The 221,389-nt window shown below is 63.8% G+C and carries 232 protein-coding genes, 3 tRNA genes, 1 other RNA gene, 3 pseudogenes and 1 riboswitch (2 of these 240 cut by a window edge); of the genes and pseudogenes, 130 read left to right on the top strand and 109 right to left on the bottom strand.

What is annotated here, in order from left to right; translation table 11 throughout:
* The 3 genes from KF719_RS06890 to KF719_RS06880 form a co-directional block, all read left to right on the top strand.
* Positions 1-130, top strand: partial view of an ABC transporter ATP-binding protein gene (locus KF719_RS06890; protein WP_293507979.1) — the end only. Its footprint begins 614 nt before the window's first position; only the last 130 of its 744 coding nucleotides appear in the window; the start codon falls outside the window, past its left edge; it ends in the stop codon at positions 128-130.
* On the top strand, positions 130-990 hold the full coding sequence (locus KF719_RS06885; RefSeq protein WP_293507978.1) for an ABC transporter ATP-binding protein: 861 nt from the start codon (positions 130-132) through the stop codon (positions 988-990). The genes KF719_RS06890 and KF719_RS06885 overlap by 1 nt, the downstream gene beginning before the upstream one ends.
* Before the next feature lie 124 nt (positions 991-1,114).
* A complete protein-coding gene (locus tag KF719_RS06880; protein ID WP_293507977.1) occupies positions 1,115-1,540 on the top strand; it encodes a hypothetical protein in 426 nt (141 codons plus the stop codon).
* A 52-nt stretch (positions 1,541-1,592) separates the two neighbouring features.
* Here KF719_RS06880 and KF719_RS06875 read toward each other — a convergent pair whose 3' ends face one another.
* Positions 1,593-3,149, bottom strand: coding sequence for a carboxyl transferase domain-containing protein (locus KF719_RS06875; RefSeq protein ID WP_293507976.1), 1,557 nt, complete (start codon positions 3,147-3,149; stop codon positions 1,593-1,595).
* 132 nt (positions 3,150-3,281) lie between these two features.
* On the opposite strand from KF719_RS06875, the gene KF719_RS06870 reads away from it, so the two are divergent.
* Positions 3,282-3,656: a hypothetical protein gene (locus tag KF719_RS06870; RefSeq protein WP_293507975.1), complete on the top strand. Its 375-nt coding sequence runs from the start codon at positions 3,282-3,284 to the stop codon at positions 3,654-3,656.
* A complete protein-coding gene (locus tag KF719_RS06865) occupies positions 3,653-4,600 on the top strand; it encodes an alpha/beta hydrolase (protein ID WP_293507974.1) in 948 nt (315 codons plus the stop codon). The genes KF719_RS06870 and KF719_RS06865 overlap by 4 nt, the downstream gene beginning before the upstream one ends.
* Here the strand turns inward: KF719_RS06865 and hisN are convergent.
* The 3 genes from hisN to typA form a co-directional block, all read right to left on the bottom strand.
* Complete coding sequence (gene hisN, locus KF719_RS06860; protein ID WP_293507973.1) at positions 4,597-5,406, bottom strand: histidinol-phosphatase; 810 nt, start codon at positions 5,404-5,406, stop codon at positions 4,597-4,599. The genes KF719_RS06865 and hisN overlap by 4 nt on opposite strands.
* 49 nt (positions 5,407-5,455) lie before the next feature.
* Positions 5,456-6,460, bottom strand: coding sequence for an amidohydrolase family protein (locus KF719_RS06855; RefSeq protein ID WP_293507972.1), 1,005 nt, complete (start codon positions 6,458-6,460; stop codon positions 5,456-5,458).
* 68 nt (positions 6,461-6,528) lie between these two features.
* Complete coding sequence (gene typA, locus KF719_RS06850) at positions 6,529-8,385, bottom strand: translational GTPase TypA (RefSeq protein ID WP_293507971.1); 1,857 nt, start codon at positions 8,383-8,385, stop codon at positions 6,529-6,531.
* 333 nt (positions 8,386-8,718) lie between these two features.
* Between typA and KF719_RS06845 the strand changes: the two genes are divergently transcribed.
* Positions 8,719-9,975: an MFS transporter gene (locus KF719_RS06845; RefSeq protein ID WP_293507970.1), complete on the top strand. Its 1,257-nt coding sequence runs from the start codon at positions 8,719-8,721 to the stop codon at positions 9,973-9,975.
* 13 nt (positions 9,976-9,988) lie between these two features.
* Positions 9,989-10,537 (top strand): pyridoxamine 5'-phosphate oxidase family protein, encoded by a 549-nt coding sequence (locus tag KF719_RS06840; RefSeq protein WP_293507969.1) that lies wholly within the window; start codon positions 9,989-9,991, stop codon positions 10,535-10,537.
* Between the two features lie 263 nt (positions 10,538-10,800).
* Here the strand turns inward: KF719_RS06840 and KF719_RS06835 are convergent, their stop codons facing one another.
* The gene (locus KF719_RS06835) at positions 10,801-12,006 is read right to left on the bottom strand and encodes a glycosyltransferase family 1 protein (protein WP_293507968.1); all 1,206 of its coding nucleotides are present in this window, start codon (positions 12,004-12,006) and stop codon (positions 10,801-10,803) included.
* Positions 12,006-12,971, bottom strand: coding sequence for a UDP-2,3-diacylglucosamine diphosphatase (locus KF719_RS06830; RefSeq protein WP_293507967.1), 966 nt, complete (start codon positions 12,969-12,971; stop codon positions 12,006-12,008). The genes KF719_RS06835 and KF719_RS06830 overlap by 1 nt, the downstream gene beginning before the upstream one ends.
* 199 nt (positions 12,972-13,170) lie before the next feature.
* Between KF719_RS06830 and KF719_RS06825 the strand changes: the two genes are divergently transcribed.
* A complete protein-coding gene (locus KF719_RS06825) occupies positions 13,171-14,052 on the top strand; it encodes a diacylglycerol kinase family protein (protein WP_293507966.1) in 882 nt (293 codons plus the stop codon).
* Here the strand turns inward: KF719_RS06825 and KF719_RS06820 are convergent.
* From KF719_RS06820 to KF719_RS06810, 3 genes are all read right to left on the bottom strand, one after another.
* Positions 14,049-15,638: an FMN-binding glutamate synthase family protein gene (locus KF719_RS06820; RefSeq protein ID WP_293507965.1), complete on the bottom strand. Its 1,590-nt coding sequence runs from the start codon at positions 15,636-15,638 to the stop codon at positions 14,049-14,051. The two genes, KF719_RS06825 and KF719_RS06820, sit on opposite strands and share 4 nt — an antisense overlap.
* Positions 15,639-15,678: 40 nt before the next feature.
* Positions 15,679-16,605, bottom strand: coding sequence for a transglycosylase SLT domain-containing protein (locus KF719_RS06815; RefSeq protein ID WP_293507964.1), 927 nt, complete (start codon positions 16,603-16,605; stop codon positions 15,679-15,681).
* A 416-nt stretch (positions 16,606-17,021) separates the two neighbouring features.
* Positions 17,022-17,972 (bottom strand): N-formylglutamate amidohydrolase, encoded by a 951-nt coding sequence (locus KF719_RS06810; RefSeq protein WP_293507963.1) that lies wholly within the window; start codon positions 17,970-17,972, stop codon positions 17,022-17,024.
* Between the two features lie 269 nt (positions 17,973-18,241).
* On the opposite strand from KF719_RS06810, the gene cpdR reads away from it, so the two are divergent.
* The 4 genes from cpdR (at position 18,242) to KF719_RS06790 (ending at position 23,204) form a co-directional block, all read left to right on the top strand.
* Positions 18,242-18,604, top strand: a complete 363-nt coding sequence (gene cpdR, locus KF719_RS06805; RefSeq protein WP_293507962.1) for a cell cycle two-component system response regulator CpdR — start codon at positions 18,242-18,244, stop codon at positions 18,602-18,604.
* A 132-nt stretch (positions 18,605-18,736) separates the two neighbouring features.
* Positions 18,737-18,811, top strand: a tRNA-Val gene (locus KF719_RS06800).
* Positions 18,812-18,996: 185 nt separating this feature from the next.
* Positions 18,997-20,118, top strand: coding sequence for an efflux RND transporter periplasmic adaptor subunit (locus KF719_RS06795; protein ID WP_293507961.1), 1,122 nt, complete (start codon positions 18,997-18,999; stop codon positions 20,116-20,118).
* An 11-nt stretch (positions 20,119-20,129) separates the two neighbouring features.
* Entirely contained in the window at positions 20,130-23,204 is a 3,075-nt protein-coding gene (locus KF719_RS06790; protein ID WP_293507960.1) for an efflux RND transporter permease subunit, read from the top strand.
* Positions 23,205-23,451: 247 nt separating this feature from the next.
* On the opposite strand, the gene KF719_RS06785 is transcribed toward KF719_RS06790, so the two are convergent.
* From KF719_RS06785 to KF719_RS06770, 4 genes are all read right to left on the bottom strand, one after another.
* Positions 23,452-24,531, bottom strand: a complete 1,080-nt coding sequence (locus KF719_RS06785) for a radical SAM/SPASM domain-containing protein (protein ID WP_293507959.1) — start codon at positions 24,529-24,531, stop codon at positions 23,452-23,454.
* 91 nt (positions 24,532-24,622) lie between these two features.
* Complete coding sequence (locus KF719_RS06780; protein WP_293507958.1) at positions 24,623-25,468, bottom strand: TauD/TfdA family dioxygenase; 846 nt, start codon at positions 25,466-25,468, stop codon at positions 24,623-24,625.
* Positions 25,469-25,490: 22 nt separating this feature from the next.
* Entirely contained in the window at positions 25,491-26,099 is a 609-nt protein-coding gene (locus tag KF719_RS06775; RefSeq protein ID WP_293507957.1) for a glutathione S-transferase family protein, read from the bottom strand.
* 99 nt (positions 26,100-26,198) lie between these two features.
* Positions 26,199-28,538 (bottom strand): MMPL family transporter, encoded by a 2,340-nt coding sequence (locus KF719_RS06770; RefSeq protein WP_293507956.1) that lies wholly within the window; start codon positions 28,536-28,538, stop codon positions 26,199-26,201.
* Positions 28,539-28,696: 158 nt separating this feature from the next.
* On the opposite strand from KF719_RS06770, the gene KF719_RS06765 reads away from it, so the two are divergent.
* A complete protein-coding gene (locus tag KF719_RS06765) occupies positions 28,697-30,079 on the top strand; it encodes a DUF1329 domain-containing protein (RefSeq protein ID WP_293507955.1) in 1,383 nt (460 codons plus the stop codon).
* Between the two features lie 47 nt (positions 30,080-30,126).
* Here KF719_RS06765 and KF719_RS06760 read toward each other — a convergent pair whose 3' ends face one another.
* From KF719_RS06760 to KF719_RS06750, 3 genes are read right to left on the bottom strand one after another with little or no spacing between them, the layout of a single operon-like run.
* Positions 30,127-30,813, bottom strand: coding sequence for a VOC family protein (locus KF719_RS06760; protein ID WP_293507954.1), 687 nt, complete (start codon positions 30,811-30,813; stop codon positions 30,127-30,129).
* A gap of 16 nt (positions 30,814-30,829) precedes the next feature.
* Positions 30,830-31,972, bottom strand: coding sequence for a thiolase (locus tag KF719_RS06755; RefSeq protein WP_293507953.1), 1,143 nt, complete (start codon positions 31,970-31,972; stop codon positions 30,830-30,832).
* Positions 31,973-31,976: 4 nt separating this feature from the next.
* Positions 31,977-32,390 carry an OB-fold domain-containing protein gene (locus KF719_RS06750; RefSeq protein ID WP_293507952.1) on the bottom strand — a complete coding sequence of 138 codons (414 nt, stop codon included), beginning with the start codon at positions 32,388-32,390 and terminating at the stop codon, positions 31,977-31,979.
* A gap of 134 nt (positions 32,391-32,524) precedes the next feature.
* Between KF719_RS06750 and KF719_RS06745 the strand changes: the two genes are divergently transcribed.
* Entirely contained in the window at positions 32,525-32,833 is a 309-nt protein-coding gene (locus KF719_RS06745; RefSeq protein ID WP_293507951.1) for a hypothetical protein, read from the top strand.
* Positions 32,834-32,835: 2 nt separating this feature from the next.
* Here KF719_RS06745 and KF719_RS06740 read toward each other — a convergent pair whose 3' ends face one another.
* On the bottom strand, positions 32,836-33,507 hold the full coding sequence (locus KF719_RS06740; RefSeq protein ID WP_293507950.1) for a nitroreductase: 672 nt from the start codon (positions 33,505-33,507) through the stop codon (positions 32,836-32,838).
* 121 nt (positions 33,508-33,628) lie between these two features.
* Between KF719_RS06740 and KF719_RS06735 the strand changes: the two genes are divergently transcribed.
* Positions 33,629-35,413: an arylsulfatase gene (locus KF719_RS06735; RefSeq protein ID WP_293507949.1), complete on the top strand. Its 1,785-nt coding sequence runs from the start codon at positions 33,629-33,631 to the stop codon at positions 35,411-35,413.
* A 3-nt stretch (positions 35,414-35,416) separates the two neighbouring features.
* Here KF719_RS06735 and KF719_RS06730 read toward each other — a convergent pair whose 3' ends face one another.
* Together KF719_RS06730 and KF719_RS06725 are read right to left on the bottom strand one after the other, a co-directional pair.
* Positions 35,417-35,812 carry a LuxR C-terminal-related transcriptional regulator gene (locus tag KF719_RS06730; RefSeq protein ID WP_293507948.1) on the bottom strand — a complete coding sequence of 132 codons (396 nt, stop codon included), beginning with the start codon at positions 35,810-35,812 and terminating at the stop codon, positions 35,417-35,419.
* A complete protein-coding gene (locus tag KF719_RS06725) occupies positions 35,805-36,833 on the bottom strand; it encodes an alpha/beta hydrolase (RefSeq protein ID WP_293507947.1) in 1,029 nt (342 codons plus the stop codon). The genes KF719_RS06730 and KF719_RS06725 overlap by 8 nt, the downstream gene beginning before the upstream one ends.
* 175 nt (positions 36,834-37,008) lie before the next feature.
* On the opposite strand from KF719_RS06725, the gene KF719_RS06720 reads away from it, so the two are divergent.
* Positions 37,009-38,355: a hypothetical protein gene (locus tag KF719_RS06720; RefSeq protein ID WP_293507946.1), complete on the top strand. Its 1,347-nt coding sequence runs from the start codon at positions 37,009-37,011 to the stop codon at positions 38,353-38,355.
* Positions 38,356-38,359: 4 nt separating this feature from the next.
* On the opposite strand, the gene KF719_RS06715 is transcribed toward KF719_RS06720, so the two are convergent.
* Entirely contained in the window at positions 38,360-39,595 is a 1,236-nt protein-coding gene (locus KF719_RS06715) for an acyl-CoA dehydrogenase family protein (protein WP_293507945.1), read from the bottom strand.
* 177 nt (positions 39,596-39,772) lie between these two features.
* Here KF719_RS06715 and KF719_RS06710 point away from each other — a divergent pair, with 177 nt between their 5' ends.
* Positions 39,773-41,071, top strand: a complete 1,299-nt coding sequence (locus KF719_RS06710) for an MFS transporter (protein WP_293507944.1) — start codon at positions 39,773-39,775, stop codon at positions 41,069-41,071.
* Here KF719_RS06710 and KF719_RS06705 read toward each other — a convergent pair.
* From KF719_RS06705 to KF719_RS06695, 3 genes are read right to left on the bottom strand one after another with little or no spacing between them, the layout of a single operon-like run.
* The gene (locus KF719_RS06705; RefSeq protein WP_293507943.1) at positions 41,068-41,835 is read right to left on the bottom strand and encodes a CPBP family glutamic-type intramembrane protease; all 768 of its coding nucleotides are present in this window, start codon (positions 41,833-41,835) and stop codon (positions 41,068-41,070) included. The two genes, KF719_RS06710 and KF719_RS06705, sit on opposite strands and share 4 nt — an antisense overlap.
* 34 nt (positions 41,836-41,869) lie before the next feature.
* Positions 41,870-42,097: a hypothetical protein gene (locus KF719_RS06700; protein ID WP_293507942.1), complete on the bottom strand. Its 228-nt coding sequence runs from the start codon at positions 42,095-42,097 to the stop codon at positions 41,870-41,872.
* Between the two features lie 44 nt (positions 42,098-42,141).
* Positions 42,142-43,155: an alpha/beta hydrolase gene (locus tag KF719_RS06695; RefSeq protein ID WP_293507941.1), complete on the bottom strand. Its 1,014-nt coding sequence runs from the start codon at positions 43,153-43,155 to the stop codon at positions 42,142-42,144.
* A 263-nt stretch (positions 43,156-43,418) separates the two neighbouring features.
* Here KF719_RS06695 and ykgO point away from each other — a divergent pair, with 263 nt between their 5' ends.
* The 5 genes from ykgO to KF719_RS06670 all read left to right on the top strand — a co-directional run bounded on the left by ykgO (position 43,419) and on the right by KF719_RS06670 (position 47,023).
* Positions 43,419-43,544 (top strand): type B 50S ribosomal protein L36, encoded by a 126-nt coding sequence (gene ykgO, locus KF719_RS06690; RefSeq protein WP_293507940.1) that lies wholly within the window; start codon positions 43,419-43,421, stop codon positions 43,542-43,544.
* Between the two features lie 77 nt (positions 43,545-43,621).
* Positions 43,622-44,239, top strand: a complete 618-nt coding sequence (locus KF719_RS06685) for an HAD family phosphatase (RefSeq protein WP_293507939.1) — start codon at positions 43,622-43,624, stop codon at positions 44,237-44,239.
* 77 nt (positions 44,240-44,316) lie between these two features.
* A complete protein-coding gene (locus tag KF719_RS06680; RefSeq protein WP_293507938.1) occupies positions 44,317-45,372 on the top strand; it encodes a saccharopine dehydrogenase NADP-binding domain-containing protein in 1,056 nt (351 codons plus the stop codon).
* Between the two features lie 23 nt (positions 45,373-45,395).
* The gene (locus tag KF719_RS06675) at positions 45,396-45,998 is read left to right on the top strand and encodes a tetratricopeptide repeat protein (RefSeq protein ID WP_293507937.1); all 603 of its coding nucleotides are present in this window, start codon (positions 45,396-45,398) and stop codon (positions 45,996-45,998) included.
* 2 nt (positions 45,999-46,000) lie between these two features.
* Positions 46,001-47,023: an alpha/beta hydrolase gene (locus tag KF719_RS06670; protein ID WP_293507936.1), complete on the top strand. Its 1,023-nt coding sequence runs from the start codon at positions 46,001-46,003 to the stop codon at positions 47,021-47,023.
* Here KF719_RS06670 and pyk read toward each other — a convergent pair.
* The gene (pyk, locus tag KF719_RS06665) at positions 47,020-48,450 is read right to left on the bottom strand and encodes a pyruvate kinase (protein WP_293507935.1); all 1,431 of its coding nucleotides are present in this window, start codon (positions 48,448-48,450) and stop codon (positions 47,020-47,022) included. The genes KF719_RS06670 and pyk overlap by 4 nt on opposite strands.
* Positions 48,447-49,787: a glycerate kinase gene (locus KF719_RS06660; RefSeq protein ID WP_293507934.1), complete on the bottom strand. Its 1,341-nt coding sequence runs from the start codon at positions 49,785-49,787 to the stop codon at positions 48,447-48,449. The genes pyk and KF719_RS06660 overlap by 4 nt, the downstream gene beginning before the upstream one ends.
* Positions 49,788-49,831: 44 nt before the next feature.
* Here KF719_RS06660 and KF719_RS06655 point away from each other — a divergent pair, with 44 nt between their 5' ends.
* The 9 genes from KF719_RS06655 (at position 49,832) to KF719_RS06615 (ending at position 58,178) form a co-directional block, all read left to right on the top strand.
* Positions 49,832-50,689, top strand: a complete 858-nt coding sequence (locus KF719_RS06655; protein ID WP_293507933.1) for an N-formylglutamate amidohydrolase — start codon at positions 49,832-49,834, stop codon at positions 50,687-50,689.
* Between the two features lie 35 nt (positions 50,690-50,724).
* Positions 50,725-51,027 (top strand): DUF1244 domain-containing protein, encoded by a 303-nt coding sequence (locus KF719_RS06650; RefSeq protein WP_293507932.1) that lies wholly within the window; start codon positions 50,725-50,727, stop codon positions 51,025-51,027.
* A gap of 114 nt (positions 51,028-51,141) precedes the next feature.
* A complete protein-coding gene (locus KF719_RS06645) occupies positions 51,142-51,405 on the top strand; it encodes a DUF2312 domain-containing protein (protein WP_293507931.1) in 264 nt (87 codons plus the stop codon).
* Between the two features lie 129 nt (positions 51,406-51,534).
* On the top strand, positions 51,535-53,367 hold the full coding sequence (locus tag KF719_RS06640) for an alpha/beta fold hydrolase (protein WP_293507930.1): 1,833 nt from the start codon (positions 51,535-51,537) through the stop codon (positions 53,365-53,367).
* A 121-nt stretch (positions 53,368-53,488) separates the two neighbouring features.
* Complete coding sequence (locus tag KF719_RS06635) at positions 53,489-53,929, top strand: hypothetical protein (RefSeq protein WP_293507929.1); 441 nt, start codon at positions 53,489-53,491, stop codon at positions 53,927-53,929.
* 134 nt (positions 53,930-54,063) lie between these two features.
* Complete coding sequence (locus KF719_RS06630) at positions 54,064-54,699, top strand: GNAT family N-acetyltransferase (RefSeq protein ID WP_293507928.1); 636 nt, start codon at positions 54,064-54,066, stop codon at positions 54,697-54,699.
* 5 nt (positions 54,700-54,704) lie between these two features.
* Positions 54,705-55,586 carry an ion transporter gene (locus KF719_RS06625; protein WP_293507927.1) on the top strand — a complete coding sequence of 294 codons (882 nt, stop codon included), beginning with the start codon at positions 54,705-54,707 and terminating at the stop codon, positions 55,584-55,586.
* Between the two features lie 103 nt (positions 55,587-55,689).
* Entirely contained in the window at positions 55,690-57,357 is a 1,668-nt protein-coding gene (locus tag KF719_RS06620; RefSeq protein ID WP_293507926.1) for a hypothetical protein, read from the top strand.
* 8 nt (positions 57,358-57,365) lie between these two features.
* Positions 57,366-58,178: a hypothetical protein gene (locus KF719_RS06615; protein WP_293507925.1), complete on the top strand. Its 813-nt coding sequence runs from the start codon at positions 57,366-57,368 to the stop codon at positions 58,176-58,178.
* Here the strand turns inward: KF719_RS06615 and KF719_RS06610 are convergent.
* Positions 58,167-58,418: a magnesium transporter gene (locus KF719_RS06610; protein ID WP_293507924.1), complete on the bottom strand. Its 252-nt coding sequence runs from the start codon at positions 58,416-58,418 to the stop codon at positions 58,167-58,169. The genes KF719_RS06615 and KF719_RS06610 overlap by 12 nt on opposite strands.
* A 303-nt stretch (positions 58,419-58,721) precedes the next feature.
* Between KF719_RS06610 and KF719_RS06605 the strand changes: the two genes are divergently transcribed.
* The 3 genes from KF719_RS06605 (at position 58,722) to KF719_RS06595 (ending at position 61,820) form a co-directional block, all read left to right on the top strand.
* Positions 58,722-59,081 carry a transcriptional regulator gene (locus tag KF719_RS06605; protein WP_293507923.1) on the top strand — a complete coding sequence of 120 codons (360 nt, stop codon included), beginning with the start codon at positions 58,722-58,724 and terminating at the stop codon, positions 59,079-59,081.
* Between the two features lie 258 nt (positions 59,082-59,339).
* On the top strand, positions 59,340-60,908 hold the full coding sequence (locus KF719_RS06600) for an LA2681 family HEPN domain-containing protein (RefSeq protein WP_293507922.1): 1,569 nt from the start codon (positions 59,340-59,342) through the stop codon (positions 60,906-60,908).
* Positions 60,909-60,980: 72 nt separating this feature from the next.
* Positions 60,981-61,820 carry a hypothetical protein gene (locus KF719_RS06595; protein WP_293507921.1) on the top strand — a complete coding sequence of 280 codons (840 nt, stop codon included), beginning with the start codon at positions 60,981-60,983 and terminating at the stop codon, positions 61,818-61,820.
* A 435-nt stretch (positions 61,821-62,255) separates the two neighbouring features.
* On the opposite strand, the gene KF719_RS06590 is transcribed toward KF719_RS06595, so the two are convergent.
* A complete protein-coding gene (locus KF719_RS06590; protein ID WP_293507920.1) occupies positions 62,256-63,788 on the bottom strand; it encodes a sigma-54 dependent transcriptional regulator in 1,533 nt (510 codons plus the stop codon).
* A gap of 343 nt (positions 63,789-64,131) precedes the next feature.
* On the opposite strand from KF719_RS06590, the gene KF719_RS06585 reads away from it, so the two are divergent.
* The 13 genes from KF719_RS06585 (at position 64,132) to KF719_RS06525 (ending at position 75,373) form a co-directional block, all read left to right on the top strand.
* Positions 64,132-64,968: an OmpA family protein gene (locus KF719_RS06585; RefSeq protein ID WP_293507919.1), complete on the top strand. Its 837-nt coding sequence runs from the start codon at positions 64,132-64,134 to the stop codon at positions 64,966-64,968.
* Positions 64,969-65,123: 155 nt separating this feature from the next.
* The gene (locus tag KF719_RS06580) at positions 65,124-66,902 is read left to right on the top strand and encodes a M3 family oligoendopeptidase (protein ID WP_293507918.1); all 1,779 of its coding nucleotides are present in this window, start codon (positions 65,124-65,126) and stop codon (positions 66,900-66,902) included.
* The gene (locus tag KF719_RS06575; protein WP_293507917.1) at positions 66,899-68,278 is read left to right on the top strand and encodes an AarF/ABC1/UbiB kinase family protein; all 1,380 of its coding nucleotides are present in this window, start codon (positions 66,899-66,901) and stop codon (positions 68,276-68,278) included. Before KF719_RS06580 ends, KF719_RS06575 begins: the two co-directional genes overlap by 4 nt.
* 45 nt (positions 68,279-68,323) lie before the next feature.
* The gene (locus KF719_RS06570; RefSeq protein ID WP_293507916.1) at positions 68,324-68,767 is read left to right on the top strand and encodes a PaaI family thioesterase; all 444 of its coding nucleotides are present in this window, start codon (positions 68,324-68,326) and stop codon (positions 68,765-68,767) included.
* Positions 68,764-69,747 (top strand): alpha/beta hydrolase, encoded by a 984-nt coding sequence (locus KF719_RS06565; RefSeq protein ID WP_293507915.1) that lies wholly within the window; start codon positions 68,764-68,766, stop codon positions 69,745-69,747. The genes KF719_RS06570 and KF719_RS06565 overlap by 4 nt, the downstream gene beginning before the upstream one ends.
* Before the next feature lie 76 nt (positions 69,748-69,823).
* The gene (locus KF719_RS06560) at positions 69,824-70,711 is read left to right on the top strand and encodes a hypothetical protein (RefSeq protein ID WP_293507914.1); all 888 of its coding nucleotides are present in this window, start codon (positions 69,824-69,826) and stop codon (positions 70,709-70,711) included.
* Between the two features lie 133 nt (positions 70,712-70,844).
* A complete protein-coding gene (locus KF719_RS06555) occupies positions 70,845-70,994 on the top strand; it encodes an aa3-type cytochrome c oxidase subunit IV (protein WP_293507913.1) in 150 nt (49 codons plus the stop codon).
* Positions 70,995-71,137: 143 nt separating this feature from the next.
* Positions 71,138-72,271, top strand: coding sequence for a Re/Si-specific NAD(P)(+) transhydrogenase subunit alpha (locus KF719_RS06550; RefSeq protein WP_293507912.1), 1,134 nt, complete (start codon positions 71,138-71,140; stop codon positions 72,269-72,271).
* The gene (locus KF719_RS06545) at positions 72,271-72,588 is read left to right on the top strand and encodes a proton-translocating transhydrogenase family protein (RefSeq protein WP_293507911.1); all 318 of its coding nucleotides are present in this window, start codon (positions 72,271-72,273) and stop codon (positions 72,586-72,588) included. Before KF719_RS06550 ends, KF719_RS06545 begins: the two co-directional genes overlap by 1 nt.
* 13 nt (positions 72,589-72,601) lie before the next feature.
* Positions 72,602-74,005 (top strand): NAD(P)(+) transhydrogenase (Re/Si-specific) subunit beta, encoded by a 1,404-nt coding sequence (locus tag KF719_RS06540; protein WP_293507910.1) that lies wholly within the window; start codon positions 72,602-72,604, stop codon positions 74,003-74,005.
* An 88-nt stretch (positions 74,006-74,093) separates the two neighbouring features.
* On the top strand, positions 74,094-74,471 hold the full coding sequence (locus KF719_RS06535) for a DUF4345 family protein (protein WP_293507909.1): 378 nt from the start codon (positions 74,094-74,096) through the stop codon (positions 74,469-74,471).
* Between the two features lie 73 nt (positions 74,472-74,544).
* Positions 74,545-74,895 (top strand): DUF6614 family protein, encoded by a 351-nt coding sequence (locus KF719_RS06530; protein WP_293507908.1) that lies wholly within the window; start codon positions 74,545-74,547, stop codon positions 74,893-74,895.
* A 1-nt stretch (position 74,896) separates the two neighbouring features.
* Complete coding sequence (locus KF719_RS06525) at positions 74,897-75,373, top strand: GNAT family N-acetyltransferase (protein ID WP_293507907.1); 477 nt, start codon at positions 74,897-74,899, stop codon at positions 75,371-75,373.
* A gap of 3 nt (positions 75,374-75,376) precedes the next feature.
* On the opposite strand, the gene KF719_RS06520 is transcribed toward KF719_RS06525, so the two are convergent.
* On the bottom strand, positions 75,377-76,114 hold the full coding sequence (locus tag KF719_RS06520; protein ID WP_293507906.1) for a helix-turn-helix domain-containing protein: 738 nt from the start codon (positions 76,112-76,114) through the stop codon (positions 75,377-75,379).
* 155 nt (positions 76,115-76,269) lie between these two features.
* Between KF719_RS06520 and KF719_RS06515 the strand changes: the two genes are divergently transcribed.
* Both KF719_RS06515 and KF719_RS06510 read left to right on the top strand, forming a co-directional pair.
* Positions 76,270-76,650 (top strand): hypothetical protein, encoded by a 381-nt coding sequence (locus KF719_RS06515; protein WP_293507905.1) that lies wholly within the window; start codon positions 76,270-76,272, stop codon positions 76,648-76,650.
* 12 nt (positions 76,651-76,662) lie between these two features.
* Positions 76,663-77,667 (top strand): carbon-nitrogen hydrolase family protein, encoded by a 1,005-nt coding sequence (locus KF719_RS06510; protein ID WP_293507904.1) that lies wholly within the window; start codon positions 76,663-76,665, stop codon positions 77,665-77,667.
* Positions 77,668-77,737: 70 nt separating this feature from the next.
* Here KF719_RS06510 and rpsU read toward each other — a convergent pair whose 3' ends face one another.
* The gene (rpsU, locus tag KF719_RS06505; RefSeq protein ID WP_293507903.1) at positions 77,738-77,965 is read right to left on the bottom strand and encodes a 30S ribosomal protein S21; all 228 of its coding nucleotides are present in this window, start codon (positions 77,963-77,965) and stop codon (positions 77,738-77,740) included.
* Positions 77,966-78,132: 167 nt separating this feature from the next.
* Between rpsU and def the strand changes: the two genes are divergently transcribed.
* Together def and KF719_RS06495 are read left to right on the top strand one after the other, a co-directional pair.
* A complete protein-coding gene (def, locus tag KF719_RS06500; RefSeq protein ID WP_293507902.1) occupies positions 78,133-78,723 on the top strand; it encodes a peptide deformylase in 591 nt (196 codons plus the stop codon).
* A complete protein-coding gene (locus tag KF719_RS06495; RefSeq protein WP_293507901.1) occupies positions 78,713-79,396 on the top strand; it encodes a COQ9 family protein in 684 nt (227 codons plus the stop codon). Before def ends, KF719_RS06495 begins: the two co-directional genes overlap by 11 nt.
* Position 79,397: 1 nt before the next feature.
* On the opposite strand, the gene KF719_RS06490 is transcribed toward KF719_RS06495, so the two are convergent.
* From KF719_RS06490 to KF719_RS06440, 11 genes are all read right to left on the bottom strand, one after another.
* A complete protein-coding gene (locus KF719_RS06490) occupies positions 79,398-80,021 on the bottom strand; it encodes a PAS domain-containing protein (protein WP_293507900.1) in 624 nt (207 codons plus the stop codon).
* Between the two features lie 109 nt (positions 80,022-80,130).
* Entirely contained in the window at positions 80,131-80,751 is a 621-nt protein-coding gene (locus KF719_RS06485; RefSeq protein WP_293507899.1) for a PAS domain-containing protein, read from the bottom strand.
* 79 nt (positions 80,752-80,830) lie between these two features.
* Complete coding sequence (locus KF719_RS06480; protein ID WP_293507898.1) at positions 80,831-81,928, bottom strand: 5-(carboxyamino)imidazole ribonucleotide synthase; 1,098 nt, start codon at positions 81,926-81,928, stop codon at positions 80,831-80,833.
* Positions 81,928-82,434, bottom strand: a complete 507-nt coding sequence (gene purE / locus KF719_RS06475) for a 5-(carboxyamino)imidazole ribonucleotide mutase (RefSeq protein WP_293507897.1) — start codon at positions 82,432-82,434, stop codon at positions 81,928-81,930. Before purE ends, KF719_RS06480 begins: the two co-directional genes overlap by 1 nt.
* Positions 82,435-82,536: 102 nt before the next feature.
* A complete protein-coding gene (locus tag KF719_RS06470) occupies positions 82,537-83,622 on the bottom strand; it encodes a sulfate/molybdate ABC transporter ATP-binding protein (protein ID WP_293510600.1) in 1,086 nt (361 codons plus the stop codon).
* Positions 83,623-83,626: 4 nt separating this feature from the next.
* A complete protein-coding gene (gene cysW, locus KF719_RS06465) occupies positions 83,627-84,436 on the bottom strand; it encodes a sulfate ABC transporter permease subunit CysW (protein ID WP_293510598.1) in 810 nt (269 codons plus the stop codon).
* A 111-nt stretch (positions 84,437-84,547) separates the two neighbouring features.
* Entirely contained in the window at positions 84,548-85,408 is an 861-nt protein-coding gene (cysT, locus tag KF719_RS06460) for a sulfate ABC transporter permease subunit CysT (protein WP_293507896.1), read from the bottom strand.
* 25 nt (positions 85,409-85,433) lie between these two features.
* Entirely contained in the window at positions 85,434-86,840 is a 1,407-nt protein-coding gene (locus tag KF719_RS06455; protein WP_293507895.1) for a porin, read from the bottom strand.
* A gap of 44 nt (positions 86,841-86,884) precedes the next feature.
* Entirely contained in the window at positions 86,885-87,910 is a 1,026-nt protein-coding gene (locus KF719_RS06450) for a sulfate ABC transporter substrate-binding protein (RefSeq protein ID WP_293507894.1), read from the bottom strand.
* 58 nt (positions 87,911-87,968) lie between these two features.
* On the bottom strand, positions 87,969-88,415 hold the full coding sequence (locus KF719_RS06445) for an Rrf2 family transcriptional regulator (RefSeq protein WP_293507893.1): 447 nt from the start codon (positions 88,413-88,415) through the stop codon (positions 87,969-87,971).
* A gap of 199 nt (positions 88,416-88,614) precedes the next feature.
* Positions 88,615-89,733: a pectin acetylesterase-family hydrolase gene (locus KF719_RS06440; protein ID WP_293507892.1), complete on the bottom strand. Its 1,119-nt coding sequence runs from the start codon at positions 89,731-89,733 to the stop codon at positions 88,615-88,617.
* A 173-nt stretch (positions 89,734-89,906) separates the two neighbouring features.
* Here KF719_RS06440 and KF719_RS06435 point away from each other — a divergent pair, with 173 nt between their 5' ends.
* Positions 89,907-90,626, top strand: a complete 720-nt coding sequence (locus tag KF719_RS06435; RefSeq protein ID WP_293507891.1) for a GGDEF domain-containing protein — start codon at positions 89,907-89,909, stop codon at positions 90,624-90,626.
* Between the two features lie 9 nt (positions 90,627-90,635).
* Here the strand turns inward: KF719_RS06435 and KF719_RS06430 are convergent, their stop codons facing one another.
* The gene (locus KF719_RS06430) at positions 90,636-90,842 is read right to left on the bottom strand and encodes a DUF465 domain-containing protein (protein WP_293507890.1); all 207 of its coding nucleotides are present in this window, start codon (positions 90,840-90,842) and stop codon (positions 90,636-90,638) included.
* The gene (locus KF719_RS06425) at positions 90,839-91,486 is read right to left on the bottom strand and encodes a UbiX family flavin prenyltransferase (protein WP_293507889.1); all 648 of its coding nucleotides are present in this window, start codon (positions 91,484-91,486) and stop codon (positions 90,839-90,841) included. The genes KF719_RS06430 and KF719_RS06425 overlap by 4 nt, the downstream gene beginning before the upstream one ends.
* A gap of 108 nt (positions 91,487-91,594) precedes the next feature.
* Here KF719_RS06425 and KF719_RS06420 point away from each other — a divergent pair, with 108 nt between their 5' ends.
* Positions 91,595-91,777: a DUF465 domain-containing protein gene (locus KF719_RS06420; protein WP_293507888.1), complete on the top strand. Its 183-nt coding sequence runs from the start codon at positions 91,595-91,597 to the stop codon at positions 91,775-91,777.
* Positions 91,778-91,854: 77 nt separating this feature from the next.
* On the opposite strand, the gene KF719_RS06415 is transcribed toward KF719_RS06420, so the two are convergent.
* Positions 91,855-93,480, bottom strand: coding sequence for an acyl-CoA synthetase (locus KF719_RS06415; protein WP_293507887.1), 1,626 nt, complete (start codon positions 93,478-93,480; stop codon positions 91,855-91,857).
* Positions 93,481-93,865: 385 nt separating this feature from the next.
* On the opposite strand from KF719_RS06415, the gene KF719_RS06410 reads away from it, so the two are divergent.
* Positions 93,866-95,767: a propionyl-CoA synthetase gene (locus tag KF719_RS06410; protein WP_293507886.1), complete on the top strand. Its 1,902-nt coding sequence runs from the start codon at positions 93,866-93,868 to the stop codon at positions 95,765-95,767.
* Between the two features lie 275 nt (positions 95,768-96,042).
* The gene (locus KF719_RS06405) at positions 96,043-96,873 is read left to right on the top strand and encodes an SDR family NAD(P)-dependent oxidoreductase (RefSeq protein WP_293507885.1); all 831 of its coding nucleotides are present in this window, start codon (positions 96,043-96,045) and stop codon (positions 96,871-96,873) included.
* 314 nt (positions 96,874-97,187) lie between these two features.
* Here the strand turns inward: KF719_RS06405 and KF719_RS06400 are convergent, their stop codons facing one another.
* The 3 genes from KF719_RS06400 to KF719_RS06390 all read right to left on the bottom strand — a co-directional run bounded on the left by KF719_RS06400 (position 97,188) and on the right by KF719_RS06390 (position 99,846).
* A complete protein-coding gene (locus KF719_RS06400; protein ID WP_293507884.1) occupies positions 97,188-97,925 on the bottom strand; it encodes a cell cycle transcriptional regulator TrcR in 738 nt (245 codons plus the stop codon).
* A 201-nt stretch (positions 97,926-98,126) separates the two neighbouring features.
* Positions 98,127-98,687, bottom strand: coding sequence for a lipid-binding SYLF domain-containing protein (locus KF719_RS06395; RefSeq protein WP_293507883.1), 561 nt, complete (start codon positions 98,685-98,687; stop codon positions 98,127-98,129).
* A gap of 160 nt (positions 98,688-98,847) precedes the next feature.
* Positions 98,848-99,846: an NAD(P)H-quinone oxidoreductase gene (locus tag KF719_RS06390; protein ID WP_293507882.1), complete on the bottom strand. Its 999-nt coding sequence runs from the start codon at positions 99,844-99,846 to the stop codon at positions 98,848-98,850.
* Between the two features lie 90 nt (positions 99,847-99,936).
* Here KF719_RS06390 and KF719_RS06385 point away from each other — a divergent pair, with 90 nt between their 5' ends.
* Positions 99,937-100,137 (top strand): DUF1192 domain-containing protein, encoded by a 201-nt coding sequence (locus tag KF719_RS06385; protein WP_293507881.1) that lies wholly within the window; start codon positions 99,937-99,939, stop codon positions 100,135-100,137.
* Positions 100,138-100,471: 334 nt separating this feature from the next.
* On the top strand, positions 100,472-101,062 hold the full coding sequence (locus KF719_RS06380; RefSeq protein ID WP_293507880.1) for a DUF1465 family protein: 591 nt from the start codon (positions 100,472-100,474) through the stop codon (positions 101,060-101,062).
* A gap of 71 nt (positions 101,063-101,133) precedes the next feature.
* Here KF719_RS06380 and rpmE read toward each other — a convergent pair whose 3' ends face one another.
* Entirely contained in the window at positions 101,134-101,361 is a 228-nt protein-coding gene (rpmE, locus tag KF719_RS06375) for a 50S ribosomal protein L31 (protein WP_293507879.1), read from the bottom strand.
* Positions 101,362-101,660: 299 nt separating this feature from the next.
* Between rpmE and KF719_RS06370 the strand changes: the two genes are divergently transcribed.
* Together KF719_RS06370 and KF719_RS06365 are read left to right on the top strand one after the other, a co-directional pair.
* A complete protein-coding gene (locus KF719_RS06370; RefSeq protein ID WP_293507878.1) occupies positions 101,661-103,538 on the top strand; it encodes an ABC transporter transmembrane domain-containing protein in 1,878 nt (625 codons plus the stop codon).
* A gap of 14 nt (positions 103,539-103,552) precedes the next feature.
* Positions 103,553-104,656: an SMP-30/gluconolactonase/LRE family protein gene (locus KF719_RS06365; RefSeq protein ID WP_293507877.1), complete on the top strand. Its 1,104-nt coding sequence runs from the start codon at positions 103,553-103,555 to the stop codon at positions 104,654-104,656.
* Here KF719_RS06365 and KF719_RS06360 read toward each other — a convergent pair whose 3' ends face one another.
* The 11 genes from KF719_RS06360 to tkt all read right to left on the bottom strand — a co-directional run bounded on the left by KF719_RS06360 (position 104,657) and on the right by tkt (position 115,938).
* Complete coding sequence (locus KF719_RS06360) at positions 104,657-105,679, bottom strand: peptidoglycan -binding protein (protein WP_293507876.1); 1,023 nt, start codon at positions 105,677-105,679, stop codon at positions 104,657-104,659.
* 6 nt (positions 105,680-105,685) lie between these two features.
* Entirely contained in the window at positions 105,686-106,654 is a 969-nt protein-coding gene (locus tag KF719_RS06355; RefSeq protein ID WP_293507875.1) for a flagellar motor protein MotA, read from the bottom strand.
* Positions 106,655-106,686: 32 nt separating this feature from the next.
* Positions 106,687-107,094: an OmpA family protein gene (locus KF719_RS06350; protein ID WP_293507874.1), complete on the bottom strand. Its 408-nt coding sequence runs from the start codon at positions 107,092-107,094 to the stop codon at positions 106,687-106,689.
* Between the two features lie 137 nt (positions 107,095-107,231).
* Complete coding sequence (locus KF719_RS06345) at positions 107,232-108,035, bottom strand: inositol monophosphatase family protein (RefSeq protein WP_293507873.1); 804 nt, start codon at positions 108,033-108,035, stop codon at positions 107,232-107,234.
* A 20-nt stretch (positions 108,036-108,055) separates the two neighbouring features.
* The gene (gene efp, locus KF719_RS06340; RefSeq protein WP_293507872.1) at positions 108,056-108,619 is read right to left on the bottom strand and encodes an elongation factor P; all 564 of its coding nucleotides are present in this window, start codon (positions 108,617-108,619) and stop codon (positions 108,056-108,058) included.
* Between the two features lie 147 nt (positions 108,620-108,766).
* Positions 108,767-109,795, bottom strand: a complete 1,029-nt coding sequence (locus KF719_RS06335; protein WP_293507871.1) for a tetratricopeptide repeat protein — start codon at positions 109,793-109,795, stop codon at positions 108,767-108,769.
* Positions 109,796-109,845: 50 nt separating this feature from the next.
* Positions 109,846-110,517, bottom strand: coding sequence for a thiamine phosphate synthase (thiE, locus tag KF719_RS06330; RefSeq protein WP_293507870.1), 672 nt, complete (start codon positions 110,515-110,517; stop codon positions 109,846-109,848).
* A gap of 61 nt (positions 110,518-110,578) precedes the next feature.
* A complete protein-coding gene (locus KF719_RS06325) occupies positions 110,579-111,598 on the bottom strand; it encodes a class I fructose-bisphosphate aldolase (RefSeq protein ID WP_293507869.1) in 1,020 nt (339 codons plus the stop codon).
* Positions 111,599-111,628: 30 nt separating this feature from the next.
* Positions 111,629-112,837, bottom strand: coding sequence for a phosphoglycerate kinase (locus KF719_RS06320; protein ID WP_293507868.1), 1,209 nt, complete (start codon positions 112,835-112,837; stop codon positions 111,629-111,631).
* Between the two features lie 18 nt (positions 112,838-112,855).
* A complete protein-coding gene (gene gap / locus KF719_RS06315) occupies positions 112,856-113,863 on the bottom strand; it encodes a type I glyceraldehyde-3-phosphate dehydrogenase (RefSeq protein ID WP_293507867.1) in 1,008 nt (335 codons plus the stop codon).
* A gap of 26 nt (positions 113,864-113,889) precedes the next feature.
* Positions 113,890-115,938: a transketolase gene (gene tkt / locus KF719_RS06310; RefSeq protein WP_293507866.1), complete on the bottom strand. Its 2,049-nt coding sequence runs from the start codon at positions 115,936-115,938 to the stop codon at positions 113,890-113,892.
* Between the two features lie 289 nt (positions 115,939-116,227).
* Here tkt and KF719_RS06305 point away from each other — a divergent pair, with 289 nt between their 5' ends.
* The 20 genes from KF719_RS06305 to aqpZ all read left to right on the top strand — a co-directional run bounded on the left by KF719_RS06305 (position 116,228) and on the right by aqpZ (position 133,356).
* The gene (locus KF719_RS06305) at positions 116,228-116,494 is read left to right on the top strand and encodes a DUF4164 family protein (protein WP_293507865.1); all 267 of its coding nucleotides are present in this window, start codon (positions 116,228-116,230) and stop codon (positions 116,492-116,494) included.
* 26 nt (positions 116,495-116,520) lie between these two features.
* A complete protein-coding gene (gene zapA / locus KF719_RS06300) occupies positions 116,521-116,880 on the top strand; it encodes a cell division protein ZapA (RefSeq protein ID WP_293507864.1) in 360 nt (119 codons plus the stop codon).
* 69 nt (positions 116,881-116,949) lie between these two features.
* Positions 116,950-117,106, top strand: a non-coding RNA gene (ssrS, locus tag KF719_RS06295) — 6S RNA.
* A 27-nt stretch (positions 117,107-117,133) separates the two neighbouring features.
* Positions 117,134-117,724, top strand: a complete 591-nt coding sequence (locus KF719_RS06290) for a 5-formyltetrahydrofolate cyclo-ligase (protein WP_293507863.1) — start codon at positions 117,134-117,136, stop codon at positions 117,722-117,724.
* Positions 117,725-117,726: 2 nt separating this feature from the next.
* Complete coding sequence (locus tag KF719_RS06285; protein ID WP_293507862.1) at positions 117,727-118,542, top strand: TIGR00282 family metallophosphoesterase; 816 nt, start codon at positions 117,727-117,729, stop codon at positions 118,540-118,542.
* 5 nt (positions 118,543-118,547) lie between these two features.
* On the top strand, positions 118,548-119,576 hold the full coding sequence (locus KF719_RS06280; RefSeq protein WP_293507861.1) for a glycosyltransferase: 1,029 nt from the start codon (positions 118,548-118,550) through the stop codon (positions 119,574-119,576).
* Positions 119,577-119,932: 356 nt separating this feature from the next.
* Positions 119,933-120,679: a YebC/PmpR family DNA-binding transcriptional regulator gene (locus KF719_RS06275; RefSeq protein WP_293507860.1), complete on the top strand. Its 747-nt coding sequence runs from the start codon at positions 119,933-119,935 to the stop codon at positions 120,677-120,679.
* A gap of 102 nt (positions 120,680-120,781) precedes the next feature.
* The gene (ruvC, locus tag KF719_RS06270; protein WP_293507859.1) at positions 120,782-121,309 is read left to right on the top strand and encodes a crossover junction endodeoxyribonuclease RuvC; all 528 of its coding nucleotides are present in this window, start codon (positions 120,782-120,784) and stop codon (positions 121,307-121,309) included.
* Complete coding sequence (gene ruvA / locus KF719_RS06265; RefSeq protein ID WP_293507858.1) at positions 121,306-121,920, top strand: Holliday junction branch migration protein RuvA; 615 nt, start codon at positions 121,306-121,308, stop codon at positions 121,918-121,920. Before ruvC ends, ruvA begins: the two co-directional genes overlap by 4 nt.
* A complete protein-coding gene (gene ruvB, locus KF719_RS06260) occupies positions 121,917-122,969 on the top strand; it encodes a Holliday junction branch migration DNA helicase RuvB (protein WP_293507857.1) in 1,053 nt (350 codons plus the stop codon). Before ruvA ends, ruvB begins: the two co-directional genes overlap by 4 nt.
* A complete protein-coding gene (gene ybgC / locus KF719_RS06255; protein WP_293507856.1) occupies positions 122,966-123,436 on the top strand; it encodes a tol-pal system-associated acyl-CoA thioesterase in 471 nt (156 codons plus the stop codon). Before ruvB ends, ybgC begins: the two co-directional genes overlap by 4 nt.
* Positions 123,437-123,685: 249 nt before the next feature.
* The gene (gene tolQ / locus KF719_RS06250; protein ID WP_293507855.1) at positions 123,686-124,411 is read left to right on the top strand and encodes a protein TolQ; all 726 of its coding nucleotides are present in this window, start codon (positions 123,686-123,688) and stop codon (positions 124,409-124,411) included.
* 3 nt (positions 124,412-124,414) lie between these two features.
* Positions 124,415-124,873, top strand: coding sequence for an ExbD/TolR family protein (locus KF719_RS06245; RefSeq protein WP_293507854.1), 459 nt, complete (start codon positions 124,415-124,417; stop codon positions 124,871-124,873).
* A 9-nt stretch (positions 124,874-124,882) separates the two neighbouring features.
* On the top strand, positions 124,883-125,701 hold the full coding sequence (locus KF719_RS06240) for a hypothetical protein (RefSeq protein WP_293507853.1): 819 nt from the start codon (positions 124,883-124,885) through the stop codon (positions 125,699-125,701).
* 93 nt (positions 125,702-125,794) lie between these two features.
* Positions 125,795-127,072, top strand: coding sequence for a Tol-Pal system beta propeller repeat protein TolB (tolB, locus tag KF719_RS06235; RefSeq protein ID WP_293510596.1), 1,278 nt, complete (start codon positions 125,795-125,797; stop codon positions 127,070-127,072).
* Between the two features lie 405 nt (positions 127,073-127,477).
* On the top strand, positions 127,478-127,918 hold the full coding sequence (pal, locus tag KF719_RS06230; RefSeq protein WP_293510594.1) for a peptidoglycan-associated lipoprotein Pal: 441 nt from the start codon (positions 127,478-127,480) through the stop codon (positions 127,916-127,918).
* Positions 127,919-128,053: 135 nt separating this feature from the next.
* A complete protein-coding gene (gene ybgF / locus KF719_RS06225) occupies positions 128,054-129,001 on the top strand; it encodes a tol-pal system protein YbgF (protein ID WP_293507852.1) in 948 nt (315 codons plus the stop codon).
* Between the two features lie 40 nt (positions 129,002-129,041).
* Positions 129,042-130,379: a tRNA lysidine(34) synthetase TilS gene (tilS, locus tag KF719_RS06220; RefSeq protein ID WP_293507851.1), complete on the top strand. Its 1,338-nt coding sequence runs from the start codon at positions 129,042-129,044 to the stop codon at positions 130,377-130,379.
* Between the two features lie 171 nt (positions 130,380-130,550).
* Positions 130,551-132,458, top strand: a complete 1,908-nt coding sequence (gene ftsH, locus KF719_RS06215) for an ATP-dependent zinc metalloprotease FtsH (protein ID WP_293507850.1) — start codon at positions 130,551-130,553, stop codon at positions 132,456-132,458.
* Positions 132,459-132,663: 205 nt separating this feature from the next.
* Positions 132,664-133,356, top strand: coding sequence for an aquaporin Z (gene aqpZ / locus KF719_RS06210; protein WP_293510593.1), 693 nt, complete (start codon positions 132,664-132,666; stop codon positions 133,354-133,356).
* Between the two features lie 68 nt (positions 133,357-133,424).
* Here the strand turns inward: aqpZ and KF719_RS06205 are convergent, their stop codons facing one another.
* On the bottom strand, positions 133,425-133,748 hold the full coding sequence (locus tag KF719_RS06205) for a 2Fe-2S iron-sulfur cluster-binding protein (RefSeq protein WP_293507849.1): 324 nt from the start codon (positions 133,746-133,748) through the stop codon (positions 133,425-133,427).
* Positions 133,749-133,763: 15 nt separating this feature from the next.
* The gene (locus KF719_RS06200; protein WP_293507848.1) at positions 133,764-135,032 is read right to left on the bottom strand and encodes a cytochrome P450; all 1,269 of its coding nucleotides are present in this window, start codon (positions 135,030-135,032) and stop codon (positions 133,764-133,766) included.
* Between the two features lie 170 nt (positions 135,033-135,202).
* On the opposite strand from KF719_RS06200, the gene KF719_RS06195 reads away from it, so the two are divergent.
* From KF719_RS06195 to thiD, 4 genes are all read left to right on the top strand, one after another.
* Complete coding sequence (locus KF719_RS06195) at positions 135,203-135,832, top strand: TetR/AcrR family transcriptional regulator (RefSeq protein ID WP_293507847.1); 630 nt, start codon at positions 135,203-135,205, stop codon at positions 135,830-135,832.
* Positions 135,833-135,872: 40 nt separating this feature from the next.
* Positions 135,873-136,682 (top strand): dihydropteroate synthase, encoded by an 810-nt coding sequence (gene folP, locus KF719_RS06190; RefSeq protein WP_293507846.1) that lies wholly within the window; start codon positions 135,873-135,875, stop codon positions 136,680-136,682.
* A 161-nt stretch (positions 136,683-136,843) separates the two neighbouring features.
* On the top strand, positions 136,844-138,190 hold the full coding sequence (gene glmM, locus KF719_RS06185; protein WP_293507845.1) for a phosphoglucosamine mutase: 1,347 nt from the start codon (positions 136,844-136,846) through the stop codon (positions 138,188-138,190).
* Between the two features lie 30 nt (positions 138,191-138,220).
* Complete coding sequence (thiD, locus tag KF719_RS06180) at positions 138,221-139,051, top strand: bifunctional hydroxymethylpyrimidine kinase/phosphomethylpyrimidine kinase (RefSeq protein ID WP_293507844.1); 831 nt, start codon at positions 138,221-138,223, stop codon at positions 139,049-139,051.
* On the opposite strand, the gene KF719_RS06175 is transcribed toward thiD, so the two are convergent.
* Positions 139,037-140,461, bottom strand: a complete 1,425-nt coding sequence (locus tag KF719_RS06175) for a PLP-dependent aminotransferase family protein (RefSeq protein ID WP_293507843.1) — start codon at positions 140,459-140,461, stop codon at positions 139,037-139,039. The genes thiD and KF719_RS06175 overlap by 15 nt on opposite strands.
* A 141-nt stretch (positions 140,462-140,602) precedes the next feature.
* Here KF719_RS06175 and KF719_RS06170 point away from each other — a divergent pair, with 141 nt between their 5' ends.
* Complete coding sequence (locus KF719_RS06170) at positions 140,603-141,400, top strand: PhzF family phenazine biosynthesis protein (protein ID WP_293507842.1); 798 nt, start codon at positions 140,603-140,605, stop codon at positions 141,398-141,400.
* Here KF719_RS06170 and KF719_RS06165 read toward each other — a convergent pair.
* On the bottom strand, positions 141,390-142,289 hold the full coding sequence (locus KF719_RS06165; RefSeq protein ID WP_293507841.1) for a DMT family transporter: 900 nt from the start codon (positions 142,287-142,289) through the stop codon (positions 141,390-141,392). The two genes, KF719_RS06170 and KF719_RS06165, sit on opposite strands and share 11 nt — an antisense overlap.
* 207 nt (positions 142,290-142,496) lie before the next feature.
* Between KF719_RS06165 and KF719_RS06160 the strand changes: the two genes are divergently transcribed.
* The 4 genes from KF719_RS06160 (at position 142,497) to KF719_RS06145 (ending at position 146,474) form a co-directional block, all read left to right on the top strand.
* Positions 142,497-143,672, top strand: coding sequence for a phosphoserine transaminase (locus KF719_RS06160; protein WP_293507840.1), 1,176 nt, complete (start codon positions 142,497-142,499; stop codon positions 143,670-143,672).
* Between the two features lie 76 nt (positions 143,673-143,748).
* Entirely contained in the window at positions 143,749-145,326 is a 1,578-nt protein-coding gene (gene serA / locus KF719_RS06155; RefSeq protein ID WP_293507839.1) for a phosphoglycerate dehydrogenase, read from the top strand.
* Between the two features lie 141 nt (positions 145,327-145,467).
* A complete protein-coding gene (locus KF719_RS06150; protein WP_293507838.1) occupies positions 145,468-145,959 on the top strand; it encodes a PAS domain-containing protein in 492 nt (163 codons plus the stop codon).
* A 29-nt stretch (positions 145,960-145,988) separates the two neighbouring features.
* Entirely contained in the window at positions 145,989-146,474 is a 486-nt protein-coding gene (locus tag KF719_RS06145; protein WP_293507837.1) for a PAS domain-containing protein, read from the top strand.
* 3 nt (positions 146,475-146,477) lie between these two features.
* Here the strand turns inward: KF719_RS06145 and KF719_RS06140 are convergent, their stop codons facing one another.
* Positions 146,478-147,143: a pentapeptide repeat-containing protein gene (locus tag KF719_RS06140; protein WP_293507836.1), complete on the bottom strand. Its 666-nt coding sequence runs from the start codon at positions 147,141-147,143 to the stop codon at positions 146,478-146,480.
* 237 nt (positions 147,144-147,380) lie between these two features.
* Here KF719_RS06140 and KF719_RS06135 point away from each other — a divergent pair, with 237 nt between their 5' ends.
* Positions 147,381-148,673 carry an adenylosuccinate synthase gene (locus tag KF719_RS06135; RefSeq protein ID WP_293507835.1) on the top strand — a complete coding sequence of 431 codons (1,293 nt, stop codon included), beginning with the start codon at positions 147,381-147,383 and terminating at the stop codon, positions 148,671-148,673.
* A 69-nt stretch (positions 148,674-148,742) separates the two neighbouring features.
* Here the strand turns inward: KF719_RS06135 and KF719_RS06130 are convergent, their stop codons facing one another.
* The 3 genes from KF719_RS06130 to KF719_RS06120 all read right to left on the bottom strand — a co-directional run bounded on the left by KF719_RS06130 (position 148,743) and on the right by KF719_RS06120 (position 150,779).
* A complete protein-coding gene (locus tag KF719_RS06130) occupies positions 148,743-149,144 on the bottom strand; it encodes an MAPEG family protein (protein ID WP_293507834.1) in 402 nt (133 codons plus the stop codon).
* Between the two features lie 86 nt (positions 149,145-149,230).
* Positions 149,231-149,647 (bottom strand): MAPEG family protein, encoded by a 417-nt coding sequence (locus KF719_RS06125; RefSeq protein WP_293507833.1) that lies wholly within the window; start codon positions 149,645-149,647, stop codon positions 149,231-149,233.
* A gap of 67 nt (positions 149,648-149,714) precedes the next feature.
* Positions 149,715-150,779, bottom strand: a complete 1,065-nt coding sequence (locus KF719_RS06120) for a nitronate monooxygenase family protein (protein WP_293507832.1) — start codon at positions 150,777-150,779, stop codon at positions 149,715-149,717.
* A gap of 63 nt (positions 150,780-150,842) precedes the next feature.
* A riboswitch (TPP riboswitch) is annotated at positions 150,843-150,969 on the top strand.
* 54 nt (positions 150,970-151,023) lie between these two features.
* Between KF719_RS06120 and KF719_RS06115 the strand changes: the two genes are divergently transcribed.
* The 4 genes from KF719_RS06115 (at position 151,024) to KF719_RS06100 (ending at position 155,492) form a co-directional block, all read left to right on the top strand.
* Positions 151,024-151,401, top strand: coding sequence for a hypothetical protein (locus KF719_RS06115; protein WP_293507831.1), 378 nt, complete (start codon positions 151,024-151,026; stop codon positions 151,399-151,401).
* Positions 151,402-151,405: 4 nt separating this feature from the next.
* Positions 151,406-153,274, top strand: a complete 1,869-nt coding sequence (gene thiC / locus KF719_RS06110) for a phosphomethylpyrimidine synthase ThiC (protein WP_293507830.1) — start codon at positions 151,406-151,408, stop codon at positions 153,272-153,274.
* 83 nt (positions 153,275-153,357) lie between these two features.
* Positions 153,358-154,908 (top strand): phospholipase D family protein, encoded by a 1,551-nt coding sequence (locus tag KF719_RS06105; RefSeq protein ID WP_293507829.1) that lies wholly within the window; start codon positions 153,358-153,360, stop codon positions 154,906-154,908.
* A 47-nt stretch (positions 154,909-154,955) separates the two neighbouring features.
* Positions 154,956-155,492, top strand: a complete 537-nt coding sequence (locus KF719_RS06100) for a mismatch-specific DNA-glycosylase (protein WP_293507828.1) — start codon at positions 154,956-154,958, stop codon at positions 155,490-155,492.
* Here the strand turns inward: KF719_RS06100 and KF719_RS06095 are convergent.
* Complete coding sequence (locus KF719_RS06095; protein WP_293507827.1) at positions 155,489-157,234, bottom strand: amidohydrolase family protein; 1,746 nt, start codon at positions 157,232-157,234, stop codon at positions 155,489-155,491. The two genes, KF719_RS06100 and KF719_RS06095, sit on opposite strands and share 4 nt — an antisense overlap.
* Positions 157,235-157,413: 179 nt before the next feature.
* On the opposite strand from KF719_RS06095, the gene msrA reads away from it, so the two are divergent.
* Entirely contained in the window at positions 157,414-158,061 is a 648-nt protein-coding gene (gene msrA, locus KF719_RS06090; protein WP_293507826.1) for a peptide-methionine (S)-S-oxide reductase MsrA, read from the top strand.
* A gap of 7 nt (positions 158,062-158,068) precedes the next feature.
* On the opposite strand, the gene KF719_RS06085 is transcribed toward msrA, so the two are convergent.
* The 5 genes from KF719_RS06085 to KF719_RS06065 all read right to left on the bottom strand — a co-directional run bounded on the left by KF719_RS06085 (position 158,069) and on the right by KF719_RS06065 (position 163,421).
* Positions 158,069-159,235, bottom strand: a complete 1,167-nt coding sequence (locus KF719_RS06085) for an amidohydrolase family protein (RefSeq protein ID WP_293507825.1) — start codon at positions 159,233-159,235, stop codon at positions 158,069-158,071.
* An 83-nt stretch (positions 159,236-159,318) separates the two neighbouring features.
* Positions 159,319-161,547 carry a fused MFS/spermidine synthase gene (locus KF719_RS06080; RefSeq protein ID WP_293507824.1) on the bottom strand — a complete coding sequence of 743 codons (2,229 nt, stop codon included), beginning with the start codon at positions 161,545-161,547 and terminating at the stop codon, positions 159,319-159,321.
* A gap of 66 nt (positions 161,548-161,613) precedes the next feature.
* A complete protein-coding gene (gene rpoH / locus KF719_RS06075; RefSeq protein ID WP_293507823.1) occupies positions 161,614-162,594 on the bottom strand; it encodes an RNA polymerase sigma factor RpoH in 981 nt (326 codons plus the stop codon).
* A gap of 162 nt (positions 162,595-162,756) precedes the next feature.
* The gene (locus tag KF719_RS06070; RefSeq protein WP_293507822.1) at positions 162,757-163,083 is read right to left on the bottom strand and encodes a transcriptional regulator; all 327 of its coding nucleotides are present in this window, start codon (positions 163,081-163,083) and stop codon (positions 162,757-162,759) included.
* A complete protein-coding gene (locus tag KF719_RS06065) occupies positions 163,080-163,421 on the bottom strand; it encodes a type II toxin-antitoxin system RelE/ParE family toxin (protein ID WP_293507821.1) in 342 nt (113 codons plus the stop codon). The genes KF719_RS06070 and KF719_RS06065 overlap by 4 nt, the downstream gene beginning before the upstream one ends.
* Before the next feature lie 227 nt (positions 163,422-163,648).
* On the opposite strand from KF719_RS06065, the gene KF719_RS06060 reads away from it, so the two are divergent.
* Positions 163,649-165,139: a hypothetical protein gene (locus KF719_RS06060; RefSeq protein ID WP_293507820.1), complete on the top strand. Its 1,491-nt coding sequence runs from the start codon at positions 163,649-163,651 to the stop codon at positions 165,137-165,139.
* Positions 165,140-165,260: 121 nt separating this feature from the next.
* On the opposite strand, the gene KF719_RS06055 is transcribed toward KF719_RS06060, so the two are convergent.
* Both KF719_RS06055 and KF719_RS06050 read right to left on the bottom strand, forming a co-directional pair.
* The gene (locus KF719_RS06055) at positions 165,261-166,004 is read right to left on the bottom strand and encodes a hypothetical protein (protein WP_293507819.1); all 744 of its coding nucleotides are present in this window, start codon (positions 166,002-166,004) and stop codon (positions 165,261-165,263) included.
* A gap of 54 nt (positions 166,005-166,058) precedes the next feature.
* Positions 166,059-167,132: an RluA family pseudouridine synthase gene (locus tag KF719_RS06050; protein ID WP_293510592.1), complete on the bottom strand. Its 1,074-nt coding sequence runs from the start codon at positions 167,130-167,132 to the stop codon at positions 166,059-166,061.
* Between the two features lies 1 nt (position 167,133).
* On the opposite strand from KF719_RS06050, the gene KF719_RS06045 reads away from it, so the two are divergent.
* The 3 genes from KF719_RS06045 to KF719_RS06035 all read left to right on the top strand — a co-directional run bounded on the left by KF719_RS06045 (position 167,134) and on the right by KF719_RS06035 (position 169,584).
* Positions 167,134-167,523 (top strand): hypothetical protein, encoded by a 390-nt coding sequence (locus tag KF719_RS06045; RefSeq protein WP_293507818.1) that lies wholly within the window; start codon positions 167,134-167,136, stop codon positions 167,521-167,523.
* An 828-nt stretch (positions 167,524-168,351) separates the two neighbouring features.
* Positions 168,352-168,427, top strand: a tRNA-Glu gene (locus KF719_RS06040).
* Positions 168,428-168,945: 518 nt separating this feature from the next.
* A complete protein-coding gene (locus tag KF719_RS06035) occupies positions 168,946-169,584 on the top strand; it encodes a hypothetical protein (protein WP_293507817.1) in 639 nt (212 codons plus the stop codon).
* On the opposite strand, the gene KF719_RS06030 is transcribed toward KF719_RS06035, so the two are convergent.
* Positions 169,562-171,427: a hypothetical protein gene (locus KF719_RS06030; protein ID WP_293507816.1), complete on the bottom strand. Its 1,866-nt coding sequence runs from the start codon at positions 171,425-171,427 to the stop codon at positions 169,562-169,564. The genes KF719_RS06035 and KF719_RS06030 overlap by 23 nt on opposite strands.
* Before the next feature lie 730 nt (positions 171,428-172,157).
* Positions 172,158-172,385 (bottom strand): helix-turn-helix transcriptional regulator, encoded by a 228-nt coding sequence (locus KF719_RS06025; protein WP_293507815.1) that lies wholly within the window; start codon positions 172,383-172,385, stop codon positions 172,158-172,160.
* 102 nt (positions 172,386-172,487) lie between these two features.
* On the opposite strand from KF719_RS06025, the gene KF719_RS06020 reads away from it, so the two are divergent.
* Together KF719_RS06020 and KF719_RS06015 are read left to right on the top strand one after the other, a co-directional pair.
* Complete coding sequence (locus KF719_RS06020; RefSeq protein WP_293507814.1) at positions 172,488-172,727, top strand: hypothetical protein; 240 nt, start codon at positions 172,488-172,490, stop codon at positions 172,725-172,727.
* A 35-nt stretch (positions 172,728-172,762) separates the two neighbouring features.
* Positions 172,763-173,107 (top strand): hypothetical protein, encoded by a 345-nt coding sequence (locus KF719_RS06015; RefSeq protein ID WP_293507813.1) that lies wholly within the window; start codon positions 172,763-172,765, stop codon positions 173,105-173,107.
* Positions 173,108-173,822: 715 nt separating this feature from the next.
* On the opposite strand, the gene KF719_RS06010 is transcribed toward KF719_RS06015, so the two are convergent.
* Together KF719_RS06010 and KF719_RS06005 are read right to left on the bottom strand one after the other, a co-directional pair.
* The gene (locus KF719_RS06010) at positions 173,823-174,098 is read right to left on the bottom strand and encodes a hypothetical protein (protein WP_293507812.1); all 276 of its coding nucleotides are present in this window, start codon (positions 174,096-174,098) and stop codon (positions 173,823-173,825) included.
* 14 nt (positions 174,099-174,112) lie between these two features.
* Complete coding sequence (locus tag KF719_RS06005; RefSeq protein WP_293507811.1) at positions 174,113-174,376, bottom strand: hypothetical protein; 264 nt, start codon at positions 174,374-174,376, stop codon at positions 174,113-174,115.
* A gap of 158 nt (positions 174,377-174,534) precedes the next feature.
* Here KF719_RS06005 and KF719_RS06000 point away from each other — a divergent pair, with 158 nt between their 5' ends.
* Positions 174,535-175,203 carry a recombinase family protein gene (locus tag KF719_RS06000; RefSeq protein ID WP_293507810.1) on the top strand — a complete coding sequence of 223 codons (669 nt, stop codon included), beginning with the start codon at positions 174,535-174,537 and terminating at the stop codon, positions 175,201-175,203.
* Positions 175,204-175,252: 49 nt separating this feature from the next.
* Here KF719_RS06000 and KF719_RS05995 read toward each other — a convergent pair whose 3' ends face one another.
* On the bottom strand, positions 175,253-176,317 hold the full coding sequence (locus KF719_RS05995; RefSeq protein WP_293507809.1) for a hypothetical protein: 1,065 nt from the start codon (positions 176,315-176,317) through the stop codon (positions 175,253-175,255).
* A gap of 133 nt (positions 176,318-176,450) precedes the next feature.
* On the opposite strand from KF719_RS05995, the gene KF719_RS05990 reads away from it, so the two are divergent.
* The 5 genes and pseudogenes from KF719_RS05990 (at position 176,451) to KF719_RS05970 (ending at position 181,421) form a co-directional block, all read left to right on the top strand.
* A complete protein-coding gene (locus KF719_RS05990; protein WP_293507808.1) occupies positions 176,451-176,840 on the top strand; it encodes a hypothetical protein in 390 nt (129 codons plus the stop codon).
* A gap of 2 nt (positions 176,841-176,842) precedes the next feature.
* Positions 176,843-177,874, top strand: coding sequence for a hypothetical protein (locus KF719_RS05985; RefSeq protein WP_293507807.1), 1,032 nt, complete (start codon positions 176,843-176,845; stop codon positions 177,872-177,874).
* A gap of 79 nt (positions 177,875-177,953) precedes the next feature.
* A pseudogene (locus KF719_RS05980) lies at positions 177,954-178,727 on the top strand (tape measure protein); the annotation flags it as partial.
* A gap of 1,776 nt (positions 178,728-180,503) precedes the next feature.
* Positions 180,504-180,647, top strand: a pseudogene (locus KF719_RS05975) (phage tail tape measure protein); the annotation flags it as partial.
* 273 nt (positions 180,648-180,920) lie between these two features.
* Positions 180,921-181,421 (top strand): hypothetical protein, encoded by a 501-nt coding sequence (locus KF719_RS05970; protein WP_293507806.1) that lies wholly within the window; start codon positions 180,921-180,923, stop codon positions 181,419-181,421.
* A 4-nt stretch (positions 181,422-181,425) separates the two neighbouring features.
* On the opposite strand, the gene KF719_RS05965 is transcribed toward KF719_RS05970, so the two are convergent.
* The 6 genes and pseudogenes from KF719_RS05965 to KF719_RS05945 form a co-directional block, all read right to left on the bottom strand.
* Positions 181,426-182,247: a site-specific integrase gene (locus KF719_RS05965; RefSeq protein ID WP_293507805.1), complete on the bottom strand. Its 822-nt coding sequence runs from the start codon at positions 182,245-182,247 to the stop codon at positions 181,426-181,428.
* 513 nt (positions 182,248-182,760) lie between these two features.
* Positions 182,761-182,928 (bottom strand): annotated as a pseudogene (locus tag KF719_RS18130) (DUF6538 domain-containing protein); the annotation flags it as partial.
* A gap of 136 nt (positions 182,929-183,064) precedes the next feature.
* Positions 183,065-183,793 (bottom strand): FkbM family methyltransferase, encoded by a 729-nt coding sequence (locus KF719_RS05960; RefSeq protein ID WP_293507804.1) that lies wholly within the window; start codon positions 183,791-183,793, stop codon positions 183,065-183,067.
* A 30-nt stretch (positions 183,794-183,823) separates the two neighbouring features.
* Positions 183,824-184,231, bottom strand: coding sequence for an MAPEG family protein (locus KF719_RS05955; RefSeq protein ID WP_293507803.1), 408 nt, complete (start codon positions 184,229-184,231; stop codon positions 183,824-183,826).
* A 94-nt stretch (positions 184,232-184,325) separates the two neighbouring features.
* Positions 184,326-185,018 carry a hypothetical protein gene (locus KF719_RS05950; RefSeq protein WP_293507802.1) on the bottom strand — a complete coding sequence of 231 codons (693 nt, stop codon included), beginning with the start codon at positions 185,016-185,018 and terminating at the stop codon, positions 184,326-184,328.
* Positions 185,019-185,103: 85 nt separating this feature from the next.
* On the bottom strand, positions 185,104-185,751 hold the full coding sequence (locus KF719_RS05945) for a DUF1134 domain-containing protein (protein ID WP_293507801.1): 648 nt from the start codon (positions 185,749-185,751) through the stop codon (positions 185,104-185,106).
* 169 nt (positions 185,752-185,920) lie between these two features.
* Here KF719_RS05945 and KF719_RS05940 point away from each other — a divergent pair, with 169 nt between their 5' ends.
* Genes KF719_RS05940 through KF719_RS05930 form a run of 3 tightly spaced genes read left to right on the top strand, consistent with a single transcriptional unit; the run spans position 185,921 to position 188,560 of the window.
* Entirely contained in the window at positions 185,921-187,990 is a 2,070-nt protein-coding gene (locus KF719_RS05940) for a YdbH domain-containing protein (protein ID WP_293507800.1), read from the top strand.
* Positions 187,987-188,196 carry a YnbE family lipoprotein gene (locus tag KF719_RS05935; protein ID WP_293507799.1) on the top strand — a complete coding sequence of 70 codons (210 nt, stop codon included), beginning with the start codon at positions 187,987-187,989 and terminating at the stop codon, positions 188,194-188,196. Before KF719_RS05940 ends, KF719_RS05935 begins: the two co-directional genes overlap by 4 nt.
* 13 nt (positions 188,197-188,209) lie before the next feature.
* Entirely contained in the window at positions 188,210-188,560 is a 351-nt protein-coding gene (locus KF719_RS05930) for a YdbL family protein (protein WP_293507798.1), read from the top strand.
* Positions 188,561-188,842: 282 nt separating this feature from the next.
* On the opposite strand, the gene cysQ is transcribed toward KF719_RS05930, so the two are convergent.
* Positions 188,843-189,655 (bottom strand): 3'(2'),5'-bisphosphate nucleotidase CysQ, encoded by an 813-nt coding sequence (cysQ, locus tag KF719_RS05925; RefSeq protein WP_293507797.1) that lies wholly within the window; start codon positions 189,653-189,655, stop codon positions 188,843-188,845.
* A gap of 173 nt (positions 189,656-189,828) precedes the next feature.
* On the opposite strand from cysQ, the gene chpT reads away from it, so the two are divergent.
* A complete protein-coding gene (gene chpT, locus KF719_RS05920; RefSeq protein ID WP_293507796.1) occupies positions 189,829-190,491 on the top strand; it encodes a histidine phosphotransferase ChpT in 663 nt (220 codons plus the stop codon).
* Between the two features lie 81 nt (positions 190,492-190,572).
* On the opposite strand, the gene ctrA is transcribed toward chpT, so the two are convergent.
* Positions 190,573-191,280 carry a response regulator transcription factor CtrA gene (gene ctrA / locus KF719_RS05915; protein ID WP_293507795.1) on the bottom strand — a complete coding sequence of 236 codons (708 nt, stop codon included), beginning with the start codon at positions 191,278-191,280 and terminating at the stop codon, positions 190,573-190,575.
* Positions 191,281-191,636: 356 nt separating this feature from the next.
* Here ctrA and fliI point away from each other — a divergent pair, with 356 nt between their 5' ends.
* The 3 genes from fliI (at position 191,637) to KF719_RS05900 (ending at position 193,943) form a co-directional block, all read left to right on the top strand.
* Positions 191,637-192,971, top strand: a complete 1,335-nt coding sequence (gene fliI, locus KF719_RS05910; protein WP_293507794.1) for a flagellar protein export ATPase FliI — start codon at positions 191,637-191,639, stop codon at positions 192,969-192,971.
* Entirely contained in the window at positions 192,971-193,381 is a 411-nt protein-coding gene (gene fliJ, locus KF719_RS05905; protein ID WP_293507793.1) for a flagellar export protein FliJ, read from the top strand. The genes fliI and fliJ overlap by 1 nt, the downstream gene beginning before the upstream one ends.
* Positions 193,382-193,457: 76 nt before the next feature.
* The gene (locus KF719_RS05900) at positions 193,458-193,943 is read left to right on the top strand and encodes a YajQ family cyclic di-GMP-binding protein (RefSeq protein WP_293507792.1); all 486 of its coding nucleotides are present in this window, start codon (positions 193,458-193,460) and stop codon (positions 193,941-193,943) included.
* On the opposite strand, the gene KF719_RS05895 is transcribed toward KF719_RS05900, so the two are convergent.
* From KF719_RS05895 to KF719_RS05840, 12 genes are all read right to left on the bottom strand, one after another.
* Positions 193,940-194,263, bottom strand: a complete 324-nt coding sequence (locus tag KF719_RS05895) for a hypothetical protein (protein WP_293507791.1) — start codon at positions 194,261-194,263, stop codon at positions 193,940-193,942. The genes KF719_RS05900 and KF719_RS05895 overlap by 4 nt on opposite strands.
* A gap of 171 nt (positions 194,264-194,434) precedes the next feature.
* The gene (locus KF719_RS05890; protein WP_293507790.1) at positions 194,435-195,253 is read right to left on the bottom strand and encodes a P-loop NTPase; all 819 of its coding nucleotides are present in this window, start codon (positions 195,251-195,253) and stop codon (positions 194,435-194,437) included.
* A complete protein-coding gene (locus KF719_RS05885; RefSeq protein ID WP_293507789.1) occupies positions 195,250-196,347 on the bottom strand; it encodes a hypothetical protein in 1,098 nt (365 codons plus the stop codon). Before KF719_RS05885 ends, KF719_RS05890 begins: the two co-directional genes overlap by 4 nt.
* Before the next feature lie 50 nt (positions 196,348-196,397).
* The gene (gene flhA / locus KF719_RS05880; RefSeq protein ID WP_293510591.1) at positions 196,398-198,485 is read right to left on the bottom strand and encodes a flagellar biosynthesis protein FlhA; all 2,088 of its coding nucleotides are present in this window, start codon (positions 198,483-198,485) and stop codon (positions 196,398-196,400) included.
* Positions 198,486-198,571: 86 nt separating this feature from the next.
* Positions 198,572-199,939, bottom strand: a complete 1,368-nt coding sequence (locus KF719_RS05875; protein ID WP_293507788.1) for a sigma-54 dependent transcriptional regulator — start codon at positions 199,937-199,939, stop codon at positions 198,572-198,574.
* A 58-nt stretch (positions 199,940-199,997) separates the two neighbouring features.
* Entirely contained in the window at positions 199,998-200,354 is a 357-nt protein-coding gene (gene fliN / locus KF719_RS05870) for a flagellar motor switch protein FliN (RefSeq protein ID WP_293507787.1), read from the bottom strand.
* 31 nt (positions 200,355-200,385) lie between these two features.
* Positions 200,386-201,075: a FliH/SctL family protein gene (locus KF719_RS05865; RefSeq protein ID WP_293507786.1), complete on the bottom strand. Its 690-nt coding sequence runs from the start codon at positions 201,073-201,075 to the stop codon at positions 200,386-200,388.
* Between the two features lie 29 nt (positions 201,076-201,104).
* A complete protein-coding gene (gene fliG / locus KF719_RS05860; RefSeq protein WP_293507785.1) occupies positions 201,105-202,130 on the bottom strand; it encodes a flagellar motor switch protein FliG in 1,026 nt (341 codons plus the stop codon).
* A 10-nt stretch (positions 202,131-202,140) separates the two neighbouring features.
* Positions 202,141-203,802, bottom strand: coding sequence for a flagellar basal-body MS-ring/collar protein FliF (gene fliF / locus KF719_RS05855; protein ID WP_363318010.1), 1,662 nt, complete (start codon positions 203,800-203,802; stop codon positions 202,141-202,143).
* Between the two features lie 298 nt (positions 203,803-204,100).
* Positions 204,101-204,376, bottom strand: coding sequence for a DUF1153 domain-containing protein (locus KF719_RS05850; RefSeq protein WP_293507784.1), 276 nt, complete (start codon positions 204,374-204,376; stop codon positions 204,101-204,103).
* Positions 204,377-204,505: 129 nt separating this feature from the next.
* Positions 204,506-205,186 (bottom strand): flagellar hook assembly protein FlgD, encoded by a 681-nt coding sequence (locus KF719_RS05845; protein ID WP_293507783.1) that lies wholly within the window; start codon positions 205,184-205,186, stop codon positions 204,506-204,508.
* A gap of 18 nt (positions 205,187-205,204) precedes the next feature.
* Positions 205,205-206,704 (bottom strand): flagellar hook-length control protein FliK, encoded by a 1,500-nt coding sequence (locus KF719_RS05840; RefSeq protein ID WP_293507782.1) that lies wholly within the window; start codon positions 206,702-206,704, stop codon positions 205,205-205,207.
* Between the two features lie 293 nt (positions 206,705-206,997).
* On the opposite strand from KF719_RS05840, the gene mnmA reads away from it, so the two are divergent.
* From mnmA to KF719_RS05825, 3 genes are all read left to right on the top strand, one after another.
* Complete coding sequence (mnmA, locus tag KF719_RS05835; protein ID WP_293507781.1) at positions 206,998-208,224, top strand: tRNA 2-thiouridine(34) synthase MnmA; 1,227 nt, start codon at positions 206,998-207,000, stop codon at positions 208,222-208,224.
* 82 nt (positions 208,225-208,306) lie between these two features.
* A complete protein-coding gene (locus KF719_RS05830) occupies positions 208,307-208,972 on the top strand; it encodes a methyltransferase domain-containing protein (RefSeq protein WP_293507780.1) in 666 nt (221 codons plus the stop codon).
* A 98-nt stretch (positions 208,973-209,070) separates the two neighbouring features.
* A tRNA-Met gene (locus KF719_RS05825) sits at positions 209,071-209,147 on the top strand.
* Here the strand turns inward: KF719_RS05825 and KF719_RS05820 are convergent.
* The 9 genes from KF719_RS05820 to KF719_RS05780 form a co-directional block, all read right to left on the bottom strand.
* Positions 209,104-210,723 carry a recombinase family protein gene (locus KF719_RS05820; protein ID WP_293510587.1) on the bottom strand — a complete coding sequence of 540 codons (1,620 nt, stop codon included), beginning with the start codon at positions 210,721-210,723 and terminating at the stop codon, positions 209,104-209,106. The two genes, KF719_RS05825 and KF719_RS05820, sit on opposite strands and share 44 nt — an antisense overlap.
* Positions 210,723-211,037, bottom strand: coding sequence for a hypothetical protein (locus KF719_RS05815; protein WP_293507779.1), 315 nt, complete (start codon positions 211,035-211,037; stop codon positions 210,723-210,725). Before KF719_RS05815 ends, KF719_RS05820 begins: the two co-directional genes overlap by 1 nt.
* 122 nt (positions 211,038-211,159) lie before the next feature.
* Positions 211,160-211,327: a hypothetical protein gene (locus KF719_RS05810; RefSeq protein WP_293507778.1), complete on the bottom strand. Its 168-nt coding sequence runs from the start codon at positions 211,325-211,327 to the stop codon at positions 211,160-211,162.
* On the bottom strand, positions 211,324-211,464 hold the full coding sequence (locus KF719_RS05805) for a hypothetical protein (protein WP_293507777.1): 141 nt from the start codon (positions 211,462-211,464) through the stop codon (positions 211,324-211,326). Before KF719_RS05805 ends, KF719_RS05810 begins: the two co-directional genes overlap by 4 nt.
* Positions 211,461-211,730, bottom strand: coding sequence for a hypothetical protein (locus tag KF719_RS05800; RefSeq protein ID WP_293507776.1), 270 nt, complete (start codon positions 211,728-211,730; stop codon positions 211,461-211,463). Before KF719_RS05800 ends, KF719_RS05805 begins: the two co-directional genes overlap by 4 nt.
* The gene (locus KF719_RS05795; protein ID WP_293507775.1) at positions 211,712-211,906 is read right to left on the bottom strand and encodes a hypothetical protein; all 195 of its coding nucleotides are present in this window, start codon (positions 211,904-211,906) and stop codon (positions 211,712-211,714) included. Before KF719_RS05795 ends, KF719_RS05800 begins: the two co-directional genes overlap by 19 nt.
* A complete protein-coding gene (locus tag KF719_RS05790; RefSeq protein ID WP_293507774.1) occupies positions 211,903-213,936 on the bottom strand; it encodes a ParB/RepB/Spo0J family partition protein in 2,034 nt (677 codons plus the stop codon). The genes KF719_RS05795 and KF719_RS05790 overlap by 4 nt, the downstream gene beginning before the upstream one ends.
* Positions 213,936-214,196, bottom strand: coding sequence for a hypothetical protein (locus tag KF719_RS05785; protein ID WP_293507773.1), 261 nt, complete (start codon positions 214,194-214,196; stop codon positions 213,936-213,938). The genes KF719_RS05790 and KF719_RS05785 overlap by 1 nt, the downstream gene beginning before the upstream one ends.
* 234 nt (positions 214,197-214,430) lie before the next feature.
* The gene (locus tag KF719_RS05780) at positions 214,431-214,649 is read right to left on the bottom strand and encodes a hypothetical protein (protein ID WP_293507772.1); all 219 of its coding nucleotides are present in this window, start codon (positions 214,647-214,649) and stop codon (positions 214,431-214,433) included.
* 275 nt (positions 214,650-214,924) lie between these two features.
* Between KF719_RS05780 and KF719_RS05775 the strand changes: the two genes are divergently transcribed.
* Positions 214,925-215,302, top strand: coding sequence for a hypothetical protein (locus KF719_RS05775; protein ID WP_293507771.1), 378 nt, complete (start codon positions 214,925-214,927; stop codon positions 215,300-215,302).
* On the opposite strand, the gene KF719_RS05770 is transcribed toward KF719_RS05775, so the two are convergent.
* The gene (locus KF719_RS05770; protein WP_293507770.1) at positions 215,303-215,902 is read right to left on the bottom strand and encodes a S24 family peptidase; all 600 of its coding nucleotides are present in this window, start codon (positions 215,900-215,902) and stop codon (positions 215,303-215,305) included.
* Between the two features lie 73 nt (positions 215,903-215,975).
* On the opposite strand from KF719_RS05770, the gene KF719_RS05765 reads away from it, so the two are divergent.
* The 13 genes from KF719_RS05765 to KF719_RS05705 form a co-directional block, all read left to right on the top strand.
* A complete protein-coding gene (locus KF719_RS05765; protein ID WP_293507769.1) occupies positions 215,976-216,182 on the top strand; it encodes a helix-turn-helix transcriptional regulator in 207 nt (68 codons plus the stop codon).
* Positions 216,182-216,841, top strand: coding sequence for a hypothetical protein (locus KF719_RS05760; protein ID WP_293507768.1), 660 nt, complete (start codon positions 216,182-216,184; stop codon positions 216,839-216,841). Before KF719_RS05765 ends, KF719_RS05760 begins: the two co-directional genes overlap by 1 nt.
* Before the next feature lie 217 nt (positions 216,842-217,058).
* On the top strand, positions 217,059-217,301 hold the full coding sequence (locus KF719_RS05755; protein WP_293507767.1) for a hypothetical protein: 243 nt from the start codon (positions 217,059-217,061) through the stop codon (positions 217,299-217,301).
* On the top strand, positions 217,301-217,633 hold the full coding sequence (locus KF719_RS05750; protein ID WP_293507766.1) for a hypothetical protein: 333 nt from the start codon (positions 217,301-217,303) through the stop codon (positions 217,631-217,633). The genes KF719_RS05755 and KF719_RS05750 overlap by 1 nt, the downstream gene beginning before the upstream one ends.
* A 102-nt stretch (positions 217,634-217,735) precedes the next feature.
* A complete protein-coding gene (locus tag KF719_RS05745; RefSeq protein ID WP_293507765.1) occupies positions 217,736-218,218 on the top strand; it encodes a hypothetical protein in 483 nt (160 codons plus the stop codon).
* The gene (locus KF719_RS05740) at positions 218,215-218,913 is read left to right on the top strand and encodes a hypothetical protein (RefSeq protein WP_293507764.1); all 699 of its coding nucleotides are present in this window, start codon (positions 218,215-218,217) and stop codon (positions 218,911-218,913) included. Before KF719_RS05745 ends, KF719_RS05740 begins: the two co-directional genes overlap by 4 nt.
* Positions 218,910-219,251 carry a hypothetical protein gene (locus KF719_RS05735; protein ID WP_293507763.1) on the top strand — a complete coding sequence of 114 codons (342 nt, stop codon included), beginning with the start codon at positions 218,910-218,912 and terminating at the stop codon, positions 219,249-219,251. The genes KF719_RS05740 and KF719_RS05735 overlap by 4 nt, the downstream gene beginning before the upstream one ends.
* Positions 219,248-219,502 (top strand): hypothetical protein, encoded by a 255-nt coding sequence (locus tag KF719_RS05730; protein ID WP_293507762.1) that lies wholly within the window; start codon positions 219,248-219,250, stop codon positions 219,500-219,502. The genes KF719_RS05735 and KF719_RS05730 overlap by 4 nt, the downstream gene beginning before the upstream one ends.
* On the top strand, positions 219,499-219,792 hold the full coding sequence (locus KF719_RS05725) for a hypothetical protein (protein ID WP_293507761.1): 294 nt from the start codon (positions 219,499-219,501) through the stop codon (positions 219,790-219,792). Before KF719_RS05730 ends, KF719_RS05725 begins: the two co-directional genes overlap by 4 nt.
* Positions 219,776-220,114: a hypothetical protein gene (locus KF719_RS05720; protein WP_293507760.1), complete on the top strand. Its 339-nt coding sequence runs from the start codon at positions 219,776-219,778 to the stop codon at positions 220,112-220,114. The genes KF719_RS05725 and KF719_RS05720 overlap by 17 nt, the downstream gene beginning before the upstream one ends.
* Positions 220,115-220,129: 15 nt before the next feature.
* Complete coding sequence (locus KF719_RS05715; RefSeq protein ID WP_293507759.1) at positions 220,130-220,252, top strand: hypothetical protein; 123 nt, start codon at positions 220,130-220,132, stop codon at positions 220,250-220,252.
* Entirely contained in the window at positions 220,249-220,812 is a 564-nt protein-coding gene (locus KF719_RS05710; RefSeq protein ID WP_293507758.1) for a GNAT family N-acetyltransferase, read from the top strand. Before KF719_RS05715 ends, KF719_RS05710 begins: the two co-directional genes overlap by 4 nt.
* On the top strand, positions 220,809-221,389 hold the 5' portion of the coding sequence (locus KF719_RS05705) for a hypothetical protein (protein WP_293507757.1). 250 nt of this gene lie beyond the right edge of the window; the window shows 581 of its 831 coding nt (coding positions 1-581); its start codon is at positions 220,809-220,811; the stop codon falls past the right edge of the window. The genes KF719_RS05710 and KF719_RS05705 overlap by 4 nt, the downstream gene beginning before the upstream one ends.

Genomic DNA, 221,389 nt, shown 5'->3' with positions numbered 1-221,389 from the left:
TATGCGCGTCATCATGAACCTCGCGCACCGCATCACCTGTCTGGCGCATGGGGAAGTGCTGGCCGAAGGCACGCCGGACGAAATCCGCGACGATGCCCGTGTGCTCGACGCTTATCTCGGGGTGGCGTGATGGCTGAGAACGGCGACAACCTCGCGGGCGGCTACGGGCAGGGCGGCGTCGACACGGTGCTTTCGGTCGGCGATGTCGCGCGCGAGGCCGAAGCGATGGCGCGCGCCGTGCCGCGCGAGGAAATTCTGTCGCTGGTCGCGGGCGAACCGCTGCTGACGCTGGACGGGCTTCACGCGGGCTACGGCGCCATGGAAATCCTGCATGGCATCGACCTTGCGGTCGGCAAGGGCCAGAGCCTTTGTCTCGTCGGCCCCAACGGCGCCGGCAAATCCACCGTGCTGCATTCGATTTTCGGCTTCACCAAAATCACCGCCGGCCGCGTCAATGCCGGTGCGCGCGACATCACGCGCCTCACGCCGAGTGAAAAGCTGAAAGACGCCGGCATCGCCTATATCCTGCAGGACAATTCGGTCTTTCCCGACATGACGGTCGAGGAAAACCTGCTGATGGGCGGCTATCTGCTGGCCGACCGCGCGAAGGCGCAAGCGGCGGCGGAGCGTGTGTTTTCGCATTACGACCGTCTCGCCAAACGCCGCAACGAGCGGGCGGGCGTGTTGTCGGGCGGCGAGCGGCGGCTGCTTGAAATCAGCCGCGCCCTCATCATGGATCCGCAGGTGCTGCTGGTCGATGAACCTTCCATCGGTCTCGAACCGCGCATGATCGACATGGTGTTCGAGATTCTCGGCGAGCTGCAACGCACACAGGGCAAGACCATCATCATGGTCGAGCAGAACGCCCGGCGCGGGCTCGACTTTTCCGACATCGGCTATGTGCTGGTCGCCGGCCGCGTTGCGCTGGCGGGCGAGGGCGCGCAGCTTCTGGAAAATCCGGATGTCGGCCGTCTCTTCCTCGGCGGTTAGGGTCTCTCACACTGCGGAATTTTCTGCGGAACGCCTCAGGCGCGTCCGTTCATCTGCCGTTCAGGAAAGCGCGTTCATCCTTGTGCGCATACGGGGTACGAGCGGATTATGGAAGGAGAGGGAGATGAGAAAAATTCTCGCCCTTGCCGGTCTTGCCGTCGCACTCGGTCTTGGCGCACCGGCCGTGGCGCAAGCGGCGATCACATTGCCGGCCTCCGTCGCCGTTCAGGGCGACGCGACATTGCAGCTTGTCGGCCACAAGAAGCATCACCACAATTATCACGGGCGCAGTCATCATCGCGGTCACGCGCACTATCATCACCGCAATCCGCCGAAGGTCGTCTATCACCGCAACTACCGGCCGTGGTCGCATTGGCAACCGCGCGTGGTCAAGCACCATCGCTACCGCTCGTTCGGAACGCCGGTCTACTATCATGCGCATCCGCATTACGGCGACTACTACTATGTCAGCGCGCGCGACCGGCAGAACATGATGTTGTGGATCGGCGTCAGCGCCATCACCGGCGCGATCCTCTTCTCGCACTACTGACAGGAAAACGAGGCGGAAAAGGCCCTGCACTGCAGGGCCTTTTTCATGCCCGTCAGGGTCGCATCGTCGTCAGGTAGGGTCCGAGCGCGATGCCGCGGCGCGGTTCCACCCAGTCGAGCCAGTCGCAAAGCCTGACCCTCGTTTCGCGCGGGTCGATTAGTTCATGCACCGAAAATCCCTCGGCGCGCGGGAAGGGCGATTGTCCGGCGGCGAGTTTTTCTTCGAGTTCGGCACGCAAGGCTTCGGGGTCCGCGGCCTCGGCGATCTGGCGGGCAAAGGCAACCGCCACACCGCCTTCCACCGGCAGCGCGCCTGTCGCCGCGCTCGGCCATGAAAGCACGAAACCGTCGGGGCCGAAATGCGCCGCGCCCGCGACGCCGAAAACCTTGTGCACGATGATGCTCGCCCAGGGCACGCGACTTTGCATCACGGCGGCAATCGCCGCCGTGCCGTGGCGGATGGTCGCCGCCTTTTCCGACGCAGACCCGATCATGAAGCCCGGCTCGTCGACGAAGGAGACGATCGGCAGGTGAAACGTGTTGCACATATCGGCGAAGCGGCGGAGCTTCTGTGCCGCCGCCGCCGTCATGGCGCCGGCGTAAAAACTGCAATCATTGGCGATGACGCCGACGCTCACGCCGTTGAGCCGCGCGAGCCCCGTGATCAGCGAGGGGCCGTAGCGTTTCGTCATCTCGAAAAAGCTGCCTTCGTCCATCACCACCTTGACGATCTTGCGCATGTTGAAGGGCTTGCGGCGGTCCTTCGGCACGATGGAGAGAAGGCTTTCGTCGGCCCGGTCGCGCGGATCGGCGCATTCGGCTCGCGGCGGTAACTGCCACACATTGTCCGGCAGGTAGGAAAGGAAGCGCGCAATGTCGGCAAGCGCCGCCTCTTCCGTTTTCGCCACATTGTCGATCACGCCCGAACGCGCATGCACGTCCGGACCGCCGAGTTCCTCCTTGGTCAGATTCTCGTTGAGGGCGCGGGCGACCACTTTCGGTCCGGCGATCAGCACCTGCGCGTTTTCGACCATCACCGAAAAATGCGAGGCGACGAGGCGCGCCGCCGGCATGCCGGCCACGGGACCGAGCGCCGCGCTTGCCACCGGCACTTCGCCCAGCACCTGCGCGATCGAGCGGAAGCGCGGATTGGCAAAAACAGGCTCGCCGAGCGGCCGTGCATTGCCCTTGCCGGCCGAACCGGCCACGCTGCCGCCGCCGCCTTCATGCAGGCGGATCAGCGGCACTTTGTAGGTGAGCGCCAGTTCCTCGGCATAGACGCTCTTGCGCAGGCCCGCCGGATTGGGCGAGCCGCCCTTCAGCGTGAAATCCTCGCCGCCGATGACGACGCGCCGGCCGCCCATCGTCGCAAAGCCGAGCACATAATTCGCCGGCTCGAAATCGACGAGGTTCCCGTCGGCATCGAAATGCGGCACGCCTGCGCCCTCGCCGAGTTCGCGAAAGCTTTCCTTGTCGGCAAGGCCCGCAATGCGCTCGCGCAGCGTCAGCCGCCCCTTCTCGTGCTGGCGCGCCACGGCTTCCTCGCCGCCTTGGCGCTTGGCCAGCGTCCGGCGGCGCCTGATCTCGTCCGTTTCCTTTTCCCAGCTCATCGGCGCGGCGGCCCTCCCGTTTCGCGAAGCCCGCAAACCCTAAAGGAAATCGGCGGAGCCGCCAAAGCACCGTTGGGCAGAGGCCCTGAGACGATGATAGGATGCATGGAAAGAATGCGGGACGGGATTGCGATGGCCCAGACGGAAAAAGCCCCCGCCGGTCGGATGGCGCAAGCCGCCGCCCAGGCGGTCGACGAAATCGAGGCGCTGCTCAAGGCGGCGCTGACAGGAGATGTGTCGCTTGGCGCGACGCTCAAATTCGTGCATCCCGGCGCCGACATGCTGGTGATCGACGGCACGAAAACCCCCAATGAAGTGCATCGCCGCGACGTGCCGACCGATTGCACGATCCATATCGACCCGGTGCTCAATCTCAACATCTTCCAACGCCATATCGACCAGAATGTCGCGTTCCGGCAGGGTCATATCCGGATTGTCGGCGATCCCACCATCGTGGCGCGCCTGCGGCCGATCATGGCGCGGCATGCGGGCACGGTGTCCGATTGAACGCGCCCGTCGTCCTCATTCCTGAAAATCCGATGCCCGAAGGCGGCGATGCGCGCTGGCTCGACATGGCCGACGGCGCGCGGCTGCGCGTTTTCACATGGGGCGGCGGCACGCGCGGCACGGTCTTCCTGTTCAACGGACGCACCGAGTTCGTCGAAAAATATTTCGAGATCGTCGGCGAGCTGCGGGCGCGCGGCTTCGCCGTCGTTTCGCTCGACTGGCGCGGGCAGGGCTTGTCGACGCGCATGCTGCCCGACCGCCGCAAGGGACATATCGACGATTTCTCGACCTTCGACCGCGATCTCGCGCATGTGATGGCGGAAGCGTCGTCCGGCCTGCCGAAACCCTGGTATGCGCTCGCGCATTCGATGGGCGGCAACATCCTGCTGCGCGGCCTGCATGACCACCCCGAATGGTTTTCGGGCGTCGTTCTGTCGGCGCCGATGCTGGGTCTGCGCTTTCCAAATCGCGGTGCGGCGCTTGCGGCGCGGGCGACCGTTTCGGGGCTCTCCCGGCTCGGTCAGGCCGGGCGGTATGCGCCGGGCGGCAATGCGAAAGCCGCCGACGAGACCGACTTCGCTGACAACATCCTGACGCATGACGAAAAGCGCTATGCGCTGCTGCAGGCGTTGCTGCGCGCCGAGCCGGAGCTCGGTCTCGGTTCGGCGACGGTCGGCTGGCTCGACGCCGCCATGCGCTCGATCGACCTCGTTTCCGACAGGTGCTGGCTCGCCGAGGTTCAACCGCCGGTGCTGATCTGCGAGGCGACGCAGGACGTGTTGATCGACGGTGCGGCGCTGCATCGCGCCGCCATCGGCATGCCGGCTGGCGAACTTGCGATCATGCGCGGCGCGCGCCACGAAATCCTGATCGAGACCGACGACATCCGGGCGCGATTCTGGTCGGCCTTCGACCGCTTTATCGGCGATCTTGAAAAGCGCTAGCCGTTGGCGGCCGGCGACAGGATTTTCAGCGCCGCCGCATGCAGTTCGGTATTTGCCGCCGCCACCACCTGTCCGCCCCGCTGCGCGTCGCCGCCCGACCAGCTTGTGACGACGCCGCCGGCGTTTTCGATAATCGGGATCAGCGCCTGGATGTCGTAGGGCTCGAGCGAACTCTCGACCACGAGGTCGAGCGTGCCCGCCGCCAGCAGGCAATAGAAATAGCAGTCGCCGCCGAAGCGCCGCAGCTTCACCTTCGATGTCAGTTCACGGAAGGCGGCTTTTTCGGCGTCGACCCGGAACATGCCGGGATCGGTGTTGCCGAGCAGCGCGTCTTCAAGCTTCGTGCAGGCGCTTGTCTTCAGCGGCGTCGTGCCCTTCGGCCCGATCAACTCGCTGCCGCCCGGACGGCCGAGAAACTTCTCGCCGATATAGGGCTGTTCCATCAGCCCGATCACCGGCCGCGCACCGTCATTGAGCGCGATCAGCGTTCCCCACAAAGGCACGCCGGAAATGAAGGAGCGCGTCCCGTCGATCGGGTCGATCACCCATGTCAGGCCGCTCGTGCCGTCGTGGTTTCCATGTTCCTCGCCGAGGACGCCGTGGTCGGGATAGCGTTCGCCGATCAGCTTGCGGATCGCCGCTTCGGCGTCGCGGTCGGCCGCCGTCACCGGATCGAAGGCGAAACGCCCGCGCTTGTTGTCGACGCTGAGGCCGGAGCGGAAATGCGGCAGCGTCACGGCCGCCGCCGCCTCGCCGAGTTCGAGTGCGAAATGCGCGAGTTCGTCGATATCCTGTGGAGAAAGCATCGGAAGTCCCGGTCTTGAGGCCGCGCGCATCATGGGGCGGGGCGGGCGGCTAGTCCAGCCTGTAAACCCGTTGGGCTGTGTCGTGGAAGAGCCATGCTTTCTCGGCGGCGCTCATGCCCTGCGCAATCTTCTTGAAGGCGTTCCACAAGACGCCGTAGGAGCAGGAGAGCTTGTCGACCGGGAAGTTGCTTTCGAACATGCAACGCTCGGGGCCGAAGACATCGATCGAATGCAGATACCAGTCGCGTGTCGCGGCCACCAGTTCGTCCGAGGTCGGCGGTTTGGCGCGCTTGTGCCAGCCGAAGCCGTTGACCGCCATGTTGATGCCGCCGATCTTGGCGACGACATTCGGGCAGCTCGCGAGTTCCGCCACATCCTTTTTCCACTGCGCGAAAATCTCGGCGCGCTTGCCCTCGTAAGGCCCGATGCCGATGGGTCCGCCGAAATGATCGAATACAAGCGTCGTCCCGGGGTTCGCGCGGGCCAGCGACGTCAATTCCGGGATCTGGTGGTGATAGAGCCAGGCGTCGAAGCTGAGCCCGAATTTCGCCAGCCGCGCGAAGCCCTCGCGGAATGTATCGAGGCCGAGCAGCCCCTTGGGCGGTAGCGTGTGCGAGGCGCGCACATCCGGGCTCGGATCGAAGGCGGAGGCGTGGCGGATGCCGCGAAAGCGCTCCGGCGCGCGGGCCAGATGCGCTTCCAGCACCGCGTCCACCTTGTGCCCCAGCCGCAGATCGGCAAAGCCGACAATGCCGGCGCAGGCGCGCATCTCGCCAAATTGCCCGCTCGCCGATTTCGCGGCGATGCCGTTCACATATTCGGTCTCGCCGACGGGCTTCAGGTTTTCCGGTCCGCCGGCGCGGTACATCGCCTTGCATTCGACGAAGACGGTGGCGCGGATGTTGTGGCCCTGGCCGGTGTCGGCCAGCAGCTCGTCAAGCTCGTAGCGTGAGCCCGGATGGTCCCAGAGGTGATGATGCGGGTCGATGATCGGAAGCGCGGGCTCGAGCGCCGCTTCCTTCACTTGCGCCAGCCATTCCGCATTGCCCGCCATCCGCGCCTCCCGTCATTTCTTTCGGGGAAGAGTGGCACCGGCGGGCGGATGAGGCAAATCGGACGGCGTCAGCCCGCCCGGGCGAACTTCTTGCGCTCGTTGGGATCGAGATAGCGCTTGCGCAAGCGGATCGATTTCGGCGTCACTTCCACCAGTTCGTCCTGCTCGATATAGGCAATCGCCTGTTCGAGCGTCAGCGGGCGCGGCGGCGTCAGGCGCACGGCTTCGTCCTTCGAGGTGGTGCGGATGTTGGTCAGCTGCTTTGCTTTCAGCGGATTGACGATCAGGTCGTCGGGGCGCGCATTCTCGCCGATGATCATGCCCTCATAGACCTTCACGCCCGGCTGGATGAAGAGCACGCCGCGCTCCTCGATATACCAGAGCGCGTAAGGCACCGCGTCGCCGGCGCCGTTCGAGATCAGCACGCCGTTGCGCCGGCCCTCGATTTCGCCGCGATGTGGCTCATAGGCGTGGAAGATGCGGTTCATCACGCCCGTACCGCGCGTATCGGTCAGGAATTCGCCGTGATAGCCGATCAGCCCGCGCGAGGGGCAATGGAAGACGATGCGCGTCTTGCCGGCACCCGTCGGCCGCATGTCGATCATTTCGCCGCGGCGGTTCGAAATCTTCTCGATGACGACGCCCGTATATTCGTCGTCGACATCCACGGTCGCTTCCTCGATCGGCTCCAGGCGGTTGCCCTTGTCGTCCTCGCGGTAGAGCACGCGCGGCCGCGAGATCGAAACCTCGAAGCCCTCGCGGCGCATGTTCTCGATCAGTACGCCGAGCTGCAATTCGCCGCGGCCCGCCACTTCGAAGGCGTCGCGGCTTTCGCTGTCCGACACCTTGATGGCGACGTTCGATTCCGCTTCCTTCATCAGCCTTTCGCGGATGACGCGCGACTGCACCTTGGTGCCTTCGCGCCCCGCCAGCGGGCTGTCGTTGATCGACACCGTGATCGACAGCGTCGGCGGGTCGATCGGCAACGCGTCGATGGCGTCGGTCACGACCGGATCGCAGATCGTGTCGGCGACGGTGCCTTCCTCAAGGCCGGCAATCGCCACGATGTCGCCGGCTTTCGCCTCGTCGACCGGAATGCGCTGGATGCCGCGAAAGGCCATCACGCGGGTGATGCGGCCCTTTTCGACCGTCGTCGCCTCGCCGCCCTTGGGCTTGCGCAACACCTGCACCGGCAGGTTCGGCTTCACGACGCCCTTCTCGATGCGGCCCGTCAGGATGCGGCCGAGATAAGGGTCGCTCTCGATGGTCGTCACCAGCATCGCAAAAGGTTCCTGCTGCGAACCGTCGGTCAGCGCGGCCGGCGCATGGAAATGCGTCAGGATTTTTGCGAAGAGCGGCGTCATGCCGTGTTCCTTCGCGTCGGGGGCGTTCAGGTCTTCGGTCGCCCAGCCTTCCTTGGCGGAGGCGAAGATGGTCGGGAAGTCGAGCTGCTCGTCGGTCGCGCCGAGCGCGGCGAAGAGATCGAAAGCCTCGATATGCACTTCGTCGGCGCGCGCGTCGGGGCGGTCGACCTTGTTGATCAGCACGATGGGGCGCAGGCCCAGCGCCAGCGCCTTGGAGGTCACGAACTTGGTCTGCGGCAGCGGGCCCTCGGCCGCGTCCACCAGCAGCACCACGCCGTCCACCATCGACAGGATGCGCTCCACCTCGCCGCCGAAATCGGCATGGCCCGGCGTGTCGATGATGTTGATGCGCGTGTGGGTGCCGTCCTGCTCCCAGTCGACGCTGGTGCATTTCGCCAGAATGGTGATGCCGCGCTCGCGCTCGAGGTCGTTCGAATCCATCACCCGCTCGGCAACCTGCTGGTTGTCGCGGAAGGTGCCGGACTGGCGAAGCAACTGATCGACCAGCGTCGTCTTCCCATGGTCGACATGGGCGATGATCGCGATATTCCGAATAGACATATGACCGCCGGGGCAAGAGCGTTTTCAGGAAAGGTGTCGCCCCATGTGAAAAGGGGGGGCTTTCCGTCCGAAAACGCGATCCATAAAAACTGGCCGCCCAGCCGCGCGGAACGAGCCAGGCGCGGGGCGGCCGGAAATTTGGCCGGGTTATAGCCGCTTGGGCGGGGGCCCACAAGGATTGCTTCGCAGGTGCGGCAAAGGGGCGGAAACGGCGTTAACGGCCTCAGGCGCGCCCGGCAAATCCGCGACGGCCCTTGCGCGAATTGGCTCTGGCCTTGGGGCCTGCTTTCTGTGCATATCCCCGGCAAAAGCCTGCCCGGAGGAGCCCTCCCGATGTCCGCCCCGCGCGCCTCCCGCCTCTATGTCGTGGCGCTCGTCACCATCCTTTGTCTCGTCTACACGGTCAGCCAGTTCCTGCGCTCGTCCACCGGCGTCATCGCGCCCAACCTGACCGCCGATCTCGGCCTGCACCCCGAAGAACTTGGCATCCTTTCCGGCGCCTTCTTCCTTTCCTTCGCGCTGATGCAAATTCCGGTCGGCATCCTGCTCGACCGCTATGGCGCGCGCCTCACCATGATCGGCTCGGTCGGCATCGCCGTGCTCGGCTGCCTCGTCTTCGCCATGGCCGAGGGCCGCACCGGGCTCACCGTCGCCCGCATCCTCATGGGCATCGGCTGCTCGGTGATGCTGATGGGACCGTTGATGATCTATCGCCGCTGGTTCCCGGCCGACCGTTTCGCGGCGCTGACGGGGATGCAGATTTCGATCGGCACGCTCGGCGCGCTGATGGCGACCGCGCCGCTCGCTTTCGCCGCTGAGGCGATCGGCTGGCGGGCCAGCTTCGTTCTCGCCGCCATCGTCACCGGTGTTCTCGCAGTCGCCATGGGCTTCATCGTGCGCGATGCGCCGGCGGGGCATCCGGCGTCCGCCGCGCCGCGCGAAACGCTCGGCCAGAGCCTTCGCGGGCTTGGCGAGGTCGTGCGCCATCCGGCCGTGCCGCCGCTTTTCGTGATGATCTCGACCGGCTATGCGGTTTTCGCCGCCGTGCAGACGCTCTGGGCCTCGCCTTATCTCGCCGATGTCCATGGCCTCGACCTCACCGCGCGCGGCAATGTGCTGCTGCTGCTGACGGCCGGCCAGGTCGTCGGCCTCCTCGTCTGGGGCTATGCCGAGCGCGTCTTCGGCAGCATCAAGAAGCCGATCATGGCGGGCGCCGCCTTGTCGGCGGCGATCCTCGCCCTTCTCGCCGCGCTCGACACGCCGCCGCTCTGGCTGGTCACGGCGCTCTTCGTGATTTTCGGCCTCAATGCCGGCTACACGCCGCTTCTGCTGGCGCATGGGCGGCTGATCTTCCCCGACCGTCTCGCCGGGCGCGGCATTACCATCCTCAATTTCGGCAACATGGCCGGTGTCTTCGTGCTCAGCGCGTTGTCGGGCGTGCTGATCGGCCAGTTGCTGCGCATGGATTTCGGCTTCGACATCACCTACCGCGCCGCCTTCGGCTTTCTCGCCTTCGTGCTGGTTGCGGCGGCGGCCTACTATTCGACGATCCCCGACACGAATTCACGCGCGCTGATCGACGGCGATTGAAAAGGAAAGAGACATGGCCAAACAGTTCCCGAGCATCTCGCCCGAGCATCGCGGCTTCATCGAGCGCCAGCATGTTTTCTTCACCGCCTCGGCTACGGGGGACAGCCGCATCAATCTCTCGCCCAAGGGGCTCGACGGTTTTCGCGTCACCGGCGACAACGAGGTCTGCTATCTCGATCACACCGGCAGTGGCAACGAGGCGGCGGCGCATCTGAAGGCCGATGGCCGCCTCACCATCATGTTCTGCGCCTTCGACGGTCCGCCGATGATCTTGCGGCTTTACGGGCGCGGCCGCGTCGCGCGTAAGGGCACGGGCGACTATGCGCGCTATCTCGAAAGCTTCTTCGAAAACCGCGAGCCCGCCGGCGCGCGGCAGATCGTCGTCATGGATGTCGAACTGGTGCAGACAAGCTGCGGTTTCGGCGTGCCGCTCTACGGTTACAAGGAAGAGCGCCCCTCGCTCATCCGCTGGGCCGAAGCGAAGGGCGCGGAGGGCATCGCCGATTACTGGCAGGAAAAGAACCGCGTCAGCATCGACGGGTTGCCGACGGGGGTGGAGTAGGGCGCATCTCTGGAGATGGTCCCTATATGGGGATCGAGCGTTGCGCTGACAATTGGGGATATCTTTTCGGGTGCGGCGGGCGTCGCTGGGTGGCTGACATAAACAAAAAAATGTCACCCCGGCGAAAGCCGGGGTCCATGTGCCTCACGTTCGGGCGCAACCGCCCATGGTTCCCGGCTTTCGCCGGGATGACACTTGTGGGCGTGGAAAATCTGAGGATTCCGGAATCGTCGCCTTGCTCGCCGCAATGGCCGAACAGGCGTTCAGCCCACCACTTCCATCGCGGCGCGCATCTCGACCGTTTCTTCCGCGCCCGGCATCTCCTCCAGCGCGAGGTTCGAGATGAACTGCTTGGCGCAGGCGTCCCAGGAGAAGTTCATCGCATAGGCGCGCGCGTCGTCGCGGTTGAGGCGCAGCGCCTTCATGCAGGCGGTTTTCAGGTCCGCGTCGACAATGCCGGCCTTGGCGCCGTCGGGTGTGAAGGCCAGCACATCGGCCGGGCCCTGCACCGGGTAGCCGGCAACAGGCGTTCCGGCCGCCATCGCCTCGATCAGCACCAGGCCGAACGTGTCGGTCCTGCTCGGGAAGACGAACACATCGGCTGCTGCATAGGCGTCGGCCAGTTCCTCGCCGAAAAGCGGGCCGGTGAAATGCGCATCCGGATAGCGCTTCTTCAAATGTTCGAGGCGCGGGCCTTCGCCGACCACCATCTTGGTGCCCGGCAGGTCGAGATCGAGAAAGGCCTCGAGGTTCTTTTCGACCGCGATGCGGCCGACATTCAGCCAGACCGGCCGCGCAAGGCCCATCGGGTGTGCGTCCTGCATGTCGGGCTTGGGCCGGTAGCGTTCGACATCGACCCCGCGCGACCAGATCGACGGCGTGCCGAAGCCGCGTTCCTTCAGTTCCGCCTGCAGCGACGGCGTCGCCACCATCAGGCTCGCCGATTTCGCATGGAAGCGGCGGAGGAACGCGTAACCCCATGAAAGCGGAATGCCGGTGCGCGCGTTCAGATATTCGGCGAAGCGCGTGTGGAACGAGGTCGAGAAGGGGATCCCCTTGCGCAAGCAGAAGCGCCGCGCCGCAAGGCCGAGCGGGCCTTCGGTCGCGATATGGATGGCGTTCGGGTTCGCCTGACGGATGATCCGCGCGATCTTGCGCATCGGAAAGAGCGCGAGGCGGATCTCCTTGTAGGTCGGCAGCGGCACGGTGGCGAACATGTCGGGCGTGACGAAAGTCACCTCATGGCCCATGCCTTCGAGATGCTGCGTCAGTTGCTGCAGCGTGCGCACGACGCCGTTCACCTGCGGCGGCGCGGCATCCGAAACGATGACGATGCGCAGGGGTTCCGAAAAGCGGCCGACATCCTTCGGCAGCGGGCCGCCGCGAAAGCGGCTCAGAAGCCTCGCGATGCGATGCTTCCTTCGCGGCGCGAGCGGGGCGAGGGATGCGAGCGTTGTGCTGTGGGGCATCAGGCGGCGCTCAACACGGGTTCGGCGTCTTCGTCATGGGGTTCCGTCTCGCCGTTGGCGAGCTCGGTTTCCCAGGAGAATTTCTGCCAGACAATCAACGACATCGCGCCGTGCTCGTCTTCCGACAGCGCCGTGCAGCTTTCGACCCAGTCGCCGTCGTTGCAGTAGAGCACGCCGTCCATGTCGCGCATTTCGGCATGGTGAATGTGACCGCAGATCACGCCGTCGACGCCGCGTTCGCGCGCTTCGCGGGCGACCGCCTGTTCGTAGCTCGAAATATATTCGACCGCGTTCTTGACCCGGTTCTTCAGGTAGGACGAGAGCGACCAGTAGGAGAAGCCGAAGAAGCGCCGCACCTCGTGCAGCCAGTTGTTCAGCGTCAGCGCCAGCCCATAGGCGCGGTCGCCGAGATGGGCCAGCCATTTCGCATATTTGACCACGCTGTCGAACTGGTCGCCATGGATTACCAAGAAGCGGCGTCCGTCGGCCGTTTCGTGGATCGCTTCGCCGATCACGTCGATGCCGCCGAAATTGAGGCCGGTATAGTCGCGCAGCGCCTCGTCGTGATTGCCGGGCACATAGATGATCGTCGCGCCCTTGCGCGCCTTGCGCAGGAATTCCTGCACCACCGCATTGTGTGCGGCGTTCCAGTACCAGGAGCGTTTGATGCGCCAGCCATCGACGATGTCGCCGACCAGATAGAAAGTCTCGGCGTCGTTGTGGCGCAGGAAGTCGAGCAGCAGCTCGGCCTTGCAACCCGGCGTACCCAGATGAATGTCGGAAAGGAAAAGCGTGCGGTGCTGTTTGCGGTGTTTGGGGCGCGGCCCCAGCAATCTTTCGTCGAGCCCGTTTCGCCTTGCTTTCGCGCGGGCCGCTTCCTTGCGGGATTTTTTTGACGAGACCGGGGGCGGCGCGGTCGCCGCTTCGTCCATCCGTCTCGGCAAGCCCGTTTCGATCACTGTCATATTCGCGTCGATCGCCTTGTTGTACTCATCTCGCGTCGGTCGTTTTACTTATCCCCGGCTGGCCGTCTCGCTTGAGCCGATCAATCTGGCTATAAGCGAATCGTCCGGTTCCGTTCGCCGCGAATATGGGTGCGCCGCAACAAGGATTTGTGACAGTTTTTTGACAGTTTTGTGACAGTGACCCCCCGGGAACCGCGATTTGGCCCTCCGCCGCAACTTCCACATTATCGTCAATCCGGCCGCCGGACGTCGCAATCGCACCTTGCTCGATCGCGTTGTTGAGCGGCTTCGCGCCAGCGGTTCGGACGTCACGGTGGAGCTGACGCAAGCGGCCGGGCATGCGACGGCGCTTGCGCGCGCGGCGGCGCGGCGCGGCGAAGCGGATGTGATCGTCGCGGCCGGCGGCGACGGCACCATCAACGAGGTGGCGCGCGGTCTTCTGGGGCAGGGCGTGCCGCTCGGCATTCTGCCGCTCGGCACGGCGAATGTGCTGGCCGTCGAGATCGGCCTTCGTCCGCGCGCGGAGGAGATTTCATCGATGCTGCTTGGCGGTCCGGCGGAGCTCATCGGCACGGGGCTGGTCGATGGCGAGATTTTCCTGCTGATGGCGGGTATCGGTTTCGATGGCGTCGTGGTTCACGGCATCGACCCGCGCCTGAAACGCCTGTGGGGCAAGGGCGCCTTCGTCTGGTCCGGCCTCAAGGCATGGGCGGCGGGCCCCGGCCGCGACATCCGGCTCGTCGCCGACGGGCGCGAGAAACGCGCCGCCTGGGCGATCGTCACCAATGCGCGCAACTATGCGGGTCCGTTCATTCTCGCACCCGACCAGAACATCACGCAGCCGGGCCTGACGCTTTTTCTGCTGCATGACGCAAGCCGCTTCGGCTTTGTCCGCTTTCTCGTCGCGCTGGCGCTTGGCCGTGTCGGGAAGCTGCGCAGCGTCGAAGTGTTGCCGGTTCGGCGTGTCGATGTGACGAACCCGGCGGGCCTTGAGGTTGAAGTCGACGGCGACGCGCGCGGCCACCTGCCGCAATCGATCGAGCAGGGCACGCAGTTTTTGCGGCTGGTGGTTCCGGCCTAGGCGGCGTCGGCGCCGAAGCGCGGGCGGCCGATGCCGTTGCGCGAGGGGAGGGCGGCCGTGTCGGCCCAGCGGCCATAATAGTCCTTGAGCGATACCGACACGCCGTCCGGTCCCATGATGCGTGCATGTTCGCGGTTGAGGCGGCGCGGTTCGGTGACGCCGCAGGAATGCGCAATCACGCAGACTTCCTGCGTCACGCGCTCCGCATAGCGGCGCACGCGTTCGCCCTTGTCGGTGACGTCGAGACCGCGCTGCAGGCGTTTGTTGTGCGTCGTGATGCCGGTCGGGCAGGTGTTCTTGTTGCACTGGAGCGCCTGGATACAACCGAGCGAGAACATGAAGCCGCGCGCCGAGCAGACGAAATCGGCGCCGACGCAGAGCGCCCATGCGACTTCGGCCGGTGTGATCAGCTTGCCGCTCGCCGTCACGCGGATGCGCGATTTCAGCTTGTGGCGCTCCAGCGTGTCGCAAAGTACCGGCAGGCTTTCCCAGATCGGCAGGCCGACATAATCGATCAGCGGCATCGGCGCCGCGCCCGTGCCGCCGTCGGCGCTGTCGAGCGAAATGAAGTCGGGTGCGTTCTCGATGCCGCGGCGGTTGATCTCGGCGCAGAGGTCGTCGAGCCAGTCATAGGCGCCGAGCACCAGCTTGAATCCGGTCGGCTTGCCCGTCACCTCACGCACGTGAGAAACGAAGTCGAGCAGCTCGCCGATGCTGTCGATTTCGGGGTGGCGATTGGGGCTGATCGAATCGTGACCGGCGGGAATGCCGCGAATGGCGGCGATTTCCGGCGTCACCTTCGAGCCGGGCAGGATGCCGCCCTTGCCGGGCTTGGCGCCCTGGCTCAGCTTGATTTCGAACATGCGGATCTGTTCGTGTGCGGCGAGCGCCGCAAGTTTCTCGTCCGACAAGCCACCATCGTCGTCGCGACAACCGTATTTCGCGGTGCCGATCTGGAAGACGATGTCGGCGCCGCCTTCGAGATGGAAGGGCGATAGGCCGCCTTCGCCGGTGTTGAGCCAGATGCCGGCCATGCGCGCGCCTTTCGACAGCGCCAGCACGGCGGGTTTTGAAATCGCGCCGTAGCTCATGCCGGAAATGTTGTAGATCGAAGAGGTACGGAAGGGCTTGCGCGCATAGGGCCCGACTTCGATCAACGCGGTGTCGGCGGCATTGCGGTCGAGCGTCGGGAAAGGGCAGTTGGCGAAAGTGACGGTGCCGGCGGGGCGGAGGTCGCGCGTCGAGCCGAAGGCGACCGTCGTGTCGACGCCCTTTGCCGCGCGATAGACCCAGGCACGCTGGGCGCGGTTGAAGGGCAGCTCTTCGCGATCCATCGCAAAGAAATACTGCCGGAAATATTCGCCGAGCGTTTCGAAGAGATAGCGGAAGCGGCCGATCACCGGATAGTTGCGGCGCACCGCGTGCTTTGTCTGGGTGCTGTCGATGATGAAGAGGACGGCGATGGCAATGACGCCGCAGCCGATGCCGACGATGAAAAGCGCCGACATGATGTCGACGATCTGCCAGATGACGGAATCGTTCAGAAGGTCCGCCAGACTCTTCATCGCATCGCCGAACGCGCCCATCGCCCCTTGCCCCCGAATGTCCGATTGCCCCCGCCCGATATCAGGCGCCGGGTATGTCCGCCTCTGCGACGCGTGTCGGTATGTCGGCCATCACGGGATCGAGCACGCGCGGCAGTTCGCGCTGCGTCGTGTCGCTCGCGACTTCGAAATCTCCGTCGGCAATCGAAAGACGCAGTCCGACGGCGGCGACCGCCGCTTCGCGCACGTTCCGGCCCGTGCCCGCGTCGAGCACTTTCGGCGCCGGGCGCACAATGCTTGCCGTGGCGATTGGCTCGGCCATGCGGGCTTCGATTTCGCGTGAGGGACCGATCGCCGGTTTCAGTTCGCCCGATATGTCGATCCGCGGTTCGGGCCGAAGGGGTGTGACGTAGGCTGCATTGGCGATGCGGTTGCGTTCGTTCTCCCAGATGCGGATCACGCGGGCGAAGTAGCGGCCGCCATGCGCTCTGGTTTGCGAGTGGTAGAACGCGACGGCCTTGGGCCAATTTCCGGTTTGCGCGTGAAGACGCTTCAGGAAGTCGGCGCCATAGGCGACGTTGGTCATCGGATCGAAGCCGTCTTCGAGGCTTGCGAAGGCATCGGGGTGATAGCGCAGGTTGACCTGCATGCAGCCGATGTCGATGGAGCGCATGCCGCCGTCGAGAAGACGCTGCGTCGTACGCACGGCTTCTTCCTTGGTCTTGAAATAATAGCCGCGGCCTTCGGCATTGATGGTCCACGGCCAGGGACGCGACTGCCGCGTCGCCGGATCGGCACGGCCCGATTCGGCAAGCGAGACCGCGGCCAGCAGCGCGCGCGGCATTCCGCTCTCGATTTCGTGGTAACGCGTTGCCTGCTCGCAGAGCGCGGCCGGATCGGACGCGGCATAGTCGCCGTTCGCCTTTGCGGCGCTCGCCGGCTGAAACGAAATCGAAAGCGCCACCGCGCCAGCGATGCCGAAGAGCCCGAAATTGAAAAGGCGCGCCATAGCGGCCATCCGTCCCACCCCTTGCCATAGGGCCGCAAGACCGGCAGGTCCGGCGGCGTTTCACCGGTCATCATGGGACAAGGGGCGTTAAGGAACGTTTGCGATGCCGCGCGGCGCATGTGAGCGCCAGGTTCGGGCCAATCTCGCTGCGCTGCACCCATTCCGGCCGACGGCTAGAAAAGACGCGAAGTGCCATTATTTTTGGCAGATTTCGGCGCATTTTTGGGCGAAGATTTTTTGCTTTGGCCCTTGATTTGTGTGCGCTGCAATGTCATCTTGTGCATTGCGGCATCGGTTGAGGTTTCTCCCGCTGTCGCAGCCCTTCCTGGGCGTTTCCTCCCTAAACTTGGGCCCTGGTTCGCCAGGGCCCCTTTTTTTGTCCGGGAGGCTGCGGGCGGCGGTCGTCGCGAACCGTCTCAGAAGGCGGCGCCGCGCGCGCCGGGCGTCAGGGCCGACCAGTCCCAGGCCGCCAGTTCGTCGATGAAGGCGGTCATGTCGGCCTGCATTTTTTCCAGGCCCGGCGTCGGCTCCAGGCGCGCCTCGTCCATGTAGAGGGCGCGGTTGACCTCGATCTGCAAGGCATGAAGACCCCGTCGCGGGCGCCCGTAATGCTCGGTGTTGAAGCCGCCGGCATAGGGGTTGTTGCGCACGACGCTGTAGCCGAGTTGCCGCAATATCCGCTCCGCCTCGGCCGTGATGGCGCCGGCGCAGGAGGTGCCGTAGCGGTCGCCCAGCACGATGTCGGGGCGGTCGGCGCCGTTGTCGTCGTCGGTCGGGCCGCCGACGGACGGCATCGAATGGCAATCGATCAGGATCGCGCAGCCGAAGCTTTTCAACGTGTCTTCGAGCAATCCCTTCAGCGCATCGTGGAAGGGCATGTAGAGGCGGCGAATGCGTTCTTCCGCTTCCGCATAGGAGAGCGGCTCCCGGTAAATCTCGGTCGCATCCGAGACCACGCGGGCAATGGTGCCGAGGCCGCCGGCGACACGCAGCGAGCGCGTGTTCACATGCGGCGGCAGGGGCTCAGCGAACATCGAGGGGTCGAGTTCGTAGGGTTCGCGATTCGCATCGAGATAGGCCCGCGGGAACAAGGCATGCAGCAACGGTGCGCCGAGGCCGACGGCGCCGGCAAAGAGCGCCTCGACAAAACTGTCTTCGCTGCGGCGGAGCGTCAGCGCATCGAGATTGGAGGCGGCGACAAAGGACGCCGGATAGTGCCGCCCGCTATGGGGGGAACTGAACACAAAGGGGATCCGCTGACGTGACGGGCTTTCGACGATGACCGGCTGCGCAAACAGTCCAGCCTCCGTCGTGTCCGGCCCTTGTGCGGCCGGCGTGGCGATCGTGTTTGCGGGGGCCAGGTCCATTTGCAGAAAAGCCGAAATGCCTGTTTTACCGTTGCGGATGGCGGGTGCCGGAGGCGCCGCCGGGCAAGCATAGCATGACCCTCCCGCCGAGAGCGACCCGCGGGGCCGGGCGGGCAAATTGTGCCAGGCGGCGAATATGAGGGGCTGGAGTTCACATCCTGTTTACTATTGGAATCCTAAAGTGGCACCCGTGGGGTGAGGGGCTGGCCGCAGGCTGTGCGTCCGCTTTCGCCATGAAGGGTATCAAGGGACGGATCGGGCACGGGGCCATGGCACGCATTCTCCTCGCTGAAGACGACGAATCCATGCGCCGGTTTCTGGCCAAGGCGCTGGAAAATGCCGGCCATGAAGTCGTGTCCTATGGACAGGGCGACGAGGCCCATCGGCGCCTCAAGAACGATGTTTTCGACATTCTGCTGACCGACATCGTGATGCCCGAAATGGACGGCATCGAGCTTGCCCGGCTGGCCGCGGAACTCGACCCGACACTCAAGATCATGTTCATCACCGGCTTTGCAGCCGTCGCGCTCAATCCCGAAGTGGCGGCACCCAAAGACGCCAAGGTGCTTTCCAAGCCCTTCCACCTGCGCGACCTCGTGGCCGAAGTCGAACGGCTGATGGTCGCCGCCTGAGCGGTCCGGCGCTGGCTGCCGCGCCCGCGTTTCCGGCTTGTCTTTAAAGGGTATCCTCGTTATAGGAACGGCCTTCGGCGCCGTTCGGCGCCGGCCCGCCGGCACCCGCTGCCGGCGACTGGAAATGGCAATGGGCGTGTAGCTCAGCGGGAGAGCACTTCGTTGACATCGAAGGGGTCACAGGTTCAATCCCTGTCACGCCCACCATTGCCGCTACCGCCCGCCGACCGCGCCTATATTGTGGGCGATGCTGGCAAATTGCCATTTTCCTGCCCGTCCAAATGACCTATTCCAGAATGCCCCGAGCGGGCGTGTCGACAGGCGCGGCCGGCGTCTTCCGCGCCTGCCGACACGGTCGCGGTCTGCGGTACGATTTCAACAAGCGATAGTTCATGCAGTTACCGAAACAGCTTTCCCTGAAACAGCATTCGCCCCGCACCATCGTCATCGGCGTTCTGGCCGTGCTGGGCGTTTTGCTGGCGCTGCTGTTCCTCTACCGTCTCTATGACCGTTTTGCGGGGCAGCAGCAGGGCGGGTTTCCGCCGGCGGTCGTCGAGGTCGTCGAGGCGCGCCACGCGCCTGTCGAGATTCGCGTGTCTGCGCTCGGAACGTTGCAGGCCGACCAGTCGATCGTGGTGACGCCCGAGATCGCCGGCATCGTCACCAGCATCGACTTCACCGACGGGCAGCGGATCGAGGAAGGCGAGGTTGTGCTCCGGCTCAACGACGACGATCTGAAGGCGCGGCTGGCGCAGGCCGAGGCGCGGCTGACGCTGACCCGCGCCAATTATCAGCGTGCGGAACAACTTGTCCGCCAGGGTTCGGGAACGGCGCGGGCGCGCGACGAAGCGCTCAACGACTTCAAGTCGGCGGAAGCCGAACTCGCGGCCGCGCAGACGGCGCTCGACAAGGCGACGATCAAGGCGCCGTTTGCAGGCATCGTCGGTTTGCGCCAGGTCAGCCTCGGGCAATATCTCACGGCCGGAGAGCCGATTGCGACGCTTGCCGATGTCGACAATCTGCGGATCGACTTCCGCGTTTCCGAAGTTTTCCTGACGCGCATTCGAAAGGGGCAGAAGGTCGACATCGCCTTCGATGCGCTGCCCGGCCAGACATTTGAAGGCGTCATCAGCGCCGTCGATCCGGTGGTCAGCATCGAGGGCCGCGCGCTCAGCGTTCGCGCATTGCTGGCGAACGAGGGCGGCGAATTGCGGCCCGGACTTTTCGGACGCGTCAACATCGTGACCGAAACACGGGATTCCATTCTCGTGCCTGAGTCCGCCATCGTCACCGACCAGACCGGAAACAAGGCCGTCTTCGTCGTCGTCGACGGACACGCCGCCATCCGCCGCGTGGAAACGGGCGACCGGCAACCGGGACAGGTCGAGCTTGTGTCGGGCATCGAACCGGGCGAGGCGGTGATCATTGCGGGCCAGCTAAAAATCCAGGACGGCGCACCTGTCGAACCGTTGTTGACGCACGAAGACCGGCCTGTTGCCGATCCGGCCGGTTAGCGGGGCCGTCGATGCATATTTCCGAACTGTTCATTCGCCGCCCGGTTTTCGCAACCGTCGTCAGTCTGATCCTGATGCTGCTCGGCATCGTTTCCTACGACCGGTTGTCGGTGCGCGAATATCCGGAAATCGACGAACCGGTCGTCACCGTGACCACGGTTTATCGCGGCGCCAGCGCGGCGGTTGTCGAGCGCGAAGTTACGCAGGCGCTCGAGGATTCGATGGCCGGCATCGAAGGCATCGAGGTGCTGTCGTCGGCGAGCCGTCCGGAAGAGAGCCAGGTGACGGCGCGCTTCACGCTGACGACCGACCCGGATGTCGCGGCGAGCGATGTGCGCGACCGTGTCGGCCGCGCGCGCGGGTTGCTGCCGGACGATGTGAATGAACCGATCATCGCCAAGGTCGAGGCCGACGCACAGCCGATCATGTATATCGCCTTCAAGAGCGATCGCATGGACTCGCTCGAGATCACCGATTATCTGGATCGGATCGTCAGCGACAGATTGCAGAACCAGCCCGGCGTCGCGCAGGTCAGTATTTTCGGTGGCCGCGAATATTCGATGCGAATCTGGGTCGACCGGGCGCGGCTCGCCGCCTACAACCTCACGGTGCAGGACGTCGAGAATGCCGTCCGTGCACAGAACGCCGAAATTCCGTCCGGCCGCATCGAGAGTTTCGACCGCGAATTCACGGTGCTGGCCAAGACGGCGCTGCAAACGCCGGAAGAGTTTGAAAACATCGTCGTCAAGGAGACGGACGGTTTTCAGGTCCGGCTCGCGCAGGTGGCGCGGGTGGAAGTTGCCGCCGCCGACGTCCGGCGGTCGGCGACCTATAACGGCGAGACGTCGATCTCGCTCGGCGTCGTCAAGCAGGCGACGGCCAATCCGCTGGAGGTTGCCGCGGCGGTGCGCCAGACGCTCGACGATCTGGCGCCGACGCTGCCGGAAGGCATGGGTTCGTTTGTCGGCTACGACACCTCGGTGTTCATCGCCGAATCCATTCGTTCGGTCTATGAGACAATTCTCGAAGCCATCGTGCTTGTCGTACTGGTGATCTTCGTCTTTTTGCGAACGGTGCGTGCGTCCTTCATTCCCGTCGTCACCATTCCGATCGCGCTGATCACCAGTTTTGCGATCATGCTGCTGTTCGGTTTCAGCATCAACACGCTGACGCTGCTGGCGATGGTGCTGGCGATCGGCCTCGTCGTCGACGACGCCATCGTGATGCTCGAAAACATCTATCGTCATATCGAGATGGGAAAGACGCCCTTCCAGGCGGCCATCGACGGGTCGCGCGAGATCACCTTCGCCGTCATCGCCATGACGCTGACGCTTGTTGCCGTCTATGCGCCTGTCAGTTTCGCGGAAGGGCGCACGGGCAAACTCTTTCTGGAGTTCGCGCTGACGCTGGCAGGCGCCGTTTTCGTGTCCGGGTTCGTGGCGCTGACGCTGACGCCGATGCTCTGTTCGAAGCTCTTGCGGCATGAGACGAACCAGGGCCGAATACAGCGCTGGCTCGGCGACAAGCTCGACGAACTCGATGCCGGCTACAAGAAAGTGCTGCGGCGGGCGCTCGCGCGGCAACGCGCCGTGGTGGCGGTTGCCGCGATCGTCGCGGTGTCGTGCGCCGGTTTCATGCTGCTGCTGCAGCGTGAGCTGGCGCCGCTTGAAGATCGCGGCACGTTGCTGGTCGTCGGGCAGGCGCCGCAAGGCGCGACGCTTGAGTTTTCGGCGCGCTATGCAAAGCAGATTCAGCAGGTCTATATCGATATTCCCGAAGTCGCCGGCTATCTCGTCGTTTCGGGTTTTCCGCAGATCACCGATCTCGTGTCGTTCTCGCGCCTTATTCACTGGAGCGAACGCAGCCGCTCGCAGCGGGAGATCGTCAACGAAATGCAGCCGAAGCTCAGCCGCATTCCCGGCATCCTCGCTTTCGCAATCAATCCGCCGTCGCTCGGACAGAGCGGGCGTTCGCTGCCGGTTGAGTATGTGGTGCAGGCATCGGGCACGTATGAAGACCTGGACCGGTATGTGAACCTGATGATGAACGAGATCCGCCGGAACCCCGGCTTCGTCAATCCGGACACCAACCTCAAGCTGCAGAAGCCGCAACTCGACATCGCGGTCAATCGCGACAAGGTTGTCGATGCGGGCATCGACGTGTCGACGGTCGGGCGGACGCTCGAAACGCTGCTCGGCGGACGAAAGGTCACGCGCTACGAACAAGGCGGCAAGCAATACGATGTGATCGTGCAGGTTGCCGACGACGAGCGGCGGACGCCGAACGATATCAGCAATATCTATGTGCGCGGCGGGCAGGGCGAAATGGTCCAGCTCTCCAATCTGATATCGGTGACCGAAACGGTTGCGCCCAACGCGCTCAATCGTTTCAACCAGCTTCGCGCCGCGACGATCTCGGCAAACCTCGCGCCCGGATATTCGATGGGCGAGGCGTTGGATTTTCTCGACGAGCTGGCGCTCCGGGTGTTGCCCGCGACGGCGCAGACCGATGTCGACGGGCAGCTTCGCGAATTCGTCAAGTCGTCGAACACCATTCTCATCACTTTCTTCCTGGCGCTGATCTTCATCTATCTCGTGCTTGCGGCGCAGTTTGAAAGTTTTCTCGATCCGCTGGTCATTCTGATCAGCGTGCCGCTGTCGATTGCCGGTGCGTTGCTGCTGTTGTTCCTGACGGGCACGACGCTCAACATCTACAGTCAGGTCGGATTGATTACGCTTGTCGGCCTGATCAGCAAGCACGGGATTCTGATCGTCGAATTCTCCAACCAGCTTCGCGAACGCGGCAGTTCCGTATACGAAGCGGTGGTGGAAGCGTCGGGCCTGCGGCTGCGTCCGATCCTGATGACGACGGGGGCGATGGTGCTGGGTGCGATGCCGCTGGCGCTGGCGAGCGGCGCGGGCGCGGAGAGCCGGCGGTCGATCGGTCTGGTGATTGTGGGCGGCATCAGTTTCGGCACGGTTCTGACGCTGTTCGTCGTGCCGACGGTCTATTTGATCCTCGCCGGCTGGCAGGAGCGGAGGGTCGCGGCGAAGGCCGGACGGGACATCCACGCACCGGCGGAATAAGGCCCCGGAATTTTTATCCGTGTACAGATCGGATGGACAAAAAGGAGGCTGAAAACGCCCCTTCTGTCATCGATCTGTCAAAAAACTGTCACGAACAGCTTTCGGGGCGACTTCTCCCGCAACTTATCCCGCAATCGGCGCCGAATTTCGTGCTCTCCAGCGTGCTTTCAAAAGTGCTCAAAAAACATTCTGCTTTTTGTTCGCAAGTACATGAGGGGACTGTTGCGGCGCGACGAAGCAAAAAAACTTATCCCCGCATGTTTGCGGTTGCCGGTGAATTTTTCAGGGCCCTCAACCGCCGCTCGCGCAGGTCGCGAATGACCGGTCCGAGTTTCTCCTCATGGAAGCGGTCGCAGCCGATGCAGAGATTTGCGTAAGGCGCACCTTGCGGCGTCGTCGTGTGCGAGGCGGTGAAAAAATCGTCGGCGCTCCATCCGAGGCTCTCGCCCATGTGAAGCGGGTCGCCGGCATTCAGTGCTTCGAAGACCGGATGACCTTTCAGGCTGTCGAGAATGTCGACGAGGCGTTCCTCGGTCAGATTGCCGATCGGCAGTTTTGTCTTGAGACAGCAGGGAAAGACGTCGCCGTTCGGCTCGATGGCGACTTCGGCACCGGCGTACCCATGATTCAGAAAGTTTTTCGCACCCGACCAGCGCGAACAGAAATTGGTTTCCATCGTCGCCTTCGACAAACCGTTTTCCCAGGCGCGGCCGCGCGGCCACAGTTCGGCGATCCATTGCCCCGGCTGGGCGCCGAAGAAGAGGTAGAAGGGACCATCTTCCAGCAGATGGTCGCGGCCGGTCGCGGGATCGGGCACCGGGCCGAAGCCCGCCGCCTCGAACATCGTTTTCAGATTTTCCATGAAGGGCAGGCGCTTCTCGCCTTCCATGCCGACGTGATAATCGTCCATGCTGGCGACGGCGATCATCCAGACGCCGCGCTCGCGCAACTCATCGAGCATGCGCGGGGTGACGATGTCGCCGGTCGTCTGCATGCTGATGCGGACGCCGCGCGGCCCGTATTTTTCGCGGATGGCGTCGAGCGCCGGATAGAGCAGCGTTTCGCGCACGGGGTCGATCAGCAGTTCGCCGCCGGCCAGGATGAGGCGGCCGATGCGTTCGGACGGCGAACCGTCGGCGCCGGGCTTTGCGGGATCGCGATAGATCATGCTGTCGGGCAGGTTGGCAACGATGCGGCGGTAATTGTCGACACCTTCGCCGACGACCGCTTTCAACCCGTCGCGCACATAGGGGCGGAAGCGGGTGTCGTAGCAATGCCGGCATTTGCGGTGGCAGGCATAGGTGAGGACGTAATAGACGGATTCCATGACAGCTCGCGCGGCTCCTGTTCGACGCGGGCGAGCATAGCCCGGGCTGCCGATGACGGCGCATCACAAGCGCGCGAGGGATCGAACCGCTCTAGAACGGGCGGTCGCCGTCGACCGTCACGCGCTCCATGTGGCGGCGGTGGCCGTGATAGTCGTTGAGCGCGAAATGCTGGGCGGCGCGGTTGTCCCAGAAGGCGATGGCGTCTTTCGTCCAGCGGAAGCGGCAGGTGAAGGGTTCCTGCGTGCAGTGTTCGAAAAGGAAGTTCAGCAGCGGGCGGCTTTCGCGGCGGGTCATGCCGACGAATTTCTCGGTGAAGGCCGGATTGACATAGAGCGCCTTGCGGCCGGTTTCGGGATGGGTGCGGACGACGGGATGTTCGTAGGACGGCGTGTCGTCGCCGGCGGTCGATACTTCCATGCCCTTGCGCTTCTGCGCCGAGTGGCCCCGTTCGCTGTATTCGCCTTTCGCCGTGTTGACGGCTTTCAGGCCGTCCAGCATTTTCTTCATGCCGTCCGACAGGGTTTCATAGGCGAGATACTGGTTCGCCCAGAGCGTGTCGCCGCCATAAGGCGGGACTTCGCGCGCATAAAGGATCGAGCCGAGGGCCGGTTCTTCCAGAAACGACATGTCGGAATGCCAGCCGCCGCCGAAATTGATGCGGTCCTCCGGCTCCTTGACGATCTGCATGATTTCCGGATGACCGTCCATGCCTTTCACGTAGGGATGGATGTTCAGCGTGCCGAAGCGGCGGCCGAAGGCCTTGTGCTGTTCATGCGTGATGTGCTGGTCGCGGAAGAAGATCACCACATGATCGAGAAAGGCCTGATGGATGTCGTCGAAGGTCTCGTTGGAGAGGTCCTTCGAGAGATCGACACCCTCGATCTCGGCGCCCAGCGCGCCGGAGATCGGTTTCACGCCGATTGTCTTGTAGGCCATGCGATGATCCTCCCGTTCGCGATCAGGCGGTTGCCTTCTGGAAACCGGGCCGTGCGGAAAGCCGCGCGAAATAGGCGTTTACGTTCTTCAAGTCGTCGCTCAGCAGCCCGAAGAGCTTGCAGAGCAGCAGGTCGTAGCCGAGCATGATGTCGGCGGCGGTGAATTCCGATCCGCAGATGTAATCCTTGCCGGCCAGTTCCTTTTCGAGAATCCCAAGCATCCTTTGCGCGCTCTCGACGGCCTCGGCCGCGACCTGCGGGATGCGCTTGTCTTCGGGGCGGATGAAGGAATGCTGCGCGATGTTGCCGATCGGCCCCATCATGGTCGCCTCGGCGAAATGGAACCAGTGGAGATAGCGGCCGCGGCCGGCGCTGCCGGGCTTCGGTTCGAGGCCGCCCGCGCCGTGCTTTTCCATGAGGTACTGAAGAATGGCGCCGGACTCGTTCAGCACCAGGCCGTCATCGTCGATGGCCGGCACCTTGCCGAGCGGATGCACGGCCAGGTATTCCTGCGATTGCAGCACATCCGGTGCGAATTTCAGCACCTTGGTTTCGTAGGGAATGCCGAGCTCCTCGCAGAGCCAGACGACGCGCACCGAGCGCGTATTTTTCGCGTGATAGATTTTCAGCATGACGTCTCCCGATGGCGCTTCTGGTGGCGCCGTTTGAATTGCCTTGGCGGCAGTCTAGCGAAAGGGGCGGCGGGCGCAAAATCCCTTGCGGGCGCGGCCTCAGCGCGGGCCGCGGAGGCGGGGGAAGAGGCGTTCCAGCGTTGTGGCGAAGGCGGGGAGGAAGACGATGGCGGCGATCATGTTGGCGAGGAACATGAAGGACAGGAGGATGCCCATGTCGGCCTGAAGCTTGAGGCCCGAAAAGGCCCAGGTCGAGACGCCGACCGACAGCGTGAGGCCGGTGAAGATGACGGCGACGCCGATCTGCTTCATGGCCAGCGGATAGGCCTCGCCGATGGGCATGCCTTCGTCGAGAAAGAGTTGCAGCCGGCTGTAGATGTAGAAGGCGTAGTCGACGCCGATGCCGGTGGCGAGCACCAGTACGGGAAGCGTCGAGACCTTGAGGCCGATGCCGAGCGCGGTCATCAGCCAGTAGCCGAGGAAGGTCGCCATCAGGAGCGGCATGCAGCAGCAGATGATGGCGCGCCAGTCGCGATAGGCGAAATAAACCAGCGCCACAATGACCGCATAGACCCAGGCCAGCATCGGCATTTCGTTGGCTTCGATCACGTCGTTGGTCGCGGCCATGACGCCGATGCCGCCCATGCCGAGGCGGAAATTGATATCCGTGCGCGCCAGCGCGTCCGGGTCGGTCGAGCGGAATTCGACGACGGCGCCGATCACGCGCTCGATGGTGTCGGCCTTGTGGTCGTCGAGATAGACGATGACCGGCAGGATTGTGCAGGCTTCGTTCAGGAGGCCGCTTGAGGGCTCGTAGAGCGAGGTCGTCTGGATCAGGTCGCGTTCGGCGCGGGGAAGCGCGATCCATTTGAGGTTGCCCTCGCGCCAGATTGCCGCTGTTTCGCGCGCCGAGCCCGCCAGCGACTGCACCGAATTGACGCCCTCGACATTGCGCATCACCCAGGCGAAGCGGTCGAGAAGGCGCATGGTCGGATAATGGATGCAGGCATCCGCCGGCGTTTCGACGACGACGATCAGCGCGTCGGCCGAAATCGAGAAGCGCTCGACGATGTCGGCGATGTCGCGGTTGTAGCGCGAGGAGGGCCAGAGTTCGGAGAAGCCTTCCGTCAGGTCGCCGATATGGCGGTTGCGCGTTTCCGAGACGGCGGCGGTGAGAAGCACCGCAAAGACCAGCAGCGCAAGGGTGGCGGGCACGGGCCGGGCGATGGCGCCGACCATGCCCATGACGCGTTCGCGCGAGGCGCGCAGGCGCGTGTAGGTTTCGGCGAAGCCGGGGCGGACCGGCATGTAGGTGGCCAGCAGCGGCAGCATGATGAGGTTGGTGACAATTTTCAGCGCGACGCCGAGCGCCGCCATGACCGCGAGGTCCTGGATCACTTCAATGGGGATCAGGTAGAGCGTGCCGAAGCCGACGAGATCGGTGACGAGCGCCAGCGAACCCGGCACCAGCAGGCGGCGGAAGGTGGTGCGTGCCGCCTCGTCGGCGGATTTGCCGTCGCTGAGCTCGGAGGCGATCAGGTTGATCTGCTGGACGCCATGGCTGACGCCGATTGCATAGACCAGGAACGGCACCAGCACCGCCAGCGGATCGAGGCCGCGGTCCATCATGTGCAGCAACCCGAACTGCCAGACCACCGAAACCAGCGAGCAGAAGACCGCGAGGAAGGTCAGTTGCGCCGAGCGCGAATAGACGAAGACGGCGAGCGTGGTAAGCACGAAGGCGAGGATGAAGAAGACGATGACGTCGCTGGCGCCGTCGGCGATGTCGCCGACGAATTTGGCGAAGCCGACGATCTGTATTTCGACATCGGCGTCTTCGTAGCGGTCGCGGACCTGGGTTTCGAGACGTTCGGCGAGATCGAGATAGTCGAGCTTCTCGCGCGTCAGTGGATCGACTTCCTGTAGTTCTGCGATGACCAGCGCGGCGCGGTGGTCGTTGGAAATCAGGAAGCCCTTGTGCTTGCCGTTGAGTGCGCGGTCGCGGATCGTCTCGATGTCGGCGTCGGCGATGTTGCCGGCGGTGACGCCGCCGGGGATCACCGGATAGGCGTTGATGCCATCCTCGGTGTTTTCGGTCACGCGGGTCGTCGTCGACCAGAGCGAGCGGACGGTGGAGCGGCGGACGCCGGGCAGGAAGGTGACTTCCTCGGCGACCTCATGCAGCCGCCTCAGGAAGGCGGCATTCCAGATCGTGCCGTCGCGCGACTTGACGGCGACCAGCACCAGATTGGCGCCGGGCACTTCGTTTTCATATTCGAGGAAGGTCTGGACGTATTCGTGCTCGGTCGGCACCTGCTTCAGGAATCCGGCCTCCATGCGGAGCTGGAACGCATAATAGCCGGTAAGTACGGTAAAGGCGGCCAGTAGAAGCAGGATCGGCGCCCTTGCCGCGAACACAATGTACTCAACGAATTTCACGCCGAACTCCCCCCGCGCTGCGCTTTATCGCGCAGCGTCATTCTCCTCCAGCCGTCCTGCCCCATCACCTTACGTTGCCTGTCGCCAAAAAAGGTGGCCTCTGCCCGCCTTTTGGGTCAGGATTAGTAAAACGATATTACCATTGGGGGGGAATTTCGATGCGTTTGTCAAAGTCAATCTGGGCTGCCGCCGCCATTTGTACCGTGCTGGCGGGCCCGGCCTTGGCCGGTGTGCCGGAGGCGCAGGCCGAACGCCTGGGGCGCGACCTGACGCCGCTTGGCGGCGAAAGGGCCGGCAATGCCGACGGATCGATCCCGGCATGGGATGGCGGGATCGCCAAGGTTCCGGCCGGCATCGGCTATACGGGCGGCCATTATCCCGACCCCTTTGCGGGCGACGCCGCGCTGCTCACCATCGACAAATCGAACATGGGCGCGCATGAGGCGGCGCTGACGGCCGGCCAGCGGGCGATGCTCGAAACCTATCCGGGCTACAAGCTCAACATCTATCCGTCGCGGCGGAGCTGCGCGCAGCCTGAAGACATCTATGCGGCGACGCGGGCAAACGCCGTGTCGGGCCGGCTGGCCGGCGAGGGCGACAGCCTTTCGGGCGTGTTGAAAGGCATTCCGTTCGCCGTGCCGTCGAATGCCTATGAGATCGTCTGGAACCACAATCTGCGCTATCGCGGCTACAAGGTGCGCCGGACCTTCGTGTCGGCGGCGCCGACGCGCGAGGGCAATTTCACGCCGGTCAAGGTGCGCGACGAACTGGTGTTCGACTATTCCTCGCCGCAGGTTTCTTCCTTCGATCAGCTCAACAACACCTCGTTCCGCTATCTGCAGGAAACGATCGCGCCGGCGCGCCGCGCAGGCCAGCTTCTGCTGGTGCATGAAGTCGTCGATCCGTCCAAGGGCGGCCGGCGCTCCTGGCAATACACGGTCGGTCTCAGCAATTCGACGCCGCGCGTGCAGCGCACCAGCGCGATTGCCTATGACACGCCGCAGATATATTCCGACGCGATGTCGACGGCCGACAGTTTCGATGTGTTCAGCGGGCCGCTCGACCGCTTCGACTGGACCGTGCGCGGCCGCGAGGAGCGCTACATCGCCTATAATTCCTACAAGCTGAGCTCGCCGTCGCTCACCTATGGCGAGATCATCAAGCCCGGCCATCTCGACCAGGAGCTGGTGCGCTACGAGAAGCATCGCGTATGGGCCGTGGAAGCGAAGCTGAAAGCCAACCAGCGGCATATCTATCAGCGCCGCGTCGCCTATTTCGACGAGGACGGCTACAACATGGCGGCCGGCGAACTCTACGACGCGCGCGGCGGCTTGTGGCGCGTGCAGGAGGCGCATCTGATCCAGTATTACGACGTCCCGACCTGCTTCAATGCGTCGGATGTCGTCTACGATCTGGCCGAAGGGCGCTATGTGGTCCAGAACCTCAAGAACGAGGAAGACGGGATCGACTTCAACGCTTCCGACATCAGCGAAAACACTTTCCTGCCGGAAGAAATGCGCCGCCGTATCGTCAGGCGGTAAGCGGGCTCAGTCCAGCGCGCCTGTCAGGGAGGCGCGCACCTTTGAAATTATTCCAGCGCGCCGACAAGTGAGGCGCGCTGGGACATCTCGATCCAGTTGCCGTCGGGATCGCGCAGGAAGGAAATGCGCGCCACCTTGCCGAGCGTTTGCGGGGCACGGCCTTCCGTGCCGCCGCGGGCGAGGATGGCGGCGTGTTCCGCGTCGACATTGCGGATCTGGATGGTGATGTAGCGGAAGCCCTTGCCTTCGAGCGAAGCGCCGTCATGTGCGTCCGGCGCTTCGTCGAACAGGATGACGCTGTCGCCGCAGAAAAAACTGTCGCCGCCGCGTTCGGGAACGTCGGGCAGGCCGAGCGCGCCCGCGAAGAAGCGCCGGTGCGCGGCCGCGTTGCGCACGGCGAGGCGGATGCCGATGCGCTCGATGCCGTGGGCGCCTGGCGGCACCAGCGTCACGCGGTTTCCGTCGGGATCGGTCAGGCGCTTCGGCCCGAGCAGGCCGTCGCGCGCGATCAGCAATTCGCGATAGCCCGAGGGTGCCACGGCCGGCAGCGCATTTCGCGCGTGATTGATCTTCAGGACCGAGCCCAGAAGTTCGTGGCGGTGCTGCTGCATGCCGCCGCCGAGCGGCAGAAGATGGTCGAAGGGAAGACCTACCTCGTTCTGCCAGAAATCCAGCATCGGCTCGAGATTTGTCGTGAAGAGGCCGATGTCGATGCGTGGTTTCGCGAGGTCCATCGGCCTCTCCTTTTCGTCAGGGCGCTTCGTTGGAGAAGACGATGGTGCCCGACGCCGCGAACATGCCGCCGACGCCGTGGGCGATCGAGATTTTCGCGTTCGGCACCTGGGCCGGCGCGATGCCCCGCATCTGGCGCACGCTTTCCTGCAGCGCATACATGCCATACATGCCCGAATGCATGTAGGAAAGGCCGCCGCCATTGGTGTTCAAGGGCAGCCGGCCGCCGGGCCGCGTGTGGCCGTCGCGGATGAAGGCGGCGCCTTCGCCTTTTTCGCAGAAGCCGAGATCCTCGAGGCCGTAGACGGGGAGATGCGCGAAGGCATCGTAGATCATCAGGTGGTCGACATCGGCGTGCTTGATGCCGGCTTCGTCGAAGGCCTTCTTGCCGGAGACGCGGAAGGCCTTTGAACTCGTGAAGTCTTCCATCTGGCTGATCATCGGCGTTTCGCAGCTTTCGCCGGTGCCGAGGATGTAGACCGGCTTTTGCGGGAAGTCCTTCGCGCGTTCGGCGCTGGTGAGAATGAGCGCGCCGCCGCCATCGGTGACAAGGCAGCACATCAGCATGCGGAAGGGCCAGGCGATCATCTTCGAGTTCAGCACGTCGTCGACGGTGATCGGGTCGCGGAAGGAGGCGCGCGGGTTCATCGCGGCCCATTCGCGCTGGACGACCGCGACATGGGCGAGGTCTTCCTCGGTCACGCCGTATTGCTTCATATAGCGCAGCGCCGGGATCGTGAACATGGTCGGCGGGCTGGTGATGCCGAAGGGCACTTCGAACTGGCCGGACTGGCTTGCCGGGTCGCGGGAGAAGCGCCGCGCGCCGACGCGGGAGCGGCCGGACTCGGCATGCGTGATCAACACCGTGTTGCAGAGGCCTTCGTTGATCGCGGCCGCCGCGTGGCGGACATGCAGCATGAAGGAACAGCCGCCGACGCTGGTGCCGTCCACCCATGTCGGCGTGATGCCGAGGTAATGCGCGACCTCGACCGGGCTGTCGCCGGCGGTGGCGATGCCGTCGATGTCCTTTGCGGTAAGGCCCGCATCCTTCATCGCGTTCAGCGCCGCGTCGGCATGCAGCATCAGTTGCGAGGTGTCGGGGATTTTTCCCATTTCGGTCGTTTCGGCGGCGCCGACGACGGCGATTGTTTTCTGTTTCATCGTCTTAGCCTTTCGCAGGACGGAATTTCGGCAGGCTGATTTCGTCGCTCGCCTTTTCGAAGGTCACTTCGAGGGGCATGTCGAGGGCGAGCGCTTCCGGCGTCTGCGGACAATCGACGATGTTGGTCATCATGCGCGGGCCCTCGGCCAGCGTGACGACGGCGATCGAATGCGGCTCGGTGCCGAAGTCGGGGCGCGGACGATGATTGATGATGTAGGAGTAGAGCGTCGCCTTGCCGCTGGCCTTGTAGACTTCCACGGCGCGCGAACCGCAGGCGGGGCAGAAGGGGCGGGGCGGGAAGTAGCTTTCCTTGCAGGCCGTGCAGCGCTGCAGCCGCAGTTCGCCGTTTTGTGTGCCCTCCCAGAAATGCCGCGTTTCGGGCGTCGGCAGGGGCAGCGGGCGATTGTAGTCCGCCATGAAACTCTCCCTCTTGTGCGTGGATTCGATTTCGGTGGCGGCGAGGATAGCGGCGCGCCGGGTTTTGGCAAAGCGGCGGAATTCCTTGGCTTTTCCTTGTTGATTCCGCGACGTCAGGGCCTATATGTTTCATTATGAAACAGATTTTGGGGATGTTGTTCGCGGCGCTGATCGCGGGTCTTGCCGGCCCGGCGATGGCGGGCGAACGCATCCAGTGGATCGATCCCTGGGCCGGCGATGAACTGGCCGGCGGCGAAGCGGCGGACGGGCGGATCGACATTACCGGTCAGGTGCAGACCTTCGGTTTTTCGGGCGGCGTCGAGCGGCGCTTCATCTTCATTCCGGCATCGGCGGGCTTTGCGCCCGGACATGCGATGCCGGCCGGTCAGCGCGCCGTCACCGGCGAGAGTGTGCGCCCGTTCCGCCCGCAGCCGCGTTTCTGATTTCACTCGAAGCCGTGAAAGGTCGCGAAGCTTGTCAGCGGTTCGCGCTCGGAGACCAGCGTGTTGACGGGCTGCGTTTGGTCGGCATAGCCGAGCGACATGCCGCAGACGATGTATTCGTCGTCGGGGACGTTCAGCACGCGGCGCGTGACGCTCCAGAAATTGTTCCAGGCGCCTTGCGAGCAGGTGTCGAGGCCGCGGGCTTTCGCGGCCAGCATGATCGACTGCATGAAGATGCCGATGTCGAGGAAGCTCATCGCATCGAGATCCTTGTCGATGGTGAAGATCAGCCCCACCGGCGCATCGAAGAAGCGGTAGTTGCGGCCCCATTGGGCCCAGTTGGCCGCCTGGTCGCCTTTCGGAATGCCGATCAGGCCGTACATTTCCTTGCCGAGCGTGCGCATGCGCGTCGTGTAGGGCTCCTTGCGCTTCGAGGTGCGGGGGAATTCGGCGCCCTTGTCGGCGGGGTCCGTGTCGCGGTGGGCCAGCACTTCGGCTTCGAGGCGGCGGCGCGTTTCGCCCGCCACCACATGAACTTTCCAGGGCTGGATATTGGTGCCGGACGGCGAAAACCGCGCCAGTTCGAGGATTTCGGTCACCAGCGAGAGCGGCACGGGATCGGCTTTGAAGGCGCGCACGGATTTGCGCGCCTTGATCGCTTCGTCGACTTGCATGAAGGTCGCTCCGGGAAGGGTGATTTCGATGGGCGGAGTGGTAGCACAAGGGGTTGCCGGGCGCGACGGGGCCGGTATATTGGCATATATAATGTCATAATAAGGCGGCGGGGCTGTTCGAATGAGCGCGTTTCGGATCATCAAGACGGCGCTGGTGCTGTGGCTCGCCGCGCTGCTGCCCGTGCAGGCGCAGGAGGCGCGGCCGAATATCGTCGTCATCCTCGCCGACGATGCCGGCTTCAGCGATTTCGGCGCCTATGGCAGCGAGATTGCGACGCCCCATATCGACGCGCTGGCGGCGAAGGGCACGCTCTTTTCCAATTTCCACGCCTCGCCGATCTGCGCGCCGTCGCGCGCCATGCTGATGACCGGCGTCGACAGCCATCTGGCGGGGATCGGCAATCTGCCGGAATCGGCGCCGCTCGAACATCGCGGACAGCCCGGCTATATCGGACAACTCGCCGACGATGTCGTCACCGTCGCGAGCCGCCTCGGCGCCGCCGGCTACCGGACGACGATGGCCGGCAAATGGCATCTCGGGCATGGCGAGGGGGCGCATCCGGGCGCGCGCGGCTTCGACCGTTCCTTTGCGCTTGAAGCCTCGGGCGCCGACAACTGGGAAAAGAAATCCTATCTGCCGATTTACGACGATGCGCCGTGGTATGAGGACGGCAAGCCGGCCGACCTGCCGGAAGATTTCTATTCTTCGGAATTCATCGTCGACAAGACGATCGAATATCTGGAAGAGAGCCGGGACGAAGGACGTCCGTTCTTTTCCTATGTGGCCTTCATGGCCGTTCACATTCCGGTGCAGGCGCCGCGCGAATTCATCGAGAAATATGAAGGCGTCTACGACGAAGGCTGGGATGCGCTGCGTGAGGCGCGCTTTCGCGCCGTCATCGAGCGCGGGCTGCTGCCGGCCGATATGGAACTTGGGCCGATGCCGGCGGGCCTGCGCGACTGGGCGGCGCGCAGCGACGACGAGAAGCGGATGCTCGCGAAAAGCATGGCCGTCAACGCGGCGATGCTCGAAGCGATGGATTTTCATGTCGGCCGGTTGATCGATTATCTGAAAGAGACCGGGCAATACGACAACACCGTCTTCATCGTGCTGTCGGATAACGGGCCCGAGGCCGGCGATCCGCTGGCGACGCCGGGTTTCCGGCAATGGCTGTGGTGGAACAATTATCGCCGCGACCTGGAGACGCTGGGCGAAAAGGGTTCCTATGCGTTTATCGGACCGGAATTCGCGAGTGCGGCGGCGTCGCCCGGCGCTTTCTTCAAGATGCAGGCGGGCGAGGGCGGCTTGCGCGTGCCGCTGATTTTCGCCGGGCGCGGCGTCGCGCGCGCGCGGACGACGGACGCTTTCAGCTACATCACCGACATCGTACCGACCATTCTCGACATGGCGGGCGTCGCGGCGACGGACGAGTTCGCGGGCGTGGCCGTGCAGCCGATGACCGGACGTTCGCTGATGCCGTTGCTCGGCGGCGGCGCAACGCGGGTGCGCGACGAAACGGATGCGGTCGGCATCGAGGCGGCGGGCAATGCGGCGCTTTTCCGCGGCGACTACAAACTTACGCGCAACGCGCCGCCCTATGGCGACATGCAGTGGTATCTCTACAACCTCGCGCGCGATCCCGGCGAGACGCGGGATCTCGCCGCCGCCGAGCCCGAACGCTTCGCCGAGATGATGGCGGAATACGACGCCTATGCGGCGCGTGTCGGCGTGCTGGAAGTGCCGGAGGGCTACGACCAGACGGCGCAGCTCACGATCAACCGCGTGCACGACCAGGTGCGGGCAAACTGGCCCGGATTGACGATCCTCGCGTTGTTGGTGCTCGGGGGCGCCTATTGGGCGTGTGTCCGTCTCAGTCCGCGCGCGTGGCGGGCCTTGCACGGATAGGCGTCAGACGATCTTCATCAACTCGCGCAGCACATCGGTCTGCTTGGTCTTGCCGAGTTTGTCCTTGATGTGGGTGAAATGCGTGCGCACCGTGTTGATGCTGCAACCGCGCGCCGCCGCAATTGCCGTCAGCTTGTGGCCGGAGGCGAAGGCGGCGGCGATCTCGGCCTCGACGCGCGTCAGGCCGAATGCGAGCTCGAAATCTTCCGGTATCGGGTCGCGGCCGACTTCGGGGATCGCCCATTCGAGGCGCGGATTGGCGTTCAGCAGGTCCTCGACGAAAGGCCGGTCGTTGCGCGCGCCCCATTTCCTGATCTCGGCGATGCGCCGCCGCACGGCGGCGCTGTCATGGCCGAGCGTGCCCGCATAGAGGTTGCGGCGTTCTTCCCGGTCAGACATGGAGGGCTTCCGCGCGCCGCGCGCCGGGCCTGGCATCGTCGCCGAAGCGGCGGGCGATGAAGTCGCCGACCTCTTCGATGGCGCGGCGCGATTCCGGCAACAGCGTGCCGAGGCGCTGCCAGCCATGCGGCATCGGCGGATAGAGGCTCAACTCGCTGTCGACGCCCGCGCGGCGCAGCGCCTCGTCGATGCGCGTGGCGTCGTCGAGCAGGATGTCGACGGTGCTGGCCTGGATCAGCGCCGGCGGCAGACCTTCGAGGTCGGCGAAAACGGGCGAGGCCAGCGGAACGCCCGGCGCGTGGCCCTGCAAATAGAGTTCGCGGCAGACCATCATGATCTCGATGTTGTTGGCGAGCGTCGCCTTGCGCGCATTGGTGAGCACCGAGCGGCCGGACAGCGTCATGTCGGCCCAGGGCGCCAGCAGCACCAGGCCCGCCGGCATGGGAACGCCGCGCTCGCGCAGCAGCAGAAGCGCGCCCAGCGCGATGCCGCCGCCGGCGCTATCGCCGACGAACTGGATCTGCGCGGGATCGGCGCCTTCGGCCAGCAGCCATTCATAAGCGGCGGCAACATCGGATATCGCGGCCGGAAAGGGATTTTCCGGCGCCAGACGGTAGTCGACCGACAGCGCCTTTGCATGCGCCTGCTTGCAGATGCGCGCGGCCAGCGACTGAAAGAGACGCGACTGGCCGAAGATGAAGGAGCCGCTGTGAACGAAGACGAGGATCCTGTCGGCCTGCGATTCCGGCATGACGACCCAGTCGGCGGCGACAGGCGCGCCCGATACAGGCTCCACCTGCATGCCGGCCGGAGCCGAGGTCATCAGGTTTTCGGTGCGGTGCAGGCGCTGCCGCGCCGTTTCAAAATCGAAATCGGCAACGGTTCGCGGTTGCGACGGCGCGAAGATGCGCCCGGCCAGACCGAAAAGAAGATTGAATATCCGCCCGCGCCAGCTCAGGCCGGGCACGATGCGCCGCGGTGCGGCCAATGAAGCATCGGAATCGAGAACCCGTGTCGTCATTTGCGCGAACCCCCAGCCAGTGGATCGTCAAACGCCTGTTCGGCGGCCTCGTCCTCAGTATGCCGGGAAAACGGCCCCGGCATCACCAGTTTTGATGATTTTTGGAATCCGGCATTCGCCAAACCTTGGCTGAACGATGCCCGGCGGGCCGGGCGCGCGACGATGGAGGGGTGAAATGAACGGGACCGAATTGCCGCGTAACAGCCTGTTGCGGCTGTCTTTTCTGCCGATTCTCGCGGTCGTGCTGCTGGCCCTGCCGGGTTGTTCGATCTTCGACGATAATTACAAGAAGACGGTCATAACGGGTGGTTCGGGCAACTGGACCGGGACGTCGATCTCGGACAACAACCAGGCCGTACAAGAGGGTGGCGGCATGGCTTCGGTCAATGCGCCCACTTTCGATGAAGAGGGAAATGTGATCGAGGATGCGCTGGGCGACCTGCCGGCCACGCCGCCCAGCGAAGTTGCTCCGCGTACGGACTATCCGGACAAGGCGACGGGTCAAGAAACTCCGGCAAGCGCCTATGAGAGAAGGCTCGCGCAACGCTGGGCGCAGCGCGGCGCATATGAACCCCCCAACGACGCCAGCGCCCATGCTTATCTCGCCGCGGCGCGGATCGGCCTGCCAAAATACAAATATCTCGGCACCGAGTTTGGCGGCACCATCAATCTCGACAATGGCTACCGTCTGCAGGACGACGAGAGCAGCATCGGCGGCGGCGTCGGCGGCAGCTTCGGCATCGGCACATTCGGCGGCCAGCGGCTGCGCTTCAACCTCAATATCGCGCGCAACGAGGTCGATGTCTCGGGACCGCGCGGCGGTTTCGATCCGGGGCCGGGCACGTTCCTGCTCATTCCCGGCACCGGCGACGGACCGTTCGGCGCGGGCTTTGCGCTGGCGCCCGGTGCGCCCGGCGTCAATGCCGTGACGACGTCCGACTACAGGCTCGACTACTCGCAGACATCGTTCACCGGCAAATTCTCGACCGACTTCTGGTGCGACGACGACGATGATGACGGTCCGGGCGTATTCAGCGGTCTCGGTTTTACGCCCCATTTCGGGCTCACCTATAACCGCATCCGGTTCGAGCAGAATTTCGGCGGCGCCGTCCCCGGCTTCGGTGTCAATTTTCAGTACGACACAAGTCTGCGCAATAATTCGTATGGCGTGATCCTGGGCGGGCAGGTGATGAAACCGATTACGGGTTCGCCGGTCATGCTGCGTGCCGGCCTGACGGGACAAGCCGATTTCAACCGCGCAAAAGGCAGCGACAGTCTCGACTTCACCGGCTTCGGCAGTCAGACGATGCGGGTCAAGAACAACGACACGACGTTCAGCTATACGGCCAATGCCGGCGTGACGGTCGGTGCGCAGGCGCCGGTCCGCTTCGATCTCGATCTCTTCGGCGGCGGGATCGGCAATACACCGTCGATCGTGCGCGACGGCGTGGGCCCGTCGCGGATCGAGTTCGAGAATTCGAGTTTCTACGGGACGGCGCTGAGAACGACGCTCAGGTTCTAGGCGCTCACAGCCCCAGCACCGCCTTGGCCATGATGTTGCGCTGGATTTCGTTGGTGCCGGCATAGATCGAACCGGCGCGGTCGTTGAGATATTTCGGCGTTACCGGCCATGAATGTTCGGGACCGACGGGCTTTTCGTTGCCCGTCGGCTTCGGCACACCGGGCACGGGCCCGCCCGGCCGCGTCGCATGCGGCTGGAAGGGGAGCGCGTAATGCGCGACCGCTTCGAGCGCCAGTTCCGTCAGGCGCTGGCTCACTTCGGTGCCGCGCGTTTTCAGCAGCGACGATTCGGCGCCCGGCGCCTGGCCGTGGCTCAAGGCCGACATAATGCGGTGTTCGGTATATTCGAGCGCCGTGATCTCGACGGAAGCGGCGGCGAGCTTTGCCGCGAAGCCCGTATCGTCGATCAGCCGCGTGCCGTCGCCGCCGCGTTCGTTCTCGGCCATGCGGCGGATGCGGGCGAGGCGGTTGTGCAGGCCGGGCGCATAGGCGTGGCCGCCGCGCTCGAACTGCATCAGATATTTCGCCACCGTCCAGCCGTCGCCGACCTTGCCGACGACATTCTTTTTCGGCACGCGGACATCGGTGAAGAAGATCTGGTTCTGGATGTGCTCGCCCGACAGCATGATCAGCGGCTCGACCTTGACGCCGGGCGTGTCCATGTCGATCAGGATGAAGGTGATGCCGCGCTGGGGAATGTCTTCCTTCGAGGTGCGCACCAGATTGAAAATCCGGTTGGCGTAATTCGCATGTGTCGTCCAGATTTTCTGGCCGTTGCAGATGAAATCGTCGCCGTCCTCGACCGCGCTCATCTGAAGGCTCGCAAGATCGGAGCCCGAGCCCGGTTCCGAATAGCCCTGGCACCAGAAATCTTCGCCGTTGAGGATGCGCGGCAGGTAATGCGCTTTTTGTTCGGGCGTGCCGTAGCCGATCAGCACCGGGCCGCACATGCCGAGCCCCATCGGCGACAGCGACGGCGCGCCGGCGGCGGCGAGTTCGCTTGAAAAGATGTAGTGCTGCACCACCGACCAGTCGCAGCCGCCATGTTCGACCGGCCAGGCGGGGGCGACCCAGCCTTTTTCGTAGAGCGCCTTGTGCCAGGTCATGGTGGTTTCGTAGTCGGCATAGACGCTGGTCATCAGCTTGCCGGTTTCGCGCAGTTCCGGCGTCAGCTTCTCGTCCAGAAAGCGCCTGACTTCGTCCCTGAAGGCCGCGTCCTTTGCGCCGAGCCCGAGTTCCATTCCGTTTCTCCCCGTATTCCAATGGCTGTTGGGGCGAAGTAGGCGCCGGGGGGCGCGGACCTGTCAAATTTTCAAGGCCGATTTCCGGGGCGGGCATTGGCGGCGGCGCGGGATTGACGTAAAGGAAGGGCCGCGCCCGCGATCCGCGCATGATCCACCCCGGAAGGCTTCCCCCCGATGTCCGACGACGGCAAGCCGACGCCCGACAACCGCAAGACGACGCCGCAAGAGCGCCAGCGCGCCTTTGCGATCCTGTTTGTCTGCCTGCTTTCGGTCGGCATGGGACAGACGCTGGTGTTCGCGGTGCTGCCGCCGATTGCCGCCGATCTCGGCATGAGCGAGTTCGAGACGACGATGATCTTCTCGCTCTCGGCTTTCTTGTGGATCCTCACCAGCACCTTCTGGGGCAAGCGCAGCGACTTCATGGGCCGCAAACCGGTCATCCTGATCGGCGTGTTCGGTTTTGCGATTTCGACGTCGCTTGTCGGCGTCGTGCTGCTGGCCGGTTACTGGGCGTGGATTTCGATGGCGCTGATGTTTCCGCTGGTCATGGGCGCCAGGGCGATATTCGGCATTTTCGGCTCGGGCGCGATGCCGGCCTCGCAGGCCTATGTCGCCGACCGCACGACGCGGGCCGAGCGCGCAGGGAGCATTGCGCAGATCGGCGCCGCTTTCGGCCTCGGCACGGTGGTGGGGCCGGGCGTCGCGGCGGCCTTTGCCGAAATCCACATCCTCGCGCCCTTCTTCGCCGTCGGAGCGCTCGCCTTCATCAGCGGCGTTGCGATCTGGATTTTGCTGCCCGAGCGCACGGCGCCGAAAAAGATGCTGGGCGAGAAGCAGGAAAAGCGCGCCGAACTCAAATGGTCGGCGCCCAATGTCCGGCCCTGGCTCGTCGCCGGCGTCGTGCTCAGCCTCATGCAGTCGATCATGATGCAGCTTTTCGCCTTCTACCTGATGGCCGAGCTCGACATGGGCGGCTCGGCGGCGACGCAGCTCGTCTCGGTCGGCATGATGGCGATGGCGATGGCGACGCTGGTGGCGCAGCTCGGGCTTATTCAGCGCTTCAACCTGCCGGTGCCGTTCCTGCTGCGCTGGGGCGCGGTCACGATGGTCGTCTCGTTCGGCATGCTGGTGTTCGGCGGTTCCTACGGCGTGCTGGTGTCGGCGCTGGCGCTGGCCGGCCTCGGCTTCGGTTTCCTGCGCGCCGGGCTTTCGGCGGGGGCGTCGCTATCCGTGTCGCTGAAGGATCAGGGTGCGATGGCGGGACTGATCGGCTCGACGGCGGCGACCGGCCATATTCTCAATCCGGCGATCGGCATTCCGCTTTTCTACCTGCTGCATTCGGCGCCGTTCATGCTGGGCATGGCGCTGTCGGTGCTGGTGCTGCTGTTCGCGATCTTCCACCCGATTCTGAAGAGTCTGCGCGAAACCGATGGCGGGATCGACGAGGAAGACGAAGAGATCGGGCTGCATTAATCCCTTGCGAAGCGGAAGCGGGCCAGCGTTTGCGGGCCCCAGAGCCAGAGGATGGCGGCGACGGCAATGCCGAGAACGGCGAAGGTCGAGACCGGATCGTAATGCGATCCATAGACCGGGTAGAGGAAGAAGGCGACGTTGCACATTGCGTGGAAAAGCGCGGCGATGAAGACGCTGCGTCCGCCATTGACATAGAGCCAGACCGTCACGATGCGCAGCAGGATCGTGACGCCGCAATGCCAGACGACCCATTCGGTGCTTCGCCCGGTCTGGAAAAACGGAACGATGTGCCAGACCATCCAGACCGTGCCGATAATGAGCGCGGCCTGTAACGCGCTTCCCTTCATGCGGTCATAGGCATAGCCCTGCCAGCCGATTTCCTCGCCGAGACCGGCGGCGAAGAACATTGCGAAGAAGACCGGGATGACCAGAAGCTCGATGCGGGGCTCGGGAAGTTCGACGCCCATCGATTTCTGGACCGCATAGCCGATAACGAGCGCTGCCGGCATGAAGAGGATCGCGGGTAGATACCAGAGCTTGTTGAGGGTCCGGTGCCAGTCGAAGGAGCGGGCGAGGAGGCGCTTTGCCGCGCCGGCGCCGTCCTCGCGCCAGACGAAGACCAGCGCCACCGCCGCCGGGAGGAAGGCCATCAGCGCGCTCACAGGCAAGGCGATCGGCAGATGCGGAGCGGTGTCGATGAAATAGCCGGCGATCCAGAGCGGCACCGTCAGCAGGATCACAAGCGCGAAATAGCGGTAAACCAATTGAGCCTCCTCGCGCATGTTGCGCGGCTTGCGGTCAGAACGGCCGCCGTCCGCCCCCTGTGTCGGCGCCCATCAGCGTCAGCAGATGCACGATCATCACGACGGCGACGATCAGTGCAAGGAAGATCAGGGGTGTCGTGGGCAGGAAGCGAATGCGGCCGGGCGTCACCGGCCGTTTTTCCATCCAGACGAGCACAGCCGCGCCGGCAAGGCTCGATGCCAGCACGATCAGCGTCACGGTGAGCGACAATCCCTGTCCCATCGGACGAGCCTAGCCCAACGCGCCCTCGGCGTTCCTCATTTTATTTATTCCAGCGCGCCTTCGGCGCGCCATTGGGCCATCAGCGCACCGACAGCGGCGGCGAAGGCGTGCGGCTGGTCGAGCATGATGTGGTGCTGGGCGCCGGGGATGGTGAAGACCGGCTTTTCGGGCGCAAGTTTGCGCAGGAAGTCGAGGCTCGAAGGTTCGTAGTCCTTGCTTTCGATGCCGAACATCGTGGCGCCGCGGCAGGCGAGGTTGGCATAGAAGTCCGCGTGGTCGCTGCCCATGCGCAAGCCGTCGAAAATCGAATGATCGAATTTCCAGGTCCAGCCCGTTTCCTCGAAGGTGCGCTTGCCGCGCGTCTCGCCCTTCGTCACTTCGCGCAGGCTCAGAGCGCCGATGTAATCGAGGATGAAGCCGTTGGCGCAAGGCTGCAGCGGCGCGAGGCGGAAGCGCGCCTTTGCCGTTTCGAAATCGGGATAGATGCGGGTCGGCTTGCGTTCCGGGCCGTCGAGGAACCATTCGCGGACTTCCTCGGGCGGACGCACCGTGAAATCGCAAAGGATCAACCCGCCGAGCCTGTCGCCGTAATGTTTCGCGGCAATCAGCGAGACGAAGCCGCCGAAGGAATGGCCGACGATGACGGGTTTCGGCCCGAGGCCGGCATCGAGCGCCACCTCGCCGATCTCGCGGGCGAATGTGTCGCGCGAATAGGCGAGGCGCCAGTCGCTGTCGCCCATGCCACCGAGGTCGATCGAGGCGACGTTGTAGTGCTGGCTGAGCAGCGGTGCGATGAAGGCGAACCACCAGGCATGGGCGCCGTTGCCATGCACGAAGAGGATGCCCGGCCGCTTCGGGTCGTCATCCCGGTTCTTTGGCCCCCAACGCAGATAGTGAATGCCGGCGCCGTCAACCGTCAGGCGGCGGCTCTCCGGCGCATGGGCCAGCGCCTCGCGGAACCATTGCGGCCGGTGGCGGATCACGTCCTCATCCGGGATCGTCCGCGCGGCCGGCTCCTTCAGGTAGTCGGGTTTCTCTTCCGGTCTGTCATACGCCATCGAACTGTCCGTCAAACGGGGGAATCCGGCCAAAAATGACGCCTGCGCCATGTTTGGGCCGGGGCAAGGTCTAGCCCGATTTGGACGCCTCGGAAAGGGGGTGGAAAATCGGGCCGGAAGGGGCGGTCTGGCGGGGTCTCGCCGGTTGACAGGCGGGGTTCGGCCCCTTAGGTTCCGCGCCAACTTAAGGGCATTTTCCGGCATCGGGCCGGAGGCGGGGCGGCGATTGTCGCCCGCCGGAGAGCCCGGTCCGAGGTAGAACCATGAAAGTCCGCAATTCCCTGAGGTCGCTCCGTGGCCGGCACCGCGACAATCGTCTGGTGCGCCGCAAGGGCCGCGTCTACATCATCAACAAGACCAACCGCCGCTTCAAGGCGCGTCAGGGCTGACACCGGCTCATGCGCTTCGGCGATGAAATTCGAAGGCCGCGCCCCGTTTGCGCGGCCTTTTCCTTTGGTGGCCGCCCGTGAGCCGGATCGACACCGTCGTATTCGACATCGGCAATGTGCTGGTCCGGTGGGATCCGCGGCATCTCTATCGATCGGTCTTTGCCGACGAGGCCGAGATGGAACATTTCCTCGCCCATGTCTGCACGATGGACTGGCATCTCGAGCACGACCGGGGCCTTTCCTTTGCCGAGAATGCGGCGCGGCTGAAGGCGGTTCACCCGGATCGCGCCGACCTGATCGACATGTGGGGCGCGCGCTATGTCGAGATGGCGCCCGCGCGCGTGCCGGGCACGGCGGCGCTGCTGCAGGGGCTGAAAGCGGCGGGCCATGCCGTTCACGGCCTCACCAACATGCCGACGGACTTCTTCCCGGTGCTGGCGGGGCTTTACCCGGAGCTTGAATTGCTGGAGGAAACGGTTGTGTCCGGCGATGAGGGGATCCTCAAACCCGACCCGAAAATCTACGAAATCCTGATCGCGCGCACCGGCCTCGCGCCGGCGCGGACGCTCTTCATCGACGACTCGGCGGCCAATGTGGCCGCCGCCGCCGGCCTCGGCTTTGCCGTGCATCGCTTTGCGGATGCAGACGGGCTTCAGGGCGAATTGCGGCGGCTTGGCCTGCTTTCGGCCGAATGAAGGCGGCTTGCCGGGTTTCGGCGCCGGGCCCCGCGCTATAGTGTGAGCGGGACAGAAGCCAAGCGGAGGCAGGCGGCATGAGCGACCGGTTTATGATCTACGGCGCCACGGGCTATACGGGCAAGCTCGTCGCGCGGACGGCAAAGACTTTGGGCATGAAGCCGCTGCTGGCGGGGCGCAACGAGGCGCGGCTGAAGTCGATCGCCGCGCAGCACGGTTTCGAATACCAGGCCATATCGCTCGACGATCCCGAAGCGCTCGATGCCGGGCTTTCGCAGGTTGACGCCGTTCTGCACATCGCCGGGCCCTTTTCGCAAACCTCGCGGCCGATGGTCGATGCCTGTATCCGCACCGGCACGCATTATCTCGACATCACCGGCGAGATCGACGTCTTCGAAGCCTGTGCGGCGCGCGACGCCGAGGCGAAGGATGCGAAGGTCATGCTGATGCCCGGCGTCGGCTTCGACGTGGTGCCGAGCGATTGCCTTGCCGCGCATATGAAACGGCGGCTGCCCGACGCCACCGAACTGACGCTCGGCATTTCGGGCCTCGGGCAGATGTCGCATGGCACGGCGAAAACCGGCGTCGAGAGCATCGGCACCGGTACGCGGGTCCGGCGCGAGGGACACATTCTGGCGTTGCGCAAACCGCCGCAGCGCGAAATCGATTTCGGCAGCGGCGCGAAATCGGCCATCGCCATCGGCTGGGGCGATGTCGCCACCGCCTGGCATTCGACGCATATTCCCGACATCACGGTTTATTTCGAAGCGAGCCCGCAGCTCGAACAGATGGCGAAGATGGGCAGTCTGATGCGCTGGTTGCTGAGCCTCGGCCCGGCGCAGCGGGCGCTGAAAAAGCGCATCGAGAAAATGCCCGAAGGGCCGACCGACGCGCAGCGCGCGGAAGGCTATTCGGTGCTTTACGGCGAGGCGATCAACGCCGCCGGCGAAAGGGCGGTGTCGCGGCTCCGGACGCCGGAAGGCTACACACTGACCGCGATGACCGGCCTCGAAATCGTGCGCCGTGTGCTGGCGGGCGATGCGACGCCCGGCTACCAGACGCCGTCATCGGTTTTCGGCGCCGATTTCATCACCGAATTCGACGGCTGCGTCCGGACCGACATCAACAGTTGAGACAACAATTGGCACAGGGCCCCATGAGGTTCCGCATTCTTGCCGCGTTGCTGGCCGCCATGCTTCTCACGGCGAATGCCGCATGGGCCGAAACGCAGATGCGCGAATACGATCTGCGCGAGGGCGACGTCGTGCCGCCCGGACGCGAGGAAGTGCTCGATGTGCTGTTCGAGCGTCTGGCGGCGGCCGAGAACGAAGCCGAGAGCCGTTCCTTCGAAAGCGCGATCCGCGAGATCTGGCTCGATTCCGGCAGTCCCAGCATCGATCTGCTGATGGAGCGCGGCTTCGACGCGCTGCGCGAGAAAAACTACGACCGCGCCTATTTCTATTTCGACGAGGTGGTGACGCTGGCGCCCGATTTCGCCGAAGGCTGGGACAAGCGCGCCGCCGTCCATTACGTGCGGGAGGATTACGCCGAGGCGCTGCGCGACATCGAGCAGGTGTTGCGGCTCGAACCGCGCCATTATCAGGCGATGGCCGGGCTCGGCATCATTCTGGAGGAACTCGGCGACAAGAAGGGCGCGCTGGAGGCGTTTCGCCGCGCGCTGGCGCTCAACCCCTGGCTCGAAGACCTCAAGGACCGCATCGCGCCTCTCGAACTCGAAGTCGAGGGGCGTGGCATCTGACGATGGTCGCGCTCGCCCTTTTCGTACTCCTTATTGCCGGTCTTGCCGTCTGGTCGGCCATTGCCGCGGCGCGCGCGGCGCGCGCCTTTCCGCCGGAAGGTGAATTCGTCGAGACCGGCACCGAATTCGCGCCGGTGCGGATTCACTATGTCGATCGCGGAACGGCGCGGCCGGGCGTCGCACCGGTCATTCTCATCCATGGCGCCAGCGGCAATCTGCGCGACATGACGGCGAGCCTTGTGCCGGCGCTTGAGGGCCATACGCGCGTCATCGCCATCGACCGGCCGGGGCATGGCTGGAGCACGCGGGGGCCGCATCCCGAAATTTCAGATCCGATTGCGCAGGCGCGCGTCATTCGCGACGCGATGCGGCAACGCGGCGTCGAGCGGCCCGTCGTGCTCGGCCATAGCTGGGGCGCGGCGGTGGCGGCGAGCTGGGCGCGTCATTACCCCGACGAGATTTCGGGCGTGTTGCTGCTTTCCGGCGCGCTTTATCCCTGGCCCGGCGACATCGCCTGGTATCACCGGGTCGTCGGCACACCGTTTTTCGGCGGCGCCTTCCTCCGTATCCTGACGGTGCCGGGCGGGTCGCTGCTGGCGGCGGCTGGCGTCAAGGGCAATTTCCACCCCGATCCCGCGCCCGAGGGCTATGCGGAACGCATCGGCCTGCCGCTCTTGTTTCGCCCGTCGCATTTCCGCGCCAACAGCGCCGACACGGCGGGCCTCAAGGCGCGGCTCGCGGTGCAGAGCCTGCGCTACGGCGAAATCGCTGTGCCGGCGATCGTCGTCACCGGCAATGCCGACTACACGGTGTCGCCGAAAATCCATTCCTATGCGTTTCACAACGCGGTCGCGGGTTCCGAACTCGTCAAGCTCAAGGGCGCGGGTCACATGCCGCATCACTCGCGGCGCGCGGTCGTCGCCGATGCGGTGCTGCGGCTGGCGCGCGGCGAGACGCCCTTCGACGGCATGGTGACGATTTACGCGGATGGGCGCGTGGAGCGGGAAGCGCGGGCGTCGCGCTAGTCGCCGCGCTGGCGGCCGACAAAGGCGACGCGCAGCATGTTGGTGGCGCCGGGCGTGCCGAGCGGCACGCCGGCCGTCACGACGATGCGCTGGCCGGGTTGGGCGAAACCTTCCTGGAAGGCGATGCGGCCGGCGCGGTCCGACAAATCGTCGAGGTCGCGCGCATCTTCCGTCACGACGCAGTGCAGGCCCCAGACCAGCGCGAGGCGCCGCGCCGTCGCCGGCACCGGCGTCAGCACGACGATCGGCAGCAGCGGCCGTTCGCGCGCCGCGCGCAGGCCCGTCGAACCCGAATTGGTCCAGCAGACGATGGCCGCGGCCTTCAGCGTGTCGGCGACCGAATGCGCGGCGGCGCTGATGGCGTCGGCGCCGGTCGCTTCGGGCTCGGCGCGCTGGGCGTAGATGATGCCGGGATAGGTCGGGTCGGCCTCCACCGATTGCGCGACGCGGTTCATCATGCGCACCGCCTCGACCGGATATTCGCCGGCCGCCGATTCCGCCGACAGCATGATGGCGTCGGCGCCTTCGAAAACGGCGGTCGCGACGTCGGACACTTCGGCGCGGGTCGGCGTTGGCGACGTAATCATCGATTCCAGCATCTGCGTCGCGACAACGACGGGCTTGCCGGCGCGCCGCGCCGCGCGGACCAGCCGCTTCTGCCAGCCCGGCACCTGCTCCAGCGGCAGTTCGACGCCGAGATCGCCGCGCGCCACCATGATCGCGTCGGCGATGTCGATGATGTCGGACAGATGTTCGAGCGCCTTCGGCTTTTCGATCTTGGCCAGCACGGCGGCGCGTCCGCGCGCGATCTTGCGCACCTCGGCGACGTCGTCGGCGCGCTGAACGAAGGAAAGCGCCACCCAGTCGACGCCGAGATCGAGCGCGGCGTCGAAGTCGCGCCGGTCCTTGTCGGTCATCGCCTTCACCGGCAGCAGCGTGTCGGGCAGGCTGATGCCCTTGCGGCTGGTGAGCGTGCCGCCGACCAGCACTTCGGCGTCGGCGAAATCGGGCCCGCATTTCGTCACGCGCAGGCGGATGCGGCCGTCGTCGAGCAGCAGCATCTGTCCTTCGGAGAGCGCCTCGAAAATTTCGGGATGCGGCAGCGGCGCGCGTTCGGCGGTGCCGGGCGTCTTTTGCATGTCGAAGCGGAAACGGTCGCCCGGTTTCAGCGTCGCGCCGCCGGCCGCCATCTCGCCAACCCTGAGCTTCGGCCCCTGCAGGTCGACAAGAATGCCGATCGGCCGGCCGACATCGGCCTCAACCGCGCGCACGGCGGCGTGGACGCGGCGCAGATTCTCGTGGTCGAGATGGCTCATGTTGAGCCGGAAGACATCGGCACCGGCGTCGAACAGCGCACGGATCGTTTCCGGCGTGTCGGAGGCGGGGCCGAGCGTGGCGATGATTTTGACGTTGCGGCGGCGAATCAAGACGGGTTTTCCTCTGCGGATATTTCATTGTCGACCAGTATGACCCGGAAGTCGTTGACATTCGTGTAACTCGGGCCTGTGACAAACAGGTCGTCGAGGGCGGCGAAAAAGCCGCCGCTGTCGTGGCGGTCGAGCGCGCCCGGTGCATCGAGACCCAGGGCGTCGGCGCGCGATGCCGTGTCGGGCAGCACGAAGGCGCCTGCCGGGTCGGTGGCCGCGCCCGCGCCGCCGTCGATGCCGTCGGTGTCGCCCGCCAGCGCCGCGACGCCCGGCGCGCCTTTCAGCGCCACGGCCAGCGCCAGCGCGTATTCCTGGCTCGGGCCGCCTTTGCCGCCCACGTCGCCTGGGGGGGCAGCATCGCCGAAGGTGACGCCGGCCTCGCCGCCCGAAATGATGGCGAGCTTGCGGCCTTCGCCCTGCGCCATGCGGACAAGGCCCGCATGTTCGCGCGCCAGCACGCGGGCCTCGCCCTCGATATTGTCGCCCAGCACCAGCGTTTCGTAACCGTCGGCGCGCGCCAGCGTTGCCGCCGCGATCAACGACTGCGAACCACTGGCGACGAGTTTGTATGTCGCGTGGGCGAAGAATTCGGCATCCGGCTTCGGCGTTTCCGGCGCGGCTTCGAGCGCGTCGCGGATATGCGGCGGCAGGCCGGCAAGCTCGTCGAGGATCGTCAGCGCGCGCGCCTTCGCGGTCGTGTCGGGCACGGTCGGTCCCGAGGCGATGGTGCTCGGATCGTCGCCGGCCACATCCGAAATCGCCAGCGTCACCGAACGCGCCGGATGCATCGCCTCGGCAAGTCGGCCGCCCTTGATGCGGCTGATATGCTTGCGCACGCAGTTGATGTCGGCGATCGGCAGCCCCGATGCGACAAGCGCGCGCGTCAGCACCTGTTCGTCGGCCAGCGTGATACCGGCCACCGGCAGCGCCGTCAGCGCCGAGCCGCCGCCCGACAGCAGCACCAGCGCAAGGTCGTGCGGCCCGAGCCATTCGGCCATGCGCATCAGCCGCTTGCTGGCGGCCGCGCCCGCCTCGTCGGGCACGGGATGGGCGGCCTCCACCACCGCGACATGGCGTGTCGGCACCCCGTGTCCATAACGCGTCAGCGCCAAGCCCTCGATATGGGTGCCCGGAAATTTGCGGTCGTAATAATCCTCGGCCGCCGCGGTCATCGAGGCGGCGGCCTTGCCGATGGCGAAAATGACGAGGCGGCCGGCATCGGGCTGGGGCGGGTCGGGCAGGTGCGGCGGCAGGCAATGCACCGGCAACGCCGCCTCCACCGCCGCATCGTAGAGGCGGCGCAGCCGGGCTCGCGTTTGTTGATAGGCGCGCGTCATGGTCGGCCGTTCTCCCGCATCCCTGCCTCCGGTATAATGCGCCGATGGACGATTTGCCACTCGCCGCGCCCGACGCCGATGCTTCCGCCGGGGCGCTTTGCCCCTATGAACTCCTCGACCGCGACGCCGATCCCGGTTTTCTGGTGATCTGCGACCATGCGTCGAACGCGCTGCCGCCGGGTTACGGAACGCTCGGCCTCGCGCCGTCGGAATTTTCGCGTCACATCGCCTGGGACATCGGCGCGGCCGGCGTTGCGCGCGAACTGGCGCGGGCGCTCGGGGCGCCGGCGGTGCTGGCGCGCTTCTCGCGGCTGCTGGTCGATCTCAACCGCGGCGAGGACGATCCGACCATCGTGATGAAGCTGTCGGACGGCGCCGTCATCCCGGCCAACCGCGATGTCGATGCGAGCCGCGATGCGGATGAATTCGCGCGCCGCATTGCAATGTTCCACGCGCCCTATCATGCGGCGATCGCCGCCGCGCTGACGCGGGCGGAAGAAGCGGGCGTCGTGCCGGTCATCCTGTCGGTGCACAGTTTCACGCCTTCATGGCGTGGTCGCGCGCGGGCCTGGCAAACCGGCATCCTCTGGGACCGCGACGACCGGCTCGCGGCGCCGCTCATCGCGGGCCTGCGCGCCGAGCCCGGCCTCGTCGTCGGCGACAACGCGCCTTATACGGGCCGTCTGAAGAACGACTGCCTCTACCGGCACGGCACGGCGCGCGGGCTGCCGCATGCGCTGATCGAAATTCGTCAGGACCTGATCGAAGACGCGGCGGGGCAGGCGGCATGGGCGGCACGTTATGCGGCGCTTCTGCGCGAGATCGCCGGCCGGCCGGGCCTGCGCGCCATCCGTCATTTCGGCTCGCATACGGACGCTGCGTCACCTATATCCGGCGTATAGACACCGGAGTTGTAGACGGGCGAGGGAGAGCGATCATGGATCAGACGACACGCACCGAACTTGAGGCGGCGGCCTTTCGCCGGCTTGTCGAACATCTCGGCGCACGCACCGACGTGCAGAATATCGACCTGATGATCCTTGCCGGTTTCTGCCGCAACTGTCTGGCCGACTGGTATCGCGAGGCGGCCGAGGCGAAAGGCCTCAAGCTCACAAAGGACGAAGCGCGCGAGATCGTTTATGGCGAGCCTTTCGCGCAGTGGAAGGCGAAGCACCAGGCCGACGCGACGCCCGAACAGCTTGCCGCCTTCGAAGCGGCGCAGAAAAAATCGCACGGGTAGCGCCGGTCCACGCCGACTATCCACAGCTTTCTCGCGCGGCGATATTGCCCGCCGCACGGCTTGCGGCTACGGTCGCGGCCTTCAATTTATCGTAAGTAAACGGAGCGGCGCAGCATGGCGGACGGCAATACACCCGTGAACAATGGCGGCGTCGCAAGGGACCAGCTCCGGTCCATCGTCGAGCGCATCGAGCGTCTCGAAGAAGAAAAAGCGGCGCTCGCCAACGACATCAAGGAAGTCTATGCCGAAGCCAAGGGCAACGGTTTCGACACCAAGACGCTCCGTCAGGTCGTGCGCATCCGCAAGCAGGACAAGGCCGAACGGCAGGAGCAGGAAGCGATCCTCGAGCTTTATCTCAGCGCGCTGGGGATGGCCTGACCGCTTAACCACCTTGCCTGTAAGGGCTTCAATTAATTGCCGATACCGGTTCCCCCCGGCGCTTGAACCGGCCTAAACTGCCGTTTGCCGGAACGATGGTGCGTTCGGGCAATCCGTCAGGGGTGACGTGTGGCAGTAACCGGGTCGGGGATCGACGATCTTTCGCGTGAGAACGACGCAGCGCCGGAGCGGGCGGGCGGCGCGGCGGCGCGTCCCGATCTCGCCCGGCCCGATCTCGCCCGGCCCGATCTCGCCATGGCGCTCGACGCCATCTACGCCTATGCGACCGATCCCGAAAACTGGGAAGAGATGAGCTCCCTGCTCGCCCATCTCGATTCGAATGGCGACGACGAGGAGATGCGCACCGTCATCGAAGGCGTGCGCCAGCACCTTGCCCGCGCCGAGATGCTGGCGGAGCGCCTGCACGACACGCCGGATGCGGAGGCGCCCGCGCCGAGCTATTGCCATCTCGTCATCGGCCGCGACATGCGTGTGCTCGATGTTTCCGATGCGGCGGCGGCGATGCTCCGGCCCTATTGCGGCACGCTCGAAACCGGCGCGCGTCTTTCGTTCGCCGACCCTGAAAACGCGGCGCGCTTCCGGGCGCTTGCCGCTTCGATCGGGAAAGAAGGCGCCAGCGAAGGTCCGGCGCTGCTGCGGCTCGTCGCGGAGAGCGGCGAGGAAGCGGTTTTCGGCTATGTCGTCGCCGAAACGCAGGTGCCCGATGCGCTGCGCCGCCGGCTCGGGCTCGTCCAGCCGGCGCGCAAGGGGGCGCTCGTTTTCGTTGCGCCCGACCGCGGGGCGGCGGCGGACGAGGCGCAGATCTATCGCGAGACTTTCGGGCTGACGCCGGCCGAGGCGCGTCTTGCGGCGCGGCTGAAGGACGGGCTGTCGCTGAAGGAAGCGGCCGCCGAACTCAACATCGCGGTCAACACCGCGCGCAACCAGATCAAGAGCGTATTCGAGAAACTCGGCGTCAACCGGCAGAGCGATTTGATCCGCCATCTGACGGAATTGTCGCAGCTCGCGGCCTTCATCCAGCTCGACCAGCCGGTGGCCGATCTCGATGCAGGCGCGCCTGTGTCCAACCCTGCGGCGGTGCCGCGCCGCTTCGTCGCGCTGCCGGACGGGCGGCGTCTCTGTTATCGCGAATATGGCGATCCGGCGGGGCCTGCGGTTCTGATGCTTCGGAGCCCGCTTGGAAGTTCGCTGGTCGCGTCGGAAGACGTCGAGGCGGCCGAAACGCGCGGCTTGCGCCTCGTCGTTCTCGAGCGGCCGGGCAGCGGCCTCTCGACGCCCCATCCCGATCTCACCCATGCGAGTTTTGCACGCGACGTCGAGCTGTTTGTCGATGCGATCGGCGTCGGCACCTTCACGCTTGCCGCCAATTCCTCCAGCGTGCCGCTGGGACTCTTCGCCGCCGCGCATCTCGGGACGCGGGTTCGCCGCATCGTGCTGATGACGTCGCGTTTCGAGGCGCCGATGCCGCGCAAAGGCCGGCCCGGCATGGTCAATTACTTCTTCAGCAATCTGCGCCGCCATCCCTGGCTGCTCGACTCGACGCTCTTTATCCTGCGCGCCAAGATGTCGCGGCCCTTCATGCGCTCGCTGGTGTTCCACTTCTTCGAGAAGTCGCCCGCCGATTTCGCATTGATCGAGCGCGATCCGGCGCTGGTCGAGTCGCTGATCGACCAGACGATGGAGTCGATCGGCGAAACGGTGCAGGGGCTTGTGCAGGAGTCGCATCTGTTGCTGCGCATGGCGCAGCCGGATTTTTCGGGCGTGACGGCGCCGGTCCATTTGCTGCATGGCGAGGAGGACGGTGTCATCCCGCTCGACGAAATGAAGGCGCAGCTCGCGCGGACCAACCTCAAGGTCGAGGAACTCCGGACCTTTCCGGGCATGGGGCACCTCCTTCTCGAACAGATACGCGAGCTCTATTACGACCTCCTGGCCCGTTAACGCTCAGGCCTTGGTCCATTTGCACTATTCAGGCGGCGCCTGCCCGCCGCTAGGACTCTCTCCAGACGATCTCGACCGGACATGGGGTGCCGGTTCGGCGTCTTTCCCGGAGGGAATTCCGATGCACGTCAAATCCGTATGCGCGCTCCTTGCCGCCGCCGCGATGCTGGCCGGCTGCCAGACCACAGGCGCCGGCACGCAGGCCGCGATGATGGGGGCAAACGCCGCCACCGCGCCGGCCTACGCGCCGATCTCCGCCTCGCAGGCCAATGACGGCAACAAGAGCTGCGAGCAACTGCTCGCCGAAATCGGCGAAATGGACGGGATCGTCGCCGAAGCCAATCAGAGCCAGTCCAATGCGCAGCTGACCAATGCCGGCATCGGCATTGCCCAGTCGCTCGGCCTGCATATGGGCGGCGGCGGGGCGCTGTCGATGATCCAGGCGGGCGGCGCGGCCGGCCAGTTGACCGAACAACAGCGCCAGCAGGCGCAGGCCCGCGCGCAGCAGGCCGATGTGCGCCGTCAGGTGCTGACAGGCATCTACCAGGGCAAAGGCTGCTGAGTTTCATGGCAGCCTTAGGCGTCAACCCGGACGCACACCCCTAGGTGGCCATGAAGGACGGGGGAGCCCTCCACGGGTTCCCCCGCGCCATGGCTTTGGGCTAATGTCGCCCCCGAATTTAACGGGAGTGCGGCATGACAATCATTAATGCGGAGACGGTGACGCTGGCGGAGGCGGAACCCGCCGAGGAAGAAACAGCCGCAAGGCTGATCTACGACACCGGCTCTTACGTCTTCGATTGTCTCTACAACCGCGACTTCGACACCTTCCTGAAAATCACCTCGGCGCTGTGGCTCCGCGAAGGCGGGGCTTTCTCGCATGTCCACGCCAGGGCGGCGCTCCATGACGGCCGCCTCGCCGGCATCGCGCTCGGCTTCCCGCAGGCGCTCTACGCGCAGGAATTCGGCACCGGCATGATGGCGATGGCCGAGATGGGAACGCCGGAGCTGCTGGCGCATCTCCCCACCGTCGCCGGACACATCCCCTGGCTCTTTCCCGAAGTGCCGGACGATGCGTGGTACCTGCTTTTCCTCTCCGCGCACCCTGAAGCGCGCGGCCGCGGCATCGGCGAAAAGCTGCTTCTCGATTGTTTCGCGCGCGCCAGGGCCGCCGGCTGCGCGTCGCTCCATCTCGATGTCGCGAGCGTCAACCCGGCGGTGCGCTTCTACGAGCGCATGGGGCTCGAGCGGCTTGCCGAAACCACGGTGCCCAAGATCGCCGCCTCCCACGCCGTGCCCCCGCATATCCGCATGGTCAAGCATCTGGTGTGAACCCCATGACGACGACCGAACCCCAACCGGCGTCCTTGCGCGCCCGCGTCGCGGCGCTTGTCGAGCGGCCGCTGTTCCAGCATTTCGCCACCGCGGTCATTCTGGTCAATGCGGTGACGCTCGGCCTTGAAACCTCCGCCTCGGCGATGCAGGCGGCCGGGCCTTTGCTGATCGCGCTCGACCGCATCGCGCTTTCGATTTTCGTCGTCGAACTCGCGCTGAAGCTCTATGCCCGGCGCTGGCGCTTCTTCACCGACGGATGGAACGTCTTCGACTTCATCATCGTCGCCATCGCGCTGGTGCCGGCGGCGGGGCCGTTCTCGGTGTTGCGCGCGCTGCGCATCCTGCGCGTGCTGCGGCTCCTCTCCGTCGTGCCGTCGCTGCGCAAGGTTATCGCCTCGCTGATCGGCGCATTGCCCGGCATGGGCTCGATCATCGCGGTGCTGTTCCTCGTTTTCTATGTCGGTGCGGTGCTCGCGACCAAGCTCTTCGGCGCCAGCTTCCCCGACTGGTTCGGCACCATCGGCGGATCGATGTATTCGCTCTTCCAGATCATGACGCTCGAAAGCTGGTCGATGGGCATCGTCCGCCCGGTGATGGAGGTCTACCCCTACGCCTGGATTTTCTTCGTCCCCTTCATCGTGATGACGAGCTTCATGGTGCTCAACCTCTTCATCGCCATCATCGTCAATTCGATGCAGGCGCTGCACGAGGAGGAACACACCCGCGCCCAGGACGAACGCGAGGCGCGCGCCCGCGCCGAACGCGCGGAAATCGAACGCCGCGCGCATGCCGAACGCGAGGCGACGCTTGAGGGCGTCCACGCGCTGCGCAAGGAACTCGCGGAACTGCGGGCGCTGGTGGAGACGCGGCTCGGCGGCGGATAGCGGGCCGAAAAGATTTGCCTCATGCCGCGGAATTGCGGACGATGTTCCCTCATTAAAAACGGGGACATGCGGTGCGCCCGAAGGCGGCGCGGGAGGGGTTTTCATGTGCATTGCGCTTTCGTCCATCTTGCGTGCCCGTGCCGGCCTGCTCTCCTGTCTTCTCGCCCTGGGACTTCCCCTCATTGCCGCAATGCCGGCGCTCGCCGCTTCGGACTACACGGAAGCCTCGTTCCTCAAGCACCCGCGTATCGGCGATGCCCAGCTCGACGCATGGCAGGAGGAGATCATCGGCCGTCACGCGCAGATGTCGAACAATCCCGATCGCTGGTTCACCGCGGCGACGAGCATCGCCTGCGACATGAGCGAAGAGACGAAGTGGAAGATTGCAGTCGGCAGGAACAAGGAGGCGGCTGATCGGGACCCAGGTTTGTCCGATGGCGCGGCATCGGGCTTCGACACTGTCCGCGTGACACTCATTGAGGGCACATGCAGACAGGGCCGGCCGGAAGGCCCGTTCGTCGCCGTCGCCGAAATGGAGTCCTCCTCAGCGGACGGAGATCGTCGTGAGACGGCAAGACACCGGGTGCGTATCGAGGGCACGATGCGCGGCGGCGAACTTGAGGGGGAATTGCGCAGTTTCGGATTCTGGAAAGTCGAAGCCGCCGAGGTCAAGGGGTGGCAGCATGTCATTGAAATCCGGGAGAAGGGCCTGAGGCAGGCGAAATGGATAGAGATCGACTTTTCGGCGCCAGGCGATGATGGACCGCCGCTCATTACCACCATATCGAGGCCGCCCTCGGGGGCGGCGCAGCAAGCCACATCGGAACTCGTCGTCTGGATCGGCGAGATGCTCTATATGGAAAGTACCATGTTTATCAGATGGCTGAATGGATGGGTCGTGATACATCCCGTTCTCACGCCGTCGGGAGAGTTTGATCCGCCCATGCGGCAGCGGATTTGCTTTCAGCGCGGCAAGGAAACGGAAGAAGAATGGCTTTGCGACCCGGCCTACGGTTTCGCGTTGAAGGCAGACGGCTCGAACGAAGCCTCCCTGCGGGAGCGATTCAGCAAGAAAATAGCCGAGCTAAGGCAAGCCGATCTGCATGAGGCGATAGAGCGTGCGGCGGCGAGGCCGTCTTCCGCCGCGCCGCAGTCAACGGCCGAAGCGGAAGCCGAGGCAGAGCGATTGGCAGCGGAGCGCCGCCGGAGTTTAGCCGAAGCAGCGCGTGAGGTGGTGCGAACTCAGCAGAATGAGCGCCATAAGGAGCGCGATGAATTGCAGGCAAGGATACGCGATTTTCGTTTTCCGGATACGAATTGCGGGTCGCCGCCGTTGCTGCGCGTCGATGCGCCGGAATACGAGGTCGATGAGGCCCAGCGGCGCGTCCGTGAATGGAACAGCTGTCTTGAGCGGGCCAGCGAGCGGGACTGGTCGGCGCTGGAGAATCTGGTCGTCGGTCTCGGCGGCCAATGGTCGAAAGGCGCCGACCGAAGGATCAGCCGCGTCATGCCGACCGTCTGTGAATGTGACGGCATGATCGGTGATCTGATCAGGCTCGCCAACGAGCGCGTCGGAATGCGGAGCGACGACGTCGAACGTTTGAACGAGGAGATCAGGCGGTTCAACCGGGGGCGCGAGGAGTATTTCAGGCGTCTCGATGCCTCGCGGCAATGGGACGATGGCGGCGGCTATTACTACGAAGCGCCGCCGGCCTTTACGCCGCAAACCCTGCCGCAGCCGCAGCCCTATGTCATTCCGGGCTATCGATGAGCGGCGTAATGAGCCGGGCCTTCTTCTGCTTTCTGTGGTTGGCATGTGCGGCGCTGCCGGCGCTTGCCGATGATCCTTTTCCCGCCGCCGCAGAGCCGCGCGAGACATTCCGGCAGGATGTGTTCTACCGCTTTCTCTGGCGCGGTCCCTTCGAGCGCGATCTCGTCTTCTTCAAGGCCGCGGATGGCGGCGAGGAAACCATCGCGCATTATCCGCTCGATGGCTGCGGACTTGCGGGCCCCGGCACGGGTCACTTTCCCTTTCTCGACGGGATCGGCGAGGCGCCCGTGGTGGCGCTTGTCTGCGAGCGAGCGGACAACAGCCAGACGCTCCTGATCTTCGCACCGGAAGACGATCCGCTGCGCCCCGTATTCAGTGCCGAAAGCGTGGGGCCGCTCTTCGTCTCGGTCGCTTCGGGCGGTATCGCCGTGACGTTCCGGAATCCGGACGAGCCTGAAAATTTCACGACCCGGTTCTGGGAACCCTATCCGTCTTCCTTCGGCAGCAATGCCTTCCGCGATGCGCGCGACGCGGCGCTCGGCAAGCATTTCACCGCCGAAGGGACGCTGCCTGCGGGGCTCGATCCCGCGCATTACCGCATCGCGCACGACCCGGATATGCCGCTGCGCCTCGGCCCCGCGGAAGACGCGCCCTGGTTCGAGCGGGCCGGCGCCTCGATCCTCGTCCATGTCCCCGGGGACGAGCGGGCGGAGGCGCCGCACTGGGAAGTCGACGGCTGGCTCCGCGTCTGCCTTGTGGAAGGCGGTTGCGGCTATGTGCCCGTCGATGCGGTGACGCGGCCGGCCGCCTCAGCCCGGTAGCGGCAGGAAGGCCGTCGCGATCGCGAAATAGACGATGACGCCCGCCGAATCCGCAATCGAGGTGACGAGCGGCGCGCTGGCGGTTGCCGGGTCGAGGTTGAAGCGCGTCAGGACGAAAGGCAGCGTCATGCCGATCAGGCTGCCGATGACGACGATCAGCACCATCGAGGCCGCGCCGAACGCGCGGCAATCGAACGCCGCGCGCACGCCGAACGCGAGGCGACGCTTGAGGGTGTGCACGCGCTGCGCAAGGAACTCGCGGAACTGCGGGCGCTGATGGAGACGCGGTCGCGCTGACGCCCACCCGGACGCTCCCCTCACCCTTCCGACGCCTGCGGCGTCTCCCTCCCTCTCCCCGGCGGGGAGAGGGAAATATGAGTGCGTTTCTTCGCTCCCTCTCCCCAGCGGGGAGAGGGAAGGGGCCCAACACAGCGAAGCTGTGTTGGGAAGGGTGAGGGGGCCGTCCGGGTGCAGTGTTGTCTCTATCGACAACACTTCTTGATGTTGTCATCATCGACAACATCAAAATCGAAGGATGCTCGAATGACCACGTTGCGCGTCAGGATCGGCGAATTCGCCGACATGAAATCCGGTTTCCTGAAAGCCTGGAAGGATGCGGGGGCGGGCAAGCGCGTCAAGCCGCGCCACGAGCTGATTTTCCATTCTTACGAAGACATGCACCGTGTGCTCTCGCCCGCGCGCCTCGAAGTCGTCAAGGCGCTGGCGGGGCAGGGGCCGCTCAGCATGCGCGAGGTCGCGCGCCGCATCGGCCGCGACGTGAAGGCCGTCCACAGCGACATCACCGCGCTGATCAACGCCGGCATGATCGACCGCACGGAAGAAGGCGTCAGCTTCCCTTACGACCGCATCCGGCTCGATGTGGAAATTGGGGTGGCAGGTTGAGCATCGATTTTGTCCCGTGTCGCGATATCACCGAGACGATCAGGTTCATCCCCGAAGCGCAGAACCCGAGCGACGCGGAGCTAGCCAGCTTCCGTGCGTCCATAAGCCCGCCAGATGTCGAGCCGCCAGCGCGTTGAAGACGAACAGACGATTATTGTCATGTTGTTCTTTGCTTAGGAGATGCCACAGGAATAGGCCGATCCACCACGCGCGTTCGAATTCAAGTGTCGCTTGCAGCATTCCTGAATAAGATACGGAATGTCCCGATATTCCCATGACACTGACATTGGCGAACTGATCAGGGCGCCCACACACACTTTATCAGACGGTGACGCCATCAATTGCGTTGCACGGCTGATCGATCTGTCCACCGAAGTGCGCTCGGAGGCTGGAATTAAACGCGCCTTCGGGATGCTGAAGGAGATCAACCGGCGTAGTCTGACACCGGCACAGCAAGCGACGCTCCACTATTTCAGGGCGAACGCTTGGGGCGCAAAGCGCGTCATCGAAGCAAAGGTTGAGCCTAGGCAGTGGGAGCAACCCGATCGCCAGCAACAGATTCTTGCGCTCTTCATGGCCAAGAATCATGACGGGTTCGCGAGCCTCAATGAGATTCGCCGCTGTCAGATTCTTACGAACCTGGGAATCCAGTTCAACGAGGTCGGCAGGTTCATCGAGGCTATAGAGCTCTGGGATCGTGCACTCGATATCTTGCCTAATTTTGCCATGGCCCATGGTAGCCGCGGCGACGGCCTGAAATATTACGGGCTAGCATCGGAAGATGGCTATGACCGCGAAGTGCTGCTGCTTGCGGCGCACCGCGCTTTTGTTTCGGCCACAGCGAAAGGAGCGCTTTGGGACTCGGACTATCCCCCTGCATTCAGGGAGCATTTCCGAACCGGAGCCCGCGAGATCGATGAACGGCTCGACCTTGCAGCAATCGCCAGCGATCTGGATCTAGACAGTCCCAGGTTGGGGCGCAGCAAGGCGGAGGAGGCCTACCGCCGCTGGTGTCTCGGGCATCGGCTCTTCCTTAACCCTCTGAACGATCTGGGGCCACATCCGATCGCGGCGAGCGACTATCTGATGCTGCCATCGCTCCGCGTTGGCTTGGAAGAAGCAGGCATGCCGTCGATCATCGGCTTTTACAGCCAGATGAAGCAAGAATACGCCTTTGCACGATTACTTCTCTACGAGGGACAGCCGCGCGACTACGTACACTTCGCTGATCGCCGAGTGCGTCTCACCAACACTCTCAATTATCCCAGCTTCTCCATGGCAACTGAAAAGATGCGCGCTGCCTTCCGGCTCGCCTATTCCATCCTCGACAAGGTCGGCTATTTCATCAACAGCTACTGGCGGCTCGGGACGGAGCCGCATCGGGTTGGGTTCCGATCAGTCTGGTACGACCATACGGTTGAGAAACCCAAACTTCATAACCGCTTCAAGGACTACGAGAATTGGCCTCTTCATGGGCTGTTTTGGCTTTCAAAAGATTTGTTTGACGACAGGTTTCAGCGCGCCACTAACCCAGACGCTCAGCAAATCTTTAATATCCGCAACCATCTTGAGCATAAGTATCTGCAGGTTCACGAGAGCTGGGCATCAGCCGCTATCCGTGACCCAAGTACAGATTCGATCGGGTACTCCATATCCAGTGACGATTTTGCTTCCAAAGCGGTACGACTGCTGAAGATCACGCGCGCAGCAATGATATACCTGCCATTGGCGGTGCATATGGAAGAGCGCGCACGCCGCCTGGGGTCGAAATCGGATCTGGTTGTCGATATGCCGCTGATGTCTTGGGAAGATGATTGGAAGCGATAGCCTCTTCAGCGTCCGAGTGTGCCGCCATTCGCGTCTGTTCCGATACAGTAGGCAAGATCGAGGGAGGAAATAATGTTCAATCTCATTATGCGTTCAGTTGACTGGACTAGCGGTCAAGAGGCCATGCCCGTCGGCAGGTTCTTCGAGTACACCGAAGATCACATTGCAAATCAGTTTCGGCAGAACGGGAGCTTGCTTTTGGATCGTTTGAGGGCGCTGCCTTGCTTATTCATGCCGGAGGGCATCCGAGACGAGATGTCTTATGTTGGCCAGATCAACAGGGCGCGCGTGGTGGGCAATGAGGTGTCATTCGAATACACGCTTGATACTGAGGTTCCACCTCTCCAAAACAACATGATCTACGCGAATCGTATGGCACTCGACATGCCCCGTGATTTTGAGTTTTCGCGCAATCATTGGGCTGTGAAAGACGTGGACCTTTACCGATTTCTGCTCCGCAATATTCGACCGCGTCGGCAGCGCCCAACGGTCTTTCAAATCCCTGAACATGAAAACATCGAGCCTGCTCTTGCATCGGCGATGATGCCCTTCGATGCGGGGTTCAACTCGGTTTACGACAGCATACGGCAAGCTGCAGACGCCGCAGGGCTTCGGTGCAGGCGCGCCGATGACATCTGGGAGAACGCCGCGATTATTCAGGACGTGGTTGCCTTAATTGATCGTTCCCGAGTCGTCGTATGCGACTGCTCGGGTCGAAACCCGAACGTGTTCTATGAAGCGGGCATCGCCCATACACTTGGGCGGGAAGTGATCCTTATAACGCAGAGCGAACAGGACATACCGTTCGACCTTCGGTATCTGCGCCATGTTCGCTATCTCAACAACGACCAAGGGCGCGCTGCGCTGACCGAAGCCTTGCAAGCCAGAATGCAGACTATTCTGGGTCACTAGCGGCGGAAGCTAGATTTGCCCGAAGCGCGACCATCTCCTCGTCAACGGCGTCGATTTTGTGTCCGAACTTCTCAATGAAATCAGGAATTGCCACTTATCCCCGCTGATGCACACAAGCCACATGTGTTCCTGCCACATGTCTTTCCGGCCACACGGGGATAAGTTGGACTTATCCCGCAAGGGGGCGGGTGGTTTTCGGGTGCGCGGGGCGTGCGTAAAGGCCGCCGAAACCATTTGTGACAGATTTTTGACAGTTCGGTGACAGTGGCGTCGAAACAGGCTGAAAACGCTGTCATCGAACTGTCAAAAACGCCTTCTCATCCGTAGACGGATGGTATTCCGGGCGGGCGCGCGGGCCCCGAAACTTCCCCCCAAAAGCAAAACGGCGCCGGATTGCGCCGGCGCCGTTCGCTGTCTCACGGAAGGATAAGTTTTTCAGTTCTCGCGCACTTCGAGGCCCATGTCGCGCACCTTGCGATAGAGCGTCGAGCGGCCGATGCCGAGCCGGCGGGCGACTTCGGTCATGTGGCCCTTGTACTTCTCGATGGCGAGGCGGATCATTTCCGCCTCGATTTCCTCCAGCGTCCGCACATTGCCGGCCTCGTCCGTCACGGCGATGCCGTCGGAGAAGTTCGAGCGGGCGAAGTCGGCCAGCGTGTTGGTCTGCGCGGCGTGGCCTGCGTGGGCGCGGGAGACGAATTCGATCGGCCGGTCGTCCGTGTGCGCAATGGATTCGGCGGCCGGTTCGGCCGCAGGGCGCGGCATCGCCGCTTCCTCGAAGCCTTTCACCATGCTGGCGATCTGCGGGAAGTCCGAGACCTGCAGCGTTTCGCCGTCGCACAGCACGATGGCGCGGAAGACCGTGTTTTCGATCTGGCGCACATTGCCCGGCCAGTCATAGGCACACAGCATGTCGAGCGCCGTCTGCGATATGCCGACCACGTCCTTTCCCTCTTCCGCCGCGAGGCGGCGCACGAAATGCGCGACGAGGTCGGGCACGTCTTCCTTGCGCGCGCGCAGCGGCGGCACATGGATCGGGAAAACATTGAGGCGGTAATAGAGGTCTTCGCGGAAGCCGCCGTCCTTGACCATCTGCAGCAGGTCGCGGTTCGTCGCCGAAATCAATCGGATATCGACTTTCACGGGCTTTTTCGAGCCGACGGGATCGACCTCGCCTTGCTGGAGGGCGCGCAGCAGTTTCACCTGGATGTCGAGCGGCAGTTCGCCGATCTCGTCGAGGAAGAGCGTGCCGCCGGAGGCTTCCTGGAATTTGCCGGCGTGTTTGTCCGAGGCGCCGGTGAAGGCGCCCTTTTCGTGGCCGAACAGGATGCTCTCGACCAGGTTTTCGGGGATGGCGCCGCAATTGACCGTGATGAAGGGTTTGCCGGCGCGGTCGCCTTCGCCCTGGATGGCGGCGGCGATCAGTTCCTTGCCGACGCCCGACTCGCCTTCGATCAGGATCGGGATGTTGGATTGCGCGGCGCGTTTGCCGAGGCGGATCACCTGGTCCATCGCGCCGCTGCGGGCGATCAGGTCGTCGAAGGTCAGGCGGCCGGTCTGGCGCTTTTGCAGGCGGCCGATTTCGCTGGTCAGCGCGTTGACCTTCAGCGCGTTGCGCATCGACACATGCAGGCGCTCCGGGCTCACCGGCTTCACCACGAAGTCGGCGGCGCCTTCGCGCATCACGTTGACGACCGTCTCGATGCCGCCATGGGCGGTGAGCACGATTACGGGAAGATTGGGCTTTGCCGGGTGGGTGCGTTTCAGCACCTCCATGCCGTCGATGCCGGGCATCACCAGGTCGAGAATCACCAGCGAGATGTCCGCGCCGGCCGGCCCGTCCAGATATTCCAGCGCCGCCGCCCCGCCATCGACCGGAATTGCGCGGTAACCGTCACGGTTAACCACCTCCTCCAGAATGCGGCGCTGCGCGGGGTCGTCGTCGACGATCAGGATCGCCTGGGTCATGTCGGCCTCAATTGTGTGCGGTCGCAAGGCGTCAATAAAAACGCCCATTTGCCTCATATTGGGGCGGATTGGTAAAGGGGCTCTTAATCCTTTGGCTGATAATCGCCAGACCATGATCTTTCGGGGCAGATGGAAGGCGGTTGGACGATTCCGGCCGATTCCCCGGGGCAACAGTGTTGCTCTCATGTGACGCATCCGCCAGAAGTTTCCGGATTCCGCCAATTCGGGTTGATGGTTCAAGGCCTTCCATGCGATGAAATTAAACTTATGAGGGCTTACCGGTGGGGTCCGGGCCACCCGTCGTATTGTCGGGGGGCAGAGCGAAATAACGACGGAGATTGGGATGAAAATGATATCCCGGCTGATAGCGTTGGGTTCCTTCCTGGTGCTGGCTGGTTGCGGCACGTGGACGGCTGAATCGTACCTGCATCAAGACATTCAGGGCGATTCCTTCAACGCGTGCCTGGCTCGCGAATATCAGGACAGAGCGACTTCGGAAGCTTATGTCGACTGCAACTGGGTCGATACGGCTGTGATCGTCGCCAAGGGCCGCGCTGCGGCTGCTGGCGAAACCGTTCTTCCTTTCGATCCCTCGACGATGGGGGTTCTTCCGAGCGATCTGCCTGAGCTGCAGGACGCCCGGGCAAAGCTGATGGCGGCCCTCGACAATGGCGGCCGGACCGAGCGCGGTTGCGCCTGCGCCAAGGCCCAGCGTTACTACGATGGCTGGGTTGAACAGGCGAGCGACAACAAGCTCGGCGTCGGCGGTTCTTATTTCGGTGGCCCCGGCGGCCCTGTGCAGCCGGATCGCGTGGAAGCCGAAAAGGCCGCGTTCTACGAAGCCCTGACCGCTTGCGCCCTGCAGGCCGCGGGTCCGTGGACCATCTATTTCGGTTTCGACAAGTACAACCTGACGCCGGAAGCGCAGTCGGTGATCGATCAGATCGTCGCCGAGACGTCCGGTTCGCTCTCGGTTGTCGGTCACACCGATACGTCGGGCAGCAATGCCTACAACCAGGCCCTCGGCCAGCGCCGTGCCAACACGGTGTCCAATGCGCTGACGGCGCAGGGCAAGTCGCTCTGCAGCGCCACCTCGGCTGGTGAAACCCAGCTTGCGGTGCAGACGGGCGACGGCGTGCGTGAGCCGCTCAACCGCCGCGCGGTTGTTGCGGGCTGCTAAAGCCTGACGATCGACAAGATCAGGGCCCCGGTCGCAAGACCGGGGCCCTTTTCTTTTGTGGGCCGGGCAAATCGGCGCCCCGCGCGTTGAACACCGGGCCTTCCCGCGCAATATAGATGGCAACGCCCCTCATTCCCCCGAAGGAACGCCGCCCGATGTCCGTTGCCTTGCCGACCTGGAATCTCGCCGATCTCTATGCGGGCCCCGATGCGCCGGAGGTGAAAGCCGATCTGGCGGCGGCGGCGCGCGAGGCCGAGGCGTTCAATGCGCGCTATCGGGGCCGGATCGCGGCAATTGTCGCGGCGCAGGATGGCGGCCCGCAACTTGCCGAGGCCGTCCGCGCCTATGAAGCGATCGAGGACCGCCTTGGCCGCCTTATGTCCTTTGCCGGGCTTCTCTACGCGCAGGACAACATCAATCCGGTTCATGCAAAGTTTTACGGCGACATGCAGGAGCGCGTGACGACGATCTCGACCGGATTGCTCTTCTTCGCGCTTGAACTCAACAGGCTGGAAGATGCGGCACTGGAGCAGGCGCTCGCGACGCCCGCGCTTGCGCATTACGGGCCGTGGCTGCGCGACCTCAGGGCGATGCGCCCGTTTCAGCTTTCCGATGAGCTTGAAACGCTGCTTCACGAGAAGAGCGTGACCGGCCATGCGGCGTGGAACAGGCTGTTCGACGAAACGATGGCGCGGCTTTCATTCGATGTCGACGGCGAAGCGCTGACGCTCGAAGGCGCGCTGCATCTCCTTTCCGACAGGGACCGGACGAAGCGCGCGGCGGCGGCGCAGGCGCTTGCCAGGACCTTCAAGGCGAATATCCCGCTCTTTGCGCTCGTCACCAACACGCTTGCCAAGGACAAGGAGATCGAGGACCGGCTGCGCGGCTTCACCGACATCGCGCAGTCGCGACACATCGCCAATCGCGTCGAGCCCGAAGTCGTTGCGGCGCTGGCCGGCGCCGTGCAGCGTTCCTATCCGGCGCTTTCGCATCGCTACTATGCGATGAAGGCAAAGTGGCTCGGTCTCGAAAAACTCGAATACTGGGACCGCAACGCGCCGCTGCCGCAGGCCGACGACGCGACAATTCCGTGGACGCAAGCCCGCGCCACGGTGCTTGAGGCCTATCGCGGCTTCACGCCGCAAATGGCGTCGATTGCCGAACGGTTTTTCGAGCAGGGCTGGATCGACGCGCCGATGCGCCCCGGCAAGGCCAGCGGCGCCTTCTCGCATCCGACGGTGCCGAGCGCGCATCCCTATGTGCTGCTTAACTATCAAGGCAAGACGCGCGATGTGATGACGCTGGCGCATGAGCTCGGTCACGGTGTCCATCAGGTGCTGGCGGCAAAGCAGGGCGCACTGATGGCCGACACGCCGCTGACGCTTGCCGAGACCGCGAGCGTCTTCGGCGAGATGCTGACTTTCCGCAAGCTTCTGGCGTCGGCGCCCGACGCGGCGCGGCGCAAGGTGATGCTCGCCTCCAAGGTCGAGGACATGCTCAACACCGTTGTGCGACAGACGGCGTTTTACACATTCGAGCGGCGGGTCCACACGGCGCGGCGCGAAGGCGAGTTGACGGCGGATGATATCGGCCGCATCTGGCTCGACGTGCAGGGCGAGAGCCTCGGGCCGGCGATCCGGCTCGGCGAGGGCTACGAGACCTATTGGTGCTATATCTCGCATTTCATCCACGCGCCCTTCTATGTCTACGCCTATGCCTTTGGCGACTGCCTGGTGAATTCGCTCTATGCGGTTTACGAGGAGGCGCAGGAAGGCTTTGCCGAGCGCTATCTCCGGATGCTGGAGGCGGGCGGGACGCTGCGCCACAAGGAATTGCTGGCGCCGTTCGGGCTCGACGCGTCGGATCCTGCGTTCTGGGACAAGGGGCTTTCGGTGATCCGCGGCTTCATCGACGAGCTTGAGGCGATGGAATGAGCGACAAACCGCCACGCGGCGGACCGCCGAAAGACGACGAGGCCAATCGCCTCGGGCGCCGCGTCCGCCGCTATGCGCAGGTCGGTGCCGGTGTCGGCGGCATTGCGGCGCGGGCCGCGGGGGGCCGGCTCTTCGGCGTCAACACATTCAACGACCGCACCGCGCGCGAGCTCAAATCGGCCTTGGGCGGTCTCAAGGGCCCGATCATGAAGGTCGCGCAGATGATCGCGACCATTCCCGATGCGGTGCCGGCCGAGTTTGCCGCCGAGCTTGCGGAGTTGCAGTCGGCGGCGCCGCCGATGGGCTGGCCGTTCGTCAAGCGGCGGATGCGCGCCGAGCTGGGTCCCGGCTGGGAGGCGCGGTTCAGGCGTTTCGAGCGCGAAGCGGCCGCCGCCGCATCGCTCGGCCAGGTACACCGCGCGACAGCGCTCGATGGCACGTTGCTGGCCGTGAAGCTCCAATATCCCGACATGCAATCGGCGGTCGATGCCGACCTCCGGCAGCTTGGGCTCATTTTTTCGATCCATCGCCGCATGGACAGCGCGATCGACACGCGCGAAATGTATGCCGAAATCGGCGAGCGATTGCGCGAGGAGCTCGACTACGAACGCGAGGCCGCGCATATGCGCCTCTATGCGCATATCTTTGCCGGCGACGCGCGTGTCGCCGTGCCGGATGTTCATGCGGATCTCTCCACCAAACGTCTCCTCACCATGAGCTGGCTCGACGGCCGGCCGCTGCTCGACTTTCGCGACCACGAGATGGAGGTGCGCAACGCCATTGCCGAAACGATGTTCGCGGCCTGGTGGACGCCGTTCTCGCGCTTCGGCGTCATTCACGGCGATCCGCATCTCGGCAACTACACGGTGCGGCCGGATTTCGGGATCAACCTGCTCGACTATGGCTGCATCCGCGTCTTTCCGCCGGGTTTCGTCGCCGGCGTTGTCGAGCTTTACCGGGCGCTCGAAACGAACGACCGCGACCGCGCGGCGGCGGCCTATGAAAACTGGGGCTTTCGCAATCTCTCCACCGAGCTGATCGACACGCTGAATGTCTGGGCGCGGTTCATCTATGCGCCGATGCTGGACGACCGGGTGCGTTCGGTCGCCGACGGCATCCGGCCCGGCGAATATGGCCGCAAGGAAGCCTTCGCGGTTCACAAGCGGTTGCGCGAGCTTGGGCCGGTGACGCCGCCGCGCGAATTCGTGTTCATGGATCGTGCCGCCATCGGTCTCGGTTCGGTCTTCCTGCATCTCGGCGCCGAGCTCAATTTCCATCGGCTGTTCAATGCGGCTATCGAGGCGTTCGATACCGCGGCGCTCGACAAGCGCCAGAGCGCCGCGTTAAAGAAGGCGGGCGTGCCGCTCGCCGCCTGAGCACCCCGCGCATTTCCGCAATCTGTTTGCATAGAGTTCCCGGCCATGACAGACGACCTGCTGGAAGAAAATTCCATCGCACTGCCCGAGGGCTACCAGAACCTCAACTGGTTCCACGGTTTCGGACGGCAGATCGGTCCGCTCTACGAGAAGATCGAGGCGGACGGACGCTACACGCGCGCCTTTCTGGTGCAGGAGCACCACACCAACGGCATGGGAAATTGTCATGGCGGCATGTTGATGGCGTTCGCCGACATGGCGTTCGGCCATGCGATCACGATGGAGGTGCATCGCTACTGGGTGACGGTCCGATTGCTGACCGATTTTCTGTCGGGCGCGAAGATCGGCGAATGGGTCGAGGGAACGGCGGAAGTGGTCGGCCGCGAGGACGATTTCTTCACCGTGCAGGGCCGCATCTGGAGCGGCGACCGCACGATCATGACCGGCACCGCCGTCTTCAAGGCGCTCAGCGAAAGGCCGCCCAAGTGAGCGATTTTCCGCTGGCGCCCGGCGACGAGGAAGGCCCGGCCGTTACGGTTGCGCCGGGCTGGTTCGCGCGCGCCGTCGATATGCAGCCCGAGAGCCGCTTTGTCGACGTCGCCGGCACGCCGATCCACTATCTGCGCTGGGGCGATCCGGCCAATCCCGGCCTGCTGCTGGTCCACGGCAATGGCGCGCATGCGCGCTGGTGGTCGTTCGTTGCGCCGTTTCTCGCGCGGGAATATTCCGTCGCCGCCATCGATGTCAGCGGCATGGGCGATAGCGGCTGGCGCGAGCGCTACACGATCGAGACTTTCGCCGAGGAACAGATCGCGGTCTGCGAGGATGCGGGTTTTTTCGCCTGCGAGGAGCCGCCCATCATCGTCGGTCACTCCTTCGGCGGCTTCATCACCATTCTCACCGGCGCGCTTTATGGCGACAGGCTGGCCGGCACGGTCATCGTCGACAGCCCGGTCAATCCGCCGGACAGGCCGGGCGGCCCGCCCGACCGCGCCTTCCGGCCGCATCGCATCTACCCGACGCTCGATGCAGCAATGGGGCGCTTCCGCCTTGCGCCGCCGCAGCCTTGCGAGAACCGCTATATCGTCGACTACATCGCGCGCCATTCGCTGAAGCCGGTTGCAAACCCGGAGGGCGACGACGGCTGGACCTGGAAGTTCGATCCGGCGATCTGGCAGCGTTTCAACATCGGCGACATGGGTGCCCGGCTTGCCGCCACGCGTTGCCGCATCGCGATCATGCGCGGCGAGTTCTCGGTGCTGCTGCCGGCCGAGATCGGCGAATACATGTTCAACCTGCTCGGGCGGGCCGCGCCCGTCATCGAGATTCCGCAGGCGCGGCACCATGTGATGCTCGACCAGCCGCTGGCCTTCGTTGCCGCGCTGCGCGCGCTTCTGGCCGACTGGGACCATTCGGCGCCCTCGCGCAAGGTTGCAAGCGGCCCGATCCCGTCTCCCTTCGAAAGCTAGGCGCCATACAGCCTTTACTTCTCGTTAGACTTGTCATGCTCTGGTGAAATTTGCTGAATGGTTCGGGAAAGAATGGATGCCGATTTCCGTCCCCGATCGATTGTGTGCTTTCAGTCGCTGGCTAAAAAAGCGCTGGGCGCGCTTGCTCCTTTCGGCGGTGGCCTTAGTTGTTCTTGGGCCGTTCGTCGCTCTTTTCGTCCTTCACGCTTGGTTTCAAATCGAACGCCGTCCTCCCTGTAATCCCCCTTTGGGGCCCGTCAGGGTCATCGTGGGCGATGTCGAGTTCCGTTTTCCGCACGGACAAGTTTCTCTTTATGGCGAAGACGCCCCCAGGAAGTACCGCGAAAGCGGTTCCCGCTTTTACTGTCAGACACCAGAGGACTTGCCGTTCAGGTCAGGCTGGCTGTCAGTTTTCGTTGGCGATCACAAGTCCAGAGAAGCGCTTGGTTTGTCCCCTCAACTCCGGGAGCTTTCTTTGGGTGGCAGATCGCGAAATACCGATGTCCTGCTTTCGGAGAAACTGAAGGAAGGAGAACAATCCGAATCGGGTTTTCAAGTGAATCAACAAGTTCCCTCTCTTCTGGTGGCGGAAATTGGGGCTCAAGGCGGTATGCGGACGAGACGGTATGTCAGCGCCGCGCCGGGCATTTTTGGGAGGCCGGCGGTCATCGACTGCTTGGTCGCAGCCCACCAGTCTGAGGCAAGAGCGCGTCTACTTGGTGACCGTTGCCGATTCACGGTTACCGTCGCGGAACATACCGCGCTCAGCGGGCAGTTCTTCACTGCCGAAACACCGCAGAATGAATGGCTTGACCTCATCTCAGGAACCGAGCGCTGGGCGCTCTCTAGCATTCCGGAAGGTGAGGCTAGGGACAGGCTTCTTTCGCGCGATGCGAAGGGTTTATCCGATTTCATCGCTATTTCCAGCCTTCCCCCGGACCCCGGAGTGTCCTCGCCGCGTTGAACGGAATTGCACAACCGCTGTGGGGATTTAGCGCCGCCCCTTTGGGTGAGGGCGCTTGCCGCAGGCGGTTCGTTTGCTATAGTCCGCCTCGCTCAAAACAGGCTTGGGCGAAGCAGAAACCGGGCGAGGTAGCATGGCTGAGAACAAGGCGCAGGACGGCTGGGGCGAAGAGATGGACGTCAAATCCCACCTCACGACCTACGATGCCTTCATTGAGATGAGCAAATGGGGAACCGTCGGCATCGCCGTGCTTCTCATCCTGATGGCGTTCTTCCTTCTCTGACGAAGCGTTCACGCGCGACCCGGGGGTTTGTCGAGCCATTCCAGCTTGAAACAACCCGCTAGCGCGTTGTATTGGAATAATTCTTATTCTCACTTGAGCGGTGACGGCATCGGCCGGGCCGTTCGGGGAACAGGCGACAATCCATGAAACTTGCGATCCCGAAGGAACGGCTCGACGGCGAACCCCGCGTGGCGGCGTCGGTCGAGACGGTGAAGAAGCTGACGGCGCTCGGCCTTCAGGTGACGGTCGAAGCGGGCGCCGGCGCCGGCGCCTCGATTTCGGATGCGCTTTACCGCGAGGCGGGCGCGGAGATTGCTTCAAGCGCCGCCGATGCGCTGAAGGATGCCGACATCGTCTTCAAGGTGCGTGCGCCCACCGACGAGGAACTCGGGATGATGAAGCGCGGGGCGATGCTCGCCGCGATTCTCAACCCTTACGACGACAAGGCGCGTTTCCAGAAATATGCGGCGGCCGGCGTCAATGCTTTCGCGATGGAGCTGATGCCGCGCATCAGCCGCGCGCAGTCGATGGACGTCTTGTCCTCGCAGTCGAACCTTGCCGGCTATAAGGCGGTTCTCAACGCGGCGGCAGCCTTTACCCGCGCCATGCCGATGATGATGACGGCGGCCGGCACCATCGCGCCGGCGCGTGTTTTCGTGATGGGTGTCGGCGTCGCGGGCCTGCAGGCGATCGCGACGGCCAAGCGCCTCGGCGCCATCGTTTCGGCGACCGATGTGCGCTCGGCCACCAAGGAGCAGGTCGAAAGTCTCGGCGGCACCTTCGTGATGGTCGAATCCGAAGAGAGCGGCGACGCCGCCGGCGGCTATGCCAAGGAAATGTCGGATGACTACAAGCGCGCCCAGGCCGCGCTTGTTGCCGAACACATCAAGAAGCAGGACATCGTCATCACCACCGCGCTCATTCCGGGCCGTCCGGCGCCGGAACTCGTAAGCGAAGAGATGGTCAAGACGATGAAGCCGGGTTCGATCCTGGTCGATCTCGCGGTCGAGCGCGGCGGCAACTGTCCGCTGTCGGAGCCCGGCAAGCGCGTCGTCAAGCACGGCGTCACGCTGATCGGCGATCTCAATGTCGCCGCCCAGCTCGCGGTCGACGCCTCGTCGCTCTATGCGAAAAACCTCCTCAACTTCATCACGCCCATGATCGACAAGGAAACCAAGGCCCTGAAGATCGACTGGGACGACGAAACCATTACGGGCACCTGCCTGACCCGCGACGGTCAGGTCGTGCATCCGTCACTTCGCGAGGGAGGCAACTGATGGAAGCGGCCGCTGTCGATCCTTTTGTTTTCAGGCTCGCGATCTTCGTGCTCGCGATTTTCGTCGGCTATTACGTCGTCTGGAGCGTCACGCCGGCGCTGCACACGCCGCTGATGTCGGTCACCAACGCCATTTCGTCGGTCATCATTGTCGGCGCGCTGATCGCCGTCGGCCTCGATGTCGCGCAAGCCGGCGAGGGCGGCTGGCTCTCCAAGAGCTTCGGCTTCGTTGCGGTGGTGCTGGCGTCGGTCAACATCTTCGGCGGCTTCCTGGTGACCCAGCGAATGCTCTCCATGTACAAGAAAAAGCAGCGCTGAGGGGGCCGGGGACATGTCAGTCAACATAGCGGCCATTCTCTACGTCGTTTCGGCGGTGCTGTTCATCCTGGCGCTCAGGGGGCTTTCCTCGCCCGAAACGTCGCGCCAGGGCAATGTCTACGGCATGATCGGCATGGCGATCGCCGTCGCCACCACGCTGACGCTGCTGCAGGCGCAGAACACGCTGACATGGACGCTGATCCTTGTCGGCGTCGCCATTGGCGGTGGCATCGGCGCCTTCATCGCGCGGCGCATCGCCATGACGCAGATGCCGCAGCTCGTCGCGGCCTTCCATTCGCTGGTCGGCCTTGCCGCGGTCTTCGTCGCCTGGTCGGCCTTCCTCGCGCCGGAAGCCTATGGCATCGGCACCTTCCACGCGATCCACGCCGCCAATCTCATTGAAATGGGTATCGGCGCGGCCATCGGCGCGATCACCTTTTCGGGTTCGATCATCGCCTTCGCCAAACTCAACGGCAACATGTCGGGCGCGCCGATCATGCTGCCCGGACGGCACGTCATCAACGCGACCATCGCCATCGTCATCGTCGGCGGCATCGGCTGGCTCGTTTCCGACGTATCGCGGCAGACCACCGAACTCTTCCTGCTGATCACGGTGCTCGCTTTCGTCATCGGCTTCCTGATCATCATCCCGATCGGCGGCGCCGACATGCCCGTCGTCGTGTCGATGCTGAACTCCTATTCGGGCTGGGCGGCGGCCGGCATCGGCTTCACGCTCGGCAACCTCGCGCTGATCATCGTCGGCGCGCTGGTCGGTTCGTCGGGCGCGATCCTCTCCTACATCATGTGCAAGGGGATGAACCGCTCCTTCTTCAGCGTCATTCTCGGCGGCTTCGGCGGCGATGTCGCGGCCGCGAGCGGCGCCGTCGAGACGCGGCCCGTCAAGCAGGGCTCGGCCGACGATGCGGCCTTCATCATGAAGAATGCCGGCTCGGTCATCATCGTGCCGGGCTACGGCATGGCGGTGGCGCAGGCCCAGCACACGCTGCGCGAAATGGCCGACATCCTGAAGAAGGAAGGCGTGAAGGTTTCCTACGCCATTCATCCCGTCGCCGGGCGCATGCCGGGCCACATGAACGTGCTGCTGGCCGAGGCCAATGTGCCTTACGACGAAGTCTTCGAGCTTGAGGACATCAACAACCAGTTCTCACAGGCCGACGTCGCCTTTGTCATCGGCGCCAACGACGTCACCAATCCGTCGGCCAAGACCGACCCGCAAAGCCCGATCTACGGCATGCCGGTGCTCGATGTCGAAAAGGCCAAGACCGTGCTTTTCGTCAAGCGCGGCATGGGCTCGGGCTATGCCGGCGTCGAGAACGAACTCTTCTTCCGCGACAATACGATGATGCTTTTCGGCGACGCCAAGAAAATGGTCGAGGAAATCGTCAAGGGGCTCTGACCCCCGCACTGGACGGATCGGGCGGGCGGTGCTCAAGATGGGCGCCGCCCGTTTTCATTGGAAGCGGGAATAACAGGGGAGGGAATAGATGATCTGGATTGCTCGTATCGCGGCCGCGCTGGTGGGGCTGTTTTCGCTGGGCGCCGGCGCCATGACGATCCTGTCGCCTGCGGAGATGGGCGAAGGGCTCGGCATCGGGGCGTTGTCGCCGCTCGGGCTCAATGCGCTGCGGGCCGACATCGCCGCCTTCTTTCTGGCAAGCGCGGTCGCCGCCGGCGCGGCGCTGTTCGGCGGCCGGCCGCACTGGATTCTCGGCGCGGCGGTGCTGTACGGCCTCGCCCTTCTCGGTCGTATCCTCGGTATCGTCGTCGATGGCGTGCCGGATGGCATCGTGCAGCCGCTTGTCGTCGAATTCACGATGGTGGTGCTTTCGGTCTTTGCCGCAAAGGCGCTGGCGCGCGGCTGAGATCGCGCGCTGGACGAATTCGGCGGGCGGTGCTCACATGGGCGCCGCCCGTTTTCTTTTGGGGGAGAGAGGCATGGATATCTATCACGGCTGGTTCAACCTGAAGCCCGGCATACGCGACATGGATTTCGTCGAGGCCTTCACCGCCTATATGGAGCTTCTCGAACGCGAGGGCGTCATCGAGGGCTGGCGGCTGATGCGCAAGAAGCTCGGCCTTGCGCCTGCGCATCTCGGCGAGTTCCATTTCATGGTCGAGGTTGCGGACCTGACCCAGCTCGATTCGGCCTTCAACTGGGTGGCGACGCGCGCCGACCCGGTCGAGACCGAGCATTTCAACGTCAATTCGCTGGTAACGGGCATCCAGTTCGCGCTCTACCGCGATTTCCCCGATCCGGTGCGCGAGCAGGGCGAGGAGCGGTTCTGACATGAGTGTCGTCGTTCGTGTTGCGCGGGACGCAGACCGCCCGGCGCTTGTTCGTCTGATGGGCGCCCTCAACGAATTCGAGGCCGCGATCGAGGACAATCGCGCCGACGCATCCGCCGCTGAAAGCCATCTCGATTGGGTGAGCGGCGAAATCGCGGCCCAGGGCGGCGTGACGCTGGTTGCCGAGGAAGGCGGATCGGTCGTCGGCTTTCTGAGCTTCGCCTTCGAGGAGGATCCGGGCACCTTTGTGCGGCCGGAGCATCGCCGCCACGCGTTGATCTGGGACATCAGCGTCGATGAGGGCGCGCGCGGCAAGGGCGTCGGCCGGGCGCTGCTCGAAGCGGCGGAGGCGCATACCAGGTCCGCCGGCATCGGCGAGATCAGGCTCTATGTGCTCGAAAGCAACGCGCGCGCGCGACGCATCTACGATGCAGCGGGCTACCGCACTTATGAGCGATTGATGGCCAAACGCATCTAGGCGTCAGGCAGGGGTGCTTGTCTGCCACATCGTTTCGAACAAGGCTTGTTGCAATCGTGCAAATTCCTCGCTGTCGACGATCAGCCCGTAGTTTTCCCGCCGCGACGAGATCAGCGCCACCTTGCCGCCGAAAATGAAAGTGGTGATGCGGAAAGCGTCCGACGACGGCGCATAGCGCACCTCGCGCAGTTCTTCTTCTCCCGCTTTCCAGATGTCGTAGGTTTCCTCGCTTTGCGCGCGGATGACGCGCAGCCGCGTTCCCAAGCGCACGCGTTCGGCGATGAAGTTGCGCAGCGCTTTCGGGCCCGGCACGGCAAGCAGCTCGCGCATCGACAGAATGCCGCAGATTTCCGGCAGCGGCGCCGCCAGCACCGCGTTGAGTACGGTTCGGATGCCGTCGGCCCCGTCGTAAAGGCGGAAGCGCGGCGCGCCATGCGTGCGGGCATGGATCGCGCGCAGGTCGGGCAGGACCTCGTCGAGTGTGCGGCGCTTTTCGTCGAGATTGCGGGCCAGCACGTCGGGGTCCTCGGCCACCACATGGGTGCGGCCGCCGCGCTCGACCTGTGTGACGAGCCCGTCCTCCAGCAGTTTCTCGAACAACGCATAGGCAGTCGTTCGCTCGATGCCGGCGTGTTGCGCCACCGCCGTCACCGTCTCGTCGCCGAGTTCGAGGGCGGAGAGGTAGAAGCGCCCCCGCTTGCCCGCGAGACCCAGCGCCGCCAGTTTCGGTTCGAGCTTCATTGGGTGTCCAAAAATTTCGACAGAATTTCCGACATTCTCCATATTGACCAGGCGCCCGTCAACGGAGATATATAGTGAAAGTTTCTAATCGGGGTCTCTGGCCGCCATGCGTTCGGAGATTTGTTTTTAAGTTTCGACAGTTTTGAGGGCGCTCGATGCAGACGATCCTGATCTCGTCCGGTCTGATCCAGATCACCTTTGCCGTTGCGCTCGGTTGGGTGATGGTCGCGATGTACGGGCCGCGCAAGCGTTTCGGCCCGCTGGTCCACGCAAAGCGCGTTCTCCAGTGCCATATCGACAACATTCTGATGGCGTTGCTGCAATTCGCGATCGCCGCCGTTCATCCGGCTATCCCGGAAGTCGCCGGGTGGCTGCTGGTCGTCGGCTCGTGGACCAACGCACAGCTTTTCATGGTCCATGCCTTCTCGAAGGAGGGCTACATCAAGCACCGCGCCATCGACATCGCGACGATGATTTCCTTCGGGCTTTTGAGCGTCGCCTATCCCTGGCTGCTCTATGCCTGGTTCACAATCTGAGGGGCGCCGCCCATGACACCGCCAAAGACCATCCGTGCCGCCGCCATCCAGGTCGAGGCGCGCGTCGCCGACATTCCGTGGAACATCGAACATGCGAGCCGCCTTGTGGACGAAGCGGTCGATCGGGGCGCGGAGCTTGTCGCGTTGCCGGAGTTCTTCACCACCTGCATCGTCTATGACGAACGTGTCTTCGGCTGTTCGCTGCCGCCCGAAAACCCGGCGCTCGATATGCTGAAGGAAAAGGCGCGCCGCCACCGCATTCATATCGGCGGCTCCTATCTCGAAATGCGCGACGGCGATGTCTACAACACCTATGTCTTTGTCGAGCCCGACGGCAAGGTCCATCGCCACGACAAGGATCTTCCGACAATGGTCGAGAATGCCTTTTACGTCGGCGGGGACGATACCGGCCTCATGGAAACCTCGCTCGGGCCGGTCGGCGCAGCCGTCTGCTGGGAGACGGTCCGGACGCAGACGGTCAAGCGGCTGCGCGGCAAGGTTGGCCTGCTGATGACGGGCAGCCATTGGTGGAGCGAGCCCGGCTGGAACTGGGCGCGCGGCTATTGGCAGCGCTTTCACGCGGGCAATGGCCGGTTGATGGAGCGCACGCCCCGTACCTTCGCCTCATTGATCGGTGCGCCGCTGCTCCATGCGGGGCATGCGAGTGTCATTGAGGGCGGGTTTCTGGTCCTGCCGGGCACGCGTCTCACGGCGCCGATACGCACGCAGTTGATGGGCGAGACGCAGGTGATCGACGGGGAGGGCCGTCTTCTCGCGCGCCGGCGCTACCAGGAAGGTGCGGGCGTCGCGGTCGCCGATCTTCAGCTTGGCGCCGTCCAGCCGCGGGCCGAGTCGCCGCCGCGTTTCTGGATCCCGAAGTTCAGCCCCATGCTCTATTTCCAGTGGTATCACCAGAACGCCGCCGGCAAGTCCGCCTATCGATGGGCCAAGCGCACCGGACGCCTCAGGACATGGGATGACGGGCGCAACGCGCGCGCGGCGGCAGAGCGGCTCTAGGCTTCCCTGAAAACGAAAACGCCCCCGAATTTCGGGGGCGTTGTCGTTCCGGCGGTTGAACGCGCCGGGTTTATTTCTTGGCGGCTGCCGCCGGCACGCCGCTTTCGCGCTGGGCGCGCTTGCGGGCCAGTTTGCGGGCGCGGCGAATGGCTTCGGCCTTTTCGCGGGCGCGCTTCTCGGAGGGCTTCTCGTAGAAGTTGCGCAGCTTCATTTCGCGGAACACGCCTTCGCGCTGAAGCTTCTTCTTCAGGGCCTTCATGGCCTGATCGACATTGTTGTCGCGAACGAGTACCTGCACGAGAAAAACCTGTCTAGTTTCAATGGGTTAAGCGCGGACGGGCCGCGCCCCCCGCAAGAGTGCCGCTTGTCTAGCAAAGGATCGGGGCTTTGTCCACCGGTGCGGGGCCGAAAAGCGGGGCAATCCGCCCCGTTGCCGGGCGGGGGCGGCGGGCTCATATTGCGCCCATGGCCATACGAAAAATCGCCCGCATGGGACATCCGGTGCTCCGGGGCATCGCCCGGCCCGTTCCCGACCCCACCGCGCCCGCGGTGAAGGCGCTGGTCGCCGACATGATCGAGACGATGATCGACGCCAACGGCGCCGGGCTCGCCGCGCCGCAGGTTTACGAGCCGTGGCGGATCGTCATTTTCCAGGCGCCGGCCGAGCGGGCGGGCGAGGCGGTCGACGAGGCCGAGATTTTCGATCACACGGCGCCGCTGACCGTCCTCATCAATCCCGAAATCGAGATCCTGTCGGGGGAAACCGAAAAGGGCTGGGAGGGTTGCCTGTCGGTGCCGGGGCTTCGCGGTCTCGTGCCGCGCAGCCTCGACATCCGCTATCGTGGCGTCACGCCCGACGGCGATACGATCGAGCGCCGCGCGCGCGGCTTTCATGCGCGCGTCGTGCAGCATGAATGCGACCATCTCGACGGCATTCTCTATCCGCAGCGGATGGACGATCTCGGCGAGCTGATATTCGAAAGCGAGGCGCGCGCCATGCTGGCGGCCCAAGTTGAAGCGGAAGAAGCGGAAAGGGACGATGCCGATGGCCGATAGAAAAGCCCGCCCCGGCGCCCATGCGCGCAAGGCCACCCATGTCGCGGCGGCGCAAGCGAAAATTCTCGCCGCCGCACTCCCCCATGTCGCCTTCGATGGCTGGACGCCGCGCCTGATGCGCGAGGCGGCGGAAGCCGCGGGCGTCGATCACAACGAGATGCGTCTTGCCTTTCCGGACGGCGCGCTCGATCTCGTCGATTATTTCCTGGCAGATGGCGACCGGCGCATGGCGGAAGCGCTGGCGGGCGAAGACCTTGCCGCGATGAAAGTGCGCGAACGCATCACGCGCGCCGTGCGCACCCGTATCGAGACCGACGCCCCGCATGTCGAGGCGGTGCGCCGCGCCGTCACGCTGCTGGCGTTGCCGACATCGGGCACACGCGGCCCCCGCGCGCTCTACCGCACGGTCGACGCGATCTGGCGCGCCGCCGGCGACACCGCCACCGATTTCAATTTCTACACCAAGCGCGCGACGCTGGCCGGCGTCTATTCCGCCGTCACGCTTTACTGGCTTGCCGACCGCTCGGAAGATTTCGCCGACACATGGGCCTTTCTCGACGCACGCATCGAGGATGTGATGCGCTTCGAAAAAGCCAAGGCATCCGTTCTGGGCGTTGTCGAAAAGCTGCCGGACCCCTTCGCGCTGCTCGGCCGCCTGCGCTACCGGGAATAGCTCAGGGCGTGCCGAAGCCGATATCGATCCAGATCATACGATCGAATTCGGCGCCAAAGACCGTATCGTCCAACGTAATGTCGTAGTCGGTCGGCTCATGCGCGCTGTGCATGCCGAGAATGCGTGGCGGCTGTGGATGCGGGGCATGCATCGGCAGATAGAGCGTCTCTATTTTCGAAATGCGGCCCGATCTGAAGCGGGTGACGTGACGGGCCTGCCAGCCGCAGGGACGGTAGCCAATTTCGTGCATATCCCGGCTGCATTGAAGCCGTGTCTGCGCCGGAATGAAGTCCAGCAGGTTCGCCCCCGTCAACTCGAAGTCGAGTTGCGTGGTAACTTCCGTTCCGACCAGTCTGTGACTGATCTGTTCCGGGCTGTTCAGCGACAGAACCGTCAGGCTTGGAAGCCACCGCTTCACGGCTGCGGGACTGAATGCCGCCGCATCCGGCATTCCGTTTATGCGCGGCAGACCGTTCCAGTATCGAAACACGGCGCTCTGGGCGGGGTTGTCGAGCAGCGGCGATTCAGACGGCTCGCCCTTGCTTGCGTCGCAGGTGCGAAGCAGACGCCGGACGTCCTCCGGCATCTCGACGGCGCCGACATAGCTGGCCGCACTGGGGGGCATTTCGATCTCTCGCTTCCATTTCCGGCAGGTGTTCGACGCATCGGAGCGGTGCCGCAAGCGCTCGAAAGTCTGGTCCCCGGAACGTTGACGCCCAATTGCCGGACAGGATCTAAGTCGGCACACCCCGGCCCACATCGATCCAGACGATTTCGTCGATCGAGGTGGCGCAGACCGTGCGGTCGGCGGGCTGCTGATACTCCACCGCCTCTTCCGGCGCATGCACCGCAATCATGCGCGGCGGATGGCCGGCCGGCGCGGCCAGCGGCAAATAGAGGCTCTGCACATGCGACACGCGGCCCGAGCCGTAAACATTCACATAGCGCGCGTGATAGCCGCAGGGCCGGTAAGCGATCTCGTGCATGTCGCGGCAGACCTGGACCCGCGTCTCCGGCGCCAGCATGACGAGCATGTTGGTGCCGGTCGGATCGTGCGTCATGCGTTCGGCGACGCGCGTCCCGACGAGCCGGAAACGAATATCGGCGGGCCTGTGAATCTCCATGATGGTCGTGTCGGGCAGCCATAGCGTCAGCGCCAGCGGATCGAAGGCGGCGGCGTCGGGCGCACCGCTGTCATGCGCCAGCGACGACCAGTAGGCAAAGAAGTCGGTGAGCGCGCGCGGACCGAATGCGGGCGTGGCCGTTCCACGGCCGGCGCTCGGCGCATGCGCCTCCATGAGGCGGCGCGCGTCCTCGCCGATCCCGCTGAATGTCTGGCTTTCGGCCAAATCCATAGGCGTTTTTCCCGGTCCGGCGGCGGCCAATTCGGGCGCCCGCCGGGTTTCATCCTGCCTACAGGGTGAGGGCAACCGGTTAACGGGGCGTAACCGGCGGACGCTTTCCGAGCGGATAGAGCCGGTTGACGTGACCCATCTTGCGCCCCGCCCGCGCCTCGGCCTTGCCGTAGAGATGGAGCTTGGCGCCGGGTTCGGCGGCGACGGCGCTCCATTTTCCGGCGTCGGCGCCGATCAGGTTGGTCATCACGGCGTCGGAATGGCGCGCCGGGCTTCCCAGCGGCCAGCCGCAGATCGCACGGATATGCTGTTCGAACTGGCTCACCGCGCAGGCGTCCATCGTCCAGTGGCCGGAATTGTGGACGCGCGGCGCGATCTCGTTGACGAGCAGCCGCCCGTCGCGGCCGACAAACATCTCGACGCCCATCACGCCCGCATAGTCGAGTTCGGAAACGATCTTCGTGGCGATGGCGCGGGCCTCGTCCGCCAGCGCCGGCGTCAGCGCGGCCGGCGCAAAGGTGCGGTCGAGGATGTGGTTGGTATGAATGTTCTCGACCGGATCGTAGGCCGCGACCTCGCCGTCGAGCCCCCGCGCGACGACGACCGAAATCTCGCGCTCGAAATCGACAAAGCCTTCGAGGATTGCCGGCAGCCGGCCGATCGCGTCCCAGGCGGCGGCCGCCGCTTTCGGCGCGAGGATCTTCGCCTGGCCCTTGCCGTCATAGCCCATGCGCCGCGTCTTCAGCACCGCCGGCGCGCCGATCGCGGCCAGCGCGGCCGCGAGATCGTCCGTGTCCGCCACATCGGCGAAGGGCGCGGTCGCGATGCCGTTCCGCTTCAGGAAGTTCTTCTCGGTCAGCCGGTCCTGCGCGGTCGCCAGCGCGGCGGCGCCGGGGCGCACCGGCGCGTGTTCGCTGAGGATCCGCGCCGTTTCGGCCGGCACGTTCTCGAATTCATAGGTCACGACATCGACGCTGTCGGCAAAGCGCGCCAGCGCGTCCGCGTCGTCATAGGGCGCGCGCGTCAGCGCGGCGGCGACGTCCGCCGCCGGCACCTCGTCGTCCGGGCAATAGATATGGCATTTGTGGCCGAGCTCGGCGGCCGCCATCGCCAGCATCCGGCCAAGCTGCCCGCCGCCCAGAATGCCGATCCGCCCGCCGGGTGCGATTGCCGCCACTATTCGTCCTCGGGCATGTCGATGACGGCACCGGTCTGCGCGGCGCGGTAGGCGTCCAGCCGTTCGGCCAGCGCTTCGTCGGAAAGCGCCAGCACGGCGGCGGCCAGCAGCCCGGCGTTTTTGGCGCCCGCCTCGCCGATGGCGAGCGTCCCCACCGGAATGCCGCCCGGCATCTGCACGATCGAAAGCAGGCTGTCCTGCCCCGACAGCGCTTGCGAGCGGACCGGCACGCCGAAAACCGGCAGCGGCGTCAGCGAAGCCGTCATGCCCGGCAGATGCGCCGCGCCGCCGGCGCCGGCGATAATCACCTTCAGCCCGCGCGCCTTCGCCGACTTCGCATATTCGACCATGCGGTCGGGTGTGCGATGGGCCGAGACGATATGCGCCTCAAAGGGCACATCCAGCGCCTTCAGCGCCTCGGCGGCGTGTTTCATGGTCGGCCAGTCGGACTGGCTGCCCATGATGATGCCGACGAGAGCCCGGCCTGAATTGGAGGATTTTGCCATGCTTTCCGCCGATTTCTGCCACCGGGGCCCGCCCCCGCCAGCTTTGGAAAGCGAGGGAGTATAGGCATGGGGCGCGGCTTGGCAAGGAAAGGGGCGGGGGCGTCAATTCACCGGAAATATCCGGGCCGAGACTGCCCGGATGAAGACGCCCTGACCGACGCCGAGTTCGCCGCCGCTATGGAGTTCGCGCGGTACTTCCGCCTCGATCCTTTCCGCCCGGCCCTCGATGGAAAGCTCCACCGTGACCGTCGGGCCGAAGGGCCGGACGGCGCGGATGACGGCCGGAACGCCCTGGGCGAGTTCGCGCGATACGATTTCGATTTCGTGCGCGCGGACATAGGCGAGCGCCGGTCCCGAATAGTCACCGTCGCTTTCAATGGGGAAGGTGCTGCCCAGTATGTCGGCCTCACCGTCTTTTGCATTCGTCTCGAAGCGGGCGACGCCGCCGAGGAATTCGCAGACATAAGGGGTCGCCGGTTCGTCGTAGATGTCGGCGGGGGTGCCGATCTGCTCGACTTTTCCTTCGCGCATGATGACGACGCGGTCGGCCAGTTCCAGCGCCTCTTCCTGGTCGTGGGTTACGAAGATGGTGGTGAGCCCGGTCTCGGTGTGCAACTCGCGCAGCCAGCGGCGCAGTTCCTTGCGCACTTTCGCATCGAGCGCGCCGAAGGGCTCGTCGAGCAACAGCACGTTGGGCTCGATAGCGAGCGCGCGCGCCAGCGCCACGCGCTGGCGCTGGCCGCCCGAGAGCTGGCTCGGAAAACGCTTTTCAAGCCCCGGCAATTGCACCAGTTCCAGCAGGCGGCGCACCCGGCGGGCGATCTCGCCGGCACGCGGGCGTTCGTCGCGCGGGCGCACGCGCAGCCCGAAAGCGACGTTGTCGAACACCGTCATATGGCGGAACAATGCATATTGCTGGAAGACGAAGCCGACGCGGCGCTCGCGCAGGCTGAGCGTCGTCGCGTCCTCGCCGTCGAAGCGGATCGTGCCTTCTTCCGTCGCGGTGAGGCCCGCGATGGCGCGCAGCAGCGTCGTCTTGCCCGAGCCCGAAGGTCCGAGCAGCGCCAGCAACTCGCCGGGCCTGACCGTCAGCGAGACATTGTCGAGCGCTGCAAAGGAACCGTAGGACTTGCCCAGTTCCTCGACGTCGATGCGGACCGGTGCGCGCCGCGCGCCTTCGCCCGGCATCGTTCTAGTGCCGCCCGTGCGCGGCAAGCTCACCACCGTAGCGCCACTCGAGTGCGGATTTGAGGACGAGGGTGACGAGGGCGAGGAGGGCCAGAAGGGTGGCAACCGCAAAGGCGGCAACGAAATTGTATTCATTGTAGAGGATCTCCACATGAAGGGGCATGGTGTTGGTCTTGCCGCGGATATGACCGGAGACAACCGAAACGGCGCCGAACTCGCCCATTGCACGGGCGTTGCAGAGCAGGACGCCGTAGAGCAGCGCCCATTTGACGTTGGGCAGCGTCACGGTCCAGAAAGTGCGCAGCCCGCCGGCGCCGAGCGAGAGCGCCGCCTCTTCCTCCGTCGTGCCCTGTTGCTCCATCAGCGGAATCAGTTGGCGGGCGACGAAGGGAAAGGTGACGAAGATGGTGGCGAGCACGATGCCCGGCACCGCGAAGACGATCTGGTAGCCGTTGGCGATCAGCCAGGGACCGAGAAAACCGTAGGAACCGAAGAGCAGGATATAGACGAGGCCCGAAATCACCGGCGACACCGAAAAGGGCAGGTCGATCAGCGTGATCAGGAAGGACTTGCCCTTGAACTGGAATTTTGCGATCGCCCAGGATGCGACGAGGCCGAAGAGCAGATTGGCCGGCACAGAAATCGCGGCGACGAACAGCGTCAGCCGCACGGCCGACAGCGCATCGGGCTCGACCAGCGCCGCCAGAAAAGGTTCGACGCCGCGCCGGAACGCTTCGGCGAAGACGGCGGCCAGCGGCAACACCAGCATCAGCGCCAGGAAAGCGACGGCGATGGCGATCAGGCCGAACTTCACCCACGGGACTTCGCTGAGCGGTGTGCGGAAGCGCGCCCGCGGCGGCGTATTGCCGGCGGGAATGCGCGCGGTGTCGATGGCGAGGGGATCGATTGCCACGGGGTTTTTCTCCTAGCCGGCCAGTCCGATGCGGCGGCGGTTCCACGCCTGCAGCAGGTTGATGACGAAAAGTAGTGCGAAGGAAATCACCAGCATGATGGCGGCCACCGCCGTCGCGCCGGCATAGTTGAATTCCTCGAGCCGGATGACGATCAGCAGCGGCGCGATTTCCGACACATAGGGAATGTTGCCGGCGATGAAGATGACCGAACCGTATTCGCCGACGCCGCGCGCGAAGGCCAGCGCAAATCCGGTCAGCAGCGGCGGCATCAATGCCGGCAGCACAATTCGCCGGACGGTCTGGAAGCGTGTGGCGCCGAGCGTGGCGGAGGCTTCCTCCAGCTCCTTGTCGAAATCGGCCAGCACCGGTTGCACCGTGCGGACGACGAAAGGCAATCCAATAAAGACCAGCGCGACGACAATGCCGAGCGGCGTGAAGGCGACCTTCAGTCCGAGCGGCACCAGAAAGCTGCCGAGCCAGCCGTTCGGCGCATAAAGCGCGGTGAAGGCGAGGCCGGCAACGGCCGTCGGCAGCGCGAAGGGCAGGTCGATTGCCGCATCGAGCAGGCGCTTGCCGGGAAAGCTGTAGCGCACCAGCACCCAGGCGACGAGCAGGCCAAACACCGCATTGAGGCCGGCTGCGATCAGCGCCGTGCCGAAGCTCAGCTTCAGCGCCGCCACGGTGCGTGCGTCCGATGCCAGCCGCCAGAATTCCGTCCAGCCGAGACCGGCCGAGGTGATGAAGACGCCGGCCAGCGGGATCAGGATGATCAGGCTCAGCCAGGTCAGCGTCAGACCCATGGTCAGGCCGAAGCCCGGCAGCACGGAGGGAGACCGTTTCGGCAAGACATCTGCGAGTGATAGCGTCGACACGATGCGATCTCCCCCCCTGTTTCCGTTACCAGCTCACGCCGACGCGGGTGACGACGGCGTCGGCTTCGGTCGTGACACCGGCCCGTTCCGCGTCGATGCGCACATAGTTGAGGCCGACGCGGATATTGTCGTTCGGATACCAGTTGAGACCGAAAGCGTAGTTGTCCTGCGACCCGCCGAGCAACGCCCCGTCGTTGAGGTCGATCGTGCTGAAGCGCGCGGCAATTTCCCAGGCGCCGGCGCCGCCGCCCTTCAGCGAAAACGGATTGGCGGGTTTGACGCGGGAGAAGAGGCCGTTCCTGTAGTTGCGGCTTTCGCCGGTCAGCACGTAACCGAGCGTCACATAGCCGCCGTCGAAATTATAGTCGGGCAGCACGCCGGTCTGATCGACCGAGGCGACCAGATATTCGGCCTGCGCGAAGAAGGGCCCATAGATGCCGCCCAGTTCGACGCCGGCCGAGGTGTAGGTATCGGCCGCGAGGTTGCCCGTGTCGACGAAACGGTGGCCGTCGACCGCCGAGACTTCCGGTGTCGAGCGGAAGCGAACGCTTGTGCCGCCGAAACCGTTCTGGCCGCCGGCATTGCGCCAGTAGCCCGAAGTGCCCAGATGCAGCACCTTGCCCTTCTCCTGAATGGGCGCGAAGGTCGCGCGTCCGTGCACACCCCAGCCTTCGTCATTGGCGGCGCCGCCGGCGGTGTTGCTGTTGACGGCGAAGTTGGAACCGAAGACACCGCCGGTCGCCGTGTAGTTGGTGCCGGTATAGCCGACCGAGACGCCGGCCTTGAAGTCGCCGCCGGCGGTCAGCCGGTGATTGAAGGCCTCCACCGCAAGCGGCCGTTCCAGCAACACGAGATCGGTCGAACTCGTCAATTGTTCCAGCGAGTTCGGCGTCTTGTGCTGGCCGACCGTGATGCGGGTGTTGGGAAGGCCCGCATAGGCAATCCAGGCGTCCTTGACGTCCACTTCGCTGCCGGTCTGGTCGTTGCGGCTGCCCTTGGCGACGTCGGCCTCGAGGCGGTAGAGCCAGTCGTGGAAAATTTTGCCGTCGACGCCGATACGGGCGCGGCGCAGTTCCGTGCCGTTGTTGAGATCGACCGGGTTGTTGCCGCCCGTCTTGTCGTAGAAGGCGGCATCCGCTTCGACGCGGCCGCGCACCTTGAAGGACCAGCTTCCGTCGGACGCTTCGATGGCGGGGCCCTTGAAGACGACACCGATATCCTGCGCCGGCTTTGCGGCCACGGCCGCCTGGTCCTTTTTTACCGCGTCGAGTTCGCGCTGAAGTTCGAGAATGGTCGCTTCCAGCTTCTGGACACGTGCCTCGACCGGCTGGCCGGCAAGGGCCGGCCCGGTGAGCACGGCGCCGAAAAGCGCCGTGCTCAGAAGGAGGGTCGACTTCAATGATTTGGGTTTGAACGAAGTGGTCTTGTGCATTTGGGTGAACCCCCGAAATTTGAACGTGATCAAATGAAAGAGTCTTATCGGCCGGGCTGGTAAATCTGGTCGAAGACGCCGCCGTCGCCGAAATGCTCGGGCTGCGCTTTCACCCAGCCGCCGAACTTGTCGTCGATGGTGAAGAGTTTGACCTCCGGGAAGCGCGCGATGTCTTCCGCGGCGGCATGTTGTGCGTCGCGCGGCCGGTAATAATGCTTGGCGGCGAGACGCTGGCCTTCGGGCGAATAGAGGTAGTTCAGATAGGCTTCGGCGACCTTGCGGCTGCCCTTGCGGTCGGCGTTCTTGTCGACAAGGGCGACCGGCGGTTCGGCGAGGATCGAGATCGACGGCACGACGATCTCGAACTGGCCGGGGAATTCGGCCTGGGCGAGGAAGGCTTCGTTTTCCCATGAGATGAAGACATCGCCGATGCCGCGCTGCACGAAGGTAGTCAGCGAGCCGCGGGCGCCGGTGTCGAGCACCGGCACGTTCTTGTAGATGACGCCAACGAAAGCGCGCGCCTTGGCGTCGTCATTGCCGAACGTGTCGAGGGCATAGGCATAGGCCGCCAGATAATTCCAGCGCGCGCCGCCGGAGGTCTTCGGGTTCGGCGTGATGACCGCGATGCCCGGCTGGGCGAGATCGTCCCAGTCCTTGACGTTCTTCGGATTGCCCTTGCGCACCAGCAGCACGATGGTCGAGGTGTAGGGTGAGCTGTTCTGCGGCAAGCGCGCCTGCCAGTCCTTCGGCAGCAGGTCGCTGTGATTGGCGACCTCGTCGATGTCGCCGGCCAGCGCCAGCGTCAGCACATCTGCCTGCAACCCGTCGATCACGGCGCGGGCCTGTTTGCCCGAGCCGCCATGCGACTGTTCGAAGTTGACCGTCTCGCCGGTCTCCTTCTTCCAGTGTTCGGCGAAGGCGGCGTTGTATTCGCGGTAGAACTCGCGCGTCGGGTCGTAGGAGACGTTGAGGATCGTCGTGTCGGCGCGCACTTCGAATGTGAGGCCGAGCAGCAGCAGCGAGGCGCCCAGCAAGGCGGCCGAACGGCGTGTCAGCGATGAAAGGGTCATGGCTCTTGTCCTTGTAATTAAGTCGATCAAATTAGTAGTGTTACGGGGCAAAATTTTTTCAGCCCCCCAAAGCGGCCCTCAATCCTGTAGCGCCCGCTCCGGTCGCATCGGCGATGGTCGTTCCGTCGAGGATCGCCGCCGCCGCATCCCGTACCTCCCGCATCGTCCGGCGGACGGCGCAGGCCTTCTCGTCCCGGCAGTCGGCACAGCGCCGGTAGCCGGTCAGGCTGGCGCAGGGTATCGGCGCCAGGGGACCATCCATAATGCGGATGATCTGCCCGAATGTGATCGCATCGGCCGGCTTGGCCAGCGCATAGCCACCGAGTTTCCCCCGCTGGCTGCGCACCAGGCCGTGTTTCCTCAGGTCGAGCAGAATCAGCTCCAGAAATTTCCGGGGCACGTTCTGCCGTTCCGCTATGTCGGCTGCCTGAAGCAAGTCGCCTTCCTTCTGGGTGGCCAGCGCGATCATGGCCTTCAACGCGTATTTGGCTTTTTGCGATAACATTTGTCTATCTGTTAAGTAGGGTATCAACGGGATCGGCGACGAGTCAACAGTAATTTCACACGACCACAAGAAAATATTTTATATTACATTGTTTCCGTGTATATAAACCGCAAGGCAACCTGCCGCGCCCAAGACTACGACTTGTCGCCGATGAGTCGGAAGGGAAGGTTTGCCGCGACTACGGGATTGCGTATGACCGCTATCGGCCCGGCTCCCGCTCACACGCCGCCGCCGACCCGCAACTGACGCTCGCCACCTCTCCGCCCTCCGCCAAGGCCCGCAGCCAGTCGGTCGCCGTCACGCCTTCCACTTCATACGCATAAAGACGATCGAAGCGGATCAGCGTGTGGGGTGTGCCGCCGGCCACATAGGAACGGAAGCCGGGGATGGTGGCGGCGAGGTCGTTGCGGTTGGCCTCGATCAGCTTGTGCAGCCGCGTCTCGGTGCCGAGCAGTTTCAGGAACATTTCCTGCACGTCGTCATAGGCGTTGTCGAACTGCGCCATCGTCACGTTCGGTGCCGCAATGGATGCGCGGCGCCAGATTTCCTCGAAGCTGCCGGGCGTGCCGCCGTCGCTCACCCAGACCGGCGCATCGTCGAAGAAGCCCCAGCCTTCCATCAGCGGCACAACGGCCGGGTCGCGGTAACCGCCGGCGCCGTCGCCGAGCACCGCGATGCCCGCATCCGGATAGCGTTCGGCGATTTCGACCGCATACCAGGGCGCGGCGATGCCGCCGGCGCTCGACCCGGCCACAAGCACGCGCTCGGGCGCCTTCACATTACGGTAGACCCAGTCGAGCACGGCGCGGACATTGGCGCGGCCGCGATGGCGCACCGTGAATTCTTCTTTCCAGCTATCGTAAGTCACGTCGCGGTTGCCGAGATGCACGTCGCCGGTGCAATAGGTGACGAAGACCTGCGTCCAGTCCTTCAGCGGATTGTCGTCATAGGCTTCGTCGAAGACGCCCTTCAGCTTGCGCGGGTCGTTGTGGTCGATCTGCGATGTCGGGATATAGGGCGTCGGTTCCTCGTCGAGCGAACATAGATTGCCGTTCCAGCAGGCGCCGCCGCCATTGAGAAAGACGAAGAGCCGGTCGGACGCCCCCGGCTTCACATGGAACTCGAAGGGCGTGCCAAGCGCGCAGGAGGTCTCGCCGCCGGGCGCCAGCGTCGTCCAGCCGGGCTCAAGGCTTGCCAGCGCCGGCAGCGCCTCGGCCGGTCCGCCGCGCATCGTCGCGAAGGCGCCGAGCGCGACAGCCGCAATGGCGAGGAGGCCGAGGGCGAGCCCCGGCGTGAATTTCGGCGTTTCGGCGGTCATGGGGGGTTTTCCTTCGGGGCTGTTTGTTTTCTCGATTATGGGGCGCGCCGGGCGGGCCGCCTAGCCCCGGCCGCGGGGTCCGCCGGTTCCGGTTCGCATGGCGCTTTTCCCGAAAAAATGGCATTTTTGTCGGCGAATCGCGGCTCCGGCCGCAGAGGACAGGCGACCCCCGCATGAAGATCGGCGACACGCGGCCCGTATCGACCACCTCCTCCTCGACCCAGCGCGAGCGCGGCCGGACGGGCGAGGCCGCGGGTGTCGGCGCGGGCCGCCTCGTCAGCGACAGCGCCAGCATCATGGGCATCCCCGAGGCCGAGATCACGCCCGCCGTGCGCGACGCGCTGATGGCGCTGATGGGCGAGGTCGACCGGCTGCGGCGCGACATGACGGGCCTTCAGGACCGGTTGCGCGAGGCCGAAGCGCTTGCCGACCGCGACCCGCTGATCCCGGTCCTCAATCGCCGCGCCTTCGTGCGTGAGCTATCCCGCGTCATCGCCTTCGGGCGGCGCTATGGCGAGCCGGCGGGGCTTGTCTATTTCGACATCGACAATTTCAAGCAGGTCAACGACCAGCACGGCCATCCGGCGGGCGACGCGGCGCTGCACCACCTGACGAAGCTCGTCCTCGACAATATCCGCGAGACCGACATTGTCGGCCGTCTCGGCGGCGACGAGATCGGCGTCATTCTGGCGCGCGCCGACGAGGCGACGGCGAAGGCGAAGGCCGCCGCGCTCGCCAAGCTCGTGGCCGAGCGGCCACTCAAATTCGAGGACAAGGAATTGCCGCTGTCGATTTCGGTCGGCGCCGTCGCCTTTACCGGCGAGGACGAGGCGTCGGATGCGCTGGCGCGCGCCGACAAGGCGATGTACGAGGCCAAGCGCGGCGAGGAGTGAGCGTGGGCCTCAGGCCGTGATATCCGGAAACAATATGTCCTCGATCTCCTGGATGCGGTCGCGCAGATGCAGCTTGCGCTTTTTCAGCCGTTTGATCTGCAGGTGGTCGGGGCGCGGCGTTTCCTCCAGCGCATAGATCGCCATGTCGAGATCGCGATGCTCTTCCTTGAGCTTCGCCAGCGCCTCACGCAGTTCCCGTTCCTCGCGTTCGGTCATTTGCGTGAGCTGCCCGCGGGTTTCGGCGCGGCCTTGCGGACCGGGCTGCGGCGGCCGTCCTTCAGGTCCTCGCCCCAGCGCCGCGTATCGGGTGCTTCGAGGCCGAAGAGGTCGAGCATCCGCGCCGCGGTCTGCGTCACCATCTCGTCGATCGAGGCGGGCTTTGCATAAAGCGCCGGCACGGGCGGGGCGATGATGGCGCCGATTTCGGAAAGCTGCGTCATGGTGCGCAGATGGCCGGTATGCAGCGGCGTTTCGCGCACCATCAGCACCAGCCGCCGGCGCTCCTTCAGCATCGTGTCGGCGGCGCGCGTCAACAGCGTCGATGTGACGCCGGTCGAGATTTCCGACATCGTGCGCACAGAACAGGGTGCGACGATCATGCCGAGCGTCTTGAACGAGCCCGACGCAATCGCCGCGCCGATATCGTCCAGCCGGTAGCGCGTATGGGCCAGCGCCTCGACATCCTTCGGTTTCAGCCCGGTCTCATAGCCCAGCGTCATTTCGGCGGCCCGCGTCATCACCAGATGCGTTTCGACGCCCAGTGAACCCAGCATTTCAAGCAGGCGCACGCCATGGGCGACGCCCGAGGCGCCGGAGATTCCCACAACAAGACGGGGCGGTGTTCGGCCGGTTTTGCTCATAACCCCACCTTTACAATGCCCGCGCTTTCTTTGCGAGTAGGGTTCGACAAGGAGCCCGAAAAGAGTCACACTTTTCAGGTCTGAAGTTTAACGAAAGGACGGAATGAGATGGCTCTGGAGTCTCACATTGCCGAGCTTCGTGATCGCCACCGGGCGCTGGAAGTGGAAATCGAGGCCGAAATTCACCATCCCAGCAGCGACGATCTCCACATCGCCGAATTGAAGAAGCAGAAGCTTCGACTGAAGGAAGAAATCGAAAGGCTGGGCAGCGAAAGATCCGTTGCCGCCTGACACGAAACTCAGGCATTCACGTGAAACGACCGGCGCCGGGCCCCCAAGCCCGGCGCTTTGCATTTCGGGGCGTCCGCCTACAGCCCCTCCGCCGTCTCGCGCAGCTTGAATTTCTGCACCTTGCCGGTCGACGTCTTTGGCAGCTCGGTGAAGACCACCGTCTTCGGGCATTTGAAATGCGCGAGGTTGGCGCGGCAATGTTCGATCACGTCTTTCTCGGTCAGCGTCGCGCCCGCTTTCAGCGTCACGAAGGCGCAAGGCGTCTCGCCCCATTTCTCGTCGGGGCGCGCCACGACGGCCGCTTCCAGAATGTCGGGATGCCTGTAGAGCGCGTCTTCGACCTCGATCGATGAAATGTTCTCGCCGCCCGAAATGATGATGTCTTTCGAGCGATCCTTGAGCTGGATGTAGTTGTCCTTGTGCCAGACGCCGAGATCGCCGGAATGGAACCAGCCGCCGGCAAAGGCCTCCGCCGTCGCCTTCGGGTTTTTCAGATAGCCCTTCATCGTCACATTGCCGCGGAACATCACTTCGCCCATCGTCTCGCCGTCGCGCGGCACTTCCTCCATCGTTTCCGGGTCGCGCACCGAAATCCCTTCCAGCACCACATAATTGACGCCCTGCCGCGCCTTCACCTCGGCGCGCTTGTCCGTTTCGAGCGCGTCCCATTCGTCGTGCCAGGCGTTCACCACCGCCGGCCCGTAGGTTTCGGTGAGCCCGTAGACATGGATGACGTTGAAGCCTTCCGCTTCCAGCTTGCGGATGGTGGCCGCCGGCGGCGGCGCGGCGGCGGCGAAATAGTTGACCACATTCGGCAGCTTCCGCTTCTCTTCCGCCGTCGCGTTGATCAGGAAGCCCATCACGGTCGGCGCGCCGGCCATATGCGTCACCTTGTGGTCGGCAATCGCGGCAAAAATGTTCGCCGCCGTCACGCGCCTGAGGCAGACATGCGTGCCGGCGACCACGCTCAAGGACCAGGTGAAGCACCAGCCGTTGCAATGAAACATCGGCACCGTCCAGAGATAGACCGAGTGTCCCGTCATCCCCGCCGTCACGATGTTGCCCATGCCGAGCAGATAGGCGCCGCGATGATGATAGACAACGCCTTTCGGGTTGCCGGTCGTGCCGGATGTGTAGTTCAGGCTGATCGCCTGCCACTCGTCGGCCGGCAATTGCCAGTTGAAATGCGGGTCGCCCTTGGCGATGAAGCTTTCGTAATCGGTCTCGCCGATCTTCTCGCCCGGCCCGTCGTAAAATTCGTCGTCGATGTCGATGACAAACGGCTTCACTTTCGCCAGCGCCAGCGCGTCCTTCGCCAGCCCCGCGAATTCCCGGTCGACGAAGAGCGCTTTCGCCTCCCCGTGATCGAGCATGAAGCCGATCGCCGCCGCGTCGAGCCGCGTGTTGATGGTGTTGACGACCGCGCCGGTCATCGCCGGCCCATAATGCAGTTCCAGCATTTCGGGAATGTTCGGCGCGATCACCGCCACCGTGTCGCCGAGCCCGAGCCCTCGCTCGCTGAGCGCCGAGGCCAGCTTCCGGCAGCGCGCATAGAGCGTCGCATAGTCGCGGCGCAGGCTCCCATGCACCACCGCGATCTTGTCCGGATAAACCTCCGCCGCCCGCTTCAGGAAACTCAGCGGCGACAGCGGCTGGTGATTGGCCGGGTTCTTGTCGAGACCGGTTTCATAGGGGTTGGTCATGAGCGTGCCTCGTCGCGGGGGGAGGGGAGTTGGCCCCACGTTACTCAGCACCCGGCGGAGCGGCAAGGCGGGAGACGATCGCCGTCGATGCGCAAATTTTGAGCACTGAACAAACCAAAAATAAGAGTGTCACCCCGGCGAAAGCCGGGGCCCATTGGTTCCCTCAGCAAGAGCGATAGCACATGGCGTTTGCGCCACGCTCAATGATGGGCAGCTGCGGCAAGAGGCACTGCGAGTGGGCCCCGGCTTTCGCCGGGGTGACACTGCGTTTTTGGTTGGAGCATGGGCAGATCGACACGCCCAGCCCCAATCCTCCACCCCTCGACCCCGAAACCCGCTGTGCTAGTCTCGCCCCAACAAGAAACTCACCGGGGAGGCCCACGCGATGACCGGCTACAAGGACACTTACGACGCCTGGAAAAGGGATCCGGAAGGTTTCTGGGCCGACGCCGCGAAAGAGATCGACTGGTTCAAGCCGGCGACGCAAACGCTCGAAGTCAAAAACGGCCTCTCGCGCTGGTTCGTCGGCGCGGAAACCAACACCTGCTGGAACGCGCTCGACCGTCACGTCAAGGCGGGGCATGGCGCGCGCACCGCGCTCATCTATGACAGCGCCATGCTCGGCCGCGTCAAGAAATTCACCTATGCCGAACTCCTCGAAAAAGTTTCGCTCTTTGCCGGCGTGCTCCAGCGCCACGGCATAACGAAGGGCGACCGCGTGTTGATCTACATGCCGATGGTGCCGCAGGCCGCCGTCGCGATGCTCGCCTGCGCGCGGCTCGGCGCGATCCATTCGGTGGTCTTTGGCGGCTTCGCGCCGAAGGAGCTCGCGACCCGCATCGACGATGCGACGCCGAAGCTGATCGTCTCGGCCTCTTGCGGCCTCGAGCCCGGCCGCGTCATCGCCTACAAGCCGCTGATGGACAAGGCGATCGAGATGAGCGCCCACAAGGTTTCGGCCACCATCGTCTTCCAGCGCGAAATGGAAAAGGCAGTGCTCGTCGCGGGCCGCGATTTCGACTGGAAGGAGGAGATGGACAAGGCCGCCGCCGCCGATGCGCGGCCTGAATGCGTGCCCGTCGCCGCCACCGATCCGCTTTATGTGCTCTACACGTCCGGCACCACCGGCAAGCCGAAAGGCGTGGTGCGCGACAATGGCGGCCATATGGTGGCGCTCAAATGGTCGATGAAGAACGTCTACGACATCGACCCCGGCGACACCTTCTGGGCGGCGTCCGATGTCGGCTGGGTCGTCGGCCATTCCTACATCGTCTACGGGCCGCTGGTGCATGGCTGCACGAGCATTCTCTTCGAGGGCAAGCCCGTCGGCACGCCCGATGCCGGCACCTATTGGCGCATCATTGCCGAGCATGGCGTCAAGGCGATGTTCACCGCGCCCACCGCCTTCCGCGCCATCCGCAAGGAAGACCCGCAGGCCGCGCTTGTCGGCAAATACGATCTCTCGAAATTCGAAGTGCTTTATCTCGCCGGCGAGCGCGCCGATCCCGACACGATCCAGTGGGCCGAGAAGGCGCTGTCGGGCCGCCCCGTCATCGATCACTGGTGGCAGACCGAAAGCGGCTGGCCGATGGTCGCAAACCCGATGGGCATCGAGCGCCTGCCGGTCAAATACGGTTCGCCCACCGTGCCGCTGCCCGGCTACGAAATCCATGTGGTGGATGAGAGCAACAAGCAGCTCGGCCCCAACACGACCGGCGCCATCGTCGTCAAGCTGCCGCTGCCGCCGGGCTGCCTGCCGACGCTGTGGCAGAACGAACAGGGCTTCCGCGAAAGCTATCTCGCCGACTTCCCCGGCTACTACAAGACCGCCGATGCCGGCTTCATGGACGAGGACGGCTATCTCTATGTGATGAGCCGCACCGACGACATCATCAATGTCGCCGGCCACCGCCTGTCGACCGGCGGCATGGAGGAAGTGCTGGCCGCCCACCCGGACGTCGCCGAATGCGCGGTCATCGGCATTGCGGATGCGATGAAGGGCCAGGTGCCGGTCGGTTTCCTCGTCCTCAATGCAGGCGTCGCGCGTCCCGCCGCCGACATCGAGCGCGAGGCGGTCGCACTCATCCGTGAACGGATCGGTCCCGTCGCCGCCTTCAAGACCGCGATGATCGTGCAGCGCCTGCCAAAAACCCGCTCGGGCAAGGTCTTGCGCGGCACCATGCGCAAGATCGCCGACGGCGAGAAATGGGACACGCCCGCCACCATCGACGACCCGGCGGTGCTCGGCGAAATCGAAGCCGTGCTGAAGGCGGGGCTGGGACGGTAGGGGGCGCGCGAGTTTTTCCGATGCGCTCAACAAAAATCAGTGTCACCCCGGCGAAAGCCGGGGCCCATTCGCAGTGCTTCTTGCAACGGCCTTGAATGTTGCGCGCCGGCGCTGACGCCATGCGCAATCGCACTTGCTGAGGGAACCAATGGACCCCGGCTTTCGCCGGGGTGACAACTCTGTTGGTGGTTCGAGAAATGCAGCCCTCCCTTGCCTCTCCCCACCGCACCCCCCAGATGCTATACCTCCCCCTTCCCGAAACCCGGAGCATCCTCATGGCGGCAGGCGAAACTCTCAAGGGCAAGGTTGCGATCGTCACCGGCGGCGCGAGCGGCATCGGGCGCGCGGTCGCGCATGCCTTTGCCGATCAGGGCGCGAAGGTGATGCTCTGCGATGTCGACGAGGAAGCGGGCGAGGCGGTCGCCGCCGAAATCGCCGACCGCGGCGGCGAGGCGCGCTTCCGGTATTGCGATGTCGGCGAGCGGCTCGACGTGCGCAATCTCGTCTGCGCGACGACGGATGCTTTCGAGCGCGTCGATATTCTCGTCAACAATGCCGGTGTGGTTTCGAAGGGCGCGAGTTTCCTGACGCTTGAGGAAGAAGAGTTCGACCGCGTCATCCGCATCAATCTCAAGGGTCATTTCCTGGTCGGCCAGGCGGCCGCGCAACAAATGGTCAAGCAGATCGAGGAAGGTCACCCGCCCGGCGTCATCGTCAACATGTCGTCGATCAACGCCGTCCTCGCGATTGCCGACCAGACCGCCTATGTCGCGTCGAAGGGCGGCGTCAAGCAGCTCACCGAGGCGATGGCGCTGTCGCTTGCGCCTTACGGCATCCGCGTCAACGCGATCGGCCCCGGCACCATCGCGACGCCGATGGCCGGCGCCGTCAACACCGACGAGCGCGCGCAGAAAGTGATGATGTCGCGCACGCCCTTGGGCCGCGTCGGCCAGCCGGAGGAAATCGCCTCCATCGCGGTCTTTCTCGCGTCGGATGCCGCGAGCTACATGACCGGCCAGACCATCTATGCCGATGGCGGCCGCCTCTCCCTCAACTACCTCGCCCCGCCGCCGGTGAAGACGAAGGACGAAGAGAAGAAGAAGTAGGACGGGCGGTGCGCGCAAACCGGGGATAACTTTACTTATCCCCGCTTTCATCGAGCATGACGCCGCTGCAAAACTTATCCCCGGCTCGCAAGACCACCCTCGCAAAAACGCAAAATGTTCGGCGCCGGTTCATTGCGGGTGTCAAAACCGGGGATTACTTATTTTTATCCCCGCCTATCATCCGTAGACGGATCAAAAATCCGGGTGTTTGTGACAGATTTTTGACAGTTCGATGACAGTCGCGGGCGAAAAAGAAAAAGGCGCGGGTTTCCGCGCCTTTTCATTTGTGACAGTACAGGGACAACAAGCGGGGATTATTCCTCGCCGTCCTCCTCGATCTTGACGTCTTTCAGCTTCGCGAAAACGCTGTCGGCGTCGTAGCTCTTGCGTTCCTCGTCTTCCGGCTTCTTTTCCGGCGCGGCGATGGTCGCGTGCAGCGGTTCGGCGGGCTGGGGCGCGGTTTCGCTCGCCGGCAGCAGCGTTTCGGTGATGCCGGCCGCCTTGTTGGCCTTCTTGCGTTCGCGCTCGGCCTTGCGCGCGGCTTTCTGCACCGCCGCGTCGAGCTCGATTTGCGTGCAAAGACCGAGGGTTACGGGATCGACCGGCTTGATGTTGGGCGAATTCCAGTGGCTGCGGTCGCGCACGCTCTGGATCGTCGGCTTGGTGGTGCCGACGAGCTTTGCGACCTGCGAGTCCGGCAGTTCCGGGTGGTTGCGCAACAGCCAGGCGATCGCGTCCGGGCGGTCCTGACGGCGCGATACGGGCGTGTAGCGCGGGCCCTTGCGCGTCGGGATCGGCGGGATTTTGTATTTGCTTTCAGCGGTTTGCAGGCGCGCATCCGGGTCCTGCTGGCAGCGCTCGATCTCGGCGCGCGTCAACTGGCCGGAGACCACGGGGTCCATGCCCTTGATCCCCTGCGCCACGTCGCCATCCGCGATGCCCTTCACTTCGAGCACATGCAGGCCGCAGAAGTCGGCCACCTGGTCGAAAGTCAGCGCGGTGTTTTCGACAAGCCAGACGGCCGTCGCCTTGGGCATAAGGGGCTGAATCATGTTGCTTCCTCTGGTTCACCCGGCGAGCCCGCCGGATAAACCGCTTTTCCTGTCCATCGAAGAGTTGGATTAAGGCCGTTATATAGGGCGAAAAAGCGGTCAATGAAAGCGGAATGATGGGGCGTTCGCGATTTGTGAAGCGCACCGAAAAAAGGCCGGAACCCTCGGGATTCCGGCCTTTTTCAATGGCGGGCGCGGTGTTTAGCGCTTGATTTCGGTGATCTTCGTGCCCTCGATGCTGACGCCGGCCATCAGGCCCTTCTGGTCGAAGATGAAGGCATAGGCGTCTTCCTTCAGCGTCGAGGTCGAGAGGTTCTTGGCGGCGCCTTCGTCAACCACGACGACCGTCGGGCCGACGCCGATCTCCCAACCAGCCGTCTCCTTCAGATAGTCGACGGCCTTGTCGTTCATCAGGAAAACCGCATAGCCATAGGATTGCGCGCCCGCCTGCAGGCCCCAGGAGCCGGTCACGGAATTGTAGTAGCGCTGCATCGCGCCGCCTTCGTTGAGGACGCCCTCGCCATAGGCACCGCCGAAAACGAGGCCCGCCTTGACGATATTGGGGAAGACGAGGATCGCCTGCGCCTGTTCGCCGATTTCCTTCGCGACCGCATTGGTCTCGTAGAGCTTCTCGAGAGCATGCGCGGCCTCCTTGTTCAAGTCCTCGGCTGTCGCCGCATGAGCGCCTTGAAATGCGCCAAGCGAAACCGATGTCGCCGCGGCGAAGGCGGCGGCAAGCATGAATCTTTTGAAGTTCTTCATCGGTATTCTCCTTTGCGTCATGGAAGATCCGGCCTTGCGACCGTGTGCGGCATCGCGCGAGCGGCGACATCCGCGGGCCGGACCTTCGGGGAGGCTTATGACGATTTAGAGGAGAGACTGTGATGATTTCGGGCGCGAATGAGGCCGCGCGGAATATGGCTCAAACGGTGAGGATTATCTTGCCGATATGGCTGCTCTTTTCCATAAGGGCATGCGCTTTCGCGGCGTCGGCCAGCGGAAAGACCGTGTCTATCAAGGGTTTTATGCGCCCCGCCTCGATCAGCGGCCAGACCTTTTCGCGCAAGGCGCGGGCGAGCGCCGCCTTTTCCTCGATGCTCCGTGGACGGAGTGTCGAGCCCGTCAGCATCAGCCGTTTCAGCATCACGGGCAGGAAGTTCACCTCCGCCGTCGGCCCGTTCAGGAAGGCGATCGAGACGATGCGCCCGTCCGTGGCGGCCGCCTGGATGTTGCGGGGAATATAGTCGCCGCCCACCATGTCGAGGATCACATCGGCGCCGCGGTCGCCGGTCAGCCGTTTCGTCTCGGCGACGAAATCGGCGTCGCGGTAGTTGATTGCCGCGTCGGCGCCGAGCTTCAGGCAGGCCGCGCATTTTTCGGCCGAGCCCGCCGTCGCGATGACCTTCGCGCCGAAAATGCTTGCAAGCTGGATCGCCGTCGTGCCGATGCCGCTCGAGCCGCCATGCACCAGCAAGGTCTCGCCGGCCTTCAGGTTTCCGCGCCCGAAGACATTGGTCCAGACGGTGAAGAAGGTTTCGGGCAGCGCCGCCGCTTCCGTCATCGACAGTCCCCGTGGCACAGGCAGGGCATGCGCTTCATGCGCAAGGCAGTATTCGGCATAGCCGCCGCCCCCCACCAGCGCGCAGACCTTGTCGCCCGCTTTCCACATCGTCACGCCCGGACCCGTGGCCACGACCTTGCCCGCGACTTCGAGCCCCGGCGTTTCCGGCGCGCCGGGCGGCGGCGGATAAAGGCCCATGCGCTGGATCGTGTCCGGGCGGTTGACGCCGGCACCCTCGACCTTGATCAGGATTTCGCCATGTCCGGGGTCGGGAAGCGGAATCCTTCGGCTTTCCAGCACGTCCGGGCCTCCGGGCTCGCGGATTGCGATGGCCGTCATGGTTTCGGGCAGGTTCGACAAGGGCGGTCCTCCGGCGGGCGGGATCGGCTTGCAGGTCTAGCCGGACCTCCCCAAACTGGCAACCGGCAGCGACGAGGAAGGCGAGGCGTTATGGACAGGGACGATCTGGAGCCGCGCAAGCGGCGCGACGAAGCGCTGGCGGCGCTCGCGAAAGAGGATTTGAGCCTGCTCGGGATCGAGGAGCTGGAAGAACGAATCACCGCGCTCGAGGGTGAGATTGCGCGGATTCGGGATCAACTCGTTAAGAAGCGCGGATCGCTGTCGGCGGCCGAAGCATTGTTCAAAAAATAGACACCCTCAGTTAACACATTAAAAATGCAGCACTTTTAGTTGTGCCGGCACAGTGTTCGGCGCTTCTCGACTTCACGGACAGCGCGGCAAATTGCCACAAGATTAACTTCCTGTTAGGAATGATGTCGCTAGGGTGACCTTGCGTAATCCAGTTCTCTGGATTTCTGAGTGGCTCCTATCCACTCTGTTTGACGCCTCCCTGTTAGAACTTGAGCCGCGGGCTTTCCCGCGGCTCTTTTTTGTCCGGATCGGGCCTGTCCCGTTCCGATGGCACGGATATTGATCCTTCAGACCCTGAATGTCCCGCAATGGGGCGGTATCAGGGGTTTGAGGGATGAGTGTTCACGAGATCACGGGCGGCGACGAAATCGGCTTTGCCGAAGCCGAATGCGTCACCTTGAGCGAGTTCATGGCGTCGGGGCTCTTCCAGCGCACCTATGGCGAGGGCATGCGGCTGGTCGAGGAAACCTCGGCCTATCTCGATGGCGCCGGCCGCGAGGCCGCCAAGGCGCTGCCGCGCGAGGCCTCGCTCGCTTATGCGGGCGAGAGCATGCGTCTCACGACGCGGCTGATGCAGGTCGCCTCATGGCTGCTGGTGCGCAAGGCCGTGCATGAGGGCGAGATGACGGCCGAAGAGGCCAATTCCGAGAAATACCGGCTCGCCACCAAGGAAATCGCCCGTCAGCCGCGCTTTGCCGGCGCCGATGTGCTGCCGCAGCGCCTATTGGAACTGATCGAGCGTTCCGAGCGCCTCTATGCGCGGGTCGAGCGGCTCGATGCGCGGCTCCGCGAGCCTGTCGCCGGTCCGGCGCGCAATCATCCGCTGGCCGAACAGATGCAGCGCGTCGAGGCATTCTACCGCGAGAGCCTTTCCGCCGATTTCCCGCGGCCCCAGTTCGGCCGCCGCAAGAAGCGGCCGGAATAGGGTTTGCCCGGTATCGCAACAAAAAAGCCCCGCAAATGCGGGGCTTTTTCATATTCGATGGTCCCGTCGGCTTAGCTGTTGCCGCCGATGAAGCCGAACTTCTTCTTGAAGCGGCTGACGCGACCGCCGCGATCGAGGATCTGCTGGCCGCCGCCGGTCCAGGCCGGGTGCGTCGTCGGGTCGATGTCGAGCACCAGCGTGGCGCCCTCCGAACCATAGGTCGAGCGCGTCTGGAAGGTGGTGCCATCGTTCATCGTCACGGTGATGAAGTGATAGTCCGGATGGGTCTCTTTCTTCATGGCTCTCGGCCTTCCCGAATTGAAAACGGCGCGCTCCGGGCGCTTCCCGGCGGAAGCGCCGCGCTGCCGGAATTGAGGGGCTTATAGCGAACGGGCGGGGTCCATGCAAGCCGAGATGCGGGACGCATTTTGGACCCGAAAATCAAGGCTTTGCGCGTTCATGCCGCGGTGGCCGGGCGGCACCGGCATTGCGGCGGCGGGGCGGGCGTTGCTATACCGGGCGCTGAACTTATCCACGGGGTGATCCCGAGCGGCTAGTGTGGCCGGTCCCGCAAAACGAGAAGAACCGGCGCCAACGCATGAGCGACACATCGAACCCGGTCGTCGAGGCCATTGAGGAAGAAGCGCAGCGGCGCCGGCCGGCCAAGCGTGTCCGCCCGATCCTGCGGCTCCTGCCGTTTCTCGCGGTCTATCGCGGCATGGTGGCGCTCGCCGTTCTGGCGCTCGTGCTGGCGACGCTGGCGACGCTGGCCATTCCGATGGCCGGCGGACGTCTGGTCGATCTCCTCAACAATGCCGACAATGGCGCGACGGCGGCCTTCATCGACCGCTATTTCCTGGCGCTGATCGCAGTTGCGCTGGTGCTCGGCGTTGCGAGCGCCGCGCGGTTCTATTTCGTCAGCTGGCTCGGCGAACGTGTGGTCGCCGATCTCCGGCAGGCCGTCTACGCGCATGTGCTGAAACTGTCGCCGGCGTTTTTCGAGCTGACGCGCACCGGCGAAGTGCTGTCGCGGCTCACCGCCGACACGACGCTGATCAAGACGGTCGTCGGTTCCTCGGCATCCATTGCATTGCGCAACCTCTTCCTCTTCGTCGGCGCGGCGTCGATGATGGTTTTCACCAGTCCGCGTCTTTCAAGCCTGGTGCTTTTCGCCATCCCGATGATCGTGCTGCCGCTGGTATTTCTCGGCCGCTGGGTGCGGCGGTTGTCGCGTTCGGCGCAGGACCGGCTGGCGGATACGAGCGCGTTCGGCACCGAAAGCCTCAACGCGATCCAGACCGTGCAGGCCTTCACGCATGAGGAGCACGACCGGAAGCAGTTTTTCGACACGGTCGAGCGATCGTTCGACACCGCGCGGGCGCGCATCGTCGCCCGTTCGGTGCTGACGGCACTGATCTTCTTTCTCGGGCTCTCGAGTGTCGTCGGCGTGATCTGGTTCGGCATGAAGGACGTCATTGCCGGCGAGATGACGGGCGGTTCGCTGGCGCAGTTCATTCTCTACGCCTTGTTCGCATCCGGCGCGCTCGCCGCGCTTTCGGAAATCTGGGGCGACATGCAGATGGCGGCCGGCGCCACCGAGCGGCTGATGGAACTACTCGATGTCGAACCGCAGATCGCCGCGCCCGCCGCGCCGCTTGCATTGCCGGCGCCGTCGCGCGGCGAGCTCCGTTTCGAGAACATCACCTTTGCCTATCCGGCACGGCCGGGCATTTCGGCGCTTCGCGGGTTCTCGCTCAATGTCGATCCCGGCGAGACGGTGGCGCTGGTCGGACCGTCGGGCGCGGGCAAGAGCACGGTCTTCCAGCTCTTGCTGCGCTTCTACGATCCGCAATCGGGCCGCATCGCGCTTGACGGCGTCGATGTGCGCGACGCCGATCCGCGCGACGTCCGGGCGCGCATCGCGGTGGTGCCGCAGGAGACCGTGATCTTCGGAACGACGATTGCCGAGAACATCCGCTATGGACGGCCGGATGCGGGCCGCGCCGAAATCGAGGCGGCGGCGCGGGCCGCCCGTATCGACGATTTCATCGCCCGGCTGCCGGACGGCTATGACACGCAGGTCGGCGAGCGTGGCGTGACGCTTTCGGGCGGTCAGCGCCAACGTCTTGCGATTGCACGTGCGATCCTGCGCGATGCGCCGGTGCTGCTTCTTGACGAAGCGACCAGCGCGCTCGACGCCGAGAGCGAAGCGGCGGTCCAGCAGGCGCTCGAAGGGCTGATGCGCGGCCGCACGACGCTCGTCATCGCGCATCGGCTGGCCACCGTGCTCAAGGCTGACCGCATTATCGTCATGGAGGAGGGGCGTGTCGTCGCGTCCGGTACACATGACGAATTGCTGCGGCAGGGCGGGCTTTACGCGCGGCTGGCGCGACTGCAATTTACCGGCGATCTTGCGGGCGAGCCGTCCGGGCCGTTGCCCGGTACGATCAGCGCGGCCGCCGGACGCGTACAATAAATCGGGGGAACGTCATGTCGAAGCGTTGGCAAATCGTTGGTTATGTCGCGTTGGCTCTTGTCATTGTCGTCAGCGTCGTCGCCTGGCGTTTTCTGGCGGCGGCCGGCTATTTCACGGGTATCCGGCAGGAAATCGCCGCCGATTGCCGCGCCATCCCGGCGGTGCCGGGGCCGGAAGACATCGTCATCGACCACGAACGCGGTATTGCCTATGTGTCGGCCTATGACCGGCGGGCGGTGCAGGCCGGCGCTCCCGGCGCCGATGCCATTCGCGGCGGCATCTATGCGATCGACCTCAATGCGCCTCAGGCCGAATGGGCGCTCTATCCGGTGACGCCGGCGACGCCTGCCGATTTCCGACCGCACGGCATCGACCTTTATATCGGGGCGGACGGTGCGCGGCGTCTTTTCGCGGTCAATCATCCCGCGTCGGGGACCGAAACGGTCGAGATTTTCGACATTGCCGAAGGCGGTACGCTTGCGTACGCAAAAAGCGTCACCGATCCGCTGTTCGTTTCGCTCAACGATGTCGTGGCCGTCGGACCGGACAGCTTCTACGCCACCAACGACCATGCGTCGAAGAACGGGCTGCACCAGCTTTTCAGCAATGTCCTGCTGCTTCGCAACACCAATGTCGTCTATCACGACGGCGCGGCGGCGCGCATTGCCGCCGAAAGGTTCGTCTATGCCAATGGCATCAATGTCAGCGCCGACGGGGCCCGTGTCTATGTCGCGGATGTGATGGGCATGAGCCTGCATGTTTTCGCGCGCGACGCGGCGACGGGCGACCTTCGGGGCATCGACATGGCGCGGCTCGGCACGGGCATCGACAATATCGACGTGCAACCGGACGGTTCGCTGCTGATCGGTGCGCATCCGAACATCATCGACTTCATCGCCCATGCCGGCGACCCGGCCTCGCTGTCGCCGAGCCAGGTCGTGCGCGTCGAGCCCGGCGAGAATGGCGGCGGCAAGGCCGGCACCATCTATCTCAATCTCGGCACCGAGATATCCGGCATCAGTGTTGCCGCCGGTTATGGCGACGTCATGCTGCTGGGGCAGGTTTTCGAGCCCGAAGTGCTGGTCTGTTCGCAATCGACCGAGATGAAGGCCTGGTGATCAACGCTCGGTGAGCTTGAATTCGATGCGGCGGTTGCGCGTGTTGTCGGCCGCCGTGCGTCTCGCCACCAGCGGGTGATGCTCGCCGAATCCCGCCGCCACCAGGTTTCGCGCCGGAACGCCTTGCGCGACGAGGTAGTCCACGACAGCAATGGCGCGGGCGCTCGACAGATACCAGTTCGACGGGAATTGCGGCGTCGCGATCGGGTTGGCGTCGGTGTGGCCGTCGACGCGCAGGACCCAGGGGATGTCGTCGGGGATCTCGGCGGCGATTTCGCGCACCGCGACGGCGATCTTGTCGAGTTGTTCCCGCCCCGAAGGGTTGATGTCAGCCGACCCCGAGGCGAAGAAGATTTCCGACTGCATCGCAAAGCGGTCGCCGACGATTTCGATGTCGGTGCGGTCGCCCAGAATGGTCCGCAATCGACCGAAGAATTCCGAACGGTAGCGCGCCAGCTCCTGAACCTTTTGTGCCAGCGCCGCATTGAGACGGCGGCCGAGATCGGCGATCTGGGCCTGCGATTCCCGGTCGCGTTGCTCGGACGCTTCCAGTGCCGCCTCGAGCGTCGCAAGCTGGCGGCGCAGCGCGGCGATCTGCTGGTTCAGCAGCTCGACCTGCGCCAGCGCTTCGTTCGACACGCGCTGTTCGTCGGCGAGGCGGCTTTCAAGTTCGGCGACGCGCCCGCCGGCGCCGGCCGCGTCCTCGGCCATGGCGGCCAGGCGTTCGCTTTCCGCGCTGGCGGTTGCCAGTGAATCCTGCAGCGACAGGATCGTGACTTCGAGATCGGCCTTTTCGCGCCGCTCCAGCGCCAGCTGGTTCACCAATTCGGCGATCTGGCTGCGCAAATTGTCCAGTGCCGAATCCTTGTCGCTGACCAGCAGCCCGAGGAAGAACTGGGTGATCATGAAAACCGTCAGCAGGAAAATCAACACCAGCAGCAGGCTCGACATGGCGTCGACGAAGCCCGGCCAGTAATCGCCGGTGGGCGCGCGGCCGCGAATGCGTTTGCTGGCGAGGGCCATGCTCTGTCAACCCCGTCCGTCGAGGCGGCGCGCCAGTTCTTCGAGCACTGGCCGCAACGCTTCCTGATTTTGCGCCAGTTGCCGGACCAGTTGCTGCTCGCCGCGCAACTGCTCGGTCAGCGCGGTGATCTGGCCCGCCAGCGCCATCAACGAAGCGTTGGCGCCTTCGCTACCGCCGCCGGCCAGTGCCTGTTCGATGTTGCGCAGGCGCCGCGCCGTTTCACCCAGCATCGAGGGGGCATTGGGGTCGGTCTCGGCCAAACTTGTGACCGTCGAGAGCCATTCCTCAAGCTCGTTGTAGAAGCGGTTTTGCGCCTGGCCCGCCTGCAAATCGAGAAAACCGAGCACCAGCGAGCCTGCAAGGCCGAATAGCGAGGAGGAGAAGGCGGTGCCCATACCGCGCAGCGGACCGTCGAGCCCGGCTTTCAGGTTCGAAAAGACGGTCGCGGCCTCCGCCGTTTCGACGTTGAGGCTCTGGATCGTGCCGGCGACGGACGAAACTGTGATCAGGAGGCCCCAGAAGGTGCCGAGCAGGCCAAGGAAGATCAGCAACCCGATGACGTAGCGCGAGATTTCGCGCTGTTCGTCGAGGCGGGAGCCGAGCGAATCGAGAATCGAACGCATCGACATCGCGTTGAGCTGCATGCGGCCTTTGCGGTCGCCAAGCATGGTGGCCATCGGCGCCAGCAGGCGCGGTGCCGGCGGAATGGTGAGGCCCGGATCGGCGCGGCGAAATTCGTTCACCCAGCGCACTTCGGGATTGATGCTCAGCACTTGGCGAAACGCATAAAGGATGCCGATGACGAGGACGCCGATGATCAGCCCGTTCAGCCCCGGATTGGCCATGAAGGCGGTTTCGATCTGGGGGAAAAGGATCGCCGCAACGAAGCAGACCAGCACGATGAAGAGCAGCATTCGCGTGACATAGGGGTGCGGGCGCGACAGCGCGATGCCGTCCTTGTGTTCCTTCGCCATGCGTCGTCAATCCCTTTTCATGTTCGGATGGGTCAGCCGCCGGACAATACAATGTCGACGCGGTCCTGCGGACCGCTGTCTGATGTTCCGCCAAGTGCGCGGACGCGAATCCGGTCGCCGACAACGCCTTCGCCGACCAGCTTTTGCATCACCGCTACGGCGCGGCGGAGCGAAAGTTTGCGGGCCGTCGAGGAGGTGTCATGGGGCGGGCCGGCATAGGCCTTGATCAGCAGGCGGCTGCTTTGCCGCCGGATGTCCGTCGCGAAAGCGGCGATTTCGTCGTGGGCGGCGGGGCTCAGCGCGGATTCATTGGGCGCGAAGGCGACGCGCAGCAGCGCCGTTTCGGGGAAGGGCAAGGGTCCCTCGGCGGCCACGGCCGGCAGAGCGCTCGCAAGGAGGAGGGCGATTGCCGCTAGGCCGGTCCTGCTACGCGATATCATGCGGTCATCCGTGGGCGGGGCGTGGGCGAGCATGAGCGTCGAAACTCTCGCGGCCCAGTCTAGGCGCGTTCGCGCCATGCGAACAGACCTTGGCGGATGAGGCGTAGAGAGGAATTCGGGCGGAAATACGGCTCGTATCAGGCCGGCTTGTGCGCTTTTTTCAGCACATCGGCGAGCTGGCGGTGGAGCGTTTCGTTCCCCGCAATGATACCGCCCGAGTCGAGCATGGTGTCGCGGCCGTTGAGATCGGTGACGAAACCGCCGGCTTCGCGCACGAGGATGATGCCGGCGGCGACATCCCAGGCGGCGAGGTTTGCTTCCCAATAGGCGTCGAGACGTCCGGCGGCGACCCAGGCGAGATCGAGTGCCGCCGACCCCATGCGGCGCACGCCCGCCACCTCGTTCATCACAACGCCGAGCTCGGCCGTGAAGCGCTGATGGCCGGGCCGGCCGATATGCGGAATGCCGGTTCCGACGACGGCTTGCGCCAGTTCGCGGCGCACTGCGACGCGGATGCGGCGGTCGTTGAGAAACGCACCCTGGCCTTTTTCGGCGATGAACATTTCATCCGAGATCGGGTTGTAGACGAGCCCGGCGACGATCTGGCCTTCGCGCTCCAGCGCGATCGAGATCGAAAACATCGGAATGCCATGCAGAAAATTCGTCGTGCCGTCGAGCGGATCGATGATCCAGCGATGTGACTTGTCGGCGCCTTCGACGACGCCGCCTTCCTCCATCAGGAAGCCGTAGCCGGGCCGCGCCTTGGACAGCTCCTGGAAGATGACTTTCTCGGCCTTCCGGTCGGCGGCGGTAACGAAATTCGCCGGGCCCTTCAGCGAGACCTGCAGATTTTCCACCTCACCGAAGTCACGCTGCAGGCCACGCGCCGCCTTGCGGGCGGCGGCGACCATGACGGCCATCGAAGGGGTGTGACGGGACATGAGTTTTACCGGCTCAGGGATCAATCGGCGCGGCGCAGATAGGTGACTTCGTTCGTGTCGACCACGATGCGCTCGCCGGTGGTGATGAAGGGCGGCACCATCACGCGGACTCCGTTTTCAAGCAGGGCGGGCTTGTAGGAGCTTGCTGCCGTCTGGCCTTTCACCGTCGGTTCGGTTTCGGTGATTTCCAGCACCACCTGGTCGGGAAGCGAAATGCCGAGCGCCTTGCCCTCGTGACTTTCGACGGTCACTTTCATGCCGTCCTGCAGGAAGGCTGCGCGTTCGCCGACCCAGTCCTTCGCGAGTTCGATCTGCTCGTAGCTTTCATTGTCCATGAAAGTCAGCATTCCGTCGTTCTCGTAGAGATACTGGTAGTCCTTCTGTTCGAGCCGCACGCGTTCGACCGTTTCGGCGGAGCGGAAGCGCTCGTTCAGCTTGCGTCCATCGACGAGGTTCTTCAGCTCGACCTGCGCGAAGGCGCCGCCCTTGCCGGGCTTCACATGCTGGACCTTGACCGCGGCCCAGAGGCCGCCTTCGTGCTCGATGACGTTGCCGGGGCGGATTTCGTTGCCGTTGATCTTCATGGGATGCTCGAATTCGGGGATTGCTGAAGCTGGAAAAGGGTGTCGGGGCCTGCCGGTGAGGCTCGACCGGCGTTCTGATAACACCATGCGCCGGCAATGGACAGGGCCTTTCGGCCGAAAGGCGTGTGCTGGCCGGACGTATGGCGTTCAGTTCGCTGCTGCGCCGCCCCCGGCCGCACTGTCCCATTTCGCGAGCTGTTCCTCGACCTGGGCGGTGATTTCGGGGGTGATTTCGGGCTCGATCGAGTTCCGAAGCGTCGCGTCCTCGTATCCGCCGCGCTCGGCGAGCGTCAGCCAGAGCAGGGCGGCGGCGACGTCGCGCGCGACGCCCTGACCCAGAAAATAGAGGCGGGCGAGCCGGTCCTGCGCCAGCGGTTCGCCGCGCATGGCCGCCTCGGTGAACCACCTCGCGGCCGTCGTGTCGTTGCGTTCGACGCCCTCGCCGCCGAGATAGGCGAAGGCCAGCGCCGTTTGTGCTTCCGGCAGGCCGCCTTCTGCGGCGACTGTAAAGCGCCGGGCCGCCTCGGCCGGGTTTTTCGACAGGCCCACGCCGTCCTGCAGCATCAGGCCGAGCTGATAGCTGGCCTCGGGCTGGCCCTGATCGGCCGCCAGCTGGAAATAGCGGGCTGCTTCGCCGAGATTCTGCGGCTTGCCCCGGCCGGCGGCAAAGAGTGTCCCGAGATAGTATTGCGCGTCGGCGTGGCCGGTTTTTGCGGCACTTTCGAAGAGCGATGCCGCCATACCGATGTCGCGCGGCCCGCCATGGCCGGTCGTGTACATCATGCCAAGTTCGGTGGTGGCGCCGGCATGGCCCTGATCGGCTGCTTTCTGGAAGAGCTTGCGCGCCGCTTCGGGCGTGGCACCGTCGATGCGGCCATATTCCATCAGCATGGCGAGGGCGTATTGGGCGCTGGCGTCGCCTTGATCAGCCGCCATGCGAAACCACTTGGCGGCTTCGTTGCCGTCGGGGGCGACACCTTCGCCGTTGTTGTAGATCGAGCCGAGCATCAGTTGCGCGGCGATGTCGCCTTTTTCGGCGAGCGGCAGGGCAAGGAGCCGCGCTTCTCCGTAGCGCTCTTCCCGATAGGCTGCCATCGCCGGCGCCATTGCGTCGGAACCCGGCTTTGCCTGAGCGGCGCGCGGTGAGGGCGCGTTCTGCGCGGACGCTTCAGGCATTGCGGCCCATGCCGATGCGATGGCCAAACTCAACGCAACAACTAGATGCCTCATCGGAACTTGCTTTCCTCGGCCAGAATTCGATCAAAGGCACGCATGGCGGCGGCCGGCCCCTCGGCATGGGCCCAGACGCCTGACGACACGGCCAGAAAATCCGCCCCGGCGCGTACCAGAACCGCGGCATTTTGCACCGTGATGCCGCCGATCGCCACGCAGGGCACCACGAAAGTTTCCGACCACCAGGTCAGGATTTCGGGTTCGGCCCTACTTATAGGGGTTTTTGTGTCAGTTTCGTAAAAGGCGCCGAAAGCCACATAGTCCGCACCGGCCTCGCCCGCTTCCATCGCCAGGTGGCGCGAGGCATGGCAGGTGACGCCAACGATCCGATCGGCGCCGACGATTTTCCGGGCTTCGGTATAGCTCGTATCCGTCTGGCCCACATGGACACCGTCGGCGCCGAGCTCCGCCGCGAGGTCGGGCCGATCGTTGATGATGAAGGCGACGTCGCGCGCATGGGCGAGCGGCATCAAGGCCTCGGTCGCGCGGCGGATGTCGTCGTCGGCGGGCGGCGTGTCGTTTTCGCCTTTCAGCCGGAGTTGCAGGCTCGCGACATCGCCCGCGTCGAGCGCGGCCTTCAGTGTGTCGGCGAAGGCGCGCGGCTCAAAACGCGGCGGCGTGATGAGATAGAGGCGGCAGGGCGTTTCGGCATTCGGCTCGGTCATGGGCGGGTTTGTAGCGCGAAGCGGGGCTTCGTGCACGTCCCCTTCATGAGCTGCGTCCGGTTCAGGCCGCCTTTTCGAGTGCCGCTTTCCAGGTGCCGAGTGTGGCGAGGCCGTTCATCTTTGCGCGGTGCAGGAAGGCCCTCTGGCCGGCGGGCACGTTCTGCGCCTCGCCGCCCCATGCCTTCAGCGGCGCGGCCTGAAGCGCGCGGCCATAGGAGAAGGACATTTTCCAAGGGAAGCCGCCGATCGCGTTCATCGCATTGAGATGCGCGGTCGCATCCTCGTCCGACTGGCCGCCGGACAGGAAGACGATGCCGGGGATTGCCGCCGGAACCGTGCGCCTGAAGCAGGCGATGGTCTTTTCGGCGACTTCCTCGACACTGGCCTGCTTGCCGCATTTCTTGCCGGCGATCACCATGTTGGGCTTCAGCACCGTACCCTCAAGACGAACGCGATGGGCCGCGAGGCGGTCGAAGAGGATGCGCAGCGTCTCTTCGGTAACCTCGAAGCAGCGGTCGACATCGTGGCCGCCATCCATCAGTACTTCGGGCTCGACGATGGGGACGATCTTCGCCTGCTGGCAAAGCGCCGCGTAGCGCGCCAGCGCCTCGGCATTGGCTTCGAGGCAGGTGCGCGTCGGGATGCCCGGCGCAATGTCGATGACGGCGCGCCATTTCGCGAAGCGCGCGCCGAGGTCGTAGTATTCCGCCAGTCGCTCGCCGAGACCGTCGAGGCCTTCGGTGATCTTCTCGCCGGGGAAGCCGGGCATGTCCTTGGCGCCGGTATCGACCTTGATGCCGGGGATCGAGCCCGCCTTTTTGATCAGGTCGACCAGCGGCGCACCGTCTTTCGCCTTCTGGCGGATCGTCTCGTCGTAGAGGATCACGCCCGAAATGTAATTCTTCATCGCCTCTTCGGTGCGGAACAGCATTTCGCGGTAGTCGCGGCGGCTGTCGGCCGTCGATTCCACATTGATGCTGTCGAAGCGCTTCTTGATCGTGCCCGAACTTTCGTCCGCGGCGAGAATGCCTTTGCCCGGCGCGACCATGGCCTCGGCAATCGATTCAAGGGTCTCAGTCATTTCATCGTTCTCCCGGTCTCGCCTTTCGGCTCAGGTTTTCGCGAGCGCCGCGACGCCCGGCAGTTCCACGCCTTCCATCCATTCGAGGAAGGCGCCGCCCGCGGCGGATACATAGGTAAAATCTTCGGCCGCGCCCGCTTCGTTGAGCGCTGCCACCGTGTCGCCACCGCCGGCGACCGACACAAGTTCGCCCTGTTTGCTGCGCATCGCGACGAGGCGCGCGGCCTCGACGGTGCCGCGGTCGAAGGGCGGGATTTCGAAAGCGCCGAGCGGCCCGTTCCAGACCACCGTCTTCGCCGTTTCGAAGCGGCCAGCCAGATGTTTCAGCGTGTCGGGCCCGACATCGAGGATCATCATGTCCTCCGGCACCGCATCGGCCGAAACCGTGTGTGCCGTGGCGCCGGCCTTGAATTCGGCGGCGACGACGACGTCGGAGGGCAGAACGACATCGCATTTCGCGGCGCGCGCGCTTTCGAGAATTTCGCGGGCGGTGTCGAGCAGATCGGGTTCGCAGAGCGATTTGCCGATCTTCTTGCCCTGCGCGGCCAGGAAGGTGTTGGCCATGCCGCCGCCGATGACCAGGGCGTCGACCTTTTTGACGAGGTTGGCGAGCAGCGCGATTTTCGTGGAGATTTTTGCGCCGCCGACAACCGCTACCACAGGCCGTTTCGGCGTGCCGAGCGCGGCCTCAAGCGCCGTCAGTTCGGCTTCCATCGCGCGGCCCGCATAGGACGGCAGGAAGCGGGTGATGCCTTCGGTCGAGCCGTGCGCGCGATGGGCGCAGGAAAAGGCGTCGTTGACATAGACGTCGCCGTTTTTTGCCAGCGCGGCGGCGAAATCCGGATCGTTCTTTTCCTCGCCGGCATGGAAACGCGTGTTTTCGAGCACCAGAATGCTGCCCGGCGCGAGGGCCTCGATGGCGCGCTGGGCTACTTCGCCGATGCAGTCATCGGCGAAGGCGACCGTTCCGCCGGTGAAGGCCGAAAGGGCCTCGGCGACAGGCTTCAGCGAATATTTGGCGTCCGGCTTGCCTTTGGGGCGGCCGAAATGCGACAGCACGACAACCTTTGCACCGCGACCGGCGAGTTCGGTCAGGGTCGGCGCCACGCGTTCGAGCCGCGTGGCGTCGCCCACTTTTCCGTCCTGCATCGGCACGTTGAGATCGGCGCGGACCAGCACCCGACGGCCCTTGATGTCGGCCGTTGCGAAAAGATCGTCGAGCGTTTTGTGACCGGCCATCTGGCGTTCAGGCTCCGATCAGAGAAGCTTGCCCATCGCGACGGCGGTGTCGCCCATGCGGTTGGAGAAGCCCCACTCGTTGTCGTACCAGGCGAGCACCCGCACCAGCTTGCCGTCGATGACCTGTGTCTGGGTCAGGTCGAACGTCGAGGAGGCCGGGTTGTGATTGAAGTCGATCGAGACGTTCGGCTCGTTGGTGGTCGCCAGAATGCCCTTCAGCGGGCCCTTCGAGGCGGCAATGATGGCGGCGTTCACTTCTTCGGCCGTCACTTTCTTCTTCGCCGTGAAGACGAGGTCGATCACCGAGACGTTCGGTGTCGGCACGCGGATCGAGGTGCCGTCGAGCTTGCCCTTCAGTTCCGGCAGAACAAGGCCGACGGCCTTGGCCGCACCGGTCGAGGTCGGGATCATCGAGACGGCGGCGGCGCGCGCACGGCGCGGATCCTTGTGCAGCGTGTCGACGGTGTTCTGGTCGCCCGTATAGGCGTGGATCGTCGTCATGTAGCCCTGTTCGATGCCGCAGGACTTGTGCAGCACCTGCGCCACCGGCGCGAGGCAGTTGGTGGTGCAGGAGGCGTTGGAGACGATCTTGTGCGACTTCTTCAGGTCCTTGTGATTGACGCCGTAGACAACTGTCAGGTCGGCTTCTTCGCCGGGCGCCGAAATCAACACCTTCTTCGCGCCGGCCTTCAGATGGGCGGCCGCCTTGTCGCGGGCCGTGAAGAGGCCGGTGCATTCGAGCGCGATGTCGACGCCGAGTTCCTTCCACGGCAGCTTTGCCGGGTCGCGTTCGGCAATCACCTTGATCGGCCCGCGGCCCAGATCCATCGACGATTTCGTCGTCTTGATCTTGCCGGGGAAGGGGCCGTGGACGCTGTCGTATTTCAGCAGCAGCGCGTTGGCGTCGACAGAACCCAGATCGTTGATCGCGACGACCTCGATGTCCTTGCGGCCCGATTCCGCGATGGCGCGCAGCACCAGCCGCCCGATCCGCCCGAATCCATTAATCGCAACGCGCACAGCCATTTTGTTCTCCCGAGCCTTGTGTTGTCTTACGAAATTTCCGCCAGCCGCGCTTTGGCCGCGGCCACGGCCGCCTCGGCGGTGATGTTGAAGTGCTTGTAGAGATCGGGCGCCGGCGCCGAGGCGCCGAAACCTTCCATGCCGATGAAGTCGCCATCGGCGCCGATATAGCGGTCCCAGCCATAGCGGACCGCCGCTTCGATCGCGATTTTCACGGTGCCTTCGCCGAGCATACCGGCGCGGAATTCGCGCGACTGTTGTTCGAAGAGCTCAAGGCAGGGCATCGAGACGACGCGCGCCGGAATGCCGTCTTTTTCGAGTTGCGCCTGTGCCGCCATGGCGATCTCGACTTCGGAGCCCGTCGCCAGCAGCGAGATTTTCGCCTTGGCCGAGGCCGGCGAGAGTTCGTAGGCGCCGCGTCCGCAAAGGTTCTTGTCCGAATTCTCGAGGCGGACGGCCGGGAGGTTCTGGCGCGTCAGGGCCAGCACCGAGGGCGTGTCCTTTGCCTCAAGCGCAAGCTGCCAGCATTCGAGCGTCTCGACGGCGTCGGCCGGGCGGAAGACCAGCAGGTTCGGTATCGCGCGCAGGCTCGCCAGATGCTCGACCGGCTGGTGCGTGGGGCCGTCCTCGCCAAGTCCGATCGAGTCATGCGTCATCACATAGACGACGCGCTGGCCCATCAGCGCCGACAGGCGGATTGCCGGACGGCAGTAGTCGGTGAAAACGAGGAACGTGCCGGAATAGGGGATCAGGCCCTTGTGCAGCGCGATGCCGTTCATCGCGGCGGCCATGCCGTGTTCGCGAATGCCGTAATGGATGAAGGAGCCCGAGAAGTCCTCCGCCGTCACGACCTTCTGCTCTTTCGAGCGTGTGTTGTTGGAGCCGGTCAGGTCGGCCGAACCGCCGATCGTTTCCGGCAGCACGGCGTTGATGACGTTCAGCGCTTCCTCGGAGGATTTGCGCGTTGCCCATTTCGGTTTCTCGGCGACAAGCTTTTCCTTGAACGCGGCAATCGCCTTGCCGAGTTCGGCCGGCAGGTCGCCGGCGAGGCGGCGTTCGAATTCGGTGCGGGCAGGCGCGTCCAGTGCGGCCAGCCGGTCTTCCCAGGCCTTGCGCGCCTTGACGTTGCGCAGCCCGGCAATGCGCCACGCGTCCAGCGTTTCGCTCGGCACGACGAAAGGTTCGGCCGACCAGCCAAGCGTGGTGCGCGCCAGCGCGATTTCGTCGGGGCCGAGCGGCGAGCCATGCGCGGACGACTTGCCCTGCTTGTTGGGCGCGCCATAGCCGATCACCGTGCGGCAGGCGATCAGTGTCGGGCGGTCGGATTTGCGGGCCTTTTCGATGGCGGCGGCGATCTCGTCGGGGTTGTGGCCGTCGATGCGGGTGGCGTTCCAGCCGGCGGCTTCGAAGCGCTTCAGCGCGTCGCCCGATTCCGAAAGCGACAACGCGCCGTCGATGGTGATGCCGTTGTCGTCGTAGAGGACGATCAGCTTCGACAGTTTCAGGTGGCCGGCAAGGCCGATCGCCTCGTGGCTGACGCCTTCCATCAGGTCGCCGTCGGAGGCCAGCACGTAAGTGTAGTGATCGACGATCTTGTCGCTGAAACGGGCGGCTTGCAGGCGTTCGGCCAGCGCCATGCCGACCGCCGTCGCGATGCCCTGACCGAGCGGGCCTGTGGTGGTTTCAACGCCCGCCGCGTGGCCGTATTCCGGGTGGCCGGCGGTGATGCTTCCGAGCTGCCGGAAATTGCGGATTTGCTCGATCGTCATGTCTTCATAGCCGAGCAGGTAGTTGACGGCGTAAAGCAGCATCGAACCGTGGCCTGCCGAAAGCACGAAGCGGTCGCGGTCGGGCCAGTGGGGCGCGCGCGGGTCGATTTTCAGGAAACGGGTGAAGAGGACCGTTGCGATGTCGGCCGTCCCCATCGGCATGCCGGGGTGACCGCAATTGGCCTGCTGCACCGCATCCATCGCCAGCGCCCGAATGGCATTGGCGAGATTGTGATGGGAAGCCGCCGGCGCTTTTCCGGCTGAGGCTTCCACCGTCGCGGCGAGGGCGGATTTTTCGGTTGGTGTCATGTGTCACTCTGTAGCCCAGGCGGGCCTGAGCGGGCATGGAGGTCGCGGGCGTCAAGAAACCGCAGATTTGGCTCGGATCGGGCCCTCCCGAGAGCGGCGCCACAATGACCACGGGACCCGGTTGAGTCAATGCCGGAATGGCCGTCCGGGCGCCTGCATTCGGGCATATCGGCCTGCGATTTCGCAGGGCGGCTGCGTTCTTATTCGCGGGGCCGCCGTTGACCTTGTTTCCCCGCCCCGCCTATCTTGGGCCGCGAGGCCGAACGGCGCCTCGAAGCCGGACAAAAGCATGACCAAACTCGATTCGGCGATGGAGCGCTTCTCAAGCGCGGTCGACAGGCTTGAAGCGACGATCAATCGCCAGGTGGTGCGGCTGCAGGCGGCAAAGAGCCTGCAGGCACAAACCGATACGCTCAAGGAAGACAGGGCCGCGCTTGCCGAGGAGCTCGACCAGATGCGGTCGGAAGCGCGCCGCCTCAACGAACTCAATGAACGCGCTTCGGAGACGCTGGCGGATGCCATCGAAGGCATTCGCGAGGTATTGGCGGACGCCTGAGAGGGGCCGCGCCGAAAGGGATTTCGATGGGACAGGTCAAGGTTTCGCTGAACGATCGCACCTACACCGTTGCCTGCGGCGACGGCGAAGAAGATCACGTCCGCGAACTTGCCGCTTATATGAACAAGCATATGACGGCGCTGGCGCAGGAAGTCGGGCAAGTGGGCGATGCACGGTTGCTGCTGATGGCCGGGTTGCTGATTACCGACGAATTGTCGGAAGCGCTGCAAAAGACCAAATTGCTCGACCAGGAGATCGAAAATCTCTCCGGTGCGCGCTCCTCGGCGCTGGACCGGTCGCGGGAGGCGGAGGACGCGCTTGCCGACGTGCTCGACAATGCGGCGCGCCGCATCGAGGACCTTGCCAAGCGCATCGAGGCGGCGTGAGCCTCGTCCCTTTCCGTCCGGACGCTATGCGCTTGACCCGGGGGCCCTCGAAGGCCGATAGAATAGAGCCGGGTGCTGCCTGGTACGTCAGGAACACATACTCTCGGGGCCTTACGGTCCTCAAGGGAGCTGTCCCTGAGGGAGACCGTGGTCTCCTTCACACGGCGCCCACCTACGTTAGTAGGTCTCCGGGGAACGAAGTTCCAACGGCCAAGGTGGCCCCACCTTTCTCACCTTTTTCGGGATTGGCGGCATGAGTGCGGCGAAGCGCGCGGCGCGCGCGGCAGCGATCCTGCGTCGCGATGCCGCGCGGGATGCAGCCGGGCCCGACGCCGGCGCCCGCATCGCCGATCATTTTTTCAAAGCCGTTCTGTTGCCGCGGCAGGCCTCGATCGCCGGCTATGTGGCGATGGGAAGCGAAGCCGATCCGGCGGAGGTCATCGCGCGCGCCTCTGCGGCGGGTCATGTCTGTGCGCTGCCGCGCGTCGCGCACCAGGATGCGCCTCTGGTTTTTCTTCAATGGCGGCCGGGCGATGCGCTTGTCGCCGGTGCGCACGGGACGCGCGAGCCGGCGCCGGGCGCGCTCGCCTGCCGTCCCGATGTGGTGCTCGTGCCGCTGCTTGCCTTCGACGCCCGGGGCCGTCGCATCGGTTATGGCGGCGGCTATTACGACCGCACGCTGGCGGCGCTCCGCCACGAAGGCACCGGAATAGTGGCGGTCGGCATTGCCTTTTCGGCGCAGGAAGCCGAAGACCTGCCGGAAGAGGAATTCGATGCCCGGCTCGACTGGGTTGTAACCGAAACGGGCGCGCGCGCTTTCGCCGCCGCGCCGCGCGGAGTGTGATGATGAGACTGTTGTTTCTCGGCGATATTGTGGGCCGCAGCGGGCGGGATGCGCTGGTTGCCGAACTGCCGGGGTTGCGGCGGCAACTCGGGCTGGATTTCGTCATCGTCAATGGCGAGAACGCCGCCGGCGGATTCGGCATCACCGGCGCGATCTGCGACGATGTGTTCGACGCTGGCGCCGACGTCATCACGCTCGGTAATCATTCGTGGGATCAGCGCGAGGCGCTGGTTCATATCGAGCGGGAGCCGCGGCTGATCCGGCCGGTCAACTATCCGTCCGGTACGCCGGGACGCGGCGCGACGCTGGTGGAGAGTGCATCCGGCGCGCGCGTGCTGGTTGTGAACGCGCTCGGCCGCGTTTTCATGGAGGCGCTCGATTGTCCGTTTGAGGCGATCGACCGTCAGCTCGATGCCTGTCCGCTGGGACAGGCTGCGGATGCTATCGTGGTCGATATGCATGCCGAAGCGACGTCGGAGAAAATGGCGATGGGCCATTTCTGTGACGGCCGCGCGTCGCTTGTCGTCGGCACGCATAGCCATGTGCCGACGGCCGACGCACAGGTGCTTCCCGGCGGCACCGCGTACCAGACGGATGCAGGTATGTGCGGCGACTATAATTCGGTCATCGGAATGGAGAAGGACGAACCGCTCAACCGTTTCACCACAAAAATTCCAAGCGGGCGTTTTCAGCCGGCCATGGGGCCGGCGACGTTGTGTGGCGTGTTCGTGGAGACGGATGCGGCGTCGGGCCTTGCGCGGCGTGTCGAACCGGTTCGCATCGGCGGACGCCTGCGCGCCGCTTTACCGGAGACGTGAAGCAGATGCGGATCGTGTTAGTGGGCAACTACAATGAAAAGCGGGCGGGCGCCAATTTCTATGCGACGGTGCGCAAGCTGACGAACGGTTTTGTGCGCAACGGTCATCTGGTGATACCCTTCAGCGATCGCGACGTGGCGCGTGAACAGGGCCGTTTCGGCGTCGGACGTGGCGGCGAGGGCCACGTCAACCGGCGTTTGCTGGAGCTTTGCGAGAATTTCCGGCCAGACCTGCTGGTGCTGCTCCATGCCGACAAGATCAGAAACGACACTGTACGTAAACTGCGTTCCATGTTGCCTGCGCTTCGGGTCGCGACGGTCAATCTCGATGCGCTCTTTGTCGCAGAGAATGTCCAGCGCATCCGCCGTCAGGCGGAGGTCGCAGACGCGACTTTCCTGACGACGGCCGGTGACCATCTTCGCCAGTTTGTAACGCCGACGCATCGTGTCGCCTTCATTCCCAATCCGGCCGATCGTTCAATCGAGACGCTCGAATGTTTTGCCCGCGACGATCAGCCGTTCGACTTTTTGTGTGCGATAGGAACCGAACGGACGACGCCGAGGCGCGGCCAGTTCATGCGCGAGATCGCGGCCCGGGTGCCGGAGGCGCGCTATGCGTATTATGGACTGGCAGAGCGGCCTTACGTATATGGCAGCGCCTATTTCGAGGCGATCGCATCGGCGCGCATGGGCCTCAATCTCAACCGGGCCGATGACCATTATCTCTATTCGTCGGACCGTTTCGCCCAGTATGCCGGCAACGGGCTGCTCGTTTTCGTTTCGCGGTCGACCGGATATGACGAGATTTTTTCCGACGATGAATTCGCCTTCTACCGCGATCTCGACGAGTTAACGGAGCGGTTGCGCTATTTTCTGAAGAACGATGGCGAACGCCAGCGCGTCGCGCGTAACGGCCATGCGCGCTATCACGCGCTGTTCAGCGAGGTTTTGGTGGCGCGCTTCATCGAAGATGCTGTTTTCGACCGCGCGCCATCCGGCGACTATGCCTGGCCGACCGAAATTCACAGTTGCTGATACCGCAGAAAGCATCGCCCCGCCCCCGGCCTCCCGAGGTGGGTCAGGGGGCGGGGACGGGGCGGCCTGCCTACGCGTTGCGCGCGGGCTGCCCGGTTGCGGACTTGGGCGAGGCCGCGAAGCCGGGCTTGCTGCTTGTGTCACCGGTGTTGTGGGGAGGCTGGGCGAACCTCCGGGTGCCGGCGACGATCTGAAACTAGAGGTGAATCATTACATACACGTTAAAAGAGTATCAGTTTTATTAAAACACGCAATGCGTGTATTCGGGCGATAGTGGGCAGTGCTGGATTTTGACCGGTGCGGCTTCTATAAAAGCGCCCGAATCCAGCTTGCATCGATGGGTGTTGGGAGACGGAATGGCCGGCCATTCGCAATTCAAGAACATCATGTACCGCAAAGGCGCGCAGGATAAGAAGCGCGCCAAGATGTTCGCCAAGCTTGCCAAGGAAATTACCGTGGCGGCCAAGATGGGCCTGCCCGATCCGGAATATAATCCGCGGTTGCGGGCCGCCATTCAGGCGGCGCGCGCCGAGAACATGCCCAAGGACAATATCGAGCGGGCCATCAAGCGCAGCACCGATCAGGGCGGCGAAAACTACGAGGAAGTGCGCTACGAGGGGTTCGGGCCCGGCGGCATCGGCGTCATCGTCGAGACGCTGACCGACAACCGCAACCGGACGGCCGGCGAAGTGCGGGCCATATTCACCAAGAATGGCGGCAATCTGGGCGAAACCGGCTCGGTGTCCTTCATGTTCGACCGACTGGGATTGATCGAATATCCGGCGGACGCGGCCAGCGCCGACGCGATGATCGAGGCCGCCATCGACGCTGGCGCCGACGACTGCCAGTCGGGCCCGGAAACGCACGATCTCTACAGCGCACCCGACGCGCTGCATGAGGTCTCCAAGGCGCTTGAGGCCCGGTTCGGCGAACCGCGCTCGGCGCGCATCGTCTGGAAGCCGCAAAACACCATCTCTCTTGACGACGAGAAGGCCGAGACGGTGCTCAAGATGCTCGAAGCGCTGGACGACAACGACGATGTGCAGCAGGTTTATGCGAACTTCGAGATGTCCGATTCGGTGCTGGAGAAAATGTCGGCCTGAGCGATCTTTCCGGATCGGTCCATGCCGGAGCATTCCGGCCTCCGTCACGGATGTGAACCCGACAGACGGCCGCCGCCGATCTGTTTGGAGGACCAGCCGCCCATGCCGGCACCGCTCAGAATCCTCGGCATCGATCCCGGCCTCGGCGCGACCGGCTGGGGTGTCATCGAGACCGCAGGTTCGCGGCTCGTCCATCTTGCCAACGGCACTATCGTTTCCAATTCGAAATCGCCGCTCGCTCAACGGCTGGTCGAAATCGAAGCCGGGCTTCTCGATGTGCTCGATTGCCATGCGCCCGACGCCGCGGCCGTCGAACAGGCCTTTGTGGCGCGGGATGCTTCGGCGGCGCTGAAGCTCGGCCAGGCGCGGGCCGTTGCGCTGCTTGTCGTTGCGCGGGCCGGATTGCCGGTCGCCGAATATGCACCAAACCGGATCAAGAAGTCGGTCGTCGGCGCCGGTCACGCCGACAAGGCCCAGATCGCGCTGATGGTTGAAATGCTGCTGCCCGGAGCAAGGCCTGCCACCGAACATGCGGCCGATGCGCTTGCCATCGCCATTTGCCATGCGCATTCGGGCGGCGCCGACGAGCGGATCGCGGCGGCGCTGCTGCGGGCCGGGGCGGCACGATGATCGGCAAGCTCAAAGGCATGGTCGACTCGACCGGCGAGGACTGGGTGGTCGTCGATGTCGGCGGCGTCGGCTATCACGTCACCTGCTCAAGGCGAACGCTGGCGGCCCTTCCGTCGCCGGGCGGTGCGGTGACGCTTTCCATCGAAACCAAGATGAGCGACGACGCAATTCGCCTGATCGGGTTCACGAGCGATGGCGAGCGCGAGTGGTTTCGTTTGTTGCTCGGCGTACAGGGCGTCGGTACGCGCGTCGCGCTTGGTGTGCTGGGCGCGTTGACGCCGGCCGATCTTGCGCGCGCGATCGCGCTCGACGACAAGAAAGCGGTGTCGGCCGCGCCCGGCGTCGGTCCGAAAGTCGCGGCACGGATCGTTGCCGAACTGAAGGACAAGGCGCCGGCCGGCGCGGGGCTTGCCGTCGTTCTCAACGGCGCAGGCGGTGCCGATGCGTCCCCCCAATCCGAACCGATGCGCGATGCGGTGTCGGCGCTCGTCAATCTCGGCTATCCACAAGCGCAGGCGGCCGGCGCCGTTTCATCGGCAGCGCGCAGGCTGGATGACGATGCAAGCGCCGAGGCGCTGATCCGGCAGGGTCTGAAGGAACTGGCGCGATGACGGAACGCATTCTCGGCGCCGCGAAACGGCAGGAGGACGAACTGGAACGCTCGCTCCGGCCGCAGGTGCTTGCCGATTTCGTCGGGCAGGCGCGGGCGCGCGAAAACCTGTCGGTCTTCATCGAGGCGGCACGCGCCCGCGGCGAGGCGCTCGACCATGTGCTGTTTGCCGGACCGCCCGGCCTTGGAAAAACGACGCTCGCGCAGATCGTTGCACGCGAACTTGGCGTCAATTTCCGCGCGACATCGGGACCGGTGATTTCCAAGGCCGGCGACCTTGCGGCGCTTCTCACCAATCTCGAACCGCGCGACGTGTTGTTCATCGACGAAATTCACCGGCTGGCGCCGGCGGTCGAAGAAATTCTTTATCCGGCGATGGAGGATTTTCAACTCGATCTCATCATCGGCGAAGGCCCCGGCGCGCGCTCGGTCCGGATCGAGCTTGCGCCCTTCACGCTGATCGGCGCGACGACACGCACCGGCCTTCTGACGACGCCGCTGCGCGACCGCTTCGGCATTCCGGTCAGGCTCAATTTCTACGAGATTGCCGAACTCGAAAGCATCGTGCGGCGCGGCGCCGGCGTGCTCGGTGTCGAGATGACGCCGGACGGGGCGCATGAAATCGCGCGTCGGGCGCGCGGTACGCCGCGCATTGCCGGCCGGTTGTTGCGCCGGGTGCGCGATTTTGCGGTTGTCGAAGGCGCGCGTTCGATCGATGCGAAGACGGCAGACAAGGCGCTGCGACGCCTCGAAGTCGATGAGTTAGGGCTCGACGCGCTCGATCATCGCTACCTGCGCTGCATCGCCATCGGTTTTTCGGGCGGGCCGGTGGGCGTCGAGACGATTGCCGCCTCATTGTCCGAGCCACGCGATGCCATCGAGGAGATCATCGAGCCTTATCTGATCCAGAAAGCGCTGGTGAACCGGACGCCGCGCGGACGGATGTTGACGGCGGCGGCTTTCGCCCATCTCGGCATCGCGCCCCCGGAAGGCGGGCCGGCGGGGCAGGGCGCGCTTTTCGGCGGCGATGAAGGCGACGGCGGCAAATGAACGACTGGCCCGACCTTGCCGGCCGGATCGACGGCCAGGTGCATCGCCTGCCCGTCCGGGTCTATTACGAAGACACGGATTTCTCGGGCATCGTCTATCACGCGAATTATCTGCGGTTTGCCGAGCGGGGCCGTTCCGATTTCCTGCGGCTGGCGGGGGTCCATCACGCCGATCTTTTCGAGGGCGCCGACCCGCTTGCGTTCGCGGTTCATCGCATGGAGATCGATTTTCTGAAGCCCGCCCGGATCGACGACCGGCTCGAGGTCCGGACGCGATACGTACGTGCGAGCGGCGCGCGGATCGAAGCCGAGCAGACGATCCTGCGCATTGCCGATGGCGCCGATGGGGAGCCGATCTGGCGGGCCCGGGTCTTTGCGGCCTGTCTTGACGCGGCCGGCCGGCCGCGCCGCCTTCCCGCCGGGGTGCGGCAGGCGCTCGCGCCGTTCGTCGGTCCTGAAAGCGGTTAAACACGGAAGTAAGAGTTTCGTTCCTACGATGTTGTCGGCCCGCAACACAGCGACGCTAACCTCTTGAGATGCCACCCAATATCCGAACGCGCGCCACGGTAATGACATAATTGAAAGACTAACTTCGGCCTCAATTCGGGGGCACACATTCAACGGCAAGGCGCGGCGGGCAGGGTGCCCGGATGCGGATGCCGCGTCAGCGATGTGCCGCTCCCTGCATCGAGCCTGAAAGCACGGAGAGGCAATCTGATGGATCCCGCGACCACTGCCCAGATCATCACCGAGACGACGGTCGACGCCGCCGCCATGGACTTCTCCATGTGGGGGCTGTTCCTGCGTGCCGACATCGTCGTCAAGCTTGTGATGCTGGGTCTTCTCTTCGCCTCGGTCTGGTCCTGGGCGATCATCTTCGACAAGTGGTGGCGGTTTGCCCGTGTCGAACGGCGCGCCAACCAGTTCGAGCGCATCTTCTGGTCGGGCAGGTCGCTGGACGATCTTTATCAGGAAATGGGGCATCGGCCGCAGCATCCGCTCTCCGTGCTTTTCATCGCGGCGATGCGTGAGTGGCGGCGGTCGCAGGACATCGCTTCAAGCTCCTTTATCGGCCTCAAGGAACGCGTCGACAAAGTCATGCAGGTGACGATCTCGCGCGAGATCGTCAATCTCGAGAGCCGGCTTCTGTTCCTCGCGACCGTCGGCGCGACCGCGCCCTTTATCGGTCTCTTCGGCACGGTCTGGGGCATCATGAATGCGTTCCAGTCGATCGCGATCAGCCGCGATACCAACCTTGCCGTTGTGGCGCCGGGCATCGCGGAGGCGCTCTTTGCAACCGCGCTCGGCCTTCTCGCTGCTATTCCGGCGGTTATCTTCTACAACCGTTTCTCCAATCAGTTGTCGCGCATTGGCGGCCGGATGGAGAGTTTTGCCGACGAGTTTTCTGCGATCCTTTCGCGGCAACTCGATGAGCGGAGCTGATCGATGGGCATGTCGGTCGGAAACAAGGGCGTTCGACGCGGCCGTTTCGCGAGAGCGCCGATGTCCGAAATCAACGTGACGCCGGTTGTCGACGTCATGCTGGTGTTGCTGATCGTGTTCATGGTGGCCGCGCCGTTGCTGACGGTCGGTGTGCCGGTGGACCTGCCGAAGACGGCGGCTGCGCCGATTTCGGGCGACAATGAGCCGCTGACGATCACGCTGAACGGGCAGGGCGAGATTTTCGTGCAGGAAACACCCTCGCAACTCGACGCCATGGTCGAACAGCTTCTGGCGATTGCCGACAATGGCTACGAGCAACGCATCTTCGTGCGTGCCGATGGGTCGCTTCCCTATTCGGAGGTGATGAGGGTGATGGGTGTCATCAGTTCTTCGGGCTTCACGCGTGTTGCACTTGTGACCGAGTCCGAGATCAAGCCGGCCAGCAAGCCCGGAAACAGATAAACGGCGAGAATGCGTAATTCGGTTCTCTTTTCGGTCGCGGCGCATAGCGCGATTGTCGTGCTGGCGCTGGCGACGTTTCCGACACCCGAGGAGCTGCCCTCGGTGTCGACGCGCGCGTTGCCGGTGGATCTGATAACGATCGACGAGATGACCAATCTGAAGCGCCAGGAGAAGGTCGAAAAGCCGTTGCCGCCGGTCGAAGAGCCGGAGCCGCCAAAGGCGATCGAGCGCCCGCAGGCCGAAGCGCGCCCCGCGCCGGCGCCGCCACCGCCCCCCGAAAGGGAACCGGAACCCATTCCGGATAAGACGGTGGAAAAGAAAGACCCACCGAAGCCCGTGGAGAAGAAGGTCGAAAAGCCTGCGCCGCCGAAGAAGGAACCGGAGCGGAAATTCGACCCGAACCAGATCGCCGCGCTGCTCAACAAGGCGCCCGATGCGGCCTCGAAGCCGCAGCCCGCGCCCAGGGTCGAGGAAGCTTTTGACGCTCCGCGAACGGACGATCCGTCGATGCGCCTGACGCTCAGCGAGATGGATGCCTTCAAGGTGCAGATGCGCCGGTGCTGGAGCGTGCCGGCGGGCGCCCCCAATGCCGAGCAACTGGTTGTCAGGATCAAGGTATATCTCAACCAGGACGGGTCGCTGGCGCGGCCGCCGGAGTTGATGGACCGCACGAAGCTGATCACGGGCGGGGCGTATTATCAGGCAGCAGCCGACAGTGCCATGCGCGCCATACGCCTTTGCCAGCCGTTCACAATGCCCGCGGACAAATTTGCAAGCTGGCGGGAAATAGATCTCAGATTCGATCCAAGAGAAATGTTGGGCGGTTAGCCCGTCATCCGGGAGTTAAATGCAATGACCGATTTTCGCATACGACTGCAAGGTGGGCGGGGGCTCTATCGACTGGCGATTGCGACGTTCGTTATGGCGATGGCTTGTGCCATGCCGGCGCGCGCGGCGCTGCAGATCGATATCACCGAGGGCCATGTCGACCCCTTGCCCATCGCCATCGTCGATTTCCTGGGGGCGGCGGATCAGGAGAGTTCGGTCGGCGCCGATATTGCCGGTGTCGTCACCAACAATCTGGAGCGCTCGGGTCTTTTTCGGCCTTTGCCCAAGGCGGCCTTCATCGAGAAGCTCAGCGACATCAACGTTCAGCCGCGCTTCGGCGACTGGCGCATCATCAATTCGCAGGCGCTTGTCACCGGCCAGGCCCGCATGGAGTCCGATGGACGTCTGCGTGTCGAATTCCGTCTCTGGGATGTCTATGCCGAGCAGCAGCTTACCGGCCTTCAATTTTTCACGACGCCGGACAACTGGCGGCGCATCGCGCATCTGATTTCGGATGCGATCTACAAGCGTCTGACGGGCGAGGATGGATATTTCGACACCCGCGTCGTTTATGTCTCGGAGACCGGACCGAAGAACAACCGCGTCAAGCGTCTGACCATCATGGATCAGGACGGACACAATCCGCGCATGCTGACCAATGGCCGCGAACTTGTGCTGACGCCGCGCTTCAGCCCCAACTCGCAAGAGATCACCTATCTCGCCTATCGAAACAATCAGCCGCGCGTCTATGTGCTGGACATCGAGACCGGTCAACAGGAAGTCGTTGGCGAGTTTCCGGGCATGACGTTCGCGCCGCGCTTCTCGCCGGACGGCCAGAAGATCATCATGAGCCTGCAACGCGGCGGCAATGCCGACATTTACACGATGGACCTTCGCAGCCGTCAGGTGACGCGCCTGACGAACACGGCGGCCATCGACACGTCGCCGAGCTACTCGCCTGACGGGCGCCAGATTGCCTTCGAATCCGACCGAGGCGGTTCGCAGCAGATCTATGTGATGAATGCGGATGGCTCCAACCAGCGGCGCATCAGCTTCGGTCAGGGCAGCTATGCCACGCCCGTCTGGTCGCCGCGCGGCGACCTGATTTCCTTCACCAAGATTTCGGGTGGACGCTTCGTCATCGGCGTCATGCGCCCGGACGGCACCGGCGATCGTGTGCTGACCGAGGGCTATCACAATGAGGGGCCGACATGGGCGCCCAATGGGCGGGTGCTGATGTTCTTCCGCGAAACGCGGGGTGCGCAGGGCGGTCCGAGCCTCTGGTCGGTCGATGTGACCGGTCACAACGAGCGGCCGGCGCCGACCCCGACTTTCGCATCTGATCCGGCCTGGTCTCCGCGGATTCAGTGACGGGTTGCCGGGTTGGCTGTCCAAAACGGTCGCATAAACCCCCTGTCTCATCATTGATGTAAAAATGTCACGTTAGTTTGATCTAAAAGTCGAGGAATAGCAGGCGCTTCTTGCGCAAGATTCTGTGCTGTGGCACATATGCTGTTGCGGTACAGCAACCCCCAGCGTCGGCCAATTGTGGGCGATGCGAGCTGGCCCCCGGGGGTACCCGGGCCAGTGAGGATTTGTATGCGGCTTTCTCCGGATAAATCGGGCGCTGCCTGTTTTGTCGGGGGGCGTCTCGTGCAAAAGTAGCAAATCGATTGAGCGCTGAGGCGCCATGGCCGCTGAGATCAAAAGGAGATCACCCGAATGAAGTCCCCGAACGCTGGCCTGCGGATTGCCGCTGTGGCCGCTGCTTTCTTCATGTTGGCCGCTTGCAGCTCGACCGCCACGGATACTGGCGGTTCGTCCTCAGGGGCAGGCGCCATCACCCCCGGTACGCAGGAAGATCTGGTTGCCAATGTCGGCGACCGCGTTTTCTTCGACACCGACAAGTCGTCGCTCAGCGATGAAGCCCGCGCCACCCTGCAGCGTCAGGCGGCGTGGATGGCCCTCTACCCGAACCTGACCTTCACGCTCGAAGGGCATGCCGACGAACGTGGCACCCGCGAATACAACCTTGCGCTCGGTGGCCGTCGCGCCAACGCGGCGAAAGACTATCTCGTCAGCCTCGGCGTCAATGCCGGCCGTATCAACACCGTGTCCTACGGCAAAGAGCGTCCGGTCTGCCTCGACTCCAACGAGAGCTGCTGGGGCCAGAACCGTCGCGCCGTGACGGTGGTTGCGTCCGGCGTCGCGAGCTAAACGGTCTCGTTGCCGGGAAGCACGTCCAATCGGGAGCGCTCTTCCGCAAATCGCGGAAGAGCGCTTCTTCGATTCGGGCCCGGAATGTTCACGCCCCAATTTTGTCGTAGTTGCAGCTAGGATGCGGAGGATCGAGTGAGACACGCATTGGAGGTTCGATTGCGCTCCGGTTTCCGGCCGAAATATACCGTCCTCCGGGCCGCCGCCGTGCTGGCCCTGGCCGGATTGCCGATGCTTGCCGCGGATCGCGCAGGCGCGCAGTCGGGCGGGGACTTCGACATGCGCGCGATCGGCAACCGGCTCGACCGGATCGAGCGCGAAATCACCGACCTTCAGCGGCAGAGCTATAGCGGCGGCGGATCGACCGGCGCACCGACATCGCTCAGCGGCGGCGGCGCAGGCGCGGCCGATGCGCAGTCGCGTATTTTCGAACTCGAAGAGCAGGTCCGCCGTCTCAATGGCAATCTGGAAGAGATGGGCTATCGCATCGAGCAGATGAGCCAGGAGCTGCAACGCTTCAAGGCCGACACGGAGCTGCGCTTTCAGGATGCGCAAGGCGGAGGCGGTGCTTCCGCCGCCGTCAGCGGCGCATCGGGCGGCGCCATGGCGCCCGTCAACGATGACGGCGAACGCGGGCCCGGTCCGGCGACGGCCGAAGGCACGCTTGGCACGGCGCCGGTCGCTTCCGTGCTGCCTCAGGGCACGCCGCAGGTACAGTATGATTTTGCGATCGATCTGATGAAGCGCGGCCAATACGACCAGGCGCGGGCGGCCTTCATCGAGTTTCTGCAACTCCATCCGAAGGACACGCTGGCGGGCAACGCGCAATATTGGCTCGGCGAGACCTATTATGCGCAGAACCGCCACAAGGAAGCCGGCGACGCCTTCCTGACCGGCTATACGACCTATTCGTCGAGCAACAAGGCGCCCGACAGTCTGCTGAAACTGGGGATGAGCCTCAACGCGCTCGGCAACAAGGACGCCGCCTGCACGGTGTGGAGCGAGCTCGGTTCACGGTTTCCGCAAGCTTCGCCCGCCGTCGTCGCGCGCAACAAGCTGGAGCGCGAGAAGGCCGGCTGCTGATTGCCGGCCGAAGGCCGCCACCGCAGAGGGATGAAGTCCGATGCATGTTCGAGAAGATCCGGCGCCGTCCGGCCAGCTTCCCGTTCTGCCGGACGAATTCGCCGGGCGGCTGCGCCGCCACAATCCGTCGAACGTCATTGCCGTCGCATTTTCGGGCGGGCCGGATTCGCTGGCGCTGCTGATCCTTGCCGCCGCATGGGCGCGCGGTCGGCCGGGTGTGCGGCTCGTCGCGCTGACCGTCGATCACGGTCTTCGCGCCGGCTCGGCCGCGGAGGCCGTGACAGCGGCGCGGCTCGCCGCCACGCTCGGCGTGCCTCACCGTATTTTGACATGGACGGAACCAAAGCCCGGCAGCGGCATCCAGGCGGCAGCGCGCGAGGCGCGGTACCGTTTGCTCGCCGCGGCGTGCCGCGAGGCCGGTGCGGGCGATCTTCTCGTCGCTCATCATCTCGAAGATCAGGCTGAAACCTTCCTGCTGCGTCTGCGCCGGGGAAGCGGTGTCGATGGGCTTGCAGCCATGCCGGAGGCGCGTGCGCTCGATGCAGGCACTCCGCCATTGCGGCTGTTGCGGCCGCTGCTCGACCTGCCGCGCGCCCGGCTCGCCGCGACGGTGGCGCAGGCCGGGCTTACGCCCGTGCTCGATCCGAGTAATGAGAATGACCGTTTCGACCGCGTCAAGATTCGTCAGGCGATGAGCGCGCTCGAAGCGCTTGGTTTCGACGCCGCCGGTCTTGCCGACACCGCAGGCCGCATGGCGCGGGCACGCGCCGCGCTGGAGGCACAAACGGCCGCGTTGCTTGACGCATATGCCGTGCTGTCGCGTTTCGGCCATGTCGAGGTCGAGGCGGCAGGCTTTGCGCGCGCATCCGCCGAAACGCGCCTGCGGGCGCTTGCCGCCATCCTGAAATGTGTGGGCGGGCGCGCCTATGGACCGCGCATGGACGGGCTGGTTGCGCTCGATGCGTCGCTCGCCGACGGCACGCTGGGCCGGGGGCGGACGCTCAACGGCGTCAAGTTCTCGCTGGCGCGGGGACGGTTGCTGGCTGTCAGGGAGCTGGCGGCCGCGCGGAAGTCAGCGCCGCTACGTCTTGCGCCGGGTGCGACCGGAACATGGGACGGCCGTTTCGATGTCCGTCTGGATACGGCGGGCTCGCATTCGTATCTCGATGTGCGGGCGCTCGGGGCCGAGGGGCTTGGCCTGCTGGCGTCGGCGGGCCTCGCCTTGCCTCTGGCGCCCCGAACCGCGCTCGCGGCCCTTCCGGCGCTCTGGGCGGGGCCGGTGCCGGTTTCCGTGCCTCATTTGGGGACACTCGACGCGGCGGTCAAAGCCGAGGCGACAATCGTCCCACGCGAATTTTTTGCCCAAATTCGCGGCTGACTGCCTTGCGCACCGCCTCTTCAGGATTGTGGGAAAGCCGCCCAAAGGGCTTGGTAAACCTTTATGTGGTCACTATGTTTCTCATAGATTAGAAACAGTCGAGAGCAGGGGCCGCCTCTGGCACATCCCCTGCACAGCCGAGCCTGTCTTCAGGTAGGGAAGGTCAAGCCTTTGTCCAATTTCAAGAATTTCGCCGTCTGGGTCCTGGGTGCGCTGCTTTTGATCGCGCTCTTCAATCTTTTCCAGGGGCCGGCGCCGCAAAGCGGTACGTCGACCGAGATCAATTTCTCGCGCCTCCTTTCCGATGTGGAAGCGGGCACGGTGCGCGAGGTGACGATTCAGGGCGAAAAGATCACCGGGCAATATACCGACGGGCGGCGGTTCTCGACATTCGCGCCCGCCGACCCGACGCTGGTCAACCGGCTCTACGACAAGGGCGTCCAGATCACCGCCAAGCCGTCGGATGAAAACGTGCCCTCGCTTCTCGGCGTGCTCGTTTCCTGGTTCCCGATGCTGCTGCTGATCGCGGTGTGGATTTTCTTCATGCGCCAGATGCAGGGCGGCGGCGGCAAGGCCATGGGCTTCGGCAAATCGAAGGCGAAGCTCCTCACCGAGCGTCATGGCCGTGTCATGTTCGACGACGTCGCCGGCATCGACGAAGCCAAGGACGACCTCACCGAGATTGTCGACTTCCTGCGCGATCCGGCAAAGTTCCAGCGCCTTGGCGGCCGCATCCCGAAAGGCGTGCTGCTGGTCGGTCCGCCCGGCACCGGCAAAACATTGCTGGCGCGCGCGATCGCCGGCGAGGCCAACGTTCCGTTCTTCACGATTTCCGGTTCCGACTTCGTCGAGATGTTCGTCGGCGTCGGCGCGAGCCGTGTGCGCGACATGTTCGAGCAGGCGAAGAAGAACGCGCCCTGCATCATCTTCATCGACGAAATCGATGCGGTCGGCCGTCATCGCGGCGCCGGTCTCGGCGGCGGCAATGACGAGCGCGAGCAGACGTTGAACCAGTTGCTGGTCGAGATGGACGGTTTCGAGCCCAATGAAGGCATTATCCTGATCGCGGCGACCAACCGTCCCGACGTTCTCGATCCGGCGCTGTTGCGCCCGGGCCGCTTCGACCGTCAGGTCGTGGTGCCGAACCCGGATGTCATCGGCCGCGAAAAGATTCTGAAAGTCCACATGAAGAAGGTGCCGCTGGCGCCGGATGTCGAGCCGCGCACGATTGCACGGGGCACGCCCGGCTTCTCGGGCGCCGATCTTGCGAACCTCGTCAACGAAGCGGCGCTAATGGCGGCCCGTCGTGGCAAACGCCTCGTCACCATGGCCGATTTCGAGGACGCCAAGGACAAGGTGATGATGGGCGCCGAGCGCCGCTCGATGGTGATGACCGAAGAGGAAAAGAAACTCACGGCCTATCACGAAGGCGGACATGCGCTGGTGGCGCTGCACATGCCGGAATCCGATCCGATCCACAAGGCGACGATCATTCCGCGCGGCCGTGCGCTCGGCATGGTGATGCGTCTGCCCGAACGCGACCAGCTTTCGGTGACGCGCGCCAAGCTCAAGGCCGACCTTGCGGTTGCCATGGGCGGACGGATCGCCGAGGAAGTGATCTTCGGTCACGACAAGGTGACGTCGGGTGCGTCGTCCGACATTTCGATGGCGACCAAGATGGCGAAAGCCATGGTCACGCGCTGGGGCATGAGCGACAAGCTCGGGCCGCTCGCCTATCAGGACAATGAGGAAGAAGTGTTCCTCGGTCATTCGGTGGCGCGCCACCAGAACATGTCCGAGGAGACACAGCGCCAGATCGATGCCGAAGTGCGGCGCATCGTCGAGGAAGGCTACGAGACCGCCCGGAAGGTCATCAACGAGCGCATCGAAGATCTGCATACGATCGCCAAGGGTCTGCTCGAGTTTGAAACCCTGTCGGGCGACGAGATTTCCGGCCTGCTGAAGGGTGAGTTGCCGGTGCGTGAACGCGGCGAACCCGAAAAGGCCGATGTCGGTCCGGTTTCCTCCGTGCCGACGACAGGTCCCATCGGTGCGCCGCCCGCCCCGCAGGGAACATAAGCTCCGCAGGGCAACTGAACCGGGCCGCCGGACGTTGAATTGAGATTGGAAAGGGAGGCTTCGGCCTCCCTTTTCTGTTCTGTTTGTCAATCGCGCCCGGCGGCGTTGCTCCTTGTTTCTCCGATAGACGATTGATCCGTCCCCCGCTTATTCTTGTCTGCCGCAAGCGTGACAGCGGTTCAAATCGAGGGGGAAACTCGTGGCACTGACAAAGCGTCTCACGGCCGAATTCATCGGCACTTTCTGGCTTGTCTTCGGTGGTTGCGGCAGCGCTGTATTGGCGGCGGCCTTTCCGGAGGTGGGCATCGGGCTCGTTGGCGTGTCGCTCGCCTTTGGCCTCACGGTCCTCACCATGGCCTATGCCATCGGCCATATTTCCGGCTGTCATCTCAACCCGGCCGTCAGTATCGGCCTCTATATCGGTGGCCGCTTCGACGCCAAGGATCTCCTGCCCTACATTGTCGTTCAGGTGCTCGGGGCGATTGCGGCGGCGGCTCTTCTCTACCTCATCGCTTCGGGCAAGGCCGGTTACGATATCGGGGTCAATGGTCTCGCGGCCAACGGCTACGGCGAGAAATCGCCCGGTGGCTACGGTCTGCAATCGGCCGCCATCATCGAGGTCGTTCTGACTTTCGGTTTCCTCATTGTCATTCTGGGGGCGACCGACAAGCGAGCGCCTGCGGGCTTTGCGGGTATTTCGATCGGTCTTTCGCTGGCGCTGATCCATCTCATCAGCATTCCGGTGACCAACACATCGGTCAATCCGGCGCGCAGCACAGGCCCGGCGATTTTCGAGGGCGGCGTTGCTCTCGACCAGCTCTGGCTTTTCTGGGCGGCGCCCATCGCGGGCGCGATTCTGGCCGGCCTCGTCTACAAATGGCTTGGCAAGGCGGATTAGGAGCTCTCACATCGAAATGGAAAGGGAGGCCCACGGCCTCCCTTTTTTCTTTGCGGCAATCGCGTCTGTCAGTGCTGCCGGTCGGGCAGGCGCAGCACCAATCCGTCGAGCGCGTCGTTCAGTGTGATCTGGCAGGCGAGGCGGCTTCGCTCGTTCACGTCTTCGGCGAATTCAAGCATGCTCTTTTCAAGGCCGTCCGCCGCCGGGCCTGTCTTCGCGAGCCATTCCGGATCGACATAGATGTGGCAGGTGGCGCAAGCGGCCGCGCCGCCGCAGTCGCCGTCGATGCCGGGCACACCGTGCTTCACCGCGGCTTCCATCGCCGAGATGCCGTTTTCGGCCTCGACCGTATGAGCCCTGCCGCTTGCCTCGATGTAGTTGACCTTCGTCATTTCTTTCGCTCCTCCTCAGTATGCGTGCAGCTTCACCGGCAGTGAGGCATAGCCGCGCACGAAATTGGAACGCACGCGCACCGGTTCGCCCGTCACTTCGATGCGCGAGAAACGCTTCAACACCTCTTCCCAGAGAATTTTCAATTGCATCTCCGCAAGCCGGTTGCCGACGCAGCGGTGAATGCCGAAGCCGAATGACAGGTGCTGACGGGCGCGGGGACGGTCGATGATGAAATCGTCCGGCCGTTCGATCACCTCATCGTCGCGGTTTCCGGAGACGTACCACATCACCACCTTGTCGCCCTTGCGGATGGTTTTGCCGCCGAGTTCGGCATCGGCGATCGCGGTGCGGCGCATATGCGAGAGCGGTGTTTGCCAGCGGATGATTTCCGACACCATGTTTTCGATGAGGCCCGGATTGCCATACAGCTTCTCCCGTTCCTTCGGGTTCCGGTCGAGAGCCAGAACACCGCCTGTCATCGAGTTGCGCGTCGTGTCGTTGCCGCCGACGATGAGCAGCACGACATTGCCGAGATAGTTCTCCGGCGTCATGTTCCGCGTGGCAGGTGAGTGGGCGAGCATCGAAATCAGGTCCGAGCCCGGTTCGGCGTTGACACGCTCGTTCCACAGCCGGCCGAAATAATTGGCGCAGTCCATCAACTCCGCATTGCGCTGCTCCCAACTGTCGATGATACCGCTGCCGGGCTCGGCAACCGTCACGTCGGACCAGCGCGTCAGCTTTGCACGGTCCTCGAAGGGGAAGTCGAACAAGGTGGCGAGCATCTGTGTCGTCAGTTCGATCGAGACGGCGGGCACCCAGTCGAATTCCTCGCCGACCGGCAATCCGTCCAGCACACGTCCGACGCGCTCGCGGATCGTGCCTTCGAGCCGTGCGAGGTTCGCGGGCGCGACGATGGGGCTCACAGCCTTGCGTTGCTCGTCATGCCGGGGCGGGTCCATGCCGATGAAATTCGGCAGGTCCATGCCGCCGCCGCCGCTCTTCTGGATGTTGTCGTCGATCAGGATGCCGCCAAGGCTCGCTTCCGAGGAAAACACCTGGTGGTTCGTGTCGACCGCCATGATGTCCTTGTACTTCGTGATCGACCAATAGGGCCCATAGGCGCTTTCGGCGCAGTAGTGCACCGGATCTTCGCGGCGCAGGCGGGCGAAATAGTCGCCTTCGACATTGCGTTCGAAAAGCTCGGCCCGGCTCACGTCGATCCGGTCGAGGGGGAGGCTGTCGGCCTCCGTGGCTTTGGCGGTCGCGGATGCAAGTGCGGTCATGGCGGTTCCTCCCCAGATGGCCTCATTCTCGCTATTGAGTAATATATCAATAGTAATTGAGCAAAGAGTCAATATGGGTTGAAATGCCCCATCCGCCGGCGGAACGTGCCGGTCCGATCCGTCTATACTCGGCCCGGAAATCCGCCGATTCCCGAAGGAGACCGCTCGCCTTGACCGCTGCCCGAACCGTCCGCACGAGGCTTTCGCCATCGGCCCGCCGCGCCCAGCTTCTCGAATGCGCGCTTGCGGCCTTCGCCGAGCATGGCGTCGCGCGGGCGACGCATTCCCATGTTGCGGAGCGGGCGGGCGTCTCGGTTCCCGCCGTCCATTCCTATTTTCGTACGCGCGAAGACCTTGTTGCCGCCGTTCTGGACGAGGTGGAGGCCTATCTCATCCATATCGTTTCGTCGTCGCTTGGCGGTCCAAAAACCGTCGCCGAGGCGCTTGAAGCGCTTGCTGTCAACTTCGCGCGCGATGCGACGGAGAAGCCGGACATGATCAAGGTCTGGCTCGACTGGAGCACCGGCGTGCGCGCGGATGTCTGGCCGCGTTACATGGATGTGCTCGAACGTTTGCATGGCATCGCGCAAAAGGTGCTGGAGCGCGGCAAGCGGGAAGGGATCATTCCCGCCACTCTTGATGTGAAGGCGGCGGCGCGTGTCTATCTCGGCGGCGGGCACACGGTGGCGCTCATGCAGTTTTCCGGCGCAAAGCCCCGCGAGTTCGATGCGGTGATCGAACAGCTTGTTCGCTCCGCCATGGGTGTCGGATTCGATGCGCCACTCAATTCGCCCGGCTGACCCCGCTCGCCGCCACCGCGCCGCCGTGCTAGAAACCGCCATGTTCCAGCGCCCGCTTATCCTCGGCATCGTCAACATTACGCCGGACTCATTCTCCGACGGCGGAAAGTATTTCACGCCTGAGGCCGCCATCGCTCATGCGCGCCGGCTGGTCGCCGATGGGGCGCATATCGTCGATCTCGGGCCGGCCTCGTCCAATCCCGATGCGGCGCCCGTCCCGCCCGAAGAAGAAATACGCCGCCTCGCGCCGGTGCTGGAGGCGCTCGCCGCCGAGGGCATCGCCGTTTCGGTCGACAGCTTCCGGCCGGAGACGCAAGCGCATGCGCTCGCTCACGGCGCGCACTACCTGAACGACATTCACGGCTTCGATGCGCCGCAATTTTACCCGGCGCTGGCGGCCTCCGATGCGCGCCTGATCCTGATGCACTCGATCCAGGAAAGCGGCAATGCCGACCGCCGCGCCGCGCCCGAGGGCGACATCGTCGAACATGTCAGCCGCTTCTTCGAGGCACGGATCGGGCGGCTCGAAAAGGCCGGCATCCCGCGCGACCGCCTGATCCTCGATCCCGGCATGGGCTTCTTTCTGGGGCCGACGCCTGAGACCTCGTTCGAGGTGCTGGCGCGGCTCGGCGCGCTCAAATCCCGTTTCGGGCTGCCGCTGCTCGTCTCGGTTTCGCGGAAATCCTTCCTGCGCGCGGTCACCGGCCGGGCGCCAGCGGAGGCGGGCGCCGCCAGCCTTGCGGCCGAACTTCTTGCGGCAATCGGCGGGGCGGACTACATCCGCACGCATGAGCCGCGGCCGCTTGCCGACGCGCTTGCCGTTCATTCGGCCCTGAAAGCCCGCCAATGAAAGATTTGGCAAGAAAACGTTAACTGCATTGGGCTCATAGAATTCTAATATCCGCCGCATATGCTGCGTATTGCAGCTTTTGAGGGGGCAAGTCGGGGTCCGAACTGGGGGGCACTGGCAGGCCGGAATTGAAGAGACAAGGCGCAAGGACCGTTCGACTTATGTCGCGCAAATATTTCGGCACCGATGGCATTCGCGGCAAGGCGAATTCCGGGCACATGACCGCGGAGACCGCGTTGCGCGTCGGCATGGCGGCCGGCCGCGTTTTCCGGCGCGGCGACCATCGCCACCGTGTCGTGATCGGCAAGGACACGCGGCTGTCGGGCTACATGATCGAACCGGCGCTCACCGCCGGCTTCACCTCGATGGGCATGGACGTCTTTTTGTTCGGTCCGCTGCCGACGCCGGCCGTCGCGATGCTGACGCGCAGCCTGCGCGCCGATCTCGGCGTGATGATCTCGGCCTCGCACAATTCCTTCGAGGATAACGGCATCAAGCTTTTCGGACCGGACGGCTTCAAGCTTTCCGACGAGGTCGAGCTTGCGATCGAACATCACATGGACAACGGCCTTGCCGACAATCTGGCGGGTTCGCGCGATCTCGGCCGCACAAAGCGCATCGACGATGCGCAGGCGCGCTACATCGAACATGTGAAGCACACTTTCCCCAAGCAGCAGACGCTGGAAGGCTTGCGGATCGTCATCGACTGCGCCAATGGCGCCGCCTACAAGGTGGCGCCCGACGTGTTGTGGGAACTTGGCGCCGAAGTCGTGCATGTCGGGACCGAGCCGAACGGTTTCAACATCAACGAGGATTGCGGCTCGACGGCGCCGGAGCGCATGTGCGCCGCCGTGCGCGAACGCCGCGCCGATATCGGCATCGCGCTTGACGGCGATGCCGACCGGCTGATTGTCGCCGACGAGAACGGCAGGATCGTCGATGGCGACCAGATCATGGGGCTCATCGCCCGGCACTGGAAAGAAATGGGCACGTTGTCGGCGCCGGGCGTCGTCGCCACGGTCATGTCCAATCTTGGCCTGGAACGGTTCCTTGGCTCGCTCGATCTGGCGCTGGTGCGCACCCAGGTCGGCGACCGCTATGTCGTCGAGTATATGCGCGAGCATGGCTACAATGTCGGCGGCGAACAGTCCGGCCATATCGTGCTGAAGGATTTCTCGACCACCGGCGACGGGCTCATCGCCGCGCTGCAGGTTCTGGCGGTGCTGAAAAGCGGCAACAAGCCGGTCAGCGCGCTTTGCCATCTCTTCGATCCGCTGCCGCAGCTTCTCAAGAATGTGCGTTTCCGGCGCGGCGAGCCGCTGCGCGAAAAGGAAGTCGAAGAGGCGATCCGCGAAGGCGAGGCGCGTCTCGGCAAGACCGGGCGTCTCGTCATCCGCAAGTCGGGCACCGAGCCCTTGATCCGCGTCATGGGCGAGGGCGACGACGAAGGCCTCGTCAAGGCGGTCGTCAACGACATCGTCTCCGCGATCGAGCATAATGCCGCCTGATCGGCGGTTCGATCCCGGAGAGATTTTTCCATGAACACATCGCTGCAAGGCCGCGTCCTGATCGTTGCCGGCTCGGATTCGGGCGGCGGCGCCGGCATTCAGGCCGACATCAAGAGCGTGACGGCGATGGGCGGCTTTGCGATGACGGCCGTGACCGCGATCACGGTTCAGAACACGCTTGGCGTTCACGGCATTCACGACGTGCCGGTCGATGTCGTGCGGGCGCAGATGAAGGCGGTGCTTGACGACATTGGCGCAGATGCGGTGAAGACCGGCATGTTGCACAGCGCGGCAATGGTCGAGGCGGTGGCCGCCGAGCTTGGCGAACATGCTGCCGTACCTTTCCTTGTCGTCGACCCCGTCATGGTGGCGAAGGGCGGCGCGTCGTTGCTCGAAGGGACGGCGGTGGCCGCCTTGAAGGAAGTGCTGATACCGCTTGCAACGCTTGTCACGCCCAATGTGCCGGAAGCCGAGGCGCTGACGGGACGGACGATTGTGGATCTCGACGGACAGAAGTCGGCGGCAGACGCGTTGCTCGGTCTCGGTTGCGACGCCGTGCTCGTCAAGGGCGGGCATCTCGAGGGCGCGACGCTTTTCGATGTTCTGGCGACGCAGGAGACGATTGAGGTTTTTTCCTCGCCGCGCATCGAGACGCGCCACACGCATGGCACAGGCTGCACGCTGGCCTCGGCCATCGCCGCGCTTCTGGCGCAGGGTATCGAGCTATCGCTGGCCGTCGAAACGGCGCGCGACTATGTGCATGAAGCGATCCGAACCGCGCCCGGTTTCGGCAAGGGCAACGGGCCCCTCAACTTTCTCGCCGCGCTCGGCGACGACGAAGAGCCCTCACGCCACGAGTGAGCTTGCAATCGGGCCCGACTTCAGCAAATCGGAAACGATCGCGAGGCCGGTTGCGAGTTCGTCTCTCGTCTGCGGCTGGCCGAGCGCGAGGCGTATATGGCGCGACGCACGGTCGATCCGCCCGACCATGAAATCCTCGCCTGCCGCCAGCGCCAGACCGCGGGTCCGCGCCGCCTCGACGAAGATATGGGCGCGCCAGGCATCGGGCAGCGCAAGCCAGGCATAGGGCGCGGTGTCGCGGGTCGCGATGTCGCGATCCTGCAGCGCCTCGCGCAGCATGGCATGGCGGTCGCGCATCTCTTCCATTTGTCGTACGGCAAGCGTGTCGGCGTCGCCGTTTTCGATCAGTATGGCCGCGAGGTCGGCCATCAACGGCGGCACGGTTTGGCCGAAGCCGTATTGAATGGCGCGGGCGCGTTCGAGTTGTGCGGGTGGCGGCCGCAGGAAGCCGATGCGCAGTCCGCAGGCCACGGTCTTGGCGAGGCTCGTTGCATACCAGGTACCTTCCGGGTAAAGGCCGGCGATGGCCGGCGGGCGGTTGTCCACCAGCTTGCCGTAGATGTCGTCCTCGATAACCGAAAGACCGTGCGTCCGCGCGACATGGACGATTTCGCGCCGCCGCCGTTCGCTCATGATGGCGCTGGTCGGGTTGTGCAGCGTCGGCACGACGAAGACCGCCCGCGCGCCTGTCTCGCGTGCCGCACGATCGAGTGCTTGCGGCACAAGGCCTTCTTCGTCGATGTCGACCGGCGCGACGCGCCGCCCCACCGATGCAGCCTGGCTCACCATCGCGGTATAGGTCAGCGCTTCGGTCAGGATCGTGTCGCCGGGCTCGGTCGTGCCGAGCACCGCCGTCAGGATCGCCTGTTGCGTCCCCGAACAGATCACCAGTTCCTCGGCATCGGGCGCGAAAGCGCCATGCGCGATCCATTTCGCCGCCATTGCCCGCTGATGCGGCGTGCCGCCGACGGGCGGGTAGCTGTCGAATGGCGAACGTCCGGGCATGTCCGGCAGCGTGTCGAGCAGGCGCCGCATCGCCGCGCCGAGAATTTCCGTCTGGCCGACAGGCGCCGGCAGCGCCGCTTTCATCGCCGCCTGCATCGCGTCGGGCAGCGTGTGAAATGCCGCCGCGCCGACGCCCGCGCCGCTTCGCGCATTGCGGTCGCGCACATAGGTGCCGCGTCCGACTTCGCCCGTCACCTCGCCGCGGGTGGCCGCCAGCGCATAGGCGCGCGAGACGGTGCCCACCGTGACGCCAAGCCGATAGGCGAGATCGCGCAGCGGCGGCAGCTTGGTGCCGGGCGCGGCCGTCCCCATCTTCACGGCGTCGCTCAGCGTGTCGGCGATGGCCTTGTAGCGGGGGCCGGGGCGGGCGGCGATGCCAGCCGGATCGAAAAGCGAAATTGTCATAGGTACAATAAACTCATTGAATCCATCTGCAGCATGGAACATCTTCCGAATACAGACACAATATCGGCAATTTCGAGATGGAACGCAAGATTTCCAAGCGATGATCTCAAAATTGTACCCATACAATATGGAAGCAAAGCGATGAAAGCCGTTCTCTACCAGGTCGATGCGTTTGCGGATCGCGTTTTCGAGGGCAACCCGGCGGCCGTCGTGCCGCTCGACAGCTGGCCGACAGATGACGTCATGCAGGCCATCGCAGCCGAGAACAACCTTGCGGAGACCGCGTTCTTCGTACCCGAGGGCGAGGCTTACCGTCTGCGCTGGTTCACGCCGGCGGTCGAGGTGCCCCTCTGCGGCCATGCGACGCTCGCCTCGGCGCATGTGCTTTTCAATCATCTCGGCCATGCGGCGCCCGAAATCCATTTCGAGACGAAGAGCGGCCGGCTTACCATTGCGCGCGAGGGAGATCTCCTCGCGATGAACTTCCCGGCCAACCCGGCCAAGCCCTATCCGTCGCCGGCGGAAATAGCCGCCGCGCTCGGCGCAAGCCCGCGCGTCTGGGCGAAGTCGACTTTTCTTCTCGCCGTGTTCGACAGCGCGGCCGAGGTGAAGGGGCTCGCGCCCGACATCGGTGCGCTCAAGCGATTGCTGACGCCGCTCGACCTGCTGCTGATCGTCACGGCGCCGGGCGACGCGGGTTCGGGTTTCGATTTCGTTTCACGCGTCTTCGCGCCTGCGCATGGCATCGACGAAGACCCGGTAACGGGCGCGGTGCATTGCACGCTGGTTCCCTACTGGGCGAAGAAGCTCGGCAAGAGCGATCTCATCGCACGGCAGGTGTCGGCGCGCGGCGGCACGCTGCGCTGCACGGACGCGGGCGAGCGCACGATCATTCGCGGGCGCTGCGCCGATTACATGAAGGCCGAGATCAGTTTCTGAGGCGCCACTCGCTCAAGGCGATGCCGGCGAGGATCAGCGCGAAGCCGCCGAGGACGCCGGCGCGCAATTCCTCGCCGAAGACGAGATAGCCGGTCAGCGCCGCGAAGACCGGCACGAGGTAGTTCGTTAGCGACACGAATGTCGGACCGGCATGGTCGATCAGGCGGAAGAAGACGATGGCCGCAAGGCCGGTCGAAAAGACGCCGAGCCCCGCGACGCCGAGCAGGGATGCCGGGCTTGCCTCCAGCAGTGCCGCCGGCGGCGTCATCGTGCCCGCGATCGCCGTGCCCATCAGCGCGCCGGCGAGCATCACGCCGGAGGATTTCGCCAGCAATGGCATGTCGGGCGCGAGGCGGGCCATCACATTGTTGCAGGCAAAGAAGAATGCGCCGGCCAGCACGGCGCCTTGTGCGAGACGCACGTCGCCGCCCGACGCCGTCGCGATGTCGGCAAGCGCGTCCGGGCCGACCACAATCACAAGGCCGGCAAAGCCGAGGACGAAGCCCGCAAGCCGGAACGGCGTGATGAATTCGCCGGGCACGAAGGCGCGCGCGATCAGCAGCGTCGCCAGCGGCGTGAAGCCGATCAGGATGCCCGCCAGCGCCGAGGAAATGTGCTGCTGGCCCCAACTGATCGTGAAAAAGGGGGCGATATTGCCGATCAGCGCCAGCGCCACGAGCCAGCCCCAGGCGCGGCCGTCCCGCAGCAGCCGGTCGCCCGTCAGCAGCAGCCATGGCAGCAACAGCGCCGCCCCGGTCAAGAGCCGCCCGGCCATGGTCCATTCGGGCGCCACGGTCTCGACGGCGATCTTCGCGAAGGCGAACGCCAGCCCCCAAAGCGCGACCAGCGCGCCGAGCATCAGCCAGTGAGACGGGGTGTGTGTAGGCAAGGTGTCCTGCGTTTCCGGGCGGGGTGTACGGGCAGTCTTCGGGCCGCCGCCGCGCGTGTCAATTGCAAGGCGTTATGCGGATTTTCCAGCTTCCCGCGTGGTTCCGTCGCAAGGCCGTCATTTGACTTCGCGCGGCGACAAGCCTATACGCGGCGGCGGGACACCCCTCCCCACCGAGGGGCAGCTATCTGAAAGGGTAGGTTGCAAATGACCGCCATCGAGCGTCCGGCCGTGCGTCCGGCCAATCCGCACTTCTCTTCCGGCCCTTGCGCCAAGCGCCCCGGCTGGACCATCAAAAATCTCGAAAATGCGCTTGTCGGCCGGAGCCATCGCTCGAAGCCGGGCAAGGCGCGTCTCGCCGACGCGATCGAAAAGACGCGCAGCGTTCTCGGCGTCCCCGCCGACTATCGCATCGGCATCGTGCCGGCGTCGGACACCGGCGCCGTCGAAATGGCGCTCTGGTCGCTCTTGGGCGCGCGCGGCGTCGACCTCCTCGCCTGGGAGAGCTTCGGCGAAGGCTGGGTTTCCGATGTCGTCAAGCAGCTCAAGCTGAAAGATGCGCGGACGCTGAAGGCCGATTACGGCAAGCTGCCGGATCTCGGCCAGATCAATTTCGACAACGACGTCGTCTTCACCTGGAACGGCACGACGTCCGGCGTGCGCGTGCCGAACGGCGACTGGATCCCGGCCGACCGCAAGGGGCTGACGATCTGCGACGCGACGTCCGCCGCCTTCGCGCAGGACCTTGCATGGCCGAAGCTCGATGTCGTCACCTTCTCCTGGCAGAAAGTGCTGGGCGGCGAGGCGGCGCATGGCATGCTGATCCTGTCGCCCCGCGCCGTCGAGCGGTTGGAGAGCTATACGCCCGCATGGCCGATGCCGAAGATTTTCCGCATGACCAAGGGCGGCAAGCTGATCGAGGGCATCTTCAAGGGTGAGACGATCAACACGCCGTCGATGATCGCCGTCGAGGACTATCTCGATGCGCTCGACTGGGCGGCCTCGATCGGCGGTCTCAAGTCGCTGATCGGCCGTGCCGACGCCAATGCCGCCGTCATCGCCGAATGGGCCGACCGCACGCCCTGGGTCGATTTCCTCGCCGAGAAAGTCGACACGCGCTCCAACACCTCCGTCTGCCTCAAGGTTGTCGATCCGGACGTGACCGCGCTGTCCGACGACGATCAGGCCGCTTTCGCCAAGAAGATCGCCGACCTTCTCGACAAGGAAGGCGTCGCCAACGACATCGCCGGCTACCGCGATGCGCCGGCCGGTCTTCGCATCTGGGCGGGCGCGACGATCGAAGTGTCCGACATGCGCGCGCTGATGCCCTGGCTCGACTGGGCCTATGCGCAAGCCAAGGCGTCGCTAAAGGCGGCGGCCTGATCCATTTCGTTCATTGAGCTGCCGGTCCGGCGAGCCATGCTCGCGGGCCGGACGGCCATTCAACCAGGAGGCATTCATGCCCAAGGTTCTGATTTCCGACCAGCTTTCGCCCGCCGCCGTGCAGATCTTCAAGGATCGCGGCGTCGAGGTCGACGTCAAGACGGGTCTCGATCGCGACGAGCTCATCAAGATCATCGGCGACTATGACGGTCTCGCGATCCGCTCGGCGACCAAGGTCACGCCGCCGGTGCTTGCGGCGGCGAAAAAGCTGAAGGTCGTCGGCCGCGCCGGCATCGGCGTGGATAATGTCGATCTTCCGGCCGCCACCGCCGCCGGCGTCATCGTCATGAACACGCCCTTCGGCAATTCGATCACGACGGCCGAACATGCGGTCGCGATGATGCTGGCGCTCGCCCGCGACATTCCGCAGGCGAATGCCTCCACCCATGCCGGCAAGTGGGAAAAGTCGAAATTCATGGGCGTCGAAGTGACGGCCAAGACGCTCGGTATCATCGGTTGCGGCAATATCGGCTCCATCGTCGCCGACCGGGCGCTCGGCCTGCGCATGAAGGTCGTCGCCTTCGATCCGTTCCTGACGCCCGAGCGCGCCAGCGATCTCGGTGTCGAGAAGGTCGATCTCGAAGAGCTGCTGAAGCGCGCCGACTTCATCACGCTGCACACGCCCCTGACCGACAAGACGCGCAACATTCTCAACGCCGAAAACCTCGCCAAGTGCAAGAAGGGCGTCCGCATCGTCAATTGCGCACGCGGCGGGCTGATCGTCGAGGCCGACTTGAAAGCGGCGATCGAAAGCGGTCATGTCGCCGGCGCGGCGCTCGACGTGTTCGAGGAAGAGCCCGCGAAGTCCAACCCGCTTTTCGGCATGGAACAGATCATCTGCACACCGCATCTCGGCGCTTCGACCAATGAAGCGCAGGAAAATGTCGCGCTGCAGGTCGCCGAACAGATGGCCGATTACCTCCTCACCGGCGCGATCACCAATTCGATCAACGTGCCGGCGGTGTCGGCCGAAGAAGCGCCGAAATTGACGCCGTACCTCACGCTCGCGCAGCAGCTCGGTTCCTTTGCGGGCCAGCTCACCGAAACCGGCATCTCGGCCGTCACCATCGAATATGCTGGCGATGTCGCCGAGATGAACACGCGCGTTCTCACCAATGCGGCGTTGACCGGTCTGCTCAAGCCGCAGCTTGAGGACGTCAACATGGTCTCGGCGCCGGTCATCGCCAAGGACCGCGACATCAAGGTCACGGAAGTGAAGCGCGAACAGCAGGGCGCCTACGAGACCTATATCAAGATCGAGGTGAAGACCGAACGCCAGGATCGTTCGGTCGCGGGCACCGTCTTCTCCGGCGGTCTGCCGCGTCTCATCCAGATCAAGGGCGTCAACATGGAAGCCTCGCTCGGCCGTCACATGCTCTATGTGACCAACCAGGACAAGCCGGGTTTCATCGGCGCGCTCGGTTCGCTGCTCGGCAGGTCCGGCATCAACATCGCCAATTTCAACCTCGGCCGCGAAAAGGCCGGCGGCGATGCGATCTGTCTCGTCGAGGTCGATGCGGACGTGCCGGCGAGCGTTCTGGCCGAAATCCAGGCGCTGCCGCATGTCGTCCAGGCGAAGTCGCTGACCTTCTGAGGCCGTGCTTTACGGCCGGAAAATCAAAGGCGGACCTTCGGGTCCGCCTTTTTGCTGTCCGCGGGTAATGCTCCATTAACCATGACCGTCCGAAACTGAACCGGGGTATATCAAGGCCCGCGTATCGGGGTGGGGGTAAGCGTGACGGCGGAATTATTCTGGGACAGGCGTCTCGACGGGCTTTATGCGCATTGGCTGGAAAAGAAGGGCGGGCGGCCGGCGCCGACGCGTGCCGACTTCAACCCGTCCGAAATCAAACCGTTTCTGCCGATCGTCAATTTTCTCGATGTCCGGTGGGAGCCGCTCGGCTTTCGTCATCGTCTCGTTGGCACCGAGATTGTCGAACATCTCGGCCGCGATGCGACCGGGTGCTGGGTCGATGCCGGTCTTTATGGCAAAGCGGCGGACCGTGTCTTTGCTTCGCTGCTGCAGGTCGCGCGCGAGGCGCGCCCCTATCGCCGCCGTTCGCCGATGACATGGCATCCGAATTCATGGCTGACGATGGAATCGATGGAGCTGCCGCTGGTCGATGAAGACGGGAAGGTCAACATGATCCTGCGCGGCGTCAGCTATTCCTCGCCGAAAAATCCGCCTCCCGATCACTATCTCGTTGCGCCGTTGCCGCTGCATTGACCGCCGCCGCGCGGTGAAGAGAGAAGCAAATGGACGATCTATTCTGGGATGAACGGCTGACCCTTCTCTACCGCACCTGGTGCGAAAAGAAAGGCGCGCGCGCCGCGCCGACGCGGGACGATTTCGACCCCGCCGAGATTTTCGCGCTCATGCCCATCATGCACCTGATCGACGTCATCCGGGAGCCGCTCGGCTTTCGCCACCGTCTCGTTGGCACGGAGCTTGTCGAGCGCATGGGCCGCGATGTGACCGGCCGCTGGGTCGATGCCGACACTTATGGCGAGGCCGCCACCGAAATTTTCGACGGATTGAAAATCATTGCCACGGAAGTCCGGCCCTATCGCCGCCGCGCTCGCCTCGACTGGCACAAGCAGCACTGGCTGACGACGGAGGCGGTGGAGATGCCGCTTCTCGGCCCGGACGGTGAGGTCAATATGGTCCTGCGCGGCGCAACATTCTTCGTTCGCGCCGAGCGTCTTCCCGAACGTCTGGAATTCATGCCGCTTGCGGCGTGAGCGTCAGCTTGCGTCGCAACGCGGGATCGAGAGGCCGGGCGGCAGGATCGTCGTATCGTCGCCGCAAGCCTTGGCGAGTTGCGCGTTGGTCAGGCCGGTCGCGCGGGTGAAATCGGCGCCGCGCAGATCGGCGCCCGAGAAGTCGACACCGCCCAGATAGGCATGACGGAAAATTGCCCCGCGCGCGTCGGCGCCGGCGAAAGTCAGCCTCTTTACATATTCGAGCAGGCGGAAGTTGGCGCGCTGGATGTTGGCGCCGGTGAAGTTTGCGCCGTGGACGCGCACGGCATCAAGCCGCGCATCCGAAAGATTGGCGCCGCGCAGGTCGGCGTCGGTCAGCACCGCGCCCGCCATGTTGGAGCCGCTGAAATCGGCGCCTGCGAGCTTTGCCCGTGTGAGGTGGATGCCGGTCAGGTCGGCGCCGCTTAGCCGCGCGCCCGTCAGATCGGCGCGTTCGAGCGCGGCGAGACGCAGAAACTGCCCGTCGAAATCGGCGCCGGCAAGGTTGCAGCGCTCGCAATTGATGATGACCTTGAACTGGTCCGCCTTGATCTTCGCTACCAGCGCCTCGACTTCCGGCGAGGCTTGCGCGAAAGCTGGTGCGGCGGCGAGCGCCCCCAGCAGCGAAAGCAGGACCGCGGCGCGGCCGGTCTTTATCGGCATTTTCATGTGCATATTCTAGACGAAGCGTGGCGTGGTGCGCGTGCGGCCTTTTAACGTTTTCGTGACCGGCGTCTCCCGCCATTCGAGATTGTCGCGTGCTTTCTTTCTAGCCTTCCGCCTTCCGATCCGCTAGACAATGCCAAAGCTCCCGGCCCGAAAGGCCAAGGGGGCTTTCGGCTTGTCTGGGGGTCCGCACAGATGCGGCGTCCGGCCGGGCACCCACTCTCTAAGGCATTGAATAAAATGGCAAATGTGGCGGTTGTCGGCTCCCAGTGGGGGGACGAGGGCAAGGGCAAGATCGTGGACTGGCTGTCGGAGCGCGCCGATGTCGTGGTGCGTTTCCAGGGTGGCCATAATGCCGGCCATACGCTCGTCATCGACGGCGTCACCTACAAGCTCTCGCTGCTGCCGTCGGGCATCGTGCGCAAGGGCAAGCTCTCGATCCTCGGCAATGGCGTCGTGCTCGATCCCTGGGCTTTCGCGAAGGAGGTGGACGAGATCGCCTCGAAGGGCGTCGTCGTCACGCCGGACAATCTGAAGATCGCCGAAAATGCCGTGCTGATCCTGCCCGTTCACCGCGAACTCGACGAGATGCGCGAAGGCTCGAACTCGGGCGTCAAGATCGGCACGACGAAACGCGGCATCGGCCCCGCCTATGAAGACAAGGCCGGCCGCCGCGCCATCCGCGTCATCGACCTTGCCGATCCGGCGACGCTCCCGATCAAGGTCGAGGGTCTGCTCGCGCATCACAATGCCTTGCGCCGCGGCAACCGGCTCGACGAGCTTGCGGTCGAGCCCATCGTTGCCGCGCTGAAGGAAATCGCGCCGCGTGTGCTGCCTTTCGTGGCGCCGGTCTGGCGCGTGCTCGACGAGGCGAAGCGCCGGGGCCAGCGCATTCTCTTCGAGGGCGCGCAGGGCACGATGCTCGACATCGACCACGGCACTTATCCCTTCGTCACCTCGTCCAACACGATTGCCGGCCAGGCCGCAGGCGGCGCCGGCGTCGGCCCCGGCGCCATCGGCTATGTGCTCGGCATCACCAAGGCCTACACGACGCGCGTCGGCGAAGGTCCGTTCCCGACCGAACTGACGGATGAAGTCGGCCAGCGTCTCGGCGAGCGCGGACACGAATTCGGCACAGTGACGGGGCGCAAGCGCCGCTGCGGCTGGTTCGACGCCGTGATGGTGCGTCAGGCGATCAAGACCGGCGGCATCACCGGCATTGCGCTCACGAAGCTCGACGTGCTCGACGGCTTCGACGAGATCAAGGTCTGCGTCGCCTATGAGGTCGATGGCAAACGGTTCGATCATTTCCCGGCCGGCATGGGCGCGCAGGCAAAAGTGAAGCCGGTCTACGAGACGCTCGAAGGCTGGCAGGACAGCACGCAGGGCGCGCGCTCCTGGGCGCAGCTTCCGGCCGCGGCGGTCAAATATGTGCGCTATGTCGAAGAGTTGATCGAGGCGCCGGTGGCGTTGCTTTCCACCTCGCCCGACCGGGAGGACACGATCCTGATGACCGATCCGTTCGCGGATTGAGCGTTCAAGTGCAAACAAAAAGGGCGCCGGGAGAAATCCGGCGCCCTTCTTTTGTTCGTGTACGGCGCGTCAGGCGTTCATCAACAACGCAATGAAGATCATCGCGTAGCCGACGACGCCGGCTGCCCATGCGATGGTGCGGACGCCCGCCACTGTCCAGCCCGCGACATAGATGATCGCGTAGGCGATGCGGGCGATCAGGAAGATTTGCGCGCCGAGCACTGTCAGTTCGGTGCTGATGCCGGCCAGATGCGCGGGCACCGCGAAGCAGGCGAAGATCAGCAGGTTTTCGAGATGGTTGATATAGGCGCGCCGCGCCCGTGCGCCCCAGCCCGTGGTCTTGGCCGGTTCGTCGCGATTGCCGATGCCCCAGCCCATACCCATCGCCGACACATTGGCGTTGGCCGAAAGCGCGATCAGAATGAACAGAAGTGCGCCGCCCCATACGAGCGACCAGAGTTCCACCGTCATGGGTTTCCTCCCCAGTTGGTTGTGTTGCCACCGGGACGAATCCTAGCGATGAAAGTGAGTCGGGGCGAGACGCCCGTTTCGGGAGATTACTCCATCAGTACCGTGATGAGCGCCCGGTCGAACAGCGGCACCATGCAGAGCACGATGCCGACGGTGGCGATCTGCCAGATGAAGGTACGGACCCAGGGAAGGCCCGCCGCATAGGCCGGGATATAGGCCAGCCGGCCCCAGAAATAAATCTGCGCGCCGATTTCGCTCCATTGATTCGTGCGCTCGGTCGCATAGACGGCGAGAATCACCGCTGCGAAAATCGGGAAGGTTTCGAGGAAATTCCTGAGCGCGCGCTCCATGCGCCCGGCAAGGCCCGTCGGCGGAAGCGGTTCGTCGCGCGCGCCCACCGTATAGGCGTTTCCGGCCTGTCTCTTGAAGGAAAGGCTCTGCAACCCGACCTGCACCAGGCCCAACACGGACGCCCAGAACAGCATGGCGATTTCGACGGTCATGGGTGTTCCCCCTCGTCCCGTTTCGATGTCCGATCATACGCCGGCGGGTGAGCGAATGCAGCGTCCCTCATCGTCCCATCAGCTTTTCCGCCTCGCGAATCAGCCTCAGTGTCTTTTCCGCCGCCGGTTCCGCCTTCGACAGCGCGGCCGCCTGTCCGGACCAGAGCGGCATGAATTCGGCGCGGTTCTCCTTCGCGCTGACGCGGGCAAGCGGCGCGACGAGCGCGCGTTGCGCCGGGAAGGGTGCCGCCAGCCTTTCGAGGGAATGAAGTTCTTCGGTCAGCCGGTTGCGGATGGCGCGCGCCGGGCGTCCGGAAAAAAGTTTCGTCACCACAGTCGAATGATCCGACGCCTCGGCGAGCGCCTTGCGGTGAACGGGGTGGATGCCCGCTTCCGGGCAGGCGAGATAGGCCGTGCCGAGCTGCACGCCTGCCGCGCCCAGCATGAAGGCGGCGGCGACGCCGCGCGCATCGCCGATGCCGCCGGCCGCGATCACCGGCACCGACACCGCGTCGGCGATCTGCGGTACCAGCGCCATCGTGCCCACCGTGCCGAGATCGACATGATCGAGAAACGTGCCGCGATGGCCGCCCGCCTCGTGGCCCTGCGCGACGATCGCGTCGGCGCCGCCGGTTTCGAGCGCGCGGGCCTCGGCCGCCGTTGTCGCGCTGCCGAGGATCGCGATGCCGGCCGCTTTCAGCGCCGCCACGGCGTTTGCGCCGGGCAGACCGAAATGAAAGCTCGCGACGCGAGGCCGGAGTTCCAGCAGCAGGTCCAGCATGTCGTCGTTGAAGGCCGGCGCGGGCGAAGCGGGTTCGGGCACGTCGCCGAGACCGCGCTCGTCGAAATAGGGCTTCAGCGCGCCGCGCATTTCCCTGCCGTCATAGTTTGCGATGTCGGGTTCGGCATGGACGAAGAAATTCAGGTTGAACGGCTTGTTGGTCAGCGCCCGCAGCGCGCCGGTCTGCGCGCGGACTTCGGCCGGTGTCATCATCGCGGTGCCGAGCGAGCCGAGGCCGCCGGCGTTCGAAACGGCGGCGGCAAGTTCCGCCGTCGAGGCGCCGGCCATCGGCGCCTGGATGATGGGCAAGTCGATGTCGAGAAGGCGTGTCAGGCGGTCGGCGGTTTTCATGCGGCGTCTCCCGATTTGGCCCCGCTTTTCCTTTACCTCAAACGCCCGAAGAGTCACACTCCGAAGCAATCCGAGGGGTGTCCAACCCGCTTTGCGTAAATGAGGGGTTGGGCTGAGATGGCGCACACGCGCCGAACCCTTAGAACCTGATCCGGGTCATGCCGGCGAAGGGACGGGAGCCTTGTTGTCATTTCGCATTCCCGCCCTCTTTCCCTCATGGCCCGCCGTTTCGCGGGAGGGAGCGATGATCTACTGGCGTTGTCTGGCGATTTTTCTCGGCCTTCTGCTGATGGGCGGCGAGCTTTTCCGTAGTTGGGGCATGGGCCGCCCGCTGATGTTTGTGCTCGACGACTTCTTCATCGGCATTCCCCTCGTCGTCACCGCGCTTTTGATGGCGAAAGACACGATCGCGCGCCGCGCCGCTTTTGCCGGCGCCTGGGGCGCCACTGCCGGCATGCTCTATCCGAGCTTCTTCGGCAAGCTGATCGCGCCGACGCCGGAAGGCGTCGCCACCACCAACATTCCCTTCGATCTTCTGACCGTCATTATCGGCGTCATCTTCGCGCTGTCGCTCGCCGGCCTCGTCGCCAGCGTGGTGCTGAAGCAGCGCGTCAAGGAGTAACCCCATGAACATCCACACGCCGAAAGACAAGCTCCCCGAAGTCACCACCGGGCCGCTTCCCGCCAGCACCAAAATCTTCACCGCGCCGGACGGTTTCCCCGATCTGAAAGTGCCGTTCCGCGAGATCGCGCTGCATCCGTCCGCGAAGGAGCCGCCGGTCCGCGTCTACGACACGTCGGGCCCCTACACCGACCCGACGGCGAAGATCGATGTCGAAGCGGGGCTCGTCCGCCACCGCGAAGCCTGGATCGAGGCGCGTGGCGGCACCGAGCTTTACGACGGGCGCGAGGTGAAGCCGGAAGACAATGGCAATGTCGGCGCGAAGCATCTCGCACGCGCCTTCCCGGTCGCCAACCGGCCGCGCCGCGGGCTTCCCGGTCATCCGGTCACGCAATATGAATTCGCGAAAGCCGGCATCGTCACCGCCGAAATGGCCTACATCGCCGAGCGCGAGAATATCGGCCGCAAGCAGGCGCTCGAAAACGCCGCGCACAAGCTTGCCGAAGGCGAGAGCTTCGGCGCCGCGATCCCGGAATTCATCACACCGGAATTCGTGCGCGCGGAAGTCGCCGCCGGCCGCGCCATCATCCCAGCCAACATCAACCATCCGGAACTGGAGCCGATGATCATCGGCCGCAATTTCCTGGTGAAGATCAACGCCAATATCGGCAATTCGGCGGTCGCTTCCTCGGTTGCCGAAGAAGTCGACAAGATGGTCTGGGCGATCCGCTGGGGCGCCGACAATGTGATGGACCTCTCCACGGGGCGCAACATCCACAACACGCGCGAATGGATCATCCGCAATTCGCCGGTTCCCATCGGCACGGTGCCGATCTATCAGGCGCTCGAAAAGGTCGACGGCATCGCCGAGAACCTCACCTGGGAGGTTTATCGCGACACGCTGATCGAACAGGCCGAGCAGGGCGTCGATTATTTCACGATCCATGCGGGCGTGCGGCTCGCCTATGTGCCGCTCACCGCGAAGCGCGTCACCGGCATCGTGTCGCGCGGCGGCTCGATCATGGCGAAATGGTGCCTCGCGCATCACAAGGAGAGCTTCCTCTACGAGCATTTCGCCGACATTTGCGACATCATGCGCCAATACGATGTGTCGTTTTCGCTGGGCGACGGTTTGCGTCCGGGTTCGATTGCGGATGCCAATGACGAAGCGCAATTCGCCGAGCTTGAAACGCTGGGCGAGCTGACGCAGATCGCTTGGGGCCGCGGCTGTCAGGTGATGATCGAAGGGCCGGGTCATGTGCCGATGCACAAGATCAAGGTCAACATGGACAAGCAGTTGAAGCATTGCGGCGGCGCGCCTTTCTACACGCTCGGGCCGCTCACCACCGACATCGCGCCCGGCTACGACCACATCACATCCGGCATCGGCGCGGCGATGATCGGCTGGTTCGGCTGCGCGATGCTCTGCTACGTCACGCCGAAGGAACATCTCGGCCTGCCGGACCGCGCCGACGTGAAAGACGGCGTCATCACCTACAAGATCGCGGCGCATGCCGCCGATCTCGCCAAAGGCCATCCGGCGGCGCAGTTGCGCGACGATGCGCTTTCCCGCGCGCGCTTCGAATTCCGCTGGGAAGACCAGTTCAACCTCGCGCTCGATCCCGAACGCGCGAAAGAGTTCCACGACCGCACGCTGCCGAAGGAAGCGCATAAGGTCGCCCATTTCTGCTCGATGTGCGGCCCGAAATTCTGCTCGATGAAGATCACCCAGGAAGTGCGCGACTATGCGGAAAGCGGCATGGCCGAAATGGCGAGCGAGTTCCGCAATTCCGGCGGCGAGATTTATCTCGAAGAGGCGGACGCCGCGAACAAGGCGGCCAACAAGTCATTGGGCGGCAAGGCGGCGGAATGATGCGTAAGGCGGTCAGGGCGGCGGGAAGCTGCTAGACTGGCCCGGGCGGTCGCGATGCGCGCGGCCTGTTCCGGGGAACACGCATGAAACGGCATTGCGTTCTTGCCTTGATCGGGGTGGTGCTCGGCGGTTGTGCGGCTGCGCCCTTGCGCGCGCCGGGGCCGGGCAGCGCCGGACTTGCCGCGCCCGAGGCGACGCCGCTCTGGACAGCGCTGGTGCGGCCGGAAGAGGCGGCAGCGGGCCGGTCGGGCTTCGACTTTCTGGAATGCGGCCTCGATGCCTATCTCGTCCGTCTCGCCCTGATCGAGGCGGCGCGCCACACGGTCGACGTCCAGTATTACATCTGGGATCTCGATGCCAGCGGCCGCGCGGTCAGCGAGGCGCTGCTGCGCGCGGCCGACAGGGGCGTGCGCGTTCGGGCGCTGGTCGACGGGTTTCACGTCCATGACGGCGCGGCGCCGCTGAAGCGGATCGCGCGGCATCCAAATGTCGAGGTGCGCATCCACAATCCCTTCCGCACTGCCTTCCGGCCCAACGGCCTGCGCTATGTCGAGCTTGTGTTCGATTTTGCGCGTCTCAACCAGCGCATGCACAACAAGATCGTCGCGGTCGACAACGCGGCGGCGATTGTCGGCGGCCGCAATGTCAGCGATTCCTATTTCGGCCTCGATCCGGCGCGCTATTTCCTCGACCGTGATGTCGTCGTCGCCGGGCCGCTGACGGCCGGGATCTCGGCCAGCTTCGATGCCTTCTGGAACGATCCGCGGGCGGTGCCGGTGCATGATTTCGCGCACGACGATGCAGCCCCGGGTTTCGACGCCGCATCGCTCTGGGCCGATGCGCCGCCGCTCGACCCGGACGCATTTCCGCTGCCGCGCCGTTTCGAGGCGGCTGCGCTGGCCGCAAGGCTCGATGAAATCCGCGACGGCCTTCTCTGGGCCGAGGGGCAGGTCAGCCTGACCGCGCCCGGTCCGGTCTTTGCCGGTCAGGCGCCCGCGCCCGGCACCGGCATCGAGGCGCGGCTGCTGACGCTGCTGGCGGCGGCCGAAAGCGAGGTCGTCATCCAGACGCCCTACATGATGCTGACGGAAGCGCGCAGCGCCGCCTTCGCCGCGGCGCGGGCGCGCGGCGTGACGCTGACGCTGCACACCAATTCGCTGGCCTCGACCGATTCCTCGATCGTCCATTACGGCTATGCGCGCGACCGGCTGGAACTGACGCGTCTCGGCGTCGAACTGCACGAGATGAAGGAGCGGCCGCGGCCCTGTCCCCGCGCCGCCGCGCTCGGCATCGCCCCGGCGCGGACGACGCTGCATCCCAAGACCGTCGTCTTTGACCGCCGGCGGGTCCTGGTCGGTTCCTTCAATCTCGATCATCGCTCGATCCTCTACAATTCCGAGATCGCGATTCTGATCGACAGTCCGGATGTCGCGGCCCGCGTGCTCGATGCGATGGCGCGCGACATGGCGCCGGAAAGCAACTGGCGCGTCGCGCTCGAAGCGCCGGCGCGCCTCGTCTGGATCGATCAAGGCGAGGATCCGCCGCTGCGTCTCGACAGCGAGCCCCGGACCGGCGTTCTGCAACAGATTCTGGCCTGGATCGGCTATTTCCTGCCGATCGATCACCTGCTTTGAGGGTGCGGTTGCGGGCCGGCCCCGGCCCTGCCTAGACTGGCGGTCCCATGTCCAGCCGCTGGCGCAAGACCCTCAGCCGCGAAAAACTGCCCGACGTTCTGGTCCCCGGCCTCGATGTCGTTTTCGTCGGCACGGCGGCGGGGCGTCGTTCGGCGGCGGTCGGCGCCTATTACGCCCATCCCGGCAACCGTTTCTGGCGCACGCTCCATGAGGTCGGGTTGACGCCACGCCTCTACCAGCCGCATGAATTTCCCGATCTCGTCAGGCTCGGCATCGGCTTCACCGACATGGCGAAGCTTGCCTCCGGCATGGATCACGAAATCGCGCCCGAGCAATTCGACATTCCGCGCTTCGAGGCGGCGATCGGGCGTTGCGCGCCACGCGCCATTGCCTTTACTTCGAAAAAGGCGGCGAGCGTCTTTCTGCGCGAACCGACAGGCCGCCTCGTGCCCGGCCGCCAGCCGCGTCGGCACAAGCGTTCGGAAATCTTCGTCCTCACCTCGCCGTCGGGCGCGGCCACGCGCTACTGGTCGGTCGCGCCCTGGGCCGAGCTGGCGGCGTTTCTTGGAAGGTCGAAGCCTTAAGCCGCCGCGCCTTCCGCGCGCGCCTTCCCCTGCACGCCGCGAATGAGCCTGCCCGGCAATTTGCCGGTCGGCTCATCGTTTTCCGACACGACGACGCCTGAGAGGATCGTCGCGCGATAGCCCTTCGCGCCCTGCCAGAGCCGCCGTCCGCCAGCGGGTAGATCGAACACCATCACGGGTTGCGGCATGGCGAGGTTCTCGAAATCGATCACGTTCACATCCGCCTTCATGCCGGGCTTCAGCACGCCCCGGTCGAAGAGGCCGTATTGTTCCGCCGTGTCCTTCGTCTGGATGCGGACGATCTCCTCGATGGGGAGTTTCGGTCCCCGCGTGCGGTCACGCGCCCAATGGGTCAGCATGAAGGTCGGCGTGCCGCCGTCGCAGATTGCGCCGACATGCGCGCCGCCATCCGCCAGGCTGATGCCGGTCTGCGGGTGGCGCAGCGTTTCCTCGATGGCCGTGTAGTCGTTGGTCGAATAGCCGAAAAGCGGGAAATAGATCAGCGCCTGGCCGCCGTTCAGCATCATCGCGTCATAGGCCGTTTCGGCGGGCGTCTTGCCCGCGCGCTTCGCCACCGCGGCGATCGAGTCGTCCGGCGCGGGCTCGTAATTTTCGCGCTCGCCCATCGGATACATCTTGTGGAAGGAGGTCGTGATGAACTGGCCGAAAGCGCCAAGCTTGTCGATGTTCTTCCCGTTCACGATTTTCGCGCGGACCTCGGGGTCTTTCAGCTTCTCCACGCGCTCCTTGAACGGCATCTGCGCATAGGGCTGGTATTCCGGGAAGCCGATAAAGGGGTGCACGGATGTCTGCCAGCCCATCAACAGGCCGACCGGCCGTCCCGAATGCTGGCCGCGAATATTGGTCACGCCTTCGGCGCGCGCCCGGTCGAGATGCGCCAGCATCTTTTTATAAAGTTCTGGCGCCTCGTCGATCTGCTGCACCTGGAAGGTGACCATGCGGCCGGTCTCCTTCGCCATTTTCAGCATCCAGTCGAATTCCTTCTCCATTTCGCGATGCGTCGCCGCGATCTGGAAGACGCCCGACCCATGCGCTTTCAACGCATCGGCGATGCCGAAGAGTTCGTCGTTTGCCGCCAGCGTGCCGGGCACCGGGTCGCCCTTCAGCGTGTTGTGCAAATCCGTGCGCGAGGTCGAGAAGCCGAGCGCGCCCGCCTGCATCGCCTCGTAGGTCAGGTCGCGCATCCGGGCAATGTCCGCCGGCGTCGCGGGCTCGTTGTCGATGCCGCGCGCGCCCATCACATAGACGCGCAGCGCGCAATGCGGCATATGCGTGCCGATATCGGCGGCAAAGCGGCGCTTGTCGAGCGCGTCGAGAAATTCCGGGAAGCTTTCCCATTCCCATTTGATGCCTTCATGCATCGCCGCGCCCGGAATGTCCTCCACCGCTTCCATGAGGTCGATGAGTTCGCCCCGTGCCTCGGGCTTCACCGGCGCGAAGCCGACGCCGCAATTGCCCATCACCACCGTTGTCACGCCATGCTGCGAGGAGGGCGTGAGAAAGGGGTCCCAGGTCGCCTGCGCGTCGTAATGGGTGTGGATGTCGACAAAGCCCGGCGTCACCAGCAGACCCTTCGCGTCGATCTCGCGCTTTCCCCGGCCTTCCACGCGGCCCACCGCGCTGATCGTGCCGCCGTCGATCGCCACGTCGCCGGTAAAGGGCTTCGCACCCGTCCCGTCGACAATTGTGCCGCCCCGGATCACGAGATCATGCTGGGTCATGGGCCTGTTTCTCCCTGAATTATCTGTCTTTTGCCGCAGTTTGCCCGGAGCCTGCCCGAGGGGCAAGGCAGGCCGGCGGCCGTCGCGCGGGGCAGGGCTGACAGACCTTTCCGGCGGGCCTAAGCTGACCTACATCAGAGGTCTGCCCCCATTCCCGCCCCTCGAAGGGAGGTGCCCCCATGTTCAACCTGCGCAAGAAGACCGAGATGCCGGCCGCAACCGAGGCGTTGCCGGGCCGCGACTTCGAAATCCCGACGGCCAGCCGCCATTTCGTCAATGGCGCGGCGCTGAAAGGGCCTTACCCGGAGACCCATGAAAAGGCGATGTTCGGCCTTGGCTGTTTCTGGGGCGCCGAGCGCAAGCTCTGGCAACAGCCGGGTGTCTCGGTCACAGCGGCCGGTTACGCCGCCGGCCTCACGCCCAATCCGACCTATGAAGAAGTTTGCTCCGGCCTCACCGGCCACAACGAGGTCGTGCTCGCGGTCTTCGACCCGACAAAGGTTTCCTATGAGGCGCTGCTGAAACTTTTCTGGGAGAGCCACAACCCGACGCAGGGCATGCGTCAGGGCAACGATGTCGGCACGCAATACCGCTCCGGCATATATGTGTTTTCTGAGGCGCAGCGCAAAGCCGCCGAGGCGTCGCGCGCGGCCTATACGGCCGAGCTTTCAAAGCGCGGCTTCCCCGACATCACCACCGAAATACTCGACGCGCCGGAATTCTATTTCGCCGAGGATTACCACCAGCAATATCTGGCGAAGAACCCCAACGGCTATTGCGGCCTCGGGGGCCTCGGCATTTCCTGTCCGGTGGGTATCACGGCCTGAGGTCCGTTCACCCCGCCGCCGGGCACATATCGACGAAGTTCCGGGTATAGAAGCGGTCGCGCGTTTCCTCGCTTGCGTCCGCCAGCGAGGCCTCGAAACGGCCGAGCGGGTTTCGTCCACCCTCCGTATGCGGATAGTCGGACGAAAAGAGATAGAGCCGGTCGTTCGACTCTCGGATCATCGCGCCGACATCCTCGAAGGGATAAGGCGTGAATCGCAGTTGTTCGGTCGCCTGTTCGGAGGGCTTGCGTTTCAGCTTCGCCAGTTCCGGTTCCGACTTCCGCCATATCTCGGCGATCTGGTCGAGGCGGCGGAGCATCGAGGGCACCCATGCCGCGCCCAGTTCGATGGCGCCGCCGCGCAGTTTCGGATGCCGCTCCAGCACGCCGTCGAGGATCATGGCGCTGAGGAATGTCTCGGGCATGTGGTGCAGGCTCGTCATGTCCTTGGCGCGGATGTTTTCGCCGCCGCCCAGCCAGTCGGTCGGCACCGGCCGGCCGTTGTTCATCCATTCCTTCGGCACCTGCAATTTGTGGCCGCCGACATGCAGCAGGAAGGGCACACCGGCGTCGGCGAGCCGCGCCCAGAAGGGGTCGAAATCGTCATGTCCGGGCGAGCGGCCGCCGGCCGGGCGATGCGGCACCCAGATGCCGCCAAGGCCAAGGTCGAGGGCCAGTTCGAGTTCGGCCATCGCGCGGTCCGGGTGGTCGAGCGGCACGGCGGCGACGCCGATCAGGCGCTTGTCGCTGCCGCAGAAATCGGCGACCGCGCGGTTGTGTGCCCGTGCCGCGCCATATTGCACGTCGGGGTCCAGCCGTTCGTCGAAAAAGGCGGCGGGTGCGAAGGTCGAGAAGACGAGTTGTTTGGCAAAGCCCAGCTGGTCGAGCGCCTTTGCGCGTTCGGCGCCATCGAAGGCGCCCAGCGCTTCATAGCCCTTGGGGCCTGCGATCAACCCGTCGCCGAGGCCGGTCAGCCGCGCGATCTTTTCATCCTTCGCGGCGCCTTCGAGTTTGAAGCGCATCAGCTTGCCCTCGGCGCCCTTGCCGCCGGCGCCGAAGCCGATCGGCGGCATTTTCTCGCGCAAGCCGGGATCGGCATGGGCCGTCAGAAAATCCGGCAGCTCCATGATGTGGCTGTCGGCGTCGTGGAACACGCGCCCCTTCGCATAGGCCATGACCGCTCCTCCCAAAGCATTCATTCCGCTGGGGATAAGTCTGCGGCAAGGGGCGGCCCGCCGCAATGGCGGGATGGCGATGCCTAGTAAAGCGCGCCGAAAAGGCTGGCGTGGTCGTCGGTCCAGAGCGGGGCGCGGTTGCGCCCGCGGACCTCGATCCAGGGGCCGGTCGCCGCCACATCGGCAAGCGTTCCGGCGTCGCGCGCCAGCGCCACCCAGCGGGAGGAATAGGCCAGCACCTCCCCATCGCGCGCCGGTCCGGGGTCGAAATCCTGTTCGAGCGCCAGAAAGCCCGCTTCGGTCGCCGTGCGCGCCACCACCGGCGCCAGATCGAGATGCCGGTTCGACACATTGACCAGAATGACGCCACCTTCGGCAAGCGCGCGGCCATAGATGTCGAAGGCCTCGCGGGTCAGCAGATGCACCGGCACGGCGTTCGAGGAAAAAGCGTCCATCACCAGCAGGTCGAAACGCGCCGCCGGTTCGGCCGCGACTTTCAGCCTGCCGTCGCCGGTGACGATGCGCGCGTCGGGCGTGCAGGTTTCGAGCGAATGGAAGAAGCGGCGGTCGCGCGCGAGTTTCGCCACCAGCGGGTCGATTTCGTAGAAGGTCCAGTCCTGTCCGGGCCGCGCGTGGCAGGCCATGTTGCCGATGCCGAGGCCCAGCACGCCGATGCTGCCGAAGCGCGCGCCGATGTTGGACATCATCTGGCCGAGCGGTCCGCGCGCGTGATAATAGGTGGCGGGCTTCGGCCTTTCGCGCGTCACGTCCTGGCGCTCGAAGCCATGCGCGGTCGTGCCGCTCATGAAATGGAAGCCGCGATTGGTGTGGTCGGCCATGACCGCATAGCTGCCGAAAAAGCTGCGGCCCCCCCACACCTTGCTGCCGGTTTTGCCGCTGTCGCCGCTGTCGGGGCCGGCGAACCAGGCGCCGAGCAGCAGCAGCGCCAGCAGCGCCGGAAATTTCGACATCGATGCGAAAACGACCGCGACGATCGCAACGATCGCAGCGAAGAGCAGCGCGAGGCCCGCCGGCGACAGACCGAAGGGATCGGGCAATGCTGCGACGATGAAGATGCCGGCAAGCAAAAGGCCGAGCGCGCGGGCGAGTTTGGCGGCGCCGGCGCGGCTGGTCAGCGCGGCCGTCGTGCGGCCGGGCAGCAACAGGCAGGCGGCGGCCAGTAGCAGCGGATATTCGAGCGGGCCTGAAAAGATCAGCGGCGGCAGGAAAACGGCGGCGCTCGTGCCGCAGACGCCGCCCAGCGCCAGCATCAGATAGAATTCGGTCAGGCGCGCCGGTGCCGGGCGCCGCGCATAAAGCGTTGCGTGGCAGACAAAGGCGAGTGTGGTGAAAGCCGCGAGGTTCGCCGCCAGCAGCCAGCCGAAGCCTGTCTTCGAAAACCACATCGAGACGACTAGCAGCGCCAGCGCAGGGCCGGCGGCAAGTCCGAGGCGCGCCAGCGGCACCGGCCAGCCGGCAAAGGCGGCGATATAGGTCGCCAGATAAAGCGCCAGCGGCAGCACCCAGAGCAGCGGGAAGGCGGCGATGTCGGTGGTGATATGCGTCGTCACGGCGGCGAGCAGCGCGGTCGGCATGGCGGCATAGACGAGCCAGCCGAGGCGTTCGCGCAGGGTGCCGCGCGGGGCCGCCACGCCGGCATGCGGTGCCGCCGCCGCGCCGCGCATGGCCGCGAGGGCGGCGGCGCCGGTGCCGATGAAGACCGCGGCATAGAGCGCCGTCCACAGCCGGCCTTGCGCGCCCAGCGTCAGCGCCGGTTCGATCAGGAAGGGATAGGCGGCAAGTGCCGCCAGCGAGCCCGCATTGCTCGCCGCATAGAGCCAGTAGGGATTATCCGCCTCCGGATGATCGCTGCCGGAAAACCAGTGCTGCAGCAGCGGCGCGGTCGCCGACAGAAGCGCGAAGGGGAGGCCGAGATGGACGACAAGCGCGGCGATGAGGCCCGTGGCCGGGGCAGCCGGGTCGAGCGCGAAACCCTCGCCCAGCCCCGGCGGCAGAAACCACGCCGCGCCGATGGCGAGCAGCAGCAGGTGCAGCGCCGCCTGGCCCTTCAGCGGCAGATAAAGCCTGAGCAGATGCGCGTAAGCATAGCCCGCCAGCAATGCGGCCTGAAAGAAGACCAGCGCCACCAGCCAGACGGCCGCCGCCCCGCCGGCATGCGGCAGCAGCGCGCGGGCGAAAAAAGGCTGCACCCAGAAGATCAGCAGGGCGGAGCCGGCCAGCGTTGCGGCATAAAGCGCGGTCGTCGCCCCGTATGCGGGCGCCGTCGCGGCGGATGTCCGTTCGATGCTCATGGGCTGCGATTCTGCGGCCCAAAACTGAACAAAACGTTGTTAATTTCGCCTTAAAGCCGCCCCGGATCAAAAATCCGCCAGCGCCTCGCGCCGCGTGTCCGCTTCGGCGCGCATCGCGGCTTTCATGGCCTTTTGCAGCTTCTCGAAGGCGCGCACCTCGATCTGGCGGACGCGCTCGCGGCTGATGCCATACTCCTGCGAAAGATCCTCCAGCGTCGCCGGCTCGTCCTTCAGCCGCCGCTCGGTCAGAATGTGCATCTCGCGCTCGTTCAGCGTTTCCATCGCGGCGGCCAGCATTTCGCGGCGTTGTTCGAGTTCCTGTTCCTCGCCCAGCGTCGCTTCCTGGTCGGCGGTGTCGTCCACCAGCCAGTCCTGCCACTCGCCGGTTTCGCTGTCCTGCCGCAAGGGCGCGTTCAGCGAATTGTCCGGGCCCGCCATGCGCCGGTTCATCGACACCACTTCGTCTTCGGTGACGCCGAGGCGTTCGGAAATTTCCTTCACCTGTTCGGGGCGCAGATCGCCGTCCTCGATCGCCTGGATCTGGCCCTTCACCTTGCGCAGGTTGAAGAACAGCTTCTTCTGCGCCGCCGTCGTGCCCATTTTCACGAGCGACCACGAGCGCAGGATATATTCCTGGATCGAGGCGCGGATCCACCACATCGCATAGGTCGCGAGGCGAAAGCCGCGCTCCGGCTCGAAGCGCTTCACCGCCTGCATCAGCCCGACATTGCCTTCCGAAATCACCTCGCCGATCGGGAGCCCATAGCCGCGATAGCCCATGGCGATCTTGGCGACGAGGCGCAAATGCGAGGTCACCAGCTGGTGCGCGGCTTCGGCGTCTTCGTGCTCGCGCCAGCGCTTGGCCAGCATGTATTCCTGCTGCGGCTCCAGCATCGGGAATTTGCGGATTTCCTGCAGGTAGCGCGACAGCGACCCTTCGGGGTTGGGCGCCGGCGCCAGCCGCGCCACCGCCTTTCCGGCGGCCGGCTTCGCCGCCGCCTTGGCGGGCAGCTTGCCAGCGGGCTTTTTCGCGTCGTCCTCGGCCATTGTCGAACCCCTTCGCCTCGTGCTTTCGGTCGTGTCTCTCGGCTCTGCCAAGCCAATATCATAGCAAACCGCTCAGGTACCCGGGGACAACTTGCCGTGACCGAATGCCGCCCCCGGCAAGAGGGCTTATATGGGGGCGGGGCGGGCGCGGGAAAAGGGGGGTCAGGCGGCCTTCTTCTTCGCCCGCGCCTCCACATCCACCCGCAAATGCCCCGTCATCGCCTCGAAAATCGCGGCCAGATTGTCCATGCCCGGATTGCCGCGGGCCGACAGCATGCGGTGCAGGCTTTTCGGCGGAATGCCGGTGAGGTCCGCAAGTTTCTCGAAGCCGAGCGTGCCGTTGACGATGTCGCGCAGCATCAGCCGCGCCACTTCCGGCTCGCCGCCGAGAAACACCGTCACCGCTTCCGTCAGCGCGCCGCGCGCGAAGGCGGGCTCGCGGCGCAGCCGCGCAACGATCGTCTCGCTGGCATCGCGGGTCAGTTTCATTTGCGTCCCTTCCTCGTCTCCGCCTTGCGGCGTTTGTATTCGGCGAGCAGCGCTTCGGCCTCGCGGATGTCCGCCTGCTGGCGCTTCTTGGTGCCGCCGCCGAACAGCATCACCAGTTCCTTGCCGTCGCGCGCCAGATAAATCCGCAGGCCCGGCCCCCAGTCGATGCGGTATTCGCCCAGCGTCCCGATCCATTTCACGGCGGTGAGATTGCCATGCTCCATCCGCGCGCGCGCCGTCAGCACCTTGTAGGCCGCTTCGTGGCTCAAGCCCTCGAACCATTTGCTGAACGGGCTTGAACCATCCGGGCGCAGATATTCCTCGACCCTGAACGGCATTTGATTAGTACCCTATATGTTACTATAATGCAAGTCCGACCAACAGGCGATACGCGGCCCCGTCCGGCTTCCGTCATTGCGAGCGAAGCGAAGCAATCCAGGCGGCGACAAGGACAGTCCTCGCTTTTCTTTGCAGATCAACGCATCCCGAAATAACGTGTACGGACACTTTAAAAGCACATAGGCTGTTCGCAAGTGACGACACGTCATTTATCGGGGGGAAATCAATGTCCACGAGACCCGACTATTTCGCGAAAGGCGAAAAGGCGCGACTGATCCCCGTCGCGGCCGACTCCAACAAGGAGGTGCGTGCAACCTCGGTCTTTCTCGCGGCCATGATGGCTGTGCCGCCATTTGCCGAACGAATGTTCGATACGATCGGACAGAAGATCGGCAAGCGTGCCGAGGTGAGCTGTTTCACGGAAGTCGGCTTCAAGCAGGCGACCGAGGGTCGCAATCTTCGCCCCGACGGTTTTGTGGCTGTATCTTCCGGGCGGGGCCGGCAATGGACGGCCCTGATCGAAGCCAAGATCGGCAACGCCGAAATCGATGTCGAACAGGCGAAGCACTATGCCGCGCTGGCAAAGGACCACGGCATCGACGCCGTCATCACCATTTCCAATCAGTTCGCGGCGCTGCCGACACATTCGCCGGTCAATATCGGCAAGGTGCTCGCCCGCAATGTCAGTGTCTTTCATTGGTCGTGGATGTTTATTGTCACCGAGGCGATGCTTCTCATCGGCGATGACGCATTCAACACGCCCGAACAGAAATTCATTCTCTCGGAACTTGTGCGCTTCCTGTCGCATGAATCGGTGGGCGTCCGCCGCTTCGACCGCATGAACAAGGAATGGAAGGACGTCGTTCTTGCCGTCAATGCGCGCTCGGCACTCGTCAAGACCTCCCCGGATGTGCTCAACACGGTTGCGGCATGGCATCAGGAATCGCGAGACGTGACGCTGCTTATGACGCGCAAGGTCCGGCGCCGTGTTCGGCAGAAATTGACTCGATCCCACGCCAATGACCCTTTGGCGCGTTTGACGGCTGACGCCGAGAAGCTGGCGCGGGATCACATTCTCGAATTCTCCCTGGAGATACCGGACGCCGCCGATCTACTCGAAGTGCAGGCCGACATTGTGCGGCGCTGCCTGATCGTTTCGATGACGCTCGAGGCCCCGGACACAAAGCGCGCCTCAAGCCGGGTCAACTGGCTCGTGAAGCAGCTCGCAAAATCCGAACCGGCGGACATCCTGATCGAAGCGCAGATGCCGGGCCGGACTCCGCCTGTCAGGGCAACATTGGCGCAGCTTCGCGGCGAACCCGCTTTCATCGAGGAAGCCTTCGCCGCCGGAACGCCCGTCGGCTTTAAGGTGATGATGGTGCGCGACATAGCCGGTCGTTTCAGCGGCAACAAGACTTTCATCGAGGAGCTCGAAAGGCTCGTGCCCGAATTCTACGAAAATGTCGGCCAGCATCTGCAACCCTTCCGTCCCAAGCCGCCGCAACTGAAACCCGAACAGAATGAAAGCGCTGCGGAAGCCTCACCCGACGCATCGAAGGGCATGCAGGATGTGGCGCTTGCCGCCAACGATGCGGCGGCGGAAGCGCTGGACGTTGTTGTGGGCGGGATGGCGGAGGAGCCTCAAGCCGAAGCGGATGGTGTTGTGAGCGCTACAATGGACGATGTGTCAACGCCAGGTGAGCCACGTCCGATCTAATGCGACATTCTGTGTCGGCGCTGCGGGCAGGACGACTTACCTGCGGATGTTCCGTCACGTACAGAAGTAGACTTTTCGAGTGACGACTGCTGCCCTGAACTTTCGCGTTGTCTGTGACATTTTATTTGGGGCCGAAGGTAAGCTTCGAACGGCGAACTGGGGTCAACACACCGTACTTCTCAGTTGTTGCGCTGATTAATTCGAAAAACCAGGATGGTGCAGTTGGTGAAATAACAATGCTTCGCAAAAGCTTCTCAAGAGATACACCGATTTTCATTCCGTTTTCCGCTATGTCGATGTCAAATTCCTGAGATCGATCAACTATAACGCGAACCTCTTTCTCAAACTCATAAGCTTTAAGTTTATATGAGAATATGTTGCTGTACGGACGAATGTCGATCTCTGGATTTCTCCAGTGGTTGACATATCTTACCTTTTTTATCGCCCACCTGAAAGGTAGGTTTGCTTCGATCATGCTGTCTCGTAGCATTCCTACTGTGGTTGTTATGGCCATAGCGGCGCTAGATTGCCCATAGATATGCCACATGGCCATGCTGTCGTTTGTGTTTCTGTGCCAGCAGTTGACGAAAACTTTTTCCCGGATTCGTTTTGCGAACTCGTCGGCAGTGAAATCTATTCCGTTTTCGCGGTAGTTGTGGTCAATAATTTCTTTTATTTTCCGTGTGAATGCACCTTCGTACGCATCCTCGAATTTGTCTCCTCGAGAAAAGAATAGGTCGCGATTGTGTGTAAGATCGAGGAACTTCGCTGTGTCCAAATAGCGCCAGAGAACCGTCGAGTCTTTCAATTCAATATCAACGATCGGACGATTTTTGTTTAGGGTCGCGGTGAGTGACTTGATCATGTGCTTTTTCCATAGATTGGCGCGAATTTTCAATTTTCTGTCTTTTGCATTCCCTCACCCCTCCAACGCCGCCACCAGCTCCCGCATATCCGCCGGCAGTTCCGCATCGAAGCTCATCTTCTCCCCCGTCACCGGATGCTCGAAGCCGAGGTGATGCGCGTGCAGCGCCTGCCGCCCTAAGCGCTCCAGCGCGATTTGTGCGTCTACGGAGAGTTTTGCCTTGCGGCTTTTCATGCCCGTCCCATAGGTCGGGTCGCCCAGCAGCGGGTGGCCGAGCGCGGTCATGTGGACGCGGATCTGGTGGGTGCGGCCGGTTTCGAGGCGGCATTCGATGCGGCCCACCAGCCCGCCCGCATATTCGGCCTTCACCGCATAATGCGTGATGGCGGTGCGGCCGCCGGTGATGTCGTCGCCGTCGTCATCCACACGCGCCTTCACCGTCGCCATCTTGACGCGGTTGTGGCTCGAGCGGGCGATGTTGGCGTCGATGACGCCGCGCTTTTTCGCCGGCACGCCCCAGGTGAGCGCCGTGTAGGCGCGCGCGAGCTTGCCGTCGCGGCCATGCGCGGCGAATTGCGCCGAGAGGCCCTTATGCGCGCGGTCCGATTTCGCCACCACCATCAGCCCGCTCGTTTCCTTGTCGAGCCGGTGGACGATGCCGGGCCGCCGCTCGCCGCCGATGCCGGACAGCGTGTCCCCGCAATGGGCGACCAGCGCGTTCACCAGCGTCATGTCGGGGTTGCCGGGTGCCGGATGCACCACGAGGCCCGCCGGTTTCATCACCACGATCAGGTCTTGATCCTCGTAGACGATCTCGAGCGGGATCGCCTGGCCTTGCGGTTTCGCGGGCGCGGGCGCCGGCAGCGTCACGCGCCAGCGCTCGCCGGTTTTCACGCGCCGCGCGGGCTCGGCCACCGGCTTTGCGCCGCCCGCGCCTTCGAGCGCCACATGGCCTTCCTCGATCAACTGCCGGATGCGCGCGCGCGAGGGCGCGGCCGCTGCGTCCTTGTCCTCTTCCAGCTTGATTGCCAGGGCGTCGGTGAGATACTTGTCGAGGCGCGCGCCCGCCTCGCCTTCGGCGACGGTGACGGCGATCGTTTCATCCGGCAATGCGGGAGCGGCTTTCATCATGGGCGAGGATACAACATCGGGGCGCGATGTGCCGCCGCCCACCGGGCTCAACACGCCTGAAAATATCCGGAGGCTGAAATTCGTCGTCGGCGGATTGGGGGCGCTGATGGTTGTCGGCTTCCTCGTCGTCATCGTCACCATCGCCAATCGCGCTTCCTCGCTTGGCGAGCGCGAGGTGCGGGCGCCCGGCGGGCGCTTCGGCGTGTCGGAGATCGGCGTCGCGCCGGGCGAGCGCGTCCGCGCCATCGTGCCGATGGATGGCGACCGCCTCGCCGTGCATCTCGCCTCGGAAGGCGCCGAGACCATCCTCATCGTCCATGCGCGCACCGGCCTCGAGCTCGGCCGCATCCACCTCGTCCCCCAATCGGGCTTTGCTTCAAGGGAGTGAGGGGGAGGAAGAAAGGGACTGGCACGCGAAGACGCGAAGACGCGAAGGCGCGAAGAAGGAAGAAAGAAGGACTCACGCAGAGACGCAGAGAAGAAAATTATTGCGCCTTCGGCGCGAAGGAAGACTCTTCCGGCGCGAAGCGCCATCAACCCTTCTTCGCGCCTTCGCGCCTTCGTGTGCAAAAAGCGGCGTTCCTCAAAAACCGGGGATTACTTTTTTTCGAGGCGTCTTGCGGGCACCGCCTGGCGCCGCCCGGCGCGGCGCCGCTGCGGTTTGTGACAGTTTTTTGACAGATCGATGACAGTCGCCCCGGTACCGGTGCGGATTCCGGTGCAAGCCTTTGATGGGGCTCGCTTTTCGGCGCGCGGGCGTGATTTCTGACAGTTCGATGACAGTCGCGCGCAATTGCGGCCGCATGAGCGCGCTCAAGCGGTTGATTTCGTTCGGGAAATTGCCGGGGAGGGGGAGGGCGCCGCCAGCGCCGGGGGAGGAGGGAGGATGGCGCTGGCGGCGATCTGAAAGGCGGTCGGGGAGGAGGTCGACCGCGTTTTCGTGGGATAAATATCCGGCTTCCGTGACAGATTGTCAACTGGATTTCTTGTGCGTTGCAATAATTTCGTGTTTGTTGCGATGCGAATGAATTGCATCACAAGTCATTGAAAACGCTTGCGAAAATTCCGATGCTGCGGAGTGGAAATCCGTATTTCAGCAGCTGGTGCGGTCGAATGCCGCAGTGCGGAGGGTTGGTTTTAGGGGCCGTGCCCTAGGCAAATCCGATTGCCCTTGCGCGGGATTCCGAACCGTCATAGAAGGGGCGCCGCCTGATCCGTCCCCTTCGTCTAGCGGTCCAGGACGTCGCCCTCTCACGGCGAAAACAGGGGTTCGAGTCCCCTAGGGGACGCCACTATAAAATTTTCACTGAAAACCGCAGAAACCCTAGCCCTCTTTTTTGTTACGAAGTCAGAGGCTACCACAGTTTAGGCGACGCTCTAGCCCACTCTGCATGAGGCCGCTTATCCAGCCTTTAGCCTGCTTAGTTCATCTTAGGCCATCGTCGGTAGTCGGGGCAGATAGCCCCGTGGCGCTGTCCGCACCGGATGCATTTCAAGCGCCGGACGATGAACTCCAAATCTACAGCCCCGTACCTATGAGCTAGTGACCTAGGGTCTAGCCGCTCGGCATGGCCACAATGGCGGCAGAGCGCCCAGAGCAGCGTTTCAGCCCTGACCGCTTCCAGTAGTGATTTTGGAATGCCGATACGATACTCGCGCACCATGAGAACAAAATAAGTACATTCCGGTGTGGGAGTCGATAGGCTATCGCAACCATCGGTAGGAATATGTTCGATGTAGGGGAGAGACCGGCAGCGGGCGGTGTCGCACTTTGAATTTTGACCGGAGCTGAAGCGCCATGGGAGGCACTATGAAGACGTACAACGTCAACGCGCCGACGCCGCAGGGCCCGGCAAAAAGGGATCAACAGGCGTTTCTCATCGGCGTTGATTTTCATGAGGCCGCCTTGCGCGCTACCCACGAAGTTAATGATCCTAAGGGCGGCACAATAAGTCCGACATGCCCGATGGTTGTTTGTTACGCCTTTGCCGCTGAGCTGTACCTGAAAAGCTTGTTGACGAAGACAGTCAGAAACCATCGCCTGAACGTGCTGTATGAACATCTCTCCGATGAAAAGCGACACGACGTTGCGGCGGCTTACGAGGTCCGGACGGGCCGCAATTTAAGCGTTCTGCGGAATGACTTGCGAACTCTTGGCGTTGCCTTTGTAGATTGGCGCTACGTTTTTGAGGGCGAGGGGCAGCAACTACACTGCAACCTGCTAGTCGCTTTTACTAAGTCGGTTTACGAAACAATCCGGCGACATAAACCGGATTGGAAGGTGCGCGAAGTGCTGAATGAGCGCTTTCGCGCAGAAGAAGAAACCCCCGTCATGACTATCAAGAATCTCGGCGGGGGCACCTTCATCAAGATTGTTGATGGCACCGGACAGGCTAAATTCGATCGGGCGGGACCGCAGGCCCAAGCTACCGAGCCCAATACACGCTAGACGGCTTCGTTGCGGTAGCTCTCAATTCAAAACCAACAAGCCCGGCCTCTAGAAGGTCACTAATGGCATCTTCGCGAAAGCGTTTTGATACGCCGCAAGTCTTTCTGGTGATCGTTGATTTCGTAATCCCGTCAGCGCCAGCGCTACGGATGATTTCCAGAAGCTTCTTGCTGAAGCGCTCTGTTTCGTTGTCAGCGACATGACGTGAAACGAGTTGGACCATGTAGTTGATCGAGCTGCGAACAACGTCTTGGGCCCATCGGGCATCAATCTCAGAAATCTCCGGCGCGACCGGATTAATGCCAATCGCCCGTATCATCGAGAGCTTTATCACAAGCTCTCTGTATCGGGCCCACAACGGGCCTGTAGTTTCATCCTTACGCAAGTGGCGCACTTGCTCGTCATATGCCGCATCGATTAAGTCGCTAGCAGCTTTGGCTGTCAGTACGGCGATCTTCGCTGAGGTGCCTTCACTCGCGGTAACGGCCACCATGTGCAAATTACCTGCTTCCTCTGGCTTGGCGGCGTATGAAACTCGTACCGCTTCTGCAAGAGATTCCGGTACCGCCAAATCAACCGGCTTTTGTCTGGCCGGGTAGGGGTTACGCGTTTCTCCCAGAACGAACCTGTTCAACAATCCACTCACGGTATCTGCTGAAGTGAGTGATGCAGTGAGGGTTTCAGGAGTGGTGGTCGCATACATACACAGGTGCGGTTCGTAGAGGTCAACGCGCGGCTTGGACTTCCGATCTGCGTATTCGTCGCCAAGCAGGACGCCGTTTGCCGCGCCTGTTAGCTCAAGAAGACCGCGTGTAATGCTCTTCGCCGTCGACTCCGACTTTCCTGACATTGCCTCAAGTTTCTTCCCGAACTCGTCCATGTGGCAGAGCTTCACAGGATGATCTTGAAGCGCAGAAAGCAAACCGGAGCGGCTATGTACGTCATCGCCCATAAGCAACTTCGATAGACCAGACGCGGCGAACAATTTTTTGACTTGCTTTCGGCTGTGGTCTTTGCCAACACCCGTTTGGCCCACAGCGAGCAGGTAGATATTGGTTCGTGTGTCTTCGCCTTCATAGGCGTAGCGACGGCCCGCCAACGCGCCAACGGCTGCTATGGAGTTCATAAGCGCGAACTCCGGCTGGGGCATGATCGCGCTACGATTTATCCAGTCCGCTATTTCACCGACGAGTCCCGGTACTTTCAAACAGTGAGCCGGGATGCCCGTGACATTGCTTTCAAGCGTTGCTTCTACGTCGGGGCGCTTTTCAATAATGCGTTGTACGGCTTCCGACAGCGACCGCCAGCCCTCATAGCTGCTCGGCTCCACATTCTCTGAGCGGCGCACAAATGGAACGACATTGGTATCCTCGTATGGATCATCGAAGAACTGACCTAGCGTTTCCAAGTCTTTCGGCGTGATATCGTCTCCGAGGGCGGCGCTCTCAATCCAACGCTCGTACATGTCGCGGGCCGCGAGGCGCGCAATGCCGTCATCATTGTGCGCGCGACATGTGACGAACCTGACTATCAGATCAATGAAGGACACGTCACAGGCTTCGACGTGGCCGTCATCTTCGTAAGTGTGAGTGATCCTGTCACGCCGAACTTCGATTAACTCGCGGTCACCCGGTTCGCCGTTACTTAGGGTAACAAGGCAATCGGGCATGCGCTTCGCACACCACTCATCCGCATTAATGTAGGCGCTCGCATTAATGTAGGCGCTCAGGTACACAAGAAGTCGCTCCCGAAAGGGGGAACCGACTTCCTCAAGCTCCGCGTTGCTAAGTTCGCCTAGCGGTAGTGGTTCAGGTTTTTGTGTCTCGCAGTTTGCAGGCAGCATTGTGCTGCTCCTTTTTTGAGTTGAGAGTCCGACTCAGGAGCAAGCGAAATTCGTTATTTTGTGTGCTGCCGCTCTGCGGCTTATTTTCAAAATTGAGAAACAAAACTTCTATTGTCCTAGGTCATTGACCATTGGCAGCCCCGGTCCCAATTGACCGGGGTTTCTTTTTATGTGCTGGCCTCAAGCCACTGTTCGAATTCCTCTCGGTCCAAAACCATCCGCTTCCCCTTCCTGTGCGCTGGACATGCACCAGCGTCGACTCGACGTGTTAGGGTCATGTAGGAGAATGGAAGATGATACTCCCGCGAGGCAGCTAGTAGAGATAGATTGTTCATCGGAAAGCCGTTCGTAAAAATCACAATTAAACTCGATTTGTGATGTTATCAGGCAAGCCCGCCTCGCACGAAATATTTATTTTCCCGACAATCCGCATACTGATCTTGAACGTTTCTCATTGCTAACAGTACGAAATTTCCTTCTGCGAAAATGGTTACATTGTGTAATTTTCTTGCTGACACTCGCAGGCAACGTGCCTCATTGATTGCTCATATGCGAGGTGGTTATGACCATCGATGCGCCCGGCAATCCATCTGATCCTAAGATCGCACTAGAGCTAGCCAGCGATGATGGCAGAAAAGCTCTCCGCGCTTCCGACACACCACAGACAGACCGTCCGCCGTTCGTGAAACCGCCATGCGGTTACGAATGCGTCGAGAGCTAGGCTGACGGTTTATCTGCGTGCCTTCTTCTGCGGAGGCTTTAGTAGTTCAGCAGGTTCAATCTCAAGAACCTGTGCCAGCCGCCCGATGATCTTCAGGCTGACGTAATAGACGCCTTTTTCAAGCTGACTGAGGTAGCTGCGGCTTACGCCAGCCTCATAGGCAAGATCGTCCTGCGAAAGCCCCTTGGCGTTTCGCGCACGGCGTAAATTGGCGGCAAAGGTTTCCCGTAAATCCATACGAGATAGAAATCAGCTTGTTCAGGATACGCACCCCGATATACTGAACAAACGTTCATCGGGAAGCCGACGCATTGCCGGTTGCCCTATTGGTATGGGGCAATGATGAAGCTCGTCTGGATACTCGCCGCGACGATTCCACTAACCGCGTGCAACATACCGATAGCCAACAAGCCTTGGCGCGCTGGACCGCACGCTACAGAGACGGTTGAAATGGCGCAGGCCAACTGCCGCGTTGTCGCAAACAGCGCCACAGCGGGCCAACAGAGCCTTCAGGCGGCGGTTGATGGCGGGGTGATCTTTCGAGACTGCATGATCGGCAAGGGCATGGTGCGGGAATGACGGCGCTGGTCACGAGTGTAAATGGAGGGGCGAGAATGAAGCAGATTGCCGGTGCCATTGGCGCACTACTGATGCTTACCGCTTGCGGAGAGCAAACGCCGTACGAACGCAAGATGAGTACCTGCAGCTCAAAGGGTGAAATGCTTGCAGCGGTTATGTCTCAAGACGGTGTTAGGCAAACGCTCAGAAGCCCATCAACTGCCAGCTTCCCGTCTTCTGGCACGGCCTCGCACAATGGCGATTGCACATTTAACGTGTCGGGGCGCGTTGACGCACAGAACGGCTTCGGTGCTATGGAGAGGCGCTACTACACTGGCGTCATCAAGTATGACCACAACTCGGATACCTGGCAGATGCGGTCGGTTGATTTGGGGGAGTAGTTATCTCGGCCAATAGTCGAATAAGACGCAATTTTTATCGATAAAGGACCATTGGACTGAGCGGTATTTATTCCCACAACTCATTGTTTTATTTATTCATTTCAGAGATTATATAGATAATTCAAATTTTTCCGGCCGGTCCCCCTCCCGCTCGGAATGCCCCGCTACATATCGAAGGTAGATAGAGAGAGGTGGAAAAATATGAACTTTTCCTACTTTTTGATTCTGCTAGTAGAGACAATCACTTAGCGCAGCGATTTCAACATTTCCGCTCGCAATGTGGGGAATTAGCGACACACACATTCTCGCTAATGCCTATGTCTGCCATCAATGTGTTTCATTTAGCCGGGTTTAGATTTCGCTCAGTACACAGAAAAAAAATGGTTACATTCGTAGTTTGTCTACCAATACGGGTACCATGTATGAGCGACGAAAAAACGTTTCAGGTTATCGAGGGCGGTTACATCGCGAGCTTACCAAAGGCTCGCGATGGTTCCTATTCGTGGGTTTGTCCGCACGATGAAACGAGCATGGTTATCGAGGTTCTAGCGCACCCGGTAATAACTCAAGGCAAGGTAGTTGACAGTGTTACCTTGCACGTATGCGCCATGTGCCTAGCTCAAGGCAGGGTCACAACGGCGGGCACGTAAGAACAGCCGGAGCCCCACAGGAATTCCGGCTGTTCTTATGATGCACTGCATCGGTCGCGTTTTTATCAGTCCGCGAGCGCGTCCACGATGCTGCAAGCGAGCATGTGGTCTACTACGTCGCCACTGTGCTCCGGCGACATGCTTTCCCGGAGCCGCCTTTCTAGCAGGCGGGCTTTTATGTGGAGGTCCGACGCTCGCTCTACCGGCGCTCGGGCTATCTCGGTTGCCAGATGCCCGAGCGCTTCGATTGTCTCCGTTAGCCGTTCCTCGGATATATCAGCCTGCCGGTATTTGCTCTCAAGCTCTCTGTGGCGCGCCGTCAGGTGTTCGACTGTCGTCATGACATAATCCTTCCTTACGCGGCTTCTGCGGGCGATGAGAGGCCCTTTGAAGCGATATCGAGGGCTGTTTCGGTGAGCAGGCGCGCTGACCGGGCGAAGACCTTGGCCGCATCGGCAGCTTCGTCATCGTCACACCCGCCCACACGTTCGTAGGCATCGATCAGCTCCGCCACTGAGGCGGCGAGCGCTTGCTGGTTTTCAGGAGCCCTCAGGCCCGCCGCAATCTTGGTCATGTTCTCAGTATTCATATCGATATTCCTTCTCTTGTTGGTTGTCATCGAGTGATTCATTCAAGCACAACCAGCACTTCACTAAAATTAGTAAGTTGATTACAGAATATAACGATTTTGATTACACGCATGATTTCTTGACTCTATTTCGACTGCTATTACATTCTTAGGAACGGACGTACCTAGAAACGTAACGGAGAGCCGAAATGAGCCGCTTTGTCGCCTACTACCGCGTAAGCACGGCCCGGCAGGGGCAAAGCGGGCTTGGCCTTGAGGCTCAGCGTGAAGCGGTCGCGCGGTTCACAACAGGCGGGAAGGTTGTCGCTGAGTTTGTCGAGGTCGAGTCGGGCAAACGAAATGATCGTCCTGAGATTGCCAAGGCGTTGGCTCTCTGCCGGGTACACGGGGCAAAACTGGTGATCGCGAAACTGGATCGTCTCGCTCGCAATGTCGCCTTCATTGCCAACTTGATGGAAGCGGACGTGGACTTCGTTGCCGTCGATATGCCGCAAGCCAACAAGCTTACGGTCCATATCCTTGCGGCGATGGCGGAGTACGAGCGCGAAATGATTTCGGCGCGAACCAAGGCCGCGTTGGCTGCCGCGAAGGCGAGGGGTGTAAAGCTCGGTGGGCCTGTAAAGCTCAGTGATGTAGCGGCGGAGCAAGGCAGGGCAAAAGGGCGAGCTTCCCGATCCTCAACTGCCGCGAGCAGAGCGGCAGATTTGTCGCCAATCTTGCGGGCTGTGCGGTCGGAAGGATTCGACAGCGCCCGAAGGCTGGCAGCGGAATTGAACGAACGGGGAATCCCGACTCCGAGCAGGCGAGGGCTGTGGCAGGCCACTACGGTACAGCGGGTACTAAGTGCCTCACGCTGAAGATACTTGAGTAGAAGATGGCATTATTGGCCGCTAAATCAGCAACGCCCTAGTCGTCTGCGTGCCACCCTGCATGTCCATCGCAGAACTCGCATCCGCTGTGATAGCTGAATTCCAAATCACCGCCACCCATTTGCAGCTCGTTGCACCATTCACAACCTGCAATGTCTCTGCTCCAACTTAAGCACTCGATGCATATGTATATGTCGTGATGCTGAATTACGGAGCCAAGCGACATGCAAGGCGCGCAATTCTTTTGTACGTAGCTGATTTCATCAGCGTCCTCCGTATCGAGAAGCTCAGATAGATCATCGCTGGACACCGAGTATCCGCATTCACCACACGCGTGCTCTTCCTCGGCGTCCGCTGGAATTGTTATTGTTGTATCGCAGTCATCTTCTGGGCATTGCACTTCTATGTAAGCGTCGGTAAGGCCACATACGAGGCAGCGCTGCTCGAAGAAATTTGATGTAAGTTGGCTAACCTCGGCTGAGATATATCCGCAAGACGCGCACTCATTGAACTTCCTTCCCTGCTTCTTCGCCGCGTTGATTTTGTCGTGCAGCGTCTCAAAGACGGCGGACAAATATGCGCGATTCCGCCGCATCTTATGATGGGCTTTGAGAACCTCTCCGGAGAACGGTTCGAACTGAGGCTTCCAACTGCTAAGCAGGCGTTCAAGATGTATCCAACACAGGCACTGTTCTCTGGCAACATCAGCTTGAACGCTCGGAGCTGCCTTCTGTGAACTGACCTCGTGATAAAAGTGAATCATCCTGTTTCGGTGTGCGGCAAGCTTCTCAAACTGTGCCACCACTTCAGAAGCTATGGGTTCGGAGCAAATACCTATCAACCGTTTGATGGCTTCCGATTGAGTAACCGTTTTGCACTTGCCACTCAGAAACTTGCTCAATTCGGCATCGGATGGATGCAGGACTACAAGGGACCAATGTTCGTGCATGAGCCGTGCCTTTAGAAGAAGCTCGACGGCGGTTGCAAAGTGTATGACTGAGTATTTTGGATGGTCCTCGATTTCATCGAGAGACCGAAGGAGAAAGTCAAATGCACTCTCCGCTATCAAGCGCTTTGCCTCGACTAACCTGTCATCCGACATAGTCGTCAATTTCCTTTATATCCACCGTGCGCAGCGAACGTCTTCGGCATTCGTCGCGCAACGCAAATTCGCTCATTTCGTCCGTACAAAGTCATTTTCATAGAATGCTCTCAGGATAACAAAGCGAGCATTCATGTCAGAACTTTCCCAAGAAGCTTACGAGATACGTTTTAGTCAAGCCGTTCGCGCGGTCAAGGACCTTGCGCCAAACCGAATCGTGCCGCTTCAGTGGGCGCTATGGGCAGAGGTTCAAAAGTGGCCGGTAGCTCCGTCGATTGAACAGCTTCGAAATGAAGCGCAACTGATAGTCAATTCGGATCGCGCTTTGTGGTCTGGGCAGGCGAACGCCGGTAGATCGTCTTCGAAGAAGAGCCCTACGCCGCTTGAAATAGAGAACGCCGCTCAAGAGGCATCGTTGAGAAGGCGAATGCCCCACCTGCGCAAGAGCACGATGGACACGATGACGCGCGTTCGCTTCATCCACTACATCGGCAAAGACGCCTACAACGAACTGCCGGATTGAGGATGCCCGATCTATCAATCCTAGTAGCGGTTACCGACATTGGCGCTGACGCAAATCTTTTTCAGTTCAAGTCGGGTGGTAATGCCGCTGGCGTGAACCGAAGCCTTAGTTCGGTTTCGCGTTGGGAGCCGTGCTTTGCAGGAGTGCTAGTGGCGTGGCAGCCGAAAGTGCCGCGTAAGGGTGAACCGCAGTTTATCGTTGTCGATGGACACCAACGGCTCGATCTGGCGAAGAGGCTCAAGGTCTCTGAGGTCCGTTGCCAGCTATTGCGAGAAGTGGACGGCTGGCCTGTTTCGCGAGCGCGAGCCTATGGCGCAGCGAAGAACATTGCCGAGGGCGGGGAAACTACCGACGCGCTCGCGGTAGCCAAACTCATACGTGCGGATTCCCAGGTTGATGAGTGGTTTGGCGCGGTGCCGTCAGGCCGGAAATGTCTCAAGCATGGCAGCGTGATTGCTCGCGTGTCCTCTGCCGTGTTTGAGGCTTTCCTGTACAACGAGATTAGCGCCGATTATGCGGCTGCGATTTCCTCTGGGCTTGATACGGAAGAACATCAGCTAGCGGCTATCAGGTATCTGGTAGACCATCCACCGAGCGTGCAAACGCGCCCTGACTTCCTAGTTGGACAAATCCGCGTTGCTGGTTTTCGGGCTGTCAGTCAGGAGACACTTTTCGATCAACTGTCAGCAGCTAGTGCGAACATGGAATGTCGCGCAATGGTGTTGGAAGCGACGGTCAAGCATCTCCGGGCCGTTAAACGAGCATTTCGCACTGTGGTTGCGTTTGACGGCACGCTTACGGAAGTTGGCAATAAGCTCGCATCACGAACCAACAAGCGCGAGCGCGAGGAAAATGAAGCGCTGGCCGATGAGATAGTGCGGCTGGTTACCTTTCCGAGTGTGTTTGCAAATCTTCTCCGCGAGGCTGCGGAGCGACTGGAGTCTGGCGCGGAACTGGAACACGTGGTGCGCAATTTTGTATCGGAAGTGCGCAAGGTACCCCGCCGAAAGGTGCGAAAGAACAAAGCAGCTTGAGCGGCGTTTGCGACTAGTCGCACATTACTAGTCGGCATTCCGTACACGGTAAAATTCACTCTCATAGAAGAGTGAATTGATGACCGAGAAGCGCCTTAGAGTTGTAATTGATGGTTCCGCCGCTCGCTCAGGTGCAACGCAGGTTACGCGAAGCCTTGATGACATTCGCGCAAAGGCCCGTGCGACCAACAAGGAAATGCGGAGGACTGGTAGCGAGATTCGCTTCGTCGGGTATGAAGCGCTGAACTTACGCCGTCTTTTGAACTTCGTTATCGCCGCGTCTGCCATTAGCCAAATCTCTCAATACTCTGACGCTTGGGTAACGGCTGAAAGCCGTATCCGCCTAGTCACGTCTTCAACGGCTGAACTCACAAAGGTTCAAGGCCAGCTTTTTCGTGTCGCACAAGATACCAGAAACGATTTTTCGGAAACCGTGAACGTCTATGCTCGCCTTGCGCGCGCTACAAAGCGTCTAGGCGTTGAGCAGGCGACCGTTCTAAGCGTTTCCAAGTCGCTCGCTCAAGCCGTTACAATCGGCGGCGGCACAAAGGAATCTACTGCGGCTGGTTTGTTCCAGCTTTCGCAGGGTATCGCGGCTGGCGCGCTTCGCGGTCAGGAACTTAATTCGGTTCTTGAACAGTTGCCGCGTGTCGCTCAAACGATTGCCGATGAAATTGCGAACGGTGACGTTGGCGCGCTTCGTAAGCTTGCGGAAGAAGGCAAGATCACGTCGAAAGTGATTATCGACGCCTTCGTAAAGCAAGGCGCGGCGCTTGATGCCGAATTCAAAAAAATGGGCGTCACGTTCGGGCAGGCACTTACCGTCATGGGTAACGCTTGGACGAAGCTTATTGGTCAGCTAGGCGAGCGCACTGGTATTAGCGCGGCGGGAGCGGGGGCTATACGGGCACTTGCGGAAAACCTTGAAGAAGTTGTCTCGGCTGCCACTGACGCGGCGGTTGCGCTTGGTACTCTGTTCATCGCGCGCGGACTTGCCCCGGCAATCGCGAGCGCTGGCGCATTTGTAGCTGCACAGACGCAACTTCATACGGCGGTCCTTTCCGGCAACGCCTCGTATATCAACGGCGCTAAGGCTGCGGCGGCTAAAGCTGCGGCTGAAAAGACGGCTGCGGTCGCCACGCTAGAATCCGCATCGGCGGAGCGCGCTCGCTCGTTTGCAGTTGTCGCGTCCATTGAAGCCGAGATTGTTGCGCAGAACGCGAGGCGCGCTTCTTACGTTGGCCTTTCTTCCGGTCCCGCCGCCGAATCTCTCCGCGCAAACCTTATGGCGCGTGAAATAGCCCTCAGTCGCGATCTAGCGGCTGCCAAGGGCGTTCTTGCCGCTGCCGATAATTCGGTAGCGGTCGCAACCGTGCGCGCCACAGCGGCTACTACGGCCCATACGCTAGCTATGCGAGCTAGTACAGTGGCAGCTATCGCGGCGACCTACGCAATGCGCGCCTTGAACTCTGTTATGGCGTTCTTCGGCGGGCCTATTGGTGCTGCAATCGTGGTTACGGTTGGCGCGCTCTACATGCTTTCAAACGCCTCTCGCGAAGCCTCGCGAAAAGCCGATGAGCTTTACGATTCCTATTTCGAGGTTTCAAGCCAGCTAAGCACAACCACAAAGCTTTCAAAGGAACAGACGGCGCAGACGATCCGCGACGTTCAGGCGCAACAGGCCAAGATCAAGTCAAACCTGATGGAGGCACAGTCGGCTATTGCGCTTCAGCAGGCGTTGCAGAATGACGGTCGCCTTGCGGCGTTGCCGGGCGGTGAGAATATCGCCAAGCAGGCCGGGAAGGAAATCTCTGACCTTCAGTCAAAGATTGATGACCTTCTTGTTGCTGGCGACCAAGCCGCTATTGACCTCAAGAACCTCATGGCCGGTGTGTTCACTGGATCAAACACGGCTGACTCCGGCCTTGGTGAAGGAACGGAAAAGCTTGCGAAGTTCGTTCAATCGCTTCGCGACGAACTCAAGATCATGTCTTACGCAACCGCACAGCGCGAAGTTGAAACCGCTGTAATGAAGGCGCGCAATCTCGCGATTGAAGACGGTACAGCGCTTACCAAGATTCAGGAAGACTCGATCCGTTCGCTTGTCGGGCAGATTCAGGCGAAGGAAGCGGCTGACAAGGCTGCTGAAAAAGCCGTTGAAGATTTCAATGACGCTCAGCAGCTAGTTAATCGCTACATCGAAGACGGCTCAAGCAAGATCGACCTTTACAAGAAGGCGTCAATCGAACTTGAGATTGCGCTAGAGACGCTTGCCAAGGGTGGTTTCAAGCTAAGCGCGGACGAAGCTGAACGCTTGTGGGCTGGCCTTGAGAAGATCAAGGATGACGGCAAGAGCGGCATTGACGAACTCAAGGACGCAATTGACGGTTGGGGTAAGCGAACGTCTCAAGTCTTTGCCGACATGCTTACTGGCGGCGAAGCTAGCTTCAAAGATTTGAGTAAAGCATTCATCAACGAAACGATCCAGATGATCTTGTACGCCAACCTTTTCGCGACAGCTTTCAATCGGATTAAGGCTGCTGCGGGCGGCGGCGGCTGGATTGGTGCACTTGGTAGTGTGTTCACGGGTGGCTTTGCAAAAGGCGGCGCGTTCTCTGGCGGTAACGAAATCACGGCGTTTGCAAAAGGCGGCGTTGTCAATAAACCGACTCTCTTCCCGATGGCGAAGGGTGCCGGGCTTATGGGTGAGGCTGGCCCTGAAGCTGTCATGCCCCTTGCGCGCGGTCCTAATGGTGTGCTCGGTGTGCGGAGTCATGGTGGCGCGGGTGTGGTGCAGCACATCAGCTTTGGAGTTGAGGTCAATGTTCAGGGCGGCTCTCAGGGTGCGGAGCAAGATGAAGCGATGGCGCGGCGCGTGGGGGCCGTCGTGGAAAGCCAAGTCCGCAGCCTGATCGGTAAAGAGCTTCGCAATGCAATTCGGCCCGGTGGCCTGTACAGTCGAGCGGCTTAGGGGCCATAGGACTCGCTTTCCCTCACTAGACTGATACTCTGCATCCGGAGTTTAGGCGCGTCACTGGGGGAATGCATGAATCCGGACGACATAGCTATTCATGTTGGGAAAGTAGATTTTGTCTATGAACCTATCAGGCGCATTGAGGCAAGTTGCGAGGCGGCGTCGGCATTTTCGAGTGCGCCGAGTATTACGGAGGTCAATGCTCGTCTGAAAGCGCTTGCGGCGAAGCTAGGCGCGAATGCCATTATCGAAGCTGAGTATGACAGTGGAGTTAGTTGGACCTCGTGGCGTGCAATGAAGGGGCGAGGTCTTGCCGTAATGCGCGTGTCCGACGAAATCGCATGCCCGGTTTGCGCTGAAACTATAAAGCGCGCTGCAATCAAGTGTAGATACTGCGGTTCCGATGTGAAAGTTCCAGATTGGAAGAGGGACGCCGACACTTTGCCAGCGGTCTCTCCATCTGAGAAACATCAGGAGCCACTGCGTTCGTCTGACGCGATGCCGATTTGGGTTTGGGTCTTGTTTGCGGTGGTGGTTTTCGGAAGCATGTTGTTCGCGCTGGGATCGGTATAGACGCTCACTTGACGAGCGTCTTTGGTAGATTGATCCTCTCCACTTCTCGCGCCAACATTTCAATTGGGTAGTCTCCATACCCACGGCCAACGGTGGCCGGGCTGTGGCCGGTGATCGCGTCGTGAACGTCTTCGGGGATTCCCGCCCGGCGCGATAGAGACTTAAAGCTGTGACGCAACGAATGAAGCGTCTTCGATTTGTCGGTAATACCAACCTTCGTTCTTAGCCAACGCATCCATAGCTGAGAAAAGTAGGTTGAGAATTTTCCGCGCTTGTCAGCGTTCAGTTCGGGGAACAACCTGCCTTCTTTGCTTTTGATAAATTCTGCAAATCCAAGTTGGAGCAGGGCAGGGTGAAGAGGTATCGAGCGTTCGCTGTGTTTGGTCTTGAGACGCCGCCCGGATGTTGCATCCGATACAATCCGGATATGTGGTGTCTGGCCGTTGAGGTCGATATCTTGTGCTTCAAGCGGAATGATTTCTCCGGCTCTCGCACCTGTCGCCAAGAGCAATACGGTTATCCAATAGAAGCTGTCTCGTTCAACTCTCCGGTTAAGCGAGGCGAATAGCACTTCTAGTTCGTCAGGTGAAAATGGCTTGCGGTCTTCCGTCTCGACGCCCGCCTTGATTGTAAGGCCGCTAGCTGGGGACTCATCAATATCCCCTTCTTCCGCGCCGAATGCCAGAATGGTCTTCAAGAAGGAAAGGCGCTTCCGGGCGGTGACGGGATTCACCCTTTCGTATGGCGTTCCTTCAAGTTGCTTGAGAATGTTCGGCAGCGAGGTCTTACGCATTTCTTCAGACATGATGCGAGGCATGTTCAACATCGCGGCTCTGAATTCCCGGCAGTGCTGGCGCGTGATTTCCCGAAGAGCAAGAGCGCCGTGTAGCTCCGTAAACCTGCGAACGGTCGTCAGGGCTTCACCAGCGGTCTGTGGTGTTGCCCCGCTGCGTTCGGCCCATCGCTCATGAAGGCTTTCGAGGGCGGGGCAGGTTAGTCCTTTTGTAGTTGTCTCTCCCCGTAGTTCTGAGGGAATCGTCTTGAGCGCAGCGACTAGCGCCACCGCGCGTGCGGCCAGTGGCCGTAGCGAGGTCGAGGGGGCCCCGGTCGCTAGCACGCCCATCATATCTTCATGGCACAGAACTGGCTCCAACGGTCTGCTCACTGTCCAAAGCTCGTGGCAGAGAGCACCTATGGCTGCGCCACTGGCATCGGAGAGCGCCTGCGAGGTTTCATCAGGGGTTAGTCGATCCGGTGTTGTGGGGATGCCTAGTTCCGCCATCTGGCTTGATATGGCGTTTAGGCGGGTCGGGGTGAGTCGGGCAAATCGCTCTATGAGAGCGTCCGTCTCATCAATGAATGGGCGTGCCCGGCGCTTGGCATCTTTGTAGGAGCAATCTCCCAGCGACGTTCGCCATAGCCTCTTGCCGATTCGTCTTTGAAGGCTGAGGGGTACAGCCCTCTGAAAATAGTAGCGGTTGCCCCGCCTAGTGAGAAAATTAGCCATGTCCTAACACCGCATATAAATCGGGACTTGAGCCCGGAGATGTTGCAATGACTAGGTTTTATGGGTTTTCAGTAGCTTGGAACAAATAGTAGGCACATCCCCTAGGGGACGCCAATTTTCCTTTTAAATCAGTGTATTAGAGGTTGCTGAAGAAGCGGTCGTAAACGAGCTCGCCGGTCGCCCGGTAGCCGAATTCGGTCATCAGCTCCCTCAGTTGGTCGATGCGCGGGTCGCTGCATTCGATCTGCAGGCTGGCCTTGTTGCGGGTCAGCAGGTTGCGCATGCCGGCCAGCGCCTGCAGCTCGTGGCCTTCGATGTCCATTTTCAGAAAAATGCGTCTGTTTTCAAAGGTATAGAGGTCGTCGAAGCGGGCCAGCGGGACACGGATTTCGCGGTCGAATTTCCTTTTGTCGTACAAGTCCGCATCGCCAAGGCCGGAATGGATGTTGGAGTCGCTGTCGACCTGCATCACCGCTTCGCCGCTTCGGTCGCTAAGCGCGATCCGTTCGGCGCGTACCAAGTCACTCAATCCATTGGCAAAAATGTTGCCGCAGAGCTGGTTGTAGCTGTCCGGTTGCGGCTCGAAGGCCAGCGTTTCCAGTGGCGATACGCGGCGCTGGAGGTCGATCGTGTAGAGGCCGAGATTGGCGCCCACATCGAGGAAAAGGTCGAGTTTGTGCTCCTTTATCTCTTTCACCGCACGGTCGCGTAGAGCCCGTTCCCAGTCCAGCCCGCCCATCATTTTCTCGTCGAGGCGGTTTGCGCGGTCGACCAGAAAGAGCGAATTCTCGTGCTTTATCAACGCGATACGGCTGTGTCTCAAGGCGTTGAAACGCTTGAGCAGCGAAGAGCGAATATTGGTCACCGAAGGAGCCTTTCGAAGCGCAGTCCGCGTCTACAGGTAGATCGACACGGCCTGCATGATCAGCGCGATCAGGGCGCCGATCGTCAGCACCGCCATCGAGGCCAGGCTGATCGTGAAACCGGTCGAGCGTTGCAGCGCAGCCGCGTAGTAGCCGCGGGCGTAAACCACTCTGCCGATTGGATAAATCAGCCCGATCGCGGCCGCCCAGAGGTCGCCCACCGTGGCCGCGAAGAGCCAGAGCGCCGGCAGGAAGATCAGCAGCGTTTCGGCGGTGTTGCCCTGGACCCTCAGTACACGGAGGAAGTCGTCCGGCCCGTCCATGCGCGGCGCCGGAACGTCATGTTTTCCGCGGGCTTTTCCGACCTCAAAGGCCATCCAGAAATAGACGAGAAGCGTGACCAGCGTCACGATTCCGGTTAGCGGATATGCGAAACCCATTGTCAGCCCTCCCGGTAAAATTCCAGTCCGAGCAAAGCAGCTTGCGCTGATTCCGGCAATGAAAAGAAAGGGCTAGCCGGTCGGGCGGGCGGGGTTAGTTGGCGACGCCGGCCTCAAGTGCGCGGATGCGCGCCGCCAGCGTGCGGTCGCCCAGCTGGGCCTCGGCGGTCAGCCGGTCGTCAGCGGTATCGCCGTCATTTTTGGCGGTTTCCTGCCGGTTTTCGTCATCCATGCGGTTGATCGAGGCGGCGATGGCCGCCAGCGCCTGCCGGTCCGCCTCGCCATTGTCGTCGGCCAGCGCTTCCGGCGCGTGCTGCGTCTTGCCGGCGGCCGGGGCGGCGTCTTCGGCCAGCCGCGCCGCGGTTTCGCTGAGGTTTTTCAGGGTCTGGCGCGTTTCATCCTGGCGGTTCGTCTGTTCGGCAAGCGCCGCGCCGATGGATTTCAGCTCCTGCGCCAGGGCCGCGGCCCGCGCGTCGCGCGCCGAAATTTCGGCGTTGGCGGCCTCGACCTCGTCCCGCAGCCGGTCCCTATCTGCTTGCAGGGCCTCGCTTTTTTCGTTCAGCGCGGCGATTTCGTTGTGCAGCGGTTCGATTTCGCGGCGCTGGCGCGCCAGCAGCGCATCGAGTTCGGCGTTGTGGGATACGCCCGCGATTTCATCCTCGCCGGCCGCGCCGAGGCGCCGTTCCGTCACCTTGACCGCGCGACGCCAGACCAGACGCGCGGCGATGATCGCAAACAGGGTCGCGATGAAAAAGCCAAGCGCCATCAGCATCAGGCTCTCGATCATGTGATCCTCTTGTCGCGGGCGGGCGGGGTTTGAAACCGGCGCAAGCCTGCCAGAAAAAGGTGCCTGCATCCACCTTGCAGGCCGGTCAGAAGGGCAGCCACTCCCGCGATTTGGTGTATTTCAGATAGCCCACCGACGCGCCGAGCCGCAGGCCGACGCCGGCCCGCATCGGCGCCAGCACGATGTCATCGCGTTGCTGGTAGTTGATGGCGATGCCGCCGATCAGGAAGGCGCTGCCCTCAACCCCCGGAAAACGTTGATAAATCGCCTCGCCATTTGGCAGGTTGTAGACCAGCGTGAAGTTCTTGACCGCATTGCCGCCGAAGTCCCAGCCGGCGCTCGGGCCCTGCCAATAGACGCGCTGGCGGGTGCCGTTCTTCATCACCAGTTCGCCCTGGCCGTAGCGCAGGCCGACGACAAAGGCGCCGCCTGCCTCCTCGCCCTTGATATAGGCGTTGGGTTCGCCGTAGCGCTCGAAAATGCTGTGGACGGCGTCGGCCAGACCTTTCGAAACGTCGCCGAAAAAGTCGCCGGCCTCGCGGACGATTTCTTCCTCGCTATATGTGGCCTCGCCCCGGTCGACGGCCGGCCGTTGTTCCGATTGGGCCAATGCGGCGGGCGCTGCCGCGAACAGGATGGCGGCCATGGCGACAAGGGATGCTGCCAGATGCCGGGCCCAAAAGCCGCGTGCTGCGCCGCTGGTGGATGTCTGCAGACTCGTATTGGATTTCATTTCGGTTTTCCTTGTTCTCCAGCAGCTTCGCGCCATCGAATCGCCCTCAAATTATGCGAGAGTTTAGCTCAACCGGGGAAATCATGATGGCAGCGGATGGCGAAACAATGACCGCCGGGGCCCGCGCCTGCAGGAAAAGACAGGCGAACAGCGACGCATGCAGATGTCCATGAAACGCAGACTGGCCGTTGTTTTTGGACTTGTTCTGCTGGTCGCTGCGGGCGGAGCCGCATGGTTGTGGACCGAGCGGCTGGCGGTCGCCGAACAGGCTATTGCGCGGGCCTTGTCGGATCGCGGCGTTGCCCCGGCGAATTTCCGCGTCGTGTTTCTCGGCCTGCGGAGCATCGTGCTCGCGGATATCGACATCGGCGAGGGCGATGCCGTCGTCGACAGCGTCACCGTGACCTATTCGGCGGGCGAGCTTCTGTCGGGGCGCGTGCGTTCGATCGATGTCGGCAAGGCCCGGCTTCGCGTTCGCCTCGAGGAGGGCGGCATTTCGTTCGGTGCTCTCGATCCGTTGCTGTCGGGCGATGCGGGCGGCGGTCCTCTGGTGCTGCCGGAGATCGCCGCGGAGCGTGTCGAGATCGCATTGTCGACGCCCTGGGGCGAGGCTTTGCTCTCCGGTCCGGCGGATGTGATGCCGTCCGGCACGGCTATCGCGGTATCGCTGCCCGGTATGAGGATCGAGGAAACCGGATCGCCACGCCTCGCGCCGGTTGTTGCGGCTGGCCGCATCGAACTCAACGAGGGTGTGTTCGGTTTCGATCTTGCCCTCGCCAGCGCGGCGGCCGATGCGGAGGGAACGGCGCTCGGGCATGTTGTTGGGAACTACGACACGGCCGGCCGCGCCGGGAATATTCGCGCCGAAGGTGCGATGGCGTTCGCCCGCGGCGGGTTGAGGCCGCAAATGCTGGCGCCGCTTCTCGCGCCGTACCACCTCGATCTGACCGGCGTCGTCGCCTATCGGGCCGAGGCTGAAATTTCGCCCGACGAGGTGTTGGCGACCGCGGACATCGATCTCGATAAATTTGCGCTTCATCAAACGGCGGCGGGTTCGGCATCGTTTTCCGGTCTTGTGAAGGTTTCGAAAGGCTTTGGCGGTCCGACAGCATCGCCTTACCGGGTCGGGCTTTCCGGCCTTCGCATCGACGATCTGACTGCGCCGCAGCGGTTTGCGCCGGTCCGCGTCGAGGGCGATGTGGCGTTCGGCGCGCCGGTGCTCGACTGGCGCCTTGTGGCGCGCAGCGCATTGCCGGCGATTGCCGGGGCGCGGCTCGGCGACCTCACCGGCAGCTACAATGCCGATACGCAGAAGGGCAATTTCCGGGCGGCCGGCGAATTGGGTTTCGCGCCGGGCAAGGTGGAGTTGCAGACACTGCTGCCGGTTCTGCTTGGCAAAGTGACGCGAATGAGCGGCAATGCTTCCTATGTCGCGGACATCTCGATCTCGGAGGGCGGAATTGCGAGTTCCGGCGAAGCGACGCTAAAGAATGTCGGTTTTGTCACGCCGGCGGCATCGTTTGAAGGTATCGGCGGTACGGTCAAGCTCGCGAGCCTTCTGCCGCCGCGGACCCGCGGGCCGCAAACGCTTCGTGTGCGCATGCTTGAGGCCGGGCTTCCGCTGGCAAACGGCGTCGTCACTTTCGACATGGACCGCGATGGGCTGCGCATCACCGATGCGCGGTGGCCCTTTGCCGGCGGACAGGTGGTGCTGGTGTCGCGCGGCGCCGATGTGCTGGCTGCCGATGCGCGCTTCGACCTGACGGTCGAACATGTCGATCTCGAGGCGCTGTTGCGCATCGTCGAGGTGCCCGGTCTGACGGCGACCGGGCAAATCGGCGGCACGATTCCCGTCGTGCTTCGCGACGGCGATCCTGTGCTGCTCGACGGGGCGCTGGCGGCGGAAGACGAAGGGATCATCGTCTATCTCGGCGCGGGCAGCGATATCGCGCCCGGCGAAGAGACCAAACTGCTCACCGATGCATTGCGCAATTTTCATTACACCGAGCTGACGGGCGGTTTGTCCGGCAATGCCAATGGCGAGCTTGTGTTGCGGCTCGGACTGCGCGGTTCGAACCCCGATCTCTACAGCGGTTATCCCTTTGCCATCAATGTGAGGCTGGAGGGATCGCTTGCGGACGTGCTGCGACGTGGTACCGTTGGGTTCCGGCCAATGGAGCTCATCAGGGATCAGTCCGCCCCGGCGGTCACGCCCCCAGCCGACAAGACGGGACCATGAATCGAGATCAATCCAAATTCGCCATTCGATTTTCAGCGGTACTGGCCGCTGCCTTGTTCGTTGCCGGCTGCAACCCGACCGTCAAGATCGAGGCGCCGGACAAGCCCATTGAGATCAATCTCAACGTCAAGATCGAGCAGGAAATCCGCATCAAGGTCGATCGTGACCTCGACCAGTTGCTCGCCGACAACCCCGACCTGTTCTGAGGAGCGGAACGACATGGCCATCTTTGCAAAATCTCTTGTGGCGATGCTGGCACTTCTGGCCGGTCTGGCCTTTGCCGCTCCCGCCTTCGCGATCGACCTCGATTCCGCCAAGGCGCAGGGCCTCGTCGGCGAACGTCAGAACGGTTATATCGGCATTGTGACGTCGAGCCCGACGCCGGAACTTCGCCAGCTTGTCGACGACATCAACCTGCGCCGCCGCGCCTCCTATCAGGAGATCGCGGCGCGGACATCGGGCGCGTCGCTCAACGCGGTCGAGAAGCTCGCCGCCGAGAAGCTGATCGCCAAGACGCCGTCCGGCCAGTATGTCGAGAACGCCGCCGGCGCCTTCGTCAAGAAGCCCTGAAGTCCGTCCCGATCCGGTACGGCCGGCGTTAACGGGCCCCGAAATCCCTGCGGTTTCGTGCCGTGAGGGGGCGAACAGACCTGAAATCGGCGGCATGGCGATTGCAAACTGTCTTCACGATCAGCTCTCCGCCGGCAGAGATGTCAGGCGGGGTCGGCGCGGACCCCCGACGGTCGGGGGGCCAGTTCGCCGGTTCGCGCCGACCGAGCCGATCCTTTCCGACGGCCTCGACAGCACCAGACCCGGACCGGTTCACTGAACCGGCCCGGGTCTCGGGGTGCGTCAAGCGCCGGCGCCGCGCGCCACAAAGAACGGATTATCGAGACCACGCTCGACCTTGCCGTAGATCAGCGGCGTGCCGTCGAGCTGGGTGACCGTGCCGCCGGCCGCGGCAAGCACCGCATGGCCTGCCGCCGTGTCCCACTCCATCGTGCGGCCGTGACGCGGATAGAGATCGGCCTCGCCGGCAGCGATGATGCAGAACTTCAGCGACGATCCGGCGGCGAGAAACTCCTTCACCTTGTAGAGGTTCAGATATTCATCGGTCTTCTGGTCGCGGTGGGTGCGGCTTGCAATGACCACAAGTCCGTCAGCGGCGGGTTTGCGCGCCGCGATGCGGCGGACGTCGTCGCCGGGTACCGTGCCGTCGTGATTGGCCGCGATCTTCTGCTCGAAAGCCATGCCCGGCCCGTAACCGAAGAACATGCGCGCCTTGGCCGGCGCGTAAACGACGCCGGCGGTCGGCAGGCGATTTTCGATCAGGGCGATATTGACCGTGAATTCGCCGTTCTTGCCGATGAACTCCTTGGTGCCGTCGAGAGGATCCACCAGGAAGAAATGAGGCCCGAATTCGGGGATATGTCCGCTTGCGGCCGCCTCTTCCGATACCACCGGAATTTCGGGTGCGACGCGGCGCAGGCCGTCGAGAATGATGGCCTCGGCGTCGTGGTCGGCGGCGGTGACGGGACTGTTGTCTTCCTTTCGGATCACCTCCACGCCTGCGTCGTAGTGGTCCATGATGGCGGCGCCGGCCTGGACGGCGATACGCCGCAATTCGTCTGTCAGGGCCGCCTTGTCGGCAATCGAGCTCGTCACATCCGGTTCCTTCGGGGTTTCGTTTGAGGCCGGCGCGGAGAACAGCATTTGCGGGTAGGGCCGGTCAAGGCAGCAATGCCTCGGGGTTTGTGGGGCCCTTGCGGGGCTGGCATTGTGTGCGGTGCGATGCTATCAGGCTTTCTGGGCGTTCGAGGGTTGTGGGGCAATTCGATATGAACGAAACGGACGAGGTTTCCGCGCTGGAGTTGGCTGCCCTGATGTGCAGCCGCGTTTGCCACGACGTGATCAGCCCGGTTGGCGCGATCACGAACGGGCTTGAGGTGCTTGCCGACGACGACGATCCGGAGATGAAGGCCCATGCGATGGATCTCATCACCAAGAGTGCGGCTCAGGCCTCTGCCAAGCTTCAGTTCGCCCGTCTCTGCTTCGGGGCCGCAGGATCGGCCGGCGCCGAGCTCGACCTTCAGGACGCGAAAGGTGTGGCCGAAGGGCTGATGATGGGCGAGAAGGCATCGCTCGTCTGGGATGCGCCCGCCGCGACGATGGGCAAGGACTATGTGAAGCTTCTGCTCAACATGATCCTGATCGGGATGGCTGCGATCCCGCGGGGCGGCGAAGTTGCCGTTTCGATCGCGGGCGATCTCGCCAAACCGACGATCAGGGTGCGCTCGACGGGGCAGGCGGCGCGCGTTCCCGAAGAGACCGCCAAATTTCTCGGCGGACGCGCTGCGGATCGTTTTCTCGACGCCCGCGCCGCGCAACCTTATTTCACGGGCCTTGTTGCCCGCTCGCTCGATCTGTCGATCGATGCGCGGATGGATGGCGACGCCTTTGTCATCGAAGCGTCGTTCGCCGAGGGTGGCGCCGGCGTTTGAGGCGGGCTTGCCCAAGCGCCCACGAAAAAGGGGCGTCCCCCCCGAGACGCCCCCTCAACGCAACACGCGCGATATGCGGGATCAGGCTGACGCCTTGGCCTGCATTGTCCCTTCGGACGGGTCGCGCAGCACGTAGCCCCGGCCCCAAACCGTTTCGATGTAGTGATCGCCGCCGGTCGAAGCCGCGAGCTTCTTGCGAAGCTTGCAGATGAAGACGTCGATGATCTTCAGTTCCGGCTCGTCCATGCCGCCATAGAGATGATTGAGGAACATCTCCTTGGTGAGCGTGGTGCCCTTGCGGAGCGAGAGCAGCTCCAGCATCTGGTATTCCTTGCCCGTCAGATGCACGCGGCTGCCTTCGACCTCGACCGTCTTGGTGTCGAGATTGACGGTCAGCTTGCCGGTGTTGATGACGGACTGGGAGTGACCCTTCGAGCGGCGGACGACGGCATGAATGCGCGCCACCAGCTCATCCTTGTGGAAGGGTTTGGTCATGTAGTCGTCGGCGCCGAAGCCGAGGCCGCGAACCTTGTTTTCGATGCCGGCGAGGCCGGAAAGGATCAGGATCGGGGTCGCGATCTTGCCGACGCGAAGGGACTTCAGAACCTCGTAACCGCTCATATCCGGCAGGTTGAGGTCGAGAAGGATGATGTCGTAATCGTAAAGCTTGCCCAGATCGACCCCTTCTTCGCCGAGGTCGGTGGTGTACACATTGAAACCATCCGATTTGAGCATCAATTCGATGCTCTGCGCGGTCGCGCTATCGTCTTCTATGAGCAGAACTCGCATTGGTCCCCCACTTCGGCGATGTAGGACAGCCCCGTGTCGCCTGCAGCCCGGTTAATCCAGAATTCGGACCTTAAGGCGATTTGGTTAACAAAGGTTAATCGAAACAGAAAAAATTCAGAAAAATTTAGCGGACCTTTTTAAGTTCCTGAAAGCCACCGATCCTGCGGGAATTCCGCAGCGCCCGGCCGTTCCGTTAGGGAGAAAGATTGGCCGGTCAGGGTTTACGCGGCCTTAAAGTCTTCGCGCCATGATCGCTCCCGTGAGGCCGGATCGGCGCAAGCCGAGGTCCCGGTTTCGCGTTCTTGGGATATTTCAGCAGGCCCCCAGGGGGTTTGCGTAGCGGGGGCTACAGGCCGGTGCGAGCATTGTTGGCGGAAATCGGTGAGATCGCCGAAGTCAAACATTATGGCCGCGTCTTCAGCGTTCAGGGGCTGGTAGTCGAGGTGGCCGGGCCGCTTCACGCCATGGGCGTCGGCAGCCGTCTCGCCGTGACCAACCGTCTGGGCGAAGACGTGACTTGCGAGGTCGTCGGCTTCCGCGACAATCGCGCGCTCTGTCTGCCCTTCGGTTCATTGTCCGGTATCGGCGTCGGCTGCAAGGCCGTGCTTTCCTCCGAAGAACCGCATGTCTATCCGTCGAGCGCGTGGCTCGGCCGCGTCGTCAACGCCATGGGCGAACCCATCGACGGCAAGGGTCCGATCGGGCAGGGGCACGAGCCCTACGCGCTGCGCAACACGCCGCCGCCCGCTCACACCCGCCAAAGGGTGAAGGGCAAGGTCGATCTCGGCGTTCGCGCGCTCAATACATTCACCACCTGCTGCCGCGGTCAACGCATGGGCATTTTCGCCGGTTCCGGTGTCGGCAAGTCGGTGCTGCTGTCGATGCTGGCGCGAAACACGGCATGCGACGTTGCCGTGATCGGCCTGATCGGCGAACGCGGACGCGAAGTCCAGGAATTCATCGAGGACGATCTCGGGCCTGAAGGCCTTGCGCGCTCGGTGGTGGTGGTTGCCACGTCCGACGAGCCGGCACTGATGCGCCGGCAGGCGGCCTATCTGACGCTGGCGCTGGCGGAGTATTTCCGCGATCTCGACAAGGATGTTCTGTGCATGATGGACAGCGTGACGCGCTTTGCCATCGCCCAGCGCGAGATCGGCCTGTCGACCGGTGAGCCGCCGACGACCAAGGGCTATACGCCGACCGTCTTCGCCGAACTGCCGAAACTGCTTGAGCGCGCCGGCCCCGGCACGGGGCAGGGCAGCATTACCGGGCTTTTCACGGTGCTCGTCGACGGCGACGACCACAACGAACCGGTCGCAGACGCCGTGCGCGCGATCCTCGATGGTCATATCGTGATGGAGCGGGCCATCGCCGAGCGCGGCCGCTATCCCGCGATCAACGTTCTCAAATCCGTCTCGCGCACCATGCCGGATTGCAATGCGCTGGACGAGAATGCCCTTATCCGCCGCGCGCGGACGCTGATGGCGACCTATAGCGACATGGAAGAGTTGATCCGTCTTGGCGCCTATCGAGCCGGCTCCGATCCGCTGGTCGACGAGGCCATTCACTATCAGCCGGCGCTTGAGGCCTATCTGGCGCAGCGCAAGGACGAAGCCAGCGATCTTGCGACCGGCTATGCGGCGTTGGCGGAAATACTGGCCGACAAGCCTGTTTCCGAGGAGATTGAATAATGCGCAACCGCGAGTCCCTGATCCGGCTGCACAAGTTCCAGGTCGATGAGAAGCGCCGCAAGGTTGCCGAGCTCGAGCTGATGCTTGGCGAGTTCCGCCAGCGCGAGCGCGATCTCGAGGCGCAGGTCGAGGCCGAGCAGCGCAAGGCCGGGATTTCCGACGTGGCGCATTTCGCCTATCCGATGTTTGCCAAGTCGGTGCTGCGCCGCCGCGAGAACATTCTGGAATCGATCGAAGGCATCGAGAGGCAGCTCGACACGGCGAAGGAAGAACTCGCCGATGCGTTCCGCGAACTCAAGAAATACGAGCTCCTCGACGGCAATCGGAAGCGCAAGATCCGCAAGGAGGCCATGCGCGCCGAGCAGAGTTCGCTCGATGAAATCGCGTTGACGATCCACCGCCGGCAGTAGCCGCCGGCAACCACTTTCCGAGCAGCCGCTTTTCGATCTAGAATGTCCGCCCGACCATTCCGGAGCGGACATTTCCATGCCTTCCTTCGATATCGTCTCCAAAACCGACTTCGCCGAAATCGACAACGCGCTGCAGAATGTGGCGCGCGAAATCGAGCAGCGATACGACTTCAAAGGGTCGCATTGCAAGGTGGAGCGGAAGGAGGGGGAGTTGACCATCCATGCGGATGACGACCTGAAACTCAAGCAGGTGCACGAAATATTGCAGGGTCATCTCGCGCGGCGGAAAATCGAGGCCGGCGTGCTCGACTACAAGGAGCCCGAACGTGCCGCGGGGCAGAGCGTGCGGCAGAAGGTGGCGATCCTCAACGGCATCGAGAAGGACCTGGCCAAGCGTATTGTGAAGGATATCAAGGGATCGGGGCTCAAGGTGCAAGTCGCGATACAAGGCGATGAACTGCGCGTCTCGGGCAAAAAGCGAGACGACCTTCAGGCCGCTATCCAGTTTGTGAAGGGGCTGCCCATCGAGCAGCCCCTTCAATACGAAAACTTCCGCGATTAGCCGCGGAAGAAAAGCCGCCGGACGAGATAGATCAGGCTGATCGCAATCAGATAGCCCACGAAGCGTATGGCAACGAGCTTCAACACCTCGACATTCAGATAATCCGGAAGAGGGTCTGCGGCGCCGCCATAAACGTTGCGACCGATGTTGACCAACTCATGGACAATCGTCGCGCCGAGCGCGAAGACAATGATCTTGTTGTAGCGTGTCATGATGACCGCAGCGATCAGCGCGATGACAAGCCCCTGTATGGAATTGACCGTGTCGAATCCCATACGCGCCCAGGCGAGCGCCTGATTCAAATATTCCGTTAGTTCCATCGAGTCCCCCTAAAACTGCACTCACCGGAAGACACCCTCTTCCAGCCCGATCCGCCACCCTGTCTGCCACCATACATATGGGGTCCGGCGGTTCCGGCAGAGGTTAGACCAAAATGAGACAAGGTCTAGCGGTTTGCAGTGCAAAAAACGTCAGTCTGCGTCGCAAAACCGTCACGCAGATTGCGTTGACGCACCTGCCGGCCGGGGATTTCCGGCGGAAAGAATGAGGATTTCTCTGGCGATCTTCTGTACCGCCTCGCTCGCCCTGGCTTGCGGATGCCGGAACAAAATGGGCATCTGGTGCCGAATGGCGTCACGGACGAGCTCGTCGCGCGGAACGAAGCCGAGGAACGGCGGGTCGATGCCAAGGAAGTTGCGGCACGCGTTGGTTAACGCCGCATGGGTCCGCCGCGCATGGTCTTTGTCGTTTGCCATGTTAACGACGATGCGAATGTCCGCGCCCGGCTCCTGCATCGTCAACAGCTTGATGAACGCGTAAGCGTCGGTGAGCGATGTCGGTTCGTCGCTGACAAGCACAATCGTGATGCCGCCATTGACGCAAAGCGACATGACGGATTGGTCGAGGCCGGCCGCGAGGTCCGACACGATATGATCATAGGCGTCGCTCAGGGCAACGAGGCCTGTCGCGAGGCCGGCAACTTCCGGCCGGGTCAGCGCGCTCAAGACGCCGGAGCCCGACTTGCCCGCCAGAATGTCGAAACTGCCGCCTGCTTCCGCGCCACCCATCGATTCGGGGCGGTAGGTCACAATCGCTTCCGCGAGCGTCACGCGGCCCGAAATAACGTCGCCAAGGTCGTGACGGGGAGAAAGACCAAGCTGTACGTCGATGTTGGCAAGTCCCAGATCGCCGTCGAACAGAAGCACGCGCCGGCGCGCCGCGGCGAGCGCATGCGCGATGGAGACGGCAAACCAGGTTTTCCCGATGCCACCTTTTCCCGATGCGACCTGGATCATGCGTATGGCGTTCATGGTCTTTGTCCCGCGTGGCGCGTCATTGGTGCCGGCGTTGCGGCGGCGGCGGCGCTGTCGTTCAGTATCATCCGGGCGCAGACATATGCATTCATCTGTGCCAGACCCCGGGCGAGATAGGGCGTCACGCTGATTTGAGCGATTGCCAAGCCCGATGCGTCGGCCGCCGCCAGAACGGGGCCGATGCGGCGGGCGATATCAAGTTGTGTGGCGACGATGCGTCGTGCGCCGAGACGCGCAAACTCGATTGCCGCTTCGCGCGACACGTCGGCATCTCCAAGGGCCGACAGAACCAGCACGGGTTCGACGCCGGCGGCGATGCGCGCGTTCTGTGTCAGGCGGTGAAGCGCGGCAAATTCGTCGCGGTCGAAGGGATTGACACTTGCCGTGTCGATGAAACAAGGCCGGTGAGATCGGTCTCCGACGGTGCCTTCTGACGGGTTGCCTTCGTCGAGGAGTAACGACAGCGCGTCGATGCTCTCGGCCCGGCGCAAGTGAACGCCGATGAGTTGGGCGTAAGCCTCGCCTTGCGCGACCGCCCCCGTCCGCACCGTATCGGTTGTAACGATGTCGACCGGCGCGCCATCGACCACGGCGCGCGCGGCAAGCTTTGCAAGGGTGACGGTTTTGCCGGCGCCGGGCAGGCCGATCGCCATGACCGGCGCTTGCGGACGAACCGGCAGGGGTTCAAATCCAAGACGTGCCTCGAGTGCGCCAGCCAGTGCGGCGATCGCGTCCCCGCGGTCGAGTGCGATGGCGGAGACCAGCAGATCGTTTCTCAGCGCCGATGGAACGGCATGCGCCTCGAGCGCGGCCCCGATTGTCGACCTGTCGAACGGAACGATGGGTGCGCCGGCCGATGGCGAGGTTTCGGCGGCGGACGCCGCCGGCGCCTGCAGCCGGGCGCGCAACATTTGTTCGAGGCGGTGCTCAAGGCCGCCAGCGTCTTGTCTGTTCCCGGCGTCACTGTTGACCTGCGGCGCGGTTTCGACGGCTGCCGTAACCTCGATCGAACCGCGATCGTTCTCGTGCGACGAGACGATGATTGCGTCGTCACCCAGCGCGGCGCGTACTTGAACGATGGCGTCGGTCATCGATTCTGCGAGAAATGTTCTCAACCGCATGCGACGCCGCCTCTCCCGGATTACACCGTGCCGACCGTGCGCAGCCGGACGCGCGGGTGAATTTCATTCTGCGACATGACGAAGGTCTGGGGCCTGAAGCGTTCGATGATCGAGCGAACATAGGGCCGGACGCCGGGGCTTGTCAGCAGCACCGGCACCTCGCCGGCACGGGCTGCATCCTCGAACCGGTCGCGCATCGTTGCGATGAACTCCTGCAGGAGCGACGGTTGCATCGCGAGTTGCTTTTCCTCGCCCTGGCCAATCAGAGACTCGGCAAAGGCTTGCTCCCAGCGCGGTGAAAGGGTTACGAGCGGCACCGCGTTTTCGGTGTCGGAATGTGCGGCGCAAATCTGCCGTGCAAGGCGCGCGCGCACATGCTCGGTAATCATCGTCAGGCTCTGCGTGTGGCCGACGGCTTCGGCGATCCCTTCCATGATGGTCGGCAGGTCGCGGATCGAGATGCGTTCGGTCAACAGGGTCTGGAGCACACGCTGTATGCCTGTGATCGTGATTTGCGATGGGACCAGGTCGTCGACAAGTTTCTTGTGCTCCTTGCCCAATTCGTCGATCAACTTCTGCACTTCCGCATAGGAGAGCAGCTCGGCCATGTTGTCCTTGATGATCTCGGTCAGATGCGTGGTCAGGACCGTCGGCGGGTCGACGACCGTGTAACCGCGGAAGGATGCCTCCTCGCGCAAGCCTTCGTCGACCCAGGTGGCGGGCAGGCCGAAAGCCGGTTCCGTTGTGTGGAGGCCCGGAAGCTGAATCTGGTCGCCACGCGGGTCCATGACCAGAAGCTGGCCGACATAGACGTCGCCGCGACCGGACTCGACTTCCTTGACGCGGATGACATAGGCGTTGGCGTCGAGCTGGACGTTGTCGAGAATCCGCACCGACGGCATGACAAAGCCCATGTCGCTTGCGATCTGGCGGCGCAGCGCCTTGATCTGGTCGGTGAGCTTCTGATGGTCCTTGCCGTTTATCAGGGGCAGCAGCGCGTAGCCGATTTCGAGGCGCAGTTCGTCCATGCGCAATGCCGTGCTGATCGGCTCCTCCGTCGCCGGAACCGCCGCGGCCTCGCGTTCCTGCGCGTCGACAATGTCGTCGGCTCGCTTCTTTCTCGATCGCATCAAATAGAACGCAAGTCCGCCTGCGCCGCTTGCAAGGATGAGGAAGGGGACGGCCGGCAGGCCGGGCAACAGCGCCATCGTGCCCATCACGAAAGACGACATGCCGAGCGCCTGTGGGTAGCCCGAAAGCTGGTCGAACAACGCTTCGTCGGCCGCGCCCTCGACGCCGGCCTTCGAGACGAGCAGGCCGGCCGCGGTCGACACGATGAGGGCCGGGATCTGGCTGACAAGTCCATCGCCGATCGTGAGCAAGGTGTAGGTATGCGCGGCGTCGCCGAAGCTCAGGTTGTTTTGCGCGACACCGATGACGATGCCGCCGACGATGTTGATGAAAGTGATCAGCAAGCCTGCGACCGCATCGCCGCGAACGAACTTCGAGGCGCCGTCCATGGCGCCGAAGAAGGAGCTTTCCTTCTCGAGATTGGACCGGCGCGTCCGCGCCTCGTTCTCGTCGATCAGACCGGCGGACAGATCGGCGTCGATCGCCATCTGCTTGCCGGGCATCGCATCGAGGGTGAAGCGTGCGGCGACTTCCGCGATGCGGCCCGAACCCTTGGTGATGACGACAAAGTTCACGATGACCAGGATCGAGAAGACGATGATGCCGATGACGAAATTGCCCTGCATCACGAAATTGCCGAAGGCCTCGATGACCTTGCCGGCACTGTCCGTTCCTTCGTGGCCTTCGCCGAGAATAAGGCGCGTCGAGGCGAGGTTCAGCGCCAGCCGCAGCATGGTGGCAATCAGGAGAACCGTCGGAAAGGCGCTGAATTCCAGCGGCTTCTGAATGAAAAGTGCCGTCATCAACACCAGCACGGAGAAGGTGATCGAGATGGCGAGCGAAAAGTCGAGCAGGAAGGCCGGCAACGGCAGGATCAGGACGACGATGATCGCCATGACGCCGAGGGCCAGCGCGAGATCGCCGCGCGTGGCAAGGTTGGCCATGATGGATCGCGGCGTCGCACCGAAGAGCGTCATGCCCCCGGTCGATGCGGTCTTTGCTGCGGCGGAGCTCGTATCGCTCATCTTCTAACTTTCAGAGGCCGGACCGTGCCGGAGAAATCTCAACCGAATTGCGGACGGGCTTCGCCGGGCGTCGGAATGGAAATGCCCTGCTCGCCATATTCCTTCAGCTTGTTGCGAAGCGTCCGGATCGAGATCCCGAGAATGTTGGCGGCATGTGTGCGGTTGCCGAGGCAGTGATCGAGCGTTTGCAGGATCAGGTCCTGCTCAACTTCGGAAACGGTCTTGCCGACAAAGGCGCGGGAGACGGAATCGGCTGCTGCCGCCGCCTTCTGCGCGACGCCGCCCAGATTTGCATCGTCAAGCCGTGTGCCGTCGGGAAGGCGGATTGCCTCGATGTCGATTTCGTCGCCGGCGGCCAGCAACACGGCGCGGTGCATCGTGTTTTCGAGCTCGCGAACGTTGCCGGTCCAGCGGTGATGAGCGAGAAAGCGGCGGGCTTCGGTCGAAATCGGCTTCGAGACAAGGCCGTTGGTGCGCGCGTAGCGCTTCGCGAAATGCTCCGAGAGAGCCATGATGTCGGCCGGCCGCTCGCGCAACGGCGGCAGCTGAAGATTGACCACATTCAGTCGATAGAACAGGTCTTCGCGGAACCGGCCGGCGCGCGCTTCGGACTGCAGGTCACGGTTCGACGTCGCGATGATGCGGATATCGACACGGACCGGCGTCTTGCCGCCGACGCGGTCGATGACGCGCTCCTGAATGGCGCGCAACAGCTTCGCCTGGAGACGAATGTCCATTTCGCTGATTTCGTCGAGAAGCAGGGTGCCGCCGTCCGCTTCCTCGAACTTGCCGATGCGTCGCGCGATGGCGCCGGTGAACGCGCCTTTCTCATGTCCGAAGAGTTCCGACTCGAGGAGGTTTTCGGGGATCGCGGCGCAGTTGACCGAGATGAAGGGCTTGTCGCGGCGCAGCGAACGGCTGTGGACATAGTGAGCCATCACTTCCTTGCCGGTGCCGGATTCACCGGTGATGAGGATGCTGGCTTCCGACGCCGCGACCTGATCGGCAAGCTTCACGACGCTGGCCATCTTCGGGTCCTGGAAGACCAGCGCATGGCTTTCTTCCGCGACGGCGGCAAGCACGGCGGCGATGAGCTCGGCGTCGGGCGGCAGGGGGATGTATTCCTTGGCGCCGGCGCGAATGGCATTGACCGCCGCACGGGCGTCGGTTTCGACGCCGCAGGCAACGACGGGCACGCAGATATGTTCGCTTTGCAACCGGGCGATCAGGTTTGCGATGTCGGCCGCGACATCGACCATCATCAGGTCGGCACCGCGACCGGACCGCAGCGTGTCGATCGCCTGGTCGACCGTTTCCGTGTGCGTGACCTTGGCGCCCTTGGCCATCGCCATTTTTGTGGCGGTGGAGAGCTGCCCGTTCAGGGTTCCGACGATCAGAAGGCGCATCTGCGGCTCCTCTACTTTCTTTTTCCGGTTTTACTCAAAAATTTCGAAGCGTCGGCGTTCAGCTGACGCCACCCTTGACGATCTCGGTCATGGTGACGCCGAGCCGGTCGTCGACCACGACGACTTCGCCGCGCGCGACGAGGCGGTCGTTGACATAAATGTCGATTGCTTCGCCGACCTTCCGGTCGAGTTCGACAATGGCGCCGCGACCGAGCTTGAGGAGGTTCGATACCTCGACATGCGTTTTGCCGAGTACGGCCGACACGTTGACGGGAACATCGAACACCGCTTCGAGATCGTGCGCTGAACGAACGCTCTCTTCTTCGTCGGCACCCTGAGCGCCGTCCGCAACCGCCGGCAAGTCAGCCGCATTTGCGAGGTCGGGCAGCGCCATCTCTTCTTCCTGGTCGGCCATCGGATCAACTCCTTGGAGAATTCGTTCGGTGTCAGGTTCTATCGCTGTCCGCCAGGCCGAATTCCGGCATGGCAAGATCAGGGTTGGATTGCACGGACAGCGTTTCGATATAGCGCGCGACGATCTGTGCGATTTCATTCTCGATGTCGTCGTGGGACCTGACGACGCCGCCATCGGCCCACTCGACAACGCAGTCGCCGTCGCCCATCTCCGGCTCGCCGAGAAGGATGATGCGGCCCGTCAAACCGCGCTCCATCGCCATGCGATCGACGGTTTCCTTGAGACGGTCGACCAGACCGGTCGATACGCGCAGCAGAATGTGCGGTTCGCGGTTGAGGTGCGAAAGACAGTCGCGCAGCACCGCCTCGATTTCGGCTTCCGGTCTTGTCGCAATTGTCGCCGGCGCGAGCTTTCTGGCACATGCCACCGCGAGCTGGGTTGCTTCGGCGGTCAGGGATTTCATTCGGGCGTCCAGAGCGGCGATCAGGCCGGCGGCGCCTGCGGCAAGCTCGTTCATCGCCGTGCTGAGCTCACGATCCGCGCGTGCGGCCGCTTCGGTCTCGCCGGCGGCGAAGCCCGCCGCATAGCCTTCGGTCCGCGCCCGTTCGACGTCGGCTGCGGTCGGATTGCGATGTGTCCGCGCGTCTTCGCCCGTTCGCGACGTGGGGGCGTCGAAATGGGTGTCGAATGTGAATTTCACGGCCTGCTTCATCTGTTTCATCCGGGCGCCCTTCGACGTCCTTTCTGCGATCAATAGATCAGTTCGTTGTCGGCGCCGTCGGACGCAATCATGATCTCGCCGTTGTTGGCGAGGTCCTTGGCGACGTTGACCATGTTGGTCTGCGCCTCATCGACATCCTTGAGGCGGACCGGACCCATCAGTTCCATGTCCTCGCGCAGAATTTTTGCCGCGCGTTCCGACATGTTGGCGAAGAAGAGATCGCGGAGCGTATCGGAAGCGCCCTTGAGCGCGATGGCCAGTTTGTTCTTGTCGACGGCGCGCAGCAGCGTCTGCACGGAGCCGGGGTCGAGCCTTCCGAGATCCTCGAAGGTGAACATCAGCGCCTTGATGCGGTCGGCGGATTCGCGTGTGCGCTCCTCCAGCGCCGCAAGGAAGCGACCCTCGGTCTGGCGGTCGAAATTGTTGAATATTTCGGCCATCAGTTCGTGGCTGTCGCGGCGGTTCGTGCGCGAAAGGTTCGACATGAATTCGGACCGGAGCGTCTGCTCGACCTTGTCGAGGATATCCTTCTGAACCGATTCCATGCGCAGCATGCGCGTGACGACTTCAAGCGCGAAATCCTCGGGCAGGTTGGCGAGCACGCGGGCCGCGTGTTCGGGACGGATCTTGGTCAGGACAACGGCGACCGTTTGCGGGTATTCGTTTTTCAGATAGGTCGCGAGCACCGTTTCATTCACGTTGCCGAGTTTTTCCCACATCGTGCGGCCGGCGGGACCGCGAATTTCGTCCATCACCGAGACGACGCGATCTTCGGGGAGGAAGCGCAGCAGGAGCCGCTCGGTCGATTCGTAGGAGCCGACCAGGGCGCCCGTGCCCGATACCTTGGAGGCAAATTCGACGAGCAACTTTTCGACCGATCCCGCCTGGACCGTACCGAGCGACGACATGATCTGGGAAAGCTCCCGGATTTCGTCTTCGTCGAACATGTTCCAGAGCGGCGCGGCATCGTCGGCGCCGAGCGCGAGCATGAATATCGCGGCCTTCTGGGGGCCGGAGAGAGACTTGTCGTCCTTGATTTTCGGTGCGGTCGCCAATTTTTTGTCCTCAAGCGCTTTCGTGCAGCCAGCTGCGCAGGATCGAGATGGATTCGTCGGGGTGTCCGGTCACCAGTTCGCCGATCTTCCGGACCGAGGACTGTTTGACCTTTCCCGCGACCTGCGCGATGTCGATCATCATGTCTTCACTCAATTCGGGCGCGGGGAGTGCGCCGGCCGAAGCGCTGCCGTCTTCGCCGCCGCCCGTTGCGAACGCCGCCGCGCCTGCCGTACCGGGCAGGGCGAGTGCCGCCGACATGCGGGCCGGCGCGCTGCCGAGGCGCGCCAGGAGCGGCCGGAAGACAAACAGCATCGCAATGATTGCGAGAATGGCGATGACGGCCATTTCGACGATGCGCATGACGTCGGCGCCGGTCAGATTCATGAATCCTTCGTCGGCGGGCGCTTCGGTGCCGGCGTCGAAGGTCGGCGACGGCGCGAACTGGAGATTGACGATTTCGACCTTGTCGCCGCGGTCGGCGTCGAAGCCCATCGCGGATTTGACCAGGGCCTCGATCTTTTGCAGCTCGCCTTCGGAACGCGGCGCGTAGGTTGTGTTCCCTTCGGCATCGGCCGTATAGGAGCCGTCGACCAGAACCGCGACCGAGAGGCGCGTAACGCGGCCGGGCTCGAGCACTTCCGTCTTTGTGGTTCGGGAAATTTCGTAGTTGACCGTCTCTTCGGTTCGCGTCGCCGATTGCTGCGATGCCGAGGCGTTGTCGGCGCCGGCCTGGTTGGCGTTCGGCAGGTTGTTGCCGACGGTGACGCCGTCATTCCCCATGCCGTCCGCGCTGGTCGATATGTCTTCGACCGTTTGCGTCGAGCGCGCGACCTGGCTTGCCGGATCGAAGGTGTCCGACGTTTGGGTGATGCGGTTGTAGTCCATCTGGGCGGTCACTTCGACGCGGACCTTGTCGGCGCCGACCACGCGCTGGACGATATTTTCGACATGGGTGCGCAAGCGGTTTTCGTAGCTTGAACGCCGTTCCTCGACGGAGGATGCCATCAGCGACTGGCTGTCGTCGCCCATGCCGCTCGCGAGCAGGGTGCCGCGTTCGTCGACGATCGAAACACGGGAGGGAGCCAGACCGTCAACGGCGGAAGAAACGAGATACTGAATCGCCTTGACCTGCTGCGTTGCCAGGTTGTTGCGCGACACCTTGAGCACGATGGAGGCAGTCGGTTCGCGCCGGTCGCGCGAAAACAGTTCGCGCTCGGGCAGAACGAGATGGACCCGCGCGGCGTCGATGCCTTCGATCGAGCGAATGGTGCGCGCCAGTTCGCCTTCGAGCGCACGCAAGTGGTTGATGTTCTGAAGGAAGCTCGTCGTGCCGAGTGCGTCGGCATTGTCGAAGATTTCATAGCCGACCGTGCCGCCGGCCGGCAGCCCCTTTTCGGCGAGAGACATGCGCAAGCGGAGGACCTGGCTTCGCGGTACATAGATCATGCTGCCGTCGCCGCGCAGTTCGTAGGGAACCTTCATGGCGTCGAGCGTGCCGATCATTTTGGAGGCGTCTTCGACGCCGACATCGGAGAAGAGCAGCGCCTTGGGTTCGCTACCGTAGCGCGAGCCGATATAGGCGAAGAACCCCAGCAGCACCGCCGCCACGAGACCCAGCGCCACCAGACGCATCAATCCCAGGGATTGAACAAGATTCGAGAAGCTGTTCACCAACCCACCTCATGTGTCAGCGCGCAGAACGCAAATCCGTTTCCTGGATCGACATCCACGCCAGACAACAGGTGAGTCGCAAATTCTTTGCCCTCAGAACCCCGAGCTCTGTTTGCCCAGTCGGGGTTCCCCGTGCCACAGGGCAAAATTTACCGCCTGCAGCCTAAACAGATGCTTAACGCGCCCGGCAATTTTTGCCGGGTCCTGCGAAAGAAGCGGGGACAAAAGGAAAGGGCGCCGCTGGAGGGAGGTTCCGGCGGCGCCCTGAAGACAGCAAGTACGCAGATACAAATCTATCTTACTGCCTGTACTGTTGAACCCGGGTGGCACGGAGGCCGGCCAGGCCGTGGCGCTCGATCGAGCGTTGCCAGCTCAGAAACTCCTCCACCGTCAGCGTGTACCGGCGGCAGGCATCGTCGAGGCTGATGAGGCCGCCGCGGACAGCCGCGACGACTTCGGCCTTGCGCCGTATGACCCACCGCTTGGTGTCGGACGGTGGCAGGTCGGCAACGGTGAGCGGGCTCCCGTCGGGGCCGATCACATAGCTGACCTTTGATGTCTGCTGCTCACTCATCGAACATTCGTCTCCGTACTCTTTGCTGATCCCAGAATAGGCCGGACAGTCTTTAAAAACGGCTAAGCGGCGTAGTAAAATTTGTCCAAAATCAAAGGCTTAGCTGTTCCATTGCGGGACGGGGCGCGGTCAAATTGGCGTGTCCGGTTGCTTTACGGAGGTGATCTGGGAATAGCGGATTTGGGCGCCGTTAACCGTCAGCAGCGGATCGGTGCTGGTCAGGTCGATCGCCGTGACGATGCCTGTCGTGCGGGTGTCGACCGCGACCGGCGCGCCGTTCGCCGCATTGGCGACAATCTTGAGGAAGTAGGTGCCGTCGGGCTGATCGGCGCCGTTGCCGTCCTTCCCGTCCCAGGCGAACTGATGGTCGCCCTTGGCCGCATTCAGCTTCTGGGTGAAGACCGTTGCGCCGTCGGCATTGATGACCTGGAGGGTGGTGTCGGGGGCGTCCGCCGCCAGCGCATAGCTCCAGTTGGCGGCACCGGCCGTCAGCAGGGCGCCGGTTCCCGATCCGGTCACCTGCTTGCCGAGCAGCGAGACCGAAAGGTTCGAATTCTGAATCGAATTGGCGGTGATCAGCGTCTCCAGATTGCGGTTGGTCTGGATGGACTGCTCGACACCCGACATCTGCACGAGCTGCTGGGTGAACTGGTCGGAGCTCATCGGGTTGGTCGGGTCCTGATGCTTCAGCTGCGTTGTCAGGAGCCTGAGGAACGTATCGAAATTGCCGGCCAGCGCGGCAGAGGCGACCGACGATTTATTGCCGGCGGTTGCAGCCTGCACGGCGGCTGTGGCGGAGGCGATATCCATGGCGGAGGCCCTTCTGCGTCAAACGCGAATGTCGATGCCGCCGGTGGCGGAGAGGTTGACGTTGTAGATGGGCGCCGTCGCCGGCTCGGCGTCATCGACGCCGGCACTGCTCTGTTCGCTGCCGGCGGCGTCGCGTCGATCCTCATCGGCGTTCTGGTCGTGCAGCGAGAAGTTGAGGCTGTTCTCGTCGGCGTCGAGACCGGCATTGTTCAACGCCTGCTGAAGCGCGCGCGCGTCGCGTTGCAGCAGGTCGAGCGTTTCCGGCTTTTCGACCGTCAGATGCGCCATCACATGGCCGTCGCGGCGGACCTCCATGCGGATATCGATGCGGCCCATTTCCGGCGGGTCGAGACGAATATCGAAGCGGTTGATCCCTTTCTGGAGATTGCGTGCAATCTGCAAGGCAATCGCCATGGCGGGAATCTGGGTCGGCTGCGATTGTCCCGGCAGCGTGCCGATGCGCACCGTCGCCGTGTTTGATGTCTGCTGAATGCCGGAAGGCAGTTCGAGGCTGCGCGACGCCGGACGCAAATCGGCCTGGGCGATGTCAGGCAGGGGGGCCTGGGGGACCGCGCCCGCGCTACGGGGTGGTTGCGGTGGTGTCGCGGCCTGAGGTGCGGCATTTGCGGACGCGGCCGCGCGCTTCGCGTCGGTCTTCTTGTCGGCAAGGGCTTCGGCCGCTTCCTGCCCCAGACCTTTGGCAGGCTTGGCGGCCGCGGCTGTCGCGGGGGTCGTGACTGGCTCGGCATCGAGTGCGGGGGCAGCTGCGCCGGCGTCTGTCGCCGGGCGTTGCGGGGCGGCCGCCTGTGGCCGCAGGGCGTCCACGGGCTCCTTTGTGCCGGATGCCGCTTGCGGAGCTTCGCCGTTGTTTGTCTTTTGGGCGCCGGGTTTCGCTTGCGCCGGCTCCACGGGTGCGGCGACCGGGGCCGATGCGGCAATATCGCCGGAATCCGTCGAAGCGTCGGCAGGTGCTTTGTCGGTTTCAAGGGCCGGAACGGCGACGGTCTCCTCGGTTTCTTCGGTCGTCTCCACCGGCGCGCCTTCGGCGTCGGCCGAGGTTGCGTCGGGCGCGAGATCGATTTCGGGTGTCGCCGCTTCGTCCGCGACCTTGGCGTCGGCTTCGTGCGCAGGCGTCGCGCCTTTGCCGCCGGACGTCTCCTCCACCGGTGCATCGCCTTCGGTCGCGAGGGCAAGCTCGGCGATGATCCCGGACTCCGGCGCCGATTCACTGTTTTCGTTAACGGACGTGTCCTTTGCCTTCGTTTCCCGCGTCGCCGGATCGCGGTCGCGCTCCCGCACGTCGTCGCGCCGGTTGCGATCGGACGAGGCCGAGCGCTCCCGGCGTTCAGCCGAGCGGTCGTCGCGGCGTACCGTATCGCTCATGCGGTCGTTGTCGGCCAGATGGCGCGCGAACTCGCCCGCGGCCGTGTTGACCGAAACCCGAACGGTGTCCGGGTGGATCGAAAGCGTGTCGGTGGCGGATCCGGTTCGCGGCGTGGCTGAAGAGGGCAAGTCCATACTGTCACCTGGTTGCAGAGAAAGGCTCGGGCCAAAGGAAGCAAGCGGTGGGCCATGCGGCTTGAGGAAATAAATCCAATTATTTCAAATGGTTATGATCCTTCGGGGTTGACCCGGGTGGCGTTGAACCCGATATTCGCTGCCGGTCCGGCAGAATTTGCCGGGCACTGGCGGATGCGCGGCCGCGCCTGCTTGCGGCGCCGTGCTGCCTCCCTATAGTGCGGCCGGATGAGAGGCGCCCTCTTCGGCGTCCATCAAGCAGGAGATGCCGGACGAAGTCCGGCGCGACGGCGATGCGTGATTTGTTCGACGAAAAGACAGGTCTCAACAGTCTCGATCTTCCGGGCCGGCCGGAAGAAACGCGGGTGGTTGTCGCCATGTCCGGCGGCGTCGACAGTTCGGTGACGGCGGCCCTGCTCAAGGAGCAGGGTTACGACGTCGTCGGCATTACCATGCAGCTCTACGATCATGGCGCGGCCGTCTCGCGCAAGGGCGCCTGCTGCGCGGGCCAGGACATCCACGATGCGCGCCGCGTCGCCGAACAGATCGGCATTCCCCATTATGTGCTCGACTACGAGGATCGATTTCGTCGCGCGGTGATGGAGGATTTCGCAGACTCCTACGTCGCCGGCGAGACGCCGATCCCCTGCGTCCGCTGCAACGAACGCGTCAAGTTTCGCGATCTTCTCGACACGGCGCGCGATCTCGGCGCCGCGGCGATGGCGACCGGGCACTACATTGCGAGCCGCGCCGGCAAGTCGGGCCGCGAGCTGCATCGGCCGGCCGACACGGATCGCGATCAGAGTTATTTCCTTTTCACGACGACGCGCGAACAGCTCGACTTCCTGCGTTTTCCGCTTGGCGATCTCACCAAGCCCGAAGCGCGGGCGATGGCGGAGCGCATGGGACTTGCGGTCGCGGCGAAGCCTGACAGCCAGGATATTTGTTTCGTGCCGTCCGGGCGCTACACGACGATTGTCGACAGGTTGCGCCCGGGCGCATCGGAGCCGGGCGAGATCGTGCATCTCGACGGGCGTGTGCTCGGCCGGCATGAAGGCATCGCCCGCTATACGATCGGTCAGCGTCGCGGCCTTGGCCTCGGGGCCAGCGAACCGGAAAGCGAGCCGCTTTTCGTCGTCAGGCTTGAGCCGGCGCGGCGCCGGGTGATCGTCGGTCCCCGTGAGGCGCTCGAGACGCACCGCCTGACCCTGCGCGACGTCAACTGGCTCGGCGATGGGGCATTCGACGCGTTGCCGGAGGCGGGCATCGAAATCGCCGCCAAGGTCCGGTCGACGCGGCCGCCCGTCGCGGCGCGGCTCAAGCGCACGGCGGACGGCGCGACAGTCGAGCTCGATGCCGGCGAGGACGGGGTTGCGGCCGGTCAGGCCTGCGTCTTCTACGACCCGGCCGGCGGAACGCGGGTGCTGGGTGGCGGGTGGATCGCGCGCGCCGAGAGCCGTTGGCAGTTGCACGTGGCGGAACCTGAATCAGAGCGATTTGCCGCGGGAACCGCATTTTAGCCGCATTCGGTTCCGATATAGTGTTGCGCGCATGGCGGCAATGGCCGCAGAGTGAACGCGTGAAATTCAAGGGGTAGCGATTTTGAACGGGATAGTCCGGATAGACGAACAATCGGTCCTGAAGGCGTATGCGCGCTGGGCACCCGTCTATGATTTTTCCTTCGGGCCGATCGCCGATGCAGGCCGCAAACGCGCCATCGACATCATTAATCGCCGCGAAGGATCGCTGCTTGAAGTCGGTGTCGGAACCGGCGTCGCGTTGCCGCGTTATGCGCCGCATCTCACCGTGACCGGTATCGATCTTTCGCCCGACATGCTGCGCATCGCGCGCCAGCGCGTTCGCGAGCGCGGGCTGACAAACATCGATGCGCTGTATGAAATGGATGCTTCCGAGCTTCGCTTCGACGATGGGGCGTTCGACACCGTGGTTGCGATGTATGTGATGACCGTGGTGCCCGATCCGATCCAGGTGCTGAAAGAGCTTGAGCGCGTTTGTGCGCCGGGTGGCGAGGTTCTGATCGTCAATCACTTTGCGCAGGATCACGGGATTCGCGGCTGGGTCGAGAGTTTCATGGCGCCGGCGGCGCGCGCGCTTGGCTGGCATCCCGACTTCCGCGCCGAAACCATCACGGATGTCGCGACGCTGGAGCTTGTCGAAACCGTCAGCCTCAAGCCGTTCGGGCTTTTCACGATGCTGCGCTTCCGCAAGCCGGACGCTCTCGCGGAGGCCGCGAAGCCGGCCGCGTGAACCGTCCGGCCGCATTGCTTGACAGGTCTTCGTCGCGGCCCTTATATCCGGGTCTCTTCGGGGGCGCGGTGGTTTCGACCCGCCTTCCGGCGCCTTGGGGCGGAGTAGCTCAGTTGGTTAGAGCAGCGGAATCATAATCCGCGTGTCGGCGGTTCAAATCCGTCCTCCGCTACCATCGATCCCCTCACACCCCCCGGGAAGGCCCCCGCGCCCAGCAGCGCGTTGAGGCGGCCTGTGACCGCTATATAGAGTCCGCCCGGCCGGGCCGGGTCCGGCGCGACGGTCACGCTTTCGACCAGTTCGCGCAGCGCCTCGGCGGCTTCGGCCTCGCCGGCCTCGAGCGCCCGGCCCAGCGCCCGGTCGAGCCGGGCGAGCTGCGCGGCATAGCGCTCGAGCACGGCCGGGTGCAGCGTGACGACCGGGGCGGCCTCGGCCAGCGCCGCGACTTCTGCGGCCAGCGCCTTGCGCCGCGTCTCGGCTTCGGTCGCGCGCGGGCCCAGCAGCGCCGGATCGCCCTGGCCTTGCGCGATCGCCTCGACCAGCCGGGCGACCTCGCGCGCCGCCTGTGCCTCGGCCCGTTCCAGCGACGCACGGCGTGCGCCGGCGCCGGCGGCGAGGCGGCGGCGCTCGGCATGATATTCGCGCACGAATTCGGCGATCGCTTCCGGATGGCGCAGCTCGGCGCCGAGGCGGTCGAGTACCGCGCGCTCGACGCTGTCGAGATAGAAGGTCGCCGGCGCCGGGCAGGTGGCGCTCTCGGCCTGGCGCGTGCAGCGCAGACGCCTTCGGCCCGAACGGTCGGCGCCATAGACCGACAAGCCGCCGCCGCAGCCGGCGCAGCGCAGCAGGCCGGAGAGAATATGTTTCGGGCGGCGCTGGCGCTCGGGCCGGCGGGCGGCGCGGCCGGCCTTCATCTCCTGCACGCGGTCGAACAGCGCCGGTTCGACGATCGCGAGTTCCGGCGCTTCCGCCTCGCGCCAGGCCGCGCGCGGATTGACCCGCGACAGACGGCGGCCGGTGTCCGGATCGCGGATCATCCGCACCCGGTTCCAGACAATGCGGCCGGCATAGACGGGATTGCGCAGGATGCCGTTGCCGCGCGACGCCGAGCCGTTGATGGTCGACGCATTCCAGCGCGACCCGCGCGGCGGCTTGACGCCCTCGGCGTTGAGGCGGGCGGCGATGTCGCGCGGGCTGCGGCCGGCGGCGAACGCGGCAAAGACGCGGCGCACGATCGCGGCCTCTTCCTCGACAATGACGCGGCGGCCTTTCTCGCCCGGCACCGGGCGATAGCCATAGGTCAATCCGCCGGCGAAGAGCCCGTCGCCGACACGGCCGGCCATGCCGCGCCTTATCTTGTGGGCGTTGTCCTCGCGGTAGAGCTGGCCGATGAGGCCGCGCAAGCCGACCAGCATCGTGTCGACGCGGCCTTCATGGACGGCGCGGATCTCGACGCCGGCGAAAGTCAGGCGCTTGTGCAGCCCGGCGAGATCCTCCATGTCGCGCGAGAGCCGGTCGAGCGCCTCGACGATGACGACCGCGAAGCGGCCCCCGCGCGCATCGGCCATCAGCGCCGTCAGCCCGTCGCGGCCCAGCATCGAGCCGCCGGAGCGCGCCGCGTCGTCATAGCGCGCGACGACTTCAAGCCCCTCGCGGGCGGCGAAATCCTCGCACAGCGCGATCTGATCGGCGATCGAGCGTTCCGACTGCAGCTCGGTCGAGAAGCGGGCATAGATGGCGGCGGGGATCATTATGGTTTGGGCTCTCGGTGCGGGACTTCGCTCGCGCGGCTCGCTGCGCTCCGCACCTCGAGCCTTGCGGGCGCGGCGCTGGCGTCGATGGTGGCGGCGCGGCGGACAAGACTGTAGCGGCGCAGCATGTTCTTCTCTTTTTCGCCGACCTTGCACCATGCGGTGGCGGGCGCCTTGATGCAGACGACTTCGAAGAAATCGCAATGCTCGATCGGCATGCCGGGCGGCACCTGCATCCAGATCACGCGATGTTCGTCGGTGCCGTCGCGGGTGACGATGTCGCCGACATCAATCAGCTCCGGGTTTACCGACATCGTCGCTCCTCTTTCCCGCCGCCGCTTCGTGATCTTCCCGCGCGGCCTGGCGCGCCAGCACGCGGACCAGCCGCAGAATGGCGGGATCGGGCGGGGCTGGCAAGCGGGCGGGGCGGGGCATGTCAGTGGCCGGGCCACAAGGGCAGATGCAGGAATGTCGCGGCCGCGAAACCGAGCGCCGCGCCGACCGCGACGCCGCCGAAAAAGATCGCCCGGCGAATGCGGGTTTCGGCCTCGCGCGCGGCCTTCTCGATCGCGGCAAGCCGCGCATGGAATTCTTCCGGCGTCATGGCAGCACCGCCAGCGCGAAGAGGCAGGCGGCGGTGAAGGCGAGCCAGCCGATCAGGGCGCGGAGATCGCCATTGCCGCCCATGGACCCCGGCTTGCGCCGGGGTGACATATCGGGGGTGGGGCGAAGGGGGATCATGCGGCATGCTCCTTCGGGATGCGGCGGCGGGCTTCGAGGGCGAGCGTTGCAGCGGCGGCGGCCAGCCGCAGCGCGGCGCGGGCGCAGCCCTTGAGGTCGCCCTCGCGGGCATGGCTGACCGTCTTGCCGGCGAGCTGCACCAGCGTCAGCGCCGCTTGCGTGACCGAGGCGCCGGCGAGCGTTGCCGGCAGCGTTTCGGGATGGCGGCCGGTGGCCGCGATCTCGGCCGCCTCGGCAAAGGCGGCGGCTAGCAAGTCGCTTTGCATATGCCGTCCTCCGGTGTCGAGATTTCCTTCGGGCCGTAGCCCTTGCGCAGGCGGGTGTGGTCGATCATCAGGTTCATCAGCGCCTCGCGGTCGACCCTGACGGTTCGCCCCCGCCCATTGGCACACGCGGCGATGTGTTCGTGCTGGACCTGCGTGGTTTCGAGCTTGATGGTCATGCGGCTTCTTCCCCTGTCTCCCGAAGCGCCTCGCGCGAAGGGAGATCGCCGACGTCGTTTGAAGAAGTGGCGTCTCGGTCGCGGACTTCGCCTTCGGCTGCGCTCGCTTCCTCACCGCTGTCTGCGTCCGCCTCCTCGTCATCCTCCGGCCGCATGAAGTCCGGCACCTCGACGCCGAGATCGTCGGCGAGTGCGATGTCGGAGGCGTTGAGCGACAGCGTGTGGAAGAGTTGCGCGCGGCTGGCCTCGAGGCCGGCATAAAGCGCCAGCAGCTCGGGCCCGCTTTGCCCGTCGAGCCATGCCGTCAGCCGCGCCGCATCGGCTTCGATGAGATAGCCCAGCGCTTCGTTGCGCGGCAGTTCGGCCAGGTCCTCGGGGCGGTCGGGGTCGGCGGTGAAATCGTCGCCGCCGGCATAGTAGCTGGCGAAGGTCCAGGCCTCGCCCGTCGCCGCGACCAGCACCACCGCCGTCGCCGGCAGATTGTCGATCTCGGCGTCGGAGAGATGGACCGGCAGCAGCGCCGGCACCTTGCCGGTCAGGCCGAAGGCGATGCGATGCTTCAGGAAGCGCAGCGGGTTTTCCTGCGCGGCGGCGATGATCCGCCGCATGAAGGCCCGCGCTTCCTCGCGCTCGGCATCGCGCCGCTTCGCCCGCGCGACGGCTGCCTCTTCGCTGTCTTCGTCTTCATCATCACCGTCCGCGCCGGGCTCGACGCCTGTGCGGGGCTCGCCATACTCGACGGTGATGGTGCGCTCCCAGGGATCGATGCCGACAAAGACCTCGAGCCGCGCTGCGTTTTCGGCGGTCACGCCGTCTTCATCGACGGGCCGGAAGTTCGCATAGTCGAAATCGGCGGCGTCATCATCGAGCAGGGTGACTTTCGCGAAGCGCTTTTCCGCCGCGAGGGCGTCGGCCTTTTTCTTCGCCGCCTTGCGCTGCAGCTTCAGGAAGGCCTCGGTGTCGGCGAAGACGCGCTCGGCGCCGGTGCCGATGAACTCGCCCTTGTATTGCTTGAGGTCGAACTCGGCGACGCTGACGCGCACCTTGCCGCACTTGGCCTTGTCGCGCAGCGCGGCGGCGTTGTAGCCGTTGCGCACGGCCAGCGTCACCAGCTCGTTCTGCTCTTTCTCGATCGGCGTCGAGACGATGGCGCGGGCTTGTTCCAGTGTGATCGTGCCCTGGGTCAGCGCCGCACGCGCCACCGGCTTCAAGCGGTCGAAGAGCTGCAGGCGGTCCTGCACCGTGCGCTGGGCGATGTGGACGGCATCGGCGATTTTCGCGGTGTCCCATCCGAGGGCGGTCAGCGCCTTGAAGCCCTCGGCTTCTTCCAGCACCGGCACGTCCTGGCGCTGCAGGTTCTCGATCAGGGCCAGCGCGCGGGCCTCGCCGTCATTCATCGCTTTCAGGCGGACGGCGATGTTGCGCGCTGCGCCGTTCCAGCGGCCCTGCTTGACCAGCTCGCCGATGGCGCGCCAGCGGCGCTCGCCGGCGACGATGATGGCAGGCCTCAATACCGACACTTCGGCGTTCTTCGACTTCGGCCGCGCGACGATGTTCTGCAGCAGCCCGCGCTCGGCGATGCTTTCGGCGAGTTGCTCGATCTCCGCCTGTGTGAATGTCTTGCGGTAATTGTCGCCCGGCACCAGCTCGTTATGGGCGAGGAGAGCGATGTCCGCCGGATCGTCGCGGCGCACGCCGTGCGCCGAAGCCGGCGATGCGGGCGCCGGCGCGGGAATGTCGATGCCCTGCTTCACGAGCAGCGCCACCAGCTTGGAGTCTGGCGCGCGGCTCGCTCCGGACTTCGCCTTCGGCTCCGCTCGGCCGCTCGCCTGGAGGGCGCCGGGCAGGGCGGCGGCGAGGCGGGCCCAGGTGGCGTCCAGCGGCACGTCGCGGCGGTTGAGCACGTTGCGGATCTGCTTGTCGTCGACGCCGCTCAAGCGGCCGAGCGCGCGGGCCGAGAGGCCGGCCTGCTTGATGTCAGCCTCAAGCGCCTTGGCGCGGGCCTCGTTCGGCTTGTCGAAACGGGTCATCAGGCAATCCTCCAGCAGCGCACGCCGCCTTCGACGGCGCGGGTGGTGAAGCGGCGTTCGTCCGGCGCCGCCCGGCGCGCGGCGAAGCGGCGCGCGGCGCAGCGGATGCGCTGGCGCAGGCGCTGTCGCTCGGCGGCCTTGCCGGCAAGGAAGAAGCTGTCGCCGACGTCCATGTCGGGAAACGGATAGAGGCGCAGAAACGTCTGCGGCAGCGGCGGCAGGGCGATGTTCTTGTCGATCTCGATCGGCGGCGTGGTCATGTTTCAGCCTCGTTGCGAATCATCCGTGAACGGACTTCAATGAAGGTGGAGCGGGATGTTGCTGCATCCCGCCCCGCAACTCCCGGAACGCGGCCCCGGGGGAGAGTTGCAATATCCCCGGCCGCAGAAATCGAGAGTTGCAATGACAAAAGAAAATCCCCGGCCCCGCCCACAGGACCTGCCGCCGGGCCCGCGCCCGACAACCTGACCGGATGGCAAGAGGCCGGGGTCATCTCAGGCCCCGGCCGCGCCGGCGCCGGCGACGGGGGCGGCATCGTTCGGGCCGATGGCTTCGGCGCCCCACCAGCGTTCCGTCAGCTCGCCCTGGGCGGTGACGTAGCGGATGTAATAGGAGGGCGTGGCCTCCAGATATTCGGCGCGCGCGATCACCTTGCCCGCCTCGCCGCTGATCAGCGTGACCGCTTCGCCCAGCTCGTGTTGAAACTTCTTCATGGTGGATGTCTTCCCTTCCTGTGGTGCCGCCCCGGGGGTGGCCCGCTCCCGGGAGGAGCGGGGAGCGGGCCGGGCGCCGATCGCCATCGAGGGTCTTGAGGGACACTGACGGGCCGGCGCCCTCCGGGGGGCGAGCCCGGCGCACGCCGTGCGCCGGTGGACTATGCGTAACGCATAGTCACATCGCGCGCAAGAAGAAACTATGCATAGTGCATATTCTTGTTTCGCCGGCACGGCGGGGCTAGGCTTTTGGGCGGATTGAAACGGGGGAAAACATGAAGAAAATTCTGGTGAGCCTTGTGGCGCTGGTCGCGGTTGTTGCGGCGGCGCCAGCTGAGGCGCGCGTTCTCACAACGGCCGAAAAAAACTTGATCGCGCGCGAAGTCAAAAGAGGTCTGATTGATCCTGAATCAGCTCAGTTCCGCTGGGGCCCGACGGGGCCGAAGGCCAGCTATTGCGCCGAAGTCAACTCGAAGAACAGCCTCGGCGGCTATACGGGTTTTGCTCCGTTCATGGCCGTGCTGGAACAAAAAAACGGGGCGGTGTTCAATGTCGTTGTGCTGGCTATCGAGTCGCCGGACACCCTCGGGGCGGTGCGAAAGACCTGTAACATCGAGGGATACGACGACGACTATTTCAGGAAGACCGAGTAATCAGCGCGGCTTCAAGTCTTCGACGGGTGCGGCCCAGTCCAGCACCTGATTCTCGCGCGGCGGCGCGTTCCAGCTTTCGAGCGTGTAGGTGTTCTTCTCGCTGCCGCGCCGAATTTTTTTTATCAGTGTCGGGCCATCGTTCGCGACCTTCACGACGCAGAGCCGGTTGAGGCAGGCGGACGGGACGCCGTCGCGGTCGCGCCGGTAGATAATGACCCAACCATCTTCAATCGGATACATGCTGTCTCCACGGACGATCAACGCAACGGCATCGGCCGGAAGGGCGGACGCTTCGATTCTGTCGAAGCCGTCGCCCAACGCGTGGTCGTCGACCGGATGGACCTCGGCGCCCGCGCCGACATAGCCGACGACCGGAATCGAATCCTTGCGCGCCGGTCGCCCGCGGCCTGTCGCCAGCCATGTCAGGTCGACACGAAAGAAGGCGGCGTAGCGTTCGGCGTTCTTGCGCGAGACCCCGCGCAAGCCGCTTTCATGCTGCCAATAGGTAACGGGATTGACGCCGATCGCGGCGGCAGCTGCTGCCGCCGTCTCGAATCCGGCCTTGCGCCGGGCCTGCTGTAATCGTTCGTGAATTTCCATGTATGCAGGATGCACGGCGGCACTATGCAATTTGCAGTTGACCGACACTATGCACTTTGCATAGTGTCGGGGCATGATCAACGGAACCGACATCGCGGCGATGCGTCGTGCGCTGGGGCTCAGCCAGACCGAGCTTGGGCAAAAGCTGGGCGGGCTTCATCAAGGCAGCGTCAGCCGGCTGGAGCGCGGCAAGACGAAGCCGCGCGGGCTGGTGCTGACCGCCCTGCAGGCCTTGATGGCCGAGGCCGATGCCCGCGCCACCCGCGAGGAGGCCGCCTGATGGCCGATCTCCTCCGCTTCCCCGACGACAGCGAGAAGGCGGACAGGCGCGCGGCGGCGCGGGCCTCGCGCTGGCGGGCCGAGACGGCCGATGGCTACCGGCAGCTCATCACGCAGATGCTGGCCGGCGCGCCGCCGCGCGAAACCGCCGGCTACGTGCCGGCCGCCGCGCAGCTCTGGCTCGACGCGGCGACGGCGCTCTGCCGCGAGATCGCGTCGCGCCCGGTTTTCATCCGTGCCGAGGCGCGGCTCGGCGGAGCGCTGCTGGCGCTCCGGTCGCGCATGGACGCGGTGGCGGTGGAGATGCTCGACGCGGCCGAACTGGCGCTGCCCGCCGATCCGCGCGCCGCCGCCGAAATGCTGATCGAGCGGGCGCGCGGGCGCTGCCTGCTCGACAGGGCCGAGCGCGCCGCGCCGGTTTCGATTGCGCCGCGCGGTTTCGGCGTCTCCAGCGCCGAGGTCAGGAGCGCAGCGGTCCAAGGCCGCGAAGTCCCTGACCGAGGCGCCACTTCTCAAAATATCACGCATACGCAACAACCTTCATCCGCATACGGAAGGGATGAGCGCGGCATCGTGGCGCGGGTGTGCGTGTGCGTCAAAGGAATCTTCGGAAGATGGTTAAGCGCGCTGCGCTGGATCGTGGCGGGAAGGGACGTATGAACATGTTTCGGACATTTCAGGGGGCGGTCACGGCGGCGACGCTGCGGCTCGCGGCAAGGATGTCGGCACTCAAGCTGCTCGCCGGCGCGCATCGCATCGGCTCCGGCCGGCGGCCCTCTGTGTTCTGCCGTGCCACAGCGCCTCGCTCGAAGTACCGCCCGCACCAGGGCGCGCAGGAGTGCGCGCGGCGGCGGGGCCATTTCGCGCGGAGGGAGTAATGGCCGAGCCGCTGTTCGAGATCGACCGCCGCTATCGCTGGTCCTATGCCGACGACCGGCTGCTGCTGACCGATGTGACCAATGCGACGCTGGCCGTCAATGGCGAACTCGCCGGCCGCATCGCCGACGGGCTGCAGATGCTCGAGGCGGCCGGCATCTACATGCAGCCGGTGCTGTCGCTGCTGTGGCACGCCGCCGCCGCCGGCAGCGCCGGGTTGATCTGCCCGGAAGAGGTGTCGTGATGCCCCGGCGCAGCGAGCTGTCACACGAACAGGCGCTGGCGCTTTGCGTCGACCGGCTGCTGCTGGCGACGGGTCCGCGCGACGATCTCAATCGCGAGCTGGACGAGATCCTGGCGCAGCCGCTGTCGCCCGGCGCCGACACGCCGGTCTGGCTGGCGCTGACCGGCGCGGCGCGGGCCTGGCTCGCCTGTGGCGAAAACCATCCGCAACGGCCGCGCCTGAAGGCGCATCTCTTCTCGGCGCGGCAGCTCGCCCGCCATGCCGCGCCGACGACGAAATTCGCCTACGACCCGAAGGGCGCCCCGCGCCCGGTCTTCGAGCGGGAGACTTAAGTGGACGCCGAACCCCTCACCCTTCCGCGCCCTGCAGGCGCTCCCTCCCTCTCCCCGGTGGGGCGAGGGAAAAAACAGCGCGCGCGGCATTACCGGCCATGGATGACCTCGGAGATCCGCATATTGCGGCGGCATTATCCGACGGGCGGGTCGGCGGCCTGCGCGCGGCTGATCGACCGCAGCGCCGTGGCGATTTCCAAGCGCGCCTCCGACGAAGGCATTATGCGCGAGGCCGGCACCGGCTCGGAAAGCGCCTGGACGGCGGGCGAGATCGCCAAGCTGCGGCGGCACTATCCGGCGGGCGGCACCGTCGCCTGCCTGGCCGTGTTGCCGGGACGCACGCGCGGCGCCATCCGCGAGAATGCGCGCCGGCTCGGGCTCAAATGCGCCGGCGCCACCGGCCTGGCCTGGACGGAAGACGAAATCGCGGTGCTGCGGCGGCACTATCCGGAAGGCGGCCCGCGCGCCTGTCTCCCGCTGCTGCCGGCGCGCTCGGCGCGGGCGATCGGCGAGGCGGCCAAACGCGCCGGCCTCACCCGCATCAAGCGAGGCCCCCTTCCCGCGCTGGCGGAGGCCAAGCCATGAGCGGCCTCAAACGCCTGGCCGGGCGCATCGGCGCGACGCTGACGGACAATCCGCTGCAGTTCCATCCGACACCGCCCGAAGTGGTGCGGGCGCTGCTGACGGTCGAGGCGCGGCGGCTCGCGGCCGTGCTCAATGGCGGGCCGATCTGGGAGCCGGCCTGCGGCGACGGGCGGCTGGCCGCCGAACTCAGGCGCGCCGGCTTCCGGACCGTCGAGAGCGACATATCTGCGCCTCCGTCCGGGACTGGTCTGCCGCTCGGTCCGGGACAAGGCTCCGGACCTCGCAGGCGCGCGCGCGACCTCGGCGGGCCGGCCATTCAGGATTTCCTTTCCGGCGCACGGCGTGCGCCGGTCGTCGTCACCAATCCGCCCTTCGGCGATGACGGCGCCGCCTTCATCCGGCGCGGCGCGGCGCTCGAGCTGCACTACATGGCGCTGCTCTTGCCGCTGGGCTTTTTCACCGCCGCCGAAAAATCCAATCGCGATCGTCTCTTCGCCGCGCTGACACCGGCGCGGATCTGGCCGCTCGGCTTCCGGCCTGACTGGACGGGCCAGGGCAACCCGGTGCCGATGCCGCTCGCCTGGTTCGTCTGGGACTGGACGCCGGGCCTGTCGCGGCAGCACGGCCGCGACCCCGAACGCGGCCCGCGCGGCGAGCCCTATGCGCGGCTCTATGCGCCGGTGAGGAGGACATGATGGTCGATCTGGTCGGGACCTGCCCGAAAGATTTCTGGGAGGAATGGATCGCCGAAGGCGACGCCGCCGGCACGCCGGAAACCGGCACCGAATGGGGCTGGTACACGCGACATCATCGTATCTCGCTGATCGCGCCCGGCGAGCGCTTCTATGTCGTCGCGCATGGAAAGCTGCGCGGCTACGCGCCGGTCGTTGCCGTTCGCCATGGCGTCATCATCCGCAAGGGCGGCGCCGTCGCCGTGACGATCGACGCGCCGATCATGGGCTTTCGCGGGCTGCGCCAGCGCTGGTGGCCGCGCGAAGCCGAGCGCGATTTCCCGGACTGGAGGACGCCATGACCCAGCGCGATCTCTTCGGCGGCACCTCGCGGGTGGATCTCGTTCTCAACGATCCGGTCGAACTCGACTGCGCGGTGATCGCGATGACGGATCTGGCAGCGCGGCTGCGCTTCATCGATGTCGACGGCGCGTCGGCCGAGGCCTGGGTGCCGTTCCGCCTGCTGGCGTTTCGCGGCGCGGGCCACCCGCGCAAGGGCGCGCAGCTGCTCGAGATCGAGAGCTTCAAGGCAAGGGAGATCGGCGCGATATGAAGATTTTGAACGCCAGGGAACTTGGCCTCGCCGCCGCCTCAGCCCGAGCGCGACGAGCTTCGTCCGCGCGCGAGGGCCGCTTCTTCAGAAGGTTTTTGATCGCGCTGGCAAGCGCCGGCGTCGGCGCCATCGCCTTCGCGCTGGCCGCGCAGGCGCTGGGGCTCGGCGATTACGCGGCGCTGCTGTTCTTCGCCATCGCCGCTTCGGTGGTCGGCCAGTTGCTGGTGTTCTGGTCGAACTTGCGGGCGCGGCAGCTATTGAGGGAGAAAGATCATGGGCACGAAAAATAATCCCGGCGCCTTCGATTGCTATGCCGCCGCCGAACCTGACGAACCGATTTTCGTCCTGCTTGGCCGCGACCGGCACGCGCCGTCGCTTGTGCGGCTCTGGGCGCTCGCAAGGATGCGCGAAGGCGAGGACGAGGCAAAGGTGCAGGAGGCGCTGCAATGCGCCGCCGCGATGGACGCGCATCTGATCGAGCGCGGCATCATGCCCGCCAAGGCGGGTGCGATATTCGAGCCCGCGTTAATCGCGCTGACAACGCCGCTGGACGAACACCCCGAGGACTATGACTGGCCGTGCAATTGTGCCGACTGCAGAAGCTACGATTAGAAAGGAATGTTTCACATGAAACATCCGCATACGGAAAGAGGGCGCGGCGCGCTTGCCGGCGGCGCGATATTCGCCGCCGGCTTCCTGACCGGCGGCTGCGCCGTCGTCATCGGCTTTGCATTGGCGGTGCTGGCATGAGCAACGGCGGCATCCGTCTTGCCAATCCGGTCGGCGAGATCGCCGACCTGTTGGCCGCCACGCGGCGGGGCCTTGCCGCCGCGCAAAAGGAGGGCGCGATCACGACGCTGCGCGCCGACATCGACGGCGGCGAGGCCTGCCTCTATGTCGGCCTCGCGTCCGCGCCGCTTGCCTTCGCGACGTTCTATGACGCCGGTCTCGGCCGCGTCTGGCTCGATGTCCTTTATGTGCGGCCGGGCTTTCGGCGCAAGGGGCTCGGCCGGGCGCTGCTGGCCGAAGTGGAACGCCAGTCGGCCGGCAGCGGCTTCAAACATCTGCTGTTCGGCACCGCGTTCGACAACCGCGCGATGCGCGAACTGGTGGAGGGCGATGAACGCGGCATTGTGCCCGAGGCGGTCGAGTACCGGATCGAGCTGACGCCGCCCGGCATGCGCCGCTGCCGCGTCTGCGGCTGCACGCAGAACAAGGCCTGTGTGACGCCGGCGGGCCCCTGCTGGTGGATCGCCGCCGATCTCTGCTCGGGCTGTGCAGATCGCGGTGCGAACGGAGGAACGGCATGACCGCCCGCATCGACATGCTGAACACGCCGGCGGTGGTCGGGCATTTCTATCTGGTGCCGACGATCGACTATCCGTGGGGCGGGCGGCGCGACATCTGGCCCGTCATCGGGCCGCGCCATCCGCGCGATGTCCTGGCCGTTGCCGCTCGCGGCCGATCTGCCGCGCGTTGCCGTGCCGCCTGCTGCGGCTGGCGGCAATGTCGTCACACTTGGCAAGAAGGGGGCGCCATGAGCAGGGATGGGCCTGACAAATATCTCTCCGAATTGCGATGGCTGGCCCCGGCGGCGAAGACGCGGGCGGGCGAGATGGTGGCGGCGGGCGAACGCTCGGCTTCGCGGCCGGGCGCGGCGCCGGTGACACAATGCGAACTCGACGAATTCCTGCATGCGGTCGGCCGCTCGCGCGGGCTGGCGCTGATGGCCGTCGACGCCGCCATGCAGGCGCTCGACGCCGCCGCCGACATCGCGCCGCTGCGCGCCGAAGGGGCAATGGAAACCGACCGGGCACGGACGATCGGCGAGCGCATCGCGCTGCTCGCCCGGCTGGCGCGGGAGGCAAGCGCGGCGCGCGAAGCCCT

This window comes from Parvibaculum sp. (assembly GCF_019635935.1).
In the GTDB taxonomy this organism is placed as follows: domain Bacteria; phylum Pseudomonadota; class Alphaproteobacteria; order Parvibaculales; family Parvibaculaceae; genus Parvibaculum.
This window is presented reverse-complemented; position numbering and strand designations above follow the sequence as displayed.

Excerpts from the sequence above, each read along its gene's own strand:
- KF719_RS05900 (WP_293507792.1), top strand. The coding sequence starts at position 193,458 with ATGCCTTCCTTCGATATCGTCTCCAAAACCGACTTCGCCGAAATCGAC.
- KF719_RS06290 (WP_293507863.1), top strand. The coding sequence starts at position 117,134 with ATGAGTGCGGCGAAGCGCGCGGCGCGCGCGGCAGCGATCCTGCGTCGC.
- KF719_RS06595 (WP_293507921.1), top strand. The coding sequence starts at position 60,981 with ATGTTCAATCTCATTATGCGTTCAGTTGACTGGACTAGCGGTCAAGAG.
- KF719_RS06490 (WP_293507900.1), bottom strand. The coding sequence starts at position 80,021 with ATGCCCCCCAGTGCGGCCAGCTATGTCGGCGCCGTCGAGATGCCGGAG.
- KF719_RS06345 (WP_293507873.1), bottom strand. The coding sequence starts at position 108,035 with ATGTCCCGTCACACCCCTTCGATGGCCGTCATGGTCGCCGCCGCCCGC.
- KF719_RS05970 (WP_293507806.1), top strand. The coding sequence starts at position 180,921 with ATGAATCCGGACGACATAGCTATTCATGTTGGGAAAGTAGATTTTGTC.
- hisN (WP_293507973.1), bottom strand. The coding sequence starts at position 5,406 with ATGCTTTCTCCACAGGATATCGACGAACTCGCGCATTTCGCACTCGAA.
- KF719_RS05780 (WP_293507772.1), bottom strand. The coding sequence starts at position 214,649 with ATGAAGAAGTTTCAACACGAGCTGGGCGAAGCGGTCACGCTGATCAGC.
- KF719_RS06015 (WP_293507813.1), top strand. The coding sequence starts at position 172,763 with ATGAAGCAGATTGCCGGTGCCATTGGCGCACTACTGATGCTTACCGCT.
- KF719_RS06515 (WP_293507905.1), top strand. The coding sequence starts at position 76,270 with ATGCAGACGATCCTGATCTCGTCCGGTCTGATCCAGATCACCTTTGCC.
- KF719_RS05865 (WP_293507786.1), bottom strand. The coding sequence starts at position 201,075 with ATGAAACAGATGAAGCAGGCCGTGAAATTCACATTCGACACCCATTTC.
- KF719_RS06485 (WP_293507899.1), bottom strand. The coding sequence starts at position 80,751 with ATGGATTTGGCCGAAAGCCAGACATTCAGCGGGATCGGCGAGGACGCG.
- tolB (WP_293510596.1), top strand. The coding sequence starts at position 125,795 with ATGGCGATGGCTTGTGCCATGCCGGCGCGCGCGGCGCTGCAGATCGAT.
- KF719_RS06080 (WP_293507824.1), bottom strand. The coding sequence starts at position 161,547 with ATGAGCATCGAACGGACATCCGCCGCGACGGCGCCCGCATACGGGGCG.
- KF719_RS06830 (WP_293507967.1), bottom strand. The coding sequence starts at position 12,971 with ATGACAGTGATCGAAACGGGCTTGCCGAGACGGATGGACGAAGCGGCG.
- KF719_RS06880 (WP_293507977.1), top strand. The coding sequence starts at position 1,115 with ATGAGAAAAATTCTCGCCCTTGCCGGTCTTGCCGTCGCACTCGGTCTT.
- KF719_RS05945 (WP_293507801.1), bottom strand. The coding sequence starts at position 185,751 with ATGAAATCCAATACGAGTCTGCAGACATCCACCAGCGGCGCAGCACGC.
- typA (WP_293507971.1), bottom strand. The coding sequence starts at position 8,385 with ATGTCTATTCGGAATATCGCGATCATCGCCCATGTCGACCATGGGAAG.
- KF719_RS06405 (WP_293507885.1), top strand. The coding sequence starts at position 96,043 with ATGGCGGCAGGCGAAACTCTCAAGGGCAAGGTTGCGATCGTCACCGGC.
- KF719_RS06280 (WP_293507861.1), top strand. The coding sequence starts at position 118,548 with ATGCGGATCGTGTTAGTGGGCAACTACAATGAAAAGCGGGCGGGCGCC.
- KF719_RS05760 (WP_293507768.1), top strand. The coding sequence starts at position 216,182 with ATGGCCGATCTCCTCCGCTTCCCCGACGACAGCGAGAAGGCGGACAGG.
- KF719_RS06835 (WP_293507968.1), bottom strand. The coding sequence starts at position 12,006 with ATGCCCCACAGCACAACGCTCGCATCCCTCGCCCCGCTCGCGCCGCGA.
- KF719_RS06820 (WP_293507965.1), bottom strand. The coding sequence starts at position 15,638 with ATGGGCGCGTTCGGCGATGCGATGAAGAGTCTGGCGGACCTTCTGAAC.
- KF719_RS05850 (WP_293507784.1), bottom strand. The coding sequence starts at position 204,376 with ATGAGTGAGCAGCAGACATCAAAGGTCAGCTATGTGATCGGCCCCGAC.
- KF719_RS05885 (WP_293507789.1), bottom strand. The coding sequence starts at position 196,347 with ATGACCGACGCCATCGTTCAAGTACGCGCCGCGCTGGGTGACGACGCA.
- KF719_RS06525 (WP_293507907.1), top strand. The coding sequence starts at position 74,897 with ATGAGTGTCGTCGTTCGTGTTGCGCGGGACGCAGACCGCCCGGCGCTT.
- KF719_RS05845 (WP_293507783.1), bottom strand. The coding sequence starts at position 205,186 with ATGGATATCGCCTCCGCCACAGCCGCCGTGCAGGCTGCAACCGCCGGC.
- KF719_RS06205 (WP_293507849.1), bottom strand. The coding sequence starts at position 133,748 with ATGACGAAGGTCAACTACATCGAGGCAAGCGGCAGGGCTCATACGGTC.
- KF719_RS05740 (WP_293507764.1), top strand. The coding sequence starts at position 218,215 with ATGAGCGGCCTCAAACGCCTGGCCGGGCGCATCGGCGCGACGCTGACG.
- fliJ (WP_293507793.1), top strand. The coding sequence starts at position 192,971 with ATGCGCAACCGCGAGTCCCTGATCCGGCTGCACAAGTTCCAGGTCGAT.
- KF719_RS06875 (WP_293507976.1), bottom strand. The coding sequence starts at position 3,149 with ATGAGCTGGGAAAAGGAAACGGACGAGATCAGGCGCCGCCGGACGCTG.
- KF719_RS06815 (WP_293507964.1), bottom strand. The coding sequence starts at position 16,605 with ATGGCGCGCCTTTTCAATTTCGGGCTCTTCGGCATCGCTGGCGCGGTG.
- KF719_RS06435 (WP_293507891.1), top strand. The coding sequence starts at position 89,907 with ATGAAGATCGGCGACACGCGGCCCGTATCGACCACCTCCTCCTCGACC.
- KF719_RS05890 (WP_293507790.1), bottom strand. The coding sequence starts at position 195,253 with ATGAACGCCATACGCATGATCCAGGTCGCATCGGGAAAAGGTGGCATC.
- KF719_RS06725 (WP_293507947.1), bottom strand. The coding sequence starts at position 36,833 with ATGACGACACGGGTTCTCGATTCCGATGCTTCATTGGCCGCACCGCGG.
- glmM (WP_293507845.1), top strand. The coding sequence starts at position 136,844 with ATGTCGCGCAAATATTTCGGCACCGATGGCATTCGCGGCAAGGCGAAT.
- tolQ (WP_293507855.1), top strand. The coding sequence starts at position 123,686 with ATGGATCCCGCGACCACTGCCCAGATCATCACCGAGACGACGGTCGAC.
- KF719_RS06050 (WP_293510592.1), bottom strand. The coding sequence starts at position 167,132 with ATGAAAGCCGCTCCCGCATTGCCGGATGAAACGATCGCCGTCACCGTC.
- pal (WP_293510594.1), top strand. The coding sequence starts at position 127,478 with ATGTTGGCCGCTTGCAGCTCGACCGCCACGGATACTGGCGGTTCGTCC.
- ruvA (WP_293507858.1), top strand. The coding sequence starts at position 121,306 with ATGATCGGCAAGCTCAAAGGCATGGTCGACTCGACCGGCGAGGACTGG.
- KF719_RS06570 (WP_293507916.1), top strand. The coding sequence starts at position 68,324 with ATGACAGACGACCTGCTGGAAGAAAATTCCATCGCACTGCCCGAGGGC.
- KF719_RS05990 (WP_293507808.1), top strand. The coding sequence starts at position 176,451 with ATGTCAGAACTTTCCCAAGAAGCTTACGAGATACGTTTTAGTCAAGCC.
- KF719_RS06140 (WP_293507836.1), bottom strand. The coding sequence starts at position 147,143 with ATGAAAATGCCGATAAAGACCGGCCGCGCCGCGGTCCTGCTTTCGCTG.
- KF719_RS06285 (WP_293507862.1), top strand. The coding sequence starts at position 117,727 with ATGAGACTGTTGTTTCTCGGCGATATTGTGGGCCGCAGCGGGCGGGAT.
- KF719_RS06070 (WP_293507822.1), bottom strand. The coding sequence starts at position 163,083 with ATGAAACTGACCCGCGATGCCAGCGAGACGATCGTTGCGCGGCTGCGC.
- KF719_RS06005 (WP_293507811.1), bottom strand. The coding sequence starts at position 174,376 with ATGACAACCAACAAGAGAAGGAATATCGATATGAATACTGAGAACATG.
- KF719_RS06385 (WP_293507881.1), top strand. The coding sequence starts at position 99,937 with ATGGACAGGGACGATCTGGAGCCGCGCAAGCGGCGCGACGAAGCGCTG.
- KF719_RS06675 (WP_293507937.1), top strand. The coding sequence starts at position 45,396 with ATGAGGTTCCGCATTCTTGCCGCGTTGCTGGCCGCCATGCTTCTCACG.
- KF719_RS06650 (WP_293507932.1), top strand. The coding sequence starts at position 50,725 with ATGGATCAGACGACACGCACCGAACTTGAGGCGGCGGCCTTTCGCCGG.
- KF719_RS06845 (WP_293507970.1), top strand. The coding sequence starts at position 8,719 with ATGTCCGCCCCGCGCGCCTCCCGCCTCTATGTCGTGGCGCTCGTCACC.
- KF719_RS06520 (WP_293507906.1), bottom strand. The coding sequence starts at position 76,114 with ATGAAGCTCGAACCGAAACTGGCGGCGCTGGGTCTCGCGGGCAAGCGG.
- KF719_RS06410 (WP_293507886.1), top strand. The coding sequence starts at position 93,866 with ATGACCGGCTACAAGGACACTTACGACGCCTGGAAAAGGGATCCGGAA.
- purE (WP_293507897.1), bottom strand. The coding sequence starts at position 82,434 with ATGGCAAAATCCTCCAATTCAGGCCGGGCTCTCGTCGGCATCATCATG.
- KF719_RS06625 (WP_293507927.1), top strand. The coding sequence starts at position 54,705 with ATGACGACGACCGAACCCCAACCGGCGTCCTTGCGCGCCCGCGTCGCG.
- KF719_RS06695 (WP_293507941.1), bottom strand. The coding sequence starts at position 43,155 with ATGGCGTATGACAGACCGGAAGAGAAACCCGACTACCTGAAGGAGCCG.
- KF719_RS05985 (WP_293507807.1), top strand. The coding sequence starts at position 176,843 with ATGCCCGATCTATCAATCCTAGTAGCGGTTACCGACATTGGCGCTGAC.
- KF719_RS05710 (WP_293507758.1), top strand. The coding sequence starts at position 220,249 with ATGAGCAACGGCGGCATCCGTCTTGCCAATCCGGTCGGCGAGATCGCC.
- KF719_RS06710 (WP_293507944.1), top strand. The coding sequence starts at position 39,773 with ATGTCCGACGACGGCAAGCCGACGCCCGACAACCGCAAGACGACGCCG.
- KF719_RS05840 (WP_293507782.1), bottom strand. The coding sequence starts at position 206,704 with ATGGACTTGCCCTCTTCAGCCACGCCGCGAACCGGATCCGCCACCGAC.
- KF719_RS06765 (WP_293507955.1), top strand. The coding sequence starts at position 28,697 with ATGCGTTTGTCAAAGTCAATCTGGGCTGCCGCCGCCATTTGTACCGTG.
- KF719_RS05935 (WP_293507799.1), top strand. The coding sequence starts at position 187,987 with ATGAATCGAGATCAATCCAAATTCGCCATTCGATTTTCAGCGGTACTG.
- KF719_RS06530 (WP_293507908.1), top strand. The coding sequence starts at position 74,545 with ATGGATATCTATCACGGCTGGTTCAACCTGAAGCCCGGCATACGCGAC.
- KF719_RS06780 (WP_293507958.1), bottom strand. The coding sequence starts at position 25,468 with ATGGCCTACAAGACAATCGGCGTGAAACCGATCTCCGGCGCGCTGGGC.
- KF719_RS06415 (WP_293507887.1), bottom strand. The coding sequence starts at position 93,480 with ATGACCAACCCCTATGAAACCGGTCTCGACAAGAACCCGGCCAATCAC.
- KF719_RS06380 (WP_293507880.1), top strand. The coding sequence starts at position 100,472 with ATGAGTGTTCACGAGATCACGGGCGGCGACGAAATCGGCTTTGCCGAA.
- KF719_RS06495 (WP_293507901.1), top strand. The coding sequence starts at position 78,713 with ATGGCCGATAGAAAAGCCCGCCCCGGCGCCCATGCGCGCAAGGCCACC.
- KF719_RS05815 (WP_293507779.1), bottom strand. The coding sequence starts at position 211,037 with ATGTCGGTAAACCCGGAGCTGATTGATGTCGGCGACATCGTCACCCGC.
- KF719_RS06400 (WP_293507884.1), bottom strand. The coding sequence starts at position 97,925 with ATGATTCAGCCCCTTATGCCCAAGGCGACGGCCGTCTGGCTTGTCGAA.
- KF719_RS06175 (WP_293507843.1), bottom strand. The coding sequence starts at position 140,461 with ATGACAATTTCGCTTTTCGATCCGGCTGGCATCGCCGCCCGCCCCGGC.
- KF719_RS06635 (WP_293507929.1), top strand. The coding sequence starts at position 53,489 with ATGCACGTCAAATCCGTATGCGCGCTCCTTGCCGCCGCCGCGATGCTG.
- KF719_RS05875 (WP_293507788.1), bottom strand. The coding sequence starts at position 199,939 with ATGCGCCTTCTGATCGTCGGAACCCTGAACGGGCAGCTCTCCACCGCC.
- KF719_RS06840 (WP_293507969.1), top strand. The coding sequence starts at position 9,989 with ATGGCCAAACAGTTCCCGAGCATCTCGCCCGAGCATCGCGGCTTCATC.
- KF719_RS05950 (WP_293507802.1), bottom strand. The coding sequence starts at position 185,018 with ATGATCGAGAGCCTGATGCTGATGGCGCTTGGCTTTTTCATCGCGACC.
- ruvC (WP_293507859.1), top strand. The coding sequence starts at position 120,782 with ATGCCGGCACCGCTCAGAATCCTCGGCATCGATCCCGGCCTCGGCGCG.
- KF719_RS06870 (WP_293507975.1), top strand. The coding sequence starts at position 3,282 with ATGGCCCAGACGGAAAAAGCCCCCGCCGGTCGGATGGCGCAAGCCGCC.
- KF719_RS06580 (WP_293507918.1), top strand. The coding sequence starts at position 65,124 with ATGTCCGTTGCCTTGCCGACCTGGAATCTCGCCGATCTCTATGCGGGC.
- efp (WP_293507872.1), bottom strand. The coding sequence starts at position 108,619 with ATGAAGATCAACGGCAACGAAATCCGCCCCGGCAACGTCATCGAGCAC.
- KF719_RS06600 (WP_293507922.1), top strand. The coding sequence starts at position 59,340 with ATGTCCCGATATTCCCATGACACTGACATTGGCGAACTGATCAGGGCG.
- KF719_RS06720 (WP_293507946.1), top strand. The coding sequence starts at position 37,009 with ATGAACGGGACCGAATTGCCGCGTAACAGCCTGTTGCGGCTGTCTTTT.
- KF719_RS06445 (WP_293507893.1), bottom strand. The coding sequence starts at position 88,415 with ATGTTATCGCAAAAAGCCAAATACGCGTTGAAGGCCATGATCGCGCTG.
- KF719_RS06120 (WP_293507832.1), bottom strand. The coding sequence starts at position 150,779 with ATGAAAACCGCCGACCGCCTGACACGCCTTCTCGACATCGACTTGCCC.
- KF719_RS06360 (WP_293507876.1), bottom strand. The coding sequence starts at position 105,679 with ATGGCCCTCGCCAGCAAACGCATTCGCGGCCGCGCGCCCACCGGCGAT.
- KF719_RS05805 (WP_293507777.1), bottom strand. The coding sequence starts at position 211,464 with ATGATCCCCCTTCGCCCCACCCCCGATATGTCACCCCGGCGCAAGCCG.
- KF719_RS06795 (WP_293507961.1), top strand. The coding sequence starts at position 18,997 with ATGCAGTTACCGAAACAGCTTTCCCTGAAACAGCATTCGCCCCGCACC.
- KF719_RS06715 (WP_293507945.1), bottom strand. The coding sequence starts at position 39,595 with ATGGAACTCGGGCTCGGCGCAAAGGACGCGGCCTTCAGGGACGAAGTC.
- KF719_RS05735 (WP_293507763.1), top strand. The coding sequence starts at position 218,910 with ATGATGGTCGATCTGGTCGGGACCTGCCCGAAAGATTTCTGGGAGGAA.
- KF719_RS06125 (WP_293507833.1), bottom strand. The coding sequence starts at position 149,647 with ATGACCGTCGAAATCGCCATGCTGTTCTGGGCGTCCGTGTTGGGCCTG.
- rpoH (WP_293507823.1), bottom strand. The coding sequence starts at position 162,594 with ATGGCCGAGGACGACGCGAAAAAGCCCGCTGGCAAGCTGCCCGCCAAG.
- KF719_RS06630 (WP_293507928.1), top strand. The coding sequence starts at position 54,064 with ATGACAATCATTAATGCGGAGACGGTGACGCTGGCGGAGGCGGAACCC.
- KF719_RS05755 (WP_293507767.1), top strand. The coding sequence starts at position 217,059 with ATGGCCGAGCCGCTGTTCGAGATCGACCGCCGCTATCGCTGGTCCTAT.
- KF719_RS06740 (WP_293507950.1), bottom strand. The coding sequence starts at position 33,507 with ATGCAAGTCGACGAAGCGATCAAGGCGCGCAAATCCGTGCGCGCCTTC.
- KF719_RS06060 (WP_293507820.1), top strand. The coding sequence starts at position 163,649 with ATGTCCACGAGACCCGACTATTTCGCGAAAGGCGAAAAGGCGCGACTG.
- KF719_RS06420 (WP_293507888.1), top strand. The coding sequence starts at position 91,595 with ATGGCTCTGGAGTCTCACATTGCCGAGCTTCGTGATCGCCACCGGGCG.
- KF719_RS06730 (WP_293507948.1), bottom strand. The coding sequence starts at position 35,812 with ATGTCTGACCGGGAAGAACGCCGCAACCTCTATGCGGGCACGCTCGGC.
- KF719_RS06550 (WP_293507912.1), top strand. The coding sequence starts at position 71,138 with ATGAAACTTGCGATCCCGAAGGAACGGCTCGACGGCGAACCCCGCGTG.
- msrA (WP_293507826.1), top strand. The coding sequence starts at position 157,414 with ATGTTCAACCTGCGCAAGAAGACCGAGATGCCGGCCGCAACCGAGGCG.
- KF719_RS06240 (WP_293507853.1), top strand. The coding sequence starts at position 124,883 with ATGCGTAATTCGGTTCTCTTTTCGGTCGCGGCGCATAGCGCGATTGTC.
- KF719_RS06320 (WP_293507868.1), bottom strand. The coding sequence starts at position 112,837 with ATGGCCGGTCACAAAACGCTCGACGATCTTTTCGCAACGGCCGACATC.
- rpmE (WP_293507879.1), bottom strand. The coding sequence starts at position 101,361 with ATGAAGAAAGAGACCCATCCGGACTATCACTTCATCACCGTGACGATG.
- KF719_RS06615 (WP_293507925.1), top strand. The coding sequence starts at position 57,366 with ATGAGCCGGGCCTTCTTCTGCTTTCTGTGGTTGGCATGTGCGGCGCTG.
- KF719_RS05770 (WP_293507770.1), bottom strand. The coding sequence starts at position 215,902 with ATGGAAATTCACGAACGATTACAGCAGGCCCGGCGCAAGGCCGGATTC.
- thiE (WP_293507870.1), bottom strand. The coding sequence starts at position 110,517 with ATGACCGAGCCGAATGCCGAAACGCCCTGCCGCCTCTATCTCATCACG.
- KF719_RS06115 (WP_293507831.1), top strand. The coding sequence starts at position 151,024 with ATGATCTACTGGCGTTGTCTGGCGATTTTTCTCGGCCTTCTGCTGATG.
- fliN (WP_293507787.1), bottom strand. The coding sequence starts at position 200,354 with ATGGCCGACCAGGAAGAAGAGATGGCGCTGCCCGACCTCGCAAATGCG.
- KF719_RS06575 (WP_293507917.1), top strand. The coding sequence starts at position 66,899 with ATGAGCGACAAACCGCCACGCGGCGGACCGCCGAAAGACGACGAGGCC.
- KF719_RS06335 (WP_293507871.1), bottom strand. The coding sequence starts at position 109,795 with ATGCCTGAAGCGTCCGCGCAGAACGCGCCCTCACCGCGCGCCGCTCAG.
- KF719_RS06450 (WP_293507894.1), bottom strand. The coding sequence starts at position 87,910 with ATGACCCTTTCATCGCTGACACGCCGTTCGGCCGCCTTGCTGGGCGCC.
- KF719_RS05775 (WP_293507771.1), top strand. The coding sequence starts at position 214,925 with ATGAAGAAAATTCTGGTGAGCCTTGTGGCGCTGGTCGCGGTTGTTGCG.
- KF719_RS05820 (WP_293510587.1), bottom strand. The coding sequence starts at position 210,723 with ATGATCCCCGCCGCCATCTATGCCCGCTTCTCGACCGAGCTGCAGTCG.
- chpT (WP_293507796.1), top strand. The coding sequence starts at position 189,829 with ATGAACGAAACGGACGAGGTTTCCGCGCTGGAGTTGGCTGCCCTGATG.
- KF719_RS06440 (WP_293507892.1), bottom strand. The coding sequence starts at position 89,733 with ATGACCGCCGAAACGCCGAAATTCACGCCGGGGCTCGCCCTCGGCCTC.
- KF719_RS06130 (WP_293507834.1), bottom strand. The coding sequence starts at position 149,144 with ATGACGGTGGAACTCTGGTCGCTCGTATGGGGCGGCGCACTTCTGTTC.
- def (WP_293507902.1), top strand. The coding sequence starts at position 78,133 with ATGGCCATACGAAAAATCGCCCGCATGGGACATCCGGTGCTCCGGGGC.
- cpdR (WP_293507962.1), top strand. The coding sequence starts at position 18,242 with ATGGCACGCATTCTCCTCGCTGAAGACGACGAATCCATGCGCCGGTTT.
- KF719_RS06350 (WP_293507874.1), bottom strand. The coding sequence starts at position 107,094 with ATGATATCGCGTAGCAGGACCGGCCTAGCGGCAATCGCCCTCCTCCTT.
- KF719_RS06810 (WP_293507963.1), bottom strand. The coding sequence starts at position 17,972 with ATGGACCTGGCCCCCGCAAACACGATCGCCACGCCGGCCGCACAAGGG.
- KF719_RS06325 (WP_293507869.1), bottom strand. The coding sequence starts at position 111,598 with ATGACTGAGACCCTTGAATCGATTGCCGAGGCCATGGTCGCGCCGGGC.
- serA (WP_293507839.1), top strand. The coding sequence starts at position 143,749 with ATGCCCAAGGTTCTGATTTCCGACCAGCTTTCGCCCGCCGCCGTGCAG.
- KF719_RS05765 (WP_293507769.1), top strand. The coding sequence starts at position 215,976 with ATGATCAACGGAACCGACATCGCGGCGATGCGTCGTGCGCTGGGGCTC.
- flhA (WP_293510591.1), bottom strand. The coding sequence starts at position 198,485 with ATGACGCTCTTCGGTGCGACGCCGCGATCCATCATGGCCAACCTTGCC.
- KF719_RS06755 (WP_293507953.1), bottom strand. The coding sequence starts at position 31,972 with ATGAAACAGAAAACAATCGCCGTCGTCGGCGCCGCCGAAACGACCGAA.
- KF719_RS06655 (WP_293507933.1), top strand. The coding sequence starts at position 49,832 with ATGGACGATTTGCCACTCGCCGCGCCCGACGCCGATGCTTCCGCCGGG.
- KF719_RS05750 (WP_293507766.1), top strand. The coding sequence starts at position 217,301 with ATGCCCCGGCGCAGCGAGCTGTCACACGAACAGGCGCTGGCGCTTTGC.
- KF719_RS05745 (WP_293507765.1), top strand. The coding sequence starts at position 217,736 with ATGACCTCGGAGATCCGCATATTGCGGCGGCATTATCCGACGGGCGGG.
- KF719_RS06560 (WP_293507914.1), top strand. The coding sequence starts at position 69,824 with ATGCCGATTTCCGTCCCCGATCGATTGTGTGCTTTCAGTCGCTGGCTA.
- KF719_RS05785 (WP_293507773.1), bottom strand. The coding sequence starts at position 214,196 with ATGACCACGCCGCCGATCGAGATCGACAAGAACATCGCCCTGCCGCCG.
- KF719_RS06545 (WP_293507911.1), top strand. The coding sequence starts at position 72,271 with ATGGAAGCGGCCGCTGTCGATCCTTTTGTTTTCAGGCTCGCGATCTTC.
- tilS (WP_293507851.1), top strand. The coding sequence starts at position 129,042 with ATGCATGTTCGAGAAGATCCGGCGCCGTCCGGCCAGCTTCCCGTTCTG.
- KF719_RS06775 (WP_293507957.1), bottom strand. The coding sequence starts at position 26,099 with ATGCTGAAAATCTATCACGCGAAAAATACGCGCTCGGTGCGCGTCGTC.
- ybgC (WP_293507856.1), top strand. The coding sequence starts at position 122,966 with ATGAACGACTGGCCCGACCTTGCCGGCCGGATCGACGGCCAGGTGCAT.
- KF719_RS06455 (WP_293507895.1), bottom strand. The coding sequence starts at position 86,840 with ATGCACAAGACCACTTCGTTCAAACCCAAATCATTGAAGTCGACCCTC.
- KF719_RS06750 (WP_293507952.1), bottom strand. The coding sequence starts at position 32,390 with ATGGCGGACTACAATCGCCCGCTGCCCCTGCCGACGCCCGAAACGCGG.
- KF719_RS05965 (WP_293507805.1), bottom strand. The coding sequence starts at position 182,247 with ATGTTGAACATGCCTCGCATCATGTCTGAAGAAATGCGTAAGACCTCG.
- thiC (WP_293507830.1), top strand. The coding sequence starts at position 151,406 with ATGAACATCCACACGCCGAAAGACAAGCTCCCCGAAGTCACCACCGGG.
- KF719_RS06535 (WP_293507909.1), top strand. The coding sequence starts at position 74,094 with ATGATCTGGATTGCTCGTATCGCGGCCGCGCTGGTGGGGCTGTTTTCG.
- KF719_RS06145 (WP_293507837.1), top strand. The coding sequence starts at position 145,989 with ATGGACGATCTATTCTGGGATGAACGGCTGACCCTTCTCTACCGCACC.
- KF719_RS06425 (WP_293507889.1), bottom strand. The coding sequence starts at position 91,486 with ATGAGCAAAACCGGCCGAACACCGCCCCGTCTTGTTGTGGGAATCTCC.
- thiD (WP_293507844.1), top strand. The coding sequence starts at position 138,221 with ATGAACACATCGCTGCAAGGCCGCGTCCTGATCGTTGCCGGCTCGGAT.
- ykgO (WP_293507940.1), top strand. The coding sequence starts at position 43,419 with ATGAAAGTCCGCAATTCCCTGAGGTCGCTCCGTGGCCGGCACCGCGAC.
- KF719_RS05730 (WP_293507762.1), top strand. The coding sequence starts at position 219,248 with ATGACCCAGCGCGATCTCTTCGGCGGCACCTCGCGGGTGGATCTCGTT.
- KF719_RS05720 (WP_293507760.1), top strand. The coding sequence starts at position 219,776 with ATGGGCACGAAAAATAATCCCGGCGCCTTCGATTGCTATGCCGCCGCC.
- KF719_RS06470 (WP_293510600.1), bottom strand. The coding sequence starts at position 83,622 with ATGCCGGGCGAAGGCGCGCGGCGCGCACCGGTCCGCATCGACGTCGAG.
- KF719_RS06680 (WP_293507938.1), top strand. The coding sequence starts at position 44,317 with ATGAGCGACCGGTTTATGATCTACGGCGCCACGGGCTATACGGGCAAG.
- KF719_RS06355 (WP_293507875.1), bottom strand. The coding sequence starts at position 106,654 with ATGGCGAAGGAACACAAGGACGGCATCGCGCTGTCGCGCCCGCACCCC.
- KF719_RS06020 (WP_293507814.1), top strand. The coding sequence starts at position 172,488 with ATGATGAAGCTCGTCTGGATACTCGCCGCGACGATTCCACTAACCGCG.
- KF719_RS05995 (WP_293507809.1), bottom strand. The coding sequence starts at position 176,317 with ATGTCGGATGACAGGTTAGTCGAGGCAAAGCGCTTGATAGCGGAGAGT.
- ruvB (WP_293507857.1), top strand. The coding sequence starts at position 121,917 with ATGACGGAACGCATTCTCGGCGCCGCGAAACGGCAGGAGGACGAACTG.
- KF719_RS06000 (WP_293507810.1), top strand. The coding sequence starts at position 174,535 with ATGAGCCGCTTTGTCGCCTACTACCGCGTAAGCACGGCCCGGCAGGGG.
- KF719_RS06055 (WP_293507819.1), bottom strand. The coding sequence starts at position 166,004 with ATGATCAAGTCACTCACCGCGACCCTAAACAAAAATCGTCCGATCGTT.
- ctrA (WP_293507795.1), bottom strand. The coding sequence starts at position 191,280 with ATGCGAGTTCTGCTCATAGAAGACGATAGCGCGACCGCGCAGAGCATC.
- KF719_RS06620 (WP_293507926.1), top strand. The coding sequence starts at position 55,690 with ATGTGCATTGCGCTTTCGTCCATCTTGCGTGCCCGTGCCGGCCTGCTC.
- KF719_RS06160 (WP_293507840.1), top strand. The coding sequence starts at position 142,497 with ATGACCGCCATCGAGCGTCCGGCCGTGCGTCCGGCCAATCCGCACTTC.
- KF719_RS06035 (WP_293507817.1), top strand. The coding sequence starts at position 168,946 with ATGAAGACGTACAACGTCAACGCGCCGACGCCGCAGGGCCCGGCAAAA.
- KF719_RS06030 (WP_293507816.1), bottom strand. The coding sequence starts at position 171,427 with ATGCTGCCTGCAAACTGCGAGACACAAAAACCTGAACCACTACCGCTA.
- zapA (WP_293507864.1), top strand. The coding sequence starts at position 116,521 with ATGGGACAGGTCAAGGTTTCGCTGAACGATCGCACCTACACCGTTGCC.
- KF719_RS05795 (WP_293507775.1), bottom strand. The coding sequence starts at position 211,906 with ATGACCATCAAGCTCGAAACCACGCAGGTCCAGCACGAACACATCGCC.
- KF719_RS06760 (WP_293507954.1), bottom strand. The coding sequence starts at position 30,813 with ATGGACCTCGCGAAACCACGCATCGACATCGGCCTCTTCACGACAAAT.
- KF719_RS06745 (WP_293507951.1), top strand. The coding sequence starts at position 32,525 with ATGAAACAGATTTTGGGGATGTTGTTCGCGGCGCTGATCGCGGGTCTT.
- KF719_RS06855 (WP_293507972.1), bottom strand. The coding sequence starts at position 6,460 with ATGGCGGGCAATGCGGAATGGCTGGCGCAAGTGAAGGAAGCGGCGCTC.
- KF719_RS06025 (WP_293507815.1), bottom strand. The coding sequence starts at position 172,385 with ATGGATTTACGGGAAACCTTTGCCGCCAATTTACGCCGTGCGCGAAAC.
- KF719_RS06660 (WP_293507934.1), bottom strand. The coding sequence starts at position 49,787 with ATGACGCGCGCCTATCAACAAACGCGAGCCCGGCTGCGCCGCCTCTAC.
- KF719_RS06200 (WP_293507848.1), bottom strand. The coding sequence starts at position 135,032 with ATGACCGCACTTGCATCCGCGACCGCCAAAGCCACGGAGGCCGACAGC.
- mnmA (WP_293507781.1), top strand. The coding sequence starts at position 206,998 with ATGCGTGATTTGTTCGACGAAAAGACAGGTCTCAACAGTCTCGATCTT.
- KF719_RS05715 (WP_293507759.1), top strand. The coding sequence starts at position 220,130 with ATGAAACATCCGCATACGGAAAGAGGGCGCGGCGCGCTTGCCGGCGGC.
- KF719_RS06540 (WP_293507910.1), top strand. The coding sequence starts at position 72,602 with ATGTCAGTCAACATAGCGGCCATTCTCTACGTCGTTTCGGCGGTGCTG.
- KF719_RS06790 (WP_293507960.1), top strand. The coding sequence starts at position 20,130 with ATGCATATTTCCGAACTGTTCATTCGCCGCCCGGTTTTCGCAACCGTC.
- KF719_RS06430 (WP_293507890.1), bottom strand. The coding sequence starts at position 90,842 with ATGACCGAACGCGAGGAACGGGAACTGCGTGAGGCGCTGGCGAAGCTC.
- KF719_RS06100 (WP_293507828.1), top strand. The coding sequence starts at position 154,956 with ATGTCCAGCCGCTGGCGCAAGACCCTCAGCCGCGAAAAACTGCCCGAC.
- KF719_RS06590 (WP_293507920.1), bottom strand. The coding sequence starts at position 63,788 with ATGACCCAGGCGATCCTGATCGTCGACGACGACCCCGCGCAGCGCCGC.
- KF719_RS06085 (WP_293507825.1), bottom strand. The coding sequence starts at position 159,235 with ATGGCCTATGCGAAGGGGCGCGTGTTCCACGACGCCGACAGCCACATC.
- KF719_RS06245 (WP_293507854.1), top strand. The coding sequence starts at position 124,415 with ATGGGCATGTCGGTCGGAAACAAGGGCGTTCGACGCGGCCGTTTCGCG.
- KF719_RS05725 (WP_293507761.1), top strand. The coding sequence starts at position 219,499 with ATGAAGATTTTGAACGCCAGGGAACTTGGCCTCGCCGCCGCCTCAGCC.
- KF719_RS06605 (WP_293507923.1), top strand. The coding sequence starts at position 58,722 with ATGACCACGTTGCGCGTCAGGATCGGCGAATTCGCCGACATGAAATCC.
- KF719_RS06010 (WP_293507812.1), bottom strand. The coding sequence starts at position 174,098 with ATGACGACAGTCGAACACCTGACGGCGCGCCACAGAGAGCTTGAGAGC.
- KF719_RS05790 (WP_293507774.1), bottom strand. The coding sequence starts at position 213,936 with ATGACCCGTTTCGACAAGCCGAACGAGGCCCGCGCCAAGGCGCTTGAG.
- KF719_RS06785 (WP_293507959.1), bottom strand. The coding sequence starts at position 24,531 with ATGGAATCCGTCTATTACGTCCTCACCTATGCCTGCCACCGCAAATGC.
- KF719_RS05810 (WP_293507778.1), bottom strand. The coding sequence starts at position 211,327 with ATGACGCCGGAAGAATTCCATGCGCGGCTTGCCGCGATCGAGAAGGCC.
- KF719_RS06885 (WP_293507978.1), top strand. The coding sequence starts at position 130 with ATGGCTGAGAACGGCGACAACCTCGCGGGCGGCTACGGGCAGGGCGGC.
- KF719_RS06045 (WP_293507818.1), top strand. The coding sequence starts at position 167,134 with ATGGGCGAGGATACAACATCGGGGCGCGATGTGCCGCCGCCCACCGGG.
- KF719_RS06510 (WP_293507904.1), top strand. The coding sequence starts at position 76,663 with ATGACACCGCCAAAGACCATCCGTGCCGCCGCCATCCAGGTCGAGGCG.
- KF719_RS06135 (WP_293507835.1), top strand. The coding sequence starts at position 147,381 with ATGGCAAATGTGGCGGTTGTCGGCTCCCAGTGGGGGGACGAGGGCAAG.
- KF719_RS06275 (WP_293507860.1), top strand. The coding sequence starts at position 119,933 with ATGGCCGGCCATTCGCAATTCAAGAACATCATGTACCGCAAAGGCGCG.
- KF719_RS06370 (WP_293507878.1), top strand. The coding sequence starts at position 101,661 with ATGAGCGACACATCGAACCCGGTCGTCGAGGCCATTGAGGAAGAAGCG.
- KF719_RS05895 (WP_293507791.1), bottom strand. The coding sequence starts at position 194,263 with ATGGAACTAACGGAATATTTGAATCAGGCGCTCGCCTGGGCGCGTATG.
- KF719_RS06305 (WP_293507865.1), top strand. The coding sequence starts at position 116,228 with ATGACCAAACTCGATTCGGCGATGGAGCGCTTCTCAAGCGCGGTCGAC.
- KF719_RS06670 (WP_293507936.1), top strand. The coding sequence starts at position 46,001 with ATGGTCGCGCTCGCCCTTTTCGTACTCCTTATTGCCGGTCTTGCCGTC.
- KF719_RS06735 (WP_293507949.1), top strand. The coding sequence starts at position 33,629 with ATGAGCGCGTTTCGGATCATCAAGACGGCGCTGGTGCTGTGGCTCGCC.
- KF719_RS06555 (WP_293507913.1), top strand. The coding sequence starts at position 70,845 with ATGGCTGAGAACAAGGCGCAGGACGGCTGGGGCGAAGAGATGGACGTC.
- KF719_RS05955 (WP_293507803.1), bottom strand. The coding sequence starts at position 184,231 with ATGGGTTTCGCATATCCGCTAACCGGAATCGTGACGCTGGTCACGCTT.
- gap (WP_293507867.1), bottom strand. The coding sequence starts at position 113,863 with ATGGCTGTGCGCGTTGCGATTAATGGATTCGGGCGGATCGGGCGGCTG.
- tkt (WP_293507866.1), bottom strand. The coding sequence starts at position 115,938 with ATGACACCAACCGAAAAATCCGCCCTCGCCGCGACGGTGGAAGCCTCA.
- KF719_RS06170 (WP_293507842.1), top strand. The coding sequence starts at position 140,603 with ATGAAAGCCGTTCTCTACCAGGTCGATGCGTTTGCGGATCGCGTTTTC.
- KF719_RS06365 (WP_293507877.1), top strand. The coding sequence starts at position 103,553 with ATGTCGAAGCGTTGGCAAATCGTTGGTTATGTCGCGTTGGCTCTTGTC.
- KF719_RS06585 (WP_293507919.1), top strand. The coding sequence starts at position 64,132 with ATGAAAATGATATCCCGGCTGATAGCGTTGGGTTCCTTCCTGGTGCTG.
- KF719_RS06700 (WP_293507942.1), bottom strand. The coding sequence starts at position 42,097 with ATGGGACAGGGATTGTCGCTCACCGTGACGCTGATCGTGCTGGCATCG.
- KF719_RS05940 (WP_293507800.1), top strand. The coding sequence starts at position 185,921 with ATGAAACGCAGACTGGCCGTTGTTTTTGGACTTGTTCTGCTGGTCGCT.
- KF719_RS06395 (WP_293507883.1), bottom strand. The coding sequence starts at position 98,687 with ATGAAGAACTTCAAAAGATTCATGCTTGCCGCCGCCTTCGCCGCGGCG.
- KF719_RS06645 (WP_293507931.1), top strand. The coding sequence starts at position 51,142 with ATGGCGGACGGCAATACACCCGTGAACAATGGCGGCGTCGCAAGGGAC.
- KF719_RS05800 (WP_293507776.1), bottom strand. The coding sequence starts at position 211,730 with ATGCAAAGCGACTTGCTAGCCGCCGCCTTTGCCGAGGCGGCCGAGATC.
- KF719_RS06065 (WP_293507821.1), bottom strand. The coding sequence starts at position 163,421 with ATGCCGTTCAGGGTCGAGGAATATCTGCGCCCGGATGGTTCAAGCCCG.
- KF719_RS06105 (WP_293507829.1), top strand. The coding sequence starts at position 153,358 with ATGAAACGGCATTGCGTTCTTGCCTTGATCGGGGTGGTGCTCGGCGGT.
- folP (WP_293507846.1), top strand. The coding sequence starts at position 135,873 with ATGTTCCAGCGCCCGCTTATCCTCGGCATCGTCAACATTACGCCGGAC.
- KF719_RS06095 (WP_293507827.1), bottom strand. The coding sequence starts at position 157,234 with ATGACCCAGCATGATCTCGTGATCCGGGGCGGCACAATTGTCGACGGG.
- KF719_RS05930 (WP_293507798.1), top strand. The coding sequence starts at position 188,210 with ATGGCCATCTTTGCAAAATCTCTTGTGGCGATGCTGGCACTTCTGGCC.